Consider the following 226,853-nt stretch of genomic DNA (forward strand, 5'->3'; position numbering starts at 1 on the left):
GGCTCGGCCTTCGTGCTGGGCTGCTGGTCGCACGGGTCCGGGGTACGGGCCGTGCAGCGGCTGGTGGTCTCCGGCTGGGTCGCGCTGACCGCCGCCACGCTGGGGCTGCTGCTGCTCCGGGGCGCGTACACCACCACCGGGAAGCTCGGGGACGTCTTCGACCTCGACCTGCTCGGCGATGTCCTCCAGACCAAGACCGGCGCCGCGCTGGTCTCCCGGCTGCTGCTGCTCGCCGCGGCGGCGCTGTTCATCGCGGTGCTCTTCGGGGCGTACGACAAACGGGACGAGGAGGAGAAGCGGGACCTGACCTTCGGCCTCACGGTCGGCGGGGTCGTGGTCGCGGCCGGGCTCGCGGCGAGCTGGGCGATGTCCGAGCACGCCTCGGCCGGGATCCAGACCGGGATCGCGATGCCGGTGGACGTCGTCCATCTGCTGGCCGTCGCCGCCTGGCTGGGCGGGCTGTGCGCGCTGCTCGCCGCGCTGTACCGGGCCCCCGCCGACACCCCGCTCGACGGTGCCGCCGTACGCCGCTTCTCACGGGTCGCCTTCCTCAGCGTGGTCGCCCTCGTCGTCACCGGTGTCTACCAGTCCTGGCGTCAGCTCGGCTCCTGGAACGCCTTCACCGACACCCGCTACGGCCAGTTGCTGCTGGTGAAGCTGGGGCTGGTGGCGGTGCTCGTGGGGGTCGCCTGGGTGTCCCGGCGCTGGACCGGGCGGCTGGCCGAGGTGGCGGTCACCGCCACCGCCCGCAAGCGGGAGAAGGTGGGGGCGCCCACGTCGTCGTCGGCCCCGTCCGGCTCCTCCACGGCCGGGAACGGCTCGCGGGCCGCGGAGAAGGGCGCCGCCTCCGGCAGCGGTGGCGGCACCGGGGACGCCAAGCGGGACGCCCAGCTCGCGCGGCAGCGGGCCGCGACGGACACGGCCACCCGCAAGCGGCTGCGGGACGCCGACCCTCAGCGGTCCGGGCTGCGCCGCTCGGTGCTGGCCGAGGCCGGGGTCGCGGTCGTCCTGCTCGCCGTGACCACCGCGCTGACCTCCACCGAACCGGGCCGTACGGTGCTGGAGGCCGAGGCGGCCACCGCTGCCGCCGCCGAGCAGCGCTCCGCCACCGGGGCGGTGACGCTGGAACTGCCCTTCGACACCGGCGGCGAGGACGGCCAGGGCGTCGTCCGGCTGGAGATCGACCCCGCGCGGGTCGGCGCCAACGAGGTGCACGTGTACGGCGAGCGGCCCAACGGGCGTGCCTTCGACGTCCCCGAGGTGAAGCTGGCCTTCACCCTGAAGTCCGAGGACATCGGGCCACTGCCCCTGGTCCCGGACCACATCACCACCGGTCACTGGTCCGCGAACGGGGTGCAGATCCCGATGGCGGGCGAGTGGGAGATCGCCGTCACCGTACGGACCTCCGACATCGACCAGGTGACCGTCTCCAAGAACGCGCAGATCGGCTGAACGCACACCATGCCTGACCACACCGCTGACCAGCCCGTCACAGACGCCACGGCTGACCGGTCCGCCATGGACACCGCGGCTGACCGTTCCGTCCCGGGCGCCCGGGGCTCCGGCAAGGCCGGCGGTCCGGGCCACGGCGACGGCGGATTCTCCCGCCGGGCGCTCCTCGGGACCGCCGGTGCCACCGGCCTGGTGCTCGGTGCCGCCGGCGGGGCCGTCGGCTATACCGCCGCGCCCTCGCAGGCCACCCCGCTGACCTCGCTCGGCGCCGGGAAGGCGATGTTTCACGGGAAACATCAGCCCGGCATCCTCACCGCCATGCACGCGTGCGGGCACCTCGTCGCCTTCGACCTGGCGGCGGGCGCCGGCCGCAAGGAGGCGGCGGCCCTGCTGCGCCGCTGGTCGGAGACGGCCCGGCGGCTGATGGCGGGCGAGGCCACCGCCCAGGACGACACCGATGTGGCCCGGGACGCCGGGCCGTCGTCGCTGACCGTCACCTTCGGGTTCGGGCACGGCTTCTTCGCCCGCACGGGTCTGGAGGCCCGACGCCCGGTCTCCCTCGATCCGCTGCCGGACTTCTCCTCGGACCGGCTCGACAAGGCCCGCAGCAACGGCGACCTCTGGGTGCAGATCGGCGCGAACGACGCCCTGGTGGCCTTCCACGCCCTGCGCGCGCTCCAGAAGGACGCGGGCAGGGCCGCCCGGCTGCGCTGGCAGATGAACGGCTTCAACCGCTCGCCGGGCGCCACGGCCCGCCCCCTGACCACACGCAACCTCATGGGGCAGATCGACGGCACCCGGAACCCGCAGCCGTCCGAGGCCGACTTCGACCGGCGGATCTTCGTGCCCGCCGCTCCCACGAAGGACCCCGAGTGGATGGCGAACGGCTCGTACGTCGTCGTACGCCGGATCCGCATGCTCCTGGACGACTGGGAGAAGCTCCCGGTCGCCGAGCAGGAGGGGGTCATCGGGCGCCGCAAGTCCGACGGGGCGCCGCTGTCCGGGGGCGGTGAGACCACCGAGATGGAGCTGGACAGGACCGACGCCGAGGGCACTCTCGTGGTCCCGATCAACGCGCACGCCCGGATCGCCCGGCCCGACCAGAACGGGGGCGCGGCGATGCTGCGGCGGCCGTTCTCGTACCACGACGGGTTCGACCCGGACGGGGTGCCGGACGCCGGGCTGCTGTTCGTGTGCTGGCAGGCCGATCCGCTGCGCGGCTTCGTGCCGGTGCAGCGGAAGCTGGACCGCGGGGACGCCCTGTCGGCGTTCGTCCGCCACGAGGCGAGCGGGCTGTTCGCGGTGCCGGGGGGCGCGGCGGAAGGGGGGTACGTGGGGCAGGGGCTGCTGGAGGGGTGACAGGGCGCCACGGGGGGGGCTTCCGGACCCTTCGAGGGGCGGGCGTCGCTCTCAAGGGTGGCCGTCGTGAGACAGGTCAAACCTCGCCGCCCAGGCCCATTAGGGTGAAGGCATGCCAGCGAGCTACGCGTATCTCGGTCCCGAGGGCACCTTCACCGAAGTCGCCCTGCGCACGCTTCCGGAGGCCGCCACGCGGGAGCTGATCCCGTATGTGTCGGTGCAGTCCGCGCTGGACGCGGTGCGGGGCGGCGACGCCGAGGCCGCGTTCGTGCCCATCGAGAACTCCGTCGAGGGCGGTATCACCACCACGCTGGACGAGCTGGTCGCGGGCACCCCGCTGATGATCTACCGCGAGGTGCTGCTGTCGATCACCTTCGCGCTGCTGGTCCGGCCCGGGACCGGGCTCTCCGACATCAAGACGGTCTCCGCGCACCCGGCCGCCCAGCCCCAGGTGCGGAACTGGCTCAAGCGCCATCTCCCCGACGCCCACTGGGAGTCCGCCGCGTCCAACGCGGACGCGGCCCGGCTGGTCCAGGAGGGCCAGTACGACGCCGCCTTCGCGGGCGAGTTCGCCGCCGCCCGGTACGGTCTGGAGGCCCTGGAGACCGGTATCCACGACGCGGAGAACGCGCAGACCCGGTTCGTGCTGGTGGGCCGCCCGGCCCGGCCCGCGGCGCCCACCGGCGCGGACAAGACGTCCGTGGTGCTGTGGCAGCGGGACGACCACCCCGGCGCGCTGCGTGATCTGCTCGGTGAGTTCGCCACCCGGGGGATCAACCTGATGCTGCTCCAGTCCCGCCCGACCGGCGCCGGTATCGGCAACTACTGCTTCTGCGTCGACGCCGAGGGCCATATCTCGGACCGCCGGGTGGCCGAGGCGCTGATGGGGCTCAAGCGGATCTGTCTCCAGGTGCGGTTCCTGGGCTCGTACCCGCGCGCCGACCTGGGCGCGGCGGAGGTACGGCCGCCGCTGAAGGGGACGTCGGACGACGAGTTCACGGTGGCGGCGGAGTGGGTGGCCCGCTCCCAGGACGGCCGGTTCTAGGCCGTACGCCGTGATGTCGTAAGATCATCCGGCACTTCTGTCACACCTTTCACTTCTTTCACGCCTGTCGCGGCCTGGCGCAGCCGTCACACCTGTCCTACCTGCTGATTTTCGTTGTCCACAGGAGTTATCCACAGGTTGGCTTCTCGACCTGGGGACAAGTCGACACCGCGCTGTGGGGTGGGTCGACAAATCTCTCTGCCGACCCCCGGTTCATCCACCGGCGCGCAGCCGGGCCTTCGTCCACTGTTTTCCCTCGGGCAACTCTTCAGGGGGACCCATTTCCACTCGAACGTGGGCTTAGGGGAAGTTTCAACCGGGAATCCCCCACCTCGACGGTGCTTTTCGCAGTGATCAATTCCCGTGTCCACAGATCTTTCGCACAGCCTGTGGATAACTCTTCGGGGCATGGGGACCGCTGTGGACAACCGAACCCCCAAGTCCCGTTTCCCACAAGGAAATCCGGTCAACCGGGCGCCGAACGTCTCGCCCGATCCAGGGATCCTGGCCCCTTTAATTGACACACCCGGCAATTAACCCATAACCGAACGTAAGCCACCTCACCCTTTTATGAGTCGTGAGGCGTCCGCGGCCACCGGTAGCCTTGAGCGCGTGATTGACCTTCGCCTGCTCCGTGAGGACCCCGACCGTGTGCGCGCATCGCAGCGTGCCCGTGGAGAGGACGTCGCGCTCGTCGACTCCCTCCTCTCCGCCGACGAACGGCGCAGGTCGTCCGGCGTGCGCTTCGACGAACTGCGGGCCTCGCAGAAGCAGCTCGGCAAGCTGATCCCGAAGGCGTCCGGCGACGAGAAGGCCGACCTGCTGAAGCAGGCCGGACAGCTCGCCGCCGAGGTCAAGGCGGCCGACGCCGAGCGCGACGCCGCCGCCGCCGAGACCCAGGAACTCCTGCTCCGGCTGGGCAACCTCGTCCACCCCGACGTCCCCGTCGGCGGCGAGGAGGACTTCGTCACCCTGGAGACGCACGGCACCATCCGTGACTTCGGCACCGACGGCGCCGAGGGCTTCGAGCCCCGGGACCACCTGGAGCTGGGCACCCTGCTCGGCGCGATCGACGTCGAGCGCGGCGCCAAGGTCTCCGGCTCGCGCTTCTACTTCCTCACCGGCGTCGGCGCCCTGCTGGAGCTGGCCCTGGTCAACGCGGCGATCGCCCAGGCCACCGCCGCCGGCTTCACCCCGATGCTGACCCCCGCCCTGGTCCGCCCCCAGTCGATGTCCGGCACCGGCTTCCTCGGCCAGGCCGCGCAGGACGTCTACCACCTCGACAAGGACGACCTCTATCTGGTCGGCACCTCCGAGGTCGCCCTCGCCGCCTACCACATGGACGAGATCCTCGACGCCGACCGGCTCCCGCTGCGCTACGCCGGCTTCTCGCCGTGCTTCCGCCGCGAGGCCGGCTCGCACGGCAAGGACACCCGCGGCATCTTCCGGGTGCACCAGTTCGACAAGGTCGAGATGTTCTCGTACGTCGCCCCCGAGGACGCCCAGGCCGAGCACCAGCGGCTGCTCGACTGGGAGAAGCAGTGGCTGACCTCCCTGGAGCTGCCGTTCCGGGTGATCGACGTGGCCTCGGCCGACCTCGGCTCCTCGGCCGCGCGCAAGTTCGACTGCGAGGCGTGGATCCCGACGCAGGGCAAGTACCGCGAGCTGACCTCGACGTCGGACTGCACCGAGTACCAGTCGCGCCGGCTGTCCATCCGGATGCGGGACGGCAAGACCGTCCGCCCGCTGGCCACCCTCAACGGCACCCTGTGCGCCGTACCGCGCACGATCGTGGCGCTGCTGGAGAATCACCAGCAGGCCGACGGCTCGGTCCGGGTGCCCGAGGTGCTCCGTCCCTACCTCGGCGGCCGTGAGGTCCTGGAGCCGGTGGCCACGTGAGCGACGGGTTCCCGTATCGGCTGATCGCGACCGACCTGGACGGCACGCTCCTGCGCGCCGACGGGTCGGTCTCCGGCCGTACCCGTGACGCGCTCGCCGCGGCCACCGCGGCGGGCGCGGCGCACATCGTCGTCACCGGCCGCGCGGTCCCCTGGACCCGCGGCATCCTCGACGACCTCGGCTACGAGGGCCTCGCCGTCTGCGGCCAGGGCGGCCAGGTCTACGACGCCGGCGCGCACCGGCTGCTCACCTCGGTCACCCTGGACCGGCAGATCGCGGCGCTCGCGCTGGCCAAGATCGAGGCGGAGGTCGGTCCGCTCTTCCTGGCCGCCAGCCGGGACGGGCTGGACGGCGAGGTGCTGATCGGACCGGGGTACGCGCTGGAGGGCGCGCTGCCCGCGACCCCGTTCACGGAGGTGTCGGACCTCTGGGCGGCGCCGCTGAACAAGATCTACATACAGCACCCGACGCTGACGGACGACCAGTTGGCCGAGGCTTCCCGCCAGGCCGCCGGGGGGTTCGTCACCGTCGCCATGGCCGGCGCGGGCATAGTGGAACTGCTGCCCCTCGGCCTGTCGAAGGCCACGGGGCTCTCGCTCGCCGCCCGCCGGCTCGGCCTCAAACCCGCCGACACCATCGCCTTCGGCGACATGCCCAACGACATACCGATGTTCGCCTGGGCCGCGCGGGGCGTGGCCATGTCCAACGCCCACGCCGAACTCAAGGCCGTGGCCGACGAACTGACCTCCTCGAACGAGGAAGACGGCATCGCTGCCGTCCTGGAACGTCTCCTGCCCTGACGGACGCCTCTCGCCCCGGCCCCACCTGACCGGTCACGGCGACAGCGTCCCGCGGAGGATGCACGGATCGAACGTGCGCGGGCTGTTCGGGCCCGATCTCGGCTCAGTGAGCCGGTGCCTTACCACTCGGCCAATCCTCCGGGTGGGCGGTCCACGCGAAACGCCCGGCTTCGCGTGCTCGAAGCGACCGCCCCGGGCACCACCCGGCGCGCGGACTCCACGGAGGCGTAACTACTCCGGGGTCGCTCGCGGGCTGCCCTGTCGGGAACGGAACGTACTGCCGTGCATCGGCATCGCCCCGCTCCTCTCCCGGTCCTGGGCGCCGGTCCGATCCGGCGTCGTGAACACAACCAGTGTGCCCGTGCCGGGAGTTGTCCACCACCGAATTAAGCCGCTAGCGGCGGCGCCACCTGCGCCGACGGGCCTTGCTGAAGAACCAGCCCGCGGGCGGCTCGTCCGAGCGCCACGGCTGGGGCTCGGGCTCCTCGCGGCTCCAGCGGGCGGCCAGCATCCGGGCGCGGGCGGACGGCTCCGCGGTGTCGGCGGAGCGTATGAAGTCCTCGTCCAGGACCAGGTCGTCGTCCCAGGCCCCGTCGCGGTCGCCGGTGGCCGGCGTCTTGTCTGCCATCCCCGTTTCCTCCAGCCGTTTCCGTCCTGTCAGTGTGCCCCGGCCCGGGTGAGGACCCCGTCAAGGCGGAGGAGCCGTGCGGAGGGCCCCACCCGGAGCCGGGGCCGAGCCGTAGCCAGGGCCGGGGTCTGGTGTCACTCCTCCCCGGCGAGGGTCAGCGTGCGCAGCTTCTGACCCGCGTACCAGGTGGCCAGCACGGTCACCACGACCAGCAGGATCGTCGCCGTGGGCAGGGCGACGTCCGAGGTGACCAGGGAGCCGTCGGCCACGTCCTGGGCGACCGCCAGCGACCACTGCTGGACGCTGAGGGTGCGCGCGCCGGGGACCAGGGAGCCGAACAGGGCCTCCCAGACCAGGGCGTAGACCAGACCGAAGACCACCGCGTGCCGCGAGACGGTGCCCAGCAGCAGGAACACGGCGGCGTAGGCGATGGAGGCGACGAGCGCGGCCACCGTGTAGGCGATGGCGACCTGCTGACCGTTGCCGTTGAGGATGAACCCGGCGATCAGGGTCGGCAGCGCCGAGAAGACCATCGTCACGCCGATCGCCACGATCAGCTTGGTGAAGATGATCGTCGGCCGCTTGATCGGCTTGGAGAGCAGATACACCACCGAGCCGTCGTCGATCTCCGGCCCGATCGCGCCGGTGCCCGCGATGACGCCGATGATCGGCACCATCGTGGCGAGCGCCAGCCCGCCGAGCAGGTCGGCCGCGGTCTGGTCGTCGGCGCCGACGAGGGCCCGGACGATCACGGCGATCACGATGAGCAGCATCGGCAGCGCGCCGAGGATCAGGGCCCGGCGTCGGCCGAGCAGGGCCCGATAGGTGAGTCGGGCGACTGTGGGGTCGTACATCTTGGCCTCCTACGCCGCGACGAGATACGAGAAGACGGACTCAAGGGACTCGTCGGACGGCGAGACCGTCAGCAGCCGGATGCCGTGGTCGCGGGCCACCCTGGGCAGCAGGGCGGTGAAGCGGCCGAAGTCGACGGCCTGGATCCGCAGCGCGCCCTCGGTGAGGTCGACCTCGATGCCGGAGGTCGACGGGTCGGCGATCAGCGCGGCGGCCAGCGCGCGGTCGTCGCTGGAGCGGACCAGATAGCGGTGCGGGCGGTCGGTCATCAGACGGCGGATCTTGCGGAAGTCGCCGCTGGCCGCGTGGCGCCCGGCGACCACGACCTCGATGTGCCAGGCGAGTTGCTCGACCTCTTCGAGGATGTGGGAGGAGAACAGGACCGTGCGGCCCTCGTCGCCCATCCGGCGCAGCAGATCCATGAGCTGCATGCGCTGGCGCGGGTCCATGCCGTTGAACGGCTCGTCCAGCAGGAGCAGCGAGGGTTCGTGGACCAGGGCGGAGGCCATCTTCACGCGCTGGCGCATGCCCTTGGAGTAGGTCGCGATCTTGCGGTCCTGCGCGTACTCCATCTCGACGGTGGCCAGCGCCCGCTGGGCCTCCTTGTCGCCGAGACCGTGGAGTTCGGCGTTGGCGACGACGAACTCGCGGCCGGTGAGGAAGTCGTACATCGCCTCGCGCTCGGGGACGACGCCGATGTGCCGGTAGATCTGCTCGTTGCGCCAGACGGTCTCGCCGTCGAGGGTGACCGTGCCGGTGGAGGGGGCGAGGAAGCCGCCCATCATGTTGATGAGGGTGGACTTCCCGGCGCCGTTGGGGCCGAGCAGGCCGGTGACGCCGGGGCCGATGGTCATGGTGATGTCATTGACGGCGACCACATTGCCGAACCAGCGCGAGACGTGGTCGATGGAGAGCGTGGTCACAGTCCGACCTTTCGGTAGCGGCGCATCAGGATGCCGTAGCAGGCGGCGATGAAGCCGAGGGCGGCCAGGACGTAGACGACACCCTCGCCGGCCGACGGGCCGTTGCCGCCGGGGAACGCCGAGTCCGCGCCGAGGAACGCGGTCTGCACCCCGTCGATCAGGGTGATCGGGGAGAACAGGCCGATCCACGGGACGGCGCTCGCGCTGCCCTGGACCTCGGCGATGGACTGAAGGGTGGAGACGGCGCCGTAGGAGATGGTGAGTACGGCGATGACGGCGGCGATGCCGAAGCCGCGGCGGGGCGTCACCGAGGCGATGACCAGGCCGAGGCCGGCGAAGAGGAGCGAGAGCAGAGCCACGGACACGAGTCCCTGTGCGAATCCCTTGGTCTGGTCGGCGAAGTCCAGCTCGGCCAGGAGCGCGCCGATGTAGAGCACCAGCAGCGGGGCGGCGGTCAGGATGAACAGCGCCGAGGCCAGCGCGGCGAACTTGGCGCGGACGTAGTCGGAGGTCTCGATCGGCCGCGAGAAGTACAGCGGTACGGTCTTGAAGCGCAGGTCGCGCGAGACCGACTGGGGTGCCTGGGAGGCGACGTAGAGGCTGATCACGGCCTGCATCACGATCGCGTAGCGGGTGTAGCTGACCGGTAGTTCCTGGCCCTTGGTGGCGACGGCGACGGCGACCATGATGGCCGCCGGCACGCACATCACCACGAACAGCAGCATCGGCAGCACCTTGGTCTTGACCGAGCGGCCGAGGCCGTAGGAGCCGCGCAGGGACTGCGAGTAGAGGGAGAGGCGGGCGTAGCCGCGGCCGAGGCGGGGGCCGTCGTAGTTGCGGTACCCGATGTTGTGGATGCGGGTCTGGTCGCCGGGGGTGGGGGCGACGGGGTGCTCAACGGCCATGGCGGACCGACTCCTTCCGCTCGTCGGCGGGCTCGTCGAAGGACTCGTCGCCGGTGGTTCGGTGTGCGCCGGTGTCGGTGTCGTCCTTGAAGACCTCGGCGATGTGGTGGCGGCGCTGTTCCATGCGCACCAGGCCGAGGCCGAGGTCGGCGACCAGGTCGCGGACCAGGTCGTAGGTCTCCTCGCCCTGCGCGGTGAGCAGCAGGGTGTGGCCGGCGCCGGGCAGTCCGCTGCCGGACTGGACCTCCACCCCGCGGGCGACGAGCGCCTCGCGCACCGTGCGGGTGCCGTCCGGGTGGGTGTCGGTGTCGGTGACCTCGATGGCGAGGGTGGTGGTGGTCTGGGTGAAGTCGGTGGTGGAGCTGGAGCGCAGCAGCTTGCCGCCGTCGACCACGACGACGTGGTCGCAGGTGCGTTCGAGTTCGCCCAGGAGGTGGGAGGTGACCAGGACCGAGATGCCGAAGTCGGTGTGGATCCGGCGGATCAGGCCGAGCATCTCGTCGCGGCCGACCGGGTCGAGGCCGTTGGTCGGCTCGTCGAGGAAGACCAGCTTCGGGTCGTGGACCAGGGCCTGGGCCAGTTTCACGCGCTGTTTCATGCCGGTCGAGTAGCCGCCGATGGGGCGGTAGCGCTCCTCGTAGAGCCCGACGTGGCGCAGGGTGTCGGCGGTGCGCTCCCGGGCGGCGGTCGGTGGCAGACCGGACATACGAGCCATGTGCACGACAAACTCGGTGGCCGAGACGTCGGGCGGCAGGCAGTCGTGTTCCGGCATGTAGCCGACGCGCTCGCGGATGGTGGCGCCCTTGGTGGCGACGTCGAGGCCGAGCACTTCGGCTCGGCCCTCCGTGGCGGGGGACAGACCCAGCAGGATCTTGATCAGGGTGGACTTGCCGGCCCCGTTGGCTCCGACGAGTCCGGTCACACCGGGTCCGACGTCCACGGAGAGCCGGTCGAGTGCGGTCACCCGGGGGAACCGCTTGCTCAGGCTTTCGGTCGCGATCACAGTCACGGGTATGACAGTAGTGACGCGGACCACGCCGGGCGTCAGACCGGAGAGCCGTCTTGGGGTCCCCCTGAGGTCGTAGGAGGTCGTAGGGGACCTTAGGGGTCCGCCCGAGGTCCCGGCGATCCCCGGCCGGGGCGGGCCCGCGTCGGCCTTATTGACGCTGGCTCTAACAAGTGCGAGATTCGGTGACGTCGAGTGACGATCACGTACCGCGACCGGTGGGGTGGATGCCATGGCAGTGATCGCTGGACCTGCTGGGCCTGCTGGACCTGGTGGATCTGCTGGATCTGCTGGACGCGTTGGATCCGCCGGGCCCGCTGGACGGTCGGCGGCGGAACTGCGCGGTTTCCGCACCGTGCAACGTCTGGCGTACGCGTGCGCCGAGACGGTCGCCGCCCAGCTCACCCCCGGTGTGACGGAACGCGAGGCGGCCCGGATGCAGCGCGTCTGGCTGCGCGAGCGGGGCGTACGGGACTGGTTCCATCTCCCCTTCGCCTGGTTCGGCGACCGCACGGCGTTCACCGGCTTCCGCGTCCCCCTCCAGTTCTTCCCCACCGACCGGCGGCTGGCGCCCGGGATGCCGTTCGTCCTGGACATGGCCCCGGTCTTCGAGGGCTTCACCGCCGACATCGGCTACTCCGGCTCGCTGGGCATCAACCCCGTGCAGGACAGACTGATGGCCGACCTGGAGGCGCATCGCGAGCTGATCCTGCGCGAGGTGCGTGAGCGGCGCTCCCTGCGCGAGATCTACCAGGACGTGGACCGCCTCATGGCCCGCCAGGGGTACGCCAACCGGCATCGCGCCTACCCCTTCGGCGTGATCGCCCACAAGGTCGACCGGGTCAGGGAACGCCGCTGGTCACCGCAGGTCTTCGGGTTCGGCACCCAGGCCCTCAAGGGCCTCGCCTCCGATGTGCTGCACGGCCACCGCGAGGGCTGGTCGCCGCTGTGGTCGCCGTACCGCTTCTCCGACCATCCGCCGCCGCCGGGGCTGTGGGCGGTCGAACCGCACCTCGGGTTCCGCGGCACGGGCGCGAAGTTCGAGGAGATCCTGGTGGTCACCGACTCCACGGACCCCGAGGAGAGCGCCTTCTGGCTGGACGACGACCTACCGCATGTGCGGCGCTGGGCGGAGGAGAAGTCGAAGACATGAAACGTGTCGGGCGTATCAGGCGTGTGAGGGGCGTGACGGAAGTGACGGGTGTGGAGGGAGACGGGGGCGTGGAGGCCGTGGAGGGCGCGGGTCTGCTTCAGGGCGGGCGGGAGCGTCGCGTACGGACCGGTGGCGTCGACCTGTGTGTCGTCGAGCTGGGTGACCCTGCGGCGCCGACGGTGGTCCTCGTGCACGGCTACCCGGACAGCAAGGAGGTCTGGTCCCAGGTGGCCGCCCGGCTCGCCGACCGCTTCCACGTGGTGCTCTACGACGTCCGCGGCCACGGCGCTTCCACCGCGCCCGAACCGCTGCGCGGCGGGTTCACGCTGGAGAAGCTCACGGACGACTTCCTGGCCGTCGTGGCCGCGGTCAGCCCCGACAGGCCGGTCCATCTGGTCGGGCACGACTGGGGTTCGGTGCAGTCCTGGGAGTTCGTGACGGTCGAGCGCACGGAGGGGCGGATCGCGTCCTTCACCTCGATGTCGGGGCCGTCCCTGGACCACTTCGGGCATTGGATCGACCGGCGCGTGAAGCGGCCCACCCCGCGCCGGGTGGGGCAACTCCTCGGCCAGGGCGCCAAGTCCTGGTATGTGTACGCGCTGCACACCCCCGTCCTGCCCGAGCTGGCCTGGCGCGGACCGCTCGGCAAGCGCTGGCCGGGGCTCCTGGAGCGCTTCGAACGTGTCCCCGGCGACGGCTACCCCACCGCTTCCCTGCCCGACGACGCCGCCAACGGCGCCTGGCTGTACCGGGACAACGTCCGCCGCCGGCTGCTGCACCCGCGCCCCGACGCCTACGCGCACGCGCCGGTGCAGCTGATCACCCCGCTCGGCGACGCGTTCCTCTCCGAGCGGCTCTACGACGATCTGGAGCGGTGGGCTCCGCAGCTGACGCGGCGGACGCTGCCCGCCAAGCACTGGATCCCGCGCTCCCGGCCGGAACAACTGACGGCCTGGATCACGGAGTTCGTCACCGGCGTCGAGGGCGGCCGTCCGCGGGCCGGGGCCACGGGCCGGTACGCGGAGCGCTTCGGCGGACAGCTCGTGCTGGTCACCGGCGCGGGGAGCGGGATAGGGCGGGCGACGGCGCACGCGTTCGCCGAGGCCGGGGCGCGGGTCGTCGCGGTCGACCGGGACGCCGAAAGTGCCGCCAGGACCGCCGAGATGGCCCGGTTGATCGGGGCGCCGGACGCCTGGGCCGAGACGGTCGACGTCTCCGACGAACAGGCCATGGAGAAGCTCGCCGAGAAGGTCGACAGCGCATACGGCGTGGTGGACGTGCTGGTCAACAACGCCGGTACCGGGTTGGCCGGTTCGTTCTTCGCCACCACCCCCGAGGACTGGCGCAAGGTCCTCGACGTCAATCTGTGGGGGGTGATCCACGGCTGCCGTCTCTTCGGGCGGCGGATGGCCGAGCGCGGACAGGGCGGGCATATCGTCAACATCGCCTCGGCGGCGGCCTTCCAGCCCTCCAAGGTGCTGCCCGCCTACAGCACCACCAAGGCGGCCGTGCTGATGCTGAGCGAGTGCCTACGGGCCGAACTCGCCGGTCAGGGAATCGGGGTGACCGCCATCTGCCCCGGTTTCGTGAACACCAACATCACCGCGACGGCCCGTTTCGCGGGCGCCGGTCCGGAGGAGGAGAAGCGCCGCCGGAAGCGCTCCGCGCGGCTGTACGGTTGGCGCAACTACCCGCCGGAGAAGGTCGCGGACGCGATTCTGCGGGCTGTGGCGCGCAATGACGCGGTGGTGCCGGTGACCCCGGAGGCGCGTGGCGCACGGGCGCTGTCACGGCTGATGCCGGGCGCCCTGCGCGCCGTGGCACGGCTCCAACCACCGCTGTAGAAGCGGCACTTGCACAAACCCCCCAAATAGCACCCTTCTTGACGAACTACCCTGAAACCAATCAGCAGTTGTCCACAGTCCCCTCAATTCCCCTGTGGATAACCTCACTTGGCTGTGGACCAAACCTGGGGGCGTAAAACCGTATGCGTGATTCAGGTCTCGCCCGGCACCCTGGGGCGATGGACGAGAGACGGACCGTGAAGGTGTCGAAATATCTGTCGAAGCACCTTCGCCACCAGCCCGAGCGGATCGGGCACCGTGGCCCGCCATCGGCCGGTGGTGCTGTCCGTGGACGCCGGGGCGATGCACCGCGACGGGCAGGTGTTCCATGTCAGCGCGAACGGGGTCTGGCTGACCCGGGAGGTGCCGCATCCCCTGGGACACCTGATCCACCCCGGGGTGTTCCCGGCTCCCTCAGAGCACGGGTAGGTGGTGAACGCCAGTTCCGCAACCGCGTTGCGGAAGGCCGCGCTGACGTCCATGCGCATCAGTGCGTCATGGTCCACCTGACCGAAGATCGGCTCGGGGGACCCGGGCGGCCCCGGGTGGGAGAAGGACGAGGGCCCGGCGGGGTCGACGTAGCCATGACCGGCGATTTCGTCGCATGATCCTCCTTATGGACCAGGACCACCTCCCCACCACCGAGGCCGCCGTCACCGTGCTCCGCGAGATCGCCGCGGAGTACGCCCTTGAGTTCCATGTCACCCATGACATCGGCGCCGACCAGACCTCACGCCGCAGCGCGGCGGGCGTAGGGGTGGCGGCCGACCCCGACGGCTCCCTGCCCCATGAGGCGTACGTCGAGTTCGGCGGCAGCCCCCGGGTCGACGTCCGGCTCTTCCCCGAGGACGACGCGCTGATCACGGTGGAGGGCGTGGAGTTCCATGACGTCCCGCGCGACGACGTCCCCGCCTTCCTCCGGTCGGTCTTCGGCGGGCTCGCTTCCGTCCGGGGCCGGTTCTTCCCGCCCGGCCAGTACCTGATCGTGCCGCTGCCCGGCGACCGGACGTACAAGGAGTTGGTGACCTTGATCAGCCTGACCCCGTGGCTCAGCCGACATGTGCGCTGATCGTTTCACGTGAAACCAGCCGACCCACCTTAGGCTCGGTCCCATGAACCTGCACCTGAGCACCGTGATCCTTCCGCACCGCCGCTGGCAGGAGGGGGGCCGGGCGTCCTGGGAGCGGGCGGAGCAACTCGGTTTCCACACCGCGTACACCTACGACCATCTGTCGTGGCGCAGCTTCCGGGACGGCCCGTGGTTCGGGGCGCTGCCGACGCTGACGGCCGCCGCGGCGGTCACCGAGCGGATCCGGCTGGGCACGCTGGTCACCTCGCCGAACTTCCGGCACCCCGTGACCCTCGCCAAGGAGCTGATCTCCCTCGACGACATCTCCGGCGGCCGGATCACCCTGGGCATAGGAGCCGGCGGCACCGGCTTCGACGCCACCGCGCTCGGACAGGACCCGTGGACGCCGAAGGAGCGGGCCGACCGGTTCGCGGAGTTCGTGCCGCTGCTCGACCGGCTGCTGACCGAGGACTCGGTGTCGTACGAGGGGAACTACTACTCGGCGCACGAGGCGCGGAACATCCCGGGCTGTGTGCAGCGGCCCCGGCTGCCGTTCGCCGTGGCGGCGACCGGGCCGCGCGGGCTGCGGCTGGCCGCCCGGCACGGACAGGCGTGGGTGACCACCGGGGATCCCAAGCTGTACGAGGCGGGCACGCCCGAGCAGTCCGTACGCGCCCTGCGCGGCCAGGCCGAGCGGCTGGCCGACGCCTGCGCCGAGCTGGGCCGGGAGGCGGCCGGTATGGACAAGGTCCTGCTCACCGGGTTCACCCCGGACCGTGGCCGTCCGCTGGAGTCGCTGGACGCGTTCGTGGACTTCGCGGGGCGGCACCAGGAGATCGGCTTCACCGAGATCGTGATCCACTGGCCCATCCCGGACTCCGACTTCGCCGCGGACCAGAAGATCTTCGAGCAGATCGCGATGGAGGCGACGGCGCAACTGGGGTGACGGGGTCCACACGGAGGACGCGTTCCGCGCATCTGCGGCGCGAGGCACTCACCTCGGGCCGGATCCGCTCACCTCAGGGCCGTCCGCTCACCTCACGGCCGATCCACTGGCCTCAGGGCCGATCCGCTGGCTTCAGGGGCCGATCCGCTGGCCTCAGGGCCGGATCCACTCATCTGAGGGCGGGATCCACTCAGATGTGCGGAGTCTCGCACGGACGTGCTGGCATATGCGCGAGAATGACCGGGTGACCTCAGCGACTCGACAGCCCGAGACCCCGGCCGCCGCCGTACCGCCCCGGCTGATCGCCACCGACCTCGACGGCACCCTGCTGCGCGACGACAAGTCCGTCTCGCCGCGGACCGTCGCCGCTCTCGCGGCAGCCGAGGAGGCGGGGATCGAGGTCTTCTTCGTCACCGGCCGCCCCGCCCGCTGGATGGATGTCGTCAGCGACCATGTCCACGGTCACGGCCTCGCCATCTGCGGCAACGGGGCCGCCGTGGTCGATCTGCACGGCGGGCCCGGCGCCCACCGGTTCGTGAAGGTGCGCGAACTGGCGAGGAAGAACGCGCTGGACGCCGTACGACTGCTGCGGGACGCCGCGCCCGGCACGGTGTACGCGGTGGAGCAGACGTACAGCTTCAACCAGGAGCCGGCCTACCCCAAGCTGCACCTGGAGATACCCGACCGGCTGGCCCCCGCCGAGGAACTGCTCGGCGCGGACGGGCCGGGGGCCGGCGAACCGGTGCTCAAGATCCTCGCGTACCACCCCGAGATCGACCCGGACGCCTTCCTCACCGTCGCCCGCCTCGCCCTCGGCGAACGCGCCACCGTCACCCGCTCCAGCCCCAGCGCGCTGCTGGAGATCAGCGGTCCCGGAGTCTCCAAGGCCAGCACACTCGCCCTGTGCTGCGCCGAGCGCGGCATCTCCCACGAGGAGGTCGTGGCCTTCGGGGACATGCCCAACGACGTGGAGATGCTGACCTGGGCCGGGCAGTCGTACGCCATGGGCAACGCCCACCCGGACGTCGTCGCCGCCGCGTCGGGACGTACGGTCGCCAACAACGAGGACGGCGTGGCGGTCGTGATCGAGCGGATGGTCGCGGAGCGGGTGCGGTAAGCGGCGTGGACGGCGTGGTGCGGCTCACCCGTGGTGCGGCTCCCGGCGGCGCGGCCCACCGTGGCGCGGCTCACCCGCGGCGTGGCCTGACCCCGCGTCCCGTCGGCCGGCTCACAGTTCCACGCCCCGTTGGGCCAGCCACGGCACCGGATCCACCCCCGACCCCAGTTCCGGGGTGACGCGGACCTCGAAGTGCAGATGCGGGCCGGTGGAGTTGCCGGTCGTGCCCGCCTGGCCGATCCACCGGCCCGGCGCCACCCGCTCCCCCTGCTCCACCGCGACCGACGCGAGATGGGCGTACTGCGTGTAGTAGCCGCCGGGATGCTCAAGCACCACCTGGACGCCGAACGCCCCACCGCAGGACACCCGCAGCACCCGGCCCTCGCCGACCGACCGCACCGGCGTACCGACCGGCACCGCGAAGTCCTGCCCGGTGTGCCGGTGGGTCCAGCGCGCACCGCCGCTGCCGAAACCGGCCGACATCTCGTACCTCTCCAGCGGCGCGACCCAGCCCTCGGTCTCCGACGCCTCCGGCTGCTCCAGCCGTACCGCGCCCCGGCAGTTGCCCGCGGTGGCCGAGGTGTCGGCCTCGCCCTGCAACCGGTGCCGCGCCTGCGCCAGCTTGCTCGCGAGGTCCTTCTTCAGCACGGCCAGCTCGGCCGTGTGCCGCTCCAGTTCCTGCCAGGCGGTCGTCGCCTTCGCCCGGTCGGCGGCGAGCCGCTCCTCCGCGCGGACGCTCTTGCCGATCGCGTGGGTGACGGCCTGGTCGGCCTGCGAGAAGGCGTGCTGACCGCGCATCAGCTCCTCCGGGCTGTCCGCGAGCACCAGTCGCGCGGCGATCGGCAGGCCGCCCCCGTCGCGGTACTGGGCGCGGGCGATCCGGCCGAGGTCCTCGTGGAGCACGGCGATCTCCTTGCGCCGCTCGTCCAGCAGCCCCTCCAACCGCCGCGCCTCGGCCCGCTGGTGCGCCGCCTCGCGCCGGCCCTCCTCGTACTGCCGGGTCGCCGCCGCCGCGTCCGCGTACAACCGCGCCACCTGTGCGGCTGCCCCGCCGTCGCCGCCCGCCGAGCCTCCCGGCCCCGAGGAGCCGGTGGGCCGGGCCGCCAGCACCGCGACCGCACAGACCAGCACCGCAACGAGGAGGGGGTGACGGCGAGATGAGCGCATATCAGCGATCGTGGCCCGGCCGGGGGCCGAGGGCATGCTCAAGTCGTACGGCTGGGGGACGGCTGTCCTGCGGACGGGTGGGGCGTACGGCGGATCAGGGGCGCACGAGGAGGTGGGGAGGGGGTACGCCGACGAACGGGGCGCACGGGGATGAGCGGGCGGGTTTTCCGCCCCCGACGGGCGGGTTTCCCGCCCCCGACGCTCCGGCGCGGCTCGGCGTCGATCAGTACGGCGCCTCCCACACCACCGTCGTACCGGCTCCGTCCGGACCGATCCCCGGCCCGTACCCGCTGTGGCCGCCGAGGGACTCGGCCCGGCGCTGGAGGTTCCGCAGGCCGCTGCGTCGGCCGCCCTCGGCGATGCCGACGCCGTCGTCGGCGACGGTCAGCCGGACGCCCCGGCGGCCCTGCGACAGCGTCGCCGTCGCGTCCACCACGACGTCGATCCGTGACGCGCCGGCGTGCCGGAAGGCGTTGGACAGCGCCTCGCGCAGGGCGGCGATGAGGTTCCGCCCGATCACCTCGCCGACCAGGACGTTCACCGGGCCCACGAACCGGTGCGAGGGCCTGAACCCGAGCGGCACCGCAGCGGTGTTGATCTCCCTCAGCACCCGGGTGCGCAGCCCGGACGGCACCTCGGCCGGTCCTTCCCGGAGCGCGAAGATCGCCGTACGGATCTCCTGGATGGTGACATCGAGTTCGGCGACCGCCCTCCCGACGCCGTCCCGCACATCGGGCACCTGCGACCTGCGCTGCGCGTTCTCCAGCGTCATGCCGGTCGCGAACAGCCGCTGGATCACCAGATCGTGCAGGTCGCGGGCGATCCGGTCACGGTCCTCGAACACCGCGAGCCGCTCCCGGTCGCGCTGCGCCTCGGCCATCATCAGCGCCAGCGCCGCCTGCGAGGCGAAGGCGATCGCGAGCGTGCGTTCGGCCTCGGTGAAGGGCCGCTCCCCGCGCGCCCGGGGCATCACGAGGGTGCCGAGGACCCGGCCGTCGCTCTGGAGCGGCAGCAGCATCGTCGGGCCGTAGTCCCGCGCGAGCCCGGTGAGCATCCGCCGGTCGGTGGCGGCGTCCTCCACGAACACCGCGCGCCCGGCCAGGAGTTCGGCGACGATCTCGCTCTCCGGCGGGATGACGACGCCGAGCGCGCCCGGGCTGCGGTCGGAGGCGACGGCGACGATCTCCAGGCCGCCCTCGTCGGCGGGCAGCAGGACGAACCCGGCCGCCGACCCGGAGAGCCCACGGGCCTGTTCGGCGACGACCTGGAGGGCGTCGTCCTGGTCCTGCCCCGACAGCAGGGTGGTGGTGACGGCCACGGACCCGTCGATCCACCGCTCCCGCCGCTCGGCCGCCTCGTACAGCCGGGCGTTGCCGATCGCGATGCCCGCCTCGGTGGCCAGCACCCGCACCAGGCCGAGATCGTCGGCGGTGAACGGCTCCCCGCCGCGCTTCTCGGTCAGATACAGATTGCCGAAGATCTCTCCCTGGACGCGGATCGGCACCCCGAGGAAGCCGCTCATCGGCGGATGGTGCGGTGGGAATCCGCAGGAGCGCGGGTCGGTGCCGAGATCGGCGAGCAGGACGGGTTCGGGGTGGTGGATGAGCGCGCCCAGCAGGCCCCGGTGCCCGTCGGGCAGTCGGCCGATCCGCCGGGCGGTCTCCGCGTCCACCCCGTGGTAGACGAAGTCGACGAGTCCGTCCCGGTCCTCGGCCACGACCCCGATGGCCGCGTAGCGCGCTTCGGTGAGGGAGGCGGCGGTCTCGCAGATGCGGTTGAGCGTGGAGTGCAGTTCGAGTCCGCCGCCGACGGCCCGCATCGCCTCCAGCAGCCGGGGGATCCGCCCTCCCGCCACCACGCCACCCGACTCCCGGTCCCCGCCCGACTGCCGGTCCCCGCCCGGCTGCCGGTCCCCGCTCCGCTTCCGGTCGCCGCCCGGCTCCCCGTCCCCACCCGGCTGCCGATCCCCGCCCGGCTCCCGGTCCCCGCTCCGCTTCCGGTCGCCACCCGACTCCCGGTCCCCGCTCGACTCCCGGTCCCCGCCCGGCTCCCGATCCCCGCTCGACTCCCGGTCCCCGCCCGGCTGCCGATCCCCGCCCGGCTGCCGATCCCCGCCCGGCTGCCGATCCCCGCCCGGCTCCCGGTCCCCGCTCGACTGCCGGTCCCCGCTCGGCCTCCGGTCGGGAGGCGGGGAGCCGGGCGGCGCGGTGTCGGACATGCTCCGAGGGTAGTTAGTCCCCTTGATCCCGGAAAGTCGAGAGCCAGGGACCCAGCCCCGCTACCCGACCCCGACCAACCCCTCCGTCTCGGCCTCCCGCACCGCCAGTTCCCGCAACGGTCCCTCCACCGCCACCAGCTCGGCGTACGTGCCCCGCTGCACCACCAGCCCCGCGTCCAGCACGACCACCTCGTCCACGGCGTCGAGCCCGGCCAGTCGATGGGTGATCAGCAGGGTCGTACGGCCCTCGGTCGCGGCCAGCAGATCGGCGGTCAGCGCGTCGGCCGTCGGCAGATCGAGATGCTCGGCCGGCTCGTCCAGGACCAGCACAGGGAAGTCGGCGAGCAGCGCGCGGGCCAGTGCGAGCCGCTGCCGCTGGCCGCCCGACAGCCGCGCCCCGTGCTCACCGACGAGGGTGTCCAGCCCCTCGGGCAGACCGTCGGCCCAGTCCAGCAGCCGTGCGTGGGAGAGCACCTCCCGCAGTTCGGCGTCGGTCGCGTCCCGCTTCGCCAGCAGCAGGTTCTCCTTGACCGAGCTGTCGAAGAGGTGCGCGTCCTGCGCGCACAGCCCGACCAGCCGCCGTACGTCGTCCCCTGCGAGGGCGTACGCGTCCACCCCGGCCAGGGTGTACCCGCCGGCCTCGGCGTCGAGGAACCGCAGCAGCACCTGGGCCAGCGTGGTCTTGCCCGCCCCGGACGCGCCGACGACGGCGATCCGCCGTCCCTCGCCGAGGGTGAGGTCGACCTCGGCGAGCGCGGCCCGGCCCTGTCCGGCGTACCGGGCGGTGAGCCCCTTGAGGACGATCGGGAACGGTGAGGCGGGCGCCTGCCGGGGCCGCTCGGGTTCCCGTACCGGCTCCGGCGCGTCCAGCACCTCGTACACCCGCTCCGCGCTCTTGCGCACCCGCTGCCGGAACCGGACGGCGGTCGGCAGGCCGAGCACGGCCTCGAAGGCGGCGAGCGGGGTGAGGACGACGACGGCCAGGAGCAGCCCGTCGAGCCGGCCCGCGGCCACCGCCTGGACGCCGACCAGCGCGGCGGCGGCCACCGTGAGGCCGGTGATCAGTGCGATCAGCCCGTCGCCGAGCGCGGTGGCGGTGGCGGCGCGCGAGGTGATCCGGGTGAGGACGGAGTCGGCCTCGCGGGTCTTCGCGGCACGGGCGGGCAGGGCGCCCGCGACGGTGAGTTCGGCGGTGCCGGTGAGCAGATCGGTGACCCGGGTGGCCAGTTCGCCGCGCGCGGGGGCGAGCCGGCGCTCCGCGCGCCGCGACACGGCCCCCGTGATCAGCGGCACCCCGGCCCCGGCCAGCAGCAGCCCCACCGCGAGCACCGCGCCCGCCTCGGGCAGCAGCCAGGCCGTGAAGCCGACGGACCCGGCGCAGACCACCACGGCGGAACCGGCGGGCAGCAGCCAGCGCAGCCAGTAGTCCTGGAGCGCGTCCACGTCGGTGACCAGCCGGGACAGCAGATCGCCGCGCCGGGTGCGGCGCAGCCCGGCCGGGGCCAGCCGCTCCAGCCGCCGGTACACGGCGACCCGGGTGTCCGCGAGCATCCGCAGCACCGCGTCGTGCGAGACCAGCCGTTCCGCGTACCGGAACACCGCCCGGCCGATGCCGAAGGTCCGGGTCGCCGTCACGGCCACCATCAGATACAGCACCGGCGGCTGCTGCGAGGCCCGGGAGATCAGCCACCCGGAGGTCGCCATCAGCCCTACCGCGCTGCCCAGCGCGAGACTGCCGAGCAGCAGCGCGAGTCCGAGCCGACCGCGCCGGGCCCCGGACATCTCGCGGACCCGGGTGAGCACATGGGCCGCCCGGCCCTCGCCGGTACGACGGTCCTCCGGCCCCGCGTGCTCCTTCTCCTCCACCACCGCCCGGGCGCCCGGGACTCCGTCGAACGGCCACGCCTCGGCGGCCGGGACCTCCCCGCCGACGACCGACTGCGCGGACGCACCGCCCGCCGTCGAGGACACGGCAGCCGCCACCGCCGCCCCTGTCTCCGCCGCCGGTTCGGTCCGCGCGGCCTCCGTCAGCCGCACCACCCGGTCCGCCACCCCGAGCAGCGCCGGCCGGTGCACCACCAGCAGCACGGTCCGCCCGGCCGCGAGCCGCCGTACGGCCCGTACGACCTCGGCCTCGGTCTCCCCGTCCAGCGCGGCCGTCGGCTCGTCCAGCAGCAGCACGGGCCGGTCGGCGAGGAACGCCCGGGCCAGCGCCAGCCGCTGCCGCTGCCCCGCCGAGAGCCCGGCCCCGTCCTCCCCGAGGACGGTCTCCACCCCGTCCGGCAGCGCGTCCACGAACTCCAGCGCCCCGGCGTCCGCGAGAGCCTGCCGTACGGCGGTGTCGTCGGCGTCGGGCCGGGCGAGCCGGACGTTCTCGGCGATGGTCGCGGCGTACAGGTGCGGGCGCTGCGACACCCAGGCGATCCGGGACCGCCACTGCTCGATGTCGATCCCGGCGAGGTCGGTGCCCCCGATCCGCACCCGCCCCTCGGTCGGCCGCACAAAGCCCAGCAGCACATGGAGCAGCGTGGACTTGCCGACACCGCTCGGCCCGACCAGGGCGACCGTCTCACCCGGCGCGACGGTGAAGGAGACCTCGGAGACGGCGTCGGTGGTGCGACCGGGGTAACGGACGGTGATGTCCTCGAAGGACAGGGCGCCCTCCGGGACGGCCCCCGTACCGGCTTCCGGCACCGGCGTCTCCAGCACGGCGAAGATCTCCTCCGCCGCCGCCAGCCCCTCGGCCGCCGCGTGGTACTGCGCGCCCACCTGCCGCAGCGGGAGATACGCCTCGGGCGCCAGGATGAGGATAACGAGACCGACGTAGAGGTCGGATTCACCGTGGACGAGCTGCATGCCGATGGTGACGGCCACCAGGGCGACCGAGATGGTGGCGAGCAGTTCCAGGGCGAAGGAGGAGAGGAAGGCGATCCGCAGGGTCCGCAGGGTCGCCTGGCGGTACTCGCCGGTGATCCGCTTGATCGAGTCGGCCTGTGCCTTGGCCCGGCCGAAGACCTTCAGGGTGGGCAGACCCGCGACCACATCCAGGAAGTGCCCGGACAGCCGGGACAGCAGCCGCCATTGGCGGTCCATCCGGCTCTGGGTCGCCCAGCCGATCAGCACCATGAAGACCGGGATGAGCGGCAGGGTGCCGACGATGATCGCGGCGGAGACCCAGTCCTCGGTGACGATCCGCGCCAGCACCGCCACGGGCACGACGACGGCCAGCCCGAGCTGGGGCAGATAGCGGGAGAAGTAGTCGTCCAGGGCGTCGATTCCGCGGGTCGCGAGGGCGACCAGTGATCCGGTCCGCTGGTCGCTCAGCCAGCCGGGGCCGAGGGCGGCGGCCCGCTCAAGCAGTCGGCCCCGCAACTCGGACTTCACGGCCGCGCTCGCCCGGTGGGCGGCGAGTTCGGTGAGCCAGGAGACCAGCGCCCGGCCGGCCGCGACGGCGATCAACAGCAGCAGGGGAGTGCGCAGGTCGCCGACGGAGAGCCCGTCCTGGAAGGCTCCGACGACCACCTCGGCGATCAGCATGGCCTGGGCGATGACCAGACCGGCCCCGAGCACACCGAGGCCGACGATGGCCACCAGGAAGAGCCGGGTGGCGCGCGCGTAGCGCAGAAGGCGCGGATCGATCGGTTTCACGTGAAACAGGCCCTTCGGTCCGATCGGCGGTGAATCGGGGTCGAGGGGGGTGTCTCGGGGTGTTTCACGTGAAACATCCGAGACACCCCGGCGCCGGACTAGTGGACGGGATCGGCGATGTGCTGTGTGCCGATCCGCTTGCGGAACACCCAGTAGGTCCAGGACTGGTAGAGCAGCACGACCGGTGTGGCGATCGCCGCGCACCAGGTCATGATCTTCAGGGTGTAGGGGCTGGACGAGGCGTTGGTGACCGTGAGGCTCCACTCCGCGTTGAGCGAGGAGGGCATGACGTCCGGGAAGAGCGAGAGGAACAGCATCGCGACCGCGGCCACGATGGTCACGCCCGAGAAGGCGAACGACCAGCCCTCACGCCCCATCTGGTTGGCGCCCAGGGCGGCGACCAGCGCCACGACCGCCACGATCATGGCGACCAGGCTCTTGCCGTCACCGTCGCGCAGTTGCGTCCACAGCAGGAAGGCGACCGCCGCCACGGCGGTGAGCGCTCCGACCCGAAGCGCCAGCTTCCGCGCCCGCTCCCGGATGTCACCGACCGTCTTGAGCGCCGTGAACACCGCGCCGTGGAAGGTGAACAGGGTGAGCGTCACCACACCGCCGAGGAGGGCGTACGGGTTGAGCAGATCCCAGACGTTGCCGACGTACTCGAAGTTCTGGTCGATCTTCACTCCGCGCACGATGTTGCCGAAGGCCACCCCCCACAGGAAGGCCGGGATCAGCGAGGTCCAGAAGATCGCGGTCTCCCAGTTGCGCTGCCAGTTCTCCTCGGGTCGCTTGGCCCGGTACTCGAAGGCCACGCCCCGGACGATCAGACAGACCAGGATGATCAGCAGGGGCAGATAGAAGCCGGAGAAGAGGGTGGCGTACCACTCGGGGAAGGCGGCGAAGGTGGCGCCGCCCGCGCTGAGCAGCCAGACCTCGTTGCCGTCCCAGACGGGTCCGATCGTGTTGATCAGGACCCGCTTCTCGGGCCGGTTGCGGGCGAGCAGCTTGGTGAGCACGCCCACCCCGAAGTCGAAGCCCTCCAGGAAGAAGTAGCCGATCCACAGGACGGCGATCAGGACGAACCAGACGTCGTGCAGTTCCATGACTGTGCAGCTCCCTCGGCCTAGTAGGAGAAGGCCATCGGCTTGTCGGCGTCACGGGAGTCGCCGCCGATCTTCGTGGGCGGGTTGAGGTCGGCCTCGGTCAGCTCGGGCGGTCCGGCCTTGACGTACTTGACCAGCAGCTTGACCTCGATGACGGCGAGGATCGCGTAGAGCGAGGTGAAGACGATCATCGAGGTGAGGACCTCGCCCTGGGAGACCCCGGGGGAGACCGCGTCCCGGGTCTGGAAGAGCCCGTAGACGACCCACGGCTGGCGGCCTATCTCGGTGAAGATCCACCCCCAGGAGTTGGCGATCAGGGGGAAGGCCAGGGTCCAGATCGCCAGCCGCCAGTACCACCTGGTGAGGCGGGTGCCGAGCGGGCTGCGGAAGAGCACCAGATGCGGCACCTCGTCCTCACCGGTGCGGTGCGCCCGGGGCAGCAGGAACTTCCTGCGGGTCAGCCACAGCCCCAGCAGACCGATCATGAGCGAGGTCATTCCGAAGCCGATCATCCAGCGGAAGCCCCAGTAGGCGACCGGGATGTTGGGCCGGTAGTCGCCGGGCCCGTACTTCTCCTGCTCGGCCTTGTTCACATCGTTGATACCGGGCACGTAGGAGCTGAAGTCGTTCTTGGCCAGGAAGGACAGCAGGCCGGGGATCTCTATGGCGACCTTGTTGTGGCCCTCGTCCACATCGCCGTAGGCGAAGATCGAGAACGGTGCCGGCGCCTCGCCGTCCCACAGGGCCTCGGCCGCGGCCATCTTCATCGGCTGCTGCTCGTACATGATCTTGCCGAGCGTGTCGCCGCTGACCGCGGTGAGCAGTCCGCCGATCGCCACGGTGACCAGGCCGAGCCGCAGCGAGGTCCGCATCTCGCTGATGTGCCGCTTGCGCACCAGATGGAAGGCGGCGATACCGACCATGAACGCGCCACCGGTGAGGAAGGCCGCCGACAGGGTGTGGAATGCCTGCGCCAGTGCTGTGTTCTGGGTGAGCACCAGCCAGAAATCGGTCAGCTCGGCCCGGCCCCGCTCACCATTGATCTTGTAGCCGACCGGGTGCTGCATCCACGAGTTGGCCGCGAGGATGAAGTACGCCGAGAGGACCGTGCCGATCGACACCATCCAGATACAGGCCAGATGGATCTTCTTCGGCAGCTTGTCCCAGCCGAAGATCCACAGGCCGATGAAGGTCGACTCGAAGAAGAAGGCGATCAGGGCCTCGAAGGCGAGCGGCGCCCCGAAGATGTCCCCGACGAAGCGGGAGTAGTCGGACCAGTTCATCCCGAACTGGAACTCCTGCACGATGCCGGTGACCACACCCATCGCGATGTTGATCAGAAAGAGCTTGCCCCAGAACTTGGTCGCCCGGAGGTACTTCTCCTTCTCGGTGCGCACCCAGGCGGTCTGCAGTCCGGCCGTGAGCGCGGCCAGGGAGATCGTCAGGGGGACGAACAGGAAGTGGTAGACGGTGGTGATGCCGAACTGCCAACGCGCCAGGGTCTCTGGCGCCAAAGCCAATTCCACGTCGTCAGTCTCCTTACATCGCCGCGGACACAGTGGCAGTTTGCCCCTTTCACCCCACCCATCAGGGGAGCAACCAGGACACGCTTGTGAACGCGTTCACATTCACAAGCCATTATGACGTACCGATTTTCGACTCTTGACAGGGGGTCCCCCTTGGTCTCCCGGGGGGTCTCCGTCCGGCCTCTCCCGGGGCCGGGCGCCCTGCGGGAGGGCAGCGAAAAGGGCACGGTGCGCGCGGCACCGTGCCCCTGCTCAGCCCTGCGTAGCCGGCCCTGCGTAACCAGTCCTGCGCTGCCAGCCTTGCGCAGCCGGCCCTACCTTGCCCCGCGCCCGGTCCCCGCGCCCGGTCCCCGTGCCCGGTGTCGGTGTCGGTGTCGGTGTCGAAGCGGGTGAGCCGGCGGAGCCCTACCGCTCCCTGTGGAACGCCTCCGCCACCTTCAGGAAGATGTCGTTCGCCTCGGTCTCGCCGATCGTCACCCGGACCCCCTCACCGGGGAACGGCCGGACCACCACACCCGCCCGCTCGCACGCCTCCGCGAAGGCGACGGTCCGCTCCCCCAGCCGCAGCCACACGAAGTTGGCCTGGGTCTCCGGCACCGTCCAGCCCTGGGCCCGCAGCCCTTCGGCCACCCGCGCCCGCTCGCCGACCAGCGAACCGACCCGTCCGAGCAGTTCGTCCTCCGCCCGCAGCGAGGCGATCGCCGCCTCCTGTGCGAGCTGGCTCACACCGAACGGCACCGCCGTCTTGCGCAGCGCCGCCGCGACCGGCTCATGGGCGATCGCGAAACCGACCCGCAGCCCGGCCAGGCCGTACGCCTTGGAGAAGGTCCGCAGCACACAGACATGGGGGCGGTCCCGGTACAGCTCCACGCCGTCCGGGACCTCGGGGTCACGGATGAACTCCCGGTACGCCTCGTCCAGCACCACCAGCACATCGCCGGGCACCCGGTCCAGGAACCGCTCCAGCTCGGCCCGGCGCACCACCGTGCCGGTCGGGTTGTTGGGGTTGCAGACGAAGATCAGCCGGGTCCGGTCGGTGATCGCGTCGGCCATCGCGTCCAGATCGTGCACCTCGCCGTCGGTCAGCGGCACCTGCACCGAGCGCGCCCCGCTGACCTGCGTGATGATCGGGTACGCCTCGAAGGACCGCCAGGCGTAGATCACCTCGTCGCCGGGGCCGGAGGTCGCCTGGACCAGCTGCTGGGCGACACCGACCGAGCCGGTGCCGGTCGCCAGGTGGGTGAGCGGGACACCGAAGCGGTCCGACAGCTCGTTCATCAGCCCCGTGCAGGCGAGGTCCGGGTACCGGTTGAAGGACTCGGCGGAGAAGCGGACCTGCTCCATCACCCCGGGCAGCGGGGGATAGGGGTTCTCGTTGGAGGACAGCTTGTACGCCACCGGGCCTCCGGCGGCGGCCGGCTTGCCCGGCTTGTAGGTGGGGATCCCCTCCAGCTCGGCGCGCAGCTTGGGGCTCGTCTCGCTCACCGCAGTCCTCCTCGCGACGACCGGCGGCCCGTCACTGCCCCCGGCTTCCAATACTGCACACCTTATGAGGATTCGGTCCCGCTGCGAACAGGCCGGCACCGAGGTCGTCGTCCCCCACCGGTGCACGGACCGTGCGCCTCACCCACCTCACCCGCCTCATCACATACGTCCGCACCCGCTCCGATACGAACCCCACGCGTCACACCGGCATCAGGGGCATCACCGTACGAATCCCCATGAATCCAGGGGGCGCCTCACATATATCTATGCGCCGGTGGCACGCGCCGTGGCGCGCGTCCCCCGTGAAGGTGAGTTGAGACCTCTTCGAAACATCGGGCACTTGGCAGGCCGGTGCTCGCCGACAAGTCACGTACTGCACCATGAGCCGTCAAGTCTCTTGCATTCCAAGGTATTTACCGCTCATCGACCATGCAGAAACGTGCCTGTCAACGGGTGCATATGCGCCCGCCCTACCCCACCGCATGAGCCCTACTATCGGCTCGCCATGACAGCAGCAGGGAAGCACCAGGTGAGCCGCGCGGAAACCTCACGGCGAGGCACCCGGCCGAGCCGGGCGGGCATCAGAGACGTCGCCGCCGCAGCCGGAGTCTCCATCACGACCGTCTCCGACGCCCTCAACGGCAAGGGCAGACTCCCCGATGCCACCCGGCGCCACGTCCGAGAAGTCGCCGAGCGGCTGGGATACCGCCCCTCGGCGGCGGCCCGGACCCTCCGTACCGGAAAGTCGGGTCTGATCGGCCTGACCGTGACGACGTACGGGGATGAACCTTTCACCTTCACCGAGTTCGCCTATTTCGCCGAGATGGCGAGGGCCGCCACCTCCGCCGCGCTCGCCCGCGGCTACGCCCTCGTCATCCTGCCCGCGACCTCCCGGCACGACGTCTGGTCGAACGTCGCCCTCGACGGCACGGTCGTCATCGACCCGTCCGACCAGGATCCGGTGGTCAGCGAGCTGGTCCGGCAGGGGCTGCCCGTCGTCTCCGACGGCCGCCCGGCCGGCACCCTGCCGGTCACCGCGTGGGTGGACAACGACCACGAGGCCGCCGTCCTCGGCATCCTCGACCATCTCGCCGAGGCCGGCGCCCGCCGGATCGGCCTGCTGACCGGTACCACCACCGACACCTACACCCATCTCTCCACCACGGCCTACATTCACTGGTGCGAACGGGTCGGACAGGACCCGGTGTACGAGGCGTACCCCGCCCACGACCCGTGCGCGGGCGCCGTCGCGGCCGACCGGCTGCTCGCCCGCCCGGACCGACCGGACGCGGTCTACGGCCTCTTCGACCCCAACGGCACGGATCTGCTGGCCGCCGCCCGCCGCTACGGTCTGCGGGTCCCGGACGACCTGCTGCTCGTGTGCTGCAGCGAATCAACGGTGTACGCCAACACCGAGCCGCCGATCACCACCCTGTCGCTGAAACCGCGCCGGATCGGCACGGCCGTGGTGCAGTTGCTGATCGACGCCATCGAGGGCGTCGAGGCCGACCACCCGGTCGAGCAGGTGATACCGACGGAACTGATCATCCGTACGTCCTCCCAGCGCAGGCCGCCGAGGACGACGGTGAGCCCGCCGCGATCGCCGGAGAAGCGCTAGCGCCTCCGGTGGGGCGGCGCCGGTCCCGGGGGAGAGAGCGGGGGTTCCCCCGGGACCGGGACGCAGTGGGGGGAGGAGGGGCGGCGGCCGTCGGCGCGCGAGGCGGTGCACCGGCGGCCGACCGCCCGGCCCTTCATGAAGGGCGCCCGGCCCTTCATGAAGGTGATCGAGTGCCCCCCTCGCGGAGGCGGACCCGGAGGCGGACCCGGAGCGGGACGTAGAACGGGACGTAGAGCGGGACGCGGAGGGGACCTGGTGGGGACCTGGTGGGGGGATCCGGAGGGGGACGCGGATCGCCGCGGCCCGCTCCGCCGCTCCAAAGGCGGATGAAGCCCGGCCCAATCGGGGCGAAAGCCGCGGTGAACAGGAGTCTTGCTCCGATTCACCACCCCTGGGTCATCACATGGCACGATCCGCATTCCTATGATGGGCCCACGGCACCGCGGGCCGCTGCGACCAGGCAGTCCGATGCGGTGCAGCGGCGGCGATGGTGGTGGAGGGGTCGATGACTCAGGGGGCCGGTCAGGGACCCGAGGTGCAGCGGACGGCGACGTTGCGCGACTTCCGGGTGCCCGCGTACGTCCACGAGGCCGGTCCGTACGCCCACAGCAGCCACCCCGGCGACGCCGCCGAGCACCCTCTTGACCAGCCCGAGGGATACACGCCGACCCAGCGTGACCTCCCGGTCATCAACCGGGGCGACACTCTTCAGGTGACCGTCGAACCCGTCGCCGAGCCCGCCCCCGCCGACCCCTCCGAGGCCGGCCCCGGTCCGCTGTACGTCGTCGGGGACGTCCACGGCTACCTGGACGAACTGATCGCCGCGCTCCAGGAGAAGGGCCTGATCGACGCCGAAGGCCAGTGGTGCGCGGGCACCACCCGGCTGTGGTTCCTCGGTGACTTCACCGACCGCGGCCCGGACGGCATCGGCGTGATCGACCTGGTGATGCGGCTCTCCGCCGAGGCCGCCGCCGCGGGCGGCTACTGCAAGGCCCTGATGGGCAATCACGAACTGCTGCTCATCGGCGCCAAGCGGTTCGGCGACACGCCGGTCAACTCCGGTGCCGGAACCGCCACTTTCCAGGCGGCCTGGCTTCTGAACGGCGGTCAGAAGACCGACATGGACCGCCTCCAGGACCACCACCTCCAGTGGATGGCCCGGCTGGACGCCGTCGAGGAGGTGGACGGCCATCTGCTGATCCACTCCGACACCACCGCCTATCTCGACTACGGCCGCTCCATCGAGGACGTCAACGACACCGTCCGCGAGACCATCACCCGCAACGATCCGGACGAAGTCTGGGACCTGTTCCGCAAGTTCACCAAGCGGTTCTCCTTCCGCGACGAGGGCGGCGCCGACCATGTGCGCTCCCTCCTCGATACGTACGGCGGCACCCGGATCGTTCACGGTCACAGCCCGATTCCGTATCTGCTCGGCGAGGTCGGCTCCGAGGACGGCGAGGACACCCCGCCCGCCGTGGAGGGCCCGCACCTGTACGCCGACGGGCTCGCCATCGCCATGGACGGCGGAGTGACCATGGCCGGAAAGCTGCTGGTGCAGGAACTTCCGCTGTCTGTCTGAGCGTTCACAGGGCAGACGGGTCTCCCCCGCACCGTCCTGACCCCGGTCCCGGCACCTGCCCCGACCTCTCATCCGAGCTGTACCGAACTGAACCGACCTATCCAGGACCGTCCCGTCCTGACCCGCAGGAACGGCGTACGACGGCGCGGAACCAGGGGCTTTTTCGGTAAACCCCCTGTCACCGTGTGCCGTCACCGCTCTACCATCGCCTTATCCGTAGCAGGCTCCCCTCCGTTTCTGCCCGACGGCTCGTCCGCATGCGAGCCCCAAGCCCTACGGAGCATCGGGGGATGCACATGAACAGCGTTCCGCAGCACCTGCTGAGCGAGGACCGCCAAGAGTACGAGCGGATCCTCGATGCGGCGCTGCGCTCCGCACCACACCGTCCGGAGCCGGCCGCACTCGACCGGCGACTCAACCCGGAGCAACTGCGCACCATGGCACTGGGCGCCACCGCCCTGATCACCGCGGCGGCGGCCACCGAGTACCAGCACTACGTCAAGGTCCGCGAGGAACTGCGCCGCCCGGCGCCGTCCACCGCACCGTCGGTCCATGACTCCGGCACCGCCGGTTCCGCCGGTTCCACGGCCGAGTCGGGTCCGGGCACGGCGGGGCTCGCCGCCACCATGGGCGAGGTCACGGAGGCCGCCGGTGCCGGGATCGGCGCGGTCGTCGCGGTGCTCGCACCCGTACTCGCCGGGACCGCTGCGGCGATCTTCCTGCTCGTCGGCTACCTGCTGAGAATGGTCGCGCCCGATCTCACCTTCGGCGAGACCCTGCTCACCACGGGCTGGGTGTTCGGCGCCGTGACCGCGGTCGCGATCCTGGTCGCCGCCGTCGGACTGCTGATCACCGCCCTGCGCAACCGCCCGCCCCGGGACAGCGGCCCTGTCCCCGAACCCGACGGCGAAGTGGCCCTGGCCAGGGAGGCATGGCGCGAGGCGCTGCTGGAGCGCGGCATCCTGCCGTTCCTGCGCGACGCGCTCAACGCCCCGGAGCGGGCAGCGCTGCACACCACGGCGCCGTCCGCACCGTCCGGCCGTATGCCGCACCTCGGCTACGACCGCCCCGGCTTCACCAGCCCCGGCGACCGCTCCTCGGGGTCCCGCCCGAGCTTCAGCAGCCCGGACTACTCCAGCCCGGACTTCGGAGGCCCGGACCACAAGCCGGAGTGACAGGTCCGGTCGCCCGGCGCCCGTTCCTGTGGTCCGGCGTCCGCCCAGGCAGCACGCCGCGCGGGCACCCGACGCGCGGCGGACTGCTCCTGGAGGGGCCCCGCATCACAGGATCCCGGCGCGGCCCGCCTCCCTGATCCAACTCGGGAACTCCGAGAGCAGCCGGTCGTACAACTCCGCGTCCGGCACGGAACTGATGTCGTCCACCGCGAAGAACCCGACATTGTCGACGCGGCGCCCGGTGAGCGTGTTGAACCGCTCCAGCACCCCGTAGTTCGCCTTGCCCAGCCCCACGAACTGCCAGAAGATCGGCTCCTCCACCGCCGCGCGCAACTCCTGCTCGATCTGCGCGTTGCGGTAGACGCCGCCGTCGGAGAAGAACAGTACGAGGGTGGGGGCGGCGGCCGGGTTCTCCCTGACGAACGTACGGACCTCGGCGATCACCTTCTGTTCCTCGTTCTGGATACCGACGGCCTTCATGTCGACCTGGCCCGGCTCCATCCCCCGCTTCGTCCTCTTCCGCCCGAACAGGCTCAGCTGACCGACCCTCACATGGAGCCGCAGCCACTCGGGCAGCTCCCCCAGCCGCAGATCGGGCAGGCGCGCGGGGTTCGACGCGAACGTCCACGCCTGCATCTCCCCGTCGTCGTCCAACTGCGCCGACACCGCGGCCATCCGCTCCACGACATCGGCGACGACGCCACGCGTGTACAGCGCCGCCATCGATCCGGAGGCGTCGAGGACGAGGATCACCCGCGCGGTGACTCCCTCGACCCCGTGCTTGCGGAGACTGACCGCCACCTGCTCCTTCCGCAGCGACAGCCGCTTGCGCATGTCGACCGGCAACTTCTCCTCACCCTTGGTGAGACGGGGGCCGGTGGGCGGGGTGGAGGGGACGGGGGGTGTGGACGTGGGCGTGGGGGTCGGGGAGGGGGTGGGGGTTGCGGGGGCCGGGGCGGCGGGGGCCGAGGTGGCGGGGGCCGACGTGGGGGCGGAGGGTATGGGCGTGGGCGTGGGCGTGGGCACGGGTTCCGGGGTCACCGGGGGCGCCTCGTCCTCCGCCACGCTGATCCCGAAGTCCTTCGCCACCCCCGCCAGCCCGGACGCGTACCCCTGTCCCACCGCGCGGAACTTCCACTTGCCCTGCCGCAGATACAGCTCACCGCCGATGAACGCCGTCTCCGTGCCGGCATCCATCTCGAACCGGGCCAGTTCGGCCGAGGTGGCCGCGTCCAGCAGCCGCAGGTTCAGCCCCGGCACCTGTCCGAAGGTCCCGCCGTCGGCCGAGGCGCACAGCACGATCCGCTCGATGCCCGGCTCCAGTGCTCCGAGGTTCACGCCGACCGTGTCCGACGTGCCCGCCCCGGTCTGTGCCTTGCCCAGGTGGGTCACGGCGCCGGAGGCGTGCTGCGGCTGGTTGTAGAAGACGAAGTCGGCGTCGTCCCGCACCCGTCCCACCGCGGTGAGCAGCAGTGCGGAGGCATCCACATCGGGCGCACCGGGCCCCGCGATCCAGTGGAGTTCGACCCGTACCTCAGCGGAGTCGACCGGGAGGTTGGCGCCCTTGCTCAGTGAACTCGATGTCATCCCCCCAGTCTGCCGACAGGCCCCGCCGATGACGACGGGGTCGTGCCGCACAATCGGCTCGGGGCCTCGGCCGACCCGGCACTCAGCCGGGTCGGCCCCGCGTCGGCTCTGGACCTCAGTCGACCAGCGGCAGGTACACCCGGTTGCCCGCCGCCGCGAACTCCTTCGACTTCTGGGCCATGCCCTCCTCGATCTCGACCTGGGTGCCGCCGTGTTCCCGACGGATGTCGTGCGAGATCTTCATGCTGTAGAGCATTACTAGAACCAACACATGCGCTACGGTCGTGTCAGCGACGGGGACACAGACCGAGGGGAACACTGGTGAGCAAGCGAGAAGAGCTGGTCAGCAAGCTGCGGGGAGCACCGGAAGGGCTGCCGTCCGTCGAGGAAGTACGGGCCATGGTCGCCGCTGATCCGGGATTAAGGTGCGTGGTCTGCTACGCGCGGATCTCCTTCGATGGCCGGGTGAAAGACGCCCACGGGATCGAGGATCAGCACCGGGACATGGCCGAGCGCGCCCGTGGGCTCGGGTGGCTGGTCGTGTACCGCTACACGGACAACGACAAGAGCGCGAGCAAGGAGAACGTCGTACGCGACGACTTCGAGCAGCTACTCACCGACCTTGGGGCCGGGACGACGCCCGAGGGGTACCCGATCCACGGTGTCATGGCCGTGAACGATGACCGGCTGTACCGGCGACCCAGTGACTGGGAGCGGTACTTGAAGGCGTTCACCTCGCAGGAAGGACGCGTCTACCACGACTCCAACGGCGTCCAGGACCTCTACGCCGAGGGGTTCGAGATCAAGGGCCTGGTGGGAGTCGCCATGTCCTTGAGCGAGACGAGGAAGAAGCAGCGGAGGAGTAGGAACAGCCACCGGAGCCGGGCGATCCGTGGTCAGTCGGTAGCGGCGTGGCGCCCCTTCGGGTGGGAGGACGACAAGGTCGCGTTGCGTCCGGAGGAGGCCGAGGCCATCCGCAAGGCCGTGAAGGACGTGATCGCGGGCGCCTCGATCTCCGAGATCACGCGGCAGTGGAAGGAGGCCGACTTCCTCACGAGTCGTGGGAATCCGTTCCAGTACCAGACCGTCAAGCAGATCTTGATGAATGCGCGGCTGTGTGGGTACCGCGAGATCAAGGGGGAGCTTGTCCGGGACGGCGACGACCAGCCGATTCTGGGTGAGTGGGAGTCGATCATCACTCCGAAGGAATGGTTCGCCGTCACTGCCAAGATCAGGGAACGGGGCAGGGGGACCGGCGTGCCACGGGGTGGCCTGGTCCATAAGTACCTGCTCACGGGCATCATGCGGTGTGGTCAGGTACTGGAGGACGGCACTGTTTGCAACAACAAGATGATCGGGATCAAGGCAAACGACTGGCTCAAGTACAGGCACGCCTACATGTGCAAGAAGACCGTGGATGGCGGATGCAACAAGACTTACAAGCGGGGCGACAAGACCGACGATGCCATTGAGGAACTGGTGATCGCCAAGCTGGAGCGCGATGCAGCGACCAAGGCTCAGGATGTGCCGGACTGGGACAAGGCTGACGCCCTGGAGCGGGCCGTCAAGAGCCGCAATGAGCTGGAGCGACGTTGGCACGACGACCAGGACGCGGACATTGACGATGAGACGTTCTTCCGCAATCTCCCGGTCCTTGAACGCCGGATCAAGGAACTGCACGCGGACCAGCGGGCGCACGAGGCGTTGAAGGCGGAGGCCGCAGAGGCGAAGGAAGACGTCAAGAGGTCGTGGAAGTCGAAGACGATCACCCAGAAGCGCGAGGCGATCAAGAAGGTGCTGAGCGCAGTTGTCGCTTCGTCCGGAGGCAAGGGCAACAAGGTCTTCGACCCCGATCTACTCAAGCCGGTGTGGCGGACTTCCGAATGAGCTGAAGCCCGAGGATCTCCCCCACGCTCCGTAGTTGGTCATCGGAGAGTGGGGGAGATTCGCGTAGCTGCCGCTCGATCCAGGCTCGCAGTGCTGCGTCCTCGTGTTCCGCCCTGTTGTGGTTCCTCGAAGGTGTGGTCAGTCGGCATCACCGCCGGACCGGAGAGCCTCGCGGGCGGTTGCGCGGTTCACGATCACGTCTTCGGCGATTCCGGCGGCGATGAGGGCGGCGCCGGGGGTGTGGCCGGAGCCGGTGTAGCGCCAGTTCCGTTCGGTGGCGGTGGCTGTGTCGGGTGGTGGGGTGTGGCCGTGGTGGTGGGCGCGTTGGGTGCGGAGTGCGGTGTAGGTGGTGGAGTAGGCGCGGGATTTGGTGAGGATGTGGCCGCGGTAGCCGAGGGTGTGGGTCCAGTGGCGGAGGCGGAGGTGTGTGTGTTCGGGGAGGCCGCCGAGGTGCCAGCAGGTGTGCATGAGGGTGCGGACGTGTGCGTTGACGGGGGCGGTGTCGATGTCGGCCCGGGTGGTGAGTTTGTGGTCGACGCCGGCGCCTGTCTCGCTGGCCCCTTTGGTGACGTACTTGGCGACGTACGCGGCTACGGCGTCGTCGTCGGGTCCGTTGCCGTCGGCGCGCAGGGGGCGGGCATCGGTCTGGCTGCCCCAGCGCAACGCCAGTTCGCCGACGGCCGGGCTGTACGGGGTGCGGACCAGGACCCGCGCGGCTGAGGCCCGTACGGCGTCGGTGAGCCGGTCGGCTGTGCCCCAGGCCGGGGGTTGGTCGGTCGGTCCGGCGGGGCCGTCGAGGCGGACGACGGCGTGGACGTGGACGGCCGCACGTTTCTGGTACTCGGCGACACGGGCGAAGGAGAGCCGTGCGTGCTGGGCGAAGTCGGCTTGTACGAGACCGGCTGAGGTGGCGAGGCGCCGCCGTACGTCGATGACGAACCGGTCCCACAGCTTGGAGGCGTGGGCGTGCCACAGGATGTGGCCCGTGTAGTCGTAGCAGTCGGGGCACAGGGGTTGTCCGACGGCCGGGGCGTCCAGCGTGTGGACTGAGCCGCAGCCGAGAGACCGGCCGTGTTCGCAGGTGCCGCCGTCGCGGCGGGGTCGGCACGGGCCGTCTGTGGCGCGGTGGACGGGGCCGAAGGACGGGGCGGTCAGGGTGACGAAGAGGCGGGGCCGGTCGCGGACGGTGGCGGGGACAGTTTTGCCGCCGAGGAGTCCGGCGCGGACGAGGTGGTAGGTGTCGCCCGCGTGGAGTCGGGAGCAGGCGGGGCAGATGGTGGCGCGTCGGTTGCGGCAGCGGACGAGGAGCCGTTCGCCCGGTTCGTGGCGGGTGTCGTAGTGGTGGAGGATCTCGCCGGTCGTGGCGTCCAGGGTGGTGGTGGAGCCGGTGAGGTGGACGGGGTGGGCGCAGCCGCCCGTTGCCGTGACCTGCTCCAGCCAGCGGGAGAAGTGCGGGTCCTGGGCGATGCGGATGGCGTCGCGGTCTGTTTCGGGGAGCCGGGACAGGCGTGCCGTGCGGTCGAGGGTGGCACGCCTGTCGGCGGGGGTGGGGTGGTGCGGGGTGATGGTGGTGACCTTCCGGGGTGGGCCGCCGTAGCGGCGCGGATGGTGGTGGGTGGTGGCGCGTCGTGGGTCATGGGGATCACTCCTCGGGTGGGGGTGGTGTGCGGTGGGTCAGCGGATGGTTCCGGTGCCCCGGCAGACGCGGCAGCGGCGTACACGTCCGGTCCAGGTCTTTCGGGCTCCGTCGCCTTTGCAGTGGGGGCAGCGCACGCGGGGCATGGGCATGGTGGTGGTGTCCTTGTCGTTCAGGGGTGGGAGAAGCCGTTGATCAGCCAGATGACGAGCCCGTGGACGGTGTGGAGGACGGGGGTCTGGCCGAGGTAGAGGCCGAAGAGGCCGACGCAGACGGCTTGCCAGGCGTGTACGTCGCGGGAGCGGACGAGGAGGACGGTGATGATCCCGAAGATCACCGCAAACGTGAACGCCGTTCCTTCGCTGATCACTCGTCGTCTCCTTCCAGGGCAGTCATGGCGCGGGTGAGGGCGGGCAGTTCGGGAGTCGTCGCGGCGTGCTTGCGTGCCGTCGCCACGGCCTCAGCTGTTGTGGTGAGGTGCGAGCGGGCGCGGTTCCATCCGCCGTCCGGGCCGGTGCAGACGGCCGTGCCGGGTTCCTGGGCGGTGATCGCCTGCGCGACGGTCACGGCGTCCTTGTTCAGGTCGCCCAGGACCATTTCGGCCGTGCCGGGGTCGTTGACCCGGTGGCAGATGCGGCCCGCGAGCTGGGCCCGCAGCGCGGTGACGCCGGGGCCGAGGTCGGAGCCGACGCGCTGTCCGGCCACCACCAGGTGGATGCCGAGTGCCGCCCCGAGCTGCGCGAGGCGCAGGAGCAGGGTGGAGCACTGTTCGGCTTCGGCCTTTCCCTCTCGGGTGCCGTCGGACAGGTACAGTTCCGCGATCTCGTCCACGATCACGACGACCGGCACCGGGCGGAGCTTGTCCGGCAGCTCCCAGACCGAGCGGACTCCGGCCGACCGGCAGGCGCTCATCCGGTCCTGCATGTCGATGACGAGTGCCGCCAGTACGGCCACCGCCTCGCGGCGGGAAGTGGCCAGCGCGGACAGCCGTCCGGTGAACAGGCCGAGTTCCATGCCGCCCTTGCAGTCGACGCCGACCAGGGCGACGGGTTGCGGGGCGAGTTCGGCGATGAGGCGGGCGAGCAGGGTCGACTTGCCCGAGCGGGTGGCGCCGACGATCAGCCAGTGCGGCACCAGGCGCAGGTTCAGCACCCACGCGCCGCCGGTTTCCATGACGCCGATCAGGGCCGAGAGGAGTTCGGGCGGTGCGGTGGCCAGGCCGGGCCGCTGGAGCGGATCTGATGCTGTCGCGGTGAGCAGGACCAGGCCGCGTTCGGGCGAGGTGACACGCACGGCGTGGACCTTCCATGCGTGGGTGAGGGCGTCCGCCGCCTTCAGGTACGTCGCAGGGGTCTGCCCTGCGTGCAGCCGTACGGTCACGGCCAGCCCGAGCCGGGTCGCGGACGGGAACGACATCCGGGGAGCGACCGGCCGGACCGGATCGCCCTTGACCAGCAGATGCCCGATCAGCGTGCGTGCCGGGAGCCGGGACACCGCTAAGTCGTTGAGGACGGCGACCCTGCGCCAGGTGAAGACGACCCGGCACGCGGTCACCGGGTAGCCGACGACGTACCAGTGCAAGGCCGGGCGGTGCTGGTGCATCAGGTCACCGATCACGAGCGCCCAGGCGAGCACGGCCAGGCCGAGGGCGAGCAGGATGGCCCCCATCACGCGTCACCGCCCTTGCCCTGGGCAGCGGTTCCGCCTTGAAGGGGTGTGATGGTGTCGGCGCGGAAGCTGACGCCGTGGCGGTCGCCCATGGCCCAGGCGAACGCGGTCAGCCCGGTGACCTTGACGGTCTGTCCTTCCTCGATGCCTTTGGGCTGTCCGCTGACGGCGATCTCGATGACGGAGATCCGCCGCCGGTCCTGCCGCACGGTGACGGCGACGGTCCACACCGGGTTGCCGTCCCGGTCCCGCTTCACCTCCTGTGTCTCCGCATTGCTGAACTTCGCTTCGGGCGCGATGGCGCACCGCAGTACGCCGAGCCGCGCCGTGTCCACGGGAATGGACTGCATGGTGGTTGGCCTCCCTGGCCGGTCACGACGACAGGCTAGTCCTGACGTCACTTGTCCTTACGAGTTATGACTATGGAGCCTTGTACGGCGAGAGTGCAACTACTTATGCTGACGAGTGACGTCGCGTGTGCGACGTGCCTACGACCTCAACCCGGAGAAGCCGCCATGTCGGAGATCCAGCGCCCAGGAGCCCTCTACCAGCAGGTGGCCGCCGCCATCCGGGAAGCGATCCTCAACGGCGAGTTCGCCCCCGAATCCCTGCTCCCGTCCGAAGCCCAGCTCATGGCCCGCTACAGCGTCTCCCGCCCCACGGTCCGCAACGCCATCGCGGCACTGCGGGCGGAAGGACTGGTGGACGTACGCCACGGCAAGGGCAGCTTCGTGCGCTCCACCGGCCAGCCGCGCCTCACCCTCCAACGCCGCATCAGCCGCACCAGCGAGGGCACGTACGTGATGCCGGGCGGGGAGGTCTGGGACGAGGCGGAGCAGCCGAGCACGTACCGCACGCACACCACGAAGACCACCGGCCGATCCCTCGGACTCGAAGCGGAGGAAGCCCTGTTCGGCTGTGACCGCCTGCTCACCGACCCCGCCACCGGGACGCGCGCCATGCACCGCACCCTGATCCCCTTCGAAGTGGCCGAAGCGGTCCCCCTGCTCGCGGAGGAACCGCACAGGCAACCGGCCGCGATCTACCAGATGCTCACCGAGGCCGGGCACCCGCTCACCTGGACGGAGACCGTACGGGCCCGCATGCCCCTGCCCGACGAACGCACCGCACTCCGTCTCCCCGACGCCACCCCGGTCCTGCACATCACCCGCACCACGCACGGCACCGACGACCGGCCCCTGATCCTCGAAGAACTCCGCATCGGAGCCGACCGCTCCGAAGCCGCCTACCGGATCACCGCCGACGAGCAGCCCACCCGACGCACCCGCACCTGAGGAACAACCGGCATCGGTCGAAACAGTCTTCACTTCCTCAAGGGCGCGCCGCAGGCGCGCCGGGCCGCCCGGCCGCCCCGGCCGGGCATGCGGCGTGACCGCCGGTCCCGTCCGGTCGCCCGACGGCCCACACCACAGCACACCCGGAAGCAAGAGGAGCCGCCCAGCCATCGGTGCCGAGTGCCGGGCGGCACCGCCCCCACCGCCCAAGAGCGAGAAGGCGTGGTTGCTCCCAGGGGGTGGCTGAGCGAGGCACACGCGCACCAGCCCGACCGCCGCACCGCATCGTCGTGGCTGACTTTCCGTGGCCGAGGCATCGAACGCGGCAGGGATTGCGCAGGGCCCACGAGCACCAGCACCGCACGAGTCCGCCCCCAGGAGACCAGAGGCCGCCGGCCGCACGCCGCCCCCACCGGCAGGCAGCCCCCTCACACCGCACCCCCGTGATCACGGACACCCTCAAGAAGTCGGGCGAGCCGTTCGACCGCACCAGGCCGCCCCGACAGCCGTACGACCCCCCGCCCGGTCTCGTCCGTCGATGCGACGGCCCGCACCGCGGACAGCTCGAAACCCACCGACAGAAGACCCCGGTTCAGCCGATCAGCAGCCTCACGCGCATCACGCCACCCCGCCATGTAATCCACACCGGACAGCCAGAGCCCGGCGTTTGCACCTGCCACATCGAGACCGTCGTTCAGCCACTCCTCACCGGAGCCAGCCACCCTGTCCACCTCAACCCTGATCTGAGTAACGGATCGTCAACTTCCTTGGGCCAAGGCCAAAACGCAGCACGACGGCCCCGGTACCATCAGGCACCGGGGACCGCCGTGTTCCCAGCCGGGCCACCCTTCGCTTTCCAGGGCTGACGGGGTGGCCCGGTCTCGGTCTTCGGTTGTGAAGCGCGGTCCTCTGGAGCCGAGTGGGGAACTCGGCGAACTCAGGAGGCCACGCCCGTCCGCTGAAGGGATCGCCCCTCAGCCCGGGTCTGTCGCCCGCTCCTGAGAACAGAGGCGTGAAGCGACAGCCCGGAGATCGTCAGGAGGGGGTGTCTCGTACACCGCCGTCCCGGTCGAGCCGACACCACACGGTCTTGCCGCCCCTGTCCTCCGGTGTCCACCAGACCGCCGACGCCAGTCGCTGAACGATCAACAGACCACGGCCGTTGTCGGGTACGACCGCTTCCGCCAGCTCCAGCATCAGGCCAGGCGAGAAGGTGTCACCCATCGGGAGGAGCGGGGGCGCCGAGTCTTCGTCGGAGACTCCGATGAACAGCCACTTCGGCCACACCTTGAACAGCACGTTGATGTGCCGGTTTCCGCCGGGACGTGCGCGACGGCGGTCCGGCACCACGTGGTTCACGACGTTGCCGATCAGTTCGGAAACGATCAGCCGGGCATCGTCCACGGCTTCACCGGCGCCCACACGCATGAGGAACGCGCCCGTCATGTCGCGCGCCACCTGACCCGTGTTGGGGAACTCGGCAAGGAGCGTCAAGGAGAGGAAGTGCCCGCCCGACGCCGGAACAGGCGCGGCGAACCAGTGCGCGTACGCGTCTAGCTCCTCTGTCATGTGCTCATGCCCTCGCGCCTTCTTCGCGTCCATGGCATCCGTCTCAGGTCTCGTCTGCCGAGGCCATCCCGACAGGGTGACCCGAGGGTGCACCCCTCGTACCGGCTGTCGCTCCCCCCTCTTGGGGACCCCCCTCCTGGGTACACTCGCGGGAGAGACCGGGAAGCGAAGATCGAGAGAGCGGATCAGGCGAGAAGATCCGGCAGGTCCATTCACCATGGGGAAGTGGGATGGCCGAAGTAGCACCGACACCGGCAGCTCTACCGCCGCATGTGCTGGAACGTGCAGACGTGCGGTCCGCGATCGCCAGCCACGACTTCGGCGAAGTCTTCAGACTCGCCAAGATCCACGGTGGCATCAGCTACGCCAAGATCGCCGAGGCGGTCAACTACAAGCGCGAACACATCGGCAAGATGGCCCGCCCCGAAACCGATGGCAAAGGCGTGCGACCACGGATCACTCAGTTCACCAAGATCCTTGAAGTGGTGGACGGCCTACGGATCCCCGGTCATCTCGCAGGACTCGCCCCGCGCCCATGGGAAAAGGACCGGTCATCCTCGATATCCACACCGGACGACCCCAGCGCACTGATCGCCCAGGGCGGAGCCGGACTCTGGGATGTCGCCGAGTTGCTCAGGCGCACGGAGATGTCCAGCATCAACAGCGCCGCCCTGGAGTCGATCGAGCAGGGCATTGATCAACTGGCCCGCGCCTATCCGTACGCAGACGCCGACTACCTCCACGAGCGGACCCGCAACGGCCTTCACTACGTCACCAAGCAACTCGAAGGCCGTACGACCCTCCGCCAGCACCGCGAGCTACTCGTGGACGCCGGATGGCTCTTCCTGCTGAACGCATGTGTCCAGTACGACCGAGGCCAGCGCGAGGCCGCCAACCTCAGCAAGGCCGCCGCACTGCGGATCGGCAAGGAGGCCGGGCACGGCGAGATAAAGGCATGGGCCTGGGAGATCGAAGCCTGGTTCGCCCTCACCCAGAGCCGCTGGCAAGACATGCTCACCGCAGTGGAGGCCGGGCATGTGGCGGACCAGACCCACTCTGTGGGCGTCCAGCTCTACGCGCACAAGGCCCGCGCCGCAGCCCGCATGGGGGATGCCCGCCTGGTACGGGATTCCCTGGACGCCGGGCGAGCCCGCCTTGACCGACTGCCCAAGCCCGATCACCCGGAACACCACTTCATCATCGACCCGGACAAGTGGGACTTCTACGAGATGGACGCCTACCGTCTACTCGGAGACGACGAACGCGCCGCCGCCCACGCCCGCTCGGTCATCCGGATCAGCACAGGCCCCGACGGCACCGAGATCTCACCCATGCGAGCAGCCGAGGCCCGCCTCACCCTCGGAGTGGCCGCCGCCCGAACCGGCGACGTAGAAGAGGCAATCGGCATGGGCACAACAGCCCTGGAGGCCGACCGCAAGTCGCTCCCATCCCTCCTTTTAGTCGCTGACGAGCTGGACAACGAACTGCGCGCCCGGTACCCGCGTGAAGCCTCCACACGGGACTTCCACGAACGGGTGCGGACCATCAAGCGGGGTGCCTCCAAGCCCGAGCTTCCGTTCTGAGCTGTCGGAGGAAAGCCCGCGCTCCCGATCCAGGTAGAACAAGATCGGGAGCGCAGGGCATTTCAGATCAGCCGGGCCTCAGTCGGCGAGCGGTAGGTACACCCGGTTCCCCGCCTCAGCGAACTCCTTGGACTTCTGAAGCATCCCCTCAGCGACCTCCTCAGGTGACGCCCCCTCAGCCGCCGCACCACCAAACTGCCGTGTGATGCTTTGGCTAATTTTCATGCTGCAGAACTTCGGGCCGCACATGGAGCAGAAGTGGGCCGTCTTGGCGGGCTCCGCCGGCAGGGTCTCGTCGTGGAACTCGCGGGCCGTGTCGGGGTCGAGGGCCAGGTTGAACTGGTCCTCCCACCGGAACTCGAAGCGGGCGTCGGACAGCGCGTCGTCCCACTCCTGGGCTCCTGGGTGCCCCTTGGCGAGGTCGGCGGCGTGAGCGGCGATCTTGTAGGTGATGACGCCGGTCTTGACGTCGTCGCGGTTGGGCAGGCCGAGGTGCTCCTTGGGGGTGACGTAGCAGAGCATGGCCGTGCCCCACCAGGCGATCATCGCGGCGCCGATGCCGGAGGTGATGTGGTCGTACGCCGGCGCCACGTCCGTGGTCAGCGGGCCGAGCGTGTAGAACGGGGCCTCTTCGCAGATCTCCTGCTGAAGATCGATGTTCTCCTTGATCTTGTGCATCGGGACGTGCCCCGGGCCTTCGATCATGGTCTGTACGTGGAAACTTTTGGCGATCCGGTTGAGTTCGCCGAGCGTGCGCAACTCCGCGAACTGCGCCTCGTCGTTGGCGTCCGCGATGGAGCCCGGCCGCAGCCCGTCACCCAGCGAGTAGGTGATGTCGTAGGCGGCGAGAATTTCGCAGAGCTCCTCGAAGTTCTCGTAGAGGAACGACTCCCTGTGGTGGGCCAGGCACCATGCCGCCATGATCGAGCCGCCGCGCGAGACGATGCCGGTCTTGCGGTTCGCGGTCAGCGGGACGTACGGCAGGCGGACGCCCGCGTGGACGGTCATGTAGTCCACGCCCTGCTCGGCCTGTTCGACCACCGTGTCCCGGTAGATCTCCCAGTTCAGCTCCTCGGCCCGGCCGTCGACCTTCTCCAGGGCCTGGTAGAGGGGGACCGTGCCGATGGGGACGGGGGAGTTGCGCAGCACCCATTCACGGGTGGTGTGGATATTGCGGCCGGTGGAGAGGTCCATGACCGTGTCGGCGCCCCAGCGGGTCGCCCAGGTCATCTTGTCGACCTCTTCCTCGATGGAGGAGGTCACCGCCGAGTTGCCGATGTTGGCGTTGACCTTCACCAGGAACCGCTTGCCGATGATCATCGGCTCGATCTCCGGGTGGTTGATGTTGGCGGGCAGCACGGCCCGTCCCGCCGCGATCTCCTCACGGACGACCTCGGGCGAGACGTTCTCCCGGAGGGCCACGTACTCCATCTCCGGCGTGATCTCACCCCGGCGCGCATAGGCGAGCTGAGTGACCGCGCCGCCGTCCCGGCTGCGGCGCGGCTGACGGGGGCGGCCGGGGAAGACCGCGTCGAGGTTACGCAGTCCACCGCGCGGCGAGGTGTGCTTGATGCCGTCGTCCTCGGGGCGGACGGGGCGGCCCGCGTACTCCTCGGTGTCACCGCGGGCGATGATCCAGTTCTCCCGCAGCGGTGTCAGTCCCCTGCGGACGTCGGTTTCGACCAGCGGATCGGTGTACGGGCCGGAGGTGTCGTACAGGGTGACCGACTGCCCGTTGGTGAGGTGCACCTGGCGGACCGGCACCCGCAGATCGGGGCGTGAGCCCTCGACGTACGCCTTGTGCCAGCCGATGGACTTCCCGGCCTCCTCGTCGCTGGAGGACCGCGTGGAGGCAGGCGTGCTTGTGTCCTTGATGGTCATGAGACCTACTCCCTACGCCGGCATTACCCGGTAACAGGTTCGGCGGTCGACGCAGCGGCTTCCGTCTGTCGGCGTTCCATGGGATACATCACTCAGGACGAGTGATGTTCCACGTGAAACATCGCGAAGACGAAGGTCAGCGCCCTCTCAGCCCGGTGCTCCGAGCTCCCGCGTGTACAAAGGTGCCTCCACGCTAGCGTCAATTCGGGCGCGGTGAACAGAGGGGGTCTTCCGTTCTTGCGATGATCGGTCGGTGACCACACCGCAGGATCCCTCGTATCCGTCGCCTGAACCGCCCCATGGCCCAGGCACGTCTTCCGGTGCCGGTGCCGGCAACGGCCCCGGAGCCTCGCGCGGCCAGGTGCCGCGCCCCGGCGGACACGGCCACGACGGCGGTACGCCTCACCCGGCACAGGATTTCCGTCAGCCCGCACAGGACTTCCGTCAGCCTCCACAGGACTTCCGCCGCCCACCGGGGCAGCAGTTCAGGGGTGAGCGTGAGGCCGGCGGCCATGGCGACAGGCAGGGCGGACACGGCGGCTGGCAGGACGCGCAGAGCGCGCAGAGCGCGCCGAGCGGGGAGAGCGGGCAGAGCGGCCACGGGGGGCACGGTGGGCACCAGGCCGGGCAGGGACCCGGGCACGGTGGTGGGCAGGGACCCGGGCAGGGCGGTGGGCAGGGACCCGGGCCCGGTGAGGGGAAGGGGTCGGGGCACGGTGAGGGGAAGGGGCCGGGGCATGGCGGTGGGCACGGTCACTCCCAGGGCCACAGTCACAGTCACGGCCCGGCGGCCCCGGTCTCCCTCCACCTACGGAAGATCATCGCGGCCATCCTGCTCCCGTTCGCCGCGGCCGTGCTGGTCGGGCTGGGGATGCTGTGGCCGGGCGGTGCGCCGCCGCACGAGCGCACGGGGGTCGGGTTCGACCGGCAGACGCACGACGCCACGGTCACCAGGGTCGAGCGGGTGGACTGCGCGTCGGTGAACGCCTCCGGAGGCACCCCGACCGGCGACACCTCCACCGCCGAGGGTTCCTCCGCCGTGCAACAGGCCAACGGCACCTGCAAGCGGGCGACGATCCGGGTGGACACCGGTGACGAGAAGGGCCGTACGTTCACGGAGATCGTCCAGCCCGACCAGTCCCGCCAGTTGGAGCAGGACCAGAAGGTCATCGTCGCCTACGAACCCTCGGCACCGAAGGACCTGCAGTACTCGGTGACGGACATCAACCGGCGGGTCCCCCTGGCCCTGCTCGCCGGGATCTTCGCGCTGGCCGTCGTGGTCGTGGGGCGGATGCGTGGTGTGATGGCGCTGGTCGCACTGGCGATCAGCTTCATGATTCTGAACTTCTTCATCCTGCCCGCCATCCTCCAGGGCTCGAATCCGCTGGTCGTGGCGGTGGTCGGGGCGAGCGCCATCATGCTGATCGCCCTGTATCTGTGCCATGGGCTGTCGGCGAGAACCTCGGTCGCGGTGCTGGGCACGCTGATCTCGTTGCTGCTCATCGGCGTACTCGGTCTGCTCTTCATCGGCTGGGCCGCGCTCAGCGGGGACACGGACGACAACACCGGTCTGATCCACGGCCTGTACCCGTCCATCGACATGAGCGGTCTGCTGCTGGCCGGTGTCATCATCGGCTCGCTGGGTGTGCTGGACGATGTGACGGTCACCCAGACCTCGGCGGTCTGGGAGTTGCACGAGGCCAACCCCACGATGGGCTGGAAGGGCCTGTACCGGGCCGGCATCCGGATCGGCCGCGACCACATCGCCTCGGTCGTCAACACCCTCGTCCTCGCCTACGCCGGTGCCGCGCTCCCGCTGCTGCTGCTCTTCTCGATCGCGCAGAGCAGCATGGGGACGGTCGCCAACAGTGAGTTGGTCGCCCAGGAGATCGTGCGGACTCTGGTGGGTTCGATCGGGCTCGTGGCCTCCGTGCCGGTGACGACGGCCCTCGCGGCTCTGGTCGTCTCGGCCGACCGTCCGTCGACGGCGGAAGGGCGGAGCCGGCCGGCCGGGCTGCTGGGACGAGCGGGGCTCAAGGGACAGACGGTGCCCGCCGGGGCGGCGGGGCAGGGCGCGACCGGACAGGGCACCGCGGGGCAAGGGCCCATGGCCCCGGGCGGGCGCCCTCCGAGCATCCCGAACGCCCCGAGCCGCGGGGGCCGGGGGCGCCGCCGAAAGCGCTGAGGGCGAGCGGGCGGCGGGGAAGCGACGGGGCAAGCGGGCGGCGGGGAGCGACGGGGCGAGAGGGCGGTGGAAGGCCGGAGCCAACGGGCTAGAGGGCATGCGGCCGAGCGGGCGACGGGAGGCGGGAGGGAGCGGGAGAGGGGGCAAGCGGCGAGCGGGCGGCGGGAGGCGAAGGGCGGCGGGAGGACGGCGGAAGAGCGGTGGGACGGGCAAGAGGGTTCTCACCCGCTCCGTCCTCGAAGAACCGTTCCTGCCAACCCCCCGAGGCCCGATCGAGCCCCGCCCCGGCCCCTCCGACGTCGGCTGAGGAAGCGTTCCGCCACCCTGGCCGTCGTAGGTTCAACCCGTGCTCGGTTCCTCGGCCAGGATGCGGTCGAGGGCCTCGTCGAGGTGGGCGTCGAAGTCGGCGAGCGCACCCTCCTGGCCGAACGGCACCAGTTTGTCGGTGCGGTCGAGAAACGCCACCAGCGGCGCCGCCGAGGAGCGGAACAGCGCCTGGTCGCTGCCGACCTGAAGCCGGATCAAGGTCTCGCCGATCGGGTCGTTCTCGGCCGGAGCCACATGGACATCGCCCTCACCACACGGCGCCGCCATGCCGTCGACCAGCAACTCCCGGCCGAACACCCAGGTCACAGGGGCGTCCCCGGGCAGATGGAAGGTCAGCCGCACGGCATAGGGGTCGGACGCCTCATAACGCAACTCCACCGGGATACGGAACGACAGCTCCTCGGAGACGAGAAAGCTCATCATGATCTCTGCTTGAACTGTCTGAACGGACTCGCGCATCGCCTACCCCGTCATATGCCGGTCAAGTGGCCGGGAATGAACGCCTGACATGTGTTGGCATCTTGCTGAACGTACACAGCAGATCACAAGGAGTAAGTTTTCAAATGCTGATAGAGATCGCCAGTGAGCCGAGAAGCCGGCCGATCTCGCGCTGCAATTGCCGTGTGGCGGGCAGCAGTCGGTCCGCCTGCTGAGTGGGGAGCGAGAGAGCGATCGTCGCCGCCGTACTGCCCACCGTGATGGGGATCGCGGAGCACACGACCCCCAGTGTGTATTCCTGCCTCTCGACCACCGGTTCCATGCGTCGCGCCCGGCCCAGACGGCGCAGGAGGGAGCTGTCGTCACGCACCGTGTACGGAGTGATGGTCTGTACGGGGTGCCGGTCGAGGTGGTCACGGCGGGCAGGTTCATCCAGTTGGGCCAGTAGACACTGGCCGACCGCGTGGGCGTGACCCGTCTCCCGGAAGTTGGCCCACTCCTCCACCGCCGGGTTGCCCGGGGTGTCCGAGACGCACATGACCTCGATCTCGCCGTCGCGATAGACGGCGTAGTACACGGGCGCCCCGATGGAATCCCGCCAATGCGCGAGGGCCTCGACGACCGTGCTGCGACGTTTCTGCTGTGCCGCGCTGCCGCTGAGGCGCTCCGCAGCCGCACCGAGGAAGAACAGGCCCTGGTCGCGGCGGAGGTATCCCTCATGGACCAGGGTGCGCAGCAGGTGGTAGGCGGTGGGCAGGGCCAGACCGGTCTCCCGGGCCAGTTGCTTGGCGGGAGCACCGTACTCGTGCTCGGCGACGCGTTCCAGCAGTCGCATCGCGCGCTGCACGGATCCGATGAGGGTCGCGGACGGGCTCCGTGCCGGTGGTTGGTCCGGGCGTCGTACCGGCGGCCGGGCGCTTCGTGCCGACGACTGGTCGGGGAGCCGTACCGACGGCTCCGGGCTTCGAACGGGTCGAACGGGTTGTTCGGGAGGGCGTACGCACAACGGCGTCGGTGGGACGGACGGCGAAGAGGAAGAGGAAGGGGATGTGGAAGCAGAGGTGGAAGAGGAAGCGGATGCGCGGGTTTCGGTGGTGGCGGTGTCTACCGAGGCCAAGGGTGACTCCCGTTGCGCGAGGGGGCAGCCGTGCGGGGGAGCACGGAGGGGGGAGGGGTTCACCGCTCGCGGGCGGACCCGCGACGGGTTCCGGACTTTAGCCCTCCGCCTTGGCCCGCAGGCGGCTCGTCCGGCAAACTTCCCCCACCCGAGGGACCCGGTGGCTCCCGCCATCGGGCCACCGACCACCCCTGCCGGTTCACGGGCACGTCACCGGCTCAACGCCCTACCGGATCAACGCCCCCCCCCATCGGATCAACGCCCTACCGAATCAACGCCCCCCATCGGATCAGCGTCCCACCGGCTCAACGCCCCACCGGCTCAACGTCTCACCGACTCACCGGCCTGTCGGCTCACGCGTCACCAGTCGCCGCGCGACGACGAACTCGACGTGAACTTGCGCACGACGTAGATCAGTCCGCCGACCAGCGCCACGAAGATCAGCAACTTGAAGAGCAGACCGATCACGAAGCCCACGACGGTCGCTATCAGACCGCCGAACACGACCAGAGCGATGATCGGCACCGCGATCCACTTCACCCACCACGGCAGTCCCGCGAAGAACTCCTGCATCGCCCTCGCCCTTCTCTCCCGGCCCGTCGGTCGAACCGGCCCTGGTGGGCCCGTCGGTCCGCCGGGTCATGTGATGTCCTGCCTTCGATGCTAAAGCGGACAGGGGGGCCGATGGGGTGCTCGCACCCCTTGTCCTCCCCTGACCGATCCCCTAGGGAATCCGGGGTGCCGAGTCAGCCCTCCGGCGGGGAGAAGATCACCAGGACCCGGAGATCCTCGGTGATGTGGTGGAACTTGTGCGCCACGCCCGCCGGGACATAGACCACGCTGCCGCGCGCAACCTGGGTGGTCTCCATGCCCACGGTGATCGCGGCGCGGCCACTGACCACGAAGTAGACCTCGTCCTGGCGGTGCGGCTGCTGGGGGTCCGGTTCGCCGGCGTCGAGCGCGTAGAGTCCGACCGACATATTCCGCTCATGCAGAAACTGCAGGTAGGCGCCCTCGTTGGCGGCGCGTTCCGTCTCCAGCTCATCCAGCCGGAATGCCTTCATCGTATTGTCGCCCTCACGCCCGTGCTCGTAGCCGATCTGGTCTGCCACGATCAGACACATGAAGAATTTCGTAGTCAAGACGATCGCCAATGCGGGCGCCCTGGCCGTGGCCGTGTGGCTGCTCGACAAGATCACGCTCACTGGGGCCAGTACCGGCAAGAAGGTCGGCACTCTGCTGGTGATCGCGCTGATCTTCGGCCTGGTCAACTTTGTCGTGAAGCCGATCGTGCAGTTGCTGAGCCTGCCGCTGTTGATCCTCACCCTGGGTCTGTTCACCCTGATCGTGAACGCCCTGATGCTGCTGCTGACCTCGTGGCTGGCGGATCAGTTCGACCTCGGTTTCCATGTCGAGGGCTTCTGGACGGCGGTCCTGGGCGGCCTGATCATCTCGGTCGTCTCGTGGGCGCTGAACATGATCCTTCCTGACGGAGACTGATCACCCTGATGAGAATGCCCATTTTGACCGATTCGTTCGCGCCGACCGCTGCGACCGGTGTGACTGGTGTGACCGCCGCGACCGGCGGAACCGGTGCGACCGGTGCAACCGGCGGAACCGCTGCGACCGGTGCGACCGGATCGGTCACAGAGATGATCGGGAATGACCGTTCATGACCTATCACGTCTGTTTTGTCTGCACCGGCAACATCTGCCGTTCGCCCATGGCCGAATCCGTCTTCTCGGCGCGCGTCGCGGAGGCCGGTCTCGATGATCAGGTGGTGGTCGACAGTGCCGGTACGGGCGGCTGGCACGTGGGCAATCCCGCCGACCCCCGCACGGTGGCCGTGCTGGAGGAGAACGGGTACGGCGGCGACCACGCGGCACGGCAGTTCGAAGCTTCCTGGTTCGCCGACCTCGATCTCGTCGTCGCGCTCGACCGGGGCCACCTGAAGGCCCTGCGCCGCCTCGCGCCCACCGCGCGGGACGCGGAGAAGGTACGGCTGCTGCGCTCGTACGACCCCGCCGCCGGCGACGACCTGGACGTGCCCGACCCGTACTACGGGGGCATGGAGGGCTTCGTGGAGTGTCTTGAGATGGTGGAGGCGGCGAGCGAAGGGCTGCTCGTCGCGGTACGCGAGCAGGTGGAGGGACGAGCGGCATGAGTGATTCGGCTGGGCGGGGCGGCGGGATTCGGCCAGAGGGTGTGGGCGAGGGCACGCGCGCGGTGCGGGCCGGGCTGCCGGAGCCGGTGGCGTACGAGCCCACGCTCCCCGGCCCGGTCTTCGCCGCCCACTTCCATCTCCCGGGCGAGCCCACGGGACCGTACGCCTACGGTCGCGACGAGAACCCCACCTGGACCCATCTGGAGCGGGCGATCGGCGAGTTGGAGGCGCCGGGGCGGGACGACGTGGAGACGCTGGTCTTCGCGTCCGGCATGGCCGCGATCTCGGCGTTGCTGTTCTCGCAGTTGCGCGCGGGGGACGTGGCCGTGCTGCCGAGCGACGGCTATCAGGTGCTGCCGCTGGTCCGGGCGCAACTGGAGGCGTACGGCATCGAGGTACGGACCGCGCCGACCGGCGGGGACGCCCAGCTCGACCTGCTCGACGGCGCGAAGCTGCTGTGGATCGAGACGCCGTCCAACCCCGGGCTGGACGTGTGCGACGTGCGGCGCCTCGCCGAGGCGGCACGGGCCGGCGGGACGTTGGTGGCGGTCGACAACACCCTCGCCACGCCGCTCGGGCAGCGCCCGCTGGAGTTGGGCGCCGACTTCTCGGTGGCGAGCGGCACCAAGCAGCTGACCGGGCACGGGGATGTGCTGCTCGGCTACGTCACCGGCCGCGACGCCGCCGCCATGGCCGCCGTACGACGCTGGCGGAAGATCGTCGGGGCGATCGCGGGGCCCATGGAGGCATGGCTCGCGCATCGGTCGCTGGCGACGCTCCAGATGCGGGTGGACCGGCAGACGGCGACCGCGCTGAAGATCGCCGAGGCGCTGCGGGACTGGCCGGAGAAGCTGAACGTACGCTACCCGGGCCTGTCGACCGACCCCTCGCACCCGTTGGCCTCCCGTCAGATGCGGCGCTACGGCTGCGTGGTCTCCTTCACCCTGCCCTCACGCGCACGCGCCGAGCGCTTCCTGGACGCCCTCCGCCTGGTCGACGACGCCACCAGCTTCGGCGGCGTCCGCTCCACAGCCGAACGCCGGGGCCGCTGGGGCGGCGACGCGGTCCCCGAGGGCTTCATCCGCCTGTCGGTGGGAGCGGAGGACCCGGAGGACCTGATGGACGACGTGCTGGGAGCACTGAAGACGTCGTCGCAGGGATAACCGACAACGGCCGGGCCCCGAGCCAGAACAGGCTCTGAGCGGGATGGCCGATCGCCGGTACCCGATGAGCGATGCGGCGAAGGCTGTGGGACAAGGAAGACGGGTCTTCACGACATGCGTCCGCCCCCTCACCCCGGCCCCCCGCCCAAGGCCACCGCGTTCCATGTCACCGCTTCGCGGCCGAGGCGGTCTGTTGCCTCCTCCACGGTTCTCAGGAGTCTGAGGCCCGCGTCCGTCGCCTGTCGGGCCACGTCCTCCGCCGGGATGTCGAACATTCGGCGGTCCGTGGGGGGTTCGCCTCTGCGGAGGGTGATCAGCAGGGTGCCGCCGGGGGCCAGCAGTGCGGCGAGGCGTCGTATCGCGAGGGGGCGTTCCTCCGGGGCGAGGTGCATCCACACCGCGGACAACAGGATGACGTCGTAGGGGCCCTGGACTCCGTCGAGATCCGGCAGCGCGCCCTCTCGCCACGTGACGTCCGCGTCGGGGTGCAGGCGGGCCGCCACCTCGCGGAGTTCCGCCACGGGTTCCACGGCGTCGACCGCGAACCCGCGTGCCGCCAGGGCCGCCGCGTCCCGCCCGGTGCCCGCGCCGACGTCCAGCGCGCGGGCGGGCGGCTCGGGGAGCAGGTCCAGCAGCGCGCCGTGCACCGACTCGAACGACACGCTCTCGTACACGCTCCCCAGCCGCTCCGCCGACTCGGCGTAGTAGCGCTGCACCCCCGCAACCGAAGTTCGCTCCATACCCAGAACCGTACGACGCGCCACTGACAACGAGAGGTCCGAGGAGAGGCGGGCGGTCCGAGCCTCCCCCCTCGTGGCTCGGACCGCCCCGGTTCCACGCGCGAAGAACCGTGCGGACAAGGTTAGTTGACTCTGTGTCAGTGTCCCATCACAGTAAAACGGCAGATGCCTATCGACATATTTATGGCTGGGGCCCTGCCCGGGTCAGTGAGAGCGGTGGGCGCCATGGGAGGCGTGTGACATGGATCTGGCCCTGCTGCGCACGTTCGTCACCGTGCACCGGGCCGGCTCCTTCACCCGCGCCGCCGCACTGCTCGGCCTCTCCCAGCCCGCCGTCACCTCCCAGATCCGCACCCTGGAGCGCCAACTCGGCCGCCCCCTGTTCCTACGGCAGGCCCGCGGCGTGACCCCGACGACCATCGGCGACGAACTCGCGCACAAAGCCGCCCCGCACCTCGACGCCCTCATGGAGATCGCCGAGAGCGGCCTGGAGCATGACGAATCGGTCCTGCGTACCCTCCATCTCGCCGGGCCCCCGGAATTCACCGCAGAACGCGCCCTGCCCGCCCTCGTGGAACTGACCGGCGACCACGGACAGGGCTTCGCCCTCCGCACCTCCTTCGGAAACGCCGTCGAGACCCTGGAGGGCCTGGCCGCCGGACGTCACGACCTGGCCATCAGTACCGTCCGCCCGCGCGGCGCCCTGCTCACCGCCACCGCGCTCTGCGACGAGGAGCATGTCCTGGTCGCCGCACCCCGCTGGGCCGGGCGGCTCGGCGTCGAGCCCATCCCGCACAAGGCCGCCCCCGCCCTGGAGAACCTGCCCGTGGTCGAAGTGCACGAGTCGCTCCCCTTCGTCTGCCGCTACTGGGCCTCGGTCTACGACTCCCGCCCGTCCGCCTCCGGCACCGTGATCGTCCCTGACCTGCGGGCCGTCCTCGCCTGCGCCGCCGCGGGGGCGGGGCTCGCCGTGCTGCCCCGGTATCTGTGCGCTGAGGCACTGGAACGCGGGGAGGTCGTCGCCCTCCACGAACCCGCCGTACCGCCGCTCCGGACGTACTTCCTGGTCGTACGGACCGGGACGCTCGCCATGCCGCACATCGCGCGGGCGCACGAGTGGTTGCTGGGGGCGGCTGTCGGGTGGGGATGAGCAGGCCCGGCCGCGATGTCCCCGCACGTCGGTCAGGGAAGTGGCGGGACACCGTGCATCCGCCCCTTTCCCCAGCTCACCGTATGAACAGCAGCTTGCGTCGATGTTGACGCCATGAACAGGACGGGTGACGCCTCGCGATGTTTCACGTGGAACCAGCGGGGCCACATTTCTCCCATGACCGTCCGACCCGTGGTCAAGCGCACCGCGCGTGCCGTTCTCCTGGACGGCGATGACCTGATCCTGATCAAGCGCACCAAACCGGGCGTGGATCCCTACTGGGTCACTCCCGGCGGCGGGGTGGAGCCGAACGACCCGACGGTCGTCGACGCCCTGCACCGCGAGGTGTACGAGGAACTCGGCGCGAAGATCACCGATGTGGTGCCCTGCTTCGTCGACACCGTCGAGCACATCGGCGAGGACGGTGGCGCGACCGGGGTGAAGGTGCAGCACTTCTTCGTCTGCCGCCTGGCCTCCATGGACCCGGCCCTGCGCCACGGCCCCGAAGTGGACGCCCCCGCCGGTGAGTACGAGATCGTCCATGTGCCCTTCACCCGGGTCGGGATCGCCTCCGTACACCTCGTGCCGCTGTCGCTGCGGCACTATCTCGACGGGAACATCGAGGGCGTACGGGCCATGCACGCGCCCGATCTGGGCTGAACCGTCGGGACGAGACCTGTCGGGTCGGGTGGGGTCCGTGGGGTCGCGTGGGGTCGCGTGGAGTGGCGTGGAGTCCGTGGGATCGGGTCGAGCCCGTGGGATCTGGTCGAGCCCAAGGCATCGGTTCGAGCCTGTGGGGTTTGGTCGAGCCCGGGGGGGGCGGGTCGGGTCGAGCCCGGGGGGTCGGTTTGAGCCCGGGGCATCGGATGAGCCCGCCGGCTTCCATCGGATCTGCCCATCGCCCCGGGCGACCCCGCCCCGGCGTCAGGTGCCCGCCGCGACGAGTTCCTCCACCGAGTCATGGCGTATCCGCTCCGACGGGACACCGATGTCCTTCAGGGTGTGGACGCCTCGGCGGATCATGCCGGGCGGTCCGGAGAGATACGCGTCGTACTCCGTCCAGGGCCCGTACTCGCGCAGGGCGTCCGGCAGCTGGACGTGCGCCAGCTCATCGATGATCGCGCGGACGGAGAGCCAGGGATGCACCTGCTGGAGGCGGAGCATGGTGTCGATGTCGTAGAGGTCGAGATCGGTACGGGCGCCGTAGAAGACCTCGACCGGACGGCGTTCCCCGTGCTCGGCGACATCCTCCACGAGCGCCTTGATCGGGGCTATGCCGGTGCCGCCGCCCAGGCAGAGCAGGCCGCTGTCGGTGGTGTGGTCGACGGTCATCGACCCGGACGGCGGTCCGAGGCGTACGACATCGCCGGGGCGCGCGCGGTGGACCAGGGCGTTGGAGACCCAGCCCGCCGGGACGGCCTTCACATGGAAGGTGAGCAGACCGTCCGAGCGGGGCGCGGAGGCGAAGGAGTAGTGCCGCCAGACGCGCGGCCACCAGGGGGTCTCCAGGCTGGTGTACTGGCCCGCGAGGAAGGGGTAGGGCTGGTCGGGGCGGACGGTGACGACGGCGACATCGGGGGTCCTCAGCTCGTGCGTGACGACCTCCGCCTGCCACCAGGGCGGGGCCCGCAGTTCGTCCACGGCGGCCGCGTCGATCATCACCTGGGAGATCGTCGTGTACGCGCGGACCCATGCCGCCTCGGTCTCCGTGTCCCAGACCGTCCCCGCGTACCGGCTGAGCGCGCCGATGAGCGACTCGCCGACCGCGGGGTAGTGCTCGGCCTTGGTGCCGTACTTGCGGTGGCCACGGCCGAGTTGTTGCAGGTAGTCGATGAGTGTCGGCTTGTCGTCCAGATGCTCGACCGCCGTCAGCAGGGCCCTGAGCAGCCGGTCCCGCTGGGTGTCCATCGCGGCCGGGAACAGCGCGCGGAGTTCGGGGTGCCGTACGAAGAGCAGGGCGTAGAAGTACGAGGTCAGCTTGTCGGCGACCGGGGCGACCTCGGCCATCGTCCGCCGGATCAGCACGGCGTCGGGCGAGGCCGCCGGACCGGTGGCTCGCGGCACGGCCGCTGCGAACGCGTCCGGGAGGGATGGGGGTTGCGGTGTCCCTACGGCGGTTTCGGCGGGGGTGGGGCCAGGAAGCGTACGGGGCGTCCCCGGCGGAGTCGTGGCAGGAGGCATCGCGGCGGGAGGTGCGGTGACGGGGACTCCGGCGTCGGACGGCGCCCCGCTGTCAGGTATGCGCTCGGCCTCGGTGTTCTGATCGGGCGCGGGCCGCTCACCGAAGGCGCCTGCGTCGGCCGCCCTAGCGGCGTCGGTCGTCCTCCCCGGGTCCGCGGACACGTCCACGCCCACGTCAGAGTGCCCGTCCGGCCCGGGCCGGTGCTCAGCGTCGGCCGGTGAGACGTCGCCTTCGGCCTGAGTGTCCGGAACCTGGTCACCGCCGGTCGGCGCCCCGCTCCGTCCCAGCGTCCGCAACCCGGCCAAGCGCCGTCCCTCGACGGTCTCCTGCTCGCCGTCCGGAGTCGGTGCCGGCTGCTTGCGGGGGGTGAACCAGCCGCCCCCGCCCCCGGAAGTGCCGTTGCCGGCCGACGTGGTGGTCGGAGCGTCCATGGTGTGCCTCGCCTCGAACATCTCTCGGTCGGTCTGTGCACTTCCGCAACCGGAAGGTCCTAGTTCCCCGATAGAGTGGCCACTCTGCCTATTCAACCGTTAGCACAACCCGCGCGGACAAGAATGGTCAGAATGTGACATTGGCCGCAGAATTCGGATCGGCGTTCCCTTCTCGCACGAGAACCGGAGTCGACCATACCGGCCATCGCCGGGCGCACAAGTACCCCCCGGCACCCACGCAACATCCCCACGGAACGAATCACCGGTTCCATCAACTACCGGGCTTCACGAACCAATTCATAGGCATCCCATAGATCTTTCCCCGTGTACGTGTGGGTCGCGAGGCCGGTCAGATACCGGTCCGCGTTCATCGCGACCGACATCGGAACCGCGCCGAACAGATCCGTGTCCGACAGTGAATCCCCGTACGCGACACAGTCGGCCCGGGTGACCCCGAACTGCTCGCACAGCCGGTCCGCGATCTGGACCTTCGCCGCCGCACTGAGGATTCCCGTGGGATCCAGCGGCTCGACGAACGGCACCGCGGGGAAACGGGATCCGTACGCCGCATGCGCTCCCCACCCCGTCAGCCGTTCCACGAAGAAGGACGGCGAGAGCGAAATGACGGCACAGTAGTCCCCCGTCCGTCTGATCTCGGCCCAGACCTCTCGAATCCGGGCCAGCCAGGGCGCCCCCTCGAAAGCCACCGCCACCTGTGGGTCGGTGAGTTCCGCCCACAGCGCGTAGATCCGCACGGCATACTCCGGCGGACCGATCAGCCCCGTCGCGATCTCCCGTTCCAACGCCGCCGTCTCGGCCTCCAGGCCGAGTTGCCGAGAGATCTCCAGGGGAGCGGTCGTGCCGTACAGCAGCGTTCCATCGAGATCGAACAGATGCAGTCTCGCCATGACGCCGAGGCTAGCCGGACCCGGTCCCCCACCCCGTCCCGCCGTCCTCCTTGCCCTGTGCCCGCGCCCTCCGGGCGCCTCCCGCCGTTCCCCGGTGTTTCACGTGAAACACGCTTTCCCGGTGAACTCACTACCCCTCGCGCCCCGGCATGGCCAAATGCCCCCACGTGTCAGTCGAAACAGGTGGACGACAGGGCCGCGCGTCGGACAGCCTGACCTGCGTGCCGACCACTTCGCTCGCCGATCTGCCCATCCGCCGTCTGACCCGTCGCGATCTCCAGGACTGCGCCGACTTGTCCGAGGACAGGGGGTGGCCACGCGAGGAGCACAAGTGGGGCCTCCTTCTCTCCGCCGGGCAGGCGTACGGCATCGACGACCCCGGCGGCGGTCTCGTCAGCGCCTGTGTCGTCACGGAGTACGGTCCGCACGGCCGACCCGATCTCGCGGCCATCGGCATGGTGCTCGTCGCCGAGCGGTACGCCCGGCAGGGCGTCGGACGCCGACTGATGCGCCACATCGTCACCGAGATGGGGACGACGCCCCTGACCCTGCACGCGACTCCGAACGGACGCCCGCTCTACGAGGAACTGGGCTTCAAGGCCACCGGCCGGGCCGAGATGCTGCGCGGGCGCTTCACCCCCGGCGGCCCGGTGCCCGGGGTCGCCACCCGGGCGGCCACCGCGGAGGACATCGCCGCGCTGCTCCGTCTGGACGAGGAGGTGTTCGGCACCGATCGCACCCACCTCATCACCCGGCTGCCCGCCTTCGCCGACCAGTTGCGGGTGGCCGAGGAGAAGGGCCGGATCATCGGCTACGCGGGCGCCTGGCCCAACATGGACACCCAGGTCGTCGGGCCGCTGATCGCACGGGACACCGAGACGGCCAAGGCCCTCATCGCCTCCCTCGCCGCCCACACCGACCGGCCGCTCCGCACCGACATCGACGTACGGCACACCGAACTGCTGGCCTGGGCCAAGGAGCGCGGCCTGATGTCGGTGGCCTTCAACGTGGTGATGACGTACGGGATCTCAGCCCTGCCCGGCGACTGGAGCCGCCGCTTCGCGCCGCTGACGGTGGCCGCGGGATGAAACACCTACCGGCGCCGGTTCCCCTGGACCGGCGCCGGGCTCTGGCGCCCGGCTCAGCGCCGCGCCGACCCCGCAGCCGCCCGCCCTGCCGAGCCTGACGCCGGTCCCGAGCCCCTCAAGCCCGCTACCGAGCCCGACCCCAACGCCGCTTCCGGCCCCGTTCCCGGGCCCGCCGTGACCGCGTCGGGCCCGCCCGCAGCAGTCCCCGTTCCTCGCTCGGCGGGATCTTCCACCCGGCCGCGCTCGGTACGACGCTCCAGCGCCGCCGACACCACCGCGAGGAGCAGTGCGGCGGCGGCGAGCAGGCCGCCGACCCAGTTCGGGGCGGTGTAGCCGAGGCCGGCGGCGATGACGGCCCCGCCGAGCCAGGCGGCGAGCGCGTTGCCCAGGTTGAAGGCACCGATGTTCATCGCGGAGGCGAGTGTCGGGGCGCCGTGGGCCTGGTCGAGGACGCGCTTCTGGAGCGGCGGGACGGTGGCGAAGCCGAGCGCGCCGATCAGGAACACGCTGACGGCCGAGAGCACCTTGTCGTGCGCGGTGAGCGTGAAGAGCCCGAGGACGACGGCGAGGGCGCTCAGGGAGACGTAGAGCATGGGCATCAGCGCGCGGTCGGCGTACCGGCCGCCGACCAGGTTGCCGCCGACCATGCCGAGGCCGAAGAGGACCAGCAGCCAGGTCACGGAGCCGTCGGCGAAGCCCGCGACCTCGGTCATCATCGGCGCGATGTAGGTGCTGGCGGCGAAGACCCCGCCGAAGCCGAGGACCGTCATCGCCATGGCGAGCAGCACCTGGACGTTCCGGAAGGCGGCGAGTTCGTGGCGCAGATGTACGCCTTCGGGCTTGGGCAGATCGGGGACGAGGCGGGCGATACCGGCGAGGCCGATGACACCGAGGGCGGCGACGACGGCGAAGGTGACACGCCAGCCGACGGACTGGCCGATCAGGGTGCCCAGCGGTACTCCGACGACGTTGGCGACGGTCAGTCCGGTGAACATCATCGCGATGGCACCGGCCTTCCTGTCCGGGGCGACCAGTTCCGCGGCGACGACCGAGCCGATGCCGAAGAAGGCGCCGTGCGCCAGGGAGGCCACCACCCGGCCGGCCAGCATCAGACCGAACGCGGGGGCGAGGGCGGAGAGCAGGTTGCCGACGATGAAGAGCCCCATCAGCAGCATCAGCATCCGCTTGCGGGACACCTTGGTGCCGAGGACGGTCATCAGCGGGGCGCCGAGCACCACGCCCAGCGCGTAGCCGGTCACCAGGAGTCCGGCCGTGGGAATGGAGACGCCGAAGTCGGCGGCGACCTCGGGCAGCAAGCCCATGATCACGAATTCGGTCGTGCCGATTCCGAAAGCCCCGATCGCGAGGGCCAGAAGTGCCAGAGGCATGGAGAGGACCTTCCAGGTCAGTGCGAATGATCTTCTGCGCCCACCTCATTGCAGGCACGCTTAACCTGCGTCCACATTAATTGCACACGCGCTATATTTGCAAGCGCGGGATATTGCGGGTCTGCTTTATCCTGGCCTCAGCGCTCCGGCGCTCCGGGACGGAGGAAACGCCCATGACAGCCACGGACCCCGCACTCACCGCCCTCGCCCAGGGCTGGTGCGCTCTCTCCCTGCTGCACGACAGGATCGCGGCGCACATCGAGCGCGCCCTGCAGTCCGGGCACGGACTGAGCGTGCGTGAGTACTCCCTGCTGGATGTGCTCAACCGACAGCACGAGGGCGAGGGGGGCCATCTCCAGATGAAGCAGGTCGCCGACGCGGTCGTGCTCAGCCAGAGCGCCACCACACGGCTGGTCACCCGGCTGGAGGACCGCGGACTGCTGGAGCGCTATCTGTGCCCGACCGACCGTCGCGGCATCTACACCAACGTCACGGAGATCGGCCGCAAGCTCCTGAAGGAGGCGCGGCCGACGAACGACGTGGCGTTGCGCGAGGCCCTGGACCAGGCGTCCCAGGACCCTGAGCTGGCCCCGCTCGTCCGGGTCGTCGAGTCCCTCAAGGTACCGGCGTAGAGCGAGGCGGGCCGCGGGAACAGGGTCCGCGTAGGGTGCCGGGCATGGGAGATCTTGAGATACGCCGTGCCACAGCCGAGGACGTCCCCCCGATCGTCGCCATGCTCGCGGACGACCCGCTGGGCGCGCAGCGCGAGTCGCCGGACGATCCGGCCCCGTATCTGACGGCGTTCGAGCGCATCGACGCCGACCCGAACCAGCATCTCGTCGTCGCCGTCCGCGAAGGCCGGGTGATCGGCACCCTCCAGCTCACGATCGTCCCGGGGCTCTCCCGCCAGGGTGCCACCCGGTCGATCATCGAGGGCGTACGGGTCCACGCCGACGAGCGCGGCAGCGGGCTCGGCACACGGTTCATCGAGTGGGCGGTCGAGGAGTCGCGTCGGCAGGGGTGCCAACTGGTCCAGCTGACATCGGACGCGACACGTACGGATGCGCACCGCTTCTATGAGCGGCTGGGGTTCACGGCCTCGCATCTGGGGTTCAAGCTCCAGCTGTGACGGGGCGGTGTTTCACGTGAAACACCGCCCCGCACTTGAGCGCACTCAGGAATGTCCCACGGCCTCACGGCATCGTCCCGGTGCGCTCGCGACGCTCCGTCAGCCGATCCCCCGCCACCCCTCCGGGTCCACGCCACCCGGTACCGGCGCGGTCTCGTCGTACGGCTGACGTGTGAACATGAACGAGCCGAGGTCGAGATGGCTCACCGAACCGTCGGACCGTCGGACGACCTGCAACCGCTCTCCCGCGAAGTAGCTCTCCAGACCGGTCCAGGTGCCGTCCCCGTTGGACCGGAAGTGTGAGTGGCGGCCTCCGTTCGTGAGCGGGCCCAGGGAGATCGCCCCGTCGGCGACCCGCAGGGCGAAGCCGTTGGTCCCCCAGTACCACGGGCCGGCCAGCTCCAGCAGCGCCGGATCGACCTCGCTCAGGGGCCGCCACGGCTCGGGGATGCGGGGCTCCGCCTCGGCGACGATCCGGACGAGGTCGGCGCCGATGACGGAGGTGTACGGACCCGAAGTGCAGTTGGTGAGGACGACGGCGGCCACGTCGTCCTCCACGCTGATGCTGAGGTTCGCGAGGAAGCCCGGCACCGAGCCCGAGTGCCCGATGATGAGGCGCCCGTCGTGATCCTGAACCTGGAGCCCGAGGCCGTAACTGCTGCCGCCCACGACGTCCGCCACCTCACCAGGACTCGCGGGGACCCGCATCTCCCGCGCACTCTCCGCACTCAGCACACGGTCGTCCCCGAACGCCAGGAAGACCGCGAACCGGGCCAGGTCGGCGGCGGTGGACCACAACTGGCCGGCCGGAGCCATCACTCCGTAGTCCTCGGCGGGCTCGGGGAGCAGCGCATCGGCCCACGGATGGACGGCCCAGCCGCTCGCGTGCGGGGCCTGCGGCAGGCCGCTCGTACGGTCCAGCCCGAGCGGTTCGAGCACCTCGCTGCGCAACACCTGCTCCCAGGGCGCACCGCGCAGCTTCTCCACGAGCGAACCGAGCACGGAGTAGCCGGTGTTGGAGTAGTGGAAGCGGCGGCCCACGGGGTGCAGGAAGGGCTGTTCGCCCAGGGCGTCGCTCAACGCGGGGCGCAGCGAGCCCGGGCTGCGCTCCCACCAGGGGGCGGGGGACTCGGCGACCAGTCCGCTGGTGTGCGCGAGCAGTTGGGAGATGGTGACCTCGCCCACGCCGGTGCCGGGCAGGTGCTTGTCCAGCGGGTCGCCGAGGTCCAGCAGTCCCTCGTCCCGCAGCCGCATCACGAGGACCGCCGTGAACGTCTTGGTGATGGAGCCGATCCGGTACTGCACGTTCTCGTCCGGGGTCCGACCGTCCACGGAACTGCGCGCCCCGGCCCATACGATCCGCCCGCCCCGCACGACCGCCCCCACCATCGAGGGCGCCCGCCCTTCGGCCTGGCCGACGGCGAGCCGGTGCAGCAGCGCGCGACGCGTCTGGGGGAGCAGTTCTTCGTGAGGTGTCGTCATGACCCCAGTCCACCTGCCGAGGCGCTCTACGTCGAGTGCATTCGTCTGCGCTGGACGGTGTGCTTGGTCTCCTAGGTCATGCGTGAGGTTCTACGGCTGCTCTGCCACCGTGTCTCCGTGAGCGAACGCGTCGAACGGGTGGACGAGCAGGACCGGGTTCTGGGGGTCGTGGACCGGGCCGAGGCCATCCGCCGAAGGTGGCTGCATCGCATCGCGACGATCGTGTGCCGCGACCCCGAGGGCCGCGTCCTCGTCCACCGGCGCCCCGACGACGCGGCCCTCTTCCCGGGCGGGCACAACTGGATGCTCGGCGGCGCGGTGGGAGCAGGCGGTCCCCCGCGGACCAAGGGCCGCTGATTCCCGCGCACAGGCTCCTGCGGGGAGTCGAGAACCGCGCGAGAAGCGGGCACCCGACTTGGCCCTTGGGGCGGGGCCGAGAGGGGAACTACGTCGACTGCTGGACCTCTCCACCGATCCCGTCAGCGAGCGAGAATCATCGGACGGCAGTCGTCATCACTGCGGCCGAGCCACCGGGCACGAGGACTGCATGCGGCGTCAGATCGCACACCGATGATTTTCCCTCGCCGCGCCGGTCTGTACCCGGGAGACGGACTCACGGAAGGCTGGAGCCATGCGGAAATTGATCTACGGCATGAACCTGAGCCTGGACGGCTACATCGCGGCGCCCGGCGACGACATCGGCTGGAGCGTGCCGAGCGACGAGCTGTTCCAGTTCTGGTCCGACCAGTTGCAGGCGACCGAACTGTCGCTGTACGGGCGCAAGCTGTGGCAGACGATGAGCTCCTACTGGCCGACCGGCGACCAGCGGCCCGACGCCACCCCGGCGGAGATCGCGTTCGCGCACCGCTGGCGGGACATGTCGAAGGTGGTCTTCTCCTCCACGATCGACAAGGTCGACTGGAACTCCCGCCTGGTCACCGGCGACGCGGTCGCCGAGATCACCCGGCTCAAGGCCGAGGACGGCGGCCCGATGGACATCTGCGGCGCGACGCTCGCCGGGGCGGCCATGCGGGCCGGGCTGATCGACGAGTACCTGCTGGCCACCGCCCCGGTCCTGGTGGGCGGCGGCACGCCGTTCTTCTCCGCGCTGGACAGCTGGGTGAACCTGAACCTGGTGGAGACCCGGACGTTTCCCGACGGCGTGGTCCTGACCAGGTACGAGACGAGGCGCTGAGCGCCCGTCCGGCCGTCACGGGCCCCGTACGTACGGTCCGTCACGTCTGGGCCATGTCCACGAAGCGTGAGTAGTGGCCCTGGAACGCGACCGTGATTGTCGCCGTGGGGCCGTTTCGGTGCTTGGCCACGATCAGGTCGGCCTCGCCCGCGCGGGGGGACTCCTTCTCGTAGGCGTCCTCGCGGTGCAGCAGGATGACCATGTCCGCGTCCTGCTCGATGGAGCCGGACTCACGGAGGTCGCTGACCATCGGCTTCTTGTCGGTGCGCTGCTCGGGGCCACGGTTCAGCTGGGAGAGCGCGATGACCGGGACCTCCAGCTCCTTGGCGAGGAGCTTGAGGTTACGGGACATGTCGGAGACCTCCTGCTGACGGCTCTCGGCGCGCTTGGAGCCGCCGGACTGCATCAGCTGGAGGTAGTCGATGACGACAAGGCGCAGGTCGTTGCGCTGCTTGAGGCGCCGGCACTTGGCGCGGATCTCCATCATCGACAGGTTCGGCGAGTCGTCGATGTACAGCGGCGCCGCGGACACGTCCGGCATCCGGCGGGCCAGTCGCGTCCAGTCCTCGTCGGTCATCGTGCCGGAGCGCATATGGTGCAGGGCCACCCGCGCCTCCGCCGACAGCAGACGCATCGCGATCTCGTTGCGCCCCATCTCCAGCGAGAAGATGACGCTCGGCAGATTGTTCTTGATCGAGGCCGCGCGGGCGAAGTCCAGCGCGAGGGTGGACTTACCCATGGCGGGACGGGCCGCGATGACGATCATCTGGCCCGGGTGGAGTCCGTTGGTGAGCGAGTCGAAGTCGGTGAAGCCGGTCGGCACCCCGGTCATCTCGCCACTGCGGGATCCGATCGCCTCGATCTCGTCGAGCGCGCCCTCCATGATGTCGCCGAGCGGAAGGTAGTCCTCGCTGGTCCGCTGCTCGGTGACCGCGTAGATCTCTGCCTGCGCCCGGTTGACGATCTCGTCCACGTCGTCGTCGGCGGCGTATCCCATCTGGGTGATGCGCGTGCCGGCCTCCACCAGACGCCGCAGCACCGCGCGCTCATGGACGATCTCCGCGTAGTACTCGGCGTTGGCCGCCGTCGGCACCGTCTGCACCAGGGTGTGCAGATACGACGCCCCGCCCACCTTGTTGATCTCGCCGCGCTTGGTGAGTTCCGCGGCGATCGTGATCGGGTCGGCCGGCTCGCCCTTGGCGTAGACGTCGAGGATGGCCTGGTAGATCGTTTCGTGGGCCGGTTTGTAGAAGTCGTGGCCCTTGAGGATCTCCACGACGTCGGCGATGGCGTCCTTGGAGAGCAGCATGCCGCCGAGCACGGACTGTTCGGCGTTGAGATCCTGCGGCGGAACCCGCTCGAAGGAGGGCCCCGCGCCGTCCCACTCCCCGCTGTCGCGGCCCCGGTCATGCTGTTCGTCGCGTCCCCGCGCTCCCTCGCCGCGGCGCCGGGAAGGCAGACGATCCCCTGGACCGCTGTCGGCCCACGGGTCGTCCAAGGGCTCGGAAATGCTCACCGAGCCACCTCCTCCCGTCCGCCCAGCGGACCTCGCCGTGCCTCTCTTTTCTACGGCACGGCACTGACAAATGAGAGCCCCGGCTCCGGTACTGGCGCGTCGGTTTTATGACGGTTCATCAGCGGTCGGAAGGAGTGGGTGCCGGACCACGTTAGGCCCCCCGGCACCGTCAGCCAATCTGGTTATCCACAGGCCATGTGGACGACGGCCCGGATGCTGTGGAGAACTCGCCGAAACCTGTGCACGACCCGGTGGACAGCCCTGTGAACAAGCCTGACCACTTTCGGCGGGATCAGTCCTGACCTGGCCTTTCACCGTCCACCGGCTGTGCAGAAGAAAAACTTTCCCGGTCGGCCCAAGATCATTGCGGCCTCCGTGGGAGAACCTGCGCCACACTTCCACAAGTAAGGGTTGCACTTGCTTTGCATCTCTTACCTGTGGACGGTTACATTGATGCGCATGACACAGGCTCCCGCGAGACCCAAAGCTGCCCGGAGACAGCACGACCGCGAGATCGTCGCGCTGGCCGTCCCGGCCTTCGGTGCACTCGTCGCCGAGCCTCTCTTCGTCATGGCCGACAGCGCGATCATCGGCCACCTCGGCACCGCTCAACTCGCCGGTCTCGGTGTGGCCTCCGCCCTCCTCATGACCGCGGTGAGCGTCTTCGTCTTCCTCGCCTACGCCACCACCGGCGCCGTCGCCCGCCGGGTCGGTGCCGGTGACCTCCAGTCCGCCATCCGCCAGGGCATGGACGGCATCTGGCTGGCCCTGCTCCTCGGCGCCCTCGTCGTGGCCGTCGTCCTGCCCACCGCGCCGAACCTCGTGGAACTCTTCGGCACCTCGGACACCGCCGCCCCCTACGCCATCACCTATCTGCGGATCTCGTCGCTCGGCATCCCGGCCATGCTGGTCGTCTTCGCCGCCAGCGGTGTACTGCGCGGACTCCAGGACACCCGGACCCCGCTCTACGTCGCCGGCGCCGGCTTCGTCACCAACGGCGTACTGAACGTCGTCCTGGTCTACGGCGTCGGGCTCGGCATCGCCGGATCCGCCTGGGGGACCGTCATCGCCCAGTGCGGAATGGCCGCCGCCTATCTCTTCGTCGTCATCCGGGGAGCCCGTCGGCACGGAGCCTCACTGCGACCCGACGCCACCGGGATACGCGCCTCCGCACAGGCCGGCGTACCACTGCTGGTCCGCACGCTCTCGCTCCGCGCGATCATGATGATCGCCACCGCCGTCGCCGCCGGTCTCGGTGACGCCGATATCGCCGCCCACCAGATCATCCTCTCCCTGTGGAACCTGATGGCCTTCGCCCTCGACGCCATCGCCATCGCCGGACAGGCCATCATCGGGCGATATCTCGGCGCCGGAGACACCGAGGGGGCCCGTCGCGCCTGTCGCCGCATGGTGGAGTGGGGCCTGGCCGTGGGACTCGGTCTCGGTGTGCTGGTGGTGTTGGCCCGCCCGCTGCTGCTTCCCCTGTTCACCAGCGACGCCGCCGTCAAGGACACGGCGCTGCCCGCCCTCATCGTCGTAGCCCTCACCCAGCCCCTGTGCGGGGTGGTCTTCGTCCTGGACGGTGTGCTGATGGGAGCGGGCGACGGACCCTACCTCGCCTGGGCCATGCTGCTGACCCTCGCGGCCTTCGCCCCGCTGGCCCTCCTGGTCCCCACCCTCGGTGGCGGCCTCACAGCCCTCTGGCTGACGCTGACCCTGATGATGTCCCTGCGCCTGCTCACTCTCTGGCTCCGCACCCGCTCCGGCCGCTGGATGGTCACCGGCGCCACCCGCTGAACCCATGGCGGCACCGAGTCCCGTTTCACGTGAAACATCCGCCGAACATCCGCCGCCGAGAAAGCACGCGAAGAGGGCCGCACCCCAGGGGATGCGGCCCTCTTCTCAGCTGTTCTGGCCGGGCACGAGGGCGCGGCCGGTCAAGCCGATCGCGGTGTCACGCCGCGACGACCTCGATGTTGACCTTCGCGGCCACCTCGGGGTGCAGACGCACGGACGTCTCGTGGGCGCCCAGGGTCTTGATCGGGGCGCCCAGCTCGATGCGGCGCTTGTCGACCTCAGGGCCACCGGCGGCCTTGATCGCCGAAGCGACGTCGGCCGGGGTGACGGAGCCGAAGAGCCGACCGGCGTCGCCGGAGCGGACGGCCAGACGGACCTTCACGCCCTCAAGCTGGGCCTTCACGGAGTTGGCCTGCTCGATGGTCTGGATCTCGTGGATCTTGCGCGCACGACGGATCTGCGCGACGTCCTTCTCGCCACCCTTGGTCCAGCGGATCGCGAACTTCCGCGGGATCAGGTAGTTGCGAGCGTAACCGTCCTTGACGTCGACGACGTCGCCCGCGGCACCGAGGCCGGAGACCTCGTGGGTGAGGATGATCTTCATGATTCGGTCACCCTTCCCTTAGCGCGCAGTCGACGTGTAGGGCAGCAGCGCCATCTCACGGCTGTTCTTCACGGCCGTGGCGACGTCACGCTGGTGCTGCGTGCAATTGCCGGTCACGCGGCGGGCACGGATCTTGCCGCGGTCGGAAATGAACTTCCGCAGCATGTTCGTGTCCTTGTAGTCCACGTACGTGACCTTGTCCTTGCAGAAAGCGCAGACCTTTTTCTTCGGCTTGCGCACAGGCGGCTTCGCCATGGTGTTTCTCCTGTGTGATCAAGAAGTGTGGGGTACGACCCCGCCTCCGACCACGGGCACAAGGCCCGGGGTACTAGAAGGGGGGCTCGTCCGAGTAGCCGCCGCCACCGCCGCCGCCGGAGCCGCCGGAACCGCTGGAGCCACCGCCCCAGCCACCGCCGCCGCCGGAGCCCTGGTTGCCGCCACCGGCGGGAGCGCCGGTCGCCCAGGGGTCGTCGGAGGGAGCGCCGCCGCCCTGCTGGCCGCCACCGGAGCCTCCGCCCCAGCCGCCGCCCTGCTGGCCGCCGCCACCACCGCCGCCGAACCCGCCGCCACCCTGGCCACCGCGACCGCTGGTCTTGGTGACCTTGGCCGTGGCGTTGCGCAGGCTGGGGCCGACTTCCTCGACGTCCAGCTCGTAGACCGTGCGCTTGACTCCCTCACGGTCCTCATAGGACCGCTGCTTCAGCCGGCCCTGCACGACGACGCGCATGCCTCGCTGGAGCGACTCGGCGACGTTCTCCGCCGCCTGACGCCAGACCGAGCAGGTCAGAAAGAGGCTTTCGCCGTCCTTCCACTCGTTGGTCTGACGGTCGAAGGTGCGGGGAGTGGACGCGACACGGAACTTCGCGACGGCCGCACCGGACGGGGTGAAGCGCAGCTCGGGGTCATCGACAAGATTGCCGACGACCGTGATGACGGTCTCGCCTGCCATGGGTGAACCTCTCGGCGGGTTTGCTGCTGGCTGCTTGCTGCTACTCGAAACCCGAGATCAGCTGAGCGGAAGCTCAGTGGGTCTCGGGGCGGAGGACCTTGGTCCGGAGGACCGACTCGTTCAGGTTCATCTGGCGGTCGAGCTCCTTGACGACCGCAGGCTCCGCCTGCAGGTCGATGACCGAGTAGATGCCCTCGGGCTTCTTCTTGATCTCGTACGAGAGACGACGACGGCCCCAGGTGTCGACCTTCTCGACCTTTCCGCCGCCATCACGGACGACAGAGAGGAAGTTCTCGATCAGCGGGGAGACAGAGCGCTCCTCGATCTCGGGGTCGAGGATGACCATCACCTCGTAGTGACGCATGTGGAACCCACCTCCTTTGGACTCAGCGGCCACGGTCGCTCCGTGGCAGGAGGGTTGTGATGCGTACGCAACGGTATCGGCCGCCACTGACAATCAGAGGCCGTGGGCGGCGCCCCCGTCCGGCCCGGGCGGTGTGCCCTGGCTCCGGACTGGGCAGACACCGGTGCAGACGGTACAGACTACCCGCACACCCGCGTCCGGTTGAAATCCGGCCGGGAGCGCCGACAATCTGTACACAAAGGGTGTGTATGGCGCTACGATGCGCCGCCCTCTCGCAGGAGGTGCCCGATGGCACAGGCAATGCGACCCACCACCGGCGGCTCTCTCTTGGCCACCGACGGCAAATCCCACCCGCTCCAGGACACCCTGCTCGCGGTGACCCTGGTGCTCGGGCTGGTCTCCTTCATCACGGCGCAGTTCCACAGCCTCCATCTGCTCAGCTCCTGGGCGGGCCTGGTGGGCATCATCACCGGCGGCTACGGACAGTGGGTCTCGGTGACCACCCGTGAGCGCTTCGGGCTGATCCTGGGGCTCGGCTTCTCCGCCGTGGGCTTCTTCCTCGGCATGGCGCACGGTGGTCTGTTCGGCGGAGTCTTCTGACCCGTCCGGACCGGCTTCCGAAACCACCACAACACGCCCTCGCGCGCCCCGGCGCTCCTCGGGTCGGGGCGAAGGTCGTGTACGCCCAGTCAGGCGGAAGGCACCGGGCAGTAGGCTTCGGCGCGAGAGCCGGAGCCCCTGTACCCATGGGGACACACCAGCCCGAGGAGCGCCCCGAATGAGCCTGACACTGAGGACCATCAGCCGTGAGCAGCATCTGGCATACATCCAGAACCTGCCGGCGGCTAGTCACATGCAGGTCCCGGCCTGGGCCGATGTCAAGGCGGAGTGGCGCTCGGAGAGCCTCGGTTGGTTCGACGACCGCACCGGCGAACTCGTCGGCGCGGGCCTGGTCCTCTACCGCCAGCTCCCCAAGATCAAGCGCTACCTCGCCTATCTCCCCGAGGGCCCGGTCATCAACTGGTTCGCGCCGAACCTGGACGACTGGATCCAGCCGATGCTGGCCCATCTGAAGCAACAGGGCGCCTTCTCCGTGAAGATGGGGCCGCCGGTGATCATCCGGCGCTGGGAGGCCACCTCCATCAAGAGGGGCATCCAGGACCCGGACGTGAAGCGGCTGCGTGACATCGAGGCCGACTTCATCGAGCCGCGCGCCTTCGAGGTCGCCGACAAGCTGCGCCGGATGGGCTGGCAGCAGGGTGAGGACGGCGGGGCCGGCTTCGGCGACGTACAGCCCCGGTACGTCTACCAGGTGCCGCTGGCCAACCGGTCGCTGGAAGAGGTGCACAAGAACTTCAACCAGCTCTGGCGGCGCAACATCAAGAAGGCCGAGAAGGCCGGCGTCGAGGTCGTCCAGGGCGGCTATCACGACCTTGAGGAATGGCAGCGGCTGTACGAGATCACGGCCGTGCGCGACCACTTCCGGCCGCGCCCGCTGTCGTACTTCCAGCGCATGTGGTCGGCCCTCAACTCCGAGGACCCCAACCGCATGCGGCTGTACTTCGCCCGCCACAACGGCGTGAACCTCTCCGCGGCGACCATGCTCATCGTCGGCGGCCATGTCTGGTACTCCTACGGCGCCTCCGACAACATCGGGCGGGAGGTCCGGCCCTCGAACGCGATGCAGTGGCGGATGCTGCGCGACGCCTACGCGCTCGGCGCCACCGTGTACGACCTGCGCGGCATCTCCGACTCGCTGGACGAGTCCGACCACCTCTTCGGTCTGATCCAGTTCAAGGTGGGCACGGGCGGGCAGGCTGCCGAGTATCTCGGCGAGTGGGACTTCCCGCTCAACAAGCTGCTCCACAAGGCACTCGACATCTACATGTCGCGCCGCTGACCCCCGTCGCACCACTGGAACACATCGCGCCGCTGACACAGGTCGCGTCGCCGAGTCCGGAACATCTGTTTCCATAGCACTCACACTTCTGCTACACCGCAAGTCCACACCTCTGATACACCGCAGCCCCGAGAAAGGTTCCAGGTCCGGCCATGGCGCTCACGCTCTACGTCGACACTGCGCGCTGGCGGGCGCACCACAAGCACGTGCACGAGCAGTTCCCGGGGCTCGTCCCGGTCTGCAAGGGCAACGGCTACGGCTTCGGGCACGAGCGGCTGGCGGAGGAGGCCACCCGGCTGGGCGCGGACGTGCTCGCCGTCGGCACCACCTACGAGGCCGCGCGCATCAAGGATTTCTTCGGCGGCGACCTGCTGGTGCTGACGCCGTACCGGCGCGGTGAGGAGCCGGTGCCACTGCCGGACCGGGTCATCCGCTCGGTGTCCTCGATCGACGGCGTGTACGGCCTCGTGGGCGCGCGGGTGGTCATCGAGGTGATGTCCACGATGAAGCGCCACGGCATCAGCGAGCAGGACCTGCCGCAGCTCCACGCCGCCATAGAGAACGTCCGCCTGGAGGGCTTCGCCATCCATCTGCCGCTGGACCGCACGGACGGCTCCGACGCCGTCGAGGAGGTCATCGGGTGGATGGACCGGCTGCGCGCGGCCCGGCTGCCGCTGCACACGATGTTCGTCAGCCATCTGAAGGCCGATGAACTCGCCCGGCTCCAGCAGCAGTTCCCGCAGACCCGGTTCCGCGCCCGTATCGGTACCCGGCTGTGGCTCGGCGACCACGACGCCACCGAGTACCGCGGCGCCGTCCTGGACGTCGCCCGGGTCGCCAAGGGCGAACGCTTCGGCTACCGGCAGCAGAAGACCGCGTCCGACGGCTTCCTGGTGGTCGTGGCGGGCGGAACGTCGCACGGGGTGGGGCTGGAGGCCCCCAAGGCCCTGCACGGCGTCATGCCGCGCGCCAAGGGCGTCGCCCGGGCCGGCCTCGCCACGGTCAACCGGAACCTCGCGCCGTTCGTCTGGGGCGGCAAGCAGCGCTGGTTCGCCGAGCCCCCGCACATGCAGGTGTCGATCCTGTTCGTGCCGTCGGACGCCCCCGAGCCGAAGGTCGGCGACGAGCTGGTGGCCCATCTGCGGCACACCACCACCCAGTTCGACCGCATCGTGGACCGCTGACCGGCACCCGGACCACCCGCACCCGCACCCGCACCCGGACAGCCGAAAGGGCCGTACGCGCATCCCGCGTACGGCCCTTCGTACGACCTCTGACCGGCCGTGTTCGCTCAGGGCGAACGGCTGCCCCAGTCCACCTGTGGTCCGCCCTCGTGCCCGTCGTGCTCCGGAAACGGGCCGCCCGGCCGCAGGACGAAGTCGTCGGGCGCCCCGTCGAGGACACCGCCGCAGGGGTCGTCGTCGCCCGTCTGCCGGACCACGTCCCGCTCCGGTTTGAAGATGTCGCGCACGACCATCCCGCACAGGTAGAGCGTGCCGAGCAGGTGGGCGCCGATCGCCCAGTGGTAGCCGTCCGTCGGCAGGCCCTTGTGGGCGTCCCCGCTCGTCGTGTACGCGAGGTACATCCAGATGCCCAGGAAGTACGCCACCTCACACACCTGCCAGATGAGGAAGTCCCGCCACTTGGGCCGGGCCAGCACGGCCAGCGGGATCAGCCACAGCACGTACTGCGGCGAGTAGACCTTGTTGGTCAGGATGAACGCGGCGACGATCAGAAACGCGAGCTGGGCGAAGCGGGGGCGGCGCGGGGCCGTGAAGGTGAGCGCAGCGACACCCGCGCAGGAGAGCAGCATCAGCAGCGTGGCGAGCGTGTTGACGGTCTCGGTGGCCAGCGGATCACTGGAGTTCTGCGCCATGATCAGCCAGAAGGAGCCGAAGTCGACGCCGCGCTCCTGGCTGAAAGTGTAGAACTTCGACCAGCCCTCGAAGGCGAAGAGCATCACCGGCACATTCACCATGACCCACGCGCCGGCCGTGGCCGCCACCGCCTTGCCGAAGTCCCGCCACTTCCCGGCCCGCCAGCACAGCACGAGCAGGGGGCCCAGGAGCAGGAACGGATAGAGCTTGGCGGCCGTGGCGAGCCCCAGCAGGACACCGAAGGCCACCGGGCGGCTCCTGGACCACATGAGCATCGCCGCGGCCGTCAGGGCGACTGCCAGCAGGTCCCAGTTGATGGTGGCGGTCAGCGCCAGCGCGGGCGCCAGGGCGACCAGCAGCCCGTCCCAGGGGCGCCGACGGTGGGTGCGGGCCACACAGACGGCGATGACGGCCGCGCACACCATGAGCATCCCGGCGTTGACCATCCAGTACCACTGCGCCTGGTGCTGCATGCTGCCGCTGCCCGTGGTGACCCAGGAGGCCACCTCCATGAAGACACCGGTCAGCACCGGGTACTCCAGGTACTCCATGTCTCCGGGCAACCGGTCGAAGTACGGGACGAGCCCGTCCGCGAAGCCACGCCCCTGGTAGAGGTGCGGGATATCGGAGTAGCAGGCGTGCGTGTACTGCGAACTGGCGCCGTAGAACCAGGCGCCGTCGTAGCAGGGGGCCTTCTGGATCAGACCGAGGGCGAACATGCCGATCGCCACGAGCACGATGATCCGTACGGGGGTCCACCAGGACGTCCCGAGCAGGGCCCGCCGACCGATGGGGCCACCGATCAGCTCGCTGCCGCTCGCGGCGACCTCGTCCGTCCTGGTGGGCCGTACGGTGTCCGGTTCACGCGCGCTCGCTTGCGTCGATTCTGCACTGGGCATGCGGGACATCCTGCCGTACGACGCCCGTGAAACGGCGAGGGCCGTCGCATCAGATCGATGCGACGGCCCTTGTTTCACGTGAAACAGCGCTGCGTTTCACGTGAAACATCCACGGCGGGACAGAACGGGGCTACCGGGCGCTACCCGGCTGGACCTGCGAAGATGCCACCTTCATCACCGCCGTTCCCATTCCCGTTGCCGTTTCCGTTCCCATTCCCGTTGCCGTTTCCGCCGGTGTTGGTCGGTCCTGGTGGATCGGTCACACCACCGTCGGCGCCACCGTTCTCCGTGCCGCCGTTCTCCGTGTCGCCGTTCTCACCACCACCGTCCTCGCAGCCGAGGAAGTCGGTGCACGACTCGGTCGCGGAGGGCGAGGGAGTGGTCTCCTCCGGAGTCGGGGACGGGGTCGGCGGCGGAGTCGTCTTCTCCTCGGTCTCGGTGGCCGAAGGCGTCGGAGGCAGGGACGGGGCATCGTTCACGACCTCGCCGATGGGCTCCGGCTCGGGGAACTTCGCCTTCTTCTCGCCCTTCATCGCCTCCGCCATGTACGCCTGCCAGATCTCCGACGGGAAGGAGGCACCGTGGATGGAATCCTGGTCACCGGTTCCGTACATGGGGAGGAACGTGCGGTCCTTGACCGTCTCGTCGTCCGGGTAGCGGAACATGCTGATCGCGGTCGACAGCTGCGGGGTGTAGCCGACGAACCAGGCCGACAGGTTGTCGTCGGTCGTACCGGTCTTGCCGGCGACGTCGCGGCCCTCCAGCTGAGCGTTGGTGCCCGTGCCGTCCTCGACCACGGTCTTCAGGACGTCCGTCACGTTGTCGGCGATCTGCGAGGTGAACGCCTGGTTCGGCGCCGCCTCGTGCTTGAACAGCTCGCCGTCCTTGCTGCTGACCTTGGTGACCGAGAACGGGTCGTTCTGCTTGCCGCTGGCGGCGAAGGTGGCGTACGAGCCCGCCATACGGATCGCGCTGGGGTCGGAGATGCCGAGGGAGAACGACGGGAAGTCGATACCGGTCAGGCTGCCCTCCAGCACACCCGAGTCGACGGCCGCCTCCTTGACCTTGTCCAGGCCGACATCCATGCCGAGCTGCACGTAGGCGGAGTTCACCGAGTACTGCATGGCCGTACGGAGGTCGATCTCGTAGTTCGGCGGATCGCCGTACGTCTCGTCACCGTCGTTGACCTGCAGCCACTCCTCTCCCTCCTCGTTGTGCCAGATCGAGTCGTCGTAGTTCTCGATCTTGAGCTTGTTCTTGCCGTTGTACATGCTCTTCGGCGAGACCTGGGTGCGCTCGTCCTGGGCCTGCACCTCGCTGAGGTCGGGGTCTCTGATGCCCCACTTCATCGCCGCGGCCAGCACGTACGGCTTGAAGGTCGAGCCGACCTGGGCACCGGTCTGGTCCGCGTTGTTGGTGAAGTGCTTGGTCGAGTCCTCACCGCCGTAGATCGCGACGATGGCCCCCGACTTCGGGTCCACGGAAGCGCCACCGAACTGGACGTGGGTGTCGGTGTCCGGACGCTTCTTGGGGTCGATGTTCTCCTTCTCGACCTTCTGGACCGCCTTCTCCAACTGGCCGATCTTCTTCTTGTCGAAGGTCGTGTGGATGGAGAGACCGCCGTCACGGAGCTTCTTCTCCGTGATGCCGGTCTTCTCGGAGTTGTTGACCAGATAGCCGTTGGCGAGGTCGACCAGGTAGCCGATCTGTCCGCTGAGCGCGGTGTTGAAGCGCGGGTTCTGGACCTTGGGCAGCTCGGTGTACTTGTCCCGCGTCTCGCGATCGAGGTGCCCGTACTCGACCATCTTGTTCAGGGTGTCCTGCATCTGGGCCAGGGCACGCTTCTTGTTCGCCTCCGGGGTGGCGGCGCGGTCGATGGTGGTGGCCCCGGCGGGGTCGTAGTACGTGGCGCCCTTGAGCGTGGCCGCCAGGAAGGCGCACTCGCCCGGGTTCAGGTCTATGGCCTTCTTGTTGAAGTAGGCGCGGGCGGCGGCCTCGATGCCGTAGGCGTTGCGACCGTAGTACGCGGAGTTCAGGTAGCCCGCCATGATGTCTTCCTTGGAGACATCGGTGCCCACCTTGATGGAGACGAACAGCTCCTTGAACTTACGCGTGACGGTCTGCGACTGATCGTCCAGCCGCGCGTTCTTCACGTACTGCTGAGTGATCGTGGAGCCACCCTGCGTGCTCTCGCCCCTGGCCATGTTCATCATGGCGCGGGCGATGCCCTTCGGGTCGATGCCGCTGTCCGTGCGGAAGGTCTTGTTCTCCTGCGAGATGACCGCGTCCTGCATCTCGATGGGGATCTGGGACAGGTTGACGATCTGCCGGTTCGTCTCACCACCGGTCGCCACCATCTCGGAGCCGTCCGACCAGTAGTAGACGTTGTTCTGCGCCTTCGCCGTCAGCGCGACGTTCGGCACCTCCACCAGCGCGTAACCGACACCCGCGATCGCGACGAGACTGCCGAAGAAGGCGATGCACAGCCCCGAGGTCAGTCGCCACGAGGGCACCCAGCGGCGCCAGCCGTCCCGGTCCGTCCGCGGATAGTCGATGATCCGCTTCTTGCCGGGGGCGGACCCACGGGGGCGGCCGGCGGGGGCTCGGCGCCCGCTCCGGCCGGGATCGGCAGCCCGACGGCGGCCTCCGGTACTTCTCTGGGCCGCACGGCGGGCCTCGGCGCGGCCACTGTAGGGCCGCTCCTCGTCTCCTGTCCCATGATCCGGGCCATGGGCCTCGGAAGGAGACCCGGTGGCGCCTCGCGGTGTCGCACGGCGACCGGAGGACGAGGCGGACGCGCCACGTCGGGCCGCGGCGCGTCCGCCTCCCTGCGGCTGCGGCGGTTTGCGACGGTGCTCGCTCATCGAACGACTACTCCTCGGGCAGGCGCATCCGTGCGCGCCTGGAAACAGCGGCTGGTTTCCGGTCCCCCCGAAGTACGGATGCGGTCGATCCCGCATTCACCCGTACTGCACCGAGGACCAGGACGTCCCCTCGCGCCTCGTGGTTCCCGGCGGTCTGCATGGCGGACAGACTACGCACCGTCAAAACCCGCCTAGCCCCGAAGTTCACCCCAAAACAGGCAACTTGCTTCCTACGAATCAGTGATGTGACGCCGTTCACCGTTCTCCCTCTTGTCCCATCCGGAAGGCCGTTCTATCGTCGTGATGTATCGATTCGATACATCAGCGCGACATAAAGACCGTCACGGCGCCCGTCAGACGGGCCGCGGCAGAGGGGAGGCGACATTGAGCCGGCGTTCCGGGATCCTTGAGTTCGCCGTACTCGGCCTGCTCCGCGAATCCCCGATGCACGGCTATGAGCTGCGCAAACGACTCAACACGTCACTGGGCGTGTTCCGGGCGTTCAGCTACGGAACGCTGTATCCCTGCCTCAAGACGCTGGTCGCCAACGGCTGGTTGATCGAGGAACCGGGGAACACCACCGAGGACGCGCTCGCCGCTCCCCTCACCGGCCGCCGGGCCAAGATCGTCTACCGGCTGACCGCCGAGGGCAAGGAGCACTTCGAGCAGCTGCTCTCGCAGACCGGACCCGACGCGTACGAGGACGAGACCTTCGCCGCACGGTTCGCCTTCTTCGGGCAGACCTCGCGCGATGTCCGGATGCGCGTCCTCGAAGGCCGCCGGAGCCGGCTGGAGGAGCGCCTGGAGAAGATGCGGGCCTCACTGGCCCGCACCCGGGAGCGCCTCGACGACTACACGCTTGAGCTCCAGCGCCACGGGATGGAATCCGTGGAGCGCGAGGTGCGCTGGCTGAACGAGCTCATCGAGAGTGAGCGGGCCGGACGGGACCTTCGGGGCTCCGACACCGGGGACTCCGCTCAGCAGAACACCACTGGAGCGCCGGGCGTCCTGCCCCGGCCCGGAGACACCTCCGGGCCGGATACGCCCGACGACACCGTCACGTGATGCCCCGCCAGGGCCTCACCGAGTACACACAGGGAGCAACCGGAATGGGTTCGGTTCGCGTAGCCGTCGTCGGCGTGGGCAACTGCGCCGCGTCGCTGGTGCAGGGCGTCGAGTACTACAAGGACGCCGACCCGGCGTCCAAGGTGCCGGGCCTCATGCACGTGCAGTTCGGCGAGTACCACGTCCGCGACGTGGAGTTCGTCGCCGCGTTCGATGTCGACGCGAAGAAGGTCGGTCTCGACCTCGCGGACGCCATCGGCGCCTCCGAGAACAACACCATCAAGATCTGCGACGTGCCCTCCACGGGGGTGACCGTCCAGCGCGGCCACACCCTCGACGGCCTCGGCAAGTACTACCGCGAGACCATCGAGGAGTCCGACGAGGCCCCGGTCGACATCGTCCAGATCCTCAAGGACAAGCAGGTCGACGTCCTCGTCTGCTACCTGCCCGTCGGCTCCGAGGCCGCGGCGAAGTTCTACGCCCAGTGCGCCATCGACGCCAAGGTCGCCTTCGTCAACGCCCTCCCGGTCTTCATCGCCGGCACCAAGGAGTGGGCGGACAAGTTCACCGAGGCGGGCGTCCCGATCGTCGGCGACGACATCAAGTCGCAGGTCGGTGCCACCATCACGCACCGTGTGATGGCGAAGCTGTTCGAGGACCGCGGCGTCGTCCTGGAGCGCACGATGCAGCTCAACGTCGGCGGCAACATGGACTTCAAGAACATGTTGGAGCGCGACCGCCTGGAGTCGAAGAAGATCTCCAAGACCCAGGCCGTCACCTCGCAGATCCCCGACCGCGAGCTGGGCGAGAAGAACGTCCACATCGGCCCGTCCGACTACGTCGCCTGGCTGGACGACCGCAAGTGGGCCTACGTCCGCCTGGAAGGCCGCGCCTTCGGTGACGTCCCGCTGAACCTTGAGTACAAGCTGGAGGTCTGGGACTCCCCGAACTCGGCCGGTGTCATCATCGACGCCCTGCGCGCCGCGAAGATCGCCAAGGACCGCGGCATCGGCGGTCCGATCCTCTCCGCGTCGAGCTACTTCATGAAGAGCCCGCCCGTCCAGTACTTCGACGACGAGGCGCGTGAAAACGTGGAGAAGTTCATCCAGGGCGACGTCGAGCGCTGACGTCGAGCACGCACCGGCCCGATCACGCCGGGCTGCCGAGGGTCCCCGGGGCATTGCCTCCGGGGACCCTCCCCGTATGTGAGGCTGGGCCCCATGGCCGTCGTACGTGATCTGCGCGTTCTGCTGCGCTTCGGGAACTTCCGGCGGCTGCTCGCCGTACGACTGCTCTCCCAGGGCGCCGACGGCGCCTATCAGATCGGCCTCGCCACCTACGTCGTCTTCTCCCCGGAGCGCCAGACCTCGCCCGCCGCGATCGCCTCCGCGATGGCGGTCCTGCTCCTCCCGTACTCCCTGGTCGGCCCCTTCGCCGGCGTCCTGCTCGACCGCTGGCGCCGACGCCAGGTCTTCCTCTACGGCAATCTGCTGCGCGCCGTCCTCGCCACCGGCACGGCCCTGCTGATGATCAGCCCCGCACCGGACTGGCTGTTCTACGTCTCCGCGCTGTGCGTCACCGCCGTCAACCGCTTCGTCCTCGCGGGCCTGTCCGCCGCGCTGCCCCGCGTCGTGGACGCCGAGCGCCTGGTGGTCGCCAACTCCCTCTCCCCCACGGCCGGGACGCTCGCCGCGACCGCGGGCGGCGGTGTGGCCTTCGTGGTGCGGCTGACGGTGTCCGACTCCGACGCCGCCGTGGTGCTCGTCGGGGCGGCCCTCTATCTGTGCGGGGCGCTCGCGTCCCTGCGGATCCCGCGCGCACTGCTGGGCCCCGCCCCCGCGTTGATCCAGCCACGGCTGCGCGCGGCCCTCGTCGGCACCACACGCGATCTACTGGCGGGCGTACGGCATCTCGCGGCACCGCGCCGCCGGGAGGCCGCGTGGGCACTCGGCGCGATGACCCTCATGCGGTTCTGCTACGGCGCCCTCACGGTCACCCTGCTGATGCTCTGCCGCTACGCCCTCACCTCCACGACCGAGGACGGACTCGCGCTGCTGGGGCTGGCGTTGGGGGTCTCGGGGGCGGGCTTCTTCGCGGCGGCCGTGGTGACGCCCTGGGCCGTGGGCCGCTTCGGGCGGATCGGCTGGATCGTCGTCTGCTCGGGGGCCGCTGCGGTACTGGAACCCGCGCTCGGACTGCCCTTCGCGACGGCACCGCTGCTCGCGGCGGCGTTCGTACTGGGACTGACGACACAGGGCGCGAAGATCGCCACGGACACCGTCGTGCAGTCCACGGTGGAGGACGGCTTCCGCGGCCGGATCTTCGCGGTCTACGACGTCCTCTTCAACGTCGCCTTCGTCAGCGCCGCCGGAATGGCCGCCCTGATGCTGCCCCCGGACGGCCGCTCGGTGCCTCTGGTGCTCACCGTTGCCGCGATCTATGCGGGAGTTGCGGTGGCTATGGCCCGCTTTGATCGACGGTGAGTGTCACATGAAGGCCACAGACATCGTCCGGGGGGCCGCGTTGTCAGTGGTGGCCGATAACTTACGTGGGTCTTAAGCGCGGTCAATGCGCGCCGCTCACCCATTCGTTACTTTCAGGGGGACTCCCACGTGACCACTCCGCCGCCCCAGGGCAACCCGTTCGCCCAGAACCAGCCGCAGGGGGAGAACCCCTTCGCCCAGGGCCAGACGCCTCCGCAGGGCGGCATCCCGCAGCAGGGCAGCCCGTACACCGCCGCCCCGCCGGAGCCGCCCCGCCGTAAGATCGGCTTCAAGACGATCAAGAACGTCGTCATCGCGATCGCCGTCATCAGCGCGGGTGTCGGGTGGTACATAACCAGCCGGGACGACGCCGACCAGGCCGCCGTGGGCGACTGTCTGAAGTCCGCGTCGTCGTCCTCGGACCGCATGGAGGTCGTGGACTGCGGCTCCGCCGAGGCCAATGCCGAAGTCCTCAAGAAGATCGAGGGCAACTTCTCGTCCGTGACCGCGGAGACCGAGTGCCGCGAGGTCACGGGCGCCACGAGCTTCTACGCGGAGACCGGGGACGGGGCTGAGTTCCTGCTGTGCCTGAAGGACGTCTGAGTCTGACCCGGTCGCTCGATGTTTCACGTGAAACATCGACGCCGCTGCGGTGAGAAACGAGCAGCCCGATGAGAAACGGGGCCATGTTTCACGTGAAACATGGCCCCGTCGGCGTCGCTCGTCGGTGTCGCTACCGGCTCACGCCTCCGGCTGCTGCGTCCACCACTCCTTGAGTGCGGCCACCGCCTCGCCGTGCTCCATCGGTCCATGCTCCAGCCGCAGCTCCAGCATGTGCTGGTAAGCCCGGCCGACCGCGGGTCCCGGGCCGATACCGAGGAGCTGCATGATCTCGTTCCCGTCGAGATCGGGACGGATCGAGTCCAGCTCCTCCTGCTCCTGGAGCTGGGCGATCCGCTCCTCCAGACCGTCGTACGCCCGGGACAGCGCGACCGCCTTGCGCTTGTTGCGGGTCGTGCAGTCCGAGCGGGTCAGCTTGTGGAGGCGGTCCAGCAGCGGGCCGGCGTCACGGACATAGCGGCGCACGGCGGAGTCGGTCCACTCGCCGGTGCCGTAACCGTGGAAACGCAGATGCAGCTCGACCAGCCGCGAGACATCCCTCACCAGATCATTGGAGTACTTCAGCGCCATCATCCGCCTCTTGGTCATCTTGGCGCCGACGACCTCGTGGTGGTGGAAGGAGACCCGCCCGTCCTGCTCGAAGCGGCGGGTGCGCGGCTTGCCGATGTCGTGCAGCAGCGCGGCGAGGCGCAGCGTGAGATCGGGGCCGTCCTGCTCCAGCGCGATCGCCTGCTCCAGAACGATCAGGGTGTGGTCGTAGACGTCCTTGTGGCGGTGGTGCTCGTCCCGTTCCAGCCGCAGCGCGGGCAGCTCGGGCAGGACCTGGTCCGCGAGGCCGGTGTCGACCAGCAGCGTCAGCCCCTTGCGGGGGTGGCCTGACAGCAGGAGCTTGTTCAGCTCCTCCCGGACCCGCTCGGCCGAGACGATCTCCAGCCGGGCGGCCATCTCGCGCATCGCCGTGACGACCTCGGGGGCCACGGTGAAGTCGAGCTGGGCGGCGAAGCGGGCGGCGCGCATCATCCGCAGCGGGTCGTCCGAGAAGGACGCCTCCGGGGTGCCCGGGGTACGCAGCACCCGCGCCGTCAGATCCTCGCGGCCACCGTGCGGATCGATGAAGGTCTTCTCCGGGAGGGCGACCGCCATCGCGTTCACCGTGAAGTCACGGCGGACCAGGTCCTCCTCGATGGAGTCCCCGTAGGCCACCTCGGGCTTGCGGGACGTCCGGTCGTAGGACTCCGAGCGGTAGGTCGTGACCTCGATCTGGTAGCCGTCCTTCTGGGCGCCGACCGTGCCGAAGGCGATGCCGACCTCCCAGACGGAGTCGGCCCAGGGCCGCACGATCTTCAGAACGTCCTCGGGGCGGGCGTCCGTGGTGAAGTCCAGGTCGTTGCCGAGCCGGCCGAGCAGCGCGTCCCTCACCGAGCCCCCGACGAGGGCGAGGGAGAACCCCGCCGTCCGGAAGCGGCGGGCGAGATCGTCGGCGACCGGGGCGATCCGCAGCCGCTCGTCGGGCGCGAGATCGGCCGCCCGGTCCAGGGCGCTGAGGTTGTCTTCGTTGGCGTTCGGCACAACAGAAGAGGGTACGTGGCCCGGGCCACCCGAGGCGCACCCATTACTTCCCACGGCTGCCGCCACCCCGGGCCCCGGCGGTAGGACCGCACCCTCCCGGTCTCGAACCGGAAGGGACCGCATCCTCCCGGCCCCGGTCCGGGCGGGGGCCGCACCCTCCCGGCCCCCGCCCGGAAAGGCCCGCCGACCCGGGCCCGCCAGGCTCCACACCGCTCGGTCTCAGGAACCGCTCAATCCCCGCACACGTATATAAGGAGAGACCTGGGCCTCGGGAGAAGCGGCCTACGGCCTTATACGTGCATATAGAGGACGGCCCATCCATCGTTTCCGATCTTGTCGTACGGACTGCGGCACTTCCCCTCGGCGCGCATCGTTACCATGCGTGGACGCACATTCCGAGACACGGACGACGACGAGGGACGGGCGAGCGCGTGGCCGAGGCGGCAGACATCCAGGGGACCCCCTCACCTGCCCTCCGGTGGCTGCGGCGCACCGGCGCCCTGGTCGCCGGCGCGCCCCTGCTGGTGGGTCTGCTCCAGCTGCCCGCCGCGCCGTCCGCCCAGGCCACACCGCATACCGCGCCGTCCGCCGAGAAGGCCGGCACCGGCACCCGTACGGTCAGCGTCTCGATCGACTCGCTCAGCCCCGGTGTCCCGACGGACGGTGACACCGTCACGGTCTCCGGTTCGGTGACCAACACCGGCAAGCAGGCCGTCACGGACGCGTACGTGGATCTGCGCGTGGGCCCGAAGCTCGGCACCCGCTCGGACGTCGACGACGCCGCCGAGCGCACGGGGTACGTCTCCGGCGCGGACGGCGTCCCGGTCGGCGACTCCTACTCCCAGGACTTCCCCAAGCTCACCCCGGGCGTCGCCCAGCGCTTCAGCATCTCCGTACCGGCGGACGATCTGGACCTCGGCGGCAGCGGTGTCTACCAGCTCGGGGTGGCCCTGTCCGGCGAGACCGCCGCGCAGCCGTGGGAGACGGTGCTGGGCCTCCAGCGCACGTTCCTGCCGTGGCAGCCGGGCGGCGCGGACGCCCGTACGAAGACGACGGTCCTGTGGCCGCTGGTCTCGACGGTCCGGATGACGGCCGAGACCGACGCCAACGAGCAGCAGACACCGGTCTTCCTCAACGACGACCTCGCCGCGGAGATCGCCCCCGGCGGGCGACTGGAGCGGATGGTGGCGCTGGGCAAGGAGCTGGACGTCACCTGGGTGATCGACCCGGACCTGCTGGCCTCCGTGGACGCCATGACCCGCACCTACGAGGTGCGCGACGGCGGCCGGGCCACGACACCCGGGACCCACCAGGCGGTGGCCAAGCAGTGGCTGGCCCAGGTGCAGAAGGCGGTGCAGGGCGAAGAGGTCGTCGCGCTGCCCTTCGCCGACCCCGACCTGGCCTCCCTCGCGCACAACGGCACCGATGCCACCGGCTCGCTCAGCCGGCTCAAGGAGGCCACCGACGTGGTCGCCAACACGGTCGGGCCGATCCTCCATGTGAAGCCGACCACCGACTTCGCCTGGCCGGTGGACGGCGCGATCGACCCGTCGATCGTCAAGGTCGCCACCTCGGCCGGAGCGGACAAGGTGATCACCCGCAGCGACAGCCTGGAGGAGACCGCGGGGCTGCCGTACACCCCTTCCGCGGCCCGCCCGATCGGCGGCGGCACGACGGCGGTGGTGGCGGACGCCCGGCTGTCCACGGCCTTCGAGGGCGATCTCACCAAAGCGTCCGCGAACAGCCTCGCCGTACAGAAGTTCCTCGCCCAGAGCCTGATGCTGAACCTCCAGTCGGACCAGCAGCGCAGCATCGTGGTCGCCCCGCAGCGGATGCCGAGCGCGAGCCAGGCCCGTGCCATGGCGGAGGCGCTGACCGCGCTCCAGGGCGGCGGCTGGTCCGAGATGCAGAACCTCACCGACGCGGCGGAGGCGAAGCCGGACCCGGGCGCCACCACCAAGGTGCCGTCCGCCTCCCAGTACCCCTCCTCGCTGCGCAAGCGGGAGCTTCCCCGTACGGCGTTCGAGGAGATCGCCGCCACCCAGGACAAGCTCGACAACTTCAAGGTGATCCTCAGCGACCCGTCCCGGGTGGTGACACCCTTCGGGCTCGCCATGAACCGCGAGATGTCCACGTCCTGGCGGGACCGCGCCACCGAGGCGACGAGCTTCCGCAACGGGGTGGAGAACTACCTGGAGGACCTGTCCGACCAGGTCACCCTCATCCAGAAGTCGGAGACCAAGCTCTCCGGACGCAGCGCCACCATCCCGGTGACCGTGCAGAACAACCTGGTCCAGCCCGTCGACAATCTGGTGCTGAGGCTGACCTCCACCAGTCCCACCCGGCTGGAGATCGGCGGCGACGTCTACGCCGAGCAGCCGGTCTCCGTCTCCGGCGGGCACAGCCAGTCGGTGAAGTTCGACACCTCCGCCAACGCCAACGGCCGGGTGACCGTGATCGCCCAGCTGTACACGGAGGACGGCCAGGCGTACGGCACTCCCGTCACCTTCGACGTGAAGGTCACCGAGATCACCGCCACGGTGATGCTGGTGATCGGCGGCGGCGTCCTGCTGCTCGTCCTCGCCGGGTTCCGGATGTACACCCAGCGCAAGCGGGCCGCCCAGGGACCGGGCGAGGACGGGCCGGACCCGGCCGACACCGGGACCGACGCCGATCCTGACGCCGGAACCGACGCCAGGACCGAAGCCGGGACCGGGCCCGACACCCGGACCCACGCCGGGGCGGCACCGGAACACCAGGAGCGGTCCGGGGCCCCTCACTCGGAGGAGTCCGGCACCCGGCCGGGGGCACCCGACCCTCAGCAGCCGAGTGACCCGACGCCGGACACCGCAGCGGAAAGCGCCGACCCGTCCGCGACGGGTGAGAGAGTGGACCGTTGAGGATGTCGTGGCCGGTCGGCCCGGGACGATGAGGTGGGGTAACCATGAACGCGCCGTACGACGGTGAGCGCGGTCAGGCCGCGGGCGGCTCGGGCCACCCCGAGGACCCGCAGGCCGAGCCCGGTCAGGTGCCGCCGCAGCACGCCGCGGACATGTACCTCCAGGACGCCTACGCCCAGGACCCCTATCGCGAGCAGGATCTCGCCGCGCAGGACCCGGTCGCCGAGGCGCTCTACGACCGCGCCTCCCACCCGCCGCCGCCCCCCGGCACCTACCCCCCGCAGCCGATGTACGGGCAGCCGCAGCAGTCGCCGTACGCCCCCGACCCCCGGGTCTGGGCGCAGACGCCCGCCCCGGAGCCGGAGGGCCCCACCCAGTACCTGCCGCACGGCGACGATCCCCGCACGACCCAGTTCGTGGGCGTGGACGACCTGGTCACCCAGGCCGGCGACCAGCGCAACGAGGCGGACGCCTTCGCGCACCTCTTCCGCGACCAGCAGCACAGCGGGGTGCATCCCCCGGACGCCCACGGAGCCCACGGCGCCCACACCGCCGTCCCCGGCCCGGCGGCGACCCCTCACCAGGGCGGCTACCCGCAGGACGCCTACCCGGCGCCCCAGCAGCACCAGCAGCACCAGCAGCAGGGCCCCTACGCCGAAGGCGGCGGCCAGCACGCGCAGGCGCAGCACGCGCAGGCGCAGTACGCGGCCCCCTCCTACGAGGCCCAGCAGGCACCGCACCAGGCCGAGCAGTACGGGGCCCAGCAGTCCCCCCCGTACGGGGCGCAGCAGTACAACGCCCAGCAGTACGACGCTCAGCAATCCGCCCAGGCCCAGGCTCCGTACGCGGCCTCACCGCACGGCGGGCAGCACGCCCAGTACGGCGCACCGCAGACCGCCCCGCCGGAGCAGTACCGGCCGACCCCCAGGACGGCGCCGGAGACCGAGGCGCCCACCCCGGCGCCGGCCGCCGGTTCCTCCTCCGCGGCGAAGAAGAGCGGCCGGGCCGCGGGGCTGCTGAAGTCCAGCGCCGTGATGGCGGCGGGCACCATGGTCTCGCGGCTCACCGGCTTCATCCGCTCGGCGATGATCGTCTCGGCGCTCGGCGTCGGTCTGCTCGGCGACACCTTCCAGGTCGCCTACCAGCTGCCGACCATGATCTACATCCTCACCGTCGGCGGCGGCCTCAACTCGGTCTTCGTCCCGCAGCTCGTCCGTGCCATGAAGGACGACGAGGACGGCGGCGAGGCGTACGCCAACCGACTGCTGACCCTGGTGATGGTGGTCCTCGGCGCTCTCACCGTGCTCGCCGTGCTCGGCGCGCCGTATCTGGTCCGCGCCCTGTCGAACCCGGTCGCCTCCAACGCCTCGGCCAACGACGTGGCCGTCACCTTCACCCGCTACTTCCTGCCCTCGATCTTCTTCATGGGCATCCATGTGGTGATGGGCCAGATCCTCAACGCCCGCGGCCGGTTCGGCGCGATGATGTGGACGCCGGTCCTGAACAACATCGTCATCATCGTGACGCTGGGCATGTTCCTGTGGGTCTACGGCAGCGCCGCCGACTCCGGGATGACGGTCTCCAACATCCCGCCGGAGGGCGAGCGGCTGCTCGGCGTCGGCATCCTGCTCGGCCTGGTCGTCCAGTCGCTCGCGATGATCCCGTATCTGCGCGAGACCGGCTTCCGGATCCGGCCGCGCTTCGACTGGAAGGGCCATGGCCTCGGCAAGGCCGCGATGCTCGCCAAGTGGACGATCCTGTTCGTCCTCGCCAACCAGGCGGGCGCCCTCGTCGTCACCCAGCTCGCGACCGCCGCCGTCTCGGACACCAACATCGCGGGCACCGGCTTCAGCGCCTATGCCAACGCGCAGTTGATCTGGGGACTGCCGCAGGCCATCATCACGGTGTCCCTGATGGCCGCGCTGCTGCCGCGGATCTCCCGCTCGGCCCACGAAGAGGACTCCGGCGCCGTCCGCGACGACATCTCGCAGGGCCTGCGCACCACGGCCGTCGCCATCGTCCCGATCGCCTTCGGATTCGTCGCGCTCGGCGTCCCGATGTGCACCCTGATCTTCGGCTCCTCGGGTACCGGCGCCGCCACCAACATGGGATACATGCTGATGGCCTTCGGCATCGGCCTGATCCCGTACTCCGTGCAGTACGTCGTCCTCCGCGCCTTCTATGCGTATGAAGACACCCGCACCCCCTTCTACAACACGGTCATCGTGGCCGCGGTCAACGCCGGGGCGTCCGCGCTGTGCTTCCTGCTGCTGCCCGCCCGCTGGGCCGTGATCGGCATGGCCGCCAGCTACGGACTCGCCTACGTCATCGGCGTCGGCGTCGCCTGGAACCGGCTGCGCCAGCGGCTCGGCGGCGACCTCGACGGCGCCCGCGTGCTGCGCACCTACGCCCGGCTGAGCATCGCCTCGGTCCCGGCGGCGCTGCTGAGCGGCGCGGCCTGCTACGGCATCATCCACGTGCTCGGCCAGGGCGTCCTCGGCTCGTTCGCGGCCCTGCTGGGCGGCGGCACCGTGCTGCTCGGCATCTTCTTCGTGGCGTCCCGTCGCATGCGTATCGAGGAGCTGAACTCCTTGGTCGGCATGGTCCGCGGGCGTCTGGGCCGCTGAGGGGGGTACGCGCACAACCATCGTCCGTCATCGTGTGTCGTGCATAGCGGCGGACTGTGGGCACAATTGGTTTCGGCGTCGTACGGGGCGCAACAGATGGGGAGGCAGGGACGACGGTGGCGGAACGGAGCAGGGCTGCCGTCGACGTGGCAGACACCAGCGGCGACGAGCCGCTGGCCGCCGAGGCGGACCAGGCGGACCAGTCCACGGCCGACGGGGCGGACCAGAACCCGGAGCGGGACACGGAGCAGGACGAGGCACAGGGGAGTGGCGGGACCGAGTCTCCCGCGGCTCCCGGGGCCCCCGCGCCGCCGGAACTGCACAGCGGGCACAAGCTCGCCAGACGCTACCGCCTGGAGGAATGCGTCACCCGTCTGGACGGATTCAGCAGCTGGCGTGCGGTGGACGAGAAGCTCCGCCGTGCCGTCGGGGTCCACATCCTGCCCGCCGATCACTCACGGGCCCGTTCCGTCCTCGCCGCCGCCCGCTCCTCCGCGCTGCTGGGCGATCCCCGCTTCGTCCAGGTCCTCGACGCCGTCGAGGAGAACGACCTCGTCTACGTCGTCCATGAGTGGCTGCCCGACGCCATCGAGCTGACCACCCTGCTGGCGAGCGGCCCGCTGGAACCGCACGACGCCTACCAGATGGCACATCAGATCTCCGCCGCCATGGCCGCGGCCCACCGCGAGGGCCTGGCACATCTGCGGCTCAGCCCCAACGCCGTGCTGCGCACCTCCAGCGGACAGTGGCGCATCCGCGGTCTCGCCGTGAACGCGGCGCTGCGCGGCATCGCCTCCGACACCCCGCAGCGGGCGGACACCGAGGCGATCGGCGCGCTCCTGTACGCCGCGCTCACCCAGCGCTGGCCGTACGAGAACGATGCCTACGGGCTGGCCGGGCTGCCGAAGGCCATCGGCCTGATCGCCCCCGACCAGGTGCGGGCGGGCATTCACCGGGGTCTGTCCGAGCTGTCGATGCGGGCGCTGGTCAACGACGGTGCCACCGCCTCGCGCCACGAGTCCCCGTGCACCACGCCGGAGGAACTGGTCAAGGCGATCAGCGAGATGCCCCGCATCCGCCCGCCGGAGCCGACGTTCACCGCCCCGCCGGAGTACCAGCGCACGACCTACCAGCAGGGCTCGTACGGCCGTCAGGCGCCGCGTCCCGGCGACACCCAGCCGGTGCCCCCGCCGCCGCCCCCGTTGCAGAGCCGTACCGGCAAGGCACTCAAGTGGGCCGTGTCGGCGCTGCTGATCGCCGCGCTGGGCCTGGGCAGCTGGCAGCTCGCGGACGCTCTGCTGGAGCAGAACGACAAGCCCGACGACGCCGACCAGACCCAGACCACGGACAGCGGGGACAAGGGCAACGGCGACGCGCCGAAGCCCGTCCGGCCGATAAAGATCGCGGGCGCGCAGGAGTACGTGGCCAAGGGCTCCCCCCAGGCGACGGACGAGGTGCCGCACACCTACGACGGCGACCCTTCCACCACCTGGCGAACGAAGAGCTTCGTCGACGGACCGAAGATGAACCCGGCCTTCAAGCCCGGGGTCGGCATCGTCTACGACTTCGGCTCCGAGCGTGAGGTCAAGGCGGCCGACCTCGGTCTGCTGTTCAGCGGCGACCACACGGCGGTCACGCTGTACGCGACGGACTCCATGAGTTCATCGGTGCCGGTGACGTCGATGAAGGAGCTGGGCTCGACGACGACCAGCGGCAACTCGGCTGAGATCAAGGTCGACAAGCCGGTCGCCAGCCGGTACGTACTGGTGTGGTTCACGGCGCTTCCGTACGCGTCGGGCGACGAGTTCAGCAGCGCCGGCTACAAGCAGGCCGTCACGGAACTGAAGTTCACCGGCTGACCGCTGCGCGAAGGGGGAGGGGCGATGGCGGACGACGTCCGGTTCGGCGATGTGAACGACCGGGACCTCCTCTCCCGCCATGTCGAGGGCGACCCCCATGCCTTCGGTGAGCTGGTCCGGCGCCACCGGGACCGGCTCTGGGCCGTCGCCCTGCGTACCCTCGGCGACCGCGAGGAGGCCGCCGACGCCGTGCAGGACGCCCTGGTCTCCGCCTACCGGGCCGCCCACACCTTCCAGGGGAAGTCGGCCGTCACGACCTGGCTCCACCGGATCACGGTGAACGCCTGTCTGGACCGCGCCCGCAAGGCGGCCTCCCGCAAGACCTCGCCGGTGGACGACACCGAGCGTCTGGAGCAGCTCCTGGAGCCGCACGAGTCGGCCTCGGCGCCCGCCGAGCGCAACGATCTCCACCGCCAGCTGATCGAGGCGCTGGGCACCCTGCCGCCCGATCAGCGGGCCGCCCTGGTCCTGGTGGACATGCAGGGCTATCCCGTCGCCGAGGCGGCCCGGGTCCTCGATGTGCCGGTCGGTACGGTGAAGAGCCGTTGCGCCCGGGGCAGAGCCAGACTCCTGCCGCTCCTCACCCACCTCCGGCCGCCGTCCCCCGACGGCGATCCGGGCGGGGAACGGAACCGGACGGAGGGGACATCCGTCCCACCGGCAGCGGGACCGCCCGAGAGCAGGTCCCGGCAGTCCGGGCCGAGTGATTCAGCTGCTGTGAAGGGCGGAGGTGGGCGAGCGTGACATCCACGACAGACTTGACGGGGCATCCGGACGTCACCGAGATCGCCGACCTCACCGAGGGCCTGCTCTCCTCGTCCCGGACCGCCGAGGTGCGGGAGCATCTGGAGACGTGCGAGCTGTGCGCCGACGTCCATGCCTCCCTGGAGGAGGTCCGCGGGCTGCTGGGCACGATGCCGGGCCCGGTGGGCATGCCCACCGATGTCGCCGACCGGATCGATGCCGCCCTCGCGGCCGAGCCGTTCCCGCCCGGCTCTCATGACGACGACGCGCTTGTTTCACGTGAAACAGAGGGCGGGGCGCGCACGCCTCACGACCTGGACGACGGCGTGCGTGTTTCACGTGAAACATCGGTCGCCGCCGACCGCCCCGCAGGCCGTGCCCGGGTCTCGACCAGCGGGCCCGGCCGTAAGGCCCATGACCGGGCCCGGCGCCGCCGGGTGACCGTCATCGGTGCCGCCTTCGCCGCGGCGGCCGTGGGGCTCGGGTCCGTGCTGCTGTCGACGCTGACGAACGGGGAGACCTCCACCCCGGGGAACGGTGAACGGTCCACCGCCGTCGCCGACACCTTCTCCTCAGGAACGCTGGAGCGGCAGGTCGCCGACCTCCTCTCCGTCCCCGAAACCGCGTCCACCCTCGGTACCGAGCGCACCCCGAAGGACGACCTCGGGGTGGAGGGCGAGGCAGATCCGCCCAGGGTGCTCCAGGAGCCGTCGGTACCCGACTGTGTCCGAGAGGGCATCGGGCGTGACGACCCGGCCCTCGCCGTGGACGAGGGCGTCTACCAGGGGACCGAAGCCATGCTCGTCGTCCTCTCCGACCCCAGCGACGCCAGGCGGGTCACCGCGTACATCATGGACGCGACCTGCATCAAACGCTCCTCCACCGCGATCGCGGAGATACTGCTGCAGACCTCGTACGCGCATCCCTGAGCAACGGCAGCGGCGCCCCTCCGTGTGCCCGGACACAGCGGGAATGCGAGCCCTCTAGGATCCGTTGGGTGGGGTGAGAGTCCTGAGAAGCGGCTCCACCGGAAACTGACGAGTTCAGAGACGAGGAACCAAGCCGTGAGCGACGTCCGAAACGTGATCATCATCGGCTCCGGGCCCGCCGGCTACACGGCGGCGCTGTACACCGCGCGCGCATCGCTCAAGCCCCTGGTGTTCGAGGGCGCGGTCACCGCGGGCGGTGCGTTGATGAACACCACCGAGGTCGAGAACTTCCCGGGCTTCCAGGACGGCATCATGGGCCCCGAGCTGATGGACAACATGCGGGCGCAGTCCGAGCGCTTCGGCGCCGAACTCGTCCCCGACGACATCGTCTCCGTCGACCTCTCCGGTGAGATCAAGACGGTCACGGACACCGCCGGGACCGTGCACCGGGCCAAGGCCGTCATCGTCGCCACCGGCTCGCAGCACCGCAAGCTGGGCCTGCCCAACGAGGACGCGCTCTCCGGTCGCGGTGTCTCCTGGTGCGCCACCTGTGACGGCTTCTTCTTCAAGGACCACGACATCGCCGTGATCGGCGGCGGTGACACCGCCATGGAGGAGGCCACCTTCCTCTCCCGGTTCGCCAAGTCCGTCACCATCGTCCACCGCCGGGACACCCTGCGCGCCTCCAAGGCGATGCAGGACCGCGCCTTCGCCGACCCGAAGATCAAGTTCGTGTGGGACAGCGAGATCGCCGAGGTCCAGGGCGACCAGAAGCTCAGCGGACTGAAGCTGCGCAACGTCAAGACCGGTGAGCTGTCGGAGCTGCCCGTCACCGGGCTGTTCATCGCGATCGGCCACGACCCGCGCACCGAACTCTTCAAGGGTCAGCTCGACCTCGACGGTGAGGGCTATCTGAAGGTGGAGGCCCCCTCGACCCGGACGAGCGTGACGGGTGTCTTCGGAGCGGGCGACGTAGTCGACCACACCTATCGCCAGGCGATCACCGCGGCCGGCACCGGCTGTTCCGCCGCGCTCGACGCCGAGCGGTACCTCGCCGCCCTCTCGGACGAGGCGAAGGCCGAGCCCGAGAAGACCGCCGCCGTCTGACCTCGCCCGTCCGCGCGACCGCCTCTCCTCCCCACCACTCATGTAAGGAGCCCACTGTGGCCGATCTGAAGCACGTGACCGACACCTCCTTCGATCAGGACGTCCTCAAGAGCGACAAGCCCGTACTGGTGGACTTCTGGGCCGCCTGGTGCGGTCCGTGCCGCCAGATCGCGCCGTCCCTTGAGGCGATCGCCAAGGAGCACGGCGACAAGATCGAGATCGTCAAGCTCAACATTGACGAGAACCCGAACATCGCCGCCAAGTACGGCGTCATGTCCATCCCGACCCTCAACGTCTACGTGGGCGGCGAGGTCGCGAAGACCATCGTCGGCGCCAAGCCGAAGGCCGCGATCCTGCGCGACCTTCAGGACTTCATCGCCGAGTAGATCGCGTCGCCGTCATCGCGGGGCAGATATCCCCGCCGGGCGATGTTTCACGTGAAACACGAAGGGGCCGACCCAGAAAGGTCGGCCCCTTCGCATACCGACAGAAGACCAAAGGCCCGCCGCCACGGCTCACAGGGGCCGCAGCGCCGGTTCCTTGCGGGCGCCTCCCAGCAGTCGATCGATCGCCATCTCCACGTCCTCGCGCCACGACAGTGTGGTCCGCAGTTCCAGCCGCAGACGCGGATGCACGGGGTGCGGCCGGACGGTCTTGAAGCCCACGGCCAGCAGATGATCCGCCGGAAGCACACACGCGGGCTCCTTCCAGCGGGCATCACCGAACGCCTCGATCGCCTTGAAGTCCCGCCGCAGCAGATCCTTCGCGACCGTCTGCACCATCACCCGGCCCAGCCCCTGCCCCTGGTACCCCGGCATGATGAAGGCCGTCATCAGCTGAACGGCGTCGGGTGAGACCGGACTGGTGGGAAAGGCCGTCGCACGGGGGACATAGGCGGGCGGCGCGTAGAGCACGAAGCCGACCGGGACCTCGTCCACATAGACGACCCGTCCGCACGACCCCCAGTCCAGCAGGACGGCGGAGATCCAGGACTCCTTCTCCAGAGCCGACGTCCCCGCCTTGACCGCGGCCCCTCCGCGGACCGGGTCCAGTTCCCAGAAGACACACTGACGACAGCGCTTGGGAAGGTCCTGGAGGTTGTCCAGGGTGAGCGGTACGAGCCGACGCCCCATGAAGGCTGTTCCTCGCTTCCTCCGCCCGCGGCGTCACGGGCCCTGTCAGGTGGACGCAGTGGATGCGCCCTACCTCTTCGCATCGTATCCAGCCGGCGATCGCGTCGACACCGCCGGAAAGCAAAGAGCGGGCCGCTCCCCGGTACCCACCGGACGCGGCCCGCTCTGCGCTTCAGCCGAGCGGTATCCGCTCGGCCCAGCCCTTCTCAGGAACCGGGCCGAGGCTCAGGCTCAGTCCTCCACCGCGTCCTCGTCGTCGCCGCCCAGCAAGCTCTGCTGGAGCAGCAGCCGCTCGCCGGGAGCGAAGGTGCTGAGAATGCGCTCAAGATCGTCGGGTGAGGCGAACTCGACCGTGATCTTGCCCTTCTTCTGGCCCAGCTCGACCTTCACCCGTGTCTCGAACCGGTCCGAGAGCCGCGACGCCAGATCGTTCAGCGCCGGCGAGACCCGGGCACCGGCACGCGGTCCCTTGGCCCGCTGCGACTTCTGCGGGCGGGACCCCATCAGGGTCACGATCTCCTCGACGGACCGGACGGAGAGCCCCTCGGTCACCACACGGTGCGCGAGCCGCTCCTGCTCCTCCAGATCTTCGACGGAGAGCAGCGCCCGGGCATGTCCGGCCGAGAGCACCCCGGCCGCCACCCGGTTCTGGACCTTGGGCGAGAGCTTCAGCAGGCGCAGGGTGTTGGAGACCTGCGGACGGGACCGGCCGATCCGGTCCGCGAGCTGGTCGTGCGTGCAGTTGAAGTCCCTGAGGAGCTGGTCGTACGCGGCAGCCTCTTCGAGCGGGTTCAGCTGGGCGCGGTGAAGGTTCTCCAGGAGCGCGTCCAGGAGCAGCTTCTCGTCGTCCGTGGCCCGGACGATCGCCGGGATGGCATCCAGGCCGGCCTCACGGCAGGCTCGCCACCGGCGCTCACCCATGATCAGCTCGTAGCGCCCGGCACTCACCTGGCGCACGACCACGGGCTGGAGCAGACCGACCTCCTTGATGGAGGTGACCAGCTCCTGCAACGCGTCCTCATCGAAGTTGTCACGCGGCTGCCGGGGGTTCGGCGTGATGTCGTCCAGCGGGATCTCGGCGAAGTGCGCGCCGATCGGAGCCGCGGGGTGCTCCGGTTCCTGGAAGACCGACAGCCCCTCTGTTTCACGTGAAACAGGCGGCAGGGTGGCAACCTTAGCCGCAGCCACCCCGCGATCGCTCAGCACCGGCACGGCCCCGGGGCCGCCGGATGCGCCGCCCCCTACCGCGGTCTGTGCGGGCGTCTTCTCTGTCGAGGCACTGGGGATCAGGGCGCCTAGCCCACGGCCCAGACCCCTTCGTCGCTCGCTCACTGGATCCCCTCCACCATGCTCGGGTCACTCTGGGCGCCGATATGGGCGTGGGGAGCGTCGTAGGAGACGCCCACACCCTTCAGCGCGATTTCTCGGGCCGCCTCAAGATAGGAGAGGGCACCGCTCGATCCTGGATCGTAGGTCAGCACCGTCTGCCCATAACTCGGTGCCTCGGAGATACGGACCGAGCGAGGAATGCTCGTCCGCAGCACCTCGTCACCGAAGTGACTGCGCACCTCTTCCGCGACCTGGGACGCGAGACGCGTCCGGCCGTCGTACATGGTGAGCAGGATCGTCGACACATGCAGTGCGGGGTTGAGGTGCCCCCGCACCAGATCGACATTGCGGAGCAGTTGACCCAGTCCCTCCAGTGCGTAGTACTCGCACTGGATCGGGATGAGTACCTCCTGCCCGGCGACGAGCGCGTTGACCGTCAGCAGACCGAGCGAGGGCGGGCAGTCGATGAGGACATAGTCCAGCGGCTGCTCGTAGGACTGGATCGCCCGCTCAAGCCGGCTCTCCCGTGCCACCAGCGACACCAACTCGATCTCCGCACCGGCGAGATCGATGGTGGCGGGTGCGCAGAAGAGCCCCTCGACATCAGGGACCGGCTGGACGACTTCGGCGAGCGGCCTGCTCTCGATCAACACGTCGTAGATGGAAGGAACTTCGGCGTGATGGTCTATGCCGAGGGCGGTGGACGCATTGCCCTGTGGGTCGAGGTCGATCACCAGTACCCGGCTGCCGTGCAGGGCCAGCGACGCGGCAAGGTTGACGGTTGTCGTCGTCTTGCCCACCCCGCCCTTCTGGTTGGCGACGACCATGACACGGGTCTGCTCGGGCCTCGGGAGGCCCTCGCCCGCGCGCCCCAGAGCCTCCACCGCCAGTTGGGCAGCGCGTCCGATGGGAGTGTCGTCCATCGGGGGCGGTGTTTCACGTGAAACATCCTCCCCCGTCGATTCGGTACGGGGGCCGGGGACCGGATCGGTCATCGGTCCCGCGATGTTGGCGTTGGACCGCAAGGATTCACTCTCCTCGACTTCAGGCTCGCAATGAACAGAGCCTCCCATGCCTTCGGGGTCGCGAACCAGCGAGGTCTGTTCTTCTGTGGAGAAATCCACCTCTGTGGACAACTCCGTGCCCCTCACGAGGGACTGAGGACGTTCCGGGATGGACGGAGCAGCCTCTCCGAGGGCGCCGAGAGGCTTACGGTCGCGAGGTTCGGCCGCGGCCCGGCCGCGACTGATGATGCCGTGCAGCAGTGAGCGACGTTTCACGTGAAACACGATGCACAGCGCCAGGGGCCGAACTGTCGCGACACTCCGTCATGCATGGGTTTGGCAGCTTGTGTGGAGTACGGATGGTTCTGATGGCAGATGCCTCAGCGCCGCCGTCGCACCCGCCCCGTCCGTGCCGCCTTGGCCCGCTTCGCCGCGAACCGCACACCGCCGGGACTCTCCCCGACCTCGACCCGCACCACGGTCGAGCGGGGATGCACGACCCCCTCACCCACATGCAGAATCGACGTCTCCACGGCACCGAGCTTGCTCAGCGCGGTCGCCGCGGCCTTCAGCTCCTCCTCGGCGGTGTCGCCCTTGAGCGCGAGCATCTCGCCGTAGGGCCGCAGCAGCGGGATGCCCCAGGTGGCCAGCCGGTCCAGCGGGGCGACCGCCCGTGCCGTCACCACATGCACCGGTGGCAGCTTGCCCATGACCTCCTCGGCCCGCCCACGCACCACGGTCACATGGTCCAGGCCCAGTAGCTCGACGACCTCGGTGAGGAAGTTGGTCCGCCTCAGCAGCGGCTCCAGGAGCGTGATCTTCAGATCCTCCCGGACCAGGGCGAGCGGGATACCGGGCAGCCCGGCACCGGAACCGACATCGCAGACCGTGACCCCTTCGGGAACGACCTCCGAGAGCACCGCGCAGTTCAGGAGATGCCGCTCCCACAGCCGGGGCACCTCACGCGGGCCGATCAGACCGCGCTGCACCCCTGTCTCGGCGAGCAGCTCCGCATACCGGACCGCGTCCGCGAAGCGATCTCCAAACACCGCCCGCGCCTCCTCAGGCGCAGGGGGAAGCTCCGCTGCCTCCGTCACAGGGACCGTCCTTCCATACCGCTTCAGCGCACCGCGCGCCGACCATCAGGGCTCAGGATCTACCGGGGGACCGTCAGTCTCAGAATCAGGCTGACAAAATTCGGCCCCGTCTGCGCTACAGACGGGGCCGGTGGAACGTAGGACCGCTCAGGCGGGCAGGACGACGACGAACCGCTGCGGCTCCTCGCCCTCGGACTCGCTGCGCAGGCCGGCGGCCTTCACCGCGTCGTGCACGACCTTGCGCTCGAACGGTGTCATCGGATTCAGCTTCACGGGGGAGCCGCTGCTCTTGACCTCGGCCGCGGCCTTGGCACCCAGCTCGGCCAGCTCAGCGCGCTTCTTGGCCCGGTAGCCGGAGATGTCCAGCATCAGTCGGCTGCGGTCCCCGGTCTCCCGGTGCACGGCCAGCCGGGTCAGCTCCTGGAGCGCCTCCAGCACCTCGCCCTCACGGCCGACGAGCTTGTGCAGATCGCGGCCGGCCGAGTCGCTGATGATCGAGACGGCGGCGCGGTCGCCCTCGACGTCCATGTCGATGTCGCCGTCGAGGTCGGCGATGTCCAGCAGACCCTCCAGGTAGTCCGCCGCGATCTCGCCCTCCTGCTCAAGGCGGGTGAGGGTGTCTGCACCCTCGGCAGCGGCGGAGGTGGTGCCTTCCGTCACGGGATGGACTCCTTCTTACTTCTTGGTCGGGGACTTGGGCCGCTGGGGGCCGCCCTTGCGCTGCCCGGACTGGGCCCGGCTGCGGCCGTTGCCGGACTTGCCGCCCTGCTTACCGGACGAACCGCCCTGCTTGGCGGCAGCTCCGCCCTGCTTACCGGCGGAACCGCCCTGCTTGCCGTCGGACTCGTCGGACGCGTCGGACGCGTCTGACTTGCTCAGCGACATCGGGGCGGACTCCTCGGACGACGTGTCCGAGGTCGCGTCGGAGGACGCGCCCTTCTCACCGCCCGTCGGCTTGACGCTGCCGGACTGGCGCTGGGACTTCGACTGACGCTTGGGCTGCTGGCGCCTGGGGGTGGCCGCCGTGGTGGTCGTCGTACCGTCCTCGTGCTCCACGACGACGGCGGTGTCGCTCTTGTCCACGGTGCCGTCGGCCTGGGCGGCGAGCCCGGCCTTGGACAGACCGGTGATGAACTTGCGCTCGTGATCGTTGCGGTCACGGCCCTTGGCGACGATGGCCTTCACCACGGCGCGCTCACGCCGGTTGCGGGTCTTGCCGTGGTTCGTGACGTGCTTGTAGAGACGGTCCAGATAGGCGGCCTGGGCCTTGGAACCCGGGGTCGGGTTGTTGTGGATGACGTACATCTGCTGGCCCATGGTCCACACGTTGGTGGTCAGCCAGTAGACGAGGACACCGACCGGGAAGTTGATGCCGAAGACCGCGAAGATGACCGGGAAGACGTACATCAGCATCTTCTGCTGCTGCATGAAGGGCGTCTTCACCGAGGTGTCGACGTTCTTCGTCATCAGCTGGCGCTGGGTGTAGAACTGCGACAGCGACATCAGCACGATCATGATGGCGGTGACGACCCGCACATCGGTGATCGTGGAACCGAGCGCCTGCACCTCGGCGGAGCCGTCGGTGAACTTCGACGCGAGCGGGGCGCCGAAGATGTGCGCCTTCTGCGCGCTGGCCAGCAGCCGCTCGTTGATCACACCGATGGTGTCGTTGTTCGCGATGCTGTTCAGCACGTGGTACAGGGCGAAGAAGAACGGTGACTGCGCCAGGATGGGAAGGCACGAGGAGAGCGGGTTGGTACCCGTCTCCTTGTACAGCTTCATCATCTCTTCGGACTGACGCTGCTTGTCGTTCTTGTAGCGCTCCTGGATCTTCTTCATCTCGGGCTGGAGCGTCTGCATCGCCCGTGTCGCCTTGATCTGCTTCACGAAGAGCGGGATCAGACAGATACGGATCAGAATCACCAGGGACACGATGGACAGGCCCCAGGCCCACCCCGTGTCAGGGCCGAAGACCGCACCGTACAGCGAGTGGAACTGGACGATGACCCACGAGACGGGTGTGGTGATGAAGCTGAAGAAGCCGGCAATCGTGTCCACTAATCATGCTCCTTGGGCATGGGGCGGGGTCTCTGCGGCCGGGCTCGAAGCAGGGATCGCTTCGGCGGCCGGTTCGGCGGCGGAGGACCCGCCCTTGTGTGCGCGCCATGCGTTGCGCAGCATCTCGTGCCACCGTGGGCGCTTGCGCGGCGGGACATGGTCCACACCGCCCAATGACCACGGATTGCACCGCAGGATGCGCCAGGCCGTCAGTGCCGTGCCCTTGATCGCACCATGCCGGTCTATGGCCGTGTAGCCGTAGTGGGAACACGACGGGTAGTACTTGCACACCGGCCCGAGCAACGGGCTGATGGTCCACTGGTACAGCTTGATCAGTGCCAGCAGCGGGTACTTCATCGCGCGCCCCCTCCCAGCAGCCGCTGTAGGGCGGCATCCAGGTCTTGGGCCAGCTGTGCATGGTCGGCGTCACCCGCCCCGGGCAGCGCTCGTACCACTACCAGGCTACCGGGGGCCAAGAGGGCGACCCTGTCTCGCATGAGATGACGCAGTCTGCGCTTGACCGAGTTGCGTACGACCGCACCACCCACCGCTTTGCTCACGACGAAACCCGCACGAGCCGGAGGAGCGCTCTCCCCAGGCGCGTGCGGGTCCGTGGCACCGCTACGAAGATGGACGACGAGGGTCGGGCGGCCTGCCCGGCGGCCCCGTCGTACCGCGGTCGCGAAGTCCTCGCGCCGCCTCAGCCGGTTCTCGGTGGGCAGCACGACGTCATGACCTGACCGTGATCAGGCGGACAGACGGGCGCGACCCTTGCTACGGCGGGACGCGAGAATCGCGCGGCCGGCACGGGTGCGCATACGCAGCCGGAAGCCGTGGGTCTTCGCGCGACGACGGTTGTTCGGCTGGAAGGTGCGCTTGCTCACTCGGGGGCTCCAGAGATAAATCGGGGTTGGCGGGTGCCGTCCTGGCTGTCACCGTGCGCCCACGAGTAGCTCTCGTTACGCCCGAGTGCACCGCTTTCCGATCACCTGACGCGATCTGTGCCCATCGGAGGCAGGCGGCAGCAGCCATCGACAACTCGACCTGGTTACGGTACGCGCGGCTACGCCATCCGGTCAAACCAGCGACCAGTGGGAGACACTGTCCACAGGCTGGGGACAACAACTTGAACCCTGGCCGTCGCCCTGACTACCGTGGCCGGACTCCCCTTCGTCCCCTTGCCGCCGCCCGAGCGGGATCGCCCCGCCGGATCCACCCGGCACCTCCTTCCGACCGGTCCCGCTGCCTGCCGTTCGACCCCGCCGAAGATCCTGTTCGACACCGACTCCACCCCGACCCGTCCGCGAACCACACGTTCGTGGGACCCATGAGAGAGCGTGCCCTGTGGCTGACGTACCTGCCGATCTTGCCGCAGTGTGGCCACGCGTACTCGAACAGCTTCTCGGCGAGGGCCGCGGTCAGGGTGTCGAGGCCAAGGACGAGCACTGGATCCGGCGCTGCCAGCCGCTCGCGCTGGTCGCGGACACCGCCCTCCTCGCGGTACCGAACGAATTCGCGAAGAACGTCCTGGAGGGCAGGCTCGCGCCGATCGTCAGCGAGACGCTGACCCGCGAGTGCGGCCGGCCGATCCGTATCGCGATCACCGTGGACGACTCGGCGGGCGAGCCCCCCGGCCCCCCGGCCCCGCCCCAGCGCTACGAGGAGCCCGAGCTTCCGTCGGCCCCCTACGAGGGCGGCGGCTACGAGGGCACCTCGTACGAGAGCGGCCCGTACGCGGGTCCCGCCTACGACGGCTCCCCGCGCGACAACGAGTACGACGACTACGGCCGCCGCCCCGACCAGCACCAGGGCCCCGGCGACCAGCTCCCGACCCCGCGCCCGGCGTACCCCTCCGAGTACCAGCGCCCCCAGCCCGGCGGCTGGCCGCGCCCGCCCGCGCAGGACGACTACGGCTGGCAGCAGCAGCGCCTCGGTTTCCCCGAGCGCGACCCGTACGCCTCCCGCGACTCCTACGGCGGCGGCCAGGACTACCGCGGTCAGGGCCGGGACCAAGGCCGGGACCAGGGCCGCGAGCGCCCGTCGTACGACGCGATGGAACGCGGCGGCTACGACCGGGAGCGCCCGCCGTACGAGCAGCAGCGCGGTGAGTACGAGGGGTCACGCTCCGAGTACGACTCCGCGCGCGGCGACTACGACCAGCGCGACTCCCGGCGTGATCTGTCCGAGCCGTCCGGCGGCAGCGGCCCCGGCGGCCATCGGGGCGGACCGGGCGGACTGGGGGGACCGGGAGGACACGGCGGTCCTGGAGGGCCGGGCGGGTCCGGTGGCCCCAGTGGTCCCGGTGGACCGGGTGCTCCCGGCGGACCGGGCCTCAGCGGCGGACCGGGCGGACCCGGGCTGCACTCCTCCTCCGGTGGCGGTGCCGGTCCGCTGACCGGGCAGCCCGCGCCGGCCGCCGGCCCCGGTGAGCCGACCGCGCGGCTGAACCCGAAGTACCTCTTCGACACCTTCGTCATCGGCGCCTCGAACCGGTTCGCGCACGCCGCCGCCGTGGCGGTCGCCGAGGCGCCCGCGAAGGCGTACAACCCGCTGTTCATCTGTGGTGAGTCCGGCCTCGGCAAGACGCATCTGCTGCACGCGATCGGCCACTACGCGCGCAGCCTGTACCCCGGCACGCGCGTGCGGTACGTCAGCTCGGAGGAGTTCACCAACGAGTTCATCAACTCCATCCGCGACGGCAAGGGCGACAGCTTCCGCAAGCGGTACCGCGAGATGGACATCCTGCTCGTCGACGACATCCAGTTCCTCGCGGACAAGGAGTCGACGCAGGAGGAGTTCTTCCACACGTTCAACACACTCCACAACGCCAACAAGCAGATCGTCCTCTCCAGCGACCGGCCGCCCAAGCAGCTGGTCACGCTGGAGGACCGGCTTCGGAACCGTTTCGGGTGGGGGCTGATCACCGACGTCCAGCCGCCCGAGCTGGAGACGCGGATCGCGATCCTGCGCAAGAAGGCGGTCCAGGAGCAGCTCAACGCCCCGCCCGAGGTGCTGGAGTTCATCGCCTCCCGGATCTCGCGCAACATCCGTGAGCTGGAGGGCGCGCTGATCCGGGTGACGGCGTTCGCGTCGCTCAACCGGCAGCCGGTGGACCTGGGCCTGACGGAGATCGTCCTCAAGGACCTGATCCCCGGCGGCGAGGACTCGGCGCCCGAGATCACCTCCACGGCCATCATGGGCGCCACCGCCGACTACTTCGGACTGACGGTGGAGGACCTGTGCGGCACCTCCCGCGGGCGGGCGCTGGTCACCGCCCGGCAGATCGCCATGTACCTCTGCCGTGAGCTGACCGATCTGTCGCTGCCGAAGATCGGCGCGCTGTTCGGCGGCCGGGACCACACGACCGTGATGCACGCGGACCGCAAGATCCGCAATCTGATGGCCGAGCGGCGCTCCATCTACAACCAGGTCACAGAGTTGACCAACCGCATCAAGAACGGCTGAGCCCCACCGGGCCCGGTGGGGGCCCGCGCCGGGCCACCGTCGCCGCCGCGCCTGAGCCCTCACCGAGCCACGCCCGAGCCACGTCCAGACCACGGCCGAGCGGCATCCCAGCCACAGCCCAGCCACGCCCGAGCAGCATCCGAGCCACGCCCGAGCAGCGTCCAGTCCCGCCCGAGCGGCGTCCCAGCCACGGCCCGACCCCGTCCGAGCCCCCTTCTGACGGCACCGAGGGCGCCCCGGGAGCAGTTCCCCGGGGCGCCCTCGGTCGTTCCACACCCCGGACGGGGACCGGCCCTTGTTCGAATACTCGCCGGGTTACGGCCGCCCTCCACAGATTCGGTGACTTTCTGCCGTCCACATCCTGGGGACCACCGAGTTGTCCAGATCTCTTCCACAGCCCGGTCTGTTGAAGGACCATCAGACCAGGTCAGGTGCCTGTGGATTGGTGGACAAACGATCTCCACAGGCTGTGGACAACCCGGTGATCCACAAGCTGTGCATAAAGTTGTCCACCGACAACCCACAGGCTGGGGGCGGTTGTCCCCAGTGATCGGCCGCTTCTCCACATCTCTGTCCACTGTTCGGCAACGCGACGCGCCTGATCACTGGGTCGAGTGAAAGGCGTCACATCAAGGTGCCGGGTTGGCCTGTGGGAAAGACGGGTAAACCTGGGGACGGGTCTGGGGAGAAGTCGCCCCTCCCTGTGCACGGGGTGTGCAGAACTTTCGGTTCTCCACAGCGGACCCGGGTTGTCCACGGGCCCCACCCACAGGTGCAGTGGATAAAAAACCGGCGCTGAGCTGCGCGAACGAGGTTATCCACGGTATCCACAGGCCCTACTACTACTCCCGACTAGAGAGAGCTGGGAATCCGTTTCGAAGCGGGACCTGTGCACAACTCGCTCCGGGTTGCCCGACCGCCCCTCGTCACGACTTGACCCCGAGAGGCACCTACTGTCAGTGGTGTGCGTCAGACTGTTCCCCGGTGTCCTTCCCTCCACAGCAGTGGATGACACCGGGACAGACGACGGGCCAGGCAGGGCGAGAGCGCCGGCAACAGCAGGAGGCGGCAACAGTGAAGATCCGGGTGGAACGCGACGTACTCGCGGAGGCAGTGGCGTGGGCGGCGCGCAGCCTCCCGGCCCGTCCGCCGGCCCCTGTCCTCGCCGGACTGCTGCTGAAGGCCGAGGAAGGCCAGCTGAGCCTGTCCAGCTTCGACTACGAGGTCTCCGCACGGGTCTCCGTCGAGTCCGAGGTCGAGGAGGAGGGCACGGTCCTTGTCTCCGGCCGTCTGCTCGCCGACATCTGCCGCGCGCTCCCCAACCGCCCCGTGGAGATCTCCACAGACGGTGTACGGGCGACCGTGGTCTGCGGTTCCTCCCGCTTCACCCTCCACACCCTGCCGGTGGAGGAGTACCCGGCCCTGCCGCAGATGCCCTCCGCGACCGGCACGGTCCCCGGTGAGGTCTTCGCCTCCGCCGCGTCCCAGGTCGCCATCGCCGCGGGCCGTGACGACACGCTGCCCGTGCTCACCGGTGTGCGCATCGAGATCGAGGGCGACCGGGTCACGCTGGCCTCCACCGACCGCTACCGCTTCGCGGTCCGTGAGTTCCTGTGGAAGCCGGAGAACCCCGAGGCGTCCGCCGTCGCGCTGGTGCCCGCCAAGACCCTCCTCGACACCGCCAAGGCGCTGACCAGCGGCGACAGCGTGACGCTCGCGCTGTCCAGCTCGGGCGCAGGCGAGGGCCTGATCGGTTTCGAGGGCGCCGGCCGACGCACCACGACCCGGCTCCTGGAGGGCGACCTCCCGAAGTACCGGACGCTCTTCCCCACCGAGTTCAACTCGGTCGCGGTGATCGAGACCGCCCCCTTCGTGGAGGCCGTGAAGCGCGTGGCGCTGGTCGCCGAGCGCAACACCCCGGTGCGGCTCAGCTTCGAGCAGGGCGTGCTCATCCTGGAGGCCGGTTCCAGCGACGACGCACAGGCTGTGGAAAGGGTCGACGCGCAGTTGGAGGGCGACGACATCTCCATCGCCTTCAACCCGACGTTCCTGCTGGACGGTCTGAGCGCGATCGACTCGCCGGTGGCCCAGCTCTCGTTCACGACCTCCACCAAGCCGGCGCTGCTCAGCGGCAAGCCCGCGCTCGACGCCGAGGCGGACGAGGCGTACAAGTACCTGATCATGCCGGTGCGGCTGAGCGGCTGAGCGCTGAGCCCGACGGCAAGCCGACAGCGCTGACATCGCTGACAGCTCGGGGCAGGGGCGTTTGAGCGCCTATGCCCACAGATGTGCGCACCCGTCCGGGTCTAGGCTCGGACGCAGGTACGAAAGTGCCTCAAGCCACATCGCGACTTAAGGAACAACTGATGGAGCTCGGTCTCGTCGGCCTCGGCAAGATGGGCGGCAACATGCGCGAGCGGATACGCCGCGCGGGCCACACCGTCGTCGGATACGACCGCAACCCGGACCTCGCCGATGTCCACAGCCTTCCTGAGCTGGTGGGCGCGCTCAAGGCTCCGCGCGTCGTATGGGTCATGGTCCCGGCCGGGGCCGCCACCCAGTCGACCGTCGACGAGCTGGCCGTCCTCCTGGAGCCCGGCGATGTCGTCGTGGACGGCGGCAACTCGCGCTGGACGGACGACGAGAAGCACGCCGAGGAACTGGCCGCCAAGGGCATCGGCTTCGTCGACTGCGGAGTCTCCGGCGGCGTCTGGGGCCTGGAGAACGGCTACGCGCTGATGTACGGCGGCGACGCGGAGAACGTCGCCAAGGTGCAGCCGGTCCTCGACGCGCTCAAGCCGAAGGGCGAGTTCGGCGCGGTGCACGCGGGCAAGGTCGGCGCGGGCCACTTCGCGAAGATGGTCCACAACGGCATCGAGTACGCCATGATGCAGGCGTACGCCGAGGGCTGGGAGCTGCTGGAGAAGGTCGACTCCGTGACCGACGTCCGGGAGGTCTTCCGCTCCTGGCAGGAGGGCACGGTGATCCGCTCCTGGCTGCTGGACCTCGCGGTCAACGCGCTGGACGAGGACGAGCACCTGGAGCAGCTCCGCGGCTACGCGCAGGACTCCGGAGAGGGCCGCTGGACCGTGGAGGCGGCCATCGACAACGCCGTCCCGCTCCCGGCGATCACGGCCTCTCTGTTCGCGCGGTTCGCGTCCCGCCAGGACGACTCGCCGCAGATGAAGATGATCGCCGCGCTGCGCAATCAGTTCGGCGGACACGCGGTCGAGAAGAAGTGACGGCGGCGGCGGTCCAGGACCGGTGATCGCCGTCGGGAAGACGACGACGGAGAGACAGAGACCGAAGTACGGAAAGTGATCCACAGGACCGCCCCGGCGGTCCACAACCTCGGGGGAGGTCGGCGCACCCCATGCACGTCACGCATCTGTCGCTCGCCGACTTCCGCTCGTACGCCCGGGTCGAGGTCCCGCTGGACCCGGGCGTCACCGCGTTCGTCGGCCCCAACGGGCAGGGCAAGACCAACCTGGTGGAAGCGGTCGGCTATCTCGCCACCCTCGGCAGCCACCGGGTCTCCTCCGACGCGCCGCTGGTCCGCATGGGCGCCGAGCGCGCGGTCGTCCGGGCGCAGATCCGCCAGGGCGAGCGGCAGCAACTGGTCGAGCTCGAACTGAACCCCGGCCGCGCCAACCGCGCCCGCATCAACCGGTCCTCGCAGGTCAGACCCCGCGACGTACTGGGCATCGTACGGACCGTGCTCTTCGCGCCGGAGGATCTCGCGCTGGTCAAGGGGGATCCCGGGGAGCGGCGGCGGTTCCTGGACGAGCTGATCACGGCCCGTTCGCCGCGTATGGCCGGGGTCCGCTCCGACTACGACCGGGTCCTCAAGCAGCGCAACACCCTGCTGAAGTCGGCGGCGCTGGCGCGGCGGCACGGCGGGCGGTCCATGGACCTGTCCACCCTCGACGTCTGGGACCAGCACCTCGCGCGCGTGGGCGCCGAACTTCTCGCCCAGCGGCTCGATCTGATCGCCGCGATCGGCCCGCTGGCCGACAAGGCGTACGAGCAGCTGGCGCCCGGCGGCGGGCCGGTCGGGCTGGAGTACAAGCCGTCCGCGCCCGGTGAGGCGCACACACGCGAGGCGCTGTTCGAACAGTTGATCGCCGCGCTGGCCGAGGTCCGTAAGCAGGAGGTCGAGCGGGGCGTGACCCTGGTGGGACCGCACCGGGACGATCTGGGGCTGAAGCTCGGTGAACTGCCCGCCAAGGGGTACGCGTCGCACGGCGAGTCGTGGTCCTACGCGCTCGCGCTGCGGCTGGCCTCCTACGACCTGCTGCGGGCCGAGGGCAATGAACCGGTGCTGATTCTCGACGACGTCTTCGCCGAGCTGGACACCCGGCGCCGGGAGCGGCTCGCCGAGTTGGTCGCGCCCGGCGAGCAGGTGCTGGTGACGGCCGCGGTGGACGACGACGTACCGGAGGTGCTGAGCGGGGTGCGGTACGAGGTGTCCGACGGGACGGTGGAGCGCGTATGACGGGGGTCGGCGGCGACGGGCCGGTGTTCCCGGGCAACGGCGCCGCCGGCGGGGCCTCCGGGAACGGCGGTTCCGGCAGGAGCGGCCTCCCCGGCCTCCCTGGCCTCCCCGGCGCCTCAGGTCCGGGGTCGTCATCAGGCCCCCTCGGCCCTGCTGCCCCCTCCGGCGCCCCTGCCGCTTCCGGCGTGGACCTCGCGCGCGTGGCGTTGCGCGCGGCGAAAGAGGCGGCCCGCGCGCGGGGTGACGCGGTGCAGCAGAAGAAGCAGGCGCGGCGGGGCGGACTGCGTTCCGGCGCGCGGGCCGACGGGCGCGACCCCATGGCGCTCGGCGCGGCGATCAACCGGCTGATCACCGAGCGCGGCTGGGAGACCCCGGCCGCGGTCGGCGGAGTGATGGGCCGCTGGCCGCAGATCGTCGGTGACGACCTCGCCAAGCACTGTGTGCCGCAGCGGTACGACGAGGACGAGCGGGTGCTGGTCGTGCAGTGCGACTCCACGGCCTGGGCGACCCAGCTACGGCATCTGTCGCCCGCGTTGGTCGCCCGGCTCAATGAGGACCTGGGCCACGGCAGCGTACGGATGATCAAAGTGCTGAACCCGGGCGGTCCCGCCCGCCGCTACGGCCCACTGCGCGCGCCCGGCAGCACGGGGCCCGGCGACACCTACCGGTAGCCGCCACCCGCCCGCCGGACGGACGCGGCCGTCGATCATCAGCGGCCGTCGATCATCAGCGGCTGCGGGTCGTCAGCAGGATGCGGTCGTCAGCACACTGCGGACCGCAGACTGCGGATCGTCAGCAGACCGCGGGTCGTCAGCACACTGCGGATCGTCAGCGAGCCGTAGATCATCAGCAGGACCAGACCACCCGCCCCGAAGTGAGCGACCTCACAGTCCCCCGCCCCGCTGCCCCGACCGCACCGCCCCGTACGTGATCTGAGAGCGACATCACGTCGGAGCCCCCGGCGGCGGCCCGCTCCCGGCTCGCCCGGCCCCGGCGCCGATCTCGTAGGCGCTCCTTCGGCTGCCCTCGGCGGTCCGTTCGAGGCCCGTGGACGTCCTCTCCACGCCCCTGAGGCCCGCGTTTTCCACAGCCTGTGGACTGATAGTCGTACAAGGCACGCAAAATGCCCCGGATCGAGGCTCCGGTGAGGGCGCATCCCGGGCCGGTGCGGAGCTGACTCAGGAGTAGCCAAGGGTTGACATCCCGAAGCGCTGAGTGGCTCCGTGAGCCTCTTGGAGCCCCCTTCCGCATATCGGGACCCGGCGGAGGATGGTTCAGGGCGGCACATGCGGACTCAGGTACCGGCAAACGCCCATCAGTGTCAGTGCTACCGGTAGACTGGAAGCCAATCCCGCCCCGCCCGTGGGGACCGTCCGGGAAAAGCTGAGCAACGCTGATCAAGGCTGATCAAGGCTTACCAACGCAACATGCCGCAGCCGCTCCGGCACCCCTCTCCCCGAGGGGGGATCCCCAGGAGTCTGGCTCGTGCTGTGCCAGAAAGGGCGCTTCGTGGCCGATTCCGGCAACCCCAACGAGAACAACCCGTCCACCGACGCCGAGGTGACCTACGCGGCCGGCACCCTGAGCGGTGAGGTCACCGCGTCGTACGACGCGAGTGCGATCACCGTCCTGGAGGGACTGGACGCGGTCCGCAAGCGCCCCGGCATGTACATCGGCTCGACCGGTGAGCGGGGTCTGCACCACCTGGTGTACGAGGTCGTCGACAACTCCGTGGACGAGGCTCTGGCCGGACACGCGGACACCATCGACGTGACGATCCTGCCCGACGGCGGTGTGCGTGTCGTGGACAACGGCCGCGGCATCCCGGTCGGCATCGTCCCCTCCGAGGGCAAGCCGGCCCTTGAGGTCGTCCTGACCGTGCTGCACGCGGGCGGCAAGTTCGGCGGCGGCGGCTACGCGGTCTCCGGCGGTCTGCACGGCGTGGGCGTGTCCGTGGTCAACGCGCTGTCGGCCAAGGTCGCCGTAGAGGTCCGCACGGACGGCCACCGCTGGACGCAGGACTACAAGATGGGCGTCCCCACGGCCCCGCTGGCCCAGCACGAGGCCATCGAGGAGACCGGTACGTCGGTGACCTTCTGGGCCGACCCGGACATCTTCGAGACCACGGAGTACTCCTTCGAGACGCTCTCGCGGCGCTTCCAGGAGATGGCCTTCCTCAACAAGGGCCTGACCATCCGGCTCACCGACGAGCGCGAGTCGGCGAAGGCCGTGGTCGGGGCGGACGAGGCCGGCGCCGACGACAACGCCGAGGCCAAGACCGTCACGTACCACTACGAAGGCGGCATCGTCGACTTCGTGAAGTACCTCAACTCCCGCAAGGGCGACGTGGTGCACCCCACCGTGATCGACCTGGAGGCGGAGGACAAGGACAAGAGCCTGTCCCTTGAGGTCGCCATGCAGTGGAACAGCGGCTACAGCGAGGGCGTCTACTCCTTCGCCAACATCATCCACACCCACGAGGGCGGTACCCACGAGGAGGGCTTCCGCGCGGCGCTGACGAACCTGATCAACAAGTACGCGCGCGACAAGAAGCTGCTTCGCGAGAAGGACGACAACCTCACGGGCGACGACATCCGCGAGGGTCTGACCGCGATCATCTCGGTCAAGCTGAGCGAGCCGCAGTTCGAGGGCCAGACCAAGACCAAGCTGGGCAACACGGAGGCCAAGACCTTCGTGCAGAAGGCGGTCTACGAGCACCTCAACGACTGGCTGGACCGCAACCCGAACGAGGCCGCGGACATCGTCCGCAAGGGCATCCAGGCGGCCACCGCGCGCGTGGCGGCCCGCAAGGCCCGTGATCTGACCCGCCGCAAGGGCCTGCTGGAGAGCGCCTCCCTGCCGGGCAAGCTCTCCGACTGCCAGTCGAACGACCCCACCAAGTGCGAGATCTTCATCGTCGAGGGTGACTCCGCCGGCGGCTCGGCCAAGTCCGGCCGCAACCCGGAGTACCAGGCGATCCTGCCGATCCGCGGCAAGATCCTCAACGTCGAGAAGGCCCGGATCGACAAGATCCTGCAGAACCAGGAGATCCAGGCGCTGATCTCCGCCTTCGGCACGGGGGTCCACGAGGACTTCGACATCGAGAAGCTCCGCTATCACAAGATCATCCTGATGGCGGACGCCGACGTCGACGGCCAGCACATCAACACCCTGCTGCTGACCTTCCTGTTCCGCTTCATGCGCCCGCTGGTCGAGGCCGGCCATGTGTTCCTGTCCCGCCCGCCGCTCTACAAGATCAAGTGGGGCCGGGAGGACATCGAGTACGCCTACTCCGACCGCGAGCGCGACGCGCTCCTGGAGATGGGCCGCCAGCGCGGCAAGCGGATCCGCGAGGACTCGATCCAGCGCTTCAAGGGCCTCGGCGAGATGAACGCCGAGGAACTGCGGGTCACCACCATGGACCAGGAGCACCGCGTCCTCGGCCAGGTCACCCTGGACGACGCCGCCCAGGCCGACGAGCTGTTCTCGGTGCTGATGGGCGAGGACGTCGAGGCCCGCCGCCAGTTCATCCAGCGCAACGCCAAGGACGTCCGCTTCCTCGACATCTGAGTCGGTCCCAGCTGACCGCACCAGGAAGGATCTTCACCAGCTATGGCCGACGAGAACACCCCTGTCACGCCTGAGGCGGAGGGCCCGGTCCTCCGCGTCGAGCCGGTCGGGCTCGAAACCGAGATGCAGCGCTCGTATCTCGACTACGCGATGTCCGTCATCGTCTCCCGCGCGCTGCCCGACGTCCGGGACGGCCTCAAGCCCGTCCACCGCCGGGTCCTGTACGCGATGTACGACGGCGGCTACCGCCCCGAGCGCGGCTTCTACAAGTGCGCCCGTGTCGTGGGCGACGTGATGGGCAACTACCACCCCCACGGCGACAGCTCCATCTACGACGCCCTGGTCCGGCTGGCCCAGCCCTGGGCGATGCGGATGCCGCTGGTCGACTCCAACGGCAACTTCGGCTCGCCGGGCAACGACCCGGCCGCCGCCATGCGCTACACCGAGTGCAAGATGGCGCCGCTGTCGATGGAGATGGTCCGCGACATCGACGAGGAGACCGTCGACTTCACGGACAACTACGACGGCCGCTCCCAGGAGCCGACCGTCCTGCCCTCCCGCTTCCCGAACCTGCTGATCAACGGCTCGGCGGGCATCGCGGTCGGGATGGCCACCAACATCCCCTCGCACAATCTGCGCGAGGTCGCCTCCGGCGCCCAGTGGTACCTGGAGCACCCCGAGGCCACGCACGAGGAGCTGCTGGACGCGCTCGTCGAGCGGATCAAGGGCCCCGACTTCCCGACCGGCGCGCTGGTGGTGGGCCGCAAGGGCATCGAGGAGGCGTACCGCACCGGCCGCGGCTCGATCACCATGCGCGCGGTGGTCGAGGTCGAGGAGATCCAGAACCGCCAGTGCCTGGTGGTCACCGAGCTGCCGTACCAGGTCAACCCGGACAACCTCGCGCAGAAGATCGCCGACCTGGTGAAGGACGGCAAGATCGGCGGTATCGCGGACGTCCGTGACGAGACCTCGTCGCGTACCGGTCAGCGCCTGGTCATCGTGCTCAAGCGCGACGCGGTCGCCAAGGTCGTCCTGAACAACCTGTACAAGCACACCGACCTCCAGACCAACTTCGGCGCCAACATGCTGGCCCTGGTCGACGGCGTCCCGCGCACCCTCTCCCTGGACGCGTTCATCCGCCACTGGGTGACGCACCAGATCGAGGTCGTCGTCCGCCGTACGAAGTTCCGGCTGCGCAAGGCCGAGGAGCGCGCCCACATCCTGCGCGGTCTGCTCAAGGCGCTGGACGCGATCGACGAGGTCATCGCGCTGATCCGGCGCAGCGACACGGTCGACATCGCGCGCGGCGGACTGATGGACCTCCTCGACATCGACGAGATCCAGGCCAACGCCATCCTGGAGATGCAACTGCGCCGGCTGGCCGCCCTGGAGCGGCAGAAGATCGTCCAGGAGCACGACGAGCTTCAGGCGAAGATCAGCGAGTACCAGCGGATCCTGGCCTCCCCGGTCCGCCAGCGCGGCATCGTCAGCGAGGAACTCGCCGCGATCGTCGAGAAGTACGGCGACGACCGCAAGACCCAGCTGATCCCCTACGACGGTGACATGTCCATCGAGGACCTGATCGCCGAGGAGGACATCGTCGTCACCGTCTCGCGCGGCGGCTACGTCAAGCGCACCAAGACGGACGACTACCGGGCCCAGAAGCGCGGCGGCAAGGGCGTCCGCGGCACGAAGCTCAAGGAAGACGACATCGTCGACCACTTCTTCGTGTCCACGACCCACCACTGGCTGCTCTTCTTCACCAACAAGGGCCGGGTCTACCGCGCGAAGGCGTACGAGCTGCCGGACGCCGGCCGGGACGCGCGCGGGCAGCACGTCGCCAACCTGCTCGCCTTCCAGCCGGACGAGGCGATCGCCGAGATCCTCGCGATCCGCGACTACAACGCCGCGCCCTATCTGGTCCTCGCGACCAAGGCGGGCCTGGTCAAGAAGACATCTCTGAAGGATTACGACTCGCCCCGCTCCGGCGGTGTCATCGCGATCAACCTGCGCGAGCGGGAGGACGGATCCGATGATGAACTGATCGGGGCCGAACTCGTGTCGTCCGATGACGATCTGCTTCTGATCAGCAAGAAGGCGCAATCGATCAGGTTCACTGCGACGGACGACTCGCTCCGCCCGATGGGCCGTGCGACCTCGGGTGTCAAGGGAATGAGTTTCCGCGAGGGCGACGAGCTGCTCTCGATGAATGTTGTTCGACCCGGTACGTTCGTGTTCACTGCCACCGATGGTGGGTACGCGAAGCGGACTCCCGTCGACGAGTACCGCGTCCAGGGCCGCGGTGGCCTCGGCATCAAGGCCGCCAAGATCGTGGAGGACCGCGGATCGCTCGTGGGCGCGCTGGTGGTCGAGGAGACCGACGAGATTCTCGCCATCACGCTGTCCGGCGGTGTGATTCGTACGCGAGTCAACGAGGTCAGGGAGACGGGCCGTGACACCATGGGCGTCCAACTGATCAATCTGGGCAAGCGCGATGCCGTCGTCGGTATCGCACGCAACGCCGAGGCGGGACGCGAGGCGGAGGAGGTCGACGGCGAGATCGCCGACGACTCCGCCACGGGTGCCGGCCCCATCGGTGCCGTCGGCGAGTCCGCCGAGGGTGCCGCGACCACCGACACGGACGAGGGTGAGGCGCCCTCGGCCGAGTAGCACGAGGAGTGAGTCAGCGTGAGCGGAGCCACGGGCGCCGGGTCGGCCGGTACTCCGGCCGGTCAAACCACCGGCGCGAAGACGGGCGGCGGCCGTGGCTCCGCCGCGCGGACCACCGATCCTCACACGACCAATCTGCAACCGATCAAGCCGTCCCCGGCCGGCGCGCACGCGCCCGACACTCATGGATCCCAGGGGGGAACTGTGACGGACACCCGAGGCCCGCAGACCCAGCAGTACGCGGCCGGCGCGGGCCCGGCAGCCCATGGTGCCCAGCCGGCCGCCCCGGAAGGCGCCTCGCCCCTGCCGGGCGAGCGCCAGCCGCAGCAGCCGGAGACTCCGTACCACCCGCCGCAGGCGTACCAGACGCAGGGCGGTGGTGCGGGCGGCACCAACGGCGGCAACGGCGGGCTCGGCGGCTCGCTGCGCCGACCGCGCACCGGGGCGCGCACCACCCCGCGCGTGCGCAAGGCCCGGCTGCGGGTGGCCAAGGCCGACCCGTGGTCGGTGATGAAGGTCAGCTTCCTGCTCTCCATCGCGCTGGGCATCTGCACGGTCGTCGCGGCGGCGGTGCTGTGGATGGTCATGGACGCGATGGGCGTCTTCTCCACGGTCGGCGGCACGATCTCCGAGGCCACCGGCTCGAACGAGTCGAACGGCTTCGACCTCCAGTCGTTCCTGTCGCTGCCGAACGTCCTGATGTTCACGACGATCATCGCCGTGATCGACGTCGTCCTGGCCACCGCGCTGGCCACCCTGGGCGCCTTCATCTACAACCTGTCGGCCGGCTTCGTGGGCGGCGTCGAACTGACGCTGGCGGAGGACGAGTGACGGGGTTTTCCCGGGCGCGCGGGGCGAACGTCGAGTGACGGGGTTTCCTTGGGCGTGCGGGGCGAACGTCGAGTGACGGGGTTTCCCTGGGCGCGCAGGGCGAACCCCTGCTGATTCGCCTTCGCGCGGGGGTGCAGGCGTTGCACCGATGCCCCTTGGAGTGAGGGTGCGACCCGTGCCGGTCGCCTTCCGGCGACGGTGGAAGCACGGTGCTCACAGCCCCCCGACTATCGATTTTGGGACTGCACCGGTCGTGCGCTAATCTTCAGGGGTCAGCGCGCGGGACATACACCGCAGAGCGCGGCGGGGCTATAGCTCAGTTGGTTAGAGCGCATCCCTGATAAGGATGAGGCCACAGGTTCAAATCCTGTTAGCCCCACATCGTGAAGCGCCAGGTGAGACGGCCGGTAGATCCTCAGGATCTACCGGCCGTCTACATTTGATGATCTTGAGAGTCCGCTACTGGTCCGTAACTTACGCACAGACTTCCCTGGAGGTCTGTATGGGCCACAGGTTGACGAACTCGGTCGGTCGGAGTCTGTTGCGGCTGTGGGGATCAGCCGCAGGCGATGTCGCTCGCGGCGGCGCCGATCGGGCGGGCCGGTGGTGCGGCTTCTGTCGGCTGACTGCTGGTGGTGACACCCCAGCCGATATCCCCAACCTGTGCGTTCTCGGGTGCCCCGGGGGCACCGACCGCCGCGGCGACGCCCAGGATGGCGGCGGCGAGCAGTGCGAAAGCGGCCCACCGGATCGCCCGGATCGGGCAGCGAGCGTCAGCTCCGCATCCTGCGTGGGCTGGTGGACGGCCACTCGCAGGCGCAGATTACGAACCGTATCGGGCGCATCCGCAGCGCGATCGACAAGGAACTCTCCACCGCCCGCAAGTCCCTCGGCGCCAGCACGACCTTTCCGCTGATGGCGTGGTACGGCTGCGTGCATGGGGAGAATCAGACCGGTTGAGCTGCCGCGGGCGGGCTGGAAGTGCAGTTCGGGGCTGCCTGATCGGTACTGTTACGCGGCTCGACTTTCGCGCAGCGATTCGAGCGTCGCCCGGTAGATGGGTCCGGAGTAGTGCGTGGCAGCGTCGTGGGTCGGCGCCGACGTCTCGATCAGGTTGTGCGCCACGGCCTTCAGCTCGGCCGACCAGAGCAGTACGTGTTCCTGTGCGTCCTTGCCGCATGCCTGCGGTTCTCCCGGCAGGCACAGGGGGAGCGGCGACGGTGCGAGCTTGTTCAGCGCATGCCGTACATATCCCGCGACGGTCGCCCACTCTTCCTCGGTGCGTTCCACGATGGGTGCCTCTCGGTCAATCTCCAGCCGGGGTGCCGATCGTAGCGCCCGGGGCCTCGGCCGTCCGTGGATCGCAGTGGCCCACGGACGGCACGCACGGGCTGCAGGGCCCGCACATCGGGAGAAACTGCGGAGGGGTACAGGACTGTCCCGGCAGGTTCCCGTGCGCGGCCTGGATCTCCGCGCGGGCCCGGCGCGTGGCCGGCCCCGACCAGATGTCCGCTAGCGGTCGGTCCTTGACGTTGCCCAGACTGATGAACCGGCCGAGGACGCACGGCCAGACCGTGCCGTCCGGACCGATCGCAATCTTCCCCTCGGCGCAGTGCCCGCACAGGTCGGCCATCGTCGGTGCCACTCCGCGGCCGGCCCGCCCGAACGCGCGCATCCTGTCCGCTCCGACCTCCGAGAGGCCCAGGTCCCTCAGATCCTGCTGCGCCTCGCGGGCGCGCTGTCCGGGGAGCACCTGGATCACCCCGCCCCGTAGCGTGAGCCCCAGTTGCTGCGCGCGCTGGATGTTCTGCCGGGTGCGGGAGTGCGAGCCCTTCCGCTCGGTCACGGCGTCGTGGTCGGCTGCGGCGTCGGAGTAGTAGGACGTCGCCAGGCGGACGTTGTGGTCGGTGAACGTCTGCCAGAGGTCCGCGCTCACGGTCGTGAGGTTGGAGAAGACCTCGATGGTGAGGCCGGCCTGCCGGGCGTGCACGATCAACTGCTTGAGGTGCGGATAGAGCATGGGCTCGCCGCCGATGAACTGAACGTCCCGTGTGCCCATGGCGGCGAGCTGGGTGATTGTCTCCGTCCAGTCGGCGGCGGTCATGGTGCCGTGTGTGCCGCGCGGGGAGGAGCCCGCGTAGCAGTGGGCGCACTCCAGGTTGCAGCGCCCTGTGACTTCGAGCCATGCGAACCCTAATGGGGGGTCGGGCAGCGTCATCGCTGGTCGCCTTCCTTCTCTCTGCGGGATAGAGGATGGCCCGCCCGGGGCCGGGGGTGCTTGGCGGGATTCACCGGCCTGGGGCGGGAGCTGTGGGTGGAGTAGGGGTCAGAGCAGGGGTGAGGGCTGTGAGGGTGTGGAGGGCGTTGCCGTTGGGGCAGTAGCGGCGGCTGGTGCAGCGGGGGCAGACGCTCTTGTGGATGTGGTGCACTCGGGTCGCCTCGTGTGTGGTGCAGGTGTGGCAGCCGCGGGGTCGCCATCCCTGCATGTGGCCGTCGATGGCGCTTGTTCGGGGCCCGAGGTCCACGACGGCTGGCTGGTCGCACCACACGCAGTGCTGCCCGTTGAGTTGCTCGGTGGTCAGCTCTGTGGTGCGGGGGACGGGGAGGAATTCGGCGGCGTTCATGGGCGGCGCGGGTCGTGGGCGCTGTGTCTTCCGGTGCGGGAGCAGTGGGCCCGGCGCTGCTGGGGCTGGGTCTGCTGGGTCGCCTCCAGGGGGTCGCGGACGGTGCTCGGTGCGGTCTCGGCGGCCCTGAGCGCGGTGAACGCGGTGGAGAGCTGATCCGTTTTCTCTGCGGGTCCGGGGGGCGGACTGTGTGGGGTGTCCATGTTCGGGTCTCTTCCCCCCTTGGCATGGGTGCTCGGGTCGGCAGGTGTGGGGAGGGCTGCACGCCCCGCCGGGGGCACCGGATGGATGCGGGGCGGGCGGGCGGTTGGTGCTCCCTCCGCCCGGGGCCTTGCTGCCTGGCGGGCGGAGGGGCGTTCACGCGGGCGGTGCCCACTCCTGCGTGGGGTGCTGCGCGCCCGTGGCATGGTCCGGGGGATCCGGCTCCGCACGGCGCGTCCTCTCATCCACGGCACCATCGCCTGCCGGTACTGCGGCGACCGCTCGAACGCCTCCCGCACCGGATCGGCGAACTCGAAGCTGTGGCCGCCCGGATGCCGGGCGAACAGCCCGCACGCTTCCTCGGTGGCGCCGGGCGCCCCACGGTTGAGGGTGTTGCCCTCGGGCAGCACGAGGAACCCGTGCGGGTCACGCCCGTCGTCCCACTGCGCCCACACCTCACCTATCCGCCGCTCCCGCGCTTCAGGTGCCGTCGGCATGTCACACCTCCCGCCCGCGCCACGAGAGCCCGCCCGTGTCGCGGCAGCGCGCACACCGGCATGGCGGCCACGCCTGAGAGACATCCGAGAGCGGACCCGGGATTGCCCGGTAGGTACGTCGTACGACCGGGCCCTTCGGCTTGCGGTCCGCACCGACCCGGTACGTCTCGATCGTCATCCGCGACCTGCCCGGAGCGGGCTTGGTACCCGCGTTCACCGCTCCCCCTTCCCGTCCGGTGTGTGGCAGGGGCAGGTGCAGCGCGGGACGAGTGCCGTGCCTCCGCCGTGGGGCAACGGCACGTCCTTCGTCTGGCGGCAGTCGTCATGCAGCAGCTCGTACCCCGGCCGCGCGGCAGCCAGCGCGCACTCCGCCGACCGGCGCCCCTCTACGGCGGGCCCGCTCATCGCACTGCCCCCCTCGCACCGATGACGTGGAGGTCCAGGTCGATGCCGAAGCCAGTGGCGAGTACGAGGACAGTCCGCCGCCGTTGCCGCTGCTCGCGCTCCCGCTCGGCGGCAATCAGGTAGGGGCGGATGAGTGCGGTGCCCGCGCCGTCGATGGGCTGGTGGAGTCCGTAGGGGGACCGCAGGACGCGAACCTGCGGGGTGGCCGGGCGGGCGGCGCCCGCGCATTGCGGGGAAGGGGCGGGGGCCGGACGGGATCCAGCCCGCCGCTTCCCCGGACCGGGCACTAAGAGGTCCAGCACCCGCCGTACGATCTTGGGGATAATACTCACGTCGTCAGCTCCTCTGAGGCTGGTGGCCATGCCCCCGGACCGGTCGCGCGGTCGCGGGGGTGCATGCCGATTCCCATCAGCAGACACACGGGGCACCGTCATGACGAGGCGTCATAACGGTGCGGGCACCGCATAAAAAGAGACTGGACCGGTGGACCGGTCCAGTCAAGTCATGGGTGAAGACTGCGCTACCTCATGGGGTACCGATCGATCGCCTCGAACACGCCCGCCGCGGTGACGCCCACTTCACACACCAACGGTCGACCTTCCTGGTCGTAGGCCACATGCAGCACCACTGCGACAGCCGCAGGCCGATCCACTTCCAGAAGGCGGGCCTCTTCCTCGGTCGCCAGGCGCACCGTGGTGACGTCTACGCCTTCGGCCGGTGAGCGGCCGGTCTCCCGACGCACGTAGTGGGTCGTGCCTTCGGTGATCGGCCCAGGTTTGGCCAACCGCGGAGCGGCATCGGCGATGTCCAGCGGGAACCACGCCGTCACCAGAGTGCCGGGCGTGGCGTCGTCCATGAGCACCAGCCGCATCCGCCGCAGCGCAGGCTGATCGGCACCCAGCCCAAGGGCTTCCCGGACCTGAACAGGCGGCACGACCCGGTCGGGTACTCCGAGCCGGCGGTACGGCGCACCTGAGACCCGAGCGGAGTCGGCCCGGCGTCCACCAGCCGGCCGTGCGACCGGCGTTTCCGCCACGGTGAAACCCGCGCCCTGGCGGGCGACCACGACGCCGTCGTTGCGCAGCACGTCGTACGCCTTGACGACCGTGGCCCTGGAGACGTTCCACTGTTCGGCAAGGTCACGGCTGGACGGCAGGAGGTCGCCAGGTCCGAACTCGCCGTTCGCGACCCGGCTTCTGAGGTCATCCGCGATCTGCTCGTACTTCAACAACGGCATGGGGCACTTCCGATCACTGGACTGGTCCACCGGTCGACCCCCAGAATGCCCCCATGACGGGAACCGAGGTAGCTCCGGAGATCGTGCGGTACTACACGTCAGCCGCCGAGGAGGACCGGCTGAGCACGACGGCCGACGGCAGACTGGAGATGGTACGCACCCAGGAACTCCTTCGCCGCTACCTCCCCCCACCGCCCGCCCGGATCCTCGATGTCGGCGGTGGCCCTGGGGCCCATGCCCGCTGGCTCGTTGAGGACGGCTACCGCGTGCACCTGGTCGACCCGGTCGCCCGGCACATCGAGCAGGCCGAGAAGACGGGCGCCACCGTCGAGTTGGGGGATGCCCGCCAGCTCACTGCTGCCGATGCGTCGTACGACGTCGTCCTCATGCTCGGCCCGCTGTACCACCTGATCGACCGCGCTGACCGCGAACAGGCCCTCGCCGAGGCCCACCGCGTACTCAAGCCCGGCGGCCTCCTCGCAGCCGCGGGCATCAACCGATACTCCAGCCTGTTCGAGCACGCCGCTTTCGCACACCTCCACAAGGAGGCCATGCAGCGGAGCATCGGAGGCATCCTCGCCTCGCAGATCCACGACGGGCAGAGGGCATTCACCGCCGCCTACTTCCACAGCGGTGAGCAGCTACGCGCCGAGACGGCTGCCTCTGGCTTCGAGGCCGCTGAAGTCTTCGGCATCGAGGGCCCGGCCTGGTCGATGCTTGCCGCGGCCGAGCGCAACACCGGTGACGACTACCGTCACACCCCACTATTTGACTCGGCGCTCGCCGCAGCCCGCATGGCGGAGCCGTATCCCGAACTGCTCGCCGCCAGCTCCCACCTGCTGGCCATTGGCCGACGGCCCGACGCCTGATCCAAGGCCCGCCGAACTGCCCCCTTGCACAGCCCGCGATGGGTTGCCAAAGGGGGGCGTAGCAGTTCAACTCACGCCGATCATCGGCGTGACCCCCGCTCATGCGGGGACTACCTCCAGCCCCTGCCTGTTGGGGATTTTGGACGGGACCACCCCCGCTCGTGCGGGGAATACCCTCGCCCACCTGCGCTCTTGCCTCCCGCATGCTGAATTTTGCCCACTTCTCCGAACTCCACCCCGGCTGGCCGCTCACCGGCCGAGTACCTGCCACACGGCCAGGCCCACCGCGCCCACGGCCGTGAGCGCGGTGACGGCCTGCACCGGCCGTCGGCTCCGCCCCAGCGCATCGAGCCGCTGGCGTTCCCAGGGACGCTTGGGTGCGCCGTACCCAGCGGTTCGGAGGTCGGTGGGTGACGGGGCGTCTGGAACCGGCGTGGGATACGACGACGAAGGCCCGGCCGCTCGGTGCGGTCGGGCCTTCGGTGGGGCTGCGTGTACGCGTACGCAAGATCGCCTGTGGTGCGGCCGAGAACGAGCCTCAAGGGGTCCGTGCGGAGCCTCGATGGGTCCCGTGGACTTGCTCGGGGACTCGGAGGACTGCGGAGGACTGCGGAGGACTCGGAGGACTCGGAGGACTCGGAGGACTCGGAGACTCGGAGGGTTCCGGAGCTTCGGGGACCCGGAGCCTTGGAGGTCCGGAGCCTGGGGGGCTCGGAATCTTGGAGGCCCGGAATCTTGGAGGCCCGGAGCCTTGGAGGGCTCGGAGGTTCTCGGTGAAGGAGGGGCTGGTGTTGCAGGAGGGGCTTTGTGCCGCGAGGGGCAGGTCGTGCGGGGTGTCTCAGCGCAGGAGCGGGGCGGTACGGGCGGCGTCGGCGGGGTCGGCCTGTTCGTCGGGGTCGTCGCAGTGGCGGTCCGACGAGCCGCCCGTCGTGTCCGAGGCCGTGTCCGCCAGGGGGCGGTGTCGGCAACTCGGAGTCTTGCCGTGGGCCTCCGCGCGGATGCGCTGTTTCATCGTGGGGGGCAGGGACCGGGCATGGGCCCAGGCCCAGGGGGACACCATGGGTGGTGCGGTGACCGGTTCGGCGCTGGGGCGCGTCGTCGTTTCGGTCCGCGGCGTCTCCGGCGTCTGCGGAAGCGCCGCCGCGGCGGTCGTGGTGACGAATCCGAGCGCCGTGAACAGCGCGATGAAGGCAGTGACGACGGCGGTCCACAGCTTCATGACCTTTTTGCCGGCCATGGCCCCTCACTTTCAGGTTGGGCGATTTGCGTACTTTCCTCATCATGTGTATGGGGATCGAGAAGTGGTGGAGCGACGCCCGTGACGCGTCCATCGTCTGATGAACACCACTCGGATGGACGCAAGACGTCAGAAAGGGGAGGAGGGGGCGGAAGTGGGGACATAGTGACCGGCTGTAGGGGTGTGATCACCCTCCGGGTCGGAATGCGGTGGTCCACTCGTATCGCGGTCTTCCCGCAGGTAGTTGAGGGGCGCCACAGGTCACGTACCGATATCGGCCGGTGTGTATAGTCGGGCGCCAGAGGTCCCCTACGTCAAGGAAAGACGAGGTCGCGCGGTGAAGAAGCTTCTCCTGGTCGCACTGGCCGCCATCGGCGGGCTCCTTGTGTACCGCCAGATCCAGGCGGATCGCGCCGAGCAGGATCTGTGGACGGAGGCGACTGACTCCGTGCCCACGGGTTCGTGAGCATCGACATCTGGTAGCGGTCCTGAGCGATCGACGATCGACGACCGGTACTGAAAGACCCCGACCGCCCGCGCGGTCGGGGTTTTGTGTGTACGGGGCGGTGCGGCGCGGCAGGATGGGCCCGGACAAGGCACGGGGACCGGGCGCCGTGGCGCCGGGTCGCCGGAACACTGGGCCCGAGGCAGACCGGGTACCGGGTACGGGGTACGAGTCACGGACCGGGGCGCGGCGTGCAAGACGTCGGTGACGCTGGTGGAACCCGGTACCGTTCGGGCCGGCTGGCGGCGAGGGGTGGCGCGTGGTAGGGCGGCGGCGTACGGCATGGACGGGTGCGACGGTGGCGTTGTGGACGGCCGCGGCGCTGTTGGCCGCCCATCCGGCCCACTCGGGGACGTACGAGAGGGACGAGGTGCGCGACGGCTCCGGTGACTACGCCTTCGCCGAGGACGCCCGAACCGTGGACCCCGCCGACTCCACGACCGGCGCGGAACGCCTGCGGCCCGGCGCGACCTACCGCAGCACCCTCCCCGCCGTCGGCACGAGCTACTTCCGCATGGAACTGGACGCGACCAGCACCACGTACGTCTCCACCACCGCCGTACCGCCCGGCGACTCGGACGTCGTCACCGGGGACGGCATCCGGGTCTCCGTCGAGGACACCGCCGGCCGCTCCTGTTCCTCCGACACGGAGACCATCGGCGCCGCCCGCAGCCCGCACCCGATCGTGGCGTGGGGCGAGCGGGAGGTCGCCCCGACGGGCTCCCGCTGCGAGGGCGCGGGCACGTACTACGTCGTGGTCGAACGGGTCTCTACGTCCTCCTCGGCGCCGGACGGCTGGGAGCTGGAGCTGGCCGTGGTGACCGAACCGGCGCTGACCGAACCCGGCGCCTCGGACGCGCCCAAGGGCTGGAACTCCGCCCCTCCCCAAGCCGTCACCGGCGATGCGGTCCGCCGCGCGGGCGGCGCGGGCTTCTCCTCGGCGACCGCGCTGGGCGAGGGCGTCTGGGAGGACGCGATCGCGCCCGGACAGACCCTCTTCTACGAGGTCCCCGTCGCCTGGGGCACCCAACTCTCGGCGACGGCCGAGCTGAGCGGCTCGGGCGAGCCGTCCCGCTACACCTCCGGCGCGCTGGACCTCACCCTGCACAACCCGGTGCGCGCGCCGGTCGAGGACGCGAGCGCCGGCTACAGCGGCCGGCAGACCTCGGCCACGCTGCAACCACTGCCGCCGGTCGAGTACGCCAACCGGCATGCCGTCGCCGAACGCGTCTCCGGGATGCGGTTCGCGGGCTCGTACTACCTGGTCGCGCACCTTTCGGCGCAGGTGGCCGAGCGACTGGGCGACGGGCCGTTCGGGCTCACGCTGCGGGTGGGGATCGACGGAGCGGCTCGTTCCGCGCCGGAGTACGCGGGGGAGCCGGTGCCGGGGGACGTCTTCACCGCGGTCGGCTCGGTCGGCGGGTGGGGCGACGGGAGCGGGGCCTCGACAGCGGACGGCGCGGACGGTGCGGCCGGCGGCGCTGCGGGGGGCGACACCGCGATGACGGCACTCGCGGTGGGCGGCATCGGAACGGGCAGCGCGCTCCTGGCCTGGCTGGCGTGGTGGACGGCCAGGGGGCGGCGGGACGGAGCGGACCGCCGCGGGACGACGCCCGCCTGAGCGCTGCCGCTCAGTGAATCCCCCCACCCTTTACTCCTTATTCCTTTCTTCTTACTTCTTACTTCTTGCTCGCGTCCCCTGTTCAGATGCGGGTCAGGGCCCAGAAACCCACGGCGTAGCAGGCCAGGGCCAGGAGCAGCACGGGGACGGCGACCCTGGCGGGCGGCCCGGTACGGCGCTTGCGGCGCCGGTCGGCACGGTGACGCGGAACTGCCTGGGGCGGAGTGGGAACCTGCGGGTCCTGAGCGGTGTACGAAGAAGTAGAGGGATCAGGACGAGGGTGGGGGGTGAGGACGTGGGTGGATTCCGTGGGGTGCGTGGGGTGTGGTTGTGGCTGGGCATGGGTCTGTGGCTGTGGATGCGGCTGTGGTTGGTGAGCGGGCTGTGGCGGGATGTACGGGGAAGGTGTCGCCGGGCGGGCCTGCTCCCGGACCTGGGATCCCGTGTCCTGGGGCGGTGGGAGATGGAAGCTCCCCGTGTCCGACATGCTGACCGGCGGTGGAGTGGAGGACTGCCGCTCGGCAGGCCGGCGAGGGTCGAGGGACACGGACCCGGTACCGGGCCACACCCCGGACGACCCGGTGTCCCCGGCGACGGCAGCCGCCCCGACGCCACCGGCCACCCCCTCCCCACCAGCGCCCCCACCCCTTCCAGCCCGACCGGCGGAAGCACCACCCGGGCCACCCACGCCACCCACACCACCCGGGCCCACTCTCCCGCCGGAGCCGGAGCCGGAGCCGGAGCCGGAGCCAGGGCCAGGGCCGGAGGACGCCCCCGCACCCGCCCCAACCCCAACCCCTGTCCCCGCTCCCGTCCCAGCTCCCGGACCGCTGCCAGCGAGCCCAGCTCCCCTCCCGTCCCCCGGCACCCCTGGCACCCCCGGTGCCCCCGGTGCCCCCGGCACCCAAGGTGGCCCCGGCGGCACCACCCCCGCACCTCCCACCGACCAAGGACCGATCCCCGACGCCTGTTTCAGTGGCCCCTCGGGGGCGAAGCCCGACGGGAGGGGCCCGAGTTGGTCGAAGATCTCGATCTGCTCATCGTCGGGACCGGGCTCGGGCAGGAGTTCCATGGCCGAGGCCAGGGCCTTGCGCGCCCCATTGGCGGTGCGGAAGCGGGCCTCGGGGTCGGGCTGGAGCAGCGTGGCGACGACCTGCCAGAGCGGCTCGGGAATCCCCGTGGGAGCAGTCGGGGTCCCGTGCGTGGCGAAGTACTGGATGAGCGCCTTGGCGTCCGGCTTGGCCCCCTCCAGGAGATAGAGCGCCACAAGTCCTACGGCGAACAGGTCGGCCGGGAAGTCGGGTTCGGCGCCCATCATCTGCTCGGGCGCGAGATAGCCGGGGGTGCCGACCACGAGGTTGGTCTCGGTCAGCCGGGGCTCGCCGAAGCGCATGGCGATGCCGAAGTCCGACAGCCGCAGCTTGGGGCGGGCGGTGCCGGTGGCCTCCAGCAGGATGTTGGCGGGCTTGATGTCCCGGTGCACCACGCCTTCGGCGTGGACGGCGGCGAGTCCGGAGAGCAGTTGGTCGAGGAGGGTGCAGACGAACCCGGGCGGGATGGGCCCGTAGTCCCCGACGAGATGGATCAGCGAGCCGCCCGCGACCAGGTCCATGGTGAACAGGACCTTGTCGTCGTCGGCGGCCCAGCTCGCGGGCGCGAGTACATGGGGGTGGTCGATCCGCAGCGCCTGCTCGCGGACGAACCGCAGCAGGGAGTGGGCGTCGCTCTGCTGGAGGACCTTGGCGGCGACATAGCGGCGCCGGCGATGGTCCCAGGCACGCCAGACGGCGCCGACCCCTCCGCGCCCGATCGGGTCGACCAGTTCGTACCGTGCGGCGAAGACCTCACCCATGGCTGTGCGCAGCTCCTCCCCTCGGGCGGCCCCGGTGTCTCGTCCCCCTCTGCCTCCCCCGACAGAAGCGGTACGACGCCTCCCGTCCTCCCCCGTTCACCGGCTTCCCCGTTCCGGTCGCCGCACCCCCGTTCGGCGACCGGGGGACGGATCAGTTCTGGTGGGCCTGGTAGTGGGCGACCGCGTCCGAGGTGCGGCCGGCACCGTAGACGCGGAGGAACTCGGCGAGTTCCGGGTGGCTGGGCGCGAGGGTTTCGGCGGCCTCCAGGATGTCACCGGCGGCGGAGACCGACCGCAACAGGGACTGGATCTCGCGGACCACCCGCTTGACGGTGGGAGCACCTGAACTGCTCGTCGTCTGAGTGGTGTTGCTGAGCACGGAGCCCCCCTGTGATTTCTTGATCTCGTCCATGCGCGCGGTGGCCTCGGCCGCGCTCACGCTGCCGTCGGCGACCTGACCGGACAACTCCTGGAGGAGCTGGACCCGTTGGACCACGGCCGGGTTGCCGATCTTCGCCCGCTGACCGCTCATCAGCTGGGACAGCATCGGCGCGGACAGTCCCAGGACCCCCGCGAGACGAGCCTGGTTGAGCCCCAGGTCGTCGATGAGCTTACGGAAGAGCGCCCCCAGTGGCTCTCCGTACCAGTTCCGCTGCAGTTCCCGCGCTCTTGCGGTGGCTTCCTGCTGTGCGGCGTCCATTGCGTCTCCCCATCGCTTCCCCAAAAACGGCGGTTCGCTCTAGCGAACCACGTCGAGCATCTTACGGAGAGTGGTTGCCTGCGGGGACCCCCCAATCTTTTTGCGAGAAACGGGGGGCGACCCGGTACTCTGGTCTGCGGCGCCTGCCGATGTGTGGTCGATCGGTGTGGACGCCTCTCTTCCGGGGCCTTAGCTCAGTTGGTAGAGCGCTGTCTTTGCATGGCAGATGTCAGGGGTTCGACTCCCCTAGGCTCCACAGATCCGACCGGTCGGATGTCCCTCAGGGCGTCCGACCGGTCTTCTTTCTGCCTCGCCTCCGCCTTCGCCCCCACCCTGGCGTCCGCCTCGCCACGATCCTCGTTCCTGCCCCATCCCTGTCCCACCCCTGTACGCCTCTGCCTGGCTGTGGCCCCGCATCCGCCCTGCCTCTGCGCCCGCTTCTGCGCCCGCTTCTGCGTCTGCTTCTACGCTCCGGTCGCGCCCTTCGTCCCGCCTGGTTCCACCCGCGTCCGGAGCCCGCGAAGACATTGCTGAAGTTTGCGCAAATATTTGCTGTGGAGGGGGTGTGGGGGACCCCGGGGCTTTCGCCTTGGAGTGTCAGTAGTGCGGGCGTCGCCCGGAGTCCTTGTAATCAGCAGGCCAGCGGCCTGTGTGTAGCTGTTGTGATGCGTAGCGTCAATAAGTCTGTACGGAACCTGCACATGTCGGGCGTTGCAAAAGTCATCGAGGGTGTACTCGGAAAGTGACGAGGTGGGGCGGCTGCTCGGGGGCGGCGGTTTCACGTGAAACAGCACCGTGGGGCGGGAGACGTTCAAGTCTCCCGCCCCACGGGTGGAGTTGAGTTGCCGCGACCCGGGAACGAACCCTCGCGGTCAGGTCCCGCGCCCAGCGGCCCTCGTTGCTCAGCAGCCCTCGTTATTCAGCGCACCTCGTCGCTCCAGCGCACCTCGTCGCTCCAGCGGACCTTGTCACTCCAGCGGACCTTGTCACTCAGTGGTCTTCGCCGCTCAGCGGACCTCTTTCCTCAGCGGACCACGTCGCTGAGCGGACCACGTCGCTGAGCGGTGCCCTCGTAGCTCAGTGGTCCTTGTCGTGCTTGGCTGCTTCCTCCTCGGCCTCCTTGGCCTGGACCTCGGGGTCGAGGGCGGATCGGCCGCTGCCGTCGACCGTCTCCGGAACCTCGGTGGCGGCCGGGGGTTCCACCAGCCAGTCGGGGTTGGCCTGCTTGTCCCACCACTTCCAGGCGGCGAAGGCGCCGCCCGCGAGCACACCCAGGATCAGTACCGCCTTCGCCGCGCGGCCGGCCTTGCCGCGGCGTGCGTGCTTGCGGGCGAGTTTCTCGATGTCCTCGGCGGTGACGTGATTGCGCAGGGCGGCGATGGCGGCGGCGCCCCGGGTGGCGGCCTCGTCCTTGACGGGGACGGCGGCGGCCACGGCCTGCTCGATCCGGGGCCGGGAGTAGTCGGCGGCCTGCCGGGCGGCGACCCGGGCACGGACGGCGGCCTCCTGCGCGGCCTGGTCGACCTTGGGCGGCACATGGGTACGGGCCTGTTCCAGGCGTGGGACGAGATGGGCCTCGTACTGCGCGCGGGCCTGTTCGGCGGCCTGCGACACCTTGGGCGCCAGCCGGCCGCGTGCTTCCGCCGCGTAGTACGCGGCCTTGTCCTTGGCCGTGTCGGCGTAGGGCGCCACCACTTCCGCGGCGTGCAGCACGCTGTCCTTCGCCGAGCCGGTTGCGGTGCGCACGCTGTCGATGCGGGTCACGGGATCCTCCTCCTCGGTGGCGTACGGTATTTCGACTTTCCACCCTTTTACGGATCATGCCTGCTGGGCGGACGCGAAGCATGCGCGGGCGGGCATCCGGGTCACGTCCGGGTCCGGTCCGGATGGTCTCTGCTTCCCGGCCGGGCCCTGTTCATGCTGAAGAGGCAGAGAGGGATACGGATGAATAGGGGGTTAACAGGAGCTTGTCGTAGACCATGCCACGGATCGTCGTGGTGTGCGTGGGTCCCGGGGCGGGCGGGCGCGAATTGGGTACGGATGCGCCTGTGTGCGGTGCGGGTACAGGGTGGCGGGCGACGTGAGGCGCGGTCCGTGCGAGGATCGGGGAGTCACAGGAAGACAACGGAAGGCAGATCGTGGCCGAGCAGCTTTACGCCACCCTGAAGACGAATCACGGCGACATCGAGATCCGGCTCTTCCCGGACCACGCGCCGGAGACGGTCAGGAACTTCGTCGAGCTCGCCCAGGGCGAGCGCGAGTGGACCCATCCCGCCACGGGCCAGCGGTCCTCGGAGAAGCTCTACGACGGCACGGTCTTCCACCGGGTGATCGAGGGTTTCATGATCCAGGGCGGTGACCCGCTGGGCAATGGCACCGGTGGTCCCGGCTACAAGTTCAAGGACGAGTTCCACCCGGAGCTGAAGTTCACCAAGCCGTACCTGTTGGCCATGGCCAACGCCGGTCCGGGCACCAACGGCTCGCAGTTCTTCATCACGGTCGCCCCGACGGCCTGGCTGAGCGGCAAGCACACCATCTTCGGCGAGGTCACGGACGCGGCCGGTCAGAAGGTCGTGGACACCATCGCGACCACGCAGACCAACCCGCGCACCGACCGTCCGCTGAAGGACGTGGTGATCGAGTCGGTCGTCATCGAGTCCCGCTCGGCCTGACCCGGCCGTAGGGAACTCACAGCCCCGCTCATCCGTAATGATGGGCGGGGCGTCCTATTGCCCGCAGGCCCGTCGGCCCGCAGATGACACGTGAGGGGTACGCATGGACCAGGCGCCAGGCAGCCCGCAGGGCCCGGGGGAGCAGGCTCCCCAGCCCGCACCGAGCCTGCCGACGTGCTACCGGCATCCGGACCGGGAGACCGGGGTGCGCTGCACCCGCTGCGAGCGCCCGATATGCCCGGAGTGCATGATCAGTGCCTCCGTCGGCTTCCAGTGCCCGGAGTGTGTGCGCGACGGGTCCGGTACCGGTCATGCCCCGACCGCCACCCTGCCCCGTACGATCGCGGGCGGCACGATCGCGGCGGATCCGCGGCTGTTCACCAAGATCCTGATCGTCATCAACCTCGCCGTGTTCCTCGCGGTGCAGATGAACAACTCCCTGCTGAACAGCCTGGTGCTGATCGGGCAGTGGCCGCCGGCGCCGTGGATGCCGACGGAGGGGGTCGCGGAGGGCGAGTGGTACCGCCTGGTGACCTCGATGTTCACGCACGAGGAGATCTGGCACATCGCCTTCAACATGCTGAGCCTGTGGTGGCTCGGCGGTCCCCTGGAGGCGGCGCTCGGCCGGGTCCGCTATCTCGCGCTGTACCTGGTCTCGGGTCTGGCGGGCAGCGCCCTGACCTATCTGCTGGCCTCGCCCTCCGAGGGCTCGCTCGGTGCCTCGGGTGCGATCTTCGGTCTGTTCGGCGCCACGGCGGTGCTGATGCGCCGGCTGAACTACGACATGCGGCCCGTGCTCGCCCTGCTGGCGATCAACTTGATCTTCACCTTCACCTGGTCCGGTATCGCCTGGGAGGCGCACATCGGCGGTCTGGTGGCCGGGGTGGTCGTCGGGTACGCGATGGTGCACGCCCCGCGTGAGCGCCGGGCCCTGGTGCAGTACGGCACCTGTGGGCTGGTGCTGGTCGCGGTGATCGCCCTCACGCTGCTGAGAACCTTCCAGCTCACCTGAGCCGGGTGGCCCCGGCTGTTGTCCACAGCGTGTGCCCGATCTTGTGCATACGGTACGGGAACAGCTGTGCCCCCTGTCACCGACCTGCGTTTATGCAGGTCAGGCAGGGGGCGAACAGGTTTCCGAAGGGTCGTGTGACGGTCGTACCGGCGTCAACCCGCCAGAGGTTATCCACAGATCTTCGTCTTTTCCCCAGGTGAGATGTGGAAATTCCGCAAGGGCTGTGGATAACTCAGCGGATACCCCTGGGCAGAGCTACATCAGAGCTACTTCCACTGGGTGGAGACACCGAATCCGGCGGCGATGAAGCCGAAGCCGACCACGATGTTCCAGTTGCTCAGCTGGCTGATGGGGAGTTCGCCGTCGGTGACGTAGAAAACGACGATCCACGCCAAGCCGATCAGGAACATCGCCAGCATGACGGGGGCGACCCAGGAGCGGCTGTTCAGCTTGATGGTCGTCGCCTGCTTCGAGGACGCGGGCGGCGTGTAATCGGCCTTCTTGCGGATACGTGACTTCGGCACGAGGGTCTCTCCTGTCGATGCGCTGCGTGGCCGCGCAGGGAACTCGGGTCGGGCTCGGGGCAGCGTACAAGGGGACACTGAGTGCTCCCCCGGGCGTCCGTTAGCGTAGTGCTTCCGCGGCGCCGAAGGAGAGTAAGGGTACGTTGAGCAATTCCGCCGACTCCCCCGAGACCGGAACGAACGCCGCCCATCGGGGGCGTTTCCGCCCGGTACGGGTCCTCACGGTCGGGGTCTTCGCCCTCGCCGGCCTGATCTTCTTCACCAGCTTCAACACGGCCAAGGGCACCAATATCCGCACCGACGCCTCGCTGCTGAAGCTCTCCGACCTGATCCAGGAGCGCAGCCGGGACAACGGTGAGCAGGGCGAGGCCAACGCCGCCCTGCGCGACCGGGTCGATTCCCTCGCCGAGCGCGACGACGGCCGTACCCAGGCGGAGGACGACAAGCTCACCGCCCTGGAGAAGGACGCCGGCACCCAGGAGCTGACCGGCGAGGCCCTCACCGTCACGCTGAACGACGCCCCGCCCGGCGCCACCGCCAAGCTCCCCGGCTATCCTGAGCCGCAGCCCGACTACCTGGTCATCCACCAGCAGGACCTCCAGGCCGTGGTGAACGCGCTCTGGCAGGGCGGCGCCGAGGGCATCAAGGTCATGGACCAGCGGCTGATCTCCACCAGCGCCGTGCGCTGCGTCGGCAACACCCTGATCCTCCAGGGCCGGGTCTACTCACCGCCCTACAAGATCACCGCCGTGGGGGACCCGGAGAAGCTGAAGCAGGCGCTCAGCGAGAGCCCCGCGATCCAGAACTACATGGTGTACGTCAACGTCTACGGGCTCGGCTGGAAAGTGGAGGACGACGGGGCGGTGACTCTTCCCGGCTACTCGGGCACAGTGGATCTGCACTACGCCCAGCCCGTGGAGTAAGCGTCTCCCCAGGAGCCGCCGGTCTTACTGGAGCCGCCGGTGCGCGTTGTCGTCAGGACGGTCAGCGAACTCTGCATCACGGCGGGCACCCTGATCGTGCTCTTCGTCACGTATGTCGTCTTCTGGACCGGGATCAAGGCCGACGGCGCCATGGACGACCAGATCGACCGGCTCCAGGACGCGTGGGCCCAGGGAGACACCGGCCCCGCCCCACCTCAGGGGGGCGCGGGCGCCACCACCCCGCCGGGGGGCACCGGCACCGCCCCGCCGCAGTCGGCGCCGGGCTCCCCGGTGAGCGACCCACCGGCGCAGAAAACGTACAAAAGCGGCGAACCGTTTGCGATCATGTACATTCCGCGGCTTGGTTTCACGTGGAACAAGCCCGTCCTTGAGGGCACCGGCACCGACACCCTGAAGAAGGGGCTCGGGCACTACGCCTCCACCGCGCGGCTCGGGGAGAAGGGGAACTTCTCGGTGGCCGGACACCGGCGTACGTACGGCGACCCCTTCAAGGACTTCCCGGGACTGAGGCCCGGGGACGCGGTCGTACTGACCGACGGGACGACCTGGTTCACCTACCGGATCGACAAAGGTCCCTACAAAACCCTGCCGACCGACGTCGCCGTGATCGATCCTGTGCCCAGGAAATCCGGCTACACCCGCGAGGGCCGCTACCTCACCCTCACCACCTGCGAACCCGAGTGGGGCCGCAGCCACCGGCTGATCGTCTGGGCGCATCTGGACTCCACCCAGCCTGTGGAGGCCGGGAAACCGGAGGCCCTCCGCCGTTAGTCTGGTGCGGGTACGGCGGGGGACTGGTGCCGTAGGTCGACCGAAGGGACGGAAGAGGCGGCATGTACGGCTGGATCTGGCGGCATCTGCCGGGGAACGCGTGGGTGAAGGCGCTGCTCTCACTGGTGCTCGTCGTGGCCGTGGTCTACGTCCTGTTCCAGTACGTGTTCCCGTGGGCCGAACCGCTGCTTCCCTTCAACGATGTGACGGTGGACAACCAGTGAGCGCGCGCATTCTCGTCGTGGACAACTACGACAGCTTCGTCTTCAACCTGGTCCAGTACCTCTACCAGCTCGGCGCCGAGTGCGAAGTTCTGCGCAACGACGAGGTCGCCACCGCCCACGCCCAGGACGGCTTCGACGGCGTGCTCCTCTCCCCCGGCCCCGGCACCCCCGAGCAGGCCGGCGTCTGCGTCGACATGGTCCGCCACTGCGCCGCCACCGGCGTCCCCGTCTTCGGTGTCTGCCTCGGCATGCAGTCCATGCAGGTCGCCTACGGCGGTGTCGTGGACCGCGCTCCCGAGCTGCTGCACGGCAAGACCTCGCCGGTCGAGCACGGAGGCAAGGGCGTCTTCGCCGGGCTGCCCTCGCCGTTCATCGCGACCCGGTACCACTCGCTGGCCGCCGAGCCCGCCACCGTCCCGGCCGAGCTGGAGATCACCGCGCGCACCCATGACGGGATCGTGATGGGGCTGCGCCACCGTGACCTGCCCGTCGAGGGTGTGCAGTTCCACCCCGAGTCGGTGCTGACCGAGCACGGCCACCGGATGCTCGCCAACTGGCTCGTGGAGTGCGGCGACCGGGACGCGGTGGCCAGATCGGCGGGGCTGGCCCCGGTGGTGGGCAGGGCCACGGCGTGACCGCGCTGCGCCCCGAGCGCGAGTCCGGCCCCGCGTACGGAGAAAGCTCCGGATACGGGGACGCCTCGGCGTTCAGGGACGCGACGCCCCACCACGACCCCGCCCGCCACGACCCCGCCCGCCACGACGCCGGCGGCCCCGCCCGCCACAGCCCTGGCGGCCCTGCCCACCACGACCCCGCCCGCCAAGGCCCCGGCCCCGGTCCCGGCGACAACGCCTCCCGCCGCTCCTACGACGGCTCCGCCCAGCCCTACGACCACCCCCCGTACGACCCCGGCTCCTCGGTGGCCGAGACGCAGATCCTCCCGCCCATCACCGAGCCACCGCCCGCCACGGGGCCGCCCTCCGCAGGTCGGACATCCGCCCCCGGCCGGTCACCCGTCGACCGCCCGGCACCCGCCCCCGGACCGCCCCCCGACGACGAGACCGTCGCGCTGCGGGTGGCCGAACCGCCGACGCGGCCCATATCGGCCGCTGGCGGCCCGGCCGCCCCCTCCGGCACCTCTCCCGCCCCCGGCGGTCGCGCGGCCCGCAGAAAGGCCGCCAAACGGCGTAACGGGCGTCGCGGCGGGCAAGGGACCCCCGCCACCCGCGGTGCCCCCGCTACCCGAGCCGCCCGAGCCACCCCCGCCGCCCCCGCCGCCCGCGGCGCCACCCGCGCCCACGCCGAGGGAACGGCCGCGGGAGCGGGCGACGGCACCCCCCGCGCCCCCCTCTCCCGCGTCGAGGCCCGCCGGCTCGCGCGGGCCCGCAAGCCCGGGCCGGCCGTGATCGCCAGCCGGGCCATCGGCGAGGTGTTCATCACCACCGGCGTCCTGATGCTCCTGTTCGTCACCTACCAGCTCTGGTGGACCAACGTCCGCGCCCACGCCGCCGCCGGCAAGGAGGCCAGCGACCTCCAGGAGGACTGGGCCAACGGCGAACGCAACCCCGGCTCCTTCGAACCGGGCCAGGGCTTCGCCATACTGCGGATGCCCACCCTGGACGTGGTCGTGCCGGTCGCCGAGGGCACCAGCAGCAAGCGGGTGCTGGACAAGGGCATGGTCGGCCACTACGCCGACGGTCAGCTGAAGACCGCCATGCCGGGCGACAAGAGCGGCAACTTCGGGCTCGCGGGCCACCGCAACACCCACGGCGAGCCGTTCCGCTACATCAACAAACTCAAGCCGGGCGATCCCATCGTGGTCGAGACCCAGGACACGTACTACGTCTACAAGATGGCCTCGGTGCTCCCGGTGACCTCGCCCGGCAACATCAGCGTCCTCGACCCGATCCCCAAGGACGCGGGTTTCACCGAGCCGGGCCGCTACATCACCCTGACGACCTGCACGCCGGAGTTCACCAGCAAGTACCGGCTGATCGTGTGGGGCAAGATGGTCGAGGAACGGCCGCGCAGCAAGGGCAAACCGGATGCGCTCGTCAGTTAAGGGCAGATGACAGTGGCAGCGACCACCGACGACACCGAGCAGCACACCGAGGCACCCGAGCCGGCGCCCGCGCGCCCGCGCCGCAGGCCCGGCCGGATCGCCATGGCGGTCAGTGTCTTCGGTGAACTCCTCATCACGGCCGGGCTGGTGCTCGGCCTCTTCGTCGTCTACTCCCTGTGGTGGACCAACGTCCTCGCCGACCGCAAGGCCGACCAGGAGGGCGACAAGGTCCGTGATCACTGGGCCGAGGGCGCCGAGGGCGGTCCCGGCGCGCTGGACACCAAGGACGGCATCGGGTTCCTGCACGTCCCGACGATGAGCGGCGACGAGATCCTGATCAAGAAGGGCACCGACACCGACCTCCTCAACGACGGTGTCGCCGGCTACTACACCGACCCGGTGAAGGCCGCCCTGCCCACCAGCGGCAAGAACGGCAACTTCTCGCTCGCCGCACACCGGGACGGACACGGGGCGAAGTTCCACGACATCCACAAGATCGAGAAGGGCGACCCGATCGTCTACGAGACCAAGGACGACTGGTACGTCTACAAGGTCTACGCCCTGCTCCCGGAGACCTCCAAGTACAACGTCGAGGTCCTCGCCCCAATCCCCAAGGAGTCCGGCCGCAAGAAGGCCGGCAAGTACATCACCCTGACCACCTGCACCCCGGTGTTCACCAGCCGCTACCGGTACATCGTGTGGGGCGAACTGCAGCGCGTCGAGAAGGTCGACGAGAAGCGGACCCCGCCGAAGGAACTGCGCGCACGCTGAGCGGCGAGCGGCCGGCGGCGAGCGGCCGGCAGCCCGTCCCCCGGACATGAGCGGGCCCGGCATACATGAGCAGGCCCCGCCGGACATGAGCAGGCCCCACCGGACACGAGCAGGCCCCACCGGACATGAGTGGGCCTCACCGGACATGAGTGGGCCCCGCCGGAACCTCCCGGCGGGGCCTGCTCACGTGGGCTGACGCGGCTCAGTCGTCCCTGCCGCCGAGGAATCCGCCGCCGTCCCCACCGCCGTTGCCGTTGCCGTTGCCCCCGTTGTCCTGGCCGAACCCGACCGTGGTGAGGGTGACGGCCGTGCCGCCGGGGTTGTCGGTCTTCTCGCCCGCGCCCGGCGACTGGTTGACCACGAGCGCGTTGTCGCCCTGGTCGCTGCCGGGGGCGAACTGGATGTTGGTGAAGCCGGCGGCCTGGAGGATCTGCCGGGCCTGGGCGACCGTCTGGTTACGGACCTCCGGGACCTGGACCTCTTCCTTCTCCTCCTCGAACTTGCCGACCTTCAGCGTCACCGTGGAGCCCTTGTCGACCGGCGAACCCGCGCCCGGCGTGGTCTCGATGACCTTGCCGTTCTGGTTCTGGTCGGTCGTCGGCACCTCGGTGCAGGTACCGGTGAGGTCATTGGCCTCCAGCTGGGCCTGGGCGGCCTCACAGCTCTGGCCGACGACACTCGGCACGGTGGCCTGCTCGACCTCCTTGGCGATGGTGAGGGTGATCGTGGATCCCTTCTCCACCTCCTTGCCGAGGCCGGGGTCCTGCTCCAGGACGGTGTTCGGTTCCTCCGTGGTCTCCTTGGTCTCCGTCTTGACGACGAACTCGTAGTCGTCGCCCTCCAGCTTCGCCTTGGCGTCCTCCAAGGTCTCGCCGATCACGCTCGGTACGGCGACCTTGGGTGCGCCGGTGGAGACCACCAGGTTGATCGTGGTGCCCTTGTCGACCTCGGTGTCCTTGGCCGGGTCGTGCGAGCAGACGCTGCCCTTGGGCTGGTCCTCGCAGGGCTTCTTGCTGACGGAGGTCTCCAGATAGGCGTTGGACGCCTGCCTCTTGGCGTCCTCCTCCGTGAGGCCGATGAAGTTGGGCACCTTCACCGTGTCGTTGCCGACGCCGCCGCCCGCGAAGACCCAGCGGCCGATCAGGATCGCGCCGATCAGGACCAGTACCGCCGCCACGACCAGCAGGATCGTGGAGGTGTTGTTCTTCTTCTGGCGGCGCCGGTCGGGGCGGTCGTCGTAGCCGTAACCGCCGTCGTCCGGGTTGACCGGGGGCAGCATGGTGGTGGCGGGGGCGCCGCCGTCCGAGCGCAGGGCCGTGGTCGCCTGGTCGTCGGGGTAGCCGCCGTAGCCGACCGCGCCCATCGCCGCCGTCGCCGCGACCGGCTGGCCGTCCAGACACGCCTCGATGTCGATGCGCATGTCGTCGGCGGACTGGTAGCGGTAGTTCGGGTCCTTGACCAGCGCCCGCAGGACGATCGCGTCCATCTCGGGCGTGATCTCGGGGTCGAAGACGCTGGGCGGCTGCGGCTCCTCGCGCACATGCTGGTAGGCCACGGCCACCGGGGAGTCCCCGACGAACGGCGGGCGTACCGTCAGCAGCTCGTAGAGCAGACAGCCCGTGGAGTAGAGGTCGGAGCGGGCGTCCACCTGCTCGCCCTTCGCCTGCTCGGGCGAGAGGTACTGGGCGGTGCCGATGACCGCGGAGGTCTGCGTCATGGTCATCCCGGAGTCGCCCATCGCGCGGGCGATACCGAAGTCCATGACCTTGACCTGGCCGTTGCGCGTCAGCATGACGTTCGCGGGCTTGATGTCGCGGTGGACGATCTGGTTGCGGTGCGAGTACTCCAGGGCCTGGAGGATGCCGATGGTCATCTCCATCGACCGCTCGGGCAGCAGCTTACGGCCCGAGTGCAGCAGCTCACGGAGCGTGGAACCGTCGACGTACTCCATGACGATGTACGGGATCGAGACCCCGTCGATGTAGTCCTCGCCCGTGTCGTAGACCGCCACGATCGCGGGATGGTTGAGCGAGGCGGCCGACTGGGCCTCCCGGCGGAACCGGGCCTGGAAGGACGGGTCGCGCGCGAGATCCGCGCGCAGCGTCTTCACCGCCACGGTGCGACCGAGCCGGGTGTCGTGCGCGAGGTAGACCTCCGCCATGCCACCACGACCGAGCACCTGGCCCAGTTCGTACCGGCCGCCGAGGCGACGCGGCTCTTCCATAGCTTCCTACCAGCCCTCTCCGTCGGTCCCGGCCCGCACATGTGTGCGGTCCGGAGGCTGCCGTCCGGGCCTACCGTACCCGGATGGAATGGTGTGACCTGGCCAAGCCCGTGACCCGATACATGACCGGTATCGCAACGTGCACCGATGGGAAAGGGGCGTGACCGGAGTCACTGCTTGGCCTTGACGACCGCCTCCATCACGCTCTTGGCGATCGGTGCGGCGAGTCCGCCACCGGAGATGTCACCGCGGTCGGCGTTCTCGTCCTCGACCACCACGGCCACCGCCACGGGTGAACCGTCGTCGCCCTTCGCGTAGGAGATGAACCACGCGTACGGCTTCTCGCTGTTGTCCACACCGTGCTGGGCGGTACCGGTCTTGCCGCCCACCGCGACGCCCGGGATCTGCGCCGCCTTGCCCGTGCCGTCGTTGACGACGGTCTCCATCATCGACTGGAGGATCTGCGCGTTCTCCGGCGACAGCGGCCGGCTCAGCTCCTCCGGCGAGTTCTGCTCGATGGTGTCCAGGCTGGGCGCCTGGAGCTTGTCGACCATGTACGGCTTCATCAGCTTGCCGTCGTTGGCGATCGCGGAGGCGACCATCGCCATCTGGAGCGGGGTCGTGGCGGTGTTGAACTGGCCGATGGAGGACAGCGCGGTCTGCGACGGGTTCATGTCGTCCGAGAACACCGACGCGGTGGAGCGCACCGGTGTGAACTGCTCGGAGGTGAACCCGAACTCCTTCGCCGTCTCCAGCATCTTGTCGTTGCCGAGGTCCGAGCCGACCTTGCCGAACACCGTGTTGCAGGACCACTGGAGGGCGACCCGCAGGGTGGCGTTCTTGCAGGGGATGTTGCCGTCGTTGGGCAGCTTGGTCGTGGTCTCCGGCATGGTCCACGGGTCCGGCGAGTCCGTCTTCTCGTCGGCGTCCCCGTACAGCCCGTGCTCCAGCGCGGCGGCGGCCGTGAGGACCTTGAACGTGGAGCCCGGCGGGTAGACCTCGCGCAGCGCCCGGTTCAGCATCGGGTCGTCGGGGTTCTGCTTCTTCTGGAGCTTGTTCCACGCCTTGGCGTCGGAGTCCGAGTAGCCCGCGATGGAGGTCGGGTCGTACGACGGGTACGACGCCAGCGCCAGGATCTTGCCGGTGGTCGGCTCGATCGCGGCGACCGCCCCCTTGCCGCGCTTGGCCAGCCCCTCGTAGGCGGCCTTCTGCGCGGCGGTGTCGAGGGTGGTGACGACGTTGCCGCCCTCCTTGTCCTTGCCGGTGAACATGCCCAGCGTGTTGCGGAAGAACAGCCGGTCGTCGTTGCCGGTGAGGATGCCGTCCTCAAGGAGTTCCAGCTGGTTGGCGCCGAACGCCTGCGAGGTGTAGCCGGTCACCGGCGCCCACATGGGGCCGTCCTTGTAGGTGCGGACGTACTCGAAGTCGCCGCTCTTGGTCTCGCGGTGGCCGGTGATGGCCTTGCCGTCCACGATGATGTCGCCGCGCGGGGTGGCGTACCGCTCGATCGCCACCCGGCGGTTCTTGGGGTCGGTCGCCAGTTCGTCGGCCTGGACGTACTGGAGCCAGTTGTCCCGGATCAGCAGGGTCAGGACGAGCAGTCCACAGAAGATCGCGATCCGGCGCAGGGGCTTGTTCACGGGCGGACCACCTGGGTCATCTCGGCGTCGGGGTGCGGCGCGGGCGACGGCGCCGGGCGGCGGGCGGTGTCACTGATTCTGATCAGGATGGCGATCAGCGCCCAGTTGGCGATCACGGAGGAACCACCGGCCGCGAGGAACGGCATCGTCATACCGGTCAGCGGGATGAGCCCCATCACACCGCCGGCGACGACGAAGACCTGGAGGGCGAAGGCGCCGGACAGGCCGACGGCGAGCAGCTTGCCGAACGGGTCGCGGGCGGCCAGCGCCGTACGCACCCCGCGCTCCACGATCAGCGCGTACAGCAGCAGCAGCGCCATCACACCGGCCAGGCCCAGTTCCTCGCCGAAGGTGGCGAGGATGAAGTCGGAGTTGGCGGCGAAGCGGATCAGATCGGAGTGGCCCTGGCCCCAGCCGGTACCGAGGGTGCCGCCGGAGCCGAACGCCCACAGCGCCTGCATGGCCTGCTCGGAATGGCCGAACACGCCCTGCTGGCTGAGGGTGTACTCGCGCATCGGGTCGAGCCAGGCGTCCACCCGCTGCTGGATGTGCGGCTCGAAGGAGGCCACGCCGACCGCGCCGACCGCGGACATCAGCAGACCGAAGACGATCCAGCTGGTCCGCTCGGTGGCGACGTACAGCATGATGACGAACATTCCGAAGAACAGCAGCGAGGTGCCGAGGTCCGTCTCGAAGACCAGGATCAGGATGGACATCGCCCAGACCACCAGGATCGGGCCGAGGTCGCGTCCGCGCGGCAGGTACAGGCCCATGAAGCGGCGGGAGGCGAGGGCCAGCGCGTCGCGCTTGACCATCAGGTAGCCGGCGAAGAACACCGCGAGGACGATCTTCGCGAACTCACCGGGCTGGATGGAGAATCCGGCGACCGAGATCCAGATCTTCGCGCCGTACAGGTCCTTGCCGAGCCCCGGGACCAGCGGCAGCAGCAGCAGGAACAGCGCGCCGACCATGGAGATGTAGGTGTAGCGCTGTAGGACCCGGTGGTCCTTGAGGAAGACCAGCACGACGATGGCGAGGGCGATGCCGAGCGCCGTGTACATCAGCTGGTTGGGTGCCGCGCTGCCCGCCTGTCCGATGTCCTGGAGCAGCGGGGACTGGTCGAGCCGCCAGATGGCGACCAGCCCGAGCCCGTTGAGCAGGGTGGTCAGCGGCAGCAGCAGCGGGTCCGCGTACGGGGCGAACTTGCGTACGACGAGATGGGTGACGCCCGCCAGCAGACCCAGGCCCAGGCCGTAGCCGAGCAGGCCGGCCGGTACCTCGTCGTTGATGGCGAGGCCCACGTTGGCGTAGGCGAAGACCGGGATGGCGACGGCGAAGACCAGCAGTGCCAGTTCGGTGTTGCGGCGGCTGGGCGCTCCGATGGCGCCGATCGTGGACGTGTGCTGCGAGGAGTTGGAAGTGCTGCTCATCGTGTGACAGGGCCTCTCACGGCGTGCTCACTGCGTACCGCAATTCGAGACGACCTTCTGCTCTTCCTCCGACAGGCTCGGGCCGGGGCTGGTCGTGGTCGCGGGCGGGGACGTGGACGAGTCGGGGTTGGGGGACGCCGGGTCCGTCGGGGTGGCCGAAGGGCTCGGTGACGCTTTGGACGTGAAGGAGGAACGGGTGGTTCCCGTGGTGCCTCCGGCCTCGCCCTCTCCGCTCTCGGAGTTCTTCGCGCTCTCGGCCGCCTGCCGGTCCGCCTGCTTCTTGCACGCGGACGCCTGCAGGGCCAGCTCGTCGATCTTCGCCTGGGCGTTCTTCAGTCCGCCTTCGGCGATCGTCGCCTCCACCGACTTCTGCTGGTAGGGCGGCAGGTACTTGAGTTCGATCTCGGGGTGGTCGCGTTCGACCTCCGACAGCGAGACCCAGGCCAGGTCCTGGCTGATGCCCCGGTACAGCGCCACATGCTCGCCGTTGGTGCCGACGTAGTACTGCGTCTGGGTCCAGCGCCAGCCGCCGTACAGTCCGCCGCCGACCACCGCCAGGGCCAGCACCCCGAACAGGGAGCGCTTGAGCCAGCGGCCTCTGCGGGGCTTGGTGAAGTCGTCGTCGCCGTAGTCGAAGCCGTCGGCGGGGATGTAGCCGGTGGTGTCGCCGGAGCCGGGCGGGCCGAACTCGCCGCCCCCGCCCTGGCCGGGCACCTGGCGGCCGAGTCCGGAGGCCCGGCCGGCCGGGGTCTGCATGATGCCGTTGTCGCTGAGCTGGTGCTGGTTCTCGGCGACCGCGCCGACCACCAGCGGGGCGTCGGAGAGCTGCCCGGCGAGGGTGTCGGAGGTGTCGAGGTCCAGGACGTCCGCGACGATGACCGTGATGTTGTCGGGGCCGCCGCCGCGCAGCGCGAGCTGGATCAGCTCCTGCACGGTCTCCTGCGGGCCCTGGTAGCTGGCGAGGGTGTCCTCCAGCGTCTGGTGCGAGACCACCCCGGACAGCCCGTCGGAGCAGATCAGATACCGGTCGCCGGCCCGCACCTCGCGGATCGAGAGATCCGGTTCGACGTGGTCGCCACTGCCCAGCGCGCGCATCAGCAGCGAGCGCTGCGGATGGGTGGTGGCCTCCTCCTCGGTGATCCGGCCCTCGTCGACGAGCCGCTGCACCCAGGTGTGGTCCTGGGTGATCTGGGTGAGCACCCCGTCGCGCAGCAGATACGCGCGCGAGTCGCCGACGTGCACCAGACCGAGCCGCCGGCCGGTCCACAGCAGGGCGGTGAGCGTGGTGCCCATGCCCTCCAGCTGGGGGTCCTCCTCGACCATCGCGCGCAGCTGGTCGTTGGCCCGCTGCACGGCGGTGCCGAGCGAGGTGAGGATGTCGGAGCCCGGGATGTCGTCGTCCAGGGCGACGATGGTGGAGATGGCCTCGGAGGAGGCGACCTCGCCGGCGGCGGCGCCGCCCATGCCGTCGGCGATCGCGAGCAGCCGCGGACCGGCGTAACCGGAGTCCTCGTTGCCCTCCCGGATCATGCCCTTGTGCGATCCGGCGGCGAAGCGCAGTGACAGGCTCATGCCCACCTCGCCCGTCGGCTCCGGGTACAGCCGGTCGTGTCGAGCCACACTGCCCACCCTCCGGTCGGGAGCGCGCAAGGGTCCTGGGTGAGAACCGCCGCTGCGTGCTCGCTCCGCTCGCGCTCACTCATGATGTAGCACTACTTCCGCAACTCGATGACCGTCTTGCCGATGCGGATCGGCGCACCCAGCGGAACGGGTGTGGGGGTCGTCAGCCGGCCCCGGTCGAGGTAGGTGCCGTTGGTGGAGCCGAGGTCCTCGACGATCCACTGGCCGTCCCGGTCCGGGTAGATCCTGGCATGACGGCTGGAGGCGTAGTCGTCGTCCAGCACGATCGTGCTGTCGTGCGCGCGGCCCAGCGTGATGGTCTGGCCCTGGAGCGCGACCGTGGTGCCGGTGAGGGTGCCCTCCGTCACCACGAGTTTGGTCGGGGCGTTACGGCGCGACCGGCCGCCCGACGGCTGTTGGCGCTGCGGCGGCGGCGCCTGCCGGGCCGCTTGCTGCTGCGGCCGCCCCGCTTCCCGTCGCGACCCGCGCTGTGTGACGCGCGTGCCGAACAGATCGCTGCGGATGACCTGCACGGCCACGATCACGAACAGCCACAGTACGGCCAGAAAACCCAGCCGCATGACCGTGAGGGTCAGCTCTGACATTGCCCCCGGATCACCCTTCGGCTTGCCTATAGATAACGGTGGTGCTGCCCACGACGATCCGCGAGCCGTCGCGGAGCGTAGCGCGGGTGGTGTGCTGCCCGTCCACCACGATGCCGTTGGTGGACCCGAGATCCTGGATCGTCGAGGGCGTTCCGGTCCGGATCTCGCAGTGCCGGCGGGAGACGCCGGGGTCGTCGATCCGCACGTCGGCCTCGGTGCTGCGGCCGAGCACGAGCGTAGGGCGGGAGATCTGGTGGCGGGTGCCGTTGATCTCGATCCAGTGGCGGGTGCGGGCGCCGCCGGCCGCGGGCCGCTGCGGGGCCGCGGGCTGCGGATAGCCGTACCCGCCGCCCGGGCGCGCGCCGCTCGCGGGCGGCGGGGCCGCGGGCATGGGGGGCGCGCCGGCGGGCGGCTGCGACGGGTAGCCGGTGGGGCGCGGCCCGGCGGGGGCGGCGCCACCGGGCGCCGGGGCGCCGGGCGTGGGCGTGATGGGGCCCGAGGGGCCGGGCTGGCTGGTGGACGAGGCGAGCGTACGGCTGCGCACCCGGTACAGACCGGTGTCCAGGTCGTCCGCCTTCTCCAGATTCACCTTGATCGGCCCGAGGAAGGTGTAGCGCTGCTGCTTCGCGTAGTCGCGCACCATGCCCGCCAGCTCGTCGCCGAGCTGTCCGGAGTAGGGGCTGAGCCGCTCGAAGTCCGGCGTGCTCAGCTCCACGATGAAGTCGTTGGGGACGACGGTGCGGTCGCGGTTCCAGATGGTGGCGTTGTTGTCGCACTCGCGCTGGAGCGCGCCGGCGATCTCCACGGGCTGGACCTCGGATTTGAAGACTTTGGCGAAGGTGCCGTTGACCAGACCTTCGAGACGCTGCTCGAATTTCTTCAGGACTCCCATGGGGCACCTCCTCCGTCGTTGCCACTCTGGGTACTGCGCCGGCCGCCGCCGGGTGTGCTGCGGATGTCGCTCTGTGTGGTGCTGCGCTTACGGGTGCTGCTTGCCTGGTACTGCTTACTGATCGTATCCACGCGCCGCTCAATCGGCTGGTTCCCCTGGTCGGGCCGGTCGAAGGTTCGTCGGTCCGTCGTTTCGCCGACGGGGTCCGACGCCTGCGACCGTTCCCGCTGGAGGGCCTCTTCGAACTCCTTCCGGGGCGTGGTCCTGCCCCTGGATCGTAGAGCCGACCATTCACCAGTGTCCCGCACCGTGCTGTGGAGACCGCCCTGCTTCGGGGGAGAAGGGGAGGACCGGTACGAGGTTGATACGTGCCGGTAGGTCCTGGCGGTTCGACACGGGCCCGGCGGGGGGCCCGCGGGCTGCCTGGGAGGGCCGTCTGCCCTGAACAAGGGAGGTGAACCCACCCGGTCCAGCGTGCTAATGTTCTGCGTGTCGGAGGGCGCCGGACCCCATGCGGGAAGGGCCCGAGGACACACCCAATGCGCGGGTGGCGGAATAGGCAGACGCGCTGGATTCAGGTTCCAGTGCCCGCAAGGGCGTGGGGGTTCAACTCCCCCCTCGCGCACAACCGAGGGATCGGGCGGCATCGCTGAGGCGATGCCGCCCGATCCTTTTTCCGTCCGCTCTCTTCTGACGGCCGGTGGGCGCGCGATCTGTGAGGAAGGTCTCAGGGAGCGGCGGCAGGGGAAGCGGCACTGTCAAGGGGGAGGTCGCTGTGCGATGCGACGACGACGAACCGGTCTTCAAGAAGAGCCCGTGGGGGACGGCCCGGTACGTCTACAACCCGCGCCATCCCGTCGGTCTGGCGCTGATCGTGATGAGCGTGGTCGTCGGCGGGATCGTGCTGCTGCTGATGCAGCTGCGGGCGGGGCCGTTCGCGCCGCCGCCGGACGCCGTGCTGCCCTCCTGGAGCAGCACGACGGAGCCCACGGACCTGGCGCCGTGGGTGCCGCCGGTCGACACCTCGCCGCCGACATGGATCCCCACCCCCGCGGAATCCGACGCGCCTCCCTCCGGCGGCGGGTGACGCTGTACGGTCTGCCCACCGGATCGGTGTTCGAGCAGACGGGGGAGGCGGTCGCGATGGCCGAGGTCGAGGTCGAGTCGGGGACGGATTCCCCGGATTCCCCGGATTCCCTGGATTCCCGTAATGCCCTGGATTCCGCGGGCTCCGCGGGTTCCACGGGTTCCGCGGTCGGGGTGCGGATCCCGCCGGTGGCCGGGTTCGCCGAACGGGCCGCGCACGGACTCGCCTCACCCAAGGACGAGGGCAAGGCGCTGCGCGAGCGGGTGCCCCGAGGCTCGCACGCGCTGCTGGACATCGACGCGGCCCGGCCGGACGCGGTGGCCTCGGTGGAGGAGTCCAGCCGGGGACGGCTCCCCGAACTGGCCCCGCTGCGGGTCGGCCGGATGGCGGCCACGCCCTTCGCGTTCCTGCGCGGCTCCGCCGGGCTGATGGCGTACGACCTGGCCCGCACCCCCATGACCCGGATCCGCGCGCAGATCTGCGGGGACGCCCACGCGGCGAACTTCGGTCTCTACGGGGACGCGCGGGGCGCGCTGGTCATGGATCTGAACGACTTCGACGAGACGGTGCACGGCCCCTGGGAGTGGGATCTCAAGCGGCTCGCGACCTCCCTGGTGCTGGCCGGGCGCGAGGCGGGCGCGGACGAGTCCATCTGCCGGGAGGCCGCCCACGACGCGGTCGGCGCGTACCGGCGCACCCTGCGGCTGCTGGCCCGGATGCCGGTGCTGGAGGCATGGCACGCCATCGCCGACGAGGAGTTGGTGTCCCACACCGACGCCCACGATCTGCTGGGCACGCTGGAGCGGGTCTCGGAGAAGGCACGGTCCAACACCAGCGGGCGGTTCGCCGCCAGGTCGACGGAGCCGACGCAGGACGGGGGCGTGCGGTTCGTGGACGCGCCGCCGGTGCTGCGGCGGGTCGAGGACGCGGAGGCGGCGGCCGTCGTGACCGCCCTGGAGGGGTACGTCGGCTCGCTGCCCGAGGACCGGCATCCGCTGCTGGCCCGCCACGCGGTGCACGATGTGGCGTTCCGGGTCGTCGGCACGGGCAGTGTGGGCACGCGGTCCTACGTCGTGCTGCTGCTGGACCACCGGGGCGAGGCGCTGATACTCCAGGTCAAGGAGGCCCGGCCGTCGGTGCTGGTGCCGCATCTGGTGACCGCCGGGTTCGAGGTGGCGCCGACGGAGCACGAGGGGCGCCGGGTGGTCGCCGGGCAGAAGCGGATGCAGGTCGTCAGCGACACCCTGCTGGGCTGGACGACGGCGGACGGGCGGCCGTACCAGGTACGGCAGTTCCGCAACCGCAAGGGCAGTGTGGATCCGGCCGCCCTCTCCGCCGACCAGCTCGACGACTACGCGCGGATGACCGGCGCGCTGCTCGCCCGCGCCCACAGCCACAGCGCGGACCCCCGGCTGCTGGCCGGGTACTGCGGCAAGAACGAGGAGCTGGACGAGGCGATCGCCGGGTTCGCCGTGGCCTACGCGGACCGTACCGAGGCGGATCACGCGGCGCTGGTGTCGGCGGTGCGGGAGGGGCGGGTCGCCGCGGAGCTGGGGGTGTGACGGCCACCGGCGGCCACCGACGGGGCGGGGCCCGGCCACCGGCGGGGCGGGGCGGGATCGGTCCGGCCGGGGCGGTGTGGCCTAGGCTGGGCGGGTGACGACCCCGGAAGCTGAGCAGTCGCGGCCCGAGGCACGGTTGGAGAAGGCCGTGCGCGCCGCCGAGCAGGCGCTGATCGAGTACGAGATCGCGGTGGAGACCTTCCGGGTCGAGGTGGACAACTTCTCCCGGCTGCACCACCAGCGGCTCGGCCCGATGTACGCCCGGCTCGAAGAGCTGGACGCGCGGATCGCCGAGGCCCGGGCCGCCCGTACCGGCGATCCCGAGGACCTGGCCAAGGCGCACGAGCTGCGTGCGCGGGTCATGCCCATGCCGGACGTGGAGGAGCTGTTCCACGGCTGGATGGACGGCGAGGGGCTCTTCCCGGAGGCCGTGGCGATGCTCACGGACCAGCCGGTACGGCCCCCGCAGCGGGTACGGCCCACCGAGGAGGCCCGCCGCCTCTACCGCGAACTGGCCCGCAAGGCCCACCCCGACCTGGCGCAGGAGGAGGGCGAGCGCACCCGGCGCGAGGAGTTCATCACCCGGGTGAACGCGGCGTACGCCCGCGGCGACGAGACCGAGTTGCGGGAGCTGGCCGAGGAGTGGGCCGCCGGGCCGCGGCCCGAGGAGCAGGGGCCGATCGAGAGCGAGGAACTGTACGCCCGTCTCGAATGGCTCGCCCGGCGCAAGGAACTGCTCTCCCTCGTCGTACGGGAGCTGGAGGAGAGCGCGATCGGCTCCATGCTGAAGCTGGCGCCCGACGACCCCGACCGGCTCCTGGAGGAGATCGCCGACCAGCTGATCGCGGAGGTCGACCGGCGCGAGACCGAGCTGGCCGAGCTGTCCGAGCTGGAGGCGACGGCGGACCGGGACGAGCAGCGGCCGGAGGAGCGGGACGAGCAGCGGCCGGAGGAGCGGGACGAGCAGCGGCCGGAGGAGCGGGGCTGATCCGCGGTCCGGGGGCTTCGGGTGGCGTCCGGGCTTTCGGGTAGCGTCGGTGACATGAATTTCGGAGCTGGTGTGCCCACGGTCCAGGTCATGGACCTCAAGGACGGTGACTTCCTGCTGGACGTCCGCGAGGACGACGAGTGGCGGGCCGGTCACGCCGCCGGGGCGCTGCACATCCCGATCAGCGAGTTCGTGGCCCGGTACGGCGAGCTGACCGAGGCCGCGCCGCAGGACGCCCGCGTCCATGTGATCTGCCGCTCGGGCGGGCGTTCCGCGCAGGTCACGATGTACCTTGCCCAGCAGGGCGTGGACGCCGTGAACGTGGACGGCGGGATGCAGATCTGGGAGGCGGCCGGCCGCCCCGTCGTGACGGACGGGGGCGAACCGGGGCACGTCCTGTAGGTCAGGCCAGGGGGTGGGCGGCCAGCAGGTCGCCCAGGGTCTCCTCGTGGGCCGCCGCCGGGCCCAGCGACAGCTCCAGCTGTTTGGCCCAGGCGTGATAGCGGTGCAGCGGGTACTCCACGTCGGCGCCGAAGCCGCCGTGCAGATGCTGTGCCGTCTGCACCACCCGGCGTACGCCCTCCGAGGCCCAGATCTTGGCCACCGCCACATCGCCGGAGACGGGCAGCGCGCCCGTCACGCCCGCGTCGATCCGCCAGGCCGCCTGCCACAGGGTGGCCGCCATCGCGCGCAGGTCGATGTAGCGGTCCGCGGCCTGTACGGCGACCGCCTGGAACGTGGCGATCGGATGCCCGAACTGCTCCCGTTTGCCCGCGTACTCGCCGGTCATGGCCAGGACCCGCTCACCGAGGCCGAGCGCCAGCGCGCAGGTGCCGGTGGCCAGCAGATCGCGCAGCCACTCCCACGCCCCCGCGGCGTCGATGACCTCGCGGGCAAGGATCCTGGCGCCGTCCAGCCGCAGTTCGCCCAGCCGCTCGCCGGAGGTGGAGACCTGCTCGGCGAGCCCGGTCCCGGGATGTCCGCGCGGCACCAGCGCGAGCACGCTCCGGTCGTCGCCGGTGTGCGCCGGTACGAGGGTGAGGTCCGCCTCGTACGCCCAGGGCACCGCCGTCTGGGTGCCGTCCAGCACCCAGGTGTCGCCGTCCCGCCGGGCGGTGACCGCGCGTTCGGCCGGGTCGTGGCCGGTGCGGCCGTGCGCGGCGACGGTCAGCACGCTCTCGCCGCGGCCCGCGCGCGCGAGCAGGGCGGAGTGGGTGCGCGGGTCGCCGTAGCGCTGTACGGCCGCCGCCGCGGCGGTGCTCTCCAGGAGCGGGACGCGCGCGAGGACCCTGGCGGACTCGCGCAGGACCAGGCACAGGGCGACGGTGTCCAGGCCGGCGCCGTCGTGCTCGGGCGCGAGCAGCAGACTGAGCAGGTCGGCGTCGGCGAGTCTGGCCCACAGGGCGCGGTCGAGGTCGTCGGCGACCGGGCCGGAGCTGAGGGCCGGGCTGGGTACGGCGTCGGGGGCGACGTCGGCGAAGACGCCCCGCGCCGCCTCGGCCGCCGCCTGCTGCTCCTCGCTGAAGGTGAAGTCCACGGTTCCGTCCTCCCGGCGCGTGCGCGCATCCTTCGCGATCAGATGCCATCTGACGGAGCGTCAAGATAGAACAGGTTCTATGAGAAGGGAACGGGGAGGGGGAGGGGGGTTGGCGGAGAGGCTGCGCGAGGCGGGCGCGGCTGAGTACCGTTCGCGTTCGAGCACCGTCCTCCATCCGGGTGGTGTGCGGTGAGTGCGGTGGTGAGTGCGGTGGCCTGTCGGGGGCAGGAGCGCCGCCGCGAACGGACAGGAATCGGGGCGGAATGGACGCGCAGGGCGCACGGGACGCGGAACAGCGCGTTCCGGAGGCTGGTGCGGAGGCTCGGGAGTCGCCCGCTCCCCGGAGCGGGATAGCGGCCCTCTCGTTGCCGTACCAGATCGGGGTCGCGCTGGCGCTCGCCGGTGTCGCGGTGGCGGTCTGTGTCCATCTCGGCATGGTCTTCCTGCATGTGGCGCCCTCGAACACGGTCACCAAGCAGCACGGTGAGGTGATCGAGGACTGGGTCTACCCGGAGTTCGAGCAGAACTGGAAGCTGTTCGCGCCCAATCCGCTCCAGCAGAACGTCGCCGTCCAGGTGCGCGCCCAGCTCCGCACGCCGGACGGCAGCGGCCGTACGACCGGCTGGTACGACCTGTCCGCCGCCGACGGCCGGGCGATCGACGGCAATCCGCTGCCCAGCCACACCCAGCAGAACCAGCTGCGCCGGGCCTGGGACTTCTACGCCGCCACGCACGACGCCGAGAACCGGGCGACCGGCTCGCGCGGGACGCTGGCGGAGACGTACGTACGGCGGCTGGTGGTGCTGCGGCTGCACCGGGAGGGGGTGACCGGGGAGCACGGGCGGATCGAGCGGGTGCAGGTCAGGTCCCGTACGACCAATGTCAGGCCGCCGGAGTGGAGCGACGAGAAGATCTCGACGGAGCCGGTGCACCGGGTGCTGCCCTGGTGGCGGGTGCCCGCGCGCGAGGGCGTCGGGGGGATCGGATGAACCGCTTCTCCCTCGCGGTCTCGCGCGGTATCGGGCGGGTCACCGAGAGCGCGCTGGGGCCGTACCAGACCGCCGTCATCCGGATCGGCTTCGCGGCGACCTGGCTGCTCTTCCTGCTGCGGGAGTTCCCGTACCGGCAGGAGCTGTACGGTCCCGACGGGCCGTGGAGCTGGGCGCTGGCCGAGGAGCTGATCGGGCTGAACGGCTCGTTCACGGCCCTGATGTGGACGGACGGGCAGCTCTGGTTCGAGAGCGTCTATCTGCTCGCCGCGCTGTCGGCGCTGCTGCTGTTGCTGGGCTGGCGGACCCGCACGATGTCGGTGCTGTTCATGGTCGGGGTGTTCTCCCTCCAGAACCGCAGTGTGTTCGTGGGTGACGGCGGCGACAACGTGCTGCACCTGATGTCCTTCTACCTCGTCTTCACGCGCTGCGGTCAGGTCTGGTCGCTGGACGCGCGCCGGGAGCGGCGGGCGGCGGCGGCCCGCGCGCGCGGGGAGTGGGTGACGGACCGGGCCGGGCCGGTGCTGTGGGGCGTGATGGCGTTCGCGCTGACCGCGGTGACGCTGTCGGGGCGCATGAACAGCGGGGACGGCGCAGACGGCGAATGGTCCGTGCCGGTGCTGCTGTGGGGCGTCCTGCTGACCCAGGCCCTGTGGTGGGGGCTCGCCCGGGTGGCGCGTACCCGCCCTCGGCCGAGGGTCCTGCTGGATGTGATCGCCAACATCGTCCACAACGGCGCCCTGCTGGTCATCATGGCCGAGGCGTGTCTGATCTACGCCACCGCCGGCTGGTACAAGATCCAGGGCTCGCGCTGGCAGGACGGCACGGCGGTCTACTACCCGCTGCACCTCGACTACTTCTCGCCCTGGCCCGCCCTCGGCGACCTGCTGACCGCCAGCGGCACGATCGTGATGCTGGTGACGTACGGGACGGTCTTCGCGCAGATCGCGTTCCCGTTCACCCTGCTCCACCGGCGGGCCAAGAACGTACTGCTCACCGCCATGATCATCGAGCACGCGGCGATCGCGGTGGTGCTGGGGCTGCCGTTCTTCTCGCTCGCGATGATCGCGGCGGACCTGGTCTTCCTGCCGACGTCGTTCCTGCGGAGGGTGGGGGGTTTCGTGGGGGGCGTGGGGGTGGGCGTACGTACGCGCTTGCGCTTGCGCTTGCGGGTGGGGTGTGCGGGGCGTGCGGGGGCTTCTGGGGCTTCTGGGGCTTCTGGGGCTCCTGGGGCTGAGGGGGCTTCTGGGGCTGAGGGGGCTCGGGAGGAGCCCGACGGTCGGTCGGGGGCCGGTGAGGCGCCGCCGGGATCCGGGGGCGAGGGGGTGACCGGATCCGGGGGCGAGGGGGTGACCGGGCGGCCCGAGGGGACGGTCGGGGCGTCCGCGTAGGCTTCCCGGCATGAACGACCCGCTGCGCGTCTGGCACCGGCTGGCGGACACCTCGGTGCTGCTCGACGGCTTCCACGCCCTCAAGCACGCCCTGCGCTTCGGAGCCGAGGTCCCGGTGGCCGTCACCGCCGACCGGGCGGCGGCCCTCGCTCTCGCCGAGTCGCTCGCGCCCGACCTGGGCGAGGCGCTGGACGCGCTGCTGACCGAGATCCCGGAGCCGTCGTACCGGACGCTGGTCCCGCGCCCCCATCCCACGGCCGTCGCCGCCCTGGCCGTACGGCCGTCCCGCGCGGCCCAGCTGGAGACGCTCGCGCGGCTGCCGCGTCCGGCGCCGGTCGTCGTCCTCGACCAGCCGCGCAACCTCGGCAACGCGGGCGCGGTGATCCGGCTGGCCGCCGGTTTCGGCGCGACCGGAGTGGTCACCACCGGCACGCTGGACCCCTGGCACCCCATGGTCGTACGGGGCGGGGCGGGACTGCACTTCGCGACGGCCGTGGAGCGGCTGGAGCCGGCCGAACTGCCGCCCGGCCCGCTGTTCGCGCTGGACCCCGAGGGCGAGGACCTGCGGGGGGTGAGGCTGCCGGACGACGCCGTGCTCGCCTTCGGCTCCGAGCGCACCGGGCTGTCGGACGCCCTGCGCGCGCGGACCGACCATCTGCTGGCCCTGCCGATGCGCCCGCAGGTCAGCAGCTACAACCTGGCGACCAGTGTGGCGATGACGCTGTACCACTGGAGCGCCCAGCGCCCCTGAGGGGAGGGGGCGGGGTGAGTGCGGAAGCCCCTGACCGGGCCCGCACCGCCCCCCGCCCCCCCGGGTGTCCTAGCCCTCCCGTCGGACCTCGATGACCCGGAACCGGTTGGCCACGAAGGCCCCGTCGGTCAGCGCGGCGTTGGCGGCGGGGTTGCCGCCCGAGCCGTGGAAGTCGGAGAACGCGGCGGTCTGGTTCACGTACACCCCGCCCGTCAGGTTCAGCGAGAGCTGCGCCGACTCCTCCAGGCACACCTCCTCGATCGCCCGTTCGACCTCCGGGTCCGAGGTGTAGGCGCCGACCGTCATCGCGCCCTTCTCGCGCACGGTGCGCCGCAGCAGTTCCACCGCGTCGGCGGCGGAGTCGACGGCGACGGCGAAGGAGACCGGGCCGAAGCACTCGCTCATGTACGCGGCCTCGTCGTCCGGCTTGGCCCCGTCCAGCTTGACGATCACGGGGGTGCGCACGACCGCGTCCGGGAAGTCGGGGTGGGTGATCTCCCGGGAGGCGAGGGCGACCTCGCCGAGACCGGCGGCGGCCTCCAGACGGGCCTTGACGTCGGGGTTGACGATCGCGCCGAGCAGGGCGTTGGCGCGCGCGTCGTCACCGAGCAGCCCGGCGACCGCGCGGCCGAGGTCGGCGGTGACGTCGTCGTAGCTCTTGTGGCCCTCGTCGGTGGCGATGCCCTCGCGCGGGATGAGCAGGTTCTGCGGGGTGGTGCACATCTGGCCGCTGTAGAGGGAGAGCGAGAAGGCCAGGTTGGACAGCATGCCCTGGTAGCGGTCCGTGGACTCGATGACGACCGTGTTGACGCCGGCCTTCTCGGTGAAGACGTGCGCCTGGCGGGCGTTGGCCTCCAGCCAGTCGCCGAAGGCGGTGGAGCCGGTGTAGTCGACGATCCGGATCTCGGGGCGGGTGGCGAGTGTCTTGGCGATGCCCTCGCCGGGGCGCTCGGCGGCCAGCGCCACGAGGTCGGGGCTGAACCCGGCCACGGCGAGGACCTCGCGCGCGACGCCCACGGTCAGCGCGAGCGGCAGCACCGCGCGCGGGTGGGGCTTGACCAGCACGGCGTTGCCGGTGGCGAGGGAGGCGAACAGACCCGGGTAGCCGTTCCAGGTGGGGAAGGTGTTGCAGCCGACCATCAGGGCGATGCCGCGCGGCACGGCCGTGAAGCTCTTGGTCAGCTCCAGCGGGTCGCGCTTGCCCTGCGGCTTGCTCCACTCGGCCGTGCCGGGGGTGCGGACCTGCTCGGCGTACGCGTACGCCACGGCCTCCAGGCCGCGGTCCTGCGCGTGCGGGCCGCCGGCCTGGAAGGCCATCATGAACGCCTGGCCCGAGGTGTGCATGACCGCGTGGGCGAACTCGTGGGTGCGGTCGCTGATCCGCTTGAGGATCTCCAGCGAGACCAGCGCGCGGACCTCGGGGCCCGCGTCCCGCCACGCGCGCTGTCCGGCCTTCATGGCGGGGAGCAGGACGTCGAGGTCGGCGTGCGGGTAGGTGACGCCGAGGTCGGGGCCGTACGGGGAGACCTCGCCGCCCACCCAGTCGTCCGTGCCGGGCTGGCCGAGGTCGAGGCGGGTGCCGAGGAGGGCGTCGAAGGCGGCCTTGCCCGCGGCGGCGTCCAGGCTGCCGTGCTCCCCGTACGCCTTGGGGTGCTCGGGGTGGGGGGACCAGTAGGCGCGCGTGCGGATCGCCTCCAGCGCCTGGTCGAGCGTGGCGCGGTGGCGGGCGAGCAGGTCGCTCGCCGGGAGTGCGGCGGCGGTCATGGGTGACCAACTCCTCGTCTCACGGGCTCCCCGGTGCTCCGGTGAGCCTCATGACCTGGGCGGAGACATGGGCAGGAACGGGACGACAGGGTTAGAGTAACCGAACGATCGGTCGGTACAAGGGGGTCCGCCGTATCTGTGGACAACGTGGTGCGGGAGGATCGCGCACATGACAGCACTCGACCTCAGCAGCCCCGTGGCCGTGGTCGGCACCGGCACCATGGGCCAGGGCATCGCCCAGGTCGCGCTGGTGGCGGGCCACACCGTACGGCTGTACGACGCCGTTCCCGGGCGCGCGCGGGAGGCGGCCGACGCGATCGCCGCCCGCCTCGACCGGCTGGTCGAGAAGGCCAGGCTCTCCGCCGCCGACCGGGACGCCGCCCGGGCCCGGCTGCTGCCCGCCGGGCACCTCACCGACCTGGCGGACTGCTCGCTGGTCGTGGAGGCCGTCCTGGAGCGTCTGGAGGCCAAACAGGACCTGCTGCGCGAGCTGGAGGGGATCGTCGCCGAGGACTGTCTGCTGGCGACCAACACCTCCTCCCTGTCGGTCACCGCCATCGGCGGCCCGCTGCGCTTCCCCGGCCGCCTGGTGGGCCTGCACTTCTTCAATCCGGCGCCGCTGATGCCGCTGGTCGAGGTCGTCTCCGGGTTCGCCACCGACGTCTCGTCCGCCACGCGCGCGTACGAGACGGCCCGCGCCTGGGGCAAGACCCCGGTCGCCTGCGCCGACACCCCCGGCTTCATCGTCAACCGCATCGCCCGGCCCTTCTACGCCGAGGCGTTCGCCGTCCACGAGGCCCAGGGCGCCGACCCCGCGACCATCGACGCCGTGCTCCGCGAGTCGGGCGGCTTCCGGATGGGCGCCTTCGAGCTGACCGACCTCATCGGACAGGACGTCAACGAGTCCGTCACGCACTCCGTGTGGCAGGCGTTCTTCCAGGACCCGCGCTTCACCCCGTCGCTCGCCCAGCGCCGCCTGGTCGAGTCGGGCCGGCTCGGCCGCAAGTCCGGACACGGCTGGTACGACCACCGGGACGGCGCCGAGGCCCCGGAGCCGCACACCGCCGAACCCGCCGACCCGCCCGCCCACGTCGTCGCCGAGGGCGACCTGGGCCCCGCCGCCGAACTGCTCGCCCTGATCCGCGAGGCGGGCGTCCAGGTCCGCGAGGACGACGAGGACCACGGCACCCGGCTGGTCCTGCCGAGCGGCGGACAGCTCGCGCTCGCCGACGGCCAGACCTCGGTGGAGTTCCGGGACGTGGTCTACTTCGACCTCGCCTTCGACTACCGCGCCTGCACCCGCGTCGCCCTGTCCGCCTGCCAGGACACCAGCGCGCGGACCCTCGCCGAGGCCGTCGGCCTCTTCCAGGCGCTCGGCAAGCAGGTCAGCGTCATCGGGGACGTCCCCGGCATGATCGTCGCCCGCACGGTCGCCCGGATCGTGGACCTCGCGCACGACGCCGTCGCCAAGGGCGTGGCCACCGAGGAGGACATCGACACCGCGATGCGGCTGGGCGTCAGCTATCCGCTCGGCCCCTTCGAATGGAGCCGCCGGCTCGGCCGCAACTGGGCGTACGCCCTGCTGGACGATCTGCATCTGCGCGACCCGTCCGGACGGTACGCGCCGTCGCTCGCGCTCTACCGCCACGCGTACGCCACCGACAAGCGGGAGGGCAGCACCTCATGACCACGGCCAAACGCGACACCTACACCCCGGAGAGCCTGCTCTCCGTCGCCGTCCAGGTCTTCATCGAGCGCGGCTACGACGGCACGTCCATGGAGCACCTCTCCAAGGCCGCCGGGATCTCCAAGTCCTCCATCTACCACCATGTGTCCGGCAAGGAGGAACTGCTGCGGCGCTCCGTGAGCCGGGCGCTGGACGGCCTCTTCGGCATCCTGGACGAGCCCCGCGCGCGCGAGGGCCGCGCCGCCGACCGCCTCGAACACGTCGTGCGCCGCATGGTCGAGGTCCTCATCAACGAACTGCCCTACGTCACCCTGCTGCTGCGGGTGCGCGGGAACACCGACACCGAGCGCTGGGCGCTGGAGCGCCGCCGCGACTTCGACCACCAGGTGGCCGAACTGCTGAAGGCCGCCACCGCGGACGGCGACGTACGCGGTGACATCGAGGTCCGCCTGGCCACCCGGCTCGTCTTCGGCATGGTCAACTCCATCGTGGAGTGGTACCGCCCGGACGCCCGGGGCCAGAGCGCCCAGGAGGTGGCGGACGCGGTGGCGCTGCTGGTGTTCGGGGGGCTGCGGCGGGAGGGCTGAGGTCAGCCGAGGGGTTCCAGGTCCTCTTCCTCGAAGACGAGCAGGGTGCGGGTGCTGAGCACCTCCGGGAGGGCCTGGAGGCGGGTGAGGACCAGTTCGCGCAGGGCGCGGTTGTCGGAGACATGGACCAGGAGCAGGACGTCGAAGTCGCCGCCGACCAGGGCGATGTGGGCGGCCCCCGGCAACTGCCTGAGCTGCTCGCGGACGGTCCGCCAGGAGTTCTGGACGATCTTCAGGGTGATGTAGGCCGAGGTGCCCTGGCCCGCCCGCTGGTGGTTCACGCGCGCGCCGAAGCCGCGGATGACACCGTCCTCCACGAGCCGGTTGATCCGCGCGTACGCGTTGGCGCGCGAGACATGGACCCGTTCGGCGACCGACCGTATCGAGGCGCGGCCGTCCGCCTGGAGCATCCGCAGGATGTCCTCGTCGATGGCGTCCAGCGGACGCGCGGGCGGCGGCTCCACGTCCGGGGCCCGCGCGGCGCCTTCGGACAGCGCGTCGCCGGGCAAGGGGCTCCCGGAGAGTGTGTTCCCGGAGAGCGTGTTCCCGGAGAGTGTGCTCCCGGGCAGGGCGCTTCCAGGCAGGGCGCTTCCGTGCGTGGTGCCCCCGGGCGGCAGGGGTCCTTCGGGCAGGGCCCCGGATTCCGGCCCGTCGGCCATTTGTTCAGGCGCCATGTCCCCCCGCCTCCGTGGTGTGGACGTCCTGCGTCCATCACAGGCTGTGGAGAACCGTTTGTCCACAGCCTTGGGCCGTCCGTAGCCAAAATGTGCCGACTACCGAACAATCGGTAGGTGAGACGCCTCACTGCCGACGCGTCTTCCCGAGCCGCGCCCAGGAGGTGCCGTCATGACGGTCATGGAGCAGCGGGGTGCCTACCGGCCGGCCCCACCGCCCGCCTGGCAGCCCCGTACGGACCCCGCGCCGCTGCTGCCCGATCCGGAGCCCCACCGCGTCCTCGGCACCGAGGCCGCCGCCGACACGGACCCCGCCCTGCTGCGCAGGCTCCACGCCGAGCTGGTCCGCGGCCGGCGGTACAACGTGCAGGCGACCGCCCTCACCAAACAGGGCCGCCTCGCCGTCTACCCCTCCAGCACCGGCCAGGAGGCGAGTGAGATCGCCGCCGCTCTGGTGCTCGAAGAGCGCGACTGGCTCTTCCCCAGCTACCGCGACACTCTCGCTGTCATCGCGCGCGGCGTGGACCCCGTACAGGCCCTCACGCTGCTGCGCGGCGACTGGCACACCGGCTACGACCCCCACGAGCACCGGGTCGCCCCGCTGAGCACCCCGCTCGCCACCCAGCTCCCGCACGCCGTCGGGCTCGCGCACGCCGCCCGCCTCAAGGGCGACGACGTGGTCGCCCTCGCCATGGTCGGCGACGGCGGCACCAGCGAGGGCGACTTCCACGAGGCGCTGAACTTCGCCGCCGTCTGGCAGGCCCCGGTCGTCTTCCTCGTCCAGAACAACGGCTTCGCCATCTCCGTCCCGCTCGACAAGCAGACCGCCGCCCCGTCCCTCGCCCACAAGGCGGTCGGCTACGGCATGCCGGGCCGCCTGGTCGACGGCAACGACGCCGTCGCCGTCCACGAGGTCCTCGCCGACGCCGTACGCCGCGCGCGCGAGGGCGGCGGCCCGACGCTGGTCGAGGCCATCACGTACCGCATCGACGCGCACACCAACGCCGACGACGCGACCCGCTACCGGGTCGACGCCGAGATCGACGCCTGGCGCGACCACGACCCGATCCTGCTGCTGGAACGGGAGATGGAGGCGCGCGGGCTGCTGGACGAGGCCGGCCGGACGGCCGCGCGCGACGCCGCCGAGGCCCTCGCCACGGACCTGCGCGCGCGGATGAACGCGGACGCGGTGCTCGACCCCATGGAGCTGTTCGCGCACGTGTACACCGAGCCCACCTCGCAGCTCCGGGAGCAGGAGGCCCTGCTGAGGGCGGAACTCGACGCCGAGCGCGACGAGGGCGCGGGACAGGCACAGGGCGGGGCTTCGGATCAGGAAGGGACGCGCTGATGACCACGGTCGCGGTGAAACCGGTGACGATGGCGCAGGCCCTCCGGGGCGCGCTGCGCGACGCGCTGGCCGAGGACCCGGCCGTGCACGTCCTGGGCGAGGACGTCGGCACCCTGGGCGGGGTCTTCCGGATCACCGACGGGCTGGCCGAGGAGTTCGGCGACGACCGGGTCACCGACACCCCGCTCGCCGAGGCCGGCATCCTCGGCGCCGCCGTCGGCATGGCGATGTACGGGCTGCGGCCGGTCGTGGAGATGCAGTTCGACGCGTTCGCCTACCCGTCCTTCGAGCAACTGCTCAGCCATGTCGCCAAGATGCGCAACCGCACCCGCGGCCGGCAGCCCCTCCCGATCACCGTCCGCATCCCCTACGGCGGCGGCATCGGCGGCGTCGAGCACCACAGCGATTCCTCCGAGGCGTACTACATGGCCACCCCCGGCCTGCACGTGGTCACGCCCGCGACCGTCGCCGACGCCTACGGGCTGCTGCGCGCCGCCATCGCCTCCGACGACCCGGTGGTCTTCCTGGAGCCCAAGCGGCTGTACTGGGCGAAGGACACCTGGAACCCGGACGCGCCGCCGTCCGTTGAGCCGATAGGCCGCGCGGTGGTGCGGCGCTCCGGCCGGAGCGCCACGCTCATCACGTACGGCCCGTCGCTGCCGGTCTGTCTCGAAGCCGCCGAGGCCGCCCGGGCGGAGGGGTGGGAGCTGGAGGTGGTCGATCTGCGCACGCTGGTGCCCTTCGACGACGAGACGGTCTGCGCCTCCGTACGACGGACCGGGCGAGCGGTCGTCGTGCATGAGTCGGGCGGGTTCGGGGGGCCGGGCGGGGAGATCGCGGCCCGGGTCACGGAGCGCTGCTTCCACCATCTGGAGGCGCCGGTGCTGCGGGTGGCCGGGTTCGACATCCCCTATCCGCCGCCGATGCTGGAGCGGCACCATCTGCCCGGCGTCGACCGCATCCTGGACGCCGTGGCGCGTCTGCAGTGGGAGGCCGAGGGCTGATGGCACAGGTGCTGGAGTTCAAGCTCCCCGATCTCGGTGAGGGGCTCACCGAGGCGGAGATCGTGCGCTGGCTGGTGCAGGTCGGCGACGTCGTCGCCATCGACCAGCCGGTGGTGGAGGTCGAGACGGCCAAGGCGATGGTCGAGGTCCCCTGCCCCTACGGCGGTGTGGTCACGGCCCGCTTCGGCGAGGAGGGCACGGAACTGCCGGTCGGCGCACCACTGCTGACGGTGGCGGTGGGGGCGGACTCCGGCGGGGGCGCGGGTACCTCGGATGCGGGGGGCGCGGGCGGTGGCTCTGGTGCGGGTGATTCCGGTGTGACGGCCGGGGCCTCAGCGGCTTCAGGGTCTTCCAGGGCTTCAGGGTCTTCCGGGGCTTCAGCGGCTTCAGGGGCTTCAGGGTCTTCTGGTGGCTCTGGTGGCTCTGGTGGCTCCGGTGCTGAGGTGCGGAACGGTGCGCGTGCGGGGGCGGCTGAGGGTTCCGGCAACGTCCTGGTGGGGTACGGCACCGCGGCGGCGCCCGCGCGGCGGCGCCGGGTGCGGCCCCCGGCCACCGTGGCGGCCGTGCCGGGTCCGGCCGGGGGAGCGGCGGGTCCCGCGGCGGACTCCGACGACTTTGGCCGGGGTGAGGGCCCCGTCCCCGTGATCTCCCCCCTGGTCCGGCGGCTCGCGCGTGAGCACGGGCTGGATCTGCGGGAGATGACCGGCTCCGGTCCGGACGGGCTGATCCTGCGGGCGGACGTGGAGTACGCGGTCCGCGCCGCGCAGGCCCGACGGCGTACGGCCCCGTCCGTGGTGACGGTCCCCGAACCCGCCCCGGTGGCGGCGGCCGAGGGGGCGACCCGGATCCCGCTCAAGGGCATCCGCGGCGCCGTCGCCGACAAGCTCTCGCGCAGCCGGCGTGAGATACCCGACGCCACCTGCTGGGTGGACGCGGACGCCACCGAGCTGATGCGGGCCCGCGCGGCGATGAACGCCGTGGACGGACCGAAGATCTCGGTGCTCGCGGTGCTGGCCCGGATCTGTGTCGCCGCGCTGGCCAAGTTCCCCGAGCTGAACTCCACGGTCGACGTGGCGGCCAAGGAGATCGTGCGGCTGGACCGGGTGCATCTGGGCTTCGCCGCGCAGACGGACCGGGGGCTGGTCGTGCCGGTCGTGCGGGACGCGCACACGCGGGACGCGGAGGGGCTGTCCGCCGAGTTCGCGCGGCTGACCGAGGCGGGTCGCGCGGGCAGGCTCGCGCCGGGTGAGCTGACCGGCGGGACCTTCACGTTGAACAACTACGGGGTGTTCGGGGTGGACGGCTCCACGCCGATCATCAACCACCCCGAGGCCGCGATGCTGGGCGTCGGCCGGATCGTCCCCAAGCCGTGGGTGCACGAGGGCGAGCTGGCGGTCCGCCAGGTGGTCCAGCTCTCGCTCACCTTCGACCACCGGGTCTGCGACGGCGGCACCGCGGGCGGCTTCCTGCGATATTTCGCGGACTGCGTGGAACAGCCGGCGGTGCTGCTGCGGACGCTGTGACGGGACCGGGCCCCGGTGAGGGGGCCGGGCCGTTCCCTGCGATCACCATGGCCCGCATACTCGGAGGGTGACCTCACCGGAACGTTCCGAGTCCGAGCCCGAGTCCGAGCCCGAGTCCGAGCCTGGATGCGACGCCGAGTCCGGCACCGTGTCCGGGATCGCGTCCGGCAGCGCGTCCGGGGTCGGCTACGACGCCGTCGTTCTCGCCGGGGGCGCGGCGCGGCGGCTCGGGGGTGTGGACAAACCGGCGGTGCGGGTCGGCGGTCGGGCGCTGCTGGACCGGGTGCTCGGGGCCTGCGCCGGGGCCCGGACCACCGTGGTCGTCGCCGGGGCCCGGCCCACCGCCCGCCCGGTGACCTGGGCGCGGGAGGACCCGCCGGGCGGCGGTCCGCTCGCCGCGCTCGGCGCCGGGGTGCGGGACACCTCGGCGGAGCGGCTCGTCGTACTCTCCGCCGATCTGCCGTTCCTTCAGGAGTCCACGGTGGGACGGCTGCTGGCCGCGCTGGACGACGGTCCGTACGACGGGGTGCTGCTGACCGACCCCGACGGCCGGGACCAGCCGCTGGTCGCCGCGTACCGTGCGAAACCGTTGCGGCACGCGCTCGACACGATCGCCGCGGAGCACGGCGGGCTCACCGGACTCCCCCTGCGCCGGCTGGTCGCCGCGCTGGATCTCACCCGTCTCGCCGACCCCGTCGCGTCCTTCGACTGCGACACCTGGGACGACATCGCCACTGCCAGGGCACGCATCAGGGAGCATGGTCACGTGCTGGACGAATGGATCACCGTAGTCAAGGACGAACTCGGTATCGACCTCGAAGTCGACTTCCGCGGTCTGCTCGATGTGGCGCGGGACGCCGCCCACGGGGTGGCACGACCGGCGGCGCCACTGACCACGTTCCTCATCGGGTACGCCGCCGCCCAGGCCGGTGGCGGCCCCGAGGCGGTCGCCGAGGCGTCCCGCAAGGCCACCGCCCTCGCCCTGCGCTGGGCCGAGGAGAACCCCGGACCGGACGCCGCGCCGCAGCAGGACGCCGCGCCGGAGCAGGGTGCCGCCGAGTCCGGGCCGGACGCCGGATGACCGCCCCCGCCGCTCAGGGCGGCCCCGGCGGCAGGGACGTGGGGGACCTCGACATCGAGGAGGTGCTCGCTCTCGTGAACGACACCGGCGACTCCCCCCGGGCGGATCCCCCGCCCGCCCAGCGCCAGCACGCCATCCCCTGGCCCGAGGCCCGGGAGACCGCCGCCCGTGCGGCCCGTCGCCCCGGCGCCCGCCGCGCGCCCGTCGCCGCCCCTCTGGACGCCGCCCTCGGCCTGGTCCTGGCGGCCCCGCTGGACGCGCTGACCGACCTGCCCTCCTTCGACACCTCCGCGATGGACGGCTGGGCCGTCGCCGGACCCGGCCCTTGGACCGTCCGTGACCAGGGAGTGCTGGCCGGGCACGGGCGGGCCGAGCCGCTCGCCGACGGGGAGGCCGTACGGATCGCGACCGGCGGCCGGATCCCGGCCGACACCACCGCCGTGATCCGCAGCGAGCACGGCAGGACCGACGGCAAGGACCGGCTGCACGCCCTGCGCGAGGTCGGCCACGGCCAGGACATCCGCGGGCGCGGCCAGGAGTGCCGCACCGGCGACCAACTGCTGCCGCCCGGCACCCTGGTCACCCCGGCGGTCCTCGGCCTCGCGGCGGCGGCCGGGTACGACACCCTCACCGCCATCCCCCGCCCCCGTACCGAGGTGCTGGTGCTCGGCGACGAACTGCTCACCGAGGGCCTGCCGCACGACGGGCTGATCCGCGACGCCCTCGGCCCGCTGCTGCCGCCCTGGCTGCGGGCGCTGGGCGCCGAGGTCACCGCCGTGCGCCGGCTCCGGGACGACGCCGAGGCCCTGCACGAGGCGATCACCACCTGTGAGGCCGATCTGATCGTCACGACCGGCGGCACGGCCTCGGGCCCGGTCGACCATGTCCACCCCACCCTGGAGCGGATCGGCGCCAAGTCGCTGATCGACGGGGTGAAGGTGCGGCCGGGTCACCCGATGCTGCTGGCCCGGGTCCGGCGCGGCCAGTATCTGGTGGGGCTGCCCGGCAACCCGCTCGCCGCCGTCTCCGGGCTGCTCACGCTCGCCGAGCCGTTGCTGCGCACCCTGGCGGCCCGTCCGGCGCCCGAGCCGTACAGCCTGCCGCTCCAGGACGCCGTACCGGGGCATCCGTACGACACCCGGCTCGTGCCCGTGGTGCTGCGCGGGGAACGGGCGGTGCCGGTGCGTTACCACGGTCCGGCGATGCTGCGCGGGATCGCGGCGGCCGACGCGCTGGCGGTCGTACCGCCGGGCGGCGCGGCGCGGGGGCAGGAGACGGAGTTGCTGGATCTGCCGTGGGCGAGCGCGGGGATCGCGGCGTGTTTCACGTGAAACCTTGAGCCCGCCGCACCCGATTCCGTGACCGCCCCACCTGATCCTGTGACCGCCGCACCCGATTCCGTGACCGCCCCACCCGATCCCGTGACTGCCGCACCCGATCCCGTGACCGCCCCACCCGATCTCGTGGAGACACCGGTGTCTACTCCGGCGTAGGGGTCGCCCGGCTCACCGTGATCACATGGTCCCCGGGCTGGAGCCGGGACAGACGGCTGTCGGTGTAGTCGAGCACCTGCTTGCCGCGTACGGCGGCCACCACCAGGTCGGAGCAGTCGCGCGGGGAGAGGCCGATCTCGTCCTCGCGCACGGTCCGTTCGATGAGGTCGAGTCCGCTGCCGAGGGTCATCAGATCCTCCAGGAGCCGGGCCACGGACGGGCTGATCATCGAGACGCCGAGCAGCCGTCCGGCCGAGCTGGAGCTGGTGACCACGGTGTCGGCGCCGCTCTGCTGGAGCAGCGGGACGTTCTCGTCCTCGCGGACGGCGACGACGATGGTGGCGCGCTTGTTGAGCTGGCGGGCCGTGAGGGTGATGAGGGTGGCCGTCTCGTCACGCTGCGGGGCCACGATCACCTGGGCCGCCGTCTGCACCTCGGCCTTGCGCAGGGTGTCGGTGCGGGTGGCGTCGCCGGTGACGGAGACCAGGCCGTCGTCCGCGGCGGCCCCGGTCGCCTTGCGCTGGGCGTCCACGACGACGATCTGGTCCCGGCCGATGCCCTGGCCGGTCAGGGTCTGGATCGCGTGGCGGCCCTTGGTGCCGTAGCCGATCACCACGACATGGTCACGGGTGCGGGCACGCCAGCGGTGGATGCGGACCTGTTGGCGGGTGCGCTCGGCGAGCACCTCCAGGGTGGTGCCGACCAGGATGATCAGGAACATCACCCGCAGCGGGGTGATCACGAAGATGTTGGTGAGCCGGGCCGCGTCGCTGACCGGGGTGATGTCGCCGTAGCCGGTGGTGGAGAGTGTGACGGTGGCGTAGTAGGCGGCGTCGAGGAGGTCGACCTTGCCGTCGGAGTTGTCGGTGTAGCCGTCGGCGTCGAGGTAGACGATCATCACGGTCACGCCCAGCACCAGCATCGCCAGCGCCAGCCTGCGCAGCACCTGGAGCAGCGGGGGGCTGGTGCTCAGCGTGGGCATGGAGATGGAGCGGCCGGCCTCGGCGTCGTCACGGGCCTCGATGCGCGAGCGGTACCAGAGGGAGCGGACAATGGAGACCCGCGAGCCGCGGGTGGGTGGTCGCTCGTCCGCCTTCATGGTGTGCCCCCTGTGATGGTGATCGTTCCGGTCGGCACCATGGTGCTGGACGCTACCTCACGCTCCGGACGGCGGCGCGCGGCGGTGGACCGGCGGGGCGTTAGGTTCGAGGGCAGCACCTGACGCGACGGCGGCGGTGGGACTCGGAGGGTTCTCTTGCGTGATCACGTGGTAGTCGTCGGCTTCGGCACCAAGGGCCGGTCCGCGATCCGGGCCGTGTGCGCGGCCGGGGTGCGCAAGGACCAGGTGGTGGTCATCGACCCCAGCACCAAGGCGATCGCGGCGGCGCAGGCCGAGGGGTACGAGGGGGTGGCCGGGGACGCGACGCGCAGCGCGGTGCTGCGGCGGGCCGAGGTGCAGCGGGCGGGGAAGATCATCGTGGCCCCGCAGCAGGACGACACGGCGGTGCTGGTCACCCTGACCGCCCGGCAGCTCAACCCGAACGCCAAGATCGTCGCCTCGGTCCGTGAGGAGGAGAACGCGCCGCTGCTGAAGCACTCCGGCGCGGACGAGGTGATCACCAGCGCGGGCGCGGCGGGGCGGCTGCTGGGCCTGTCCGTGCTGAGCCCGTCCGCCGGGCTGGTCATGGAGGACCTGATGCGCCAGGGCAGCGGCCTGGACATCGTGGAACGCCCGGTCACCCGTGCCGAGACCGGCAGGAAGCCCCGTGAGATCGACGACCTGGTCGTCAGCGTCGTACGCGGTCACCGGATCCTCGCCTACGACGACGAGGCGGTCGGACCGCTGGAGCTGACGGACCGGGTCATCACCATCGTGCGGGTCGAGCCGACCACGGACGAGGCCCCCGGGTGGATGACCCAGGGGCCCGAACGGCGGCCCTGAAGCCTGCCGGTGGGATCGGTCCTTCGCCGGTTACTTCCGGTTGTACAGCCGCATCGTGATCGGTCCGAAGACCAGGATCAGCGCCGCCGCCCATCCCAGCGACCAGGCGACCTCGGCCGCGGGCCAGTCACCCGCCATCAGTCCGCGCACCCCCGAGGCCACATGCGTGACGGGGCTGTTGTTGACGAACGCCTGGAGCCAGCCCGGCATGGTCTTCGGGTCGACGAAGACATTGGACAGGAACGTCAACGGGAATATCACCATCATGCTGACGCCCATCACGGACTTCTCGCTGCGCAGCATGAGGCCGAACATCGTCCAGACCCACGAGAACGCGAACGAGAAGACGATCAGCAGCGCGATCCCGGCGAGGACTCCGACGACCCCGCCGTCCGGGCGGTAGCCCAGGATGATGCCGACGGTCAGCATCACGATCGACGCGATGGTGTAGCGCAGGGCGTCGCCGAGCAGATAGCCGACCATCACCGACGGCCGCCAGATCGGCAGACTGCGGAACCGGTCGAAGACCCCCTTCTCGATGTCGGTGTTGACCGAGACCCCCGTGTACATCGTGATCATCACCACCGACATCACCAGGATGCCGGGGAGCAGGAACTGGATGTACTCCTTCGGCGAACCGGCCAGCGCCCCGCCGAACAGGTACGTGTACATCAGCACCATCATGATCGGGAAGGCGGTGACGTCGAAGAGCTGCTCGGGTACGTGCTTGATCTTCAGGATCGCCCGCCAGCCGAACGTCAGCGACGCCGACCAGGCGCTGGGCCGCGGTGGTCGTTCCTCGGCGACCAGCAGTTCGGCGAGCGTGTCCGCGCTGACCGGGGCGAGGTCCTTGGTGTCCGTGGTCGTCGCGGTGCTCATGCCGCCACCTCGCTGTCCGTCTTCGAGATCTGCGTCATGTCGTCCGTGGGGGAGTCGGCGTCGTGCCCGTGGCTCTTGGTGTCGTGCCCGGTCAGCGCCAGGAACACCTCGTCCAGGCTGGGCTGGCCCAGCGAGAAGTTGTCGACGGTGATACCGCTGCGGGCCAGTTCGCCCAGGGCCCGCGCCGCCCGGTCGGCCGCGTCCTGCCCGCCCGTCGCACTGCTGACCCGGGCCGTCAGCGCGACGGGGTCGGGTTCGAGCTGCACCTCGGCGTCCAGCGCCGCCCGCAGCACCTGCTCCGCCTCGGGCCGCTGGGCCGCGTCCCGCAGCCGCAGATGGACCGAGCCGGCCCCCACGGACGCCTTCAGCTCGCCCTTCGTGCCCTCGGCGATCACCTTGCCGCGGTCGATCACCGCGATCCGGGACGCCAGTTGGTCGGCCTCGTCCAGATACTGCGTGGTCAGCAGCACCGTCGTTCCGTGCGCGACCACCGCCCGGACGATGTCCCACACCTGGTTGCGGCTGCGCGGGTCGAGCCCGGTGGTCGGCTCGTCGAGGAAGAGCAGATCGGGCGTGTTGAGGATGGAGGCGGCGATGTCGATCCGGCGGCGCATACCGCCCGAGTAGTTCTTGACCTGGCGGGCGGCGGCCTCGGTCAGCCCGAAGGCTTCGAGGAGCTGTCCCGCGCGCGCCTGGGCCGCCTTCTTGCCGTGGCCGAGGAGACGGCCGAGCAGCACCAGGTTCTCGGTGCCGGTGAGGTCCTCGTCCACGGACGCGTACTGTCCGGTGAGGCTCACCCGCGCCCGTACGGCGTCGGCCTCCCGGACGACGTCGTGGCCGAAGACATGCGCCGTGCCGCCGTCCGGTCTGAGCAGGGTCGCGAGCATTTTCACCGTGGTGGTCTTTCCGGCGCCGTTGGGCCCGAGAACGCCGTAGACGGTGCCGGTGGGCACCGCCAGGTCGACGCCGTCCACGGCCCTGGTCTCGCCGAACGTCTTCACCAGGCCCGCGGTCTCGATGGCCAGGCCGGAGGTCTGCTGGCTCATGCTGGGTTGTCCTTCCGGAGGTCCTTCCGCGTACATGAGGTACGCATGGGGAGACCTTTACGGTGGCGCAGACTCATCGGTCCGCACAGACTTTTCTTGTGGGACCCGACCAAAGGAGTACGGGACGGGACCTGAGACGGAACGGGTGGGACCACGGACGTAGGAAGAGCGGTCCTGTGGGTGGGGCAACGCCCCGTGCGCGCAGTAGCGTCGCTCCCATGCATGCGATCACGATTTCCGAACCCGGTGGGCCCGAGGCGCTCGTGTGGGACGAGGTCTCCGATCCGGTGCCCGGCGAGGGCGAGGTGTTGGTCGACGTGGTGGCCGGTGCCGTCAACCGCGCCGACCTCCTGCAACGCCAGGGTTTCTACAATCCGCCGCCCGGCGCCTCCCCCCACCCCGGCCTGGAGTGCTCCGGCCGGATCTCGGCGCTGGGCCCCGGGGCCTCCGGCTGGGCCGTCGGCGACGAGGTGTGCGCGCTGCTCGCGGGCGGCGGCTACGCCGAGAAGGTCGCCGTACCGGCCGGTCAGCTGCTGCCGGTACCCCGGGGCGTCTCCCTCACCGAGGCCGCCGCGCTCCCCGAGGTGACCTGCACGGTCTGGTCCAACGTCTTCATGGTCGCCCATCTGCGGCCCGGCGAGACCCTGCTGGTGCACGGCGGCTCCAGCGGCATCGGCACCATGGCCATCCAGCTCGGCAAGGCCGTCGGTGCCAAGGTCGCCGTCACCGCGGGCAGCGCGGAGAAGCTGGAGCGCTGTGCCGCGCTGGGCGCCGACATCCTGGTCAACTACCGCGAGCAGGACTTCGTGGAGGAGGTCCGCCGGGCCACCGGGGGCGCGGGCGCGGATGTCATCCTCGACAACATGGGCGCGAAATACCTGGACCGCAACGTCCAGACCCTCGCCGTCAACGGCCGCCTCGCGATCATCGGTCTCCAGGGCGGCGCCAAGGGCGACCTGAACCTCGCGGCGCTCCTCGGCAAGCGCGCCGCGATCAGCGCGACCTCGCTGCGTGCGCGTCCGCTGGGCGAGAAGGCGGCGATCGTGGCGGCCGTACGGGAACATGTGTGGCCGCTGTTCGCGACGGGCCAGGTCCGCCCGGTCGTGGACCGTGAGCTGCCCATGAGCGAGGCGGCGGCGGCCCACCGTGTCCTTGAGGAGAGCGGCCACGTGGGCAAGGTGCTGCTGGTCGTCTAGGGCCGATCCGGACCGTCCCGGGTGCCGGGCTCAGCCGCGGCGCGCAGCCGCAGGCCCAGGACGGCGAGGCCGAGCCCGGATCGTCCCGGGTGCCGGGCTCAGCCGCGGCGCAGTCGCAGGCCCAGGAAGGCGAGGCCGAGCCCGAAGCCGATCAGTATCAGTCCGCTGCCCAGCGGCAGGATCCGCAGGGCGGGTTCGGTCGGTCGTTCGGTGCCGCCGACGTCGGGGGCGCCCGCGTTGTCCGGCGCGGAGTCGTCCCGGTACGGCGGCGCACCGGACTGCGTGCCGTCCGGCACCGGGGGGACTCCGCCGTCGTCCCGCTCCCCCGGCGTCGCCTTCGCGGGCGGCTCCCCGCCCCGCCCCGGCCGCTCCCGCCCCTGCCCGGCCCCACTCCCCGCCCGACTGGGCTCGTCAACCGGCCCGGGCGCCCGATTGGCGGCTGCCGCGAGCTGGGGGGTGTACCTCGTGGCCGGCGCCGACTCGGGGGCGCGGTGGGCGGCCGGCGTCGGCACCGGGGCGTGCTCGGCGGCCGGCGTCGGCACCGGGGCGTGCTCGGCGGCCTGGGTGTCGTAGGCGGCTCCCAGGATCAGTCCGGCGCACAGTGTCACCGTCCCGAGCCCGGTCCGTACCCGGGAGTACGGCGCGGAGCCGGACGGCCCGGGCAGTGGGGACGGCCTGGAACGCGTCACTCGACAAGCGTCACATCCAGGACGCACCCCAGCATTTCGGCGGCGTCCAGGCGACGGATGCGGACCGATGCCGTGGATCACTCGCCGAAGGGGGCGCCACGGTGATGAGGTGGAGGGGTGCGAGACAATGACGGCATGGAGATGCCGAGGAACGAACGGTCGCCGGAGAACGCCCAGCGGATCCTGGTCGTGGGCCAGGACGGCATGGCTCTCGGCGGCGGAGACGACGACTCCCGCGAGATCCCGGTCACCGAGCAGGTCGAGCAGCCTGCGAAGGTCATGCGGATCGGCAGCATGATCAAGCAGCTGTTGGAGGAGGTCCGGGCGGCGCCTCTGGACGAGGCGAGCCGGGCGCGGCTCAAGGAGATCCACGCCAGCTCGGTGAAGGAGCTGGAGGACGGCCTGGCGCCGGAGCTGGTCGAGGAACTGGAGCGGCTCTCCCTGCCCTTCACCGACGAGGGCACCCCGTCCGACGCGGAACTGCGGATCGCGCAGGCCCAGTTGGTGGGGTGGCTGGAGGGCCTCTTCCACGGGATCCAGACCACGCTCTTCGCCCAGCAGATGGCGGCGCGGGCCCAGCTGGAGCAGATGCGCCGGGCGCTGCCGCCCGGGGCGAGCCCGGAGGGCGAGGACCCCCGCGCGGGCGGCCGTATCGGAGGCCCTTACCTGTAGGCCGCAGACCGCAGACCGCAGATCCCGGGTCCGGAGTCCCGGGTCCGGAGTCCCGGATCCCGGAGTCCCGGATCCCGGAGTCCCGGATCCCGGAGTCCCGGATCGCAGGTCGCGGACCTTGGACCCTGAGACGCGCATCGGACCGTACGGCGTGCGCGCGCACCAAAGGCCCGGCGACGACGCCGGGCCTTTCTACCGGGCCTTTCTCATGTCCCGGTCCTGTCCCGAAACCCTGGCCCGCATCACGTCCCGCCGAAGATCCCGATCCGCTCGCGGAAGGGCATGGTCAGGACGGCGGGTTCCCCGTGGACACGCTGAGCTGGAACTCCGGCATGTCCTTCGGGTCCACGTCCGTCTCCGGCGCGGGGTACTGCCGGGTGACCGCGCCCTCGCCGTACGTGTTCTCGTCGACCTTCTCCAGGGTGAGCTGCCAGCCCGCGGACTGGAGGCACTCCTTGACCGAGTCGATGTGCTTGTACCGGAAGTCCGGGATCCGGATCTTGTTGGGGTCGTTGTAGGACTCCTCCGGCTCCGAGCACTCCGTGGAGTCGATCGTCTTCGACGTGTCCGCGGGCCGGTAGCCCGGCTTCTGCTCGGCGGAGGCGCTGGGGCTGGAGTCGCCGCCCGCGTCGTCACCGCTGTCCCCGCCGCCGCGCAGCGCGAAGCCCAGGACCAGACCGCCGACGGCCAGCAGCGCGACGAGCGTCGCGCCGATGATCACCGGCCGGTTGCCCTTGCCGCCTCCGCCCCCGCCCCCGCCCGCGGGCGGGGTGGACTGCGGGGCGAGGTGGTACGGCGGGGTCGACGGGCCGCCGGGCTGCTGCGGGTACCCGGCCACCGCCGGGGTCGCATAGCCGCCCTGCTGCGGATACGCGTCCTGCTGCGGATAGCCGTACGCCGGGGACGGCGCGGGCGTGCCGTACGGGTGGTGCGGCGGCAGCGGCTGGTACGGCGTCTGGACGTTGCCCTGCGGCGCCGGGGCGGCCTGGTCGACCGGCGGGAACACGGCGGAGCCGACCCCCGCGCCGCTCTGTCCGGCGGTGCCCGGCACGATGCTGGGCGGCGTCGCCTGGACGGAGGCGGCGACCCGCAGGCACTCGTCGCGCATGGACTCGGCGGTCGGGAAACGTTCGTTGGGGTTCTTGCGCAGCGCGCGGGTGATCAGCGCGTCCACGGCGGGCGGCAGCGCCCGGTTGATGGAGGAGGCGCCGACCGGCTCCTCCTGCACATGCGCGTAGGCGATCGCCAGCGGGGAGTCCGCCTCGAACGGCAGCCGTCCGGTGACGAGCTGGAAGAGCATGATCCCGACCGAGTAGAGGTCGGAGCGGGCGTCCACCCCGCGGCCGAGGGCCTGCTCCGGGGACAGGTATTGCGGGGTGCCGACGACCATGCCCGTCTGGGTCATGGACGTGACGCCGGACTGCATGGCACGCGCGATGCCGAAGTCCATCACCTTGACCACACCGCGCTTGGTCACCATCACATTGCCCGGCTTGATGTCGCGGTGGACCAACCCCATCTCGTGGCTGATCTCCAGCGCCGCGAGCACATCCGCGGTGACCTTCAGCGCCTTGTCGACGGGCATCGCGCCCAACCGCTGGATGTCCTCCTCCAGCACGGAGCCGAGCGGACGGCCCTCGACGTACTCCATGACGATGTACGGAGTCGTCATCCCGTCCAGATCGTCCTCGCCGGTGTCGAACACCGAGACGATGTTGGTGTGGGTGAGCTTCGCCACCGCCTGCGCCTCACGGCGGAACCGTTCCCGGAACGCCTGTTCGCGCCCGAGGTCGGTGTGGAGGGTCTTGACCGCGACCTGCCGGTCCAGCACGGCGTCGTACGCGAGATGCACCGAGGCCATACCGCCCTGGCCGAGCAAGTCACGCAGCTGATAACGACCACCGGCGAGCGCCTGCCCCGTGTACCGGCCCTGTCCGCCGTCCTGGCTCATCGTTCTGCGTCCCCCATCGGCACGGGCGACCGCGGTCGCCGTGACACCGGCCACCGCGTCGCCTTACCACCGCGATCCACCGGTGATCGAATGTGTTATTCCCGGCCAAGTCTGCCCCAGGGCACTGACACGTCAAGCTCGGTGCCCGATCCGTGACCGTACGCGAAGGAAGCGTCGTGCAAGCGTTACAGCGCCGGTACGGCTGGTGCACAGGATTTGCACGACGGTACGGCCGCACGGTTTCATGGCCGGTCCGCCGCAGACGAGTACCGGCCACCGCGCCGGGCGACCGCCCCACGCACACGGGCGTGTCGCGGCGGGGCTCCGGCCCCGGTCCGGGCGACCTGGAACGCACCGGCGGCCGGCCCGGAGGCTGTAGCGTGGCCGACGGAGACCGTGACAACACCGCGCGCACCGCGGGCAGAAACGACGGCGAGGACTGATGGCACAGCAGCGCGCTCAGGGCCCGTCCGACCCCGAGGCGGCCGGCGGCGGGATGTCGGACGCGCCGGACCTGTGGGGCAACGGTGGGCTGGTCGGCGACGGCCGCTACCGGCTGACCCACCGACTCGGCCGGGGCGGTATGGCTGAGGTGTTCGCGGCCGAGGACGTCCGTCTCGGGCGGACCGTCGCCGTGAAGCTGCTCCGCTCCGACCTCGCCGAGGACCCGGTGTCCAAGGCCCGCTTCACGCGCGAGGCCCAGTCCGTGGCCGGCCTCAACCACCACGCGATCGTCGCCGTGTACGACTCCGGCGAGGACCTGGTGGGCGGCCAGAGCGTGCCGTACATCGTGATGGAGCTGGTCGAGGGCCGCACCATCCGCGATCTGCTGCTCAACGCCGAGGCGCCGGGGCCCGAGCAGGCCCTGATCATCGTCTCCGGGGTCCTGGAGGCGCTCGCCTACTCGCACCAGCACGGCATCGTGCACCGGGACATCAAACCCGCCAATGTCATCATCACCGACCACGGCGCCGTCAAGGTGATGGACTTCGGTATCGCGCGCGCCCTGCACGGGGCGTCCACGACGATGACCCAGACCGGCATGGTCATGGGCACCCCCCAGTACCTCTCGCCCGAGCAGGCCCTCGGCAAGGCCGTCGACCACCGCTCGGACCTGTACGCGACCGGCTGTCTCCTGTACGAACTGCTCGCGCTGCGCCCGCCGTTCGTCGGCGAGACCCCGCTGTCGGTCGTCTACCAGCACGTCCAGGACATCCCGACGCCCCCGTCGGAGGTCTCCGACGCCTCCCCGCCGGAGCTGGACGGGCTCGCCATGCGCGCGCTCGCCAAGGACCCCGACGACCGCTTCCAGACCGCCGAGGAGATGCGCGGTCTGATCCAGTACGGCCTGCAGATGCTGTACGAGCAGGGCGGCCACACCGGCACCTGGAACACCGGCCCGGTGGCGGCCCACGACGGCCGGCACACCCCTGCCATGGGTACGGCCGGCACGGCGGTCCTCGGGCACCCGGGCGACGGCCAGGGCACCTCGCAGATCCCGCAGCCGATCATCCCGCAGTACGGCGACGGGGACGACGGCGGCTTCGAGGGCCACGGCAACAAGGGCCGCGGCGCCGGCAAGCTGTGGATACTCGCGGCGCTCGCCGTGATCGCGATCGTGGCCGGGGTGGCGCTGGCCATGAACAACGACGGCGCGGGCGGCGGCGGCTCGGGCACCACGCAGTCGCCGACCACCTCGAAGACCCAGGAGAAGGACAAGACCAGCAAGTCGCCGAGCGACGACGCGACGGAGGAGCAGACCGACCCGGGCACGGGCCAGGACACCGGTCAGGACGACGACTGGGACTACACGCCGTCCCAGCAGCCGTCGAACACCCCGTCGCAGCAGCCGACGAACGAGCCGACGGACACGGAGCCGACCGACACCGAGCCGACCGACACGGAGCCGACCGACACCGAGCCCACGGACACGGAGCCGACCGACACGGAGCCGACGGACACGGGGACGGGCGAGCCGGGGACTCTCGACCCCGTACTGGGCTGAGCGGGTCCGGCAGGTCCGCAGTCCGGTCCGGCCGGCCTCAGCCGTTCCCGCGCGTCCCGTGCGTCCCGCGCGCCCCACGGCCCCCCGAACAGCCCCCGAACCGCTCGCCGTCAGAGCCGTAGCCAGAGCCGCCGTCAGAGCCGTAGCCAGAGCGATCGTCAGAGCAGTCGTCGGAGGAGCCGTCGTCCATGGAGTGGACCGTGGCGAACCGGGGGCTCACCCGTAGATAGACCGGGGCGAACGGGCGCCCGTCGACCAGCCGGGGGGCGGGCCCGAGGCGGGTGAGTTCGGCGGCGGTCGGCTCGGCCGCCGCGCACTCGCCGACGACCTGCACGGACCACTGCCCACCGGGGCTGCCGGGCCGTACGAGGCTCATGTTGTCGGTGCCGTAGGCGACGACGTGCCCCACACACGCCTGCTGGTAGCCGGAGTGCCGGTGCATCCGCAGCAGCACCCCGCCGTCGCTCACGATGTGCCGCGCGGGCGCCAGGAAGGGCAGCGCGCGCATGCTCGCCGCGACCCGGCCGTAGTCGACACGGCCGAGGAGGGCGGTGGCGAGGGACAGGTCGGCCGGCGCTTCGTCGGTGGGCATACGACCACTGTGCGCGAGCGGGACGGGCCGAGGTAGGGGCCGCCGACCCCGGGGGACCAGGACGTAAGTCCCGAGAATCGCATCCGCATCGGTGCCGCGCGCTCACGGAATGCGTCCTGCGTCAGTGCTGTTCCGCCTGCATTCGGGCCACATAGGCCGCCGCCTGGGAACGCCGTTGCATTCCGAGTTTGGAGAGCAGACCGGACACATAATTCTTGATCGTTTTCTCGGCGAGATGGAGCCGTTCACCGATCTGGCGATTGGTGAGCCCCTCCCCGATCAGATCGAGGATCCTGCGTTCCTGGTCGCTGAGCCGGGCGAGCCGCTCGTCCCCCTTGGCGGTGCCGCCGTCGCGCAACCGTTCGAGGACCCGCGCGGTGGCGACCGGGTCCAGCAGCGACCTCCCGGCGGCCACGTCCCGCACGGCGGTGAGCAGCTCGACGCCCCGGATGGCCTTCAGGACATAGCCGGAGGCGCCCGCCACGATGGCGTCGAAGAGCGCCTCGTCGTCGGAGTAGGAGGTGAGCATCAGACAGCGCACGGAGTCGTCGTCGGAGCGGATCTCGCGGCAGACCTCGACACCGCTGCCGTCCGGGAGCCGTACGTCCAGGACCGCCACATCGGGCCGGGCGGCCGGGATCCGGGCGAGCGCCTCGGCGGCCGTACCGGCCTCCCCGACCACCTCGATGTCCGGCTCCGCCGCGAGCAGCTCATGCACGCCCCTGCGGACCACCTCGTGATCGTCAAGCAGAAATACCCGGATTTTTCCCTCTTCGCGCACGCGGTCAGTGTCACATACAAACCCTTCCCGTGCCCGGGGTGCCCGGGATAACGTGCCATTGTTCCGGCCCCCTGCAAGGCTGTGACCTGGAGCTGTTCCCGCTTTCCCGATTTACTTGGAGATCCAAGCAAAATCCCAGGTCAGGCGGGGTTTCACAGAAATGTGGCGCTCTGGGTAACGTGATTGTTGCAGGGCCTCGCCGGGGCACCTGTCACGCCTCTTTCCGGCCGGATCGCACCCACCCCGTGCGCGCCGACGGAAAAGGCGAGCCGCTCCCCCTGTCTCCGGAACGAGCAGGGGGATCCCAGCACCCGGCGAACCCGGGATGCCGGACCGACGGAGGAGCACACGTGACCGTGGAGAGCACTGCCCCGCGCAAGCCGCGCCGCAGCGCCGGTACCAGGAGCACGGCCGGTAAGCGATCGACCCGGACGTCACCGGGGACCGAGCCCGAGCTGGTGCAACTGCTGACCCCGCAGGGCAAGCGCGTCAAGAACGCCGAGTACGACAAGTACGTCGCCGGTATCACCCCCGAGGAACTGCGCGGTCTCTACCGCGACATGGTGCTCACCCGCCGCTTCGACGCCGAGGCCACCACCCTCCAGCGCCAGGGCGAACTGGGCCTGTGGGCGTCGCTGCTCGGCCAGGAGGCCGCCCAGATCGGCTCGGGCCGGGCTCTGCGCGACGACGACTACGTCTTCCCGACCTACCGCGAGCACGGGGTCGCCTGGTGTCGCGGCGTCGACCCGACCAACCTGCTGGGCATGTTCCGCGGCGTCAACAACGGCGGCTGGGACCCGACGACCAACAACTTCCACCTCTACACCATCGTCATCGGCTCCCAGACCCTGCACGCCACCGGCTACGCGATGGGCGTCGCCATGGACGGCGCCGACTCCGCCGTCATCGCCTACTTCGGCGACGGCGCCAGCAGCCAGGGCGATGTCGCGGAGTCCTTCACCTTCTCCGCGGTCTACAACGCGCCCGTGGTGTTCTTCTGCCAGAACAACCAGTGGGCGATCTCCGAGCCGACCGAGAAGCAGACCCGCGTCCCGCTCTACCAGCGCGCGCAGGGCTACGGCTTCCCCGGCGTCCGCGTCGACGGCAACGACGTGCTCGCCACCCTCGCGGTGACCCGGTGGGCGCTGGAGCGCGCCCGCAACGGCGAGGGCCCGACGCTGGTCGAGGCGTACACCTACCGGATGGGCGCCCACACCACCAACGACGACCCGACCCGCTACCGCCACGACGACGAGCGGGCCGCCTGGGAGGCGAAGGACCCGATCCTGCGCCTGCGCCGCCACTTGGAGTCCGCACACCACACGGACGAGGGATTCTTCGAGGAACTGGGGGCGGAGAGCGAGGCGTTGGGGAAGCGGGTGCGGGAAGTGATCCGGACCATGCCGGACCCGGACCACTTCGCCCTCTTCGAGCATGTGTACGCGGACGGGCACGCGCTCGTCGACGAGGAACGAGCGCAGTTCGCCGCCTACCAGGCGTCGTTCGCCGATGCCGAGGGGGTCTGAGATGGCGGTCGAGAAGACAGCGGAGAAGGCGGCGCAGAAGTCGGCGGAGAAAGCGGCGGAGAAAGCAGGGGCCGGCGAGAAGCTCGCCCTGGGCCGGGCGATCAACGCGTCGCTGCGCCGCGCCCTGGAGGAGGACCCCAAGGTCCTCGTCATGGGGGAGGACGTCGGCAAGCTGGGCGGGGTCTTCCGGGTCACCGACGGGCTCCAGAAGGACTTCGGGGAGAGCCGGGTCATCGACACCCCGCTCGCCGAGTCCGGCATCGTCGGCACGGCGATCGGCCTCGCGCTGCGCGGCTACCGCCCGGTGGTGGAGATCCAGTTCGACGGGTTCGTCTTCCCGGCCTACGACCAGATCGTCACCCAGCTCGCGAAGATGCACGCCCGCGCGCTGGGCAAGGTCAAGCTGCCGGTCGTCATCCGGATCCCCTACGGCGGCGGCATCGGCGCGGTCGAGCACCACTCGGAGTCCCCGGAGTCCCTCTTCGCCCATGTGGCGGGCCTGAAGGTCGTCTCCCCGTCGAACGCGTCGGACGCCTACTGGATGCTCCAGCAGGCCGTCCAGAGCGACGACCCGGTGATCTTCTTCGAGCCCAAGCGGCGCTACTGGGACAAGGCCGAGGTCAACACCGAGGCCATCCCCGGCCCGCTGCACAAGGCGCGGGTGGTGCGCGAGGGCACCGATCTGACGCTGGTCGCGTACGGCCCGATGGTCAAGCTCTGCCAGGAGGTCGCCGCAGCCGCCGCGGAGGAGGGCAAGTCCCTGGAGGTCGTGGACCTGCGCTCGGTCTCCCCGCTGGACTTCGACACCGTCCAGGCGTCGGTGGAGAAGACCGGCCGGCTGGTCGTGGTCCACGAGGCACCGGTGTTCTTCGGCTCGGGCGCGGAGATCGCCGCCCGGATCACGGAACGCTGCTTCTACCATCTGGAGGCCCCGGTCCTGCGCGTGGGCGGCTACCACGCGCCGTATCCGCCGGCCCGTCTGGAGGAGGAGTACCTGCCGGGTCTGGACCGGGTGCTCGACGCCGTCGACCGCGCCTTGGCGTACTGAGGAGAGGGTCGTGACGACGATGACCGAAGGGTCCGTACGCGAGTTCAAGATGCCGGACGTGGGCGAGGGGCTCACCGAGGCCGAGATCCTCAAGTGGTTCGTCCAGCCCGGTGACACGGTGACCGACGGCCAGGTGGTCTGCGAGGTCGAGACGGCCAAGGCCGCCGTGGAACTGCCCATCCCCTACGACGGGGTGGTCACCGACCTGCACTTCCCCGAGGGCACGACGGTGGATGTGGGGACGCCGATCATCGCGGTGTCGGTGGGCGGAGCGGCCCCGGCCGAGACCCCGGCCCCGGCGCCGGCTCCCGCCGCCGAGGAGGCCGAGCCTCCGCAGGAGCGCCAGGCGGTCCTGGTCGGTTACGGCGTGGCCGCGTCCAGCACCCGCCGCCGCCCGCGCAAGGGTACGGAGTCGGGTACGGGTACGGGTGCGCCGCAGGCAGCGGCGGCGGCGCTCCAGACGGAGCTGAACGGCCACGGCCCGACCCCGCGGCCCGAGCCCGCGGCCCGGCCCGCCGCCGAGCCGCGGCAGCGCCCGCTGGCGAAGCCGCCGGTCCGCAAGCTGGCCAAGGACCTGGGCGTGGACCTCACGACGGTGGTCCCGACCGGCCCGGACGGCATCATCACCCGCGAGGACGTCCACGCGGCGGCGACACCGACCGGGACGACGCCACAGGCCCCGCAGGAACAGCCCGCACCGGCACAGCCCGCACCGGAGCAGCCCGCACCGGAGCAGCCCGTAGCGGCGCGTTCCGCACCCGAACCCTCCGCTCCGACCCCGACCCTCCCCCCGTACGACACCGCGACTCGCGAGACCCGGGTCCCGGTCCGCGGGGTCCGCAAGGCGACGGCGGCGGCGATGGTGGGGTCGGCGTTCACGGCGCCGCATGTCACGGAGTTCGTGACGGTGGACGTGACGCGGACGATGCGGCTGGTGGCGGAGCTGAAGGAGGACAAGGAGTTCGCGGGCCTCCGGGTCAATCCGCTCCTCCTCGTCGCCAAGGCCCTGCTGGTGGCGATCAAGCGCAACCCGGACGTCAACGCGGCCTGGGACGAGGCGAACCAGGAGATCGTGGTCAAGCACTACGTGAATCTGGGCATCGCCGCGGCCACCCCGCGCGGCCTGCTCGTGCCCAACATCAAGGACGCCGACGCCAAGACCCTGCCGCAATTGGCCCGCTCGCTGGGCGAACTGGTCACCACGGCCCGGGAAGGCAGGACGACCCCGGCCGCGATGCAGGGCGGCACGGTGACCATCACCAACGTCGGCGTCTTCGGCGTCGACACGGGCACGCCCATCCTGAACCCCGGCGAGTCCGCGATCCTCGCCGTCGGCGCGATCAAGCCCCAGCCGTGGGTCCACAAGGGCAAGGTGAAGCCCCGCCAGGTCACCACACTGGCCCTCAGCTTCGACCACCGCCTGGTCGACGGCGAACTCGGCTCCAAGGTCCTCGCCGACGTGGCGGCCGTCCTGGAACAGCCGAAACGACTGATCACCTGGTCATGAACCCCTCACCCGCAAGGGCGGTTTGAGAGACGGGGCGCCCGTGCCCGTGCCCGTGCCCGTGCCAGTGCCAGTGCCAGTGCCAGTGCTCGCACTCGCACTCGCACTTGCCGAGCCCGGGCACCCGTCTCCCATGACCGCTCGGCAGGCTCAGCCCTCCCAGAAGGCCCAGAAGACCCCCACCTCGGCCGCGGACACGGCCACCAGACCGCAGTCCGTCGGGTACAGCAAGGCGTGCAGGGTGACCCCGTACCGCCCGCGTCGTCCGTCTCCGGCGCGTGATCGATCGAGTGCCAACCTCGGGGGTCGGTGGCCCTCAGCGCCATGACCGACCGGACATCCCGCCGCCAGTCGTCATGCCGCCGGGGCCCGACCCGCGCGAAGGTCCAGCCACCGCCGAACAGTGTGGTCGCCGCGGACTTCCAGGAGGTCGCGTCGGGTATCCGCTCGCTCTGGTTCACTCCGGTCCTGTTCATGGACATCAGGATCGGCCCCGTGACTACGAGCCGCTTCGCCGGCCCTCCCGCAGCCAGTGTCCGTTCGTGCTCCAGCCCAGCAGGCTTCGGCCCTCGCCCTCGTCGGGGCCGCGGCCCTTCACGCACTGGTGGAGGCCGGTGAGGGCAGGGGCGAGGCGGTGGGTGACGTGGGGGGCGTGGCGGTGGGATTCGGAGGTCAGCCAGGTCAGGGTGGACCTGAGGTCCTGGTCGGTGGACAGGGACAGGTAGTAGATCATCTGGCGCCAGGCGTACGCCGTGTCCTTGATCGTGGACAGCGGGCGGGGGTTGCCCTCCAGGCGGGCGGTCAGGCGGCAGACCGTGGTGAAGGCACGGCGGGCCAGGTCGGGCCAGCCGGCGGGCGGGGCGACACCGGCCCGGGTCGTCAGGGCGGCGAGGTTGTGGGTGGTGAGGATCTGCGCCTGCTCCACGATCATGCCGTTGCCGGCGGTCGACCAGCGGTCCGCCCGGAGACGGCGCTTCGGGGCGTCCTTCGCGGCATCCGCCGGGCGGGGAGCCAGGGAGCCCAGGGAGCACGCCTCGGCCCGTTCACGGCACAGGCGGGCGAAGCCGGGGGAGGTGCGGTAGCCGTACCCCTCACGCTTGCGTGTGGTCCGGCTCGTCGCCGCCTCCTCGATCGCCAGGTTGCGGACGGCCCGGTAGTCGATCGCGTAGTAGCGCTCGTACAGGGTGCCGCTCAGTTGCTCCGCCGCCAGCCTCGCCGCCGTCATGAACTTCGGGCTGAACGTGCCCATGAAGATGTCCGCCGCCAACTCCTCCACCAGCGGTGCGCCGAGGTCGGCCGCGCCCGCCAGGACGGACAGCTCACGGACCAGGGGGTTGGGCAGGATCGTGCCGGGGAACGCCTGCACGGCCAGTTCGGCCAGCTGGCGCAGGGCCTGCGCCGACACCTCGCCCGCGCTTGCGCCCCTCCGCTCCCGCTCGTCCGCCACCGCCCGCACCCACGGCAGTTCCTCCGCCCGCACCTGCCGCTCCAGATGGAGCAGGAGCAGCGAGCGGCGGTTGCGGAAGGCGCGGTAGTTCGCGGCGGCCAGGGTGCGCAGGGCGGCGTCCGGGTACGCCCGCGCGGTCGTCGCGGCGACCAGCTGAGGCACCAGCTCCGCCAGCACCTCGGCCGACGGTACGACCCCCCGCTCCACCAGCGTCGCGAGCGGCGCGCTCAGCGCCGACTCCAGCGGCTTGCGCAGGCCCGCCGGGATCGTCGCCCCGGCGGGTACGCGGGCCCGCAGCGCCTCCTCCTGCGTCACGGGCGCGAGCAGGGGCTCCACCTCCGGCACGCCCTGGTCCTGCGGCAGACCGTCGAGCCGCTGCCGCAGCAGCCCGGCCAGGGCGTGATGGGAAGGCAGCGCGGCCTGGACCGCCTGTGCGTGGCGCAGCGCCGAGTGCCCGGCCGAACCCGGCACCCCGCGGCGCGCCACCATCCCGGCCGCCGCGCTCCGCAGCAGTCCCCGCAGCCGCGGTTCCAGCACCCGCCCCGCGACCGTCTCCTCCAGCGCGCGGCGCAGGATCCCGAGGTTCTCGCGGGGCTTGAGGTGCTTGGTGCAGTACGTGTGCCGGGCGGCCAGAGCGCGGTAGCGGGTGAGCAGCGCGGCGCCCCGCCGCAGCCAGTCCTCGTCCGGGGCGCGCGTCAGCACGGGGCGGTCGTCGCGGGCCGTCTCCAGCCAGTGGGCCAGCATCTCGTCCGCGAACGGGGCCCAGACCGTCAGGGCCTCGCGCTGGCTCTCCACCGCCGGGTTGGGGCGCCGCGCGGCGAAGGTCCGGGACGCCTGCCCGACGGTGCTGCGGTGCACGGACCCGGCGTCCGGCGCCGGACGTGTGGACGGACGGGGTGTGAAACGCAGCCGCTCCGCGAACGGGGCCAGTTCCGCCACGAGGTCCAGCGCGGCGTCGACCTGTTCCGCGCGGGCCAGCCACGCCACCGTGAGCAGCGCGGCCTCCTCGGGGACCGTCACCTCGTACCGCCCGCTGTCCAGCAGGGCGCCGAGGTGGGCCAGGCCGTCCTCGGTGAGGCAGTGCGCGAACAGGGCCGCCCGCTCCTCGGGGACGCCGGCGCGGCGCGCGGCCTCGGCCTCGTACCGCTGGAGGGGTCCGCCCGCGCAGGGCTCGCCCGTCGCGAAGCCGCCCCGCACCACCTCGGGGGTGACCCAGGCGGGCAGCCCGGCAACCGGGGTGCGGGAACCGATCAGCAGTCGGCCGTCGGCCATGCCGGCCAGCACGGACCGCCATGTGCGGCCCTTCTCCTCGGCGCGTCGCCGGGTGTCCGCGTCCGGGTGGGTACGGGCGGTCTCCAGCGCTCTGGCCAACTGGCCGTAGCCGTAACCGGGATTCACCTGGACGGTGTGCTGCTGGTCAGCGTGCTCGTTCATAAGCCGGCGTGGCGGGTTCCGCCCCCGCGCCCTCCGGGTCTGCAGCCCGGTGCTCTGCTACTGAGCTACACGCCGTCGGATGTACCGACCCGACCGTGGAAACGGTAGAGGTCGAACGGGCGGGCGAACAACGGTTTTTGCGACCCGGCCCCGGCACCCGGCCCCCGCACCCGGTCCCGGCACCCGTTCCCCGTACCCGGCCCCCGCACCCGGCACCCGGTCCCCGCACCCGGCACCCGGTCCCCGCACTCGGCCCCGGCACCCGTTCCTCGCCCCTTGGCTCAGGGGCGAGGAACGTGCTCGCGACCGGGTCTAGCCGAGTCGCGCGAAGCCGTAGGTGAGCAGCTTCTTCGCGTCCGACTCCCGCTGCGAGGCGGAGGTCGAGGTCAGGACCGTACCGATGACGGTCTTGCCGTTGCGGGTCGCGGCGAAGACCAGGCAGTACTTGGCCTGTGCGCCCGAGCCGGTCTTCACCCCGATCGAACCGCTGTAGTTGCTGAGCAGGGTGTTGGTGTTGCTCCACGGGTAGTAGCGGTAGCCGCCGGTCTTCGTGGTCACCTTCTGCTTGGTCGACTTGGTCTTCACGATCGAGCGGAAGGTGCTGCTCTTCATCACATTGCTGGCGAGCTTCGTCAGATCGCGCGGCGTCGAGTAGTTCGAGCCGTTGCTTATGCCGTCGAACGAGTCGAACTTGGTGTTCGTCATACCGAGCTGCTTCGCCTTGGTGTTCATCTTCCCGATGAACGACTTCACGCGCGCCGCCCGCGTCGAACCGCTGCCGAACTTGTCGGCGAGCGCGTACGCGGCGTCGCAGCCGGACGGCAGCATCAGCCCGTACAGCAGCTGGCGCACGGTGACCTTGTCACCCACGATCAGCCGGGCCGACGAGGCGTTGTTGCGGACGATGTAGTCGCTGTACGCCTTCTGGATGGTGACCTTGGAGTCCAGGTTGAGATTGGACTGCGACAGCACGACCTTGGCGGTCATGATCTTCGTCGTCGAGCCGGTGGCGCGCTTGGTGTCCGCGGACTTGGTGTAGAGCGTCTTGCCCGTCGCGTTGTTCATGATGTAGCCGCCCTTGGCCGCGATCGAGGGCGTGGCCACGGCCTGCGCCGGAGCGGCGGAGACGACGACGGTGGCGAGCAGGGCGCCGGAGGTGACGCCGACGGCGGCGGCTCTGCGGATCCGCGCGCCCGTATTGAGGGTTATCAAGTTAAATACCCCGATTAAGTTGAAATTCCCCTAATGTGCAGCCTGGTTGGAGGGGACGGAAAAGGCCACATGTTTATGACGTGCAAAGGGTGCTGATGGTTGCTCATGGGAGGAAGGAAAAAATGCGCCCGCGCGCAGACCGGGGTCCGCCCGCGCGCAGGCGGACCCCGGTCCGCATGATGGACGCACCTCCTCATGCGTACGTGTTGTATCTATCCTGTGGCCATGTCTCCCGTCACCGTGCAGACCGTGCAACCAGAGAGGGTCCTGAAGCCCGCCAAGCCGGCCAAGCCCGCCAAGCAGCCGCCCGCCGCCGACCGTGTCTACGCACACGTCAAGGAGGGCGTCCTGGAGCGGCGTTACGAGGGCGGCGCCCTGCTCACCGAGGGCGAACTGGCGGAGGCCGTCGGCGTGTCCCGCACCCCGGTGCGGGAGGCGCTGCTGCGGCTGGAGGTCGAAGGGCTGATCAAGCTCTACCCGAAGAAGGGCGCGCTGGTCCTGCCCGTCTCGGCCCAGGAGATCGCGGACGTCGTGGAGACCCGGCTGCTGGTCGAGGAGCACGCCACGCGCAAGGCCGTACCCGCCCCGCCCGCGCTGATCGAACGGCTGGAGGAACTCCTCGCCCGGCAGAAGGCCCAGGCCGAGGCCGGAGATCTGGCCGCCGCGGCCGTCACCGACCGCTGCTTCCACGCCGAGATCGTGCGCAGCGGCGGCAACGAGATCCTCTCCCGCCTCTACGACCAGCTCCGCGACCGCCAACTGCGGATGGGCGTCGCCGTCATGTACTCCCACCCCGACCGGATCGCCAAGACCCTCACCGAGCACGAGGAGATACTGCGCGCGCTGCGTGCGGGGGACGCCGAGGAGGCCGTCGCGGTCGTCCACCGGCACGTCGGCTGGTTCTCCCACCTCGCCCGGGGTGAGGTCCGGTGAGTGCCCCGTCCTCAGGGGCATCCGGCTCCTCAGGCTCCTCAGGGGCATCCGGGTGCTCAGGGGTGCTGCCCGGTGATCCACCGGGTGGGCGGCAGGCCGTCGCCGTCTGGTGCATAGGCGTCGCGGTCTACTTCGTCGCCGTCATCTTCCGTACGTCGCTGGGGGTGGCCGGCCTCGACGCCGCCGACCGCTTCGACGTCAACGCCTCGGCCCTGTCGACTTTCTCCATCCTCCAACTCCTCGTCTACGCCGGGATGCAGATACCCGTCGGCCTGCTGGTCGACCGGCTCGGCACCAAGAAGGTGCTGGCCATCGGTGCCGTCCTGTTCACCGCCGGACAGCTCGGCTTCGCCTTCTCCCCCACCTACGGCACGGCCCTCGCCTCGCGCGCGCTGCTCGGCTGCGGTGACGCGATGACCTTCATCAGCGTCCTGCGGCTCGGCACCCGCTGGTTCCCCGCCCGCCGCGGCCCGCTGATCGCCCAACTCGCCGGGCTGGTGGGCATGGCGGGCAACCTGGTCTCCACCGTCGCCCTCGCCCCGCTGCTGCACGGCATCGGCTGGACCGCCGCGTTCGCGGGCAGCGCGCTGGCCGGTGTCGTCGTCCTGGTCCTGCTGCTGCTCTTCCTCAAGGACCACCCCGAGGGCCATGAACCCGAACCCGTCCCGCATCTGGGCGTCGCCTACGTCCGGCGCCAGATCGCCGCCTCCTGGCGTGAACCCGGCACCCGGCTCGGGCTGTGGGTGCACTTCACCTCGCAGTTCCCGGCGATGGTCTTCCTGCTGCTGTGGGGGCTGCCGTTCCTGGTCGAGGCGCAGGGGCTGAGCCGGGGCGCGGCCGGCGGGCTGCTCACCCTGGTCGTGCTCTCCAACATGGCCGTCGGACTCGTCTACGGTCAGATCATCGCCCGGCACCACGGCGCGCGGCTCCCGCTCGTGCTCGGCACGGTCGCTGCGACGGCCGTCCTCTGGGCGCTGACCCTGCTCTGGCCCGGCGCACAGGCGCCGCTGTGGCTGCTGGTCGTGCTGTGCGCGGTGCTCGGCGCGTGCGGACCGGCGTCGATGATCGGCTTCGACTTCGCGCGCCCCGCGAATCCGCCCCAGCGCCAGGGGACCGCCTCCGGCATCACCAACATGGGCGGCTTCGTCGCCTCCATGACGACGTTGTTCGCGGTCGGGGTGCTGCTGGATGCCTCCGGCGGTGACTATGGGGTGGCGTTCTCCGTGGTGTTCCTGCTGCAGGGGCTGGGGGTGAGTCAGATACTGCGGTTGCGGCGGCGGGTGGCTCGGATCGAGCGCGAGCGACTGGTCGCCAGCCGGGTGGAGACGGTGCACGTCCCTGTCTGAACCGGCCGCGTCGCCCTCGCGGTGCTGGGGACCACCGCCCCCAGAGCCCCGCGTCCGGCCCCGCACGGGCCTTCGTCACCTCGTCCCCGGATGCCGCCGGATGCCGCCGGGGGACGCCGGATGTCGGCGGGCGTCGGCGGATGCCGGGAAGGTCAGGGTGTCACCGTGAAGTGCTTCAGGATCGCCGAGGTCAGCTTCGGGTCGCCCTCCGCCTTCACCCGGTCCGCCACCGCCTCCGGGGTGACCCGGCCGCAGGCGAGACGGACGTAGGTCTCCCAGTCGAGGGTGAGGGTGGCGGCGGGGCCGAGGGCGGGAGCGGTCTCCAGGGTGCCGCGGCCCTGGATGTCGACCCGGATCGTGCGCAGGAACTCGATCGGCCCGTGCACATCGAAGACGATCGCCGAACTGCGGGGCGCGTCGGCTTTGTTGGCGACGATCTCGGGCAGCGCGGCCAGCAGCACATCCCGGGCGACCTGGGCGCCGGGCGAGTCCAGGTTGCCGGGGCGGCCGAGGGCGGTGCGCAGATCCTGCTCGTGCACCCAGATGTCGAAGGCGTGGCCGCGCATCGACTCCTCCAGCGTCACCTCGGTGCTGAGCGGGCCGCGCACCTTGGTGCCGGGGTCACGGGACTCGTTGCGCAACTGGCGGTTGCGCCGGATGACCGTGTACTCCAGTTCGGCCGTCATCTCCGGCGAGGTGTGGTGGCGGCGGACGTCGACCTGCATCTCCATGTACCGCTGGTGGTCGTTGGTGACATGGAACAGGTCGCGCGGCAGGGTGTGGATCGGGCGCGGGTCGCCCAGCATTTCGTTGTCCAGCCCGATGACATGGGACACGATGTCCCGGACCGACCAGCCGGGGCACGGGGTGCGCCGGTTCCAGTCGGCCTCCACGAGCGGCTGCACCAGCTCGGATATGGCTTCGATCGAGTGGGTCCAGGCGTCGGCGTAGGGCTGGAGAGTGGGATGCAGACTCACGGAACGGGACCCCTCGGCGGTCGTGTCACGGGCAGATTGTGGCGGCAGTGCCAGTGGGAGGTGGCTGTCGGCGGTGTCTCGGAACTCCATCCCGGTTCGTGGCTGGACTCGAACCGGGGGGAGCCCCAAAGCTACGCTGCTGTGTGGCACCCCGGCAGTGCTTTCGTGTGACGATCGTAGGCCCGTATGGACGGCTCGAATGCCAGGACGGTGGTAGTGTGCGCGCCTCTCTCCTCCAGATCGCAGTAGACGGGGGCGAATCGGTCGAATCGCGTCGGGTGCGGGTCGCCCGCCTGGTGCGGGAGCAGGCCGGGACCGCGGATCTTGTCGTGTTGCCGGAGCTGTGGACCACCGGGGCGTTCGCCTACGAGGAGTTCGGCCGGGAGGCCGAGCCGCTGGAGGGGCCGACGTTCGAGGCCATGGCGAAGGCGGCGGGCGACGCGGGCGTCTGGCTGCACGCCGGGTCGATCCCCGAGCGGGACCCCGAGGGGCCGCTCCACAACACCTCTCTCGTCTTCTCCCCTTCCGGTGAACCGGCCGCGGTCTATCGCAAGATCCATCGCTTCGGCTTCGACAAGGGCGAGGCCGTGTTGATGGCGGCCGGGCGTGAGCTGGTGACCGTACGGCTGCCGGAGACCGTGGTCGGGCTGGCCACCTGTTATGACCTCCGATTCCCTGAGCTGTTCCGTGGGCTGGTCGACGCCGGGGCCGAGACCCTGGTCGTCCCGGCCGGGTGGCCGGAGCGGCGGCGCGGGCACTGGACGCTGCTGGCTCGGGCGCGGGCGGTGGAGAACCAGGCGTTCGTACTTGCTTGTGGAACGGCCGGTACCCATGCGGGAGTTCCGCAGGCGGGTCACTCGATCGTGGTGGATCCGTGGGGCGAGGTGCTGGGGGAGGCCGGGGCCGGCGAGGAGATCCTCTCGGTGGAGTTCGACCCCGGGAAGGTGGCGCGGACCCGCGAGCGGTTCCCCGTACTGAAGGACCGGATGATGGGGTTGGCGGCACCCCGCCACCCGTGAACCGCGCCCGCCCGGTCCCGATACGGCGGGAGATCCGGGCCGTGCGGTGACGACCCCGGTCACCGCACGGCCGGAAGGGCGCATTTCCCCGCAAGGGCTTGGCGCACTTCCCGGTAGGGCGCGTGGCGCATTCCCCGGTAGGGCGCGGAGCGGTGGGTACGGGTTGCACCTTCCGTAGCGGCATGTGGTCCGGTGGACCCACGTCCCGATGCCTTGAGGAAAGGTCCCCGCTCATGCATGCGTCCTTCATGCCACCCCGCCAGGTCAAGATCGGTGACGCGGCGGCCTTCGTCGGCAGCACGCCCCGGGCGATCCGCCATTACCACGAGATCGGCCTGCTGCCCGAGCCCGAGCGGGGCGGCGACGGCCGCCGCCGCTACGGGTACGAGGACATGATCCGCCTGCTGTGGATCCGCAAGATGGCCGACGCCGGGATCGCCCTGGACGACATCCGTGACGCCTTCGCCTCCGGCACGGCTTCCGCCGGTACGGACAGCGGAGATGACCTCGCGGGCGTCCTGGAGCGGTTGGAGGACACCCTCGCCGAGCAGGAGGCGAGGGTGCGGCGGCGACGGATCGCCGTGCAGCGGATGCGCACCGAAGGCAGCCGGATGGGACTGCTCTCCGACTTCGTCACCGAACGCCTCAAGGGCCTGCCCGAGGGGTCCTTGCGCCAGGAGGACCTGGACAGTCTGCTGGTCACCGAGCGGATCCTCGGCCCGCTCGGCGCGGCCGTCCAGGCCACCCGCTTCGTCGCCCTGGCCACGCATCCCGCGCTGCGGGAGGAGTCCGACCGCGTCGATGCCGCCGAGGAGGCGCTCGACGACAGCGTCGCCGTCGATGATCCACGGGTGGCTCACGTGGCCGCCGAACGGCACGCCTTCGAAAGCGCCCTCCACACCGTCATCGAGGAGTCCGGACTGGACGAGGACATCGACGCGGTCTTCACCGCCTGGGACGCTCTGCACCCTGCTGCCGAGGACGGCGAGGCCAGCGAGGACGGCGAGGCCAGCGAGGAGGGGGCCGAGACCGAGGCCGACCCCGGCTCCGACCCCGGCTCCGGCTCCGGTTCCGGCGGGCGGGAGGCCGGCTCGATGAGCGTGCTCGAAGCCATCGGCAAGATGCCCTACGACTTCTCCCCGGCCCGCCTGCGCTGTATGGCACTGGCCGAAGAACTTTCCGCCCAGGACTGATCGGCTCCCTCATCGGCTCCCTGAATCCGACAGACCCTAGTCGTCCCCCCGCTCCTTCTCCGCCAGTTGGATCACGCACACCGCCACCGCGATCAGCAGCGCCGAGTCGGAGTCCTCGCGGACGACATCGACGCCGTACGTCTCCCGGACGCGCAGATAGCGGCGGGAGATGACGGCGAGGAGTTCACCCTCGTACTCGATGGCGAACTCGCGGTCGAGGATCTTGCCGCTGACGTCGAGTTCGGTGCCGTCGACCAGGCTGACCCGGTAGTGGTTGCGCAGCAGCGAGAGGCGTTTGCGGCGGATCCGGGCCAGCGGCTCGCCGCCGCGCTCGATCACCATGGTGTCCCGCAGGGCGAACATCTTCTGCCGGATGTCGATCAGCACCCTGCCCTGCGGGTCCTTCAGTTCGAACGTCTCGCGCAGCCGCATCGCCTTGCCGTCGACCAGGAACGCCTTGGTGCCACGGTCGTCCTCGATCCAGTAGTCGTCGCCGATGCCGAGGAGCCGTTCGCGTACGAGGAATCTCATGGAACGACGGGTTCCCCGGCCGCCGCTCCGCGACGCCGACGCTAGGCCGACGGGCGGAGTGGTCCCCGTCACCCGGGCTCGGCGGTCCGGACCTCGGTGGCTCGGACCCCGGTGGCTCGGACCCCGGCCCTCAGACGTTCGGGCCCCAGCAATGCCTGGGTAGTGCCTCAGTAGTTCCGTCGGTGCGGGTCGTCGTCCACGACCGTGGTGGTCGGCGGGACCACCACGCGGCGGCGGCGCGCGATGCTGCTGAAGATGGCCAGGCCGATCAGTCCGACGGCCATGAAGATCACGCCGACCAGGTCGAGATTGACTCCGTCCATCTCCCAGTCGGTAGCGAACGCGAGGATGGCTCCCACGGCGATGAGGATGATGCAACCGCCGAGACCCATGAGTGTCGCCTCCTGTCGATCGTCGGTTGTCCGTGCCGGTCCGACTCGCGTACCCCTCCTCGGCCGGGCCATACCCGCGTGTGACCCCCTGTTCACGACCGGATGGCAAGCTTGAAGCATGAACGACGCTGTCCCGGCGGAAGACCCCGCCCCCGCGCCCACGCCCCGCCCCCGCGCCCGTGTCCGTGCCCCCGAGCTGATCGGCGCGGGCGGCTGGCTCAACACGGGCGGCAGCGAGTACACCCTCGCCGACCTGCGGGGACGGATCGTCATCCTCGACTTCTGGACCTTCTGCTGCGTCAACTGCCTGCATGTCCTGGACGAGATGCGGGAGTTGGAGGAGAAGCACCGGGACACGGTGGTCGTCATCGGGGTGCACTCGCCGAAGTTCGTGCACGAGGCCGAGCACCGGGCGGTGGTGGACGCGGTCGAGCGGTACGGGGTCGAGCACCCGGTGCTGGACGACCCTGAGCTGGCCACCTGGAAGCAGTACGCGGTGCGGGCCTGGCCGACGCTGGTGGTGATCGACCCCGAGGGGTACGTCGTCGCCCAGCACGCCGGTGAGGGACATGTGCACGCCATCGAGCGGCTGGTCGCCGAGCTGGAGGCCGAGCACGCCGCGAAGGGCACCCTGCGCCGTGGCGACGGCCCGTACGTGGCGCCCGAACCGGAGCCCACCGTGCTCCGCTTCCCCGGCAAGGCGCTGCCGCTGCCGGGCGGAACGTTCCTGGTCAGCGACACGACCCGGCATCAGCTGGTCGAGCTGGCGCAGGACGGGGAGACGGTGCTGCGGCGGATCGGCGACGGCGGGCGCGGGCACGTCGACGGCCCGGCGGACCGGGCCCGGTTCCAGGAGCCGCAGGGGCTCGCCGCGCTGCCGGACGGGACGGTCGTGGTCGCCGACACCGTCAACCATGTGCTGCGCCGCCTCGACCCGGCGACCGGCGAGACCACGACCGTCGCCGGGACCGGCGCGCAGTGGATGCAGGGCGACCCGGTCTCCGGTCCCGCCCGTGAGGTCAGCCTCTCCTCGCCGTGGGACGTGGCCTGGTGGCAGGACCGGGTGTGGATCGCGATGGCCGGGGTCCACCAGCTGTGGGCGTACGACCCCGCCGACGGGACGGTGACCGTCACCGCCGGGACGACCAACGAGGGCCTGGTCGACGGACCGGGCGCCGAGGCGTGGTTCGCCCAGCCGTCGGGGCTGGCGGCGACACCGGAGCGGCTGTGGCTGGCCGACGCCGAGACGAGTTCGCTGCGCTGGGTGGCCCCGGACGGCTCCGTGCACACGGCCGTCGGCACCGGGCTCTTCGACTTCGGGCACCGTGACGGCCCCGCCGAACAGGCCCTTTTCCAGCACCCGCTGGGTGTCACCGCGCTGCCCGACGGCTCGGTCGCCGTCAGCGACACCTACAACCACGCCCTGCGCCGCTACGACCCCGCCACCGGCGAGGTCACCACCCTCGCCACGGATCTGCGCGAGCCGAGCGACGCCGTGCTGTCCGGCGACGACATCGTGGTCGTGGAGTCCGCCCGACACCGGCTGACCCGGCTGCGGCTGCCGGAGGAGGCCGTACGCGTCGAGTCGGTGGCCCACCGCACCCGGCGCGCGGCGACCGACGTGGCGCCGGGACGGCTCCGCCTCGATGTGATCTTCCAGGCGCCGAACGGCCAGAAACTGGACACCCGCTACGGCCCCTCCACCCGGCTCCTGGTCTCGGCCACGCCGCCCGCTCTGCTGGTCGGCGGCGCGGGCGCGGACACCGATCTGAGCCGGGACCTGGTGCTGAACCCCGAGGTCACGGAGGGTGTCCTGCATATCTCCGCGATGGCCGCGTCCTGCGACGACGACCCGGCCAACGCGTACCCGGCCTGCCATGTCCACCAGCAGGACTGGGGTGTCCCGGTACGGCTGACGGACAGCGGCACGAACCGACTGCCGCTGGTCCTCGCGGGGATGGACGACTAGGGCCTGTCGTTCGGATCGGCCCGGCGCCTGAACGCACCCGGCCCGCCGGCCGGGCCCGGGGCCGTGCTCAGCCCTCCAGGAACGCGATCAGCGCGTTGCCCAGCATGTGCGGGTCGTCCACCCCGCACAGCTCTCTCGCGCTGTGCATCGACAGGATCGCCACCCCGATGTCGACCGTGCGGATGCCGTGCCGGGCGGCGGTGATGGGGCCGATGGTGGTGCCGCAGGGCATGGAGTTGTGGGAGACGAAGGTCTGGAAGGGGACCTCCGCCTTCTCGCAGGCGGCGGCGAAGATCGCCCGCCCGGAACCGTCGGTCGCGTAGCGGTTGTTGACGTTGACTTTCAGGATGGGGCCGCCGTTGATCCTCGGGTGGTGCGTCGGGTCGTGGCGCTCGGCGTAGTTGGGGTGCACGGCGTGCCCGGTGTCGGAGGAGAGACAGACCGTACCGGCGAGGGCGCGGGCCCGGTCCTCCAGCGAGCCCCCGCGCGCGAGCACCGACCGCTCCAGCACACTGCCGAGCAGCGGCCCGTCCGCGCCGGTGTCGGACTGCGAACCGTTCTCCTCGTGGTCGAACGCCGCCAGGACCGGGATGTACGGCAGCCCGCCGCCACCGGCCGCGACCCCCGTCAGCGCCGCCGCACCGGCGTGCACGGAGAGCAGATTGTCCATGCGCGGGCCCGCCAGCAGCTCACGGTCCCGGCCCAGATACGCCGGCGGCTCCACGGAGTGCAGCATCAGGTCCCAGCCCGCGACCGAACCGGCCGGCAGCCCGGACTCCTCCTCCAGGAACGCGATCAGATCCCCGTCGCGCACATCGCCGCCGAGCCCCCACACCGGCTGGAGATGCCGCTGTTTGTCCAGCTTGAGCCCCTCGGAGGAGACCGAGCGGTCCAGATGGATCGCGAGCTGAGGCACCCGCAGCAGCGGGCGGTCGACATCGACCAGCCGTGTCGAACCGTCCCGCAGCGACAGCCGCCCCGCGATCCCCAGGTCGCGGTCGAGCCAGGAGTTCAGCAGCGGGCCGCCGTAGATCTCCACGGCCACCTGCCGCCAGCCGTGCGCCCCGGCGTCGGGCAGCGGCTTGACCCGCAGATTGGGGGAGTCGGTGTGCGCGCCGATGATCCGGAAGGGGGTGTGCGGCACCGCGCCCTCCGGGACGAACCACGCCACGATCGCCCCGCCGCGCAGCACATACTGGCCGCCGCTGCTCCCGCTCCACGCATCCGTCTCCGAGACCTGCCGGAACCCGGCCTTCTCCAGCCGCTCGGCGACGGTGGCCACCGCGTGGTACGGCGACGGCCCGGCCGCCAGGAAGGACATCAGGTCATCGGTGTGGCCGCGATCGAGGCGGGCGGGTTCGCTCATGGTGTTCACCTTAACGACGTACGAGCGTCCGCCCCCGGTGCCGGGAGCGGACCCTCGTACCGACGGTACGGGGAGGCGGGGGGCCTGCGGGGCCGCCGTACCGGGCCGTCCGGGGGAGGAGCGGGGCGGCTAGGGCCTGTCGTTCGGATCATTCCGGCGTCGCGGGGTCTGGCCCACGGATCTGCGGCGTTGTCGTCGGTTGCCGACGCTCCGCGTCGCCGCCCTCCTCCGCCGTGCAGCTCCACGCACCAGACCCCGCTCGGCCCGACCGAACAGCACCGCTTCCTACAGCCGGGCTGATCCAAGCGACAGACCCTAGAAAGCGGCCTCGTCCAGGTCCATCAGGTCCAGGTCCACGTTCTCGGCGATCTTGCGGGCCAGGGTCACCCCGGGCAGGACGTTGGCGGCGAAGAACTTCGCCGCCGCGATCTTGCCGGTGTAGAACGCCTTGTCCTTGGAGGACGCGGTCGGCAGCTTCTCAAGGGCGACCGCCGCGCCGCGCAGCAGCAGATGGCCCACGATCACATCACCGGCGGCCAGCAGCAGCCGGGTGGTGTTGAGACCGACCTTGTAGATGTTCTTGACGTCCTGCTCGGTGGCCGCGAGGTCGGTCAGCATCAGACCGACGACGGCCTCCAGCTCCACGGCCGCCTTGGCGAGGTGCTCGCGCGCCCCGGCCAGCTCCTCGCCGCCGGTGCCCAGCGCCAGGAACGTCTTGACGTCCTCGGCGAGGGAGTTCAGCGCGGCGCCCTGGTTGCGGACGATCTTCCGGAAGAAGAAGTCCTGGCCCTGGATGGCGGTGGTGCCCTCGTAGAGGGTGTCGATCTTGGCGTCCCGGATGTACTGCTCGATCGGGTATTCCTGGAGGAAGCCGGAGCCGCCGAGGGTCTGGAGGGACTGGGCGAGCTGCTCGTAGCCCTTCTCGGAGCCGTAGCCCTTGACGATGGGCAGGAGCAGGTCGTTGAGCGCGTGCTCGGCGGAGGCGTCCTCCCCGGCCGTCTCCTTGGCCTGGATGGTGTCCTGCACGGCCGCCGTGTGCAGCACCAGCGCCCGCATGCCCTCCGCGTACGCCTTCTGCGTCATCAGCGAGCGGCGGACGTCGGGGTGGTGGGTGACGGTGACCTTGGGGGCGGACTTGTCCATGAAGTTCGCCAGGTCGGGGCCCTGGACGCGCTCCTTGGCGTACTCCAGGGCGTTGAGGTAACCCGTGGAGAGGGTGGAGATCGCCTTCGTGCCGACCATCATCCGGGCGAACTCGATGATCCGGAACATCTGCCGGATGCCGTCGTGCTTGTCGCCGATCAGCCAGCCCTTGGCGGGGTGCCGGTCGCCGAAGGTCAGCTCGCAGGTGTTGGACGCCTTGAGGCCCATCTTGTGCTCGACATTGGTGGCGTAGACACCGTTGCGTTCGCCCAGCTCACCGGTCTCGAAGTCGAAGAGGTACTTGGGGACGAGGAAGAGGGAGAGCCCCTTGGTGCCGGGACCGGCGCCCTCCGGACGGGCGAGGACGTAGTGGAGGATGTTCTCCTCCATGTCGTGCTCACCGGAGGTGATGAAGCGCTTCACGCCCTCGATGTGCCAGGAGCCGTCCTCCTGCTGGATCGCCTTGGAGCGGCCGGCGCCGACGTCCGAACCGGCGTCCGGCTCGGTGAGCACCATCGTGGAGCCCCAGGTCTTCTCGACCGCGATCGCCGCGAGCTTGCGCTGCTCCTCAGTGCCCTCCTCGAAGAGGATCCGGGCGAACGCCGGACCGGAGGAGTACATCCAGACGGCCGGGTTGGCGCCGAGGACCAGCTCCGCGTAGGCCCAGATCAGGGACGGCGGGGCGGTGGTGCCGCCGATCTCCTCGGGCAGGCCGAGGCGCCAGTACTCCGAGTCCATGAAGGCGCGGTAGCTCTTCTTGAAGGACTCCGGGACCGGGGCGGTGCTGGTCACCGGGTCGAAGACCGGCGGGTTGCGGTCGGCGTCGGCGAAGGACTCGGCCAGCTCGTTCTCCGCGAGCCGGGTCAGCTCCTCCAGGACGCTCCTGGCGGTGTCGGTGTCCATCTCCTCGAACGGGCCGGTGCCGTACAGCTTGTCGCGCCCCAGTACTTCGAAGAGGTTGAACTCGATGTCGCGGAGATTCGACTTGTAGTGCCCCATGGCGATGGCTCCGTAGAGAGATCGGCGAGGCACTGACTCCTCGCGCTCAGTTCACGTACCAATTAGTAGCTACGATGATGCTACCCGTCGGTAATAAGAAGCAACCCCTCCCCGGCCAAGTGTGAGAAGGGTCTATCCGCCGGCCTCCGGACGCCCGCCCGCGGCCCCCGCCACCTCGGTGAGGAACGGCACGATCACCCCGCCCCACCTGGCCGGATCGTCCGCGAACGGCACATGGCCGCCGGGTATCTCCAGCAGCCGGGCGCCGGGGATGCCGGCCGCCGTGGCGCGGTGCAGCCGGGGCGGGACCAGCAGATCGCCCGTGGGGGAGATGACCAGCGTCGGCGCCCCGATCGCGGCCAGGTCCTCGCGCACGTCCACCCGCAGGGCCAGGTCCACCTGCTCGGGCATGCCCGCGGGTGAGGTCGCCCCCGTCCGCCGCGCCAGGTCGTCGGCGGTCCGCGGGTCCAGCGCCGCCAGCGCGTCGGAGCCGAGGGCCCGCGACAGCGCGAACCGTCCCAGGGTGTCCGGGTCGCCGCCGCGGCCCAGCGCCAGCCAGACCCGCGAGGCCAGCCGCAGTTCCGTGTCCGCGTACGGGAAGGGCGCGGTCAGCACCAGTGCCGTGACCCGCTCGGGATGCCGGGCGGCGATCCGTATCGCCACGGCCCCGCCCAGCGAGAACCCGCAGAGCGCGAACCGCTCCAGCCCCTCCGCGTCGGCCGCCGCCAGCAATTCCCCGGCCAGCTCGTCCAGTTCGAGCGGGCCGTCCGCGCGCGGGGTGCCGCCCGTGCCGGGGTAGTCCACGCCGACGACTCTGTGCCCGGCCGTCAGGGCCGCCATCAGCGGGCCGTAGTTCTCCTCCACGGACCCGGCGGCCCCGTGGGCGAGCAGCAGCCCGGCGGGACCGGTGCCGCGCACGGTGCGGGCGTAAGGCCGTACGCGTCGAGGGGCGGCGGGACGGGGGGAGAGGTCGTCGGCGGGGTCAAGCAGTGCGGGCATGGGCGTCTCCGGGCTCCCGGGAGGCGCGGCCGACCGGCCGCGATTTCTGTAGCGCTCGATAAGAAAACCGTAGCATCATTATCTATCGACCGCTACATAAATTTTGAGGACGCCACCGGCCCCCTCCCCCTCGGTACGCTTGCGCGCATGTACGGATACGGGCAGCCGATGGACAACGGTGGCGCGCAGCAGTACGCGCAGCCGCAGCAGATGCCCGGCGGTGTCGGGGGGTACGGGCAGCAGCAGCCGCTGTACCCGGAGCCGTCCCCGCCCTCGCTCGCCGACGCGGTACGGGCGTTCACCACCGGGCAGATGCCGGCCGAGGACTTCCAGCAGGTCTTCGCCACCTCGAAGGTGTACTGCCCGCGCGGCGACAACCCCGGTTTCCTCGCCCTGCACAACACCCAGCAGCCGGTCATCCCGATGTTCACCTCGCTCAAGGAGCTACGGCGCTACGCGGGCAAGGAGTCCAAGTACTTCGTGATCACCGGCGCCGAGGTGATCGACCTGCTGCCCACCGGCTACGGCTTCGTCCTGGACATGGAGGGCGAGCACCGGATGGTCTTCGACGCCAAGGCGGTCGAACAGATGGTCGACTTCGCGATGCGCAGGATGTACGGCTGACCCCACGCCCCCCCGCCCGGTCCGAGCAGGGGCCTGTCAGGGTCCGTCGGGGTCCGCCTGGGTCCGCCTGGGTCCGCCTGGGTCCATCGAGGTCCCGCCTGCGTCCCGCCTGGGTCCGTCAAGGTTCGCCAGGGTCCATCAGGGCCCGTCAGGGTCCGCCAGGGCGGGTCCATCTGTCCGCAACGGGTCGAGCCCGGAGGGAATGCCCTCCGGGCTCTTGCCGTTACGGGTGGCAGAAAGTTCAACAGTCAACTAATGTGGGTGTACCCAAGGAGGTACCGACATGCCTGCAGTGACCGTCGAGAACCCGTTGACGCTGCCCCGGGTGACCGCTTCCGCCGACGCCGTGGCCCGGCCCGTGCTGGCCGTCACGACCGCACCGAGCGGCTTCGAGGGCGAGGGCTTCCCGGTGCGCCGCGCGTTCGCCGGGATCAACTACCGCCACCTCGACCCGTTCATCATGATGGACCAGATGGGCGAGGTGGAGTACGCGCCGGGCGAGCCCAAGGGCACGCCCTGGCATCCGCACCGCGGCTTCGAGACCGTCACCTACATCATCGACGGGATCTTCGACCACCAGGACTCCAACGGTGGCGGCGGCACCATCACCGACGGCGACACCCAGTGGATGACGGCCGGTGCCGGACTGCTGCACATCGAGGCCCCGCCGGAGCATCTCGTCGTCTCCGGCGGTGTCTTCCACGGCCTTCAGCTCTGGGTCAACCTCCCCGCCCAGGACAAGATGATGGCCCCCCGCTACCAGGACATCCGGGCCGGCAGCGTCCAGTTGCTGACCTCCCCGGACGGCGGCGCGCTGCTCCGGGTGATCGCCGGTGAGCTGGACGGACACGCCGGTCCCGGTATCACCCACACGCCGATCACGATGGTCCACGCGACGCTGGCGCCGGGCGCGGAGGTCACCCTGCCGTGGCGGGAGGACTTCAACGGCCTCGCGTACGTGCTCGCCGGGCGCGGCTCCGTCGGCGCCGAGCGGCGGCCCGTCCACCTCGGTCAGACCGCGGTCTTCGGCGAGGGCTCGTCGCTGACCGTCCGCGCGGACGAGAAGCAGGACGCCCACACGCCGGACCTGGAGGTCGTCGTCCTCGGCGGCCGGCCGATCCGTGAACCCATGGCCCACTACGGCCCCTTCGTCATGAACACCCGCGAAGAGCTGCAGCAGGCGTTCGACGACTTCCAGAAGGGCCGCCTCGGCACGATCCCGGCGGTCCACGGCATGACCGAGAAGGGCCCGCAGAACTGACCCCGCCCCGCCGCGCGGGCGCACACTTGACACGCCGTCACCCGCCCGGGCCGTCAGGACAGGACAGCCCGGGCGGCGCGTGATCGGCTGGAGGGGTGCGCCTGCCACTGCCCGAGCCCGTACGACGTCTGGCCGCCTGGTGCGCCGTCATCCTGCTGGCGGCGGGCGTGGGGTGGGTCGGGATCCAGCTGATCGTGGAACTGCGTACGGCCGTCGTGCCCGTGCTGCTCGCGCTGCTCGGCACCGCGCTGCTCGGGCCGTTCCACCGGCGGATGGTGGGCGCCGGGATGCATCGCTCGCTGTCCGCCGCGCTGACCTGCGTCGCCGTGGTGGCCGTCGTGGGCGGCGCCGTCTACATCGTCGTCGCCGCGCTCATCGACACCGGCGACCAGATCGTGGCCTCGCTCAAGGAGGCCGCCACCTCGCTCGCCCAGCACTTCGGGGCGGCCGGCACCTCGCTCGACGACCTCGCCTCCAACTCCCGCGATCTGCTGAGCAAATTCGGCGGCACCGCCGCCTCCGGGGTGATCAGCGGGGTCAGCGTCGTCGGCGAGACCATCGCCCTGGCCGTCCTCGCGTTGCTGCTCGTCTTCTTCTTCCTCCGCGACTCCGACCGGGCCGCCACGACCCTGCGCAGCCTGTCGCCGCGCGGCACCGCCGACACCATCGAGGCGATGGCCCGCCGCGCCTTCCAGGCCGTCGAGGGCTTCATGCGGGGCACCACCCTCATCGCCTTCATCGACGCCGTGTGCATCACCGTCGGCCTGCTGATCCTCAAGGTGCCCGGCGCCGTGGGGCTCGGCGCGCTGGTCTTCGTGGGCGCGTACATCCCCTACCTCGGCGCCTTCCTCTCCGGCGCGGTCGCGGTGCTGGTGGCACTCGCCGACCGAGGGTTTGTGATCGCGCTGTGGGCGCTGGGCGTCGTACTCGCCGTACAGGTCCTCGAAGGGCATGTGCTCCAGCCGATGATCCAGAGCAGGACCGTGCAGATGCACCCGGCGGTCGTCATGCTCGCCATCACCGCCGGTGCCTCGGTGGCGGGGATCCTGGGCATGCTCCTCGCCGTACCGCTCACCGCCGCCGCCTTCGGGGTCATCAGCGAACTCCGCGACCACTACGCGCCCCCGCCGCGGGCGGCGGACGTACCGGACTGACCCCGGGCCGACACCTGGACGCCCCGGTCCAGGAGGGCAGGGACCTGGGCCGGGGCGGGCTGCCCGTGGGGCACGCGGGAGGGCTGCAAACCCTCACGGACAGTGATAAGAGGATACGGAGGGTGAGGTCGTCCGTGGTGTCCGCGACCGGTCAAACGCCCGGAACGGACGAAGCGGGGGCACGACGCCCGACCAGTCTCCCCCGCGTACGCCGCGCCCTCCGGGTCTCCTCCTCAAACCCCCTGCTCCCCGCCCCCGTCCACAGCCTCCACGGCCTCAACAGGCTCTACGGCGGCTACGGCCTCCGCAGGCTCCACGGGCTCCACGGGCTCCACGGGCTCCACGGGCTCGATGGGCTCGATGGCCTCCGCACCCTTCACAGCGGCCTCCACGGGCTCTACGGCCTCTGCCGGCTCCTCAGGCTCTACGGTGTTCTCCTCGTCCAGCCCTTCCACGTCGAAGTCGGCCACCGCCAGCTCCAGGGCGCCGGTGTCCCCCGTGGTCCCGCCGCGCCCCTCGTGGAGTTCGAACCAGATGCTCTTGCTGTCGCCGCGCGGGTCGACGCCCCAGGCGTGGGCCAGCAGCTCGATGAGGATCAGACCGCGGCCGGAGGAGGCCAGTTCGCCCGGGCGGCGCATGTGGGGAAGGTCTTCGCCCGCGTCGTTGACCTCCACCCTCAGCCGGCGCTCCCCCGGCTCCCCGCTGATCTCGGCGACGAGCAGCGCGTCCGTGTCGGTGTGGACCAGCACGTTGGTCAGCATCTCGGAGACGAGGAGCACGGCCGAGTCCGTCTGGTCGGCGGAGGACCAGTCGTGCAGCAGTTCGCGCAACTGCTGCCGGGCCACGGCGATCCGCTCGGGCTCGGCCTGTGCGACCGTCAGCAGGGTGCGCCGGGTCGGCGGGCGCCGTGCGGGGACGGTCTCGACGGAGCCGCAGCCGTCCCCCTGCCGGCAGAGCAGCAGGACGGCGATGTCGTCCTCGCGGCGGTCGGCGAGCGGGCCGGTGGTGTGGTGCGAGGACGGCCCGTGCACGGCCTGCACCAAGGCGTCGGCGAGCCCCTCCAGATCGCCCCGGTGCTCCTCCAGGGTGGTCCGGATCCGCTGCCAGCCGGTGTCCAGATCGTGGCCGCCGGTCTCGATCAGACCGTCCGTGCACAGCATCAGCGTCTCGCCGGGCTGGAGCGCGAAGGTGGTGGTGGGGTAGTCGGCGTCCGGATCGATACCGAGCGGCAGCCCACCGGAGGTGGCCCGTCGCAGTACGGTCCCGTCGGCCATCCGGATCGCCGGGTCGGGGTGGCCCGCGCGGGCGATGTCGAGCACACCGGTCGCCGGGTCGACCTCGACGTAGAGGCAGGTCGCGAAGCGCGGGTCGCCCCTGTCGTCGTGGTGGTGGCCGATGCCGTTGAGAAACCGGGAGGCCCGCGAGAGCACCGCGTCGGGGCGGTGGCCCTCGGAGGCGTAGGCGCGCAGGGCGGTGCGGAGCTGGCCCATGAGGCCGGCCGCGCGGACATCGTGGCCCTGGACGTCCCCGATGACCAGGGCGAACCGGCCGCCCTCACCGGGCAGCGGGATCATGTCGTACCAGTCGCCGCCGATCTGGAGGCCGCCGCCGGTGGGGACGTAGCGGGCGGCGATGCTCAGGCCGGGGATCTTCGGTCCGAGGGTGGGCAGCATGGAACGCTGGAGTCCGTCGGTCAGCTCGCGCTCGGACTCGGCGGCGACGGCCCGGGTGAGGGCCTGGGCGAGCATCCGGGCCACCGTGGTCAGCACGGACCGCTCGTCCGGGGTGAACGCCACCGGGTAGGCGAAGGCGGCCATCCAGGCGCCCATGGTCCGCCCGGCCACGATCAGCGGCAGGAAGGCCCAGGACTGGCGGCCGAAGCCCTTGGCGAGCGGCCAGGTGACGGGGTAGCGCGACTTGTACTGCTCCGGCGAGGAGAGATACACCGCGCGACCGGTACGGCAGACCTCGGCGGCCGGATAGTCGGTGGCCAGGGACATCGCGGAGAAGGGGTCCTCGTCGCCCGGCTGCTGCCCGTGGTGGCCGATGATCGTCAGCCGGTCGGCCTCCACGCCGAAGACCGCGAGGCCGTCCGGGGTGAAGCCCGGCATCGAGAGACCGGCCGCGACCCGCAGCACCTCCGCCGTGGACCGGGCCTCGGCCAGCGCCCGCCCCGCGTCCAGCAGGAACGCCTCACGCGAGCGCCGCCAGTCGCCGGTGACGGCCCGGCGTCCGGCCGGGGTGCCCGGAGTGGGCTCGGTGACCTCCTGGAGGGTGCCGATCAGCTCGTAGGCCCGTTTCTCGGGGTCGAAGGTCGGCTTGGAGCGGCTGCGGACGACCCGGACGATCCGGCCCCGCTCGTCCATGACCCGGATCCGTACCTCGGCGAGGGTGGCCTCGGCCACCGCGAGCTGGACGACGCCGGTGATCTCGTTCCAGTCGACGGGGTGCAGTCGGGCCCGGACCTGGGCCTCGGTCAGGGTGGTCGGCTCGGCGGGCAGCCCGAGCAGTCGGGCGGCCTCGGCATCCACCGTGACCTGCCCGATCGAGGTATCCCAGTGCCACAGTCCGGTCGCTAGGGAGGCGAGAACCTGCCCCACTGCCGGCAGGGGCTCACCAGTGCGCATTGCCCCACTGTAAGAAGATGTGATCGAACAGTGCCACTGATGCCGTTTGTGAGGTTGATCGACGGGAGGGCCGGCGCCGGTCATGCGGGGGAGGCGGATCCCGGTCGGCCGGTACCCTGGGGGCGACGTTTCACGTGAAACACCACGGCTTCCGAGCGTCAGAACCTCTGGAACCACCGAGTCCCTGAAGCTCTGAATGTCCGAACCTCTGACCCACTCCCGATCAGCGAAGGCTGGATGAACGACGATGCATCGGTACAGGTCCCACACCTGCGGCGAGCTCCGCTCCTCTGACGTCGGCACCGACGTCCGGCTGAGTGGCTGGCTGCACAATCGGCGCGACCTGGGCGGCATCCTCTTCATCGATCTGCGCGATCACTACGGCATCACGCAGCTCGTCGCCCGCCCCGGCACCCCCGCCTACGAGGCCCTCGACAAGGTCTCCAAGGAGTCGACGGTCCGGATCGACGGCAAGGTCGTCTCCCGGGGCACGGAGAACGTGAACCCGGAGCTGCCGACCGGGGAGATCGAGGTCGAGGTCGGCGAGGTCGAGGTGCTCGGCGCCGCCCAGCCGCTGCCGTTCACGATCAACGCCGAGGACGGGGTCAACGAGGAGCGGCGTCTGGAGTACCGCTTCCTCGACCTGCGGCGCGAGCGGATGCACCGCAACATCATGCTGCGTTCGGCGGTCATCTCGGCGATCCGCCACAAGATGACGACGCTCGGCTTCAACGAGATGGCGACCCCGATCCTGTCGGCGACCTCCCCCGAGGGCGCCCGCGACTTCGTCGTCCCGTCCCGGCTGAACCCCGGCAAGTTCTACGCGCTGCCGCAGGCCCCGCAGCAGTTCAAGCAGCTGCTGATGATCTCGGGCTTCGACCGCTACTTCCAGATCGCGCCCTGCTTCCGGGACGAGGACGCGCGCGCCGATCGCTCGCCGGGCGAGTTCTACCAGCTCGACGTGGAGATGTCGTTCGTCGAGCAGGAGGATGTCTTCCAGCCGATCGAGCAGGTCATGACGGAACTCTTCGAGGAGTTCGGCGGCGGCCGTCATGTCACCTCCCCGTTCCCGCGCATCCCGTTCCGCGAGGCGATGCTGAAGTACGGCTCCGACAAGCCGGACCTGCGGGCCCAGCTGGAGCTGGTCGACATCACCGATGTCTTCGAGGGCTCCGAGTTCAAGGCGTTCGCGGGCAAGCATGTGCGGGCGCTGCCGGTACCGGCCGTGCAGGACCAGCCGCGCAAGTTCTTCGACCAGCTGGGTGAGTACGCGATCTCCCAGGGCGCCAAGGGCCTGGCCTGGGTCCGGGTCGCCGAGGACGGCTCGCTGACCGGCCCCATCGCCAAGTTCCTGACCGAGGAGAACGTCAAGGTCCTCACCGAGCGCCTCGGCCTCGCCGCCGGGCACGCCGTCTTCTTCGGCGCCGGTGACTTCGACGAGGTCTCCAAGATCATGGGCGCGGTACGGGTGGAGGCCGCCAAGCGGGCCGGCCACTTCGAGGAGAACGTCTTCCGGTTCTGCTGGATCGTGGACTTCCCGATGTACGAGAAGGACGAGGAGACGGGCGCGATCGACTTCTCGCACAACCCGTTCTCGATGCCGCAGGGCGGCCTGGAGGCCCTGGAGACCCAGGACCCGCTCGACATCCTGGGCTGGCAGTACGACATCGTCTGCAACGGCATCGAGCTGTCCTCCGGCGCCATCCGGAACCACGAGCCGGAGATCATGCTCAAGGCGTTCGAGATCGCCGGCTACGACCGGGACACCGTCGAGGAGAAGTTCGCGGGCATGCTCCGCGCCTTCCGCTTCGGCGCCCCGCCGCACGGCGGCATCGCCCCCGGCGTCGACCGCATCGTCATGCTCCTCGCCGACGAGCCCAACATCCGCGAGACCATCTCGTTCCCGCTCAACGGCAACGCCCAGGACCTGCTGATGGGCGCCCCGACGGAACTGGACGAGACCCGCCTGAAGGAACTGCACCTCTCGGTGCACAAGCCGCAGCCGAAGTAGGTCCCGCACGGGGAAAGGGCCGGAGACCGATCACCAGGTCTCCGGCCCTTTCGGTTCCTGGACCGGTTCTCGGGCCGGTCCTCGGACCGGTTTCCGCGCCGGGTCTCGGACCGGTTTCCGGGCCGGGTCTCGGGCCGGTTTCCGCGCCGGTTCTCGGACCGGTTTCCGGGCCGGGTCTCGGGCCGGTTTCCGGGCCGGTCATTGCCCGGAGCGCTCCCGGTCTTCGAGGACATCGAAGTCGAGGAACGTGTCAGCGCTCTCCTGGAGCCGGCGCAGGGCCCGCCCCCTGTCGTCCGCGCTGATGGCCGCCGCTGTCGTCAGAGCCCGATTGATGGTGTCCCGCTTGGTCTTGGTGCCGAGCTGCTGCTGAGCGAAGGCCAGCATGTCGTCATCGATGTCGACCAGGGTCCTGGACATGTGGACTCCCACGAAAAGCTCGGTTGATATATAGCTCCCGCCAAGATATGAACCGAGCCCCGGAGTGGAACCGCGTGAAGATGCGCCCGGGTCAGCGGGCCACGAACTGGGTCAGGATGGCCTGGACCTCGTAGATGTCGACGCCCTTGGTGAAGGTCTTCTGGATCGGGGCCGGCGAGCCGGAGAGCCAGATCTTCAGTTCGGCGTCGAGGTCGAAGGTGCCGGCCGTCTCCACCGCGAAGTGCGTGATGCTGCGGTACGGGATGGAGTGGTACTCGACCTTCTTGCCGGTGATGCCCTGCTTGTCGACCAGGATCAGCCGGCGGTCGGTGAACAGGATGGTGTCGCGGACCAGCTGGTACGCCGCGTGCACCTGCTCGTTCTGGCCCAGGAGACGGGCGTAGTCCTGCTGCGCCTGTGCCGGGTCTATCGCGTGCGCGTTTCCGAAAAGTGCCATGGTGAATCCCCCCACTTGATGATCGTCCGGACTGTATATCGCGTAAGTGGGGGGTTTGGCCATGGGATGACGGGGCTACTGCCCGTTCTCGGCGGGCTCGCCGCCGAAGCGCTCCTTGTACGTCGCCAGGTCCTCGTCCGTGAGCTTCGCGAACAGCACCGGGGGGACCGTGAAGGGGACGCCGGGCGTCAAGGTCGTCAGGGCCTTCGCCTCGGCCTCCGTCACCCACGTCGCGGTGTCGTCCGCCAGCGCGAACGCTCCGCGCATCTCGGCCGACGCCGACGGGATGATCGGCTCCGACACCACCGCGTACAGATGGATCAGGTTCATCGCCGTGCGCAGGGTCAGCGCCGCCGCGTCCTTGTCCTTCTTGATCTCCAGCCAGGGGGCCTTCTCCTCCAGATAGGAGTTGCCCGCCGACCACAGCGCGCGCAGCGCCGCCGCCGCCTTGCGGTACTGGAGGGCCTCCATCTGGGTCTCGTACTCCGCCAGCAGACCCGCGATCTCCTCGCCCAGCCTCGTCTCCGCCTCGCCGGGCGCGCCGCCCGCCGGGACCTCCTCGCCGAAGCGCTTCTTGGAGAACGACAGCACCCGGTTGACGAAGTTGCCGAGGGTGTCGGCCAGGTCCTTGTTGACCGTCGCCGTGAAGTGCTCCCAGGTGAAGGACGAGTCGTCCGACTCCGGGGCGTTGGCGATCAGGAAGTAGCGCCAGTAGTCCGCCGGGAGGACGTCCAGCGCCTGGTCCGTGAAGACACCGCGCTTCTGGGACGTGGAGAACTTTCCTCCGTAGTACGTCAGCCAGTTGAACGCCTTGACGAAGTCCACCTTCTTCCACGGCTCCCGCACGCCCAGCTCGGTCGCCGGGAACATCACCGTGTGGAAGGGGACGTTGTCCTTCGCCATGAACTCCGTGTAGCGGACGGTGTCGTCGGCCTCGTACCACCAGGACTTCCAGTCCCGGATCTCGCCCTCGGGGGCCGCGTCCGACCACTCCTTCGTCGCGCCGATGTACTCGATCGGGGCGTCGAACCAGACGTAGAAGACCTTGCCCTCGGCCGCCAGCTCCGGCCAGGTGTCCGCGGGGACCGGGACGCCCCAGTCCAGGTCACGGGTGATCGCGCGGTCGTGCAGGCCCTCGTTCAGCCACTTGCGGGCGATGGATGAGGCGAGCTGCGGCCAGTCGCCCTCGTGGACGCTGATCCACTCCTCCACCTCGCGCTGGAGCTTGGACTGGAGGAGGAAGAGGTGCTTCGTCTCCCGGACCTCCAGGTCTGTGCTGCCCGAGATCGCCGAGCGGGGGTTGAGCAGGTCCGTCGGGTCCAGGACCCGGGTGCAGTTCTCGCACTGGTCGCCGCGGGCCTTGTCGTAGCCGCAGTAAGGGCACGTCCCGACCACATAGCGGTCCGGGAGGAAGCGGCCGTCGGCCGGGGAGTACACCTGGCGGATCGACCGCTCCTCGATGAAACCGTTCTCGTGGAGGCGGCGGGCGAAGTGCTGGGTGATCTCGCGGTTCTGCGGGCTCGAACTGCGGCCGAAGTAGTCGAAGGCGAGGCCGAAGCCGTCGTAGACCGCCTTCTGGGCGTCGTGGGCCTGCGCGCAGAACGCGTCCACCGGGAGGCCCTGCTCCTTGGCCGCGAGTTCCGCCGGGGTGCCGTGTTCGTCCGTCGCGCAGATGTACAGCACGTCGTGGCCGCGCTGGCGCAGGTACCGGGCGTAGACGTCCGCCGGGAGCATGGACCCCACCATGTTGCCCAGGTGCTTGATCCCGTTGATGTAGGGAAGGGCGCTGGTGATGAGGTGTCGAGCCATGGCGGCTGCTCCCGTGGTGGTTGCTGCGTGAACCTTCGAATCGTAGCCGACATGGGTGGGCCGCCCGCCTCTCGTTCTAGGGGGTGAGAAGGCGGGCGGCCGGGGCGTTGCTTCTCTTCTGCCCGCTACGGTCGCCAGTTCTTGAGGATGCCCTCGTAGAGTTCCGCGTCGGTCAGTTCCCGGGGGGTCTCACCCGCGAGGAAATACGACGTGTTCGGGGTCTTCAGCTTTCGGAGATAGTCGAACGCCTTGTTCTCCGGGTCGCCGAAGGCCACGAACGCGAAGTGGATCTGGGGGTGGGACTTCGCCGCGGCGGCCAGGGCCTGGTTCGCGGGGGTTTTCGCGTCCGGGGCGCCGTCGGTCTGGAAGACGACCAGGGCGGGGGGGTTGGTGGTTTTGGTTTTGGTTTTGGTTTTGGTGGTGGTCCTGGGCTTGGGCTTCGGGGTGGTCCTGTCGTAGTGCGCTACGACGTTCTCGATCGCGGCGTGGTAGCTGGTGCGGCCCATGCGGCCCAGGGTGGCGTGGGTGTCGTCGATCTTCGTCTCGTGATCGGCGAGGGTGAGGTCGGCGGTGCCGTCCACCTCCGTGGAGAAGAAGGTGACGTGGACGGTGGCGTCGGGGGCGTTCGGGTCCAGGTGCGCCGCCAGGGCGAGGGTCTGGTCGGCCAGGGCCTGGGCCGAGCCGTCCTTGTAGTACGGGCGCATGGACGCGGAGCGGTCCAGGACGAGGTAGATCCTGGCTTGGGGGTGGGGGGTGGGGAGGGTGGCTGTGGTGGTGGCTGCGGCTGTGGTGTAGGCCGTGAGGAGGGTTGCGGGGATGGGGGGGTTGGGTTGGGGGGTTGCGTCGGCGTCGGCGGTGGCGGCGGCTTCGGTGGCGGTGGCGGTGGCGGTGGCGGTGGCGGTGGCGGTGGCGGCGGCGGTGGCTTCCGGGTCCGGGGTCGGTGCCTCGGCCTCGGCTTCGCCTTCGGCCTTGGTGTTCCCACCCGCACCACCCGTGCGGGTCTCGTCGTCGGGTGCGGGTGGGCCCTGCTGGGGCTGGTCGTCGTCGGCGGCTTCCGGGTCCGGGGTCGGTGCCACGGCCTTGGCTTCGCCTTCGGCCTTGGTGTTCCCGCCCGCACCACCCGTGCGGGTCTCGTCGTCGGGTGCGGGTGGGCCCTGTTCGGGCTGGTCGTCGTCGGCGGCTTCCGGGTCCGCGGGGGGCGCCACGGCCTCGGCCTTCTTCGGCTCCGGCTCCGGATCAGTTTTCGCTTCCGGTTCCGTGAGCGTCTCCGGAGTCGGCTCGGTGGTGGGCTCCTCGGCCTTCGGGGCCTCCGCGTTCGCCTTCGGGGGTTCCGTCGGTTCTCCCCTTGTCGGGCGGGGGACCGTCACGTTGTCGAAGGCCGCCGAGACCAGGTCGTGTGCTCCGGGGGAGGACGCCCGGGGTTCGGGGACGTGGACCGGGGTCGGTTCCTGGGACGGGTTCGGGATGGTCGGGGTCGCCGCCTTCGCCGGGGGCGTCGCGGGCTTCGGCTCGGACGCCGGGGGCTCCCGGCGGGGGCGTTCCTCCGTGGCCGTCGCCGTCCCCGTCGACGAGGACGAGCCGGTCGCGGACGCCGGCACGGTCGCCGGGGCCGTGGCCGTGGTCGTGGCCGGTGCCGTCTCGGGCTCGGCGGGCTCGGTCGCCGCTGTCTCGGCGGCGGCCGACTCCGTCGCCGGCGTCTCGGCATCGGTCGTCGTGGGCTCGGCCGCCGTAGGCGTGTCCGCACCCTCTGCCTCGGCCGACTTCGCTCTGCGTGAGCGACCGAATGCATTCCGCAGGAGAGTGAGAATGCCCATGTGCGCAACCCTTCGCGTGAGTTGATGCCCGTGAAACCCTGGCCAGGACGGACACGTAAGGTTAGCGGGCCTGGAGGGTGATCTTGGGGAGGGTTCACAACTGGGCCCCCGTCCATGTCAAGTCCCCATGGAAACCTTCGGTTCACTCGGCGTTCATCCGTCGGCTCCGCTCCCGCACAAACGTGCTCCTAGCGTCCGTCTCGCTGGATATCAGGGGAAGCTAGGGGAGTACACACCGTGCGCATGCAGTTGCCCATCATCAGAACCTCGTCCGACGGCCACACCGGTGCCCGTTCCGCGCTCACCTGCCGCTTCCGCTGCGGTGACGCCTGTTTCCACGAGGTGCCCAACACCTCGGACAACCCGTACGTCGGTGACGTGATCGCGGGCGCGCTCAGCCGCCGCTCCGTGATGCGCGCCGCCGCCGTCGTGACCGCCGCCACCGCGGCCGGGTCCGCGCTCTCCGTGGGCGCCGCCCCCGAGGCGCAGGCCGCTCCGGGCGCCGCCGCCGCGGCCAAGCGGCACGGACGGGACAGGTCCGCCCGCGGACTGCGGTTCACGCCCGTCGCCCCGAACACCGCCGACGCCGTCACGATCCCGGACGGCTACCGGCAGAACATCGTGATCCGGTGGGGCGAGCCCATCCTGCGGGGCGCCCCGGCCTTCGACCCGGACAGGCAGAGCGCCAAGGCGCAGGCCGGGCAGTTCGGGTACAACAACGACTTCCTCGCCCTGCTGCCCGTGCCGGGCGAGCGCCACCGGCAGATCCTCGTCGTCAACCACGAGTACACCGACGAGGTCCTGATGTTCCGGGGCTACGACTCCGACAACCCGACCCGGGAGCAGGCCGAGATCGGCTGGGCCGCCCACGGGCTGTCCGCCGTCGTGGTCGAGGGCGACCGGAAGACCGGCAGGCTGACCGTCGTACCGCGGCATCCGCTCAACCGCCGGATCACCGCCACCAGCGAGTTCAAGGTCACCGGCCCGGCCGCCGGCTCGCCGCTGCTGAGGACCTCCGCCGACCCGACCGGCACCAAGGTGCTCGGCACCCTCAACAACTGCGCCGGCGGTGTCACCCCGTGGGGCACCACCCTGCACGGCGAGGAGAACTTCAACCAGTACTTCGCCAACGCCACCCGCCCCACCGACAAGCGCTACGGCCTCGGCGGCGGCGCCACCGACCGCAAGTGGGAGCGGTTCGACCAGCGCTTCGACGTGGCCCGCGAGCCCAACGAGCCCCACCGCTTCGGCTATGTCGTGGAGCTGGACCCGAGCGACCCCACCTCCACGCCCCGCAAGCACACCGCGCTCGGCCGCTTCAAGCACGAGGGCGCCACCGTCCGGCTCACCGACGACGGCCGCCCGGTCGTCTACTCCGGTGACGACGAGCGGTTCGACTACTTCTACAAGTTCGTCGGCAGCAAGCGGATGAAGAAGGGCTCGTCCCGCGCCGCCCGCGCGCACAACCTCTCGCTGCTCGACGAGGGCACCCTCTACGTCGCCAAGCTCACCGGCGACTCCCCCGCCATCGAGATCGACGGCAGCGGCAAGCTGCCCCGCGACGGCGAGTTCGACGGTTCGGGGCGCTGGATCCCGATCGCCACCGCCACCGCCAAGGGCGCCGTCTCGCACGTCGAGGGCATGACCGCCGACGAGGTCTTCGTCTTCACCCGGCTCGCCGGTGACAAGGTCGGCGCCACCAAGATGGACCGGCCCGAGGACGTCGAGCCCAACCCGCACTCCGGCAAGGTGTACGTCGCCCTCACCAACAACACCAACCGCGGTGTCGGCTCCAACGCCAAGGCCGACGAGGCCAACCCGCGCAACGCCAACAAGCACGGGCAGATCCTGGAGCTGACCGAGCGCTGGAACCGGGCCGACGCCACCAGCTTCGCCTGGACGCTGTTCCTGGTCGCCGGTGACCCCGACGACCCGGCGACCTACTTCGCCGGGTTCCCGAAGGACGACGTCAGCCCGATCTCCTGCCCGGACAACGTCGCCTTCGACGACCACGGCAACCTCTGGATCTCCACCGACGGCAACCAGCTCGGCTCCCACGACGGCCTCTTCGGCGTCGCGACCCGCGGCGACCGGCGCGGTGAGCTGAAGCAGTTCCTGACCGTGCCCAAGGGCGCCGAGACCTGCGGCCCGGTCATCCAGGAGCGTCGTGTCCTGGTCGCCGTGCAGCACCCGGGCGAGCTGGACGGCGCCTCCGCCGAGCAGCCGCTGAGCGCCTGGCCCGACGGCCCCGGGAAGATCAACCGGCCCGCCGTCGTCGCCGTCTGGCGGGCCGACGGCGACGACATCGGCGTCTGACGCCGGGGGGTCCCGTGGAGTCGGGCACGTTAAGGGAGGGCTGGGACCGGCGGTCGCCTCACACCGTCGTCTTCCAGCCATTCCCGGTACGCCGGGGCCTGCCGGGCGGCCTCCCAGTACGCCTCCGCCAGCGCGGGGAAAACCCCGTCCAAGTCGGTCTCCGTACGGCCCGCGAGCAGCAGCCGTACGCCGATGGGGTCGCCGCGCAGTCGTCGTACGGCCATGTCCGGGCCGGTGGCGGTCGGCTGGCACACCGTGATCACCTCGCCGGTCGCCACCAGGGCGCCGGCGGTGTGGTAGTCGCCGTGCAGGACGACGGGGCTGACACCGGCCGTGCGGAACATCTGCTGCACGGCGTCCCACTCGCCGTCCACCGACGAATCGATCATCCAGCGGTCGCCGGCCAGGTCACTCGGGTCCACCTCGGTCTCGGCGGCGGCCGGATGGTCGGCGGGCAGCGACACGAACTGCGGTTCCCGCTCCATCAGCACCCGGACCCGGAGTTCGGACGGCACCCGCAGCGGACAGCCCTCCACCTCGTGCACGAAGGCGACGTCGAGTTGCCCCTCGGCGACCATGCGCAGCAGGACGTTCGGGGAGAGGTTCATATGGAGGGTCGGGTCGAGCCCGTGGACGCGCAGCCGGCGCAGCCAGCCCGACAGGGCCTTGCTCGCCGTGGAGCCGACCCGCAGTTGGGGGCCTACGGTCGCGGCGGCCCGGGCCTCCGTGACCAGGGAGCGCATTTCGGCCAGCAGGGGGCGGGCCCGGCTGAGCACCAGCCGGCCCAGCGGGGTGGGGCGGCAGCCGGAGCGGGTCCGCAGGAACAGCGCGCCGCCGAGCGCCTGCTCGATCCGGCGCAACTGGGTGCTGAGCGACGGTTGGGCGACCCCCAGCTGACGGGCGGCCCGGTGCAGACTGCCGGAGTCGGCTATGGCGCACAGCGCGCGGAGGTGTCTCACCTCTAGCTCCATGCTCGTGGAGAGTAAAGCGGAATCAAACGTTTCACCAGACGCACAAACCGCCTGGTACATACGCCAATTGGGACCCGGGAGGGGTGGGATTCGGAAGGGCGATCGGGGCGGGGGCGGTCGGGGTTCCGCCGGGGTTCCGTCCGTGTTGCGCCCGTGTTCCTTCGGGGTCCGTCGGGGTGCCTTCGGGGTCCTTCGAGGTCCTTCGGGGTGCCTTCGAGGTCCTTCGGGGTCCTTCGGGGTTCCGTACGTGTCTTGTTCACGCACCGCCCGTGCCTGGTCCGTGCCTGGTCCGTGCTTGGCCCGTGCTTGGTCCTGGCTTGGTCCTGGCTTGGTCCTGGCTTGGTCCTGGCTTGGTCCTGGCTTGGTCCTGGCTTGGTCTGTGTTTTGTCCGGACTTCGTCGGTTTTCCGGCCGTACTTCGTCGGTGATAGGGCCGTGCTATCGCCGGTTGCCATCATCACAGCGGGCACACAGGCGCCGAAACTCTCGTCGTGAACGACTCACCCCCACCAAGGAGTCTTCGATGAGAATGTCCCTGACCGCCCGCGCGGCGCTGTCCCTCACCCTCGGACTCGCCACCGCCGGCCTCGGCATGACGGTCCCCGCGAACGCCGCCCCCGCCCCCGAGGCCACGGGCACCATCGCCGGATACACCGGCAAGTCCGCGGAGGCCCAGGCCACCCGGGCGTTCTTCGAGGCGGTACTGGACTCGGTCGCCGAGAAGCGCGCCGCGAACCCGAAGTCGGCCGCGGCCGTCACGGTCGTGTACGACGCCTCCCGCGCCCCGAGCTTCGCCTCGCAGATAGCCCGCAGCACCCAGATCTGGAACAGCTCGGTGACCAACGTCCGTCTCCAGGCGGGCTCCAACGCCGACTTCACCTACCGCGAGGGCAACGACCCGCGCGGCTCCTACGCCTCGACCGACGGACACGGCCGCGGCTACATATTCCTCGACTACCGGCAGAACCAGATCTACAACTCCACCCGGGTGACCTCCCACGAGACCGGCCATGTCCTCGGTCTGCCCGACAACTACCGCGGCCCGTGCAGTGAGCTGATGTCCGGCGGCGGCCCCGGCACGTCCTGCACCAACCCCAACCCGAACGCCGCCGAGCGCGCCCGCGTGGACCGGCTGTGGATCAACGGTCTCAACGCCGCGATGGACAAGGCCCTGGAGAAGGCCGCCCGCTAACCTCCCCCCAGTCCCCCCCACTCCCCCCTCAGTCCCCCAGCTACCCAGTCCTCCAGTCCCCCCACGGAGCACCCTCGGCAAGACCCACCCCCCACCCCGTACGGCCGCCCTCCTGCACTGGGCGGCCGTACGCGGTTGTGGGGCAACCTTCCGCCCCGCCCTCCCGTCCTTGAGAAAGGGCTTTTGAAGCCCTTGGGGCCCTTGAGGGACCTGCGGCCCTTGAGGCACTTGAGGAAGGTGGGAGGATGCGGTTCCGGATCTGGTGCGCCGTGCTGCTGCTGGCCGGCGTGAGCGTGGTCGTCGGATGCCGGGTCGCCGACACCGACGGCATCACCCCGGTGACGCAACTGCTCGCCTTCCTGCCGTGGCTCCTCGCGCCGACCGGGCTCGCGCTGCTGCTGGCCGGGCTCGCCCGGTGGTGGGCCGGGGTGGTCTGGGGCGTGGCCGTACTGGGGCTGCTGGCCTGGTTCATCGAGCCGTACGGGAAGGTCACCACCCCCGACGGGACCCCGCTGGCCACCTTCCGGGTACTGACCGCCAACGTGGAGTACGGCCGCGGCACCCCCGCCCTGGTCGACCTCGTGCGCGAGGAACGGCCCGACCTCGTCTTCGTACAGGAGTGTCCCGACCACTGCGGCACGGGGCTGCGTGACGGGCTGGGCGCCGACTATCCGTACCGGGCGGCCGTCGAGGGCGAGGGCGCGGACGGGTCGGTGATCCTCAGCCGGACGCGGCTGACGCCCGCCGAGCCGCTGCCCGGGACCATGGGCATGCCCGCGGCCGTCGCCGAGGTGGGCGGGCACGACGTACGGCTCCAGCTCGCGCATCCGATGCCCCCGCTCCCCGGCGCGCTGGGGGTGTGGCGCGAGGAGCTGCAGACGCTGGAGGAGTGGGCGCGGCGGCAGGACGGCGCCCCGGCCGTGCTCGCCGGGGACTTCAACGCCTCGCAGGACCACGCCGCGTTCCGCCGCGTCCTGGACGCCGGGATGGCCGACGCGGCCCGGCTCGCCGGAGCCGACCGCACCCCCACCTGGCCCGCCCGCACCGCGCCGCCGCTCGGCGCGCAGATCGACCACGTCCTCGTCTCCCGAGACTTCTCCGTCCGCACGGCCCGCTTCCTGGACCCGGCCGGCACCGACCACCGGGCCCTGCTGGTGGAGCTGACGCTGCACCGGGGGCGGGAGCGGTAGCCCGCGGCGCGGGACTGCCGTGAGGACGGTCAGCGGAGGCCGGTCGTGGGGGGACGGTCGGCGGAGCCCGGTCGTGGGGGCACGGTGAGCGGAGCCCGGTCGTCGGGACACGGCACTGCGGCGGGGCGCGGCCGTGGGCACCGGCCCCCGGCAACCGGCAGCCGCTGGCCATAATGTGCCCATGCCCCGAGAGTTCCCGATCGGCCTCACCCCTCCCGACTGGCTGGTCAGGAATCTGCGGGCCCAGCCGGCCCCGGTGAACCGGCCGGCCGTCGCCCGCGCCGCCGTCGCCATGACCCTGCCGCTCGCCGTGGGCCTCGCGGTCGGCGAACCCGCGTACGGGGCCATCGCCTCCATGGGCGCGCTGTCCGGGGTGATCGGCGACACCGCCGACGCGTACCGCATACGGATCCTCAACATCGCCGTCCCGCAGTTCTTCGGCGCGGTCGGCGTCACCCTCGGCTCGCTCGTCCACGACCGGGGCTGGCTCGCGGTCGTCGTCCTCACCGCGATCGCGCTGGTCTCCGGGATGATCTCGACCATCGGCGCGGTGGCCTCCGTCTCCGGGCTGCTCCTGCTGCTGAACGCGGTGGTGGGCGCCGGGCTGCCGATGCCGGGTCCGTGGTGGGCGGCGCCGCTGCTGATGGGCGGCGGCGGGCTGCTGGTGCTGCTGCTCGCGCTGATCGCCTGGCCGCTGCGCTCCGGCGTGCCCGAGCGGGCCGCCGTCGCCGACACCTACCGCAAGGTGGCCGAACTGCTCGCGCGCGGCGGGGCGGGCGGACCCGAGGGCCACGCGGCCTACGACGCCGCCCGGCACGCGGCGACCCAGTCGCTCAACGAGTCGTACGACCTGGTCCTCGGCCATCGCACCCGGCACCACGGGCGCAGCCCCGAACTCACCCGGCTGGTCGCCCAGTTGAACGCCGTGACCCCGGTGCTGGAGGCCGCGCCCGCCGCGCATCTGTCGGGCGGGCCGCTGCCGCCCGAGGTGCCGTCGGCGGTGCGGCATCTCGCCGACGCGGTCGAGACCGGCTACCGGGGGCCGATAGGGCTGATCCTGCCGGAGCCGTCCGGCGAGAGCGCGCGGGCCGTGGACCACGCGCTGCGGCACGCCGCCTCCGTGGTGACCTCGCCCGACATCGACCCGCAGGCCCTGGACGACAGCGCCGACCGGCTCGGCCGCCCCGGCACCCTGCGGGTACGGGCCGCGCGCACCGCCCGCACCGTGGTCCTGTCGGCCGGCTCCTGGCGCTACGGGCTGCGACTGGCCCTGTGCATCGGCCTCGCGCAGGCCCTGGTCTCCCTGGTCCCCGTGCCCCGCTCCTACTGGGTCGCCCTGACCATCACCTTCGTCCTCAAGCCCGATTTCGGCTCGGTGTTCTCGCGGGCCCTGCTGCGCGCCCTGGGCACGGTGGCGGGGCTGGTGATCGCGGCGGCGGTGCTCTCGCAGGTGCCGCGGGGCTGGTGGGACGTACCGGTGATGCTGGTGCTGGCCCCGCTGGTCCCGGCCCTCACCCCGCGCGGCTACGGCTATCAGACGGCCGCGATCACCCCGGTGATCCTGCTGCTGTCCGACACCCTCAACCGCGAGGGCACCGCCCTGCTGCTGCCCCGGCTCGTGGACTCGCTCATGGGCTGCGCGATCGCGCTGATCGTGGGCTATCTGCTGTGGCCGGAGAGCTGGCACACCCGCGTCGGTGACCGGCTCGCGGACGCGGTGGCGGACGCCGCGCGCTATGCGGAGGCGGCGTTCGGGCAGGCCGTCGATGTCGACCCCGCCGCCCGCGCCCGGATGCGCCGCCGGCTGTACCGGGATCTGTCGGTCGTCCGTACGGAGTTCCAGCGCGCCCTGACCGAACCGCCGCCCACCGGCCGCCGGGCCGCCGCCTGGTGGCCGCTGGTGGTCGCGGTGGAACGGATCGTCGACGCCACCACGGCCGCCCGCGTCCGCGTCAAGCACGGCGCCGCCCCGCCGACCCGCCCCGAGGTCGACCAGGTGGCCCGCCAGTTGCGCGAACTGGCGCAGGGGCTGCGGGAGGTGGAGGTTCTCTTCGCCGTCCGCACGGACCTCACCGGGGCGCCGGACAGTGTGCTGGAGCCGCTGCGCCAGGAGGTCGCGGCGGCCCGGGCGATCGCCACGCCCCGCCGACCGGGTCGGTAGAGTCGGCGCGGCGCCCGCCACCACCTGGGGGGATGGACGACGACAGCGGACGCGGTACCCGTCGTGCTCGTGCACGGGACCCGCTTCAGCGCGGACCAGTGGAGCCCGCGACCGGGATCATCGCCGAGGCCGTGGACGCGCTCGGCGCCGGACCCGCCCTGGTCGTCGGGCACTCGCTCGGCGGCTACGCCTTCCACACCCGGCCCGCCGCCTGCCGCCAAGACTGGTCGTCATGGCGGAACCGCCAGAGAAATCATGGGGGAAAGGGCGATTCATGAAGACGAGAAGGCGGCTGACCACGGTGGTCATGGGCGTGGCGACGAGTGGCGTGCTCCTGGTCGCCACGGCGGGCGCGGCGCACGCGGCGAGCTGGGACTGGTCGGCGAACTCGCTCACGGACATCGACTACACCATCATCACCGGCCTGCGCGTGTACGCGTGTGTCGACGACGCGGGCGCCGACTCCTGGTCCCACTGCGCCCACACCTCACCAATCCGCCGCTCCCGCGCTCCAGGTTCCGCCGCCATGTCACACCCCCCGCCCGCGCCACGACAGCCCGCCCGCGTCACGGCAGCCCGCACACCGGCACGGCGGCCACGCCTGAGACACCGTCGCGAGCGGACCCGGAATGGCCTGGTAGGTACGTCGTACGACCGGGCCCTTCGGCTCGCAGTCCGCACCGACCCGGTACGTCTCGACCGTCATCCGCGACCTGCCCGGAGCGGGCTTGGTACCCGCGTTCACCGCTCCCCCTCCCCGCCCGGTGTGTGGCAGGGGCAGGCGCAGCGCGGGACGAGCACCGTGCCCCCGCCATACGGCAGCGGCACGTCCTTCGTCTGTCGGCAGTCGTCGTGCAGCAGCTCGTACCCCGGCCGCGCGGCCAGCGCGCACTCCGCCGACCGGTGCCCCTCTACGGTGGGCCCGCTCATCGCACGGCCCCCCTCGCCCCGATGACGTGCCGGTCCAGGTCGATGCCGAAGTCAGCAGCGAGAACCAGGACAGTCCGCCGCCGTTGCCGCTGCTCGCGCTCTCGTTCGGCAGCGATCACGTAGGGGCGGATGAGGGCCGTACCCGCGCCGTCGAGCGGCTCGTGCAGACCGTAGGGGGAACGGGGCACCCGAACCCGTGCGGCGGCCGGGCGGGCTGTGTCCGGGCATTGTGCGGGAGTGTCGGGGACCGGACGGGAACCAGCACGCCGCCTGCCCGAACCAGGCGCTAAGACACCCAGCACCCGTCGTACGAACGTGTGGATAATGTCCACTGTCGTCAGCTCCCTTTTAGCTGGTGGCCACGCCCCCGGACCGGTCGGAGGGCGGGCTGTTGGTTCTGGCCATGGGCGGTCATGGCGGCATCACTCCCACTAAGCTGAGTTGCCCGGTTGTCACCCCCGACAGTAGGTAGGCGTGATTACCGCTTGTAGTGACCGTGAGTACGGGTAAGGGCCCGTCGTGGGCGGGCAAGGGGACGCCATGGGGCAGCAGGCCAACGGAACCCTGACCGGTGGTCAGGGAACGTCCGGGCGGGGTCGCGCGGGCATCATCTCGGGCTACGTCTTCCGGGTCATACGGGAGCAGTTGGGGCACACGCAGGACAGCCTTGCCGAGCTGTTCGGGGTGGCGCCGGACACGGTCGCGGGCTGGGAGACGGGGCGCCGCCCGCTGACCTCCCTGCCGGTGGGGCAGATGCTGGTGCATCGCCACCGGCTCATGCAGATGGGGACGGCGCCCGCCCTGCTCGCCGCCCTCGAACGCGCGATGGAAGCTGACATGCTGCTGGCCAGCGCGCTGGAGGACGAGGCGCCCGCCGGGCCCAACCCGCTGGGCGCCTGGGTCATGCAGCGCGACCTCGTAGAGGTCCTGACCTGGCCGCTGAACGGCGTGCCGCCCACCCCTGTGCGGGACCTGCCGGCGCCGCCTCGTCCGCGCCGTGGCCCGGTACCGACGGCCCCGGACCTGCCCACGGTCGACCGGCGCCGCTTCTACAGCCGCATGCGGGAGACGGCCGAGCAGGCCCGAGGCGGCCGTGACTTCCTGCTGCGCCGGCAGGCCCTCTACCTCGCTGGGTTCGACCAGGACGCGGATACCTCCGAGTGGCTGGCGCACCAGCAGCGGACCGAGCGGCCGGACGACTGGCTGACGCAGTGGCTCAACTCCCGCTCCGTCGCCGCCGTGGCCACGCGCCAGGGCGACCGGGACCGTATGGCCCACTTCATCGGCCGCACCCTGGGCGACGACGACCGGGCCGAGGCGGCGAACCTGAACTACTGGGCGTACTGGGTCGGGGAGTCCACGCACATCCAACTGTCGGACGACTTCATTGGCGAGACGGCGCCCGGGCCCTGGCACGGCGACCGACTGATGGCCCACCTGGTCCAGGGCCTGACGCCGCGGCACGGCTTCTTTGACCTGAACGTCCACACCCTGTGGACGCTGCTCGCCGCTCGCCCCAACCTGCTGCGCGCACGTTCGGCTGCCGGCCGGGCCCTGCGCGAACGCCTGCCGGTGATGTTGGATGACTCCCAGCTTTCGCCGCAGGCTCGGCGTGAGCTGGACGGCATCGGGTACGCAATCCGCCTCGCCGAGGCGTGAAAGGGGACACCAGTGGGTGACCAGGACCTGGCGGACGTAGCCCACTTCCTGTGGGAGGCGGGCACGCTGAAGACGGCCCGACGAACGGGCTGGTGGATGGCGGGCGTTCGTGACCCCGAGAGCGTCGCCGAGCACGCGTGGCGTACGTCCGTCATCGCCTCGGTCATCGCCACCCTGGAGGGGGCCGACGCCGCGCGGGCCGCGCACCTGGCGGTGTGGCACGACTCGCAGGAGACGCGCACGGGCGACGTGAACCACCTGGGGAAGAAGTACGCGGCCCCGGGCGACCCGGTGGCGGTGACGGCGGACCAGACAGCCGGCATGCCCGAGGTCCTGCGGACGGCCGTCCGTGCGGTCGTCGCCGAGTACGAGGCGCGCGAGACGCCAGAGGCCATCTGCGCGCGTGACGCGGACAAGCTGGAGTGCATGTTGCAGGGCCTGGAGTACAAGGCCCAGGGGTACGAGGCGGCCCAGCGCTGGGTCGACAACAGTCGGGCCCGGATCGTCACCAAGTCTGGGCAGCTGCTCGCCGACCAGCTGCTGACCCAGGCCCCGCTCGACTGGTTGCGCGCGGCCATGGGTGAGCGCGGCTGACCCTGGACATGACGAAAGCGGCCCCGCCCTCCCGAGGGAGGACGGGGCCGCTTTCGTCATGATCCGATGTCGTGAAGGTACGGGCGGACCTCGTCAGGTATCGGCTGGGGCGGCGGCGGGGGTTCGAGACGCTGCTGCCGCATGTACGCGACCAGGGGGCACCCGAACCCGTGCGGCGGCCGGGCGAACAGCGCCCGCGCACTGCGGGGCAGGGACGGGAACCGGGCGGGATCCAGCCCGGCGCTTTCCTGGACCAGACGCTAAGACACCCAGAACCCATCGTACGAACGTGTGGATAAGCTTCACCATGTTGACCTGCACTCTCAGGTTGGCCACGCCCCCGGACGTTCGTCGCGTCGCGGGGGTCTTCTGCGCGCACCTCAGAGTGCCGACGCGAAAGGGCCGCAGTGTTCCCGATCCGGGAACACTGCGGCCCTTGACAGGTACCTACATGCCAACCCACGCTGCGAGCGAGGCCAAACCTTGGGGTGCGCGTCGTTGGCGACGCACCAAGACAGCGATTGTTTCCCGCATCAGTGGATGGTACCTAGCCTGCTGCGGCGCAATTTCCCTTGCATTATGTAGAGCTAGTTCCGCTGATTCGGGTTTCCCCATCTGCGAGTAGGCTCGCGCCATTTCGATGTGATATCGACCGATGCGCATTCTGGGGTGGTCAGCAGGGAAGTGGAGTTTGCGGGCCGACTTCATCGCCTCCCCGAGATTTCCCAACTCAACCGCTGTGGCGACATCGAAGTGAGCCACGTTAGTCACCCCAAATGATGCCCAGTAGACGCGAGGAACATCCCGGCCGATCTGCCGCGCTGCTTTTCGGGCGAGGTCTAGTTGACCACTAACCGCATCCGCGTTTTTCGCTTGCGCTGCCGCGATAGCGCCTGCCAAATACAGGCTTCCTGAAACCGCCAGCGCCGGTACCGACTCCGTGTTGTCGGACTGATCGATTAGTCGGTGGCCACGCTCCAGCACCTTGAGTGCCAACTGATTGTTCCCGCGCCGCAGTAACATGCTGCTGCGCTTGCTCAGACGGAGCGCGAGCAGCAAGGGATCTTGCGCTTGCTCCGCCATCCAACCCATTCGCTCTAGTGCGATCATCGCGAGTTGGTGATAGCCCAGTCGATAAGCAAACTCGTAGGCTACCCAGTAGGCCCAGCTAAGAGACGATGCAGCGATGTTGCGATCGCTACCACCAGGTAGGAGACTCACGGCGGTTGTTAGTTCACCTATGAGACCAGGAAGCTTAGAGCCCACCCCCTTGTACTCCGTCGCACAGGCGCTGGCGCATAGTTCCTTTACGTCAGATGCAATCTGGGCAACGGGTCTTGGGTTGATCTCCAAATCGGGTCCGAGGTCGTACAGATCAAGCGCGTCAGACAGTGGCGAGATCATTAGATCAAGCTTATCTTGTTGCATTTCTGACATGTATGGCTGGCCGTTGAGAACTGCCACATCGACCTCAAGTACTCGTGCCACAGCAGCAACGATGGTCGGTGTTGCGGGGGTTAGCCCAGCCTCTACCTTGGCGATCGTTCCTCGGGAAACGAAGGCGCGTTGCGCGAGGCCCGTCTGTGTGAGGTGGCGCAACTTCCGGTAGTCGGCAATCCGTGCGCCAATGTGGTCGTCGGTGTGCTGGGGCATACTGACTCCGTTCTGACCTAGTCACTCAGAACGGTACCCCCGACACATGGAGGGGGAACGGTGACGGCCCCCGCTCCGGCGGGGGCCGTCATGCTCCCCTTGAATGGCCGCCGGACTGGCGTCCGCGCTCCCGCTCCCGCGTCGTGCTGCGCCGACCACTCGACCACGGCGACGTGCCCGAAGTGCGCGCGCTCTTGGGTGAACACTGCAACCGCTTGAGCACATGATAAGCGTCTGACCTGCGTAAACGCCCTACCGCGCTAAGGGGTGGCCAGCGCAACTTGACACACCAGACCCCGCTCAGGCCGACCGAGCAGCACCGTTTCTCATGGCCGGGCTGATCCAAACGACAGACCCTAGCGGACCACCTCGAACACCTGCTTCTGGAGGCCGTTGCTGTAGGTCTCCTGCTCCAGCAGCCGCAGCTTCTGGGTGTCCTTGTCCGACGTGCTGAACATCCGCTTCCCCGCGCCCAGCAGCACGGGGAAGACCAGCAGGTGGTAGCGGTCGATCAGGCCCGCGTCGGACAGGGCGCGGTTCAGGGAGGCGCTGCCGTGGACGATGATCGGGCCGCCCTCGGTCTCCTTCAGCGCGGCGACCTCGTCCAGGGACCGCAGGATCGTGGTCTCGCCCCAGTTCGCGACGAGGTCGCCGTCGGTGAGGGTCGTGGAGACGACGTACTTCGGCATCAGCTTGTAGTCGGCGAAGTCCTCCATGTCGGGCCAGACGGGGCTGAACGCCTCGTAGCTGACCCGGCCGAGGAGTATCGCCGTGGCCTCCTGCTGCTCGCTGCCCTTCAGCTCGAACGCCTCCGGGACGAACTCGATGTCCTTGAAGGTCCAGCCGGCGTTGCGGTAGCCGGGCTCGCCGCCGGGCGCCTCCACCACACCGTCGAGGGAGATGAAGGCGGTGCTGATCAGGGTGCGCATCCGGGGCTCCTCGGGAGGGGAAGACGGTTCGGGCCGATGCCCTTCGATGACTCCAGCCTGCTACCGACAAATAAAATTGTCAAGGAGGGGATTGTTGTCGGGAGGGGGGTTGGGGGAGCGGGCGTCCGGGCGTCCCGGTCTGCTCTCGGGCTGTGCTTACGCGTTGGCGCTCGTCGGGGCCGGTGCCTCCGGCGCCGGTGGCGGGGGGTCGATCGTCGCCAGGGTGAGCGTGCCCGTGCCGATGCTGGTCGCCGTCGCGCGGTGGCGTCGGGCCGGGCCGTAGCGGCAGGCCAGGGCCACCGTCAGGCCCAGGGCCAGCAGCAGCCAGGACACCGTGCGCAGCGTCGAGGTCAGGGCGTCGTACACCGCGCCCACCGCGGGTTCCGGCATTCCGGCGGGCAGGTCGGCGAGGGTGAGATGGCGGCCCAGGGCGACAGCGAGGCCGAGCAGCGCGCCGCCGAGGGCGGTGCCGACGGCCATGGCGGTGACCGCGCGCCGTCGGCGGGCGGCCAGCGCGATACCGGTGGCGGCGAGGCCGAGGGCCGTGAGCGGCAGCCAGACGGCGGCGACGTGCAGCACGTGGAACCCCTTTCGCAGCGGGGCCAGATCCTCGGCCGGGAGCACGGCGACCTCCGTGGGGCCGACCCGGATCCGGCTGCCCACCGTCACGTTGTCCTCGGCGAGTTGCCGCTGTACGGCGGCGGCCACGGGGGCGAGGTCCACGGTCACCGGCGCGTCCTCCACCCGTACCGACCCGGGGCCGTGCCTTTCCAGGGGGCCCTGGGGGTTCCTGGAGGCACCGGAGGGCCTGGAGGCATTGGAGGCATTGGAGTCTTCGAGGGGGCCGGAGTGCGCGGGGTCCCCGGTCTGGGGGTCCCCGGTCTCCATCGCGTCCAGTACCGCCCGGTGGGTGGCCCGGTTCGCCTCGTCCCAGCCGACCCGGAACGCCTCGGTGCGGGTGAACGAGTGCACCGCGTCCCGCAGGAACGGTGCCATCGCGCCCGCGCCGGGGCTCTCCGTCATGGCGGCGCTCGCCCGTTCCGCCAGGCCCTCGCCGAGGATGTCCGCGACCGCGTCCCGTACGGCGGGGTCGGTGGCCAGCGGAGCCATGGTCCGGACATAACGCTGGGTGTCGGCCAGCCCGTACGTCACCCAGGACGCCAGCGCGCCCAGCGGCACCAGCAGACAGGCCAGTGCGATCAGCGCCGCCGAGAGGACGCCGCGCACCCGGGCGGCGCGGTGCCGAGTCCCGGGCGGGGCCTGGGGACTTGGCGGACTCGCGAGGCTCGGGGGCACCCTTCCAGGCAACGGGGTGCCGGTGGGGGGCGCGAGCGGGGGGCCGCTGTTCGGGCGAACCGGGCGAACCGAGGGTCACTTGACGTGGCTGGTGGACGCCGGGGCATGGGAGGGCGCGGCCCATGTGAACGCCGGGGCATGGGTGGGCAGGGCCCATGTGAACGCCGAGGCATGGGCGGGCAGGGCCCATGTGGACGCCGTGTAGGTGGTCGCCGTCCGCCCGGTCAGGGGAGGCGGTGGCCCTCCGCGTCCTCGTGCGTGTAGAAGCGGTAGAACACGACGACGAGGACGACCGCGGTGACCGCCAGCGACATCACCACGGAGCGCAGGACCGACGCGCCGGTCTGGCTGTAGAGGAAGCCGAACGCGCAGCCGCCGAACGCCGCCCACAGCAGTGCGTGCACCTCCCGCCTCAGCCGGGGGGTCAGCGCGTGCAGGGCCATCCAGATCCCCGCGAAGGCGATCGCCGCGACGAAGCCGAGCAGGATGTTCCAGCCGGTGATGCCCGAGCCGTGGCGATTGTTGGCCGCGGCCCAGTAGCCGTAGACCAGTCCGGCGACGATGGGCACGGCCCACTTGGCGATCGTGTGCGCGCGGGCGCTGAAGATGTCCGGCAGTGCGGAGCCCGGGGTGGTGCCGGGCGCGGGTGCGGCGTGAGCCATGAGAGCACTCCTCTCGTACGCCCCCGACTACCAGGGCACACCGGGCCGGGGCCGCGGGCAACTCCGGACGCGGGGGACTACGACGGGACGCCGGAGGGACTACGACGGGACGCCGGAGGGACTACGACGGGTCCTGCGGGATGCGCGACGGGGTCCGGCCGGATGCGGGGCGGGGCCGGGCGTGCTTCGCTGGCCTCATGAGGTCCGGGGGCGACCGGGCGCTGAGACCCGTGAGCAACGACGGGGCCGGCCGGAGCACGCTCGACCGGCTGCCCTGGACTGGGCGGTCGGGTCTGTGGCACCAGTACCGCACGTTGCGTGTGCGGGGGCGCACGGTGACCTGGGTGCCGCCGCTGGTGCTGTTGATCGCCATCGTCACCGTCGACTACTGGACCGGCACCGAGTTCCGGATCATCGCCTGGGTGGTGCTGGTGCCGGGGATCGCCGCGGCGCTGTGCGAAGTGTGGATGACGGCCGCCTTCACCGGGCTGGTGCTGGCGACGTATCTGTTCGTGGAGGCGCTCTGGCCGGAGCGGTTCAGTCCACGGCTGTCCGACTTCACGCTGATCGCGATCGGCGGGGTGCTGGCGACCCTGGCGTGCGCGGTGCGGGTGCGCGGCGAGGAGCACGTCCTGCGGATGCGGGACATCACCGAGACGGTGCGCCGCACGGTGCTGCGTCCGCTGCCGCCGGGCTGGGGCGGGCTGGAACACGCGGAGGTCTACCTCACGGCGGACACCGAGGCACGGGTCGGGGGCGACTTCTACGACATCCAGCCCGGCCTGTACGGCACCCGGGTGCTGCTCGGCGATGTGCAGGGCAAGGGGCTCGGCGCGGTCGAGGCGGCGGCGGCCCTGCTCGGCACCTTCCGGGAGGCGGGCTATCACGAGCCCGCGCTGGGGACGGTCGGGCAGCGGCTGGAGATCCGGATGATGCGGCACCGGCGCCGGGTGCGGGAACTCGGGCGCGAGGACGGCGACCGCTTCGCCACGGCGGTCCTGCTGGAGTTCCCCGACCACGACCCGGCCGCCATCCATGTCGTGAACTTCGGCCATGAGCCGCCCCTGGTGGTGGGGCCGGGCGGGGTGCGGGCCCTGCCGGAGGGGGAGGCGCTGCCGCTGGGTCTCGGTGATCTGGAGCCGAGGGCGCGGACGGGGGGCGGTCGGGGACGGGGACGGGGACGGGGTCCGGGCTCTGGTGCAGGGGGGCAGGGTTCGGCTTCGGCTTCGGCTTCGGGTTCGGGCCTGGGGCTGGGGCGGTTGTACGGGCTTCGGCGCGGGTGGGGACGGAGAGAGGTCGGGCTTGAGGGGGGTGGGGCGCGGCGGAAGGCGATGCCGAGGTCGTGGATCGCCGTGCACGGGCCGGGGGTGCCGGGGCCCGACGAGCGGGACGCCCGGCGCCGGCTGGGGCCGCCCGTCGTGCGGCGGGTGGCGCTGGGGGCCGGGGAGACGCTCCTGCTGACCACCGACGGGGTCACCGAGGCCAGGGACGCCGACGGGGAGTTCTTCCCGCTGGCGGACACCGTCGCGCGGGCGGTGGCGGGGGACGCGCGGTCCGTGGAGCCGGAGCGGCTGGTGGGGCTGGTCCGGGAGAGCGTGCTGCGGCACTGCGGCGGGCGGCTGGCGGACGACACGACGGTGTTCGCGATCCGGCGGCTCTGAGCCGGTCTGAACGGCTCTGAACGGATCTGAACGGCTCAGCGGCGGCTCAGCGGCCCGGCTCAGTCCCGGCATAGCGGCCCGGCTCAGCGGCGGCCCGGCTCAGCGGCCCGGCTCAGTCCCGGCGGGTGCGCCACAGGTCGCGCAGGAGGGCGATCTCGGCCATGTGGTGGATGAGTTCGAGGTTGGAGGCCCACAGCACGGAGTAGAACGGCTCGTCGGGGTGCGAGCCGTGCGGGTACTGGCAGAAACCGACGGTGTCGAGTTGCTCCTCGGTGACCGTGGCGAGGGCCGCGCGCCAGCGGTCCACGTCCGCCCAGAACCGCTCCACCGCCAGGGCCGCGTCCGGGGTGAAGTCGACCATCAGCCGCGGATCGCGCTCGCGGGCGCCGAAGGTCCACTCCCACTCGCCCGCGAAGGAGCCGTGCAGATGCCCCAGCCGCCAGGCGATGGTGGTGATCGGGGCGGCGCCCGGCTCCACCGGACCGGTGTGCGCGAGGACCTCCTCGACCCGCGCCACGCTGACGCTCCAGTCCTCGGCGACCTTCTCCACCGTCATCCCGTCGGCGATCTGACGGGCGACCTCGGCGTACTCGCCCGGTGGGATGTCCGGGGCGCCCAGGTCCATCACCCACTCGCCCGGCCCGTACGCCCTGGGGGTCACCGCCTCGCCGCGGCGGCGGATCGACCAGCAGTCCGGGGCCGGCTCCCACCGGAACTCCTCGTCGCCGAGGCCCGTCAACCGGACCCCGGCCAGCTCCCTGGCCATGTCGAACTGCTCCAGCAGCATGTCCAGCCGGCCGACGCGTGCGCCCGCCGTCCCTGAACCGGTCCCCATGACCGCCCCCTCGTCACCCTTGTCGCCCAGTCGCCCAGTCGCCGTGTCGTTCTCGTACGGCCCGTTCTCGTCCGGCCGTTCTCGTCCGGCCAAGCCCGCGTCCGGCCAAGCCCGCGTCCGGCCAAGCCCGCGTCCGGCCAAGCCCGCGTCCGGCCAAGCCCGCGTCCGGCCAAGCCCGCGTCCGGCCAAGCCCGGT

The 226,853-nt window shown here is 70.5% G+C and carries 192 protein-coding genes, 5 tRNA genes, 4 pseudogenes and 1 riboswitch (1 of these 202 cut by a window edge); of the genes and pseudogenes, 106 read left to right on the forward strand and 95 right to left on the reverse strand.

The genetic code is table 11. The annotated features are described in order from the left end of the window. The 5 genes from ACIQNG_RS19725 to ACIQNG_RS19745 form a co-directional block, all read left to right on the forward strand. Nucleotides 1–1,452 carry the 3' portion of a copper resistance CopC/CopD family protein gene (locus tag ACIQNG_RS19725; RefSeq protein WP_401486505.1) on the forward strand. Its footprint begins 501 nt before the window's first position, so 1,452 of the gene's 1,953 nt are visible here — the last part of the coding sequence; the start codon falls outside the window, past its left edge; its stop codon occupies nt 1,450–1,452. A gap of 66 nt (nt 1,453–1,518) precedes the next feature. Next, a complete protein-coding gene (gene efeB, locus ACIQNG_RS19730) occupies nt 1,519–2,811 on the forward strand; it encodes an iron uptake transporter deferrochelatase/peroxidase subunit (RefSeq protein ID WP_401486507.1) in 1,293 nt (430 codons plus the stop codon). A gap of 112 nt (nt 2,812–2,923) precedes the next feature. Continuing rightward, nucleotides 2,924–3,856: a prephenate dehydratase gene (gene pheA, locus ACIQNG_RS19735; RefSeq protein WP_401437202.1), complete on the forward strand. Its 933-nt coding sequence runs from the start codon at nt 2,924–2,926 to the stop codon at nt 3,854–3,856. Nucleotides 3,857–4,468: 612 nt separating this feature from the next. Next, nucleotides 4,469–5,755: a serine--tRNA ligase gene (gene serS / locus ACIQNG_RS19740; protein ID WP_401437204.1), complete on the forward strand. Its 1,287-nt coding sequence runs from the start codon at nt 4,469–4,471 to the stop codon at nt 5,753–5,755. Further along, nucleotides 5,752–6,555 (forward strand): HAD family hydrolase, encoded by an 804-nt coding sequence (locus ACIQNG_RS19745; RefSeq protein WP_401486509.1) that lies wholly within the window; start codon nt 5,752–5,754, stop codon nt 6,553–6,555. Before serS ends, ACIQNG_RS19745 begins: the two co-directional genes overlap by 4 nt. A gap of 52 nt (nt 6,556–6,607) precedes the next feature. On the opposite strand, the gene ACIQNG_RS19750 is transcribed toward ACIQNG_RS19745, so the two are convergent. The 6 genes from ACIQNG_RS19750 to ACIQNG_RS19775 all read right to left on the reverse strand — a co-directional run bounded on the left by ACIQNG_RS19750 (nt 6,608) and on the right by ACIQNG_RS19775 (nt 10,911). Further along, nucleotides 6,608–6,695: transfer RNA gene (locus ACIQNG_RS19750), tRNA-Ser, on the reverse strand. A 254-nt stretch (nt 6,696–6,949) separates the two neighbouring features. Next, entirely contained in the window at nt 6,950–7,183 is a 234-nt protein-coding gene (locus ACIQNG_RS19755; protein ID WP_401437209.1) for a hypothetical protein, read from the reverse strand. 134 nt (nt 7,184–7,317) lie between these two features. Next, nucleotides 7,318–8,037 carry an ABC transporter permease gene (locus ACIQNG_RS19760; protein ID WP_401486511.1) on the reverse strand — a complete coding sequence of 240 codons (720 nt, stop codon included), beginning with the start codon at nt 8,035–8,037 and terminating at the stop codon, nt 7,318–7,320. A 9-nt stretch (nt 8,038–8,046) separates the two neighbouring features. After that, entirely contained in the window at nt 8,047–8,958 is a 912-nt protein-coding gene (locus tag ACIQNG_RS19765) for an ABC transporter ATP-binding protein (RefSeq protein WP_401486513.1), read from the reverse strand. Then, nucleotides 8,955–9,863, reverse strand: coding sequence for an ABC transporter permease (locus ACIQNG_RS19770; RefSeq protein ID WP_401437217.1), 909 nt, complete (start codon nt 9,861–9,863; stop codon nt 8,955–8,957). Before ACIQNG_RS19770 ends, ACIQNG_RS19765 begins: the two co-directional genes overlap by 4 nt. Further along, nucleotides 9,853–10,911 carry an ABC transporter ATP-binding protein gene (locus ACIQNG_RS19775; protein WP_401437269.1) on the reverse strand — a complete coding sequence of 353 codons (1,059 nt, stop codon included), beginning with the start codon at nt 10,909–10,911 and terminating at the stop codon, nt 9,853–9,855. Before ACIQNG_RS19775 ends, ACIQNG_RS19770 begins: the two co-directional genes overlap by 11 nt. Nucleotides 10,912–11,206: 295 nt before the next feature. On the opposite strand from ACIQNG_RS19775, the gene ACIQNG_RS19780 reads away from it, so the two are divergent. The 7 genes and pseudogenes from ACIQNG_RS19780 (at nt 11,207) to ACIQNG_RS19810 (ending at nt 16,998) form a co-directional block, all read left to right on the forward strand. Then, the gene (locus ACIQNG_RS19780) at nt 11,207–12,022 is read left to right on the forward strand and encodes a M24 family metallopeptidase (RefSeq protein WP_401486748.1); all 816 of its coding nucleotides are present in this window, start codon (nt 11,207–11,209) and stop codon (nt 12,020–12,022) included. A gap of 41 nt (nt 12,023–12,063) precedes the next feature. Further along, nucleotides 12,064–13,866, forward strand: coding sequence for an SDR family oxidoreductase (locus tag ACIQNG_RS19785; protein WP_401486750.1), 1,803 nt, complete (start codon nt 12,064–12,066; stop codon nt 13,864–13,866). Between the two features lie 179 nt (nt 13,867–14,045). After that, nucleotides 14,046–14,120, forward strand: a pseudogene (locus ACIQNG_RS19790) (RNA 2'-phosphotransferase); the annotation flags it as partial. A 4-nt stretch (nt 14,121–14,124) separates the two neighbouring features. Continuing rightward, nucleotides 14,125–14,295, forward strand: coding sequence for a hypothetical protein (locus ACIQNG_RS19795; RefSeq protein ID WP_401486773.1), 171 nt, complete (start codon nt 14,125–14,127; stop codon nt 14,293–14,295). A gap of 175 nt (nt 14,296–14,470) precedes the next feature. After that, the gene (locus ACIQNG_RS19800) at nt 14,471–14,935 is read left to right on the forward strand and encodes a hypothetical protein (RefSeq protein WP_401437225.1); all 465 of its coding nucleotides are present in this window, start codon (nt 14,471–14,473) and stop codon (nt 14,933–14,935) included. Between the two features lie 43 nt (nt 14,936–14,978). After that, a complete protein-coding gene (locus ACIQNG_RS19805; RefSeq protein ID WP_401486515.1) occupies nt 14,979–15,881 on the forward strand; it encodes an LLM class flavin-dependent oxidoreductase in 903 nt (300 codons plus the stop codon). Nucleotides 15,882–16,107: 226 nt separating this feature from the next. Continuing rightward, nucleotides 16,108–16,998, forward strand: coding sequence for an HAD-IIB family hydrolase (locus tag ACIQNG_RS19810; protein ID WP_401486517.1), 891 nt, complete (start codon nt 16,108–16,110; stop codon nt 16,996–16,998). Nucleotides 16,999–17,109: 111 nt separating this feature from the next. On the opposite strand, the gene ACIQNG_RS19815 is transcribed toward ACIQNG_RS19810, so the two are convergent. The 6 genes from ACIQNG_RS19815 to hisC form a co-directional block, all read right to left on the reverse strand. After that, nucleotides 17,110–18,165: a peptidoglycan DD-metalloendopeptidase family protein gene (locus ACIQNG_RS19815; RefSeq protein WP_401437234.1), complete on the reverse strand. Its 1,056-nt coding sequence runs from the start codon at nt 18,163–18,165 to the stop codon at nt 17,110–17,112. Nucleotides 18,166–18,388: 223 nt separating this feature from the next. Next, on the reverse strand, nt 18,389–19,984 hold the full coding sequence (locus tag ACIQNG_RS19820; RefSeq protein WP_401486751.1) for a GAF domain-containing sensor histidine kinase: 1,596 nt from the start codon (nt 19,982–19,984) through the stop codon (nt 18,389–18,391). Between the two features lie 459 nt (nt 19,985–20,443). Further along, a complete protein-coding gene (gene cydD, locus ACIQNG_RS19825; protein ID WP_401486519.1) occupies nt 20,444–24,031 on the reverse strand; it encodes a thiol reductant ABC exporter subunit CydD in 3,588 nt (1,195 codons plus the stop codon). 98 nt (nt 24,032–24,129) lie between these two features. Further along, nucleotides 24,130–25,134, reverse strand: a complete 1,005-nt coding sequence (gene cydB / locus ACIQNG_RS19830; protein WP_401437968.1) for a cytochrome d ubiquinol oxidase subunit II — start codon at nt 25,132–25,134, stop codon at nt 24,130–24,132. A 20-nt stretch (nt 25,135–25,154) separates the two neighbouring features. Next, nucleotides 25,155–26,660, reverse strand: coding sequence for a cytochrome ubiquinol oxidase subunit I (locus ACIQNG_RS19835; RefSeq protein ID WP_401486521.1), 1,506 nt, complete (start codon nt 26,658–26,660; stop codon nt 25,155–25,157). 405 nt (nt 26,661–27,065) lie between these two features. Next, nucleotides 27,066–28,145 carry a histidinol-phosphate transaminase gene (hisC, locus tag ACIQNG_RS19840; protein ID WP_401437963.1) on the reverse strand — a complete coding sequence of 360 codons (1,080 nt, stop codon included), beginning with the start codon at nt 28,143–28,145 and terminating at the stop codon, nt 27,066–27,068. A gap of 505 nt (nt 28,146–28,650) precedes the next feature. Here hisC and ACIQNG_RS19845 point away from each other — a divergent pair. The 3 genes from ACIQNG_RS19845 (at nt 28,651) to ACIQNG_RS19855 (ending at nt 32,520) form a co-directional block, all read left to right on the forward strand. Continuing rightward, on the forward strand, nt 28,651–29,763 hold the full coding sequence (locus ACIQNG_RS19845; RefSeq protein ID WP_401437960.1) for a LacI family DNA-binding transcriptional regulator: 1,113 nt from the start codon (nt 28,651–28,653) through the stop codon (nt 29,761–29,763). A gap of 490 nt (nt 29,764–30,253) precedes the next feature. Beyond that, nucleotides 30,254–31,345: a metallophosphoesterase family protein gene (locus ACIQNG_RS19850; RefSeq protein WP_401486753.1), complete on the forward strand. Its 1,092-nt coding sequence runs from the start codon at nt 30,254–30,256 to the stop codon at nt 31,343–31,345. A 290-nt stretch (nt 31,346–31,635) separates the two neighbouring features. Continuing rightward, on the forward strand, nt 31,636–32,520 hold the full coding sequence (locus tag ACIQNG_RS19855; RefSeq protein WP_401486524.1) for a hypothetical protein: 885 nt from the start codon (nt 31,636–31,638) through the stop codon (nt 32,518–32,520). Nucleotides 32,521–32,625: 105 nt separating this feature from the next. Here ACIQNG_RS19855 and ACIQNG_RS19860 read toward each other — a convergent pair whose 3' ends face one another. Then, a complete protein-coding gene (locus tag ACIQNG_RS19860; protein WP_401486526.1) occupies nt 32,626–34,107 on the reverse strand; it encodes a VWA domain-containing protein in 1,482 nt (493 codons plus the stop codon). A gap of 115 nt (nt 34,108–34,222) precedes the next feature. Then, nucleotides 34,223–34,351 carry a hypothetical protein gene (locus ACIQNG_RS19865; RefSeq protein WP_401486774.1) on the reverse strand — a complete coding sequence of 43 codons (129 nt, stop codon included), beginning with the start codon at nt 34,349–34,351 and terminating at the stop codon, nt 34,223–34,225. A 77-nt stretch (nt 34,352–34,428) separates the two neighbouring features. Here ACIQNG_RS19865 and ACIQNG_RS19870 point away from each other — a divergent pair, with 77 nt between their 5' ends. After that, entirely contained in the window at nt 34,429–35,994 is a 1,566-nt protein-coding gene (locus ACIQNG_RS19870) for a recombinase family protein (RefSeq protein WP_401486528.1), read from the forward strand. 138 nt (nt 35,995–36,132) lie between these two features. On the opposite strand, the gene ACIQNG_RS19875 is transcribed toward ACIQNG_RS19870, so the two are convergent. The 4 genes from ACIQNG_RS19875 to ACIQNG_RS19890 form a co-directional block, all read right to left on the reverse strand. Continuing rightward, nucleotides 36,133–37,500, reverse strand: coding sequence for a replication initiator (locus ACIQNG_RS19875; RefSeq protein WP_401486755.1), 1,368 nt, complete (start codon nt 37,498–37,500; stop codon nt 36,133–36,135). Between the two features lie 302 nt (nt 37,501–37,802). Next, nucleotides 37,803–38,000 (reverse strand): hypothetical protein, encoded by a 198-nt coding sequence (locus tag ACIQNG_RS19880; RefSeq protein ID WP_401486530.1) that lies wholly within the window; start codon nt 37,998–38,000, stop codon nt 37,803–37,805. Then, nucleotides 37,997–39,298: an FtsK/SpoIIIE domain-containing protein gene (locus ACIQNG_RS19885; protein WP_401486757.1), complete on the reverse strand. Its 1,302-nt coding sequence runs from the start codon at nt 39,296–39,298 to the stop codon at nt 37,997–37,999. Before ACIQNG_RS19885 ends, ACIQNG_RS19880 begins: the two co-directional genes overlap by 4 nt. Beyond that, nucleotides 39,298–39,648, reverse strand: a complete 351-nt coding sequence (locus ACIQNG_RS19890; RefSeq protein WP_401486532.1) for a hypothetical protein — start codon at nt 39,646–39,648, stop codon at nt 39,298–39,300. The genes ACIQNG_RS19885 and ACIQNG_RS19890 overlap by 1 nt, the downstream gene beginning before the upstream one ends. Before the next feature lie 165 nt (nt 39,649–39,813). Between ACIQNG_RS19890 and ACIQNG_RS19895 the strand changes: the two genes are divergently transcribed. Further along, nucleotides 39,814–40,593, forward strand: coding sequence for a GntR family transcriptional regulator (locus tag ACIQNG_RS19895; RefSeq protein WP_401486534.1), 780 nt, complete (start codon nt 39,814–39,816; stop codon nt 40,591–40,593). A gap of 1,035 nt (nt 40,594–41,628) precedes the next feature. Here ACIQNG_RS19895 and ACIQNG_RS19900 read toward each other — a convergent pair. Then, on the reverse strand, nt 41,629–42,195 hold the full coding sequence (locus ACIQNG_RS19900) for an ATP-binding protein (RefSeq protein WP_401486536.1): 567 nt from the start codon (nt 42,193–42,195) through the stop codon (nt 41,629–41,631). A gap of 257 nt (nt 42,196–42,452) precedes the next feature. On the opposite strand from ACIQNG_RS19900, the gene ACIQNG_RS19905 reads away from it, so the two are divergent. Next, entirely contained in the window at nt 42,453–43,745 is a 1,293-nt protein-coding gene (locus tag ACIQNG_RS19905; protein WP_401486538.1) for a tetratricopeptide repeat protein, read from the forward strand. A 78-nt stretch (nt 43,746–43,823) separates the two neighbouring features. Here ACIQNG_RS19905 and thiC read toward each other — a convergent pair whose 3' ends face one another. Then, nucleotides 43,824–45,626: a phosphomethylpyrimidine synthase ThiC gene (thiC, locus tag ACIQNG_RS19910; protein ID WP_401486540.1), complete on the reverse strand. Its 1,803-nt coding sequence runs from the start codon at nt 45,624–45,626 to the stop codon at nt 43,824–43,826. Next, nucleotides 45,619–45,808: riboswitch (TPP riboswitch) on the reverse strand. (Overlaps the previous gene by 8 nt.) Before the next feature lie 671 nt (nt 45,809–46,479). Here thiC and ACIQNG_RS19915 point away from each other — a divergent pair. Beyond that, the gene (locus ACIQNG_RS19915) at nt 46,480–47,811 is read left to right on the forward strand and encodes a YibE/F family protein (RefSeq protein WP_401437948.1); all 1,332 of its coding nucleotides are present in this window, start codon (nt 46,480–46,482) and stop codon (nt 47,809–47,811) included. Nucleotides 47,812–48,150: 339 nt separating this feature from the next. On the opposite strand, the gene ACIQNG_RS19920 is transcribed toward ACIQNG_RS19915, so the two are convergent. The 4 genes from ACIQNG_RS19920 to ACIQNG_RS19935 all read right to left on the reverse strand — a co-directional run bounded on the left by ACIQNG_RS19920 (nt 48,151) and on the right by ACIQNG_RS19935 (nt 50,757). Next, nucleotides 48,151–48,597: an SsgA family sporulation/cell division regulator gene (locus ACIQNG_RS19920; protein ID WP_401437946.1), complete on the reverse strand. Its 447-nt coding sequence runs from the start codon at nt 48,595–48,597 to the stop codon at nt 48,151–48,153. A gap of 100 nt (nt 48,598–48,697) precedes the next feature. Continuing rightward, nucleotides 48,698–49,432 (reverse strand): IclR family transcriptional regulator, encoded by a 735-nt coding sequence (locus ACIQNG_RS19925; protein ID WP_401486759.1) that lies wholly within the window; start codon nt 49,430–49,432, stop codon nt 48,698–48,700. 621 nt (nt 49,433–50,053) lie between these two features. Further along, nucleotides 50,054–50,266 (reverse strand): DUF5326 family protein, encoded by a 213-nt coding sequence (locus ACIQNG_RS19930; RefSeq protein WP_401437944.1) that lies wholly within the window; start codon nt 50,264–50,266, stop codon nt 50,054–50,056. A gap of 173 nt (nt 50,267–50,439) precedes the next feature. Beyond that, nucleotides 50,440–50,757 carry a cupin domain-containing protein gene (locus tag ACIQNG_RS19935; RefSeq protein WP_401437998.1) on the reverse strand — a complete coding sequence of 106 codons (318 nt, stop codon included), beginning with the start codon at nt 50,755–50,757 and terminating at the stop codon, nt 50,440–50,442. Between the two features lie 58 nt (nt 50,758–50,815). Between ACIQNG_RS19935 and ACIQNG_RS19940 the strand changes: the two genes are divergently transcribed. The 3 genes from ACIQNG_RS19940 (at nt 50,816) to ACIQNG_RS19950 (ending at nt 53,020) form a co-directional block, all read left to right on the forward strand. Continuing rightward, nucleotides 50,816–51,193 carry a phage holin family protein gene (locus tag ACIQNG_RS19940; RefSeq protein ID WP_401437941.1) on the forward strand — a complete coding sequence of 126 codons (378 nt, stop codon included), beginning with the start codon at nt 50,816–50,818 and terminating at the stop codon, nt 51,191–51,193. Nucleotides 51,194–51,365: 172 nt separating this feature from the next. Then, entirely contained in the window at nt 51,366–51,857 is a 492-nt protein-coding gene (locus tag ACIQNG_RS19945; protein ID WP_401486543.1) for a low molecular weight protein-tyrosine-phosphatase, read from the forward strand. Next, nucleotides 51,854–53,020: a cystathionine gamma-lyase gene (locus tag ACIQNG_RS19950; RefSeq protein ID WP_401486545.1), complete on the forward strand. Its 1,167-nt coding sequence runs from the start codon at nt 51,854–51,856 to the stop codon at nt 53,018–53,020. The genes ACIQNG_RS19945 and ACIQNG_RS19950 overlap by 4 nt, the downstream gene beginning before the upstream one ends. 128 nt (nt 53,021–53,148) lie before the next feature. On the opposite strand, the gene ACIQNG_RS19955 is transcribed toward ACIQNG_RS19950, so the two are convergent. Then, nucleotides 53,149–53,760 (reverse strand): class I SAM-dependent methyltransferase, encoded by a 612-nt coding sequence (locus ACIQNG_RS19955; RefSeq protein ID WP_401486547.1) that lies wholly within the window; start codon nt 53,758–53,760, stop codon nt 53,149–53,151. 241 nt (nt 53,761–54,001) lie between these two features. Here ACIQNG_RS19955 and ACIQNG_RS19960 point away from each other — a divergent pair, with 241 nt between their 5' ends. Both ACIQNG_RS19960 and ACIQNG_RS19965 read left to right on the forward strand, forming a co-directional pair. Then, nucleotides 54,002–54,910, forward strand: a complete 909-nt coding sequence (locus ACIQNG_RS19960) for a LysR family transcriptional regulator (RefSeq protein WP_401486549.1) — start codon at nt 54,002–54,004, stop codon at nt 54,908–54,910. 177 nt (nt 54,911–55,087) lie between these two features. Then, nucleotides 55,088–55,570: an NUDIX domain-containing protein gene (locus ACIQNG_RS19965; RefSeq protein ID WP_401437927.1), complete on the forward strand. Its 483-nt coding sequence runs from the start codon at nt 55,088–55,090 to the stop codon at nt 55,568–55,570. A 264-nt stretch (nt 55,571–55,834) separates the two neighbouring features. On the opposite strand, the gene ACIQNG_RS19970 is transcribed toward ACIQNG_RS19965, so the two are convergent. Together ACIQNG_RS19970 and ACIQNG_RS19975 are read right to left on the reverse strand one after the other, a co-directional pair. Beyond that, entirely contained in the window at nt 55,835–57,544 is a 1,710-nt protein-coding gene (locus tag ACIQNG_RS19970; protein WP_401486550.1) for a globin domain-containing protein, read from the reverse strand. A 254-nt stretch (nt 57,545–57,798) separates the two neighbouring features. Next, nucleotides 57,799–58,431 (reverse strand): HAD family hydrolase, encoded by a 633-nt coding sequence (locus ACIQNG_RS19975; protein ID WP_401486551.1) that lies wholly within the window; start codon nt 58,429–58,431, stop codon nt 57,799–57,801. A gap of 221 nt (nt 58,432–58,652) precedes the next feature. Between ACIQNG_RS19975 and ACIQNG_RS19980 the strand changes: the two genes are divergently transcribed. Then, nucleotides 58,653–59,519, forward strand: a complete 867-nt coding sequence (locus ACIQNG_RS19980) for a GNAT family N-acetyltransferase (RefSeq protein ID WP_401437920.1) — start codon at nt 58,653–58,655, stop codon at nt 59,517–59,519. Between the two features lie 241 nt (nt 59,520–59,760). Here the strand turns inward: ACIQNG_RS19980 and ACIQNG_RS19985 are convergent. Further along, nucleotides 59,761–60,907 (reverse strand): annotated as a pseudogene (locus ACIQNG_RS19985) (MFS transporter); the annotation flags it as partial. Between the two features lie 173 nt (nt 60,908–61,080). On the opposite strand from ACIQNG_RS19985, the gene ACIQNG_RS19990 reads away from it, so the two are divergent. Then, on the forward strand, nt 61,081–61,539 hold the full coding sequence (locus tag ACIQNG_RS19990) for a MarR family winged helix-turn-helix transcriptional regulator (protein ID WP_401437915.1): 459 nt from the start codon (nt 61,081–61,083) through the stop codon (nt 61,537–61,539). 44 nt (nt 61,540–61,583) lie between these two features. Continuing rightward, nucleotides 61,584–62,036 carry a GNAT family N-acetyltransferase gene (locus ACIQNG_RS19995; RefSeq protein WP_401486554.1) on the forward strand — a complete coding sequence of 151 codons (453 nt, stop codon included), beginning with the start codon at nt 61,584–61,586 and terminating at the stop codon, nt 62,034–62,036. A gap of 99 nt (nt 62,037–62,135) precedes the next feature. Here ACIQNG_RS19995 and ACIQNG_RS20000 read toward each other — a convergent pair whose 3' ends face one another. Beyond that, nucleotides 62,136–63,518 carry a serine hydrolase domain-containing protein gene (locus ACIQNG_RS20000; protein ID WP_401486556.1) on the reverse strand — a complete coding sequence of 461 codons (1,383 nt, stop codon included), beginning with the start codon at nt 63,516–63,518 and terminating at the stop codon, nt 62,136–62,138. 117 nt (nt 63,519–63,635) lie between these two features. On the opposite strand from ACIQNG_RS20000, the pseudogene ACIQNG_RS20005 reads away from it, so the two are divergent. Beyond that, nucleotides 63,636–63,848 (forward strand): annotated as a pseudogene (locus ACIQNG_RS20005) (NTP pyrophosphohydrolase); the annotation flags it as partial. A gap of 301 nt (nt 63,849–64,149) precedes the next feature. Further along, nucleotides 64,150–64,713, forward strand: a complete 564-nt coding sequence (locus ACIQNG_RS20010; protein WP_401437905.1) for a dihydrofolate reductase family protein — start codon at nt 64,150–64,152, stop codon at nt 64,711–64,713. A gap of 40 nt (nt 64,714–64,753) precedes the next feature. Here ACIQNG_RS20010 and dnaB read toward each other — a convergent pair whose 3' ends face one another. Next, nucleotides 64,754–66,229, reverse strand: a complete 1,476-nt coding sequence (dnaB, locus tag ACIQNG_RS20015) for a replicative DNA helicase (protein ID WP_401486558.1) — start codon at nt 66,227–66,229, stop codon at nt 64,754–64,756. Nucleotides 66,230–66,688: 459 nt separating this feature from the next. Here dnaB and ACIQNG_RS20020 point away from each other — a divergent pair, with 459 nt between their 5' ends. After that, a complete protein-coding gene (locus tag ACIQNG_RS20020) occupies nt 66,689–68,026 on the forward strand; it encodes an MATE family efflux transporter (RefSeq protein ID WP_401486560.1) in 1,338 nt (445 codons plus the stop codon). Nucleotides 68,027–68,183: 157 nt separating this feature from the next. Here the strand turns inward: ACIQNG_RS20020 and rplI are convergent, their stop codons facing one another. The 4 genes from rplI to rpsF form a co-directional block, all read right to left on the reverse strand. Further along, on the reverse strand, nt 68,184–68,630 hold the full coding sequence (rplI, locus tag ACIQNG_RS20025) for a 50S ribosomal protein L9 (RefSeq protein ID WP_401437897.1): 447 nt from the start codon (nt 68,628–68,630) through the stop codon (nt 68,184–68,186). An 18-nt stretch (nt 68,631–68,648) separates the two neighbouring features. Then, on the reverse strand, nt 68,649–68,885 hold the full coding sequence (gene rpsR, locus ACIQNG_RS20030) for a 30S ribosomal protein S18 (RefSeq protein ID WP_003949403.1): 237 nt from the start codon (nt 68,883–68,885) through the stop codon (nt 68,649–68,651). Nucleotides 68,886–68,958: 73 nt separating this feature from the next. Further along, nucleotides 68,959–69,579, reverse strand: a complete 621-nt coding sequence (locus ACIQNG_RS20035) for a single-stranded DNA-binding protein (RefSeq protein WP_401486562.1) — start codon at nt 69,577–69,579, stop codon at nt 68,959–68,961. Nucleotides 69,580–69,652: 73 nt separating this feature from the next. Continuing rightward, nucleotides 69,653–69,943, reverse strand: a complete 291-nt coding sequence (rpsF, locus tag ACIQNG_RS20040) for a 30S ribosomal protein S6 (RefSeq protein WP_393803948.1) — start codon at nt 69,941–69,943, stop codon at nt 69,653–69,655. Between the two features lie 288 nt (nt 69,944–70,231). Between rpsF and ACIQNG_RS20045 the strand changes: the two genes are divergently transcribed. From ACIQNG_RS20045 to ACIQNG_RS20055, 3 genes are all read left to right on the forward strand, one after another. Then, a complete protein-coding gene (locus ACIQNG_RS20045) occupies nt 70,232–70,543 on the forward strand; it encodes a hypothetical protein (RefSeq protein ID WP_401437891.1) in 312 nt (103 codons plus the stop codon). Between the two features lie 178 nt (nt 70,544–70,721). Then, nucleotides 70,722–71,843, forward strand: coding sequence for a peptidoglycan bridge formation glycyltransferase FemX (femX, locus tag ACIQNG_RS20050; RefSeq protein ID WP_401486564.1), 1,122 nt, complete (start codon nt 70,722–70,724; stop codon nt 71,841–71,843). A gap of 152 nt (nt 71,844–71,995) precedes the next feature. Continuing rightward, on the forward strand, nt 71,996–73,027 hold the full coding sequence (locus tag ACIQNG_RS20055) for an alanine racemase (RefSeq protein ID WP_401437885.1): 1,032 nt from the start codon (nt 71,996–71,998) through the stop codon (nt 73,025–73,027). 107 nt (nt 73,028–73,134) lie between these two features. On the opposite strand, the gene ACIQNG_RS20060 is transcribed toward ACIQNG_RS20055, so the two are convergent. Continuing rightward, a complete protein-coding gene (locus ACIQNG_RS20060; RefSeq protein ID WP_401486566.1) occupies nt 73,135–74,628 on the reverse strand; it encodes a glycosyltransferase family 87 protein in 1,494 nt (497 codons plus the stop codon). A gap of 131 nt (nt 74,629–74,759) precedes the next feature. Next, nucleotides 74,760–77,483 carry a transglycosylase domain-containing protein gene (locus ACIQNG_RS20065; protein ID WP_401486568.1) on the reverse strand — a complete coding sequence of 908 codons (2,724 nt, stop codon included), beginning with the start codon at nt 77,481–77,483 and terminating at the stop codon, nt 74,760–74,762. 384 nt (nt 77,484–77,867) lie between these two features. Here ACIQNG_RS20065 and ACIQNG_RS20070 point away from each other — a divergent pair, with 384 nt between their 5' ends. The 4 genes from ACIQNG_RS20070 (at nt 77,868) to ACIQNG_RS20085 (ending at nt 81,634) form a co-directional block, all read left to right on the forward strand. Continuing rightward, nucleotides 77,868–78,548, forward strand: a complete 681-nt coding sequence (locus tag ACIQNG_RS20070) for a helix-turn-helix transcriptional regulator (RefSeq protein ID WP_401486570.1) — start codon at nt 77,868–77,870, stop codon at nt 78,546–78,548. Nucleotides 78,549–78,592: 44 nt separating this feature from the next. Continuing rightward, nucleotides 78,593–79,675 carry an inositol-3-phosphate synthase gene (locus tag ACIQNG_RS20075; RefSeq protein ID WP_401437875.1) on the forward strand — a complete coding sequence of 361 codons (1,083 nt, stop codon included), beginning with the start codon at nt 78,593–78,595 and terminating at the stop codon, nt 79,673–79,675. A gap of 93 nt (nt 79,676–79,768) precedes the next feature. Next, nucleotides 79,769–81,031: an MFS transporter gene (locus tag ACIQNG_RS20080; RefSeq protein WP_401486572.1), complete on the forward strand. Its 1,263-nt coding sequence runs from the start codon at nt 79,769–79,771 to the stop codon at nt 81,029–81,031. 129 nt (nt 81,032–81,160) lie between these two features. Then, nucleotides 81,161–81,634: a hypothetical protein gene (locus ACIQNG_RS20085; RefSeq protein WP_401437871.1), complete on the forward strand. Its 474-nt coding sequence runs from the start codon at nt 81,161–81,163 to the stop codon at nt 81,632–81,634. Between the two features lie 138 nt (nt 81,635–81,772). Here ACIQNG_RS20085 and ACIQNG_RS20090 read toward each other — a convergent pair whose 3' ends face one another. Continuing rightward, nucleotides 81,773–83,221, reverse strand: a complete 1,449-nt coding sequence (locus ACIQNG_RS20090) for a CCA tRNA nucleotidyltransferase (protein WP_401486574.1) — start codon at nt 83,219–83,221, stop codon at nt 81,773–81,775. 431 nt (nt 83,222–83,652) lie between these two features. Here ACIQNG_RS20090 and ACIQNG_RS20095 point away from each other — a divergent pair, with 431 nt between their 5' ends. From ACIQNG_RS20095 to trxA, 7 genes are all read left to right on the forward strand, one after another. Continuing rightward, nucleotides 83,653–86,121: a DUF6049 family protein gene (locus ACIQNG_RS20095; RefSeq protein WP_401486576.1), complete on the forward strand. Its 2,469-nt coding sequence runs from the start codon at nt 83,653–83,655 to the stop codon at nt 86,119–86,121. A gap of 44 nt (nt 86,122–86,165) precedes the next feature. Further along, the gene (gene murJ, locus ACIQNG_RS20100; protein WP_401486578.1) at nt 86,166–88,748 is read left to right on the forward strand and encodes a murein biosynthesis integral membrane protein MurJ; all 2,583 of its coding nucleotides are present in this window, start codon (nt 86,166–86,168) and stop codon (nt 88,746–88,748) included. Between the two features lie 116 nt (nt 88,749–88,864). After that, the gene (locus tag ACIQNG_RS20105; protein ID WP_401486580.1) at nt 88,865–90,607 is read left to right on the forward strand and encodes a protein kinase family protein; all 1,743 of its coding nucleotides are present in this window, start codon (nt 88,865–88,867) and stop codon (nt 90,605–90,607) included. A 24-nt stretch (nt 90,608–90,631) separates the two neighbouring features. Then, nucleotides 90,632–91,351: an RNA polymerase sigma factor SigM gene (sigM, locus tag ACIQNG_RS20110; protein WP_401437860.1), complete on the forward strand. Its 720-nt coding sequence runs from the start codon at nt 90,632–90,634 to the stop codon at nt 91,349–91,351. Further along, nucleotides 91,348–92,280 carry an anti-sigma factor family protein gene (locus ACIQNG_RS20115; RefSeq protein ID WP_401486582.1) on the forward strand — a complete coding sequence of 311 codons (933 nt, stop codon included), beginning with the start codon at nt 91,348–91,350 and terminating at the stop codon, nt 92,278–92,280. Before sigM ends, ACIQNG_RS20115 begins: the two co-directional genes overlap by 4 nt. 135 nt (nt 92,281–92,415) lie before the next feature. Continuing rightward, a complete protein-coding gene (gene trxB, locus ACIQNG_RS20120) occupies nt 92,416–93,387 on the forward strand; it encodes a thioredoxin-disulfide reductase (protein ID WP_401437855.1) in 972 nt (323 codons plus the stop codon). Between the two features lie 56 nt (nt 93,388–93,443). After that, nucleotides 93,444–93,773 carry a thioredoxin gene (gene trxA / locus ACIQNG_RS20125; protein WP_401486585.1) on the forward strand — a complete coding sequence of 110 codons (330 nt, stop codon included), beginning with the start codon at nt 93,444–93,446 and terminating at the stop codon, nt 93,771–93,773. A 129-nt stretch (nt 93,774–93,902) separates the two neighbouring features. On the opposite strand, the gene ACIQNG_RS20130 is transcribed toward trxA, so the two are convergent. The 9 genes from ACIQNG_RS20130 to rpmH form a co-directional block, all read right to left on the reverse strand. Next, complete coding sequence (locus ACIQNG_RS20130; protein WP_401437849.1) at nt 93,903–94,520, reverse strand: GNAT family N-acetyltransferase; 618 nt, start codon at nt 94,518–94,520, stop codon at nt 93,903–93,905. A 231-nt stretch (nt 94,521–94,751) separates the two neighbouring features. Beyond that, nucleotides 94,752–95,852, reverse strand: coding sequence for a ParB/RepB/Spo0J family partition protein (locus tag ACIQNG_RS20135; RefSeq protein ID WP_401486586.1), 1,101 nt, complete (start codon nt 95,850–95,852; stop codon nt 94,752–94,754). Continuing rightward, nucleotides 95,849–96,922: a ParA family protein gene (locus tag ACIQNG_RS20140; protein WP_401437995.1), complete on the reverse strand. Its 1,074-nt coding sequence runs from the start codon at nt 96,920–96,922 to the stop codon at nt 95,849–95,851. Before ACIQNG_RS20140 ends, ACIQNG_RS20135 begins: the two co-directional genes overlap by 4 nt. Nucleotides 96,923–97,233: 311 nt before the next feature. Continuing rightward, nucleotides 97,234–97,950, reverse strand: a complete 717-nt coding sequence (rsmG, locus tag ACIQNG_RS20145; protein ID WP_401437844.1) for a 16S rRNA (guanine(527)-N(7))-methyltransferase RsmG — start codon at nt 97,948–97,950, stop codon at nt 97,234–97,236. Between the two features lie 147 nt (nt 97,951–98,097). Further along, nucleotides 98,098–98,610, reverse strand: a complete 513-nt coding sequence (locus ACIQNG_RS20150) for a protein jag (RefSeq protein ID WP_401437842.1) — start codon at nt 98,608–98,610, stop codon at nt 98,098–98,100. A gap of 15 nt (nt 98,611–98,625) precedes the next feature. Then, on the reverse strand, nt 98,626–100,008 hold the full coding sequence (gene yidC, locus ACIQNG_RS20155; protein ID WP_401486589.1) for a membrane protein insertase YidC: 1,383 nt from the start codon (nt 100,006–100,008) through the stop codon (nt 98,626–98,628). A gap of 3 nt (nt 100,009–100,011) precedes the next feature. Next, complete coding sequence (gene yidD / locus ACIQNG_RS20160; protein ID WP_401437836.1) at nt 100,012–100,365, reverse strand: membrane protein insertion efficiency factor YidD; 354 nt, start codon at nt 100,363–100,365, stop codon at nt 100,012–100,014. Next, nucleotides 100,362–100,733: a ribonuclease P protein component gene (gene rnpA / locus ACIQNG_RS20165; protein WP_401486591.1), complete on the reverse strand. Its 372-nt coding sequence runs from the start codon at nt 100,731–100,733 to the stop codon at nt 100,362–100,364. Before rnpA ends, yidD begins: the two co-directional genes overlap by 4 nt. 21 nt (nt 100,734–100,754) lie before the next feature. Then, nucleotides 100,755–100,892 (reverse strand): 50S ribosomal protein L34, encoded by a 138-nt coding sequence (gene rpmH, locus ACIQNG_RS20170; protein WP_003956500.1) that lies wholly within the window; start codon nt 100,890–100,892, stop codon nt 100,755–100,757. Nucleotides 100,893–101,352: 460 nt separating this feature from the next. Here rpmH and dnaA point away from each other — a divergent pair, with 460 nt between their 5' ends. From dnaA to ACIQNG_RS20220, 10 genes are all read left to right on the forward strand, one after another. Further along, the gene (gene dnaA / locus ACIQNG_RS20175; protein WP_401486593.1) at nt 101,353–103,473 is read left to right on the forward strand and encodes a chromosomal replication initiator protein DnaA; all 2,121 of its coding nucleotides are present in this window, start codon (nt 101,353–101,355) and stop codon (nt 103,471–103,473) included. Nucleotides 103,474–104,547: 1,074 nt separating this feature from the next. Further along, the gene (dnaN, locus tag ACIQNG_RS20180; protein ID WP_401437829.1) at nt 104,548–105,678 is read left to right on the forward strand and encodes a DNA polymerase III subunit beta; all 1,131 of its coding nucleotides are present in this window, start codon (nt 104,548–104,550) and stop codon (nt 105,676–105,678) included. Between the two features lie 161 nt (nt 105,679–105,839). After that, on the forward strand, nt 105,840–106,715 hold the full coding sequence (gene gnd, locus ACIQNG_RS20185) for a phosphogluconate dehydrogenase (NAD(+)-dependent, decarboxylating) (protein ID WP_401437827.1): 876 nt from the start codon (nt 105,840–105,842) through the stop codon (nt 106,713–106,715). Between the two features lie 131 nt (nt 106,716–106,846). Beyond that, on the forward strand, nt 106,847–107,968 hold the full coding sequence (recF, locus tag ACIQNG_RS20190; RefSeq protein WP_401486595.1) for a DNA replication/repair protein RecF: 1,122 nt from the start codon (nt 106,847–106,849) through the stop codon (nt 107,966–107,968). After that, the gene (locus tag ACIQNG_RS20195; protein WP_401486597.1) at nt 107,965–108,639 is read left to right on the forward strand and encodes a DUF721 domain-containing protein; all 675 of its coding nucleotides are present in this window, start codon (nt 107,965–107,967) and stop codon (nt 108,637–108,639) included. Before recF ends, ACIQNG_RS20195 begins: the two co-directional genes overlap by 4 nt. A gap of 814 nt (nt 108,640–109,453) precedes the next feature. Next, nucleotides 109,454–111,538: a DNA topoisomerase (ATP-hydrolyzing) subunit B gene (gene gyrB / locus ACIQNG_RS20200; protein ID WP_401437818.1), complete on the forward strand. Its 2,085-nt coding sequence runs from the start codon at nt 109,454–109,456 to the stop codon at nt 111,536–111,538. A gap of 42 nt (nt 111,539–111,580) precedes the next feature. Continuing rightward, nucleotides 111,581–114,208 (forward strand): DNA gyrase subunit A, encoded by a 2,628-nt coding sequence (gene gyrA / locus ACIQNG_RS20205; RefSeq protein WP_401437815.1) that lies wholly within the window; start codon nt 111,581–111,583, stop codon nt 114,206–114,208. An 18-nt stretch (nt 114,209–114,226) separates the two neighbouring features. Further along, nucleotides 114,227–115,039 (forward strand): DUF3566 domain-containing protein, encoded by an 813-nt coding sequence (locus ACIQNG_RS20210; protein WP_401437813.1) that lies wholly within the window; start codon nt 114,227–114,229, stop codon nt 115,037–115,039. A gap of 305 nt (nt 115,040–115,344) precedes the next feature. Further along, nucleotides 115,345–115,418, forward strand: a tRNA-Ile gene (locus tag ACIQNG_RS20215). A 350-nt stretch (nt 115,419–115,768) separates the two neighbouring features. Next, a complete protein-coding gene (locus ACIQNG_RS20220; RefSeq protein ID WP_401486599.1) occupies nt 115,769–115,999 on the forward strand; it encodes a hypothetical protein in 231 nt (76 codons plus the stop codon). Between the two features lie 51 nt (nt 116,000–116,050). Here ACIQNG_RS20220 and ACIQNG_RS20225 read toward each other — a convergent pair whose 3' ends face one another. From ACIQNG_RS20225 to ACIQNG_RS20250, 6 genes are all read right to left on the reverse strand, one after another. After that, entirely contained in the window at nt 116,051–116,329 is a 279-nt protein-coding gene (locus ACIQNG_RS20225; RefSeq protein WP_401437775.1) for a hypothetical protein, read from the reverse strand. Nucleotides 116,330–116,345: 16 nt separating this feature from the next. After that, on the reverse strand, nt 116,346–117,257 hold the full coding sequence (locus tag ACIQNG_RS20230; protein ID WP_401486601.1) for a radical SAM protein: 912 nt from the start codon (nt 117,255–117,257) through the stop codon (nt 116,346–116,348). 70 nt (nt 117,258–117,327) lie between these two features. After that, nucleotides 117,328–117,663 (reverse strand): hypothetical protein, encoded by a 336-nt coding sequence (locus ACIQNG_RS20235; protein ID WP_401486603.1) that lies wholly within the window; start codon nt 117,661–117,663, stop codon nt 117,328–117,330. Then, the gene (locus tag ACIQNG_RS20240) at nt 117,660–118,361 is read right to left on the reverse strand and encodes a hypothetical protein (RefSeq protein ID WP_401486605.1); all 702 of its coding nucleotides are present in this window, start codon (nt 118,359–118,361) and stop codon (nt 117,660–117,662) included. Before ACIQNG_RS20240 ends, ACIQNG_RS20235 begins: the two co-directional genes overlap by 4 nt. Nucleotides 118,362–118,762: 401 nt before the next feature. Beyond that, entirely contained in the window at nt 118,763–119,098 is a 336-nt protein-coding gene (locus ACIQNG_RS20245) for a hypothetical protein (RefSeq protein WP_401486607.1), read from the reverse strand. A 188-nt stretch (nt 119,099–119,286) separates the two neighbouring features. After that, a complete protein-coding gene (locus ACIQNG_RS20250) occupies nt 119,287–120,003 on the reverse strand; it encodes a GntR family transcriptional regulator (protein WP_401486609.1) in 717 nt (238 codons plus the stop codon). A gap of 53 nt (nt 120,004–120,056) precedes the next feature. Here ACIQNG_RS20250 and ACIQNG_RS20255 point away from each other — a divergent pair, with 53 nt between their 5' ends. Then, nucleotides 120,057–120,872, forward strand: a complete 816-nt coding sequence (locus tag ACIQNG_RS20255) for a class I SAM-dependent methyltransferase (protein WP_401486610.1) — start codon at nt 120,057–120,059, stop codon at nt 120,870–120,872. Between the two features lie 838 nt (nt 120,873–121,710). Here ACIQNG_RS20255 and ACIQNG_RS20260 read toward each other — a convergent pair. Then, the gene (locus ACIQNG_RS20260) at nt 121,711–122,109 is read right to left on the reverse strand and encodes a DUF6344 domain-containing protein (protein ID WP_401437760.1); all 399 of its coding nucleotides are present in this window, start codon (nt 122,107–122,109) and stop codon (nt 121,711–121,713) included. 337 nt (nt 122,110–122,446) lie between these two features. Here ACIQNG_RS20260 and ACIQNG_RS20265 point away from each other — a divergent pair, with 337 nt between their 5' ends. Further along, on the forward strand, nt 122,447–122,575 hold the full coding sequence (locus tag ACIQNG_RS20265; RefSeq protein ID WP_003999697.1) for a DLW-39 family protein: 129 nt from the start codon (nt 122,447–122,449) through the stop codon (nt 122,573–122,575). A 337-nt stretch (nt 122,576–122,912) separates the two neighbouring features. Next, entirely contained in the window at nt 122,913–124,235 is a 1,323-nt protein-coding gene (locus tag ACIQNG_RS20270) for a hypothetical protein (RefSeq protein WP_401486612.1), read from the forward strand. An 82-nt stretch (nt 124,236–124,317) separates the two neighbouring features. On the opposite strand, the gene ACIQNG_RS20275 is transcribed toward ACIQNG_RS20270, so the two are convergent. Together ACIQNG_RS20275 and ACIQNG_RS20280 are read right to left on the reverse strand one after the other, a co-directional pair. Then, nucleotides 124,318–126,087 carry a protein kinase gene (locus ACIQNG_RS20275; RefSeq protein ID WP_401486614.1) on the reverse strand — a complete coding sequence of 590 codons (1,770 nt, stop codon included), beginning with the start codon at nt 126,085–126,087 and terminating at the stop codon, nt 124,318–124,320. A gap of 151 nt (nt 126,088–126,238) precedes the next feature. Then, entirely contained in the window at nt 126,239–126,787 is a 549-nt protein-coding gene (locus tag ACIQNG_RS20280) for a helix-turn-helix domain-containing protein (protein ID WP_401437751.1), read from the reverse strand. 183 nt (nt 126,788–126,970) lie between these two features. On the opposite strand from ACIQNG_RS20280, the gene ACIQNG_RS20285 reads away from it, so the two are divergent. After that, nucleotides 126,971–127,043: transfer RNA gene (locus ACIQNG_RS20285), tRNA-Ala, on the forward strand. Nucleotides 127,044–127,864: 821 nt separating this feature from the next. Here ACIQNG_RS20285 and ACIQNG_RS20290 read toward each other — a convergent pair. After that, nucleotides 127,865–128,551, reverse strand: coding sequence for a DUF5324 family protein (locus tag ACIQNG_RS20290; RefSeq protein ID WP_401437743.1), 687 nt, complete (start codon nt 128,549–128,551; stop codon nt 127,865–127,867). A gap of 374 nt (nt 128,552–128,925) precedes the next feature. Between ACIQNG_RS20290 and ACIQNG_RS20295 the strand changes: the two genes are divergently transcribed. Together ACIQNG_RS20295 and ACIQNG_RS20300 are read left to right on the forward strand one after the other, a co-directional pair. Next, nucleotides 128,926–129,459, forward strand: coding sequence for a peptidylprolyl isomerase (locus ACIQNG_RS20295; protein WP_401437741.1), 534 nt, complete (start codon nt 128,926–128,928; stop codon nt 129,457–129,459). Nucleotides 129,460–129,562: 103 nt separating this feature from the next. After that, nucleotides 129,563–130,471: a rhomboid family intramembrane serine protease gene (locus tag ACIQNG_RS20300; protein ID WP_401486617.1), complete on the forward strand. Its 909-nt coding sequence runs from the start codon at nt 129,563–129,565 to the stop codon at nt 130,469–130,471. Nucleotides 130,472–130,737: 266 nt separating this feature from the next. On the opposite strand, the gene crgA is transcribed toward ACIQNG_RS20300, so the two are convergent. Then, a complete protein-coding gene (crgA, locus tag ACIQNG_RS20305) occupies nt 130,738–130,995 on the reverse strand; it encodes a cell division protein CrgA (RefSeq protein WP_401437736.1) in 258 nt (85 codons plus the stop codon). Between the two features lie 143 nt (nt 130,996–131,138). On the opposite strand from crgA, the gene ACIQNG_RS20310 reads away from it, so the two are divergent. From ACIQNG_RS20310 to ACIQNG_RS20335, 6 genes are all read left to right on the forward strand, one after another. After that, complete coding sequence (locus ACIQNG_RS20310; protein WP_401437734.1) at nt 131,139–131,918, forward strand: DUF881 domain-containing protein; 780 nt, start codon at nt 131,139–131,141, stop codon at nt 131,916–131,918. A gap of 39 nt (nt 131,919–131,957) precedes the next feature. Beyond that, entirely contained in the window at nt 131,958–132,710 is a 753-nt protein-coding gene (locus tag ACIQNG_RS20315) for a class E sortase (RefSeq protein ID WP_401486619.1), read from the forward strand. Nucleotides 132,711–132,772: 62 nt separating this feature from the next. Further along, nucleotides 132,773–132,934 (forward strand): hypothetical protein, encoded by a 162-nt coding sequence (locus tag ACIQNG_RS20320; RefSeq protein WP_019324742.1) that lies wholly within the window; start codon nt 132,773–132,775, stop codon nt 132,932–132,934. Beyond that, nucleotides 132,931–133,569 (forward strand): aminodeoxychorismate/anthranilate synthase component II, encoded by a 639-nt coding sequence (locus ACIQNG_RS20325; RefSeq protein WP_401437730.1) that lies wholly within the window; start codon nt 132,931–132,933, stop codon nt 133,567–133,569. The genes ACIQNG_RS20320 and ACIQNG_RS20325 overlap by 4 nt, the downstream gene beginning before the upstream one ends. Further along, a complete protein-coding gene (locus ACIQNG_RS20330) occupies nt 133,566–134,996 on the forward strand; it encodes a class E sortase (protein ID WP_401486621.1) in 1,431 nt (476 codons plus the stop codon). The genes ACIQNG_RS20325 and ACIQNG_RS20330 overlap by 4 nt, the downstream gene beginning before the upstream one ends. Nucleotides 134,997–135,008: 12 nt before the next feature. Beyond that, nucleotides 135,009–135,767 carry a class E sortase gene (locus ACIQNG_RS20335; protein ID WP_401437990.1) on the forward strand — a complete coding sequence of 253 codons (759 nt, stop codon included), beginning with the start codon at nt 135,009–135,011 and terminating at the stop codon, nt 135,765–135,767. Nucleotides 135,768–135,969: 202 nt separating this feature from the next. Here the strand turns inward: ACIQNG_RS20335 and pknB are convergent, their stop codons facing one another. The 6 genes from pknB to ACIQNG_RS20365 form a co-directional block, all read right to left on the reverse strand. After that, entirely contained in the window at nt 135,970–137,991 is a 2,022-nt protein-coding gene (gene pknB, locus ACIQNG_RS20340; RefSeq protein ID WP_401437726.1) for a Stk1 family PASTA domain-containing Ser/Thr kinase, read from the reverse strand. A gap of 170 nt (nt 137,992–138,161) precedes the next feature. Next, nucleotides 138,162–139,631 (reverse strand): peptidoglycan D,D-transpeptidase FtsI family protein, encoded by a 1,470-nt coding sequence (locus ACIQNG_RS20345; protein WP_401437724.1) that lies wholly within the window; start codon nt 139,629–139,631, stop codon nt 138,162–138,164. Next, a complete protein-coding gene (locus ACIQNG_RS20350; protein WP_401437722.1) occupies nt 139,628–141,061 on the reverse strand; it encodes an FtsW/RodA/SpoVE family cell cycle protein in 1,434 nt (477 codons plus the stop codon). Before ACIQNG_RS20350 ends, ACIQNG_RS20345 begins: the two co-directional genes overlap by 4 nt. Nucleotides 141,062–141,088: 27 nt before the next feature. Next, nucleotides 141,089–142,633: a Stp1/IreP family PP2C-type Ser/Thr phosphatase gene (locus ACIQNG_RS20355; protein WP_401437987.1), complete on the reverse strand. Its 1,545-nt coding sequence runs from the start codon at nt 142,631–142,633 to the stop codon at nt 141,089–141,091. 140 nt (nt 142,634–142,773) lie between these two features. Continuing rightward, nucleotides 142,774–143,286 carry an FHA domain-containing protein gene (locus tag ACIQNG_RS20360; RefSeq protein WP_401437719.1) on the reverse strand — a complete coding sequence of 171 codons (513 nt, stop codon included), beginning with the start codon at nt 143,284–143,286 and terminating at the stop codon, nt 142,774–142,776. Nucleotides 143,287–143,296: 10 nt separating this feature from the next. Next, on the reverse strand, nt 143,297–144,178 hold the full coding sequence (locus ACIQNG_RS20365; RefSeq protein WP_401486625.1) for an FhaA domain-containing protein: 882 nt from the start codon (nt 144,176–144,178) through the stop codon (nt 143,297–143,299). Nucleotides 144,179–144,719: 541 nt separating this feature from the next. Here ACIQNG_RS20365 and ACIQNG_RS20370 point away from each other — a divergent pair. The 5 genes from ACIQNG_RS20370 to ACIQNG_RS20390 all read left to right on the forward strand — a co-directional run bounded on the left by ACIQNG_RS20370 (nt 144,720) and on the right by ACIQNG_RS20390 (nt 148,217). Next, a tRNA-Leu gene (locus ACIQNG_RS20370) sits at nt 144,720–144,803 on the forward strand. A 150-nt stretch (nt 144,804–144,953) separates the two neighbouring features. Then, nucleotides 144,954–145,265: a hypothetical protein gene (locus ACIQNG_RS20375; protein ID WP_401486626.1), complete on the forward strand. Its 312-nt coding sequence runs from the start codon at nt 144,954–144,956 to the stop codon at nt 145,263–145,265. Nucleotides 145,266–145,321: 56 nt separating this feature from the next. Continuing rightward, nucleotides 145,322–146,827, forward strand: coding sequence for a DUF2252 domain-containing protein (locus ACIQNG_RS20380; RefSeq protein WP_401437984.1), 1,506 nt, complete (start codon nt 145,322–145,324; stop codon nt 146,825–146,827). Between the two features lie 94 nt (nt 146,828–146,921). Next, on the forward strand, nt 146,922–147,815 hold the full coding sequence (locus ACIQNG_RS20385; RefSeq protein ID WP_401486628.1) for a hypothetical protein: 894 nt from the start codon (nt 146,922–146,924) through the stop codon (nt 147,813–147,815). 72 nt (nt 147,816–147,887) lie between these two features. Beyond that, nucleotides 147,888–148,217, forward strand: coding sequence for a rhodanese-like domain-containing protein (locus ACIQNG_RS20390; RefSeq protein ID WP_401437982.1), 330 nt, complete (start codon nt 147,888–147,890; stop codon nt 148,215–148,217). Between the two features lies 1 nt (nt 148,218). Here the strand turns inward: ACIQNG_RS20390 and ACIQNG_RS20395 are convergent, their stop codons facing one another. Then, the gene (locus tag ACIQNG_RS20395; protein WP_401486629.1) at nt 148,219–149,352 is read right to left on the reverse strand and encodes an acyl-CoA dehydrogenase family protein; all 1,134 of its coding nucleotides are present in this window, start codon (nt 149,350–149,352) and stop codon (nt 148,219–148,221) included. Between the two features lie 263 nt (nt 149,353–149,615). Between ACIQNG_RS20395 and ACIQNG_RS20400 the strand changes: the two genes are divergently transcribed. From ACIQNG_RS20400 to ACIQNG_RS20410, 3 genes are read left to right on the forward strand one after another with little or no spacing between them, the layout of a single operon-like run. After that, a complete protein-coding gene (locus ACIQNG_RS20400; protein WP_401437708.1) occupies nt 149,616–150,341 on the forward strand; it encodes a DUF5819 family protein in 726 nt (241 codons plus the stop codon). Beyond that, nucleotides 150,338–151,732, forward strand: coding sequence for an HTTM domain-containing protein (locus ACIQNG_RS20405; protein ID WP_401486631.1), 1,395 nt, complete (start codon nt 150,338–150,340; stop codon nt 151,730–151,732). The genes ACIQNG_RS20400 and ACIQNG_RS20405 overlap by 4 nt, the downstream gene beginning before the upstream one ends. 10 nt (nt 151,733–151,742) lie before the next feature. Continuing rightward, nucleotides 151,743–152,483: a TrmH family RNA methyltransferase gene (locus ACIQNG_RS20410; RefSeq protein WP_401486633.1), complete on the forward strand. Its 741-nt coding sequence runs from the start codon at nt 151,743–151,745 to the stop codon at nt 152,481–152,483. A 69-nt stretch (nt 152,484–152,552) separates the two neighbouring features. On the opposite strand, the gene paaN is transcribed toward ACIQNG_RS20410, so the two are convergent. Next, on the reverse strand, nt 152,553–154,247 hold the full coding sequence (paaN, locus tag ACIQNG_RS20415; RefSeq protein ID WP_401486635.1) for a phenylacetic acid degradation protein PaaN: 1,695 nt from the start codon (nt 154,245–154,247) through the stop codon (nt 152,553–152,555). Nucleotides 154,248–154,416: 169 nt separating this feature from the next. Here paaN and ACIQNG_RS20420 point away from each other — a divergent pair, with 169 nt between their 5' ends. Both ACIQNG_RS20420 and ACIQNG_RS20425 read left to right on the forward strand, forming a co-directional pair. Further along, complete coding sequence (locus ACIQNG_RS20420; RefSeq protein ID WP_401486637.1) at nt 154,417–155,934, forward strand: 3-hydroxyacyl-CoA dehydrogenase; 1,518 nt, start codon at nt 154,417–154,419, stop codon at nt 155,932–155,934. Then, nucleotides 155,931–156,521, forward strand: a complete 591-nt coding sequence (locus ACIQNG_RS20425) for a TetR/AcrR family transcriptional regulator (protein ID WP_401486639.1) — start codon at nt 155,931–155,933, stop codon at nt 156,519–156,521. Before ACIQNG_RS20420 ends, ACIQNG_RS20425 begins: the two co-directional genes overlap by 4 nt. Nucleotides 156,522–156,523: 2 nt before the next feature. Here the strand turns inward: ACIQNG_RS20425 and ACIQNG_RS20430 are convergent, their stop codons facing one another. Then, complete coding sequence (locus ACIQNG_RS20430) at nt 156,524–156,931, reverse strand: Lrp/AsnC family transcriptional regulator (protein ID WP_401486762.1); 408 nt, start codon at nt 156,929–156,931, stop codon at nt 156,524–156,526. A 436-nt stretch (nt 156,932–157,367) separates the two neighbouring features. On the opposite strand from ACIQNG_RS20430, the gene ACIQNG_RS20435 reads away from it, so the two are divergent. The 5 genes from ACIQNG_RS20435 to ACIQNG_RS20455 all read left to right on the forward strand — a co-directional run bounded on the left by ACIQNG_RS20435 (nt 157,368) and on the right by ACIQNG_RS20455 (nt 163,482). Continuing rightward, on the forward strand, nt 157,368–158,543 hold the full coding sequence (locus tag ACIQNG_RS20435) for a thiamine pyrophosphate-dependent dehydrogenase E1 component subunit alpha (protein WP_401486641.1): 1,176 nt from the start codon (nt 157,368–157,370) through the stop codon (nt 158,541–158,543). Then, nucleotides 158,543–159,547: an alpha-ketoacid dehydrogenase subunit beta gene (locus tag ACIQNG_RS20440; protein ID WP_401437692.1), complete on the forward strand. Its 1,005-nt coding sequence runs from the start codon at nt 158,543–158,545 to the stop codon at nt 159,545–159,547. Before ACIQNG_RS20435 ends, ACIQNG_RS20440 begins: the two co-directional genes overlap by 1 nt. Further along, nucleotides 159,547–161,070: a dihydrolipoamide acetyltransferase family protein gene (locus ACIQNG_RS20445; RefSeq protein ID WP_401486643.1), complete on the forward strand. Its 1,524-nt coding sequence runs from the start codon at nt 159,547–159,549 to the stop codon at nt 161,068–161,070. The genes ACIQNG_RS20440 and ACIQNG_RS20445 overlap by 1 nt, the downstream gene beginning before the upstream one ends. Nucleotides 161,071–161,218: 148 nt before the next feature. Further along, nucleotides 161,219–162,151 carry an NTP transferase domain-containing protein gene (locus ACIQNG_RS20450; RefSeq protein WP_401486764.1) on the forward strand — a complete coding sequence of 311 codons (933 nt, stop codon included), beginning with the start codon at nt 161,219–161,221 and terminating at the stop codon, nt 162,149–162,151. Beyond that, nucleotides 162,148–163,482: a molybdopterin molybdotransferase MoeA gene (locus ACIQNG_RS20455; RefSeq protein WP_401486645.1), complete on the forward strand. Its 1,335-nt coding sequence runs from the start codon at nt 162,148–162,150 to the stop codon at nt 163,480–163,482. Before ACIQNG_RS20450 ends, ACIQNG_RS20455 begins: the two co-directional genes overlap by 4 nt. Nucleotides 163,483–163,630: 148 nt before the next feature. Here the strand turns inward: ACIQNG_RS20455 and ACIQNG_RS20460 are convergent, their stop codons facing one another. Further along, a complete protein-coding gene (locus ACIQNG_RS20460; protein WP_401437684.1) occupies nt 163,631–164,743 on the reverse strand; it encodes a potassium channel family protein in 1,113 nt (370 codons plus the stop codon). 147 nt (nt 164,744–164,890) lie between these two features. On the opposite strand from ACIQNG_RS20460, the pseudogene ACIQNG_RS20465 reads away from it, so the two are divergent. Beyond that, nucleotides 164,891–165,586: pseudogene (locus ACIQNG_RS20465) on the forward strand (potassium channel family protein); the annotation flags it as partial. A gap of 30 nt (nt 165,587–165,616) precedes the next feature. Here the strand turns inward: ACIQNG_RS20465 and ACIQNG_RS20470 are convergent. Both ACIQNG_RS20470 and ACIQNG_RS20475 read right to left on the reverse strand, forming a co-directional pair. Beyond that, nucleotides 165,617–166,465, reverse strand: a complete 849-nt coding sequence (locus tag ACIQNG_RS20470; protein WP_401486647.1) for an ABC transporter permease — start codon at nt 166,463–166,465, stop codon at nt 165,617–165,619. Next, the gene (locus tag ACIQNG_RS20475; protein ID WP_401486649.1) at nt 166,462–167,511 is read right to left on the reverse strand and encodes an ATP-binding cassette domain-containing protein; all 1,050 of its coding nucleotides are present in this window, start codon (nt 167,509–167,511) and stop codon (nt 166,462–166,464) included. Before ACIQNG_RS20475 ends, ACIQNG_RS20470 begins: the two co-directional genes overlap by 4 nt. Nucleotides 167,512–167,729: 218 nt before the next feature. On the opposite strand from ACIQNG_RS20475, the gene ACIQNG_RS20480 reads away from it, so the two are divergent. After that, on the forward strand, nt 167,730–168,707 hold the full coding sequence (locus ACIQNG_RS20480) for an NAD(P)H-quinone oxidoreductase (RefSeq protein WP_401437675.1): 978 nt from the start codon (nt 167,730–167,732) through the stop codon (nt 168,705–168,707). Between the two features lie 98 nt (nt 168,708–168,805). On the opposite strand, the gene ACIQNG_RS20485 is transcribed toward ACIQNG_RS20480, so the two are convergent. Beyond that, nucleotides 168,806–169,396 (reverse strand): hypothetical protein, encoded by a 591-nt coding sequence (locus ACIQNG_RS20485; RefSeq protein WP_401486651.1) that lies wholly within the window; start codon nt 169,394–169,396, stop codon nt 168,806–168,808. Nucleotides 169,397–169,531: 135 nt separating this feature from the next. Here ACIQNG_RS20485 and ACIQNG_RS20490 point away from each other — a divergent pair, with 135 nt between their 5' ends. Continuing rightward, nucleotides 169,532–170,068 carry a bacterial proteasome activator family protein gene (locus ACIQNG_RS20490; protein ID WP_401486653.1) on the forward strand — a complete coding sequence of 179 codons (537 nt, stop codon included), beginning with the start codon at nt 169,532–169,534 and terminating at the stop codon, nt 170,066–170,068. A 286-nt stretch (nt 170,069–170,354) separates the two neighbouring features. On the opposite strand, the gene ACIQNG_RS20495 is transcribed toward ACIQNG_RS20490, so the two are convergent. Continuing rightward, the gene (locus tag ACIQNG_RS20495) at nt 170,355–172,019 is read right to left on the reverse strand and encodes a protein kinase (RefSeq protein WP_401486655.1); all 1,665 of its coding nucleotides are present in this window, start codon (nt 172,017–172,019) and stop codon (nt 170,355–170,357) included. A gap of 439 nt (nt 172,020–172,458) precedes the next feature. Here ACIQNG_RS20495 and ACIQNG_RS20500 point away from each other — a divergent pair, with 439 nt between their 5' ends. Then, complete coding sequence (locus ACIQNG_RS20500; RefSeq protein ID WP_401486766.1) at nt 172,459–174,024, forward strand: protein kinase; 1,566 nt, start codon at nt 172,459–172,461, stop codon at nt 174,022–174,024. A 37-nt stretch (nt 174,025–174,061) separates the two neighbouring features. Here the strand turns inward: ACIQNG_RS20500 and ACIQNG_RS20505 are convergent, their stop codons facing one another. Both ACIQNG_RS20505 and ACIQNG_RS20510 read right to left on the reverse strand, forming a co-directional pair. Further along, nucleotides 174,062–174,616 (reverse strand): pyridoxamine 5'-phosphate oxidase family protein, encoded by a 555-nt coding sequence (locus ACIQNG_RS20505; protein ID WP_401486657.1) that lies wholly within the window; start codon nt 174,614–174,616, stop codon nt 174,062–174,064. Nucleotides 174,617–174,737: 121 nt separating this feature from the next. Then, nucleotides 174,738–175,397: a response regulator gene (locus ACIQNG_RS20510; RefSeq protein ID WP_401437661.1), complete on the reverse strand. Its 660-nt coding sequence runs from the start codon at nt 175,395–175,397 to the stop codon at nt 174,738–174,740. Nucleotides 175,398–175,747: 350 nt separating this feature from the next. On the opposite strand from ACIQNG_RS20510, the gene pdhA reads away from it, so the two are divergent. Genes pdhA through ACIQNG_RS20525 form a run of 3 tightly spaced genes read left to right on the forward strand, consistent with a single transcriptional unit; the run spans nt 175,748 to nt 179,478 of the window. Beyond that, on the forward strand, nt 175,748–176,923 hold the full coding sequence (gene pdhA / locus ACIQNG_RS20515) for a pyruvate dehydrogenase (acetyl-transferring) E1 component subunit alpha (protein ID WP_401486659.1): 1,176 nt from the start codon (nt 175,748–175,750) through the stop codon (nt 176,921–176,923). Between the two features lies 1 nt (nt 176,924). Next, nucleotides 176,925–177,971, forward strand: a complete 1,047-nt coding sequence (locus ACIQNG_RS20520) for an alpha-ketoacid dehydrogenase subunit beta (protein WP_401486661.1) — start codon at nt 176,925–176,927, stop codon at nt 177,969–177,971. A gap of 10 nt (nt 177,972–177,981) precedes the next feature. After that, on the forward strand, nt 177,982–179,478 hold the full coding sequence (locus tag ACIQNG_RS20525) for a dihydrolipoamide acetyltransferase family protein (RefSeq protein WP_401486663.1): 1,497 nt from the start codon (nt 177,982–177,984) through the stop codon (nt 179,476–179,478). A 496-nt stretch (nt 179,479–179,974) separates the two neighbouring features. On the opposite strand, the gene ACIQNG_RS20530 is transcribed toward ACIQNG_RS20525, so the two are convergent. From ACIQNG_RS20530 to ACIQNG_RS20540, 3 genes are all read right to left on the reverse strand, one after another. Further along, nucleotides 179,975–182,356, reverse strand: coding sequence for a hypothetical protein (locus ACIQNG_RS20530; protein WP_401486664.1), 2,382 nt, complete (start codon nt 182,354–182,356; stop codon nt 179,975–179,977). A gap of 3 nt (nt 182,357–182,359) precedes the next feature. Beyond that, nucleotides 182,360–182,431: transfer RNA gene (locus ACIQNG_RS20535), tRNA-Cys, on the reverse strand. Nucleotides 182,432–182,668: 237 nt separating this feature from the next. Then, nucleotides 182,669–183,568, reverse strand: a complete 900-nt coding sequence (locus ACIQNG_RS20540) for a D-alanyl-D-alanine carboxypeptidase family protein (RefSeq protein ID WP_401486666.1) — start codon at nt 183,566–183,568, stop codon at nt 182,669–182,671. A 225-nt stretch (nt 183,569–183,793) separates the two neighbouring features. On the opposite strand from ACIQNG_RS20540, the gene ACIQNG_RS20545 reads away from it, so the two are divergent. Then, on the forward strand, nt 183,794–184,501 hold the full coding sequence (locus tag ACIQNG_RS20545) for a GntR family transcriptional regulator (protein WP_401437645.1): 708 nt from the start codon (nt 183,794–183,796) through the stop codon (nt 184,499–184,501). A gap of 65 nt (nt 184,502–184,566) precedes the next feature. Then, on the forward strand, nt 184,567–185,847 hold the full coding sequence (locus ACIQNG_RS20550; RefSeq protein WP_401486768.1) for a nitrate/nitrite transporter: 1,281 nt from the start codon (nt 184,567–184,569) through the stop codon (nt 185,845–185,847). Between the two features lie 152 nt (nt 185,848–185,999). Here ACIQNG_RS20550 and ACIQNG_RS20555 read toward each other — a convergent pair whose 3' ends face one another. Then, nucleotides 186,000–186,824 (reverse strand): maleylpyruvate isomerase family mycothiol-dependent enzyme, encoded by an 825-nt coding sequence (locus tag ACIQNG_RS20555; RefSeq protein ID WP_401437642.1) that lies wholly within the window; start codon nt 186,822–186,824, stop codon nt 186,000–186,002. A gap of 218 nt (nt 186,825–187,042) precedes the next feature. Here ACIQNG_RS20555 and ACIQNG_RS20560 point away from each other — a divergent pair, with 218 nt between their 5' ends. Together ACIQNG_RS20560 and ACIQNG_RS20565 are read left to right on the forward strand one after the other, a co-directional pair. Then, nucleotides 187,043–187,843 carry a carbon-nitrogen family hydrolase gene (locus tag ACIQNG_RS20560; RefSeq protein ID WP_401437640.1) on the forward strand — a complete coding sequence of 267 codons (801 nt, stop codon included), beginning with the start codon at nt 187,043–187,045 and terminating at the stop codon, nt 187,841–187,843. 233 nt (nt 187,844–188,076) lie between these two features. Further along, the gene (locus ACIQNG_RS20565) at nt 188,077–189,036 is read left to right on the forward strand and encodes a MerR family transcriptional regulator (RefSeq protein WP_401486668.1); all 960 of its coding nucleotides are present in this window, start codon (nt 188,077–188,079) and stop codon (nt 189,034–189,036) included. Between the two features lie 36 nt (nt 189,037–189,072). On the opposite strand, the gene ACIQNG_RS20570 is transcribed toward ACIQNG_RS20565, so the two are convergent. Continuing rightward, nucleotides 189,073–189,567: an LURP-one-related/scramblase family protein gene (locus ACIQNG_RS20570; protein ID WP_401486670.1), complete on the reverse strand. Its 495-nt coding sequence runs from the start codon at nt 189,565–189,567 to the stop codon at nt 189,073–189,075. 167 nt (nt 189,568–189,734) lie between these two features. Then, nucleotides 189,735–189,959 (reverse strand): DUF6458 family protein, encoded by a 225-nt coding sequence (locus ACIQNG_RS20575; RefSeq protein WP_401437631.1) that lies wholly within the window; start codon nt 189,957–189,959, stop codon nt 189,735–189,737. A gap of 118 nt (nt 189,960–190,077) precedes the next feature. Between ACIQNG_RS20575 and ACIQNG_RS20580 the strand changes: the two genes are divergently transcribed. Continuing rightward, the gene (locus ACIQNG_RS20580; protein ID WP_401486672.1) at nt 190,078–191,928 is read left to right on the forward strand and encodes an NHL domain-containing thioredoxin family protein; all 1,851 of its coding nucleotides are present in this window, start codon (nt 190,078–190,080) and stop codon (nt 191,926–191,928) included. A 67-nt stretch (nt 191,929–191,995) separates the two neighbouring features. Here ACIQNG_RS20580 and ACIQNG_RS20585 read toward each other — a convergent pair whose 3' ends face one another. From ACIQNG_RS20585 to ACIQNG_RS20595, 3 genes are all read right to left on the reverse strand, one after another. Next, a complete protein-coding gene (locus ACIQNG_RS20585) occupies nt 191,996–193,294 on the reverse strand; it encodes a M18 family aminopeptidase (protein ID WP_401440800.1) in 1,299 nt (432 codons plus the stop codon). Between the two features lie 315 nt (nt 193,295–193,609). Then, on the reverse strand, nt 193,610–195,436 hold the full coding sequence (locus tag ACIQNG_RS20590) for an acyl-CoA dehydrogenase (RefSeq protein WP_401440807.1): 1,827 nt from the start codon (nt 195,434–195,436) through the stop codon (nt 193,610–193,612). 132 nt (nt 195,437–195,568) lie between these two features. Next, nucleotides 195,569–196,435 carry an alpha/beta fold hydrolase gene (locus ACIQNG_RS20595; protein WP_401440798.1) on the reverse strand — a complete coding sequence of 289 codons (867 nt, stop codon included), beginning with the start codon at nt 196,433–196,435 and terminating at the stop codon, nt 195,569–195,571. A gap of 147 nt (nt 196,436–196,582) precedes the next feature. Here ACIQNG_RS20595 and ACIQNG_RS20600 point away from each other — a divergent pair, with 147 nt between their 5' ends. The 3 genes from ACIQNG_RS20600 (at nt 196,583) to ACIQNG_RS20610 (ending at nt 199,474) form a co-directional block, all read left to right on the forward strand. Then, nucleotides 196,583–197,059, forward strand: coding sequence for an SseB family protein (locus ACIQNG_RS20600; protein WP_401440796.1), 477 nt, complete (start codon nt 196,583–196,585; stop codon nt 197,057–197,059). Between the two features lie 283 nt (nt 197,060–197,342). Next, nucleotides 197,343–198,320 carry a pirin family protein gene (locus ACIQNG_RS20605; protein WP_401440795.1) on the forward strand — a complete coding sequence of 326 codons (978 nt, stop codon included), beginning with the start codon at nt 197,343–197,345 and terminating at the stop codon, nt 198,318–198,320. A gap of 101 nt (nt 198,321–198,421) precedes the next feature. Then, nucleotides 198,422–199,474, forward strand: coding sequence for an AI-2E family transporter (locus ACIQNG_RS20610; protein WP_401440805.1), 1,053 nt, complete (start codon nt 198,422–198,424; stop codon nt 199,472–199,474). Nucleotides 199,475–199,707: 233 nt separating this feature from the next. On the opposite strand, the gene ACIQNG_RS20615 is transcribed toward ACIQNG_RS20610, so the two are convergent. Then, a complete protein-coding gene (locus tag ACIQNG_RS20615) occupies nt 199,708–202,101 on the reverse strand; it encodes a SpoIIE family protein phosphatase (protein WP_401486675.1) in 2,394 nt (797 codons plus the stop codon). A gap of 247 nt (nt 202,102–202,348) precedes the next feature. Between ACIQNG_RS20615 and aspS the strand changes: the two genes are divergently transcribed. Beyond that, the gene (aspS, locus tag ACIQNG_RS20620) at nt 202,349–204,112 is read left to right on the forward strand and encodes an aspartate--tRNA ligase (protein WP_401440791.1); all 1,764 of its coding nucleotides are present in this window, start codon (nt 202,349–202,351) and stop codon (nt 204,110–204,112) included. A gap of 198 nt (nt 204,113–204,310) precedes the next feature. Here the strand turns inward: aspS and ACIQNG_RS20625 are convergent, their stop codons facing one another. The 4 genes from ACIQNG_RS20625 to ACIQNG_RS20640 all read right to left on the reverse strand — a co-directional run bounded on the left by ACIQNG_RS20625 (nt 204,311) and on the right by ACIQNG_RS20640 (nt 208,609). After that, on the reverse strand, nt 204,311–204,529 hold the full coding sequence (locus ACIQNG_RS20625) for a type II toxin-antitoxin system VapB family antitoxin (protein ID WP_401486677.1): 219 nt from the start codon (nt 204,527–204,529) through the stop codon (nt 204,311–204,313). 91 nt (nt 204,530–204,620) lie between these two features. After that, the gene (locus tag ACIQNG_RS20630) at nt 204,621–204,986 is read right to left on the reverse strand and encodes a PH domain-containing protein (protein ID WP_401440785.1); all 366 of its coding nucleotides are present in this window, start codon (nt 204,984–204,986) and stop codon (nt 204,621–204,623) included. Nucleotides 204,987–205,061: 75 nt separating this feature from the next. Further along, nucleotides 205,062–206,795, reverse strand: coding sequence for a methionine--tRNA ligase (gene metG / locus ACIQNG_RS20635; RefSeq protein ID WP_401486679.1), 1,734 nt, complete (start codon nt 206,793–206,795; stop codon nt 205,062–205,064). 125 nt (nt 206,796–206,920) lie between these two features. Then, a complete protein-coding gene (locus tag ACIQNG_RS20640; RefSeq protein WP_401486681.1) occupies nt 206,921–208,609 on the reverse strand; it encodes a VWA domain-containing protein in 1,689 nt (562 codons plus the stop codon). A gap of 237 nt (nt 208,610–208,846) precedes the next feature. Between ACIQNG_RS20640 and ACIQNG_RS20645 the strand changes: the two genes are divergently transcribed. Beyond that, nucleotides 208,847–210,925 (forward strand): PhoX family protein, encoded by a 2,079-nt coding sequence (locus ACIQNG_RS20645; RefSeq protein WP_401486682.1) that lies wholly within the window; start codon nt 208,847–208,849, stop codon nt 210,923–210,925. A 29-nt stretch (nt 210,926–210,954) separates the two neighbouring features. Here the strand turns inward: ACIQNG_RS20645 and ACIQNG_RS20650 are convergent, their stop codons facing one another. Beyond that, nucleotides 210,955–211,896: a LysR substrate-binding domain-containing protein gene (locus ACIQNG_RS20650; RefSeq protein ID WP_401440777.1), complete on the reverse strand. Its 942-nt coding sequence runs from the start codon at nt 211,894–211,896 to the stop codon at nt 210,955–210,957. A 522-nt stretch (nt 211,897–212,418) separates the two neighbouring features. Between ACIQNG_RS20650 and snpA the strand changes: the two genes are divergently transcribed. The 4 genes from snpA to ACIQNG_RS20670 all read left to right on the forward strand — a co-directional run bounded on the left by snpA (nt 212,419) and on the right by ACIQNG_RS20670 (nt 216,716). After that, the gene (snpA, locus tag ACIQNG_RS20655) at nt 212,419–213,087 is read left to right on the forward strand and encodes a snapalysin (RefSeq protein ID WP_401486684.1); all 669 of its coding nucleotides are present in this window, start codon (nt 212,419–212,421) and stop codon (nt 213,085–213,087) included. 245 nt (nt 213,088–213,332) lie between these two features. Beyond that, nucleotides 213,333–214,277 (forward strand): endonuclease/exonuclease/phosphatase family protein, encoded by a 945-nt coding sequence (locus ACIQNG_RS20660; protein WP_401486686.1) that lies wholly within the window; start codon nt 213,333–213,335, stop codon nt 214,275–214,277. A gap of 181 nt (nt 214,278–214,458) precedes the next feature. Beyond that, nucleotides 214,459–216,438: an FUSC family protein gene (locus ACIQNG_RS20665; RefSeq protein ID WP_401486688.1), complete on the forward strand. Its 1,980-nt coding sequence runs from the start codon at nt 214,459–214,461 to the stop codon at nt 216,436–216,438. Nucleotides 216,439–216,536: 98 nt separating this feature from the next. Next, nucleotides 216,537–216,716 carry a hypothetical protein gene (locus ACIQNG_RS20670; protein WP_401486690.1) on the forward strand — a complete coding sequence of 60 codons (180 nt, stop codon included), beginning with the start codon at nt 216,537–216,539 and terminating at the stop codon, nt 216,714–216,716. 463 nt (nt 216,717–217,179) lie between these two features. Here ACIQNG_RS20670 and ACIQNG_RS20675 read toward each other — a convergent pair whose 3' ends face one another. Then, complete coding sequence (locus ACIQNG_RS20675; protein WP_401486692.1) at nt 217,180–217,368, reverse strand: hypothetical protein; 189 nt, start codon at nt 217,366–217,368, stop codon at nt 217,180–217,182. Then, a complete protein-coding gene (locus ACIQNG_RS20680; protein WP_401440765.1) occupies nt 217,365–217,556 on the reverse strand; it encodes a hypothetical protein in 192 nt (63 codons plus the stop codon). The genes ACIQNG_RS20675 and ACIQNG_RS20680 overlap by 4 nt, the downstream gene beginning before the upstream one ends. Before the next feature lie 352 nt (nt 217,557–217,908). Here ACIQNG_RS20680 and ACIQNG_RS20685 point away from each other — a divergent pair, with 352 nt between their 5' ends. Next, nucleotides 217,909–219,027: a helix-turn-helix domain-containing protein gene (locus ACIQNG_RS20685; protein WP_401486694.1), complete on the forward strand. Its 1,119-nt coding sequence runs from the start codon at nt 217,909–217,911 to the stop codon at nt 219,025–219,027. Between the two features lie 12 nt (nt 219,028–219,039). Further along, the gene (locus ACIQNG_RS20690; RefSeq protein ID WP_401440761.1) at nt 219,040–219,621 is read left to right on the forward strand and encodes an HD family hydrolase; all 582 of its coding nucleotides are present in this window, start codon (nt 219,040–219,042) and stop codon (nt 219,619–219,621) included. Nucleotides 219,622–220,068: 447 nt separating this feature from the next. On the opposite strand, the gene ACIQNG_RS20695 is transcribed toward ACIQNG_RS20690, so the two are convergent. The 3 genes from ACIQNG_RS20695 to ACIQNG_RS20705 form a co-directional block, all read right to left on the reverse strand. Further along, on the reverse strand, nt 220,069–221,274 hold the full coding sequence (locus ACIQNG_RS20695; protein WP_401440759.1) for a helix-turn-helix domain-containing protein: 1,206 nt from the start codon (nt 221,272–221,274) through the stop codon (nt 220,069–220,071). 356 nt (nt 221,275–221,630) lie between these two features. Next, nucleotides 221,631–222,203 (reverse strand): dihydrofolate reductase family protein, encoded by a 573-nt coding sequence (locus ACIQNG_RS20700; protein ID WP_401440757.1) that lies wholly within the window; start codon nt 222,201–222,203, stop codon nt 221,631–221,633. 156 nt (nt 222,204–222,359) lie between these two features. Then, complete coding sequence (locus ACIQNG_RS20705) at nt 222,360–223,430, reverse strand: hypothetical protein (RefSeq protein ID WP_401486697.1); 1,071 nt, start codon at nt 223,428–223,430, stop codon at nt 222,360–222,362. Nucleotides 223,431–223,578: 148 nt separating this feature from the next. Between ACIQNG_RS20705 and ACIQNG_RS20710 the strand changes: the two genes are divergently transcribed. Beyond that, nucleotides 223,579–223,704, forward strand: coding sequence for a hypothetical protein (locus ACIQNG_RS20710; RefSeq protein ID WP_401486699.1), 126 nt, complete (start codon nt 223,579–223,581; stop codon nt 223,702–223,704). Nucleotides 223,705–223,723: 19 nt separating this feature from the next. Here the strand turns inward: ACIQNG_RS20710 and ACIQNG_RS20715 are convergent, their stop codons facing one another. After that, the gene (locus tag ACIQNG_RS20715; RefSeq protein ID WP_401440753.1) at nt 223,724–224,161 is read right to left on the reverse strand and encodes a hypothetical protein; all 438 of its coding nucleotides are present in this window, start codon (nt 224,159–224,161) and stop codon (nt 223,724–223,726) included. A gap of 230 nt (nt 224,162–224,391) precedes the next feature. Here ACIQNG_RS20715 and ACIQNG_RS20720 point away from each other — a divergent pair, with 230 nt between their 5' ends. Next, nucleotides 224,392–225,822 (forward strand): PP2C family protein-serine/threonine phosphatase, encoded by a 1,431-nt coding sequence (locus tag ACIQNG_RS20720; RefSeq protein WP_401486701.1) that lies wholly within the window; start codon nt 224,392–224,394, stop codon nt 225,820–225,822. 112 nt (nt 225,823–225,934) lie between these two features. On the opposite strand, the gene ACIQNG_RS20725 is transcribed toward ACIQNG_RS20720, so the two are convergent. Further along, nucleotides 225,935–226,657, reverse strand: coding sequence for a DinB family protein (locus tag ACIQNG_RS20725; protein ID WP_401440749.1), 723 nt, complete (start codon nt 226,655–226,657; stop codon nt 225,935–225,937). Nucleotides 226,658–226,853 lie beyond the last annotated feature (196 nt).

The organism is Streptomyces sp. NPDC091377, from assembly GCF_044757045.1.
Taxonomy (GTDB): Bacteria; Actinomycetota; Actinomycetes; order Streptomycetales; family Streptomycetaceae; genus Streptomyces.

Excerpts from the sequence above, each read along its gene's own strand:
- ACIQNG_RS20520 (WP_401486661.1), top strand. The coding sequence starts at position 176,925 with ATGGCGGTCGAGAAGACAGCGGAGAAGGCGGCGCAGAAGTCGGCGGAG.
- ACIQNG_RS20000 (WP_401486556.1), bottom strand. The coding sequence starts at position 63,518 with ATGACGACACCTCACGAAGAACTGCTCCCCCAGACGCGTCGCGCGCTG.
- metG (WP_401486679.1), bottom strand. The coding sequence starts at position 206,795 with ATGGCTCGACACCTCATCACCAGCGCCCTTCCCTACATCAACGGGATC.
- ACIQNG_RS20230 (WP_401486601.1), bottom strand. The coding sequence starts at position 117,257 with ATGACGCTGCCCGACCCCCCATTAGGGTTCGCATGGCTCGAAGTCACA.
- ACIQNG_RS20590 (WP_401440807.1), bottom strand. The coding sequence starts at position 195,436 with ATGGGGCACTACAAGTCGAATCTCCGCGACATCGAGTTCAACCTCTTC.
- ACIQNG_RS20075 (WP_401437875.1), top strand. The coding sequence starts at position 78,593 with ATGGGTTCGGTTCGCGTAGCCGTCGTCGGCGTGGGCAACTGCGCCGCG.
- ACIQNG_RS20430 (WP_401486762.1), bottom strand. The coding sequence starts at position 156,931 with ATGCTCCAGGCGGACGGCCGCGCCTCGATACGGTCGGTCGCCGAACGG.
- ACIQNG_RS20530 (WP_401486664.1), bottom strand. The coding sequence starts at position 182,356 with ATGAACGAGCACGCTGACCAGCAGCACACCGTCCAGGTGAATCCCGGT.
- ACIQNG_RS20250 (WP_401486609.1), bottom strand. The coding sequence starts at position 120,003 with ATGCCGTTGTTGAAGTACGAGCAGATCGCGGATGACCTCAGAAGCCGG.
- ACIQNG_RS19990 (WP_401437915.1), top strand. The coding sequence starts at position 61,081 with ATGACAGCCACGGACCCCGCACTCACCGCCCTCGCCCAGGGCTGGTGC.
- ACIQNG_RS20380 (WP_401437984.1), top strand. The coding sequence starts at position 145,322 with ATGGCCGAGGTCGAGGTCGAGTCGGGGACGGATTCCCCGGATTCCCCG.
- ACIQNG_RS20480 (WP_401437675.1), top strand. The coding sequence starts at position 167,730 with ATGCATGCGATCACGATTTCCGAACCCGGTGGGCCCGAGGCGCTCGTG.
- ACIQNG_RS19955 (WP_401486547.1), bottom strand. The coding sequence starts at position 53,760 with ATGGAGCGAACTTCGGTTGCGGGGGTGCAGCGCTACTACGCCGAGTCG.
- aspS (WP_401440791.1), top strand. The coding sequence starts at position 202,349 with ATGCATCGGTACAGGTCCCACACCTGCGGCGAGCTCCGCTCCTCTGAC.
- gnd (WP_401437827.1), top strand. The coding sequence starts at position 105,840 with ATGGAGCTCGGTCTCGTCGGCCTCGGCAAGATGGGCGGCAACATGCGC.
- ACIQNG_RS19810 (WP_401486517.1), top strand. The coding sequence starts at position 16,108 with ATGCGCGAGAATGACCGGGTGACCTCAGCGACTCGACAGCCCGAGACC.
- ACIQNG_RS20595 (WP_401440798.1), bottom strand. The coding sequence starts at position 196,435 with ATGCCCGCACTGCTTGACCCCGCCGACGACCTCTCCCCCCGTCCCGCC.
- rplI (WP_401437897.1), bottom strand. The coding sequence starts at position 68,630 with ATGAAGATCATCCTCACCCACGAGGTCTCCGGCCTCGGTGCCGCGGGC.
- ACIQNG_RS19800 (WP_401437225.1), top strand. The coding sequence starts at position 14,471 with ATGATCCTCCTTATGGACCAGGACCACCTCCCCACCACCGAGGCCGCC.
- sigM (WP_401437860.1), top strand. The coding sequence starts at position 90,632 with ATGGCGGACGACGTCCGGTTCGGCGATGTGAACGACCGGGACCTCCTC.
- ACIQNG_RS19855 (WP_401486524.1), top strand. The coding sequence starts at position 31,636 with ATGCACATGAACAGCGTTCCGCAGCACCTGCTGAGCGAGGACCGCCAA.
- ACIQNG_RS20010 (WP_401437905.1), top strand. The coding sequence starts at position 64,150 with ATGCGGAAATTGATCTACGGCATGAACCTGAGCCTGGACGGCTACATC.
- ACIQNG_RS20660 (WP_401486686.1), top strand. The coding sequence starts at position 213,333 with ATGCGGTTCCGGATCTGGTGCGCCGTGCTGCTGCTGGCCGGCGTGAGC.
- ACIQNG_RS20630 (WP_401440785.1), bottom strand. The coding sequence starts at position 204,986 with ATGGCACTTTTCGGAAACGCGCACGCGATAGACCCGGCACAGGCGCAG.
- femX (WP_401486564.1), top strand. The coding sequence starts at position 70,722 with ATGAGCCTGACACTGAGGACCATCAGCCGTGAGCAGCATCTGGCATAC.
- ACIQNG_RS19805 (WP_401486515.1), top strand. The coding sequence starts at position 14,979 with ATGAACCTGCACCTGAGCACCGTGATCCTTCCGCACCGCCGCTGGCAG.
- ACIQNG_RS20255 (WP_401486610.1), top strand. The coding sequence starts at position 120,057 with ATGACGGGAACCGAGGTAGCTCCGGAGATCGTGCGGTACTACACGTCA.
- pheA (WP_401437202.1), top strand. The coding sequence starts at position 2,924 with ATGCCAGCGAGCTACGCGTATCTCGGTCCCGAGGGCACCTTCACCGAA.
- ACIQNG_RS19940 (WP_401437941.1), top strand. The coding sequence starts at position 50,816 with ATGAAGAATTTCGTAGTCAAGACGATCGCCAATGCGGGCGCCCTGGCC.
- murJ (WP_401486578.1), top strand. The coding sequence starts at position 86,166 with ATGAACGCGCCGTACGACGGTGAGCGCGGTCAGGCCGCGGGCGGCTCG.
- pknB (WP_401437726.1), bottom strand. The coding sequence starts at position 137,991 with ATGGAAGAGCCGCGTCGCCTCGGCGGCCGGTACGAACTGGGCCAGGTG.
- ACIQNG_RS19950 (WP_401486545.1), top strand. The coding sequence starts at position 51,854 with ATGAGTGATTCGGCTGGGCGGGGCGGCGGGATTCGGCCAGAGGGTGTG.
- ACIQNG_RS19885 (WP_401486757.1), bottom strand. The coding sequence starts at position 39,298 with ATGGGGGCCATCCTGCTCGCCCTCGGCCTGGCCGTGCTCGCCTGGGCG.
- rpsF (WP_393803948.1), bottom strand. The coding sequence starts at position 69,943 with ATGCGTCACTACGAGGTGATGGTCATCCTCGACCCCGAGATCGAGGAG.
- ACIQNG_RS20350 (WP_401437722.1), bottom strand. The coding sequence starts at position 141,061 with ATGAGCAGCACTTCCAACTCCTCGCAGCACACGTCCACGATCGGCGCC.
- ACIQNG_RS20445 (WP_401486643.1), top strand. The coding sequence starts at position 159,547 with ATGGCACAGGTGCTGGAGTTCAAGCTCCCCGATCTCGGTGAGGGGCTC.
- recF (WP_401486595.1), top strand. The coding sequence starts at position 106,847 with ATGCACGTCACGCATCTGTCGCTCGCCGACTTCCGCTCGTACGCCCGG.
- ACIQNG_RS20460 (WP_401437684.1), bottom strand. The coding sequence starts at position 164,743 with ATGAAGGCGGACGAGCGACCACCCACCCGCGGCTCGCGGGTCTCCATT.
- ACIQNG_RS20280 (WP_401437751.1), bottom strand. The coding sequence starts at position 126,787 with ATGGACGCCGCACAGCAGGAAGCCACCGCAAGAGCGCGGGAACTGCAG.
- ACIQNG_RS20585 (WP_401440800.1), bottom strand. The coding sequence starts at position 193,294 with ATGAGCGAACCCGCCCGCCTCGATCGCGGCCACACCGATGACCTGATG.
- ACIQNG_RS20600 (WP_401440796.1), top strand. The coding sequence starts at position 196,583 with ATGTACGGATACGGGCAGCCGATGGACAACGGTGGCGCGCAGCAGTAC.
- ACIQNG_RS20195 (WP_401486597.1), top strand. The coding sequence starts at position 107,965 with ATGACGGGGGTCGGCGGCGACGGGCCGGTGTTCCCGGGCAACGGCGCC.
- ACIQNG_RS20355 (WP_401437987.1), bottom strand. The coding sequence starts at position 142,633 with ATGAGCCTGTCACTGCGCTTCGCCGCCGGATCGCACAAGGGCATGATC.
- ACIQNG_RS20035 (WP_401486562.1), bottom strand. The coding sequence starts at position 69,579 with ATGGCAGGCGAGACCGTCATCACGGTCGTCGGCAATCTTGTCGATGAC.
- ACIQNG_RS20240 (WP_401486605.1), bottom strand. The coding sequence starts at position 118,361 with ATGCCGACGGCACCTGAAGCGCGGGAGCGGCGGATAGGTGAGGTGTGG.
- ACIQNG_RS20400 (WP_401437708.1), top strand. The coding sequence starts at position 149,616 with ATGGACGCGCAGGGCGCACGGGACGCGGAACAGCGCGTTCCGGAGGCT.
- ACIQNG_RS19920 (WP_401437946.1), bottom strand. The coding sequence starts at position 48,597 with ATGCGCGAGTCCGTTCAGACAGTTCAAGCAGAGATCATGATGAGCTTT.
- ACIQNG_RS20365 (WP_401486625.1), bottom strand. The coding sequence starts at position 144,178 with ATGGGAGTCCTGAAGAAATTCGAGCAGCGTCTCGAAGGTCTGGTCAAC.
- ACIQNG_RS20055 (WP_401437885.1), top strand. The coding sequence starts at position 71,996 with ATGGCGCTCACGCTCTACGTCGACACTGCGCGCTGGCGGGCGCACCAC.
- ACIQNG_RS20260 (WP_401437760.1), bottom strand. The coding sequence starts at position 122,109 with ATGGCCGGCAAAAAGGTCATGAAGCTGTGGACCGCCGTCGTCACTGCC.
- ACIQNG_RS20405 (WP_401486631.1), top strand. The coding sequence starts at position 150,338 with ATGAACCGCTTCTCCCTCGCGGTCTCGCGCGGTATCGGGCGGGTCACC.
- ACIQNG_RS19770 (WP_401437217.1), bottom strand. The coding sequence starts at position 9,863 with ATGGCCGTTGAGCACCCCGTCGCCCCCACCCCCGGCGACCAGACCCGC.
- ACIQNG_RS20570 (WP_401486670.1), bottom strand. The coding sequence starts at position 189,567 with ATGAGATTCCTCGTACGCGAACGGCTCCTCGGCATCGGCGACGACTAC.
- ACIQNG_RS20130 (WP_401437849.1), bottom strand. The coding sequence starts at position 94,520 with ATGGGGCGTCGGCTCGTACCGCTCACCCTGGACAACCTCCAGGACCTT.
- efeB (WP_401486507.1), top strand. The coding sequence starts at position 1,519 with ATGGACACCGCGGCTGACCGTTCCGTCCCGGGCGCCCGGGGCTCCGGC.
- ACIQNG_RS19845 (WP_401437960.1), top strand. The coding sequence starts at position 28,651 with ATGACAGCAGCAGGGAAGCACCAGGTGAGCCGCGCGGAAACCTCACGG.
- ACIQNG_RS20060 (WP_401486566.1), bottom strand. The coding sequence starts at position 74,628 with ATGTCCCGCATGCCCAGTGCAGAATCGACGCAAGCGAGCGCGCGTGAA.
- ACIQNG_RS20700 (WP_401440757.1), bottom strand. The coding sequence starts at position 222,203 with ATGCGCACCCTGATCAGCACCGCCTTCATCTCCCTCGACGGTGTGGTG.
- ACIQNG_RS20360 (WP_401437719.1), bottom strand. The coding sequence starts at position 143,286 with ATGTCAGAGCTGACCCTCACGGTCATGCGGCTGGGTTTTCTGGCCGTA.
- ACIQNG_RS20575 (WP_401437631.1), bottom strand. The coding sequence starts at position 189,959 with ATGGGTCTCGGCGGTTGCATCATCCTCATCGCCGTGGGAGCCATCCTC.
- ACIQNG_RS20605 (WP_401440795.1), top strand. The coding sequence starts at position 197,343 with ATGCCTGCAGTGACCGTCGAGAACCCGTTGACGCTGCCCCGGGTGACC.
- ACIQNG_RS20320 (WP_019324742.1), top strand. The coding sequence starts at position 132,773 with ATGTACGGCTGGATCTGGCGGCATCTGCCGGGGAACGCGTGGGTGAAG.
- snpA (WP_401486684.1), top strand. The coding sequence starts at position 212,419 with ATGAGAATGTCCCTGACCGCCCGCGCGGCGCTGTCCCTCACCCTCGGA.
- ACIQNG_RS19930 (WP_401437944.1), bottom strand. The coding sequence starts at position 50,266 with ATGCAGGAGTTCTTCGCGGGACTGCCGTGGTGGGTGAAGTGGATCGCG.
- ACIQNG_RS20685 (WP_401486694.1), top strand. The coding sequence starts at position 217,909 with ATGGGGCAGCAGGCCAACGGAACCCTGACCGGTGGTCAGGGAACGTCC.
- ACIQNG_RS19975 (WP_401486551.1), bottom strand. The coding sequence starts at position 58,431 with ATGGCGAGACTGCATCTGTTCGATCTCGATGGAACGCTGCTGTACGGC.
- ACIQNG_RS19760 (WP_401486511.1), bottom strand. The coding sequence starts at position 8,037 with ATGTACGACCCCACAGTCGCCCGACTCACCTATCGGGCCCTGCTCGGC.
- ACIQNG_RS20665 (WP_401486688.1), top strand. The coding sequence starts at position 214,459 with ATGCCCCGAGAGTTCCCGATCGGCCTCACCCCTCCCGACTGGCTGGTC.
- ACIQNG_RS19945 (WP_401486543.1), top strand. The coding sequence starts at position 51,366 with ATGACCTATCACGTCTGTTTTGTCTGCACCGGCAACATCTGCCGTTCG.
- paaN (WP_401486635.1), bottom strand. The coding sequence starts at position 154,247 with ATGACCGCCGCCGCACTCCCGGCGAGCGACCTGCTCGCCCGCCACCGC.
- ACIQNG_RS20440 (WP_401437692.1), top strand. The coding sequence starts at position 158,543 with ATGACCACGGTCGCGGTGAAACCGGTGACGATGGCGCAGGCCCTCCGG.
- ACIQNG_RS20565 (WP_401486668.1), top strand. The coding sequence starts at position 188,077 with ATGCATGCGTCCTTCATGCCACCCCGCCAGGTCAAGATCGGTGACGCG.
- ACIQNG_RS20695 (WP_401440759.1), bottom strand. The coding sequence starts at position 221,274 with ATGCCCCAGCACACCGACGACCACATTGGCGCACGGATTGCCGACTAC.
- ACIQNG_RS20725 (WP_401440749.1), bottom strand. The coding sequence starts at position 226,657 with ATGGGGACCGGTTCAGGGACGGCGGGCGCACGCGTCGGCCGGCTGGAC.
- ACIQNG_RS20495 (WP_401486655.1), bottom strand. The coding sequence starts at position 172,019 with ATGAGCCAGGACGGCGGACAGGGCCGGTACACGGGGCAGGCGCTCGCC.
- ACIQNG_RS19995 (WP_401486554.1), top strand. The coding sequence starts at position 61,584 with ATGGGAGATCTTGAGATACGCCGTGCCACAGCCGAGGACGTCCCCCCG.
- cydB (WP_401437968.1), bottom strand. The coding sequence starts at position 25,134 with ATGGAACTGCACGACGTCTGGTTCGTCCTGATCGCCGTCCTGTGGATC.
- ACIQNG_RS19755 (WP_401437209.1), bottom strand. The coding sequence starts at position 7,183 with ATGGCAGACAAGACGCCGGCCACCGGCGACCGCGACGGGGCCTGGGAC.
- ACIQNG_RS20455 (WP_401486645.1), top strand. The coding sequence starts at position 162,148 with ATGACCGCCCCCGCCGCTCAGGGCGGCCCCGGCGGCAGGGACGTGGGG.
- ACIQNG_RS20435 (WP_401486641.1), top strand. The coding sequence starts at position 157,368 with ATGACGGTCATGGAGCAGCGGGGTGCCTACCGGCCGGCCCCACCGCCC.
- yidD (WP_401437836.1), bottom strand. The coding sequence starts at position 100,365 with ATGAAGTACCCGCTGCTGGCACTGATCAAGCTGTACCAGTGGACCATC.
- ACIQNG_RS20020 (WP_401486560.1), top strand. The coding sequence starts at position 66,689 with ATGACACAGGCTCCCGCGAGACCCAAAGCTGCCCGGAGACAGCACGAC.
- ACIQNG_RS20140 (WP_401437995.1), bottom strand. The coding sequence starts at position 96,922 with ATGGGAGGCTCTGTTCATTGCGAGCCTGAAGTCGAGGAGAGTGAATCC.
- ACIQNG_RS20420 (WP_401486637.1), top strand. The coding sequence starts at position 154,417 with ATGACAGCACTCGACCTCAGCAGCCCCGTGGCCGTGGTCGGCACCGGC.
- ACIQNG_RS20675 (WP_401486692.1), bottom strand. The coding sequence starts at position 217,368 with ATGAGCGGGCCCACCGTAGAGGGGCACCGGTCGGCGGAGTGCGCGCTG.
- ACIQNG_RS19895 (WP_401486534.1), top strand. The coding sequence starts at position 39,814 with ATGTCGGAGATCCAGCGCCCAGGAGCCCTCTACCAGCAGGTGGCCGCC.
- ACIQNG_RS20640 (WP_401486681.1), bottom strand. The coding sequence starts at position 208,609 with ATGGGCATTCTCACTCTCCTGCGGAATGCATTCGGTCGCTCACGCAGA.
- ACIQNG_RS19890 (WP_401486532.1), bottom strand. The coding sequence starts at position 39,648 with ATGCAGTCCATTCCCGTGGACACGGCGCGGCTCGGCGTACTGCGGTGC.
- thiC (WP_401486540.1), bottom strand. The coding sequence starts at position 45,626 with ATGACCATCAAGGACACAAGCACGCCTGCCTCCACGCGGTCCTCCAGC.
- ACIQNG_RS20650 (WP_401440777.1), bottom strand. The coding sequence starts at position 211,896 with ATGGAGCTAGAGGTGAGACACCTCCGCGCGCTGTGCGCCATAGCCGAC.
- ACIQNG_RS20065 (WP_401486568.1), bottom strand. The coding sequence starts at position 77,483 with ATGAGCGAGCACCGTCGCAAACCGCCGCAGCCGCAGGGAGGCGGACGC.
- ACIQNG_RS19820 (WP_401486751.1), bottom strand. The coding sequence starts at position 19,984 with ATGCGGGCCGTCGGCGGCGGACTCGAACTGCACTCCACGCTCAACCGC.
- ACIQNG_RS19935 (WP_401437998.1), bottom strand. The coding sequence starts at position 50,757 with ATGAAGGCATTCCGGCTGGATGAGCTGGAGACGGAACGCGCCGCCAAC.
- ACIQNG_RS20300 (WP_401486617.1), top strand. The coding sequence starts at position 129,563 with ATGGACCAGGCGCCAGGCAGCCCGCAGGGCCCGGGGGAGCAGGCTCCC.
- ACIQNG_RS20490 (WP_401486653.1), top strand. The coding sequence starts at position 169,532 with ATGGAGATGCCGAGGAACGAACGGTCGCCGGAGAACGCCCAGCGGATC.
- ACIQNG_RS20080 (WP_401486572.1), top strand. The coding sequence starts at position 79,769 with ATGGCCGTCGTACGTGATCTGCGCGTTCTGCTGCGCTTCGGGAACTTC.
- ACIQNG_RS20625 (WP_401486677.1), bottom strand. The coding sequence starts at position 204,529 with ATGTCCAGGACCCTGGTCGACATCGATGACGACATGCTGGCCTTCGCT.
- ACIQNG_RS20545 (WP_401437645.1), top strand. The coding sequence starts at position 183,794 with ATGTCTCCCGTCACCGTGCAGACCGTGCAACCAGAGAGGGTCCTGAAG.
- ACIQNG_RS20715 (WP_401440753.1), bottom strand. The coding sequence starts at position 224,161 with ATGGCTCACGCCGCACCCGCGCCCGGCACCACCCCGGGCTCCGCACTG.
- ACIQNG_RS19965 (WP_401437927.1), top strand. The coding sequence starts at position 55,088 with ATGACCGTCCGACCCGTGGTCAAGCGCACCGCGCGTGCCGTTCTCCTG.
- ACIQNG_RS19815 (WP_401437234.1), bottom strand. The coding sequence starts at position 18,165 with ATGCGCTCATCTCGCCGTCACCCCCTCCTCGTTGCGGTGCTGGTCTGT.
- ACIQNG_RS20275 (WP_401486614.1), bottom strand. The coding sequence starts at position 126,087 with ATGGGTGAGGTCTTCGCCGCACGGTACGAACTGGTCGACCCGATCGGG.
- ACIQNG_RS19900 (WP_401486536.1), bottom strand. The coding sequence starts at position 42,195 with ATGGACGCGAAGAAGGCGCGAGGGCATGAGCACATGACAGAGGAGCTA.
- ACIQNG_RS19960 (WP_401486549.1), top strand. The coding sequence starts at position 54,002 with ATGGATCTGGCCCTGCTGCGCACGTTCGTCACCGTGCACCGGGCCGGC.
- gyrA (WP_401437815.1), top strand. The coding sequence starts at position 111,581 with ATGGCCGACGAGAACACCCCTGTCACGCCTGAGGCGGAGGGCCCGGTC.
- ACIQNG_RS20045 (WP_401437891.1), top strand. The coding sequence starts at position 70,232 with ATGGCACAGGCAATGCGACCCACCACCGGCGGCTCTCTCTTGGCCACC.
- ACIQNG_RS20580 (WP_401486672.1), top strand. The coding sequence starts at position 190,078 with ATGAACGACGCTGTCCCGGCGGAAGACCCCGCCCCCGCGCCCACGCCC.
- ACIQNG_RS20475 (WP_401486649.1), bottom strand. The coding sequence starts at position 167,511 with ATGAGCCAGCAGACCTCCGGCCTGGCCATCGAGACCGCGGGCCTGGTG.
- ACIQNG_RS20410 (WP_401486633.1), top strand. The coding sequence starts at position 151,743 with ATGAACGACCCGCTGCGCGTCTGGCACCGGCTGGCGGACACCTCGGTG.
- ACIQNG_RS19860 (WP_401486526.1), bottom strand. The coding sequence starts at position 34,107 with ATGACATCGAGTTCACTGAGCAAGGGCGCCAACCTCCCGGTCGACTCC.
- ACIQNG_RS19970 (WP_401486550.1), bottom strand. The coding sequence starts at position 57,544 with ATGTTCGAGGCGAGGCACACCATGGACGCTCCGACCACCACGTCGGCC.
- ACIQNG_RS20235 (WP_401486603.1), bottom strand. The coding sequence starts at position 117,663 with ATGAACGCCGCCGAATTCCTCCCCGTCCCCCGCACCACAGAGCTGACC.
- ACIQNG_RS20470 (WP_401486647.1), bottom strand. The coding sequence starts at position 166,465 with ATGAGCACCGCGACGACCACGGACACCAAGGACCTCGCCCCGGTCAGC.
- ACIQNG_RS20505 (WP_401486657.1), bottom strand. The coding sequence starts at position 174,616 with ATGCCCACCGACGAAGCGCCGGCCGACCTGTCCCTCGCCACCGCCCTC.
- ACIQNG_RS20425 (WP_401486639.1), top strand. The coding sequence starts at position 155,931 with ATGACCACGGCCAAACGCGACACCTACACCCCGGAGAGCCTGCTCTCC.
- ACIQNG_RS19865 (WP_401486774.1), bottom strand. The coding sequence starts at position 34,351 with ATGAAGATCTCGCACGACATCCGTCGGGAACACGGCGGCACCCAGGTC.
- rpsR (WP_003949403.1), bottom strand. The coding sequence starts at position 68,885 with ATGGCGAAGCCGCCTGTGCGCAAGCCGAAGAAAAAGGTCTGCGCTTTC.
- ACIQNG_RS20615 (WP_401486675.1), bottom strand. The coding sequence starts at position 202,101 with ATGCGCACTGGTGAGCCCCTGCCGGCAGTGGGGCAGGTTCTCGCCTCC.